The sequence below is a fragment of the Alistipes communis genome (assembly GCF_006542665.1).
GTDB lineage: Bacteria > Bacteroidota > Bacteroidia > Bacteroidales > Rikenellaceae > Alistipes > Alistipes communis.
The window spans coordinates 2535030-2765715 of sequence record NZ_AP019735.1; the positions used below are offsets into that span (position 1 = coordinate 2535030).

183 protein-coding genes, 4 tRNA genes and 3 pseudogenes (2 of these 190 only partly in view) are annotated in these 230686 nt (G+C 56.1%); 75 read left to right on the forward strand and 115 right to left on the reverse strand.

All coding sequences use genetic code 11. The features are described from left to right. The 3 genes in view from FMF02_RS10305 to FMF02_RS10315 are tightly spaced (at most 17 nt apart) and all read right to left on the reverse strand, a layout consistent with a single transcriptional unit that may run on beyond the window. Positions 1-2: a 2-nt sliver of a PepSY-associated TM helix domain-containing protein gene (locus FMF02_RS10305; protein WP_141413079.1), read on the reverse strand. It extends 1114 nt beyond the left edge of the window; a 2-nt sliver of its 1116-nt coding sequence is all that appears in the window; its start codon straddles the left edge of the window (only 2 of its three bases are visible, at positions 1-2); its stop codon lies off the left edge, out of view. Between the two features lie 17 nt (positions 3-19). Next, a complete protein-coding gene (locus FMF02_RS10310; protein WP_141413080.1) occupies positions 20-1396 on the reverse strand; it encodes a DUF4374 domain-containing protein in 1377 nt (458 codons plus the stop codon). A 15-nt stretch (positions 1397-1411) separates the two neighbouring features. Next, on the reverse strand, positions 1412-3670 hold the full coding sequence (locus FMF02_RS10315; protein ID WP_244611567.1) for a TonB-dependent receptor domain-containing protein: 2259 nt from the start codon (positions 3668-3670) through the stop codon (positions 1412-1414). Between the two features lie 534 nt (positions 3671-4204). On the opposite strand from FMF02_RS10315, the pseudogene FMF02_RS10320 reads away from it, so the two are divergent. Next, positions 4205-4432, forward strand: a pseudogene (locus FMF02_RS10320) (ABC transporter ATP-binding protein); the annotation flags it as partial. A gap of 61 nt (positions 4433-4493) precedes the next feature. Here the strand turns inward: FMF02_RS10320 and FMF02_RS10325 are convergent. Further along, complete coding sequence (locus FMF02_RS10325; RefSeq protein ID WP_141413082.1) at positions 4494-5075, reverse strand: RNA polymerase sigma-70 factor; 582 nt, start codon at positions 5073-5075, stop codon at positions 4494-4496. 275 nt (positions 5076-5350) lie between these two features. On the opposite strand from FMF02_RS10325, the gene FMF02_RS10330 reads away from it, so the two are divergent. The 15 genes from FMF02_RS10330 to FMF02_RS10400 all read left to right on the forward strand — a co-directional run bounded on the left by FMF02_RS10330 (position 5351) and on the right by FMF02_RS10400 (position 29642). Beyond that, on the forward strand, positions 5351-6316 hold the full coding sequence (locus tag FMF02_RS10330; RefSeq protein WP_141413083.1) for a FecR family protein: 966 nt from the start codon (positions 5351-5353) through the stop codon (positions 6314-6316). Between the two features lie 182 nt (positions 6317-6498). Continuing rightward, entirely contained in the window at positions 6499-9864 is a 3366-nt protein-coding gene (locus FMF02_RS10335) for a SusC/RagA family TonB-linked outer membrane protein (RefSeq protein ID WP_162852317.1), read from the forward strand. Between the two features lie 8 nt (positions 9865-9872). Continuing rightward, positions 9873-11450 (forward strand): SusD/RagB family nutrient-binding outer membrane lipoprotein, encoded by a 1578-nt coding sequence (locus FMF02_RS10340; protein ID WP_141413084.1) that lies wholly within the window; start codon positions 9873-9875, stop codon positions 11448-11450. Between the two features lie 14 nt (positions 11451-11464). Next, positions 11465-12475 (forward strand): glycoside hydrolase family 18, encoded by a 1011-nt coding sequence (locus FMF02_RS10345; protein ID WP_141413085.1) that lies wholly within the window; start codon positions 11465-11467, stop codon positions 12473-12475. Between the two features lie 15 nt (positions 12476-12490). Then, positions 12491-13687 carry a DUF1735 and LamG domain-containing protein gene (locus FMF02_RS10350; protein WP_019129866.1) on the forward strand — a complete coding sequence of 399 codons (1197 nt, stop codon included), beginning with the start codon at positions 12491-12493 and terminating at the stop codon, positions 13685-13687. A gap of 30 nt (positions 13688-13717) precedes the next feature. Then, positions 13718-15202 (forward strand): BT_3987 domain-containing protein, encoded by a 1485-nt coding sequence (locus FMF02_RS10355; protein WP_141413086.1) that lies wholly within the window; start codon positions 13718-13720, stop codon positions 15200-15202. Between the two features lie 78 nt (positions 15203-15280). Next, positions 15281-16297 carry a pilus assembly protein N-terminal domain-containing protein gene (locus FMF02_RS10360; protein ID WP_141413087.1) on the forward strand — a complete coding sequence of 339 codons (1017 nt, stop codon included), beginning with the start codon at positions 15281-15283 and terminating at the stop codon, positions 16295-16297. Positions 16298-16455: 158 nt separating this feature from the next. Then, the gene (locus FMF02_RS10365) at positions 16456-17751 is read left to right on the forward strand and encodes an MFS transporter (protein WP_141413088.1); all 1296 of its coding nucleotides are present in this window, start codon (positions 16456-16458) and stop codon (positions 17749-17751) included. A 1-nt stretch (position 17752) separates the two neighbouring features. Beyond that, positions 17753-18760 carry a glycoside hydrolase family 130 protein gene (locus tag FMF02_RS10370; protein ID WP_141413089.1) on the forward strand — a complete coding sequence of 336 codons (1008 nt, stop codon included), beginning with the start codon at positions 17753-17755 and terminating at the stop codon, positions 18758-18760. A 1-nt stretch (position 18761) separates the two neighbouring features. Next, positions 18762-19874 carry an ROK family protein gene (locus tag FMF02_RS10375; protein ID WP_141413090.1) on the forward strand — a complete coding sequence of 371 codons (1113 nt, stop codon included), beginning with the start codon at positions 18762-18764 and terminating at the stop codon, positions 19872-19874. Next, complete coding sequence (locus tag FMF02_RS10380) at positions 19871-20839, forward strand: type I phosphomannose isomerase catalytic subunit (RefSeq protein ID WP_141413091.1); 969 nt, start codon at positions 19871-19873, stop codon at positions 20837-20839. The genes FMF02_RS10375 and FMF02_RS10380 overlap by 4 nt, the downstream gene beginning before the upstream one ends. Next, complete coding sequence (locus FMF02_RS10385; protein ID WP_141413092.1) at positions 20836-23094, forward strand: GH92 family glycosyl hydrolase; 2259 nt, start codon at positions 20836-20838, stop codon at positions 23092-23094. Before FMF02_RS10380 ends, FMF02_RS10385 begins: the two co-directional genes overlap by 4 nt. Positions 23095-23103: 9 nt before the next feature. Further along, complete coding sequence (locus FMF02_RS10390) at positions 23104-26652, forward strand: GH92 family glycosyl hydrolase (protein WP_141413093.1); 3549 nt, start codon at positions 23104-23106, stop codon at positions 26650-26652. After that, positions 26652-28970: a GH92 family glycosyl hydrolase gene (locus FMF02_RS10395; protein WP_141413094.1), complete on the forward strand. Its 2319-nt coding sequence runs from the start codon at positions 26652-26654 to the stop codon at positions 28968-28970. Before FMF02_RS10390 ends, FMF02_RS10395 begins: the two co-directional genes overlap by 1 nt. Positions 28971-29375: 405 nt before the next feature. After that, positions 29376-29642: a hypothetical protein gene (locus tag FMF02_RS10400; RefSeq protein ID WP_141413095.1), complete on the forward strand. Its 267-nt coding sequence runs from the start codon at positions 29376-29378 to the stop codon at positions 29640-29642. Between the two features lie 582 nt (positions 29643-30224). Here FMF02_RS10400 and FMF02_RS10405 read toward each other — a convergent pair. From FMF02_RS10405 to FMF02_RS10425, 6 genes are all read right to left on the reverse strand, one after another. After that, positions 30225-30848 (reverse strand): HNH endonuclease, encoded by a 624-nt coding sequence (locus FMF02_RS10405; protein WP_141413096.1) that lies wholly within the window; start codon positions 30846-30848, stop codon positions 30225-30227. Continuing rightward, a complete protein-coding gene (locus tag FMF02_RS10410) occupies positions 30845-31840 on the reverse strand; it encodes an AAA family ATPase (protein ID WP_141413097.1) in 996 nt (331 codons plus the stop codon). The genes FMF02_RS10405 and FMF02_RS10410 overlap by 4 nt, the downstream gene beginning before the upstream one ends. Before the next feature lie 138 nt (positions 31841-31978). Beyond that, positions 31979-32296: a hypothetical protein gene (locus FMF02_RS10415; RefSeq protein WP_141413098.1), complete on the reverse strand. Its 318-nt coding sequence runs from the start codon at positions 32294-32296 to the stop codon at positions 31979-31981. Positions 32297-32738: 442 nt separating this feature from the next. After that, positions 32739-32924 (reverse strand): IS1/IS1595 family N-terminal zinc-binding domain-containing protein, encoded by a 186-nt coding sequence (locus FMF02_RS14075; RefSeq protein WP_418390865.1) that lies wholly within the window; start codon positions 32922-32924, stop codon positions 32739-32741. 169 nt (positions 32925-33093) lie between these two features. After that, positions 33094-33185, reverse strand: a tRNA-Ser gene (locus FMF02_RS10420). A gap of 212 nt (positions 33186-33397) precedes the next feature. Then, on the reverse strand, positions 33398-33985 hold the full coding sequence (locus tag FMF02_RS10425) for a hypothetical protein (protein WP_019129855.1): 588 nt from the start codon (positions 33983-33985) through the stop codon (positions 33398-33400). A 203-nt stretch (positions 33986-34188) separates the two neighbouring features. Here FMF02_RS10425 and sufB point away from each other — a divergent pair, with 203 nt between their 5' ends. From sufB to FMF02_RS10470, 8 genes are all read left to right on the forward strand, one after another. After that, positions 34189-35631 (forward strand): Fe-S cluster assembly protein SufB, encoded by a 1443-nt coding sequence (gene sufB, locus FMF02_RS10430; RefSeq protein WP_019129854.1) that lies wholly within the window; start codon positions 34189-34191, stop codon positions 35629-35631. 23 nt (positions 35632-35654) lie between these two features. Further along, a complete protein-coding gene (gene sufC / locus FMF02_RS10435) occupies positions 35655-36410 on the forward strand; it encodes a Fe-S cluster assembly ATPase SufC (RefSeq protein ID WP_141413099.1) in 756 nt (251 codons plus the stop codon). Next, on the forward strand, positions 36410-37228 hold the full coding sequence (locus FMF02_RS10440) for a SufD family Fe-S cluster assembly protein (RefSeq protein ID WP_141413100.1): 819 nt from the start codon (positions 36410-36412) through the stop codon (positions 37226-37228). Before sufC ends, FMF02_RS10440 begins: the two co-directional genes overlap by 1 nt. Before the next feature lie 2 nt (positions 37229-37230). Beyond that, positions 37231-38448 (forward strand): aminotransferase class V-fold PLP-dependent enzyme, encoded by a 1218-nt coding sequence (locus tag FMF02_RS10445; protein ID WP_141413101.1) that lies wholly within the window; start codon positions 37231-37233, stop codon positions 38446-38448. Between the two features lie 261 nt (positions 38449-38709). Further along, complete coding sequence (locus FMF02_RS10450) at positions 38710-39405, forward strand: nucleoside/nucleotide kinase family protein (protein ID WP_141413102.1); 696 nt, start codon at positions 38710-38712, stop codon at positions 39403-39405. Continuing rightward, positions 39398-40510: a BT_3928 family protein gene (locus FMF02_RS10455; RefSeq protein WP_019129849.1), complete on the forward strand. Its 1113-nt coding sequence runs from the start codon at positions 39398-39400 to the stop codon at positions 40508-40510. Before FMF02_RS10450 ends, FMF02_RS10455 begins: the two co-directional genes overlap by 8 nt. Before the next feature lie 325 nt (positions 40511-40835). Further along, the gene (locus FMF02_RS10465) at positions 40836-43826 is read left to right on the forward strand and encodes a tetratricopeptide repeat protein (protein WP_244611568.1); all 2991 of its coding nucleotides are present in this window, start codon (positions 40836-40838) and stop codon (positions 43824-43826) included. A gap of 2 nt (positions 43827-43828) precedes the next feature. Next, positions 43829-45727: a TonB-dependent receptor gene (locus tag FMF02_RS10470; protein ID WP_141413104.1), complete on the forward strand. Its 1899-nt coding sequence runs from the start codon at positions 43829-43831 to the stop codon at positions 45725-45727. Positions 45728-45960: 233 nt separating this feature from the next. Here the strand turns inward: FMF02_RS10470 and FMF02_RS10475 are convergent, their stop codons facing one another. From FMF02_RS10475 to FMF02_RS10550, 15 genes are all read right to left on the reverse strand, one after another. Beyond that, positions 45961-49296 (reverse strand): fimbrillin family protein, encoded by a 3336-nt coding sequence (locus tag FMF02_RS10475; protein ID WP_141413105.1) that lies wholly within the window; start codon positions 49294-49296, stop codon positions 45961-45963. Positions 49297-49677: 381 nt separating this feature from the next. Continuing rightward, complete coding sequence (locus FMF02_RS10480; protein WP_141413106.1) at positions 49678-50697, reverse strand: DUF5689 domain-containing protein; 1020 nt, start codon at positions 50695-50697, stop codon at positions 49678-49680. Positions 50698-50800: 103 nt separating this feature from the next. Then, the gene (locus FMF02_RS10485; RefSeq protein ID WP_026074781.1) at positions 50801-53581 is read right to left on the reverse strand and encodes a carboxypeptidase regulatory-like domain-containing protein; all 2781 of its coding nucleotides are present in this window, start codon (positions 53579-53581) and stop codon (positions 50801-50803) included. A gap of 11 nt (positions 53582-53592) precedes the next feature. Then, a complete protein-coding gene (locus FMF02_RS10490) occupies positions 53593-54633 on the reverse strand; it encodes an endonuclease/exonuclease/phosphatase family protein (RefSeq protein ID WP_141413107.1) in 1041 nt (346 codons plus the stop codon). 91 nt (positions 54634-54724) lie between these two features. After that, positions 54725-55945: a DNA/RNA non-specific endonuclease gene (locus FMF02_RS10495; RefSeq protein WP_162502297.1), complete on the reverse strand. Its 1221-nt coding sequence runs from the start codon at positions 55943-55945 to the stop codon at positions 54725-54727. 59 nt (positions 55946-56004) lie between these two features. After that, entirely contained in the window at positions 56005-59754 is a 3750-nt protein-coding gene (locus tag FMF02_RS10500) for a DUF5689 domain-containing protein (protein WP_141413109.1), read from the reverse strand. Positions 59755-60004: 250 nt separating this feature from the next. Then, a complete protein-coding gene (locus FMF02_RS10505; protein ID WP_141413110.1) occupies positions 60005-60469 on the reverse strand; it encodes a DUF4293 domain-containing protein in 465 nt (154 codons plus the stop codon). A gap of 13 nt (positions 60470-60482) precedes the next feature. Further along, a complete protein-coding gene (locus tag FMF02_RS10510; RefSeq protein WP_019129839.1) occupies positions 60483-61442 on the reverse strand; it encodes a glycosyltransferase family 2 protein in 960 nt (319 codons plus the stop codon). 4 nt (positions 61443-61446) lie between these two features. Beyond that, on the reverse strand, positions 61447-61965 hold the full coding sequence (locus FMF02_RS10515) for a DUF4199 family protein (protein ID WP_141413111.1): 519 nt from the start codon (positions 61963-61965) through the stop codon (positions 61447-61449). Between the two features lie 28 nt (positions 61966-61993). After that, complete coding sequence (locus FMF02_RS10520) at positions 61994-62593, reverse strand: L-threonylcarbamoyladenylate synthase (RefSeq protein ID WP_019129837.1); 600 nt, start codon at positions 62591-62593, stop codon at positions 61994-61996. 208 nt (positions 62594-62801) lie between these two features. Then, complete coding sequence (gene mltG, locus FMF02_RS10525; protein WP_141413112.1) at positions 62802-63812, reverse strand: endolytic transglycosylase MltG; 1011 nt, start codon at positions 63810-63812, stop codon at positions 62802-62804. An 854-nt stretch (positions 63813-64666) separates the two neighbouring features. Continuing rightward, positions 64667-65242: a hypothetical protein gene (locus FMF02_RS10535; RefSeq protein WP_141413114.1), complete on the reverse strand. Its 576-nt coding sequence runs from the start codon at positions 65240-65242 to the stop codon at positions 64667-64669. Beyond that, positions 65227-67284, reverse strand: coding sequence for an LTA synthase family protein (locus FMF02_RS10540; RefSeq protein ID WP_141413115.1), 2058 nt, complete (start codon positions 67282-67284; stop codon positions 65227-65229). The genes FMF02_RS10535 and FMF02_RS10540 overlap by 16 nt, the downstream gene beginning before the upstream one ends. A 79-nt stretch (positions 67285-67363) precedes the next feature. Continuing rightward, positions 67364-67969, reverse strand: a complete 606-nt coding sequence (locus FMF02_RS10545) for a hypothetical protein (RefSeq protein ID WP_141413116.1) — start codon at positions 67967-67969, stop codon at positions 67364-67366. A 369-nt stretch (positions 67970-68338) separates the two neighbouring features. Beyond that, complete coding sequence (locus FMF02_RS10550; protein ID WP_141413117.1) at positions 68339-69961, reverse strand: glycoside hydrolase family protein; 1623 nt, start codon at positions 69959-69961, stop codon at positions 68339-68341. 207 nt (positions 69962-70168) lie between these two features. Between FMF02_RS10550 and FMF02_RS10555 the strand changes: the two genes are divergently transcribed. The 5 genes from FMF02_RS10555 (at position 70169) to FMF02_RS10575 (ending at position 77125) form a co-directional block, all read left to right on the forward strand. After that, positions 70169-70897, forward strand: a complete 729-nt coding sequence (locus FMF02_RS10555) for an acyl-[acyl-carrier-protein] thioesterase (protein ID WP_141413118.1) — start codon at positions 70169-70171, stop codon at positions 70895-70897. A gap of 163 nt (positions 70898-71060) precedes the next feature. After that, positions 71061-71561, forward strand: coding sequence for a ferritin-like domain-containing protein (locus tag FMF02_RS10560; RefSeq protein ID WP_019129830.1), 501 nt, complete (start codon positions 71061-71063; stop codon positions 71559-71561). Between the two features lie 122 nt (positions 71562-71683). After that, a complete protein-coding gene (locus tag FMF02_RS10565; RefSeq protein ID WP_141413119.1) occupies positions 71684-73900 on the forward strand; it encodes a sodium-translocating pyrophosphatase in 2217 nt (738 codons plus the stop codon). Between the two features lie 94 nt (positions 73901-73994). Then, complete coding sequence (locus FMF02_RS10570; protein ID WP_162502298.1) at positions 73995-76004, forward strand: protein-disulfide reductase DsbD family protein; 2010 nt, start codon at positions 73995-73997, stop codon at positions 76002-76004. Next, positions 76001-77125: a glycosyltransferase gene (locus FMF02_RS10575; protein WP_141413120.1), complete on the forward strand. Its 1125-nt coding sequence runs from the start codon at positions 76001-76003 to the stop codon at positions 77123-77125. Before FMF02_RS10570 ends, FMF02_RS10575 begins: the two co-directional genes overlap by 4 nt. A gap of 67 nt (positions 77126-77192) precedes the next feature. Here the strand turns inward: FMF02_RS10575 and FMF02_RS10580 are convergent, their stop codons facing one another. The 6 genes from FMF02_RS10580 to FMF02_RS10605 form a co-directional block, all read right to left on the reverse strand. Then, the gene (locus tag FMF02_RS10580) at positions 77193-78566 is read right to left on the reverse strand and encodes an MFS transporter (RefSeq protein WP_141413121.1); all 1374 of its coding nucleotides are present in this window, start codon (positions 78564-78566) and stop codon (positions 77193-77195) included. A 127-nt stretch (positions 78567-78693) separates the two neighbouring features. Next, entirely contained in the window at positions 78694-80685 is a 1992-nt protein-coding gene (locus FMF02_RS10585) for a tetratricopeptide repeat protein (protein WP_026074777.1), read from the reverse strand. A gap of 52 nt (positions 80686-80737) precedes the next feature. Next, positions 80738-81622 (reverse strand): GTPase Era, encoded by an 885-nt coding sequence (gene era / locus FMF02_RS10590; RefSeq protein WP_141413122.1) that lies wholly within the window; start codon positions 81620-81622, stop codon positions 80738-80740. Between the two features lie 951 nt (positions 81623-82573). Then, positions 82574-83905: a signal recognition particle protein gene (gene ffh, locus FMF02_RS10595; protein ID WP_019129821.1), complete on the reverse strand. Its 1332-nt coding sequence runs from the start codon at positions 83903-83905 to the stop codon at positions 82574-82576. A 364-nt stretch (positions 83906-84269) separates the two neighbouring features. Then, entirely contained in the window at positions 84270-84956 is a 687-nt protein-coding gene (locus FMF02_RS10600; RefSeq protein WP_141413123.1) for an L-ribulose-5-phosphate 4-epimerase, read from the reverse strand. 288 nt (positions 84957-85244) lie between these two features. Next, positions 85245-86039, reverse strand: a complete 795-nt coding sequence (locus FMF02_RS10605; RefSeq protein WP_141413124.1) for a glycerophosphodiester phosphodiesterase — start codon at positions 86037-86039, stop codon at positions 85245-85247. Between the two features lie 469 nt (positions 86040-86508). Here FMF02_RS10605 and FMF02_RS10610 point away from each other — a divergent pair, with 469 nt between their 5' ends. Beyond that, a complete protein-coding gene (locus tag FMF02_RS10610; RefSeq protein WP_141413125.1) occupies positions 86509-87279 on the forward strand; it encodes a DeoR/GlpR family DNA-binding transcription regulator in 771 nt (256 codons plus the stop codon). A gap of 100 nt (positions 87280-87379) precedes the next feature. Here the strand turns inward: FMF02_RS10610 and FMF02_RS10615 are convergent, their stop codons facing one another. The 3 genes from FMF02_RS10615 to FMF02_RS10620 all read right to left on the reverse strand — a co-directional run bounded on the left by FMF02_RS10615 (position 87380) and on the right by FMF02_RS10620 (position 90375). After that, entirely contained in the window at positions 87380-89401 is a 2022-nt protein-coding gene (locus FMF02_RS10615; RefSeq protein WP_141413126.1) for a hypothetical protein, read from the reverse strand. 19 nt (positions 89402-89420) lie between these two features. Beyond that, positions 89421-89564: a hypothetical protein gene (locus FMF02_RS13690; RefSeq protein WP_019129815.1), complete on the reverse strand. Its 144-nt coding sequence runs from the start codon at positions 89562-89564 to the stop codon at positions 89421-89423. 238 nt (positions 89565-89802) lie between these two features. Further along, complete coding sequence (locus tag FMF02_RS10620) at positions 89803-90375, reverse strand: DUF4294 domain-containing protein (protein WP_019129814.1); 573 nt, start codon at positions 90373-90375, stop codon at positions 89803-89805. Between the two features lie 70 nt (positions 90376-90445). Here FMF02_RS10620 and FMF02_RS10625 point away from each other — a divergent pair, with 70 nt between their 5' ends. Then, positions 90446-90826, forward strand: a complete 381-nt coding sequence (locus tag FMF02_RS10625; RefSeq protein WP_019129813.1) for a thioesterase family protein — start codon at positions 90446-90448, stop codon at positions 90824-90826. 122 nt (positions 90827-90948) lie between these two features. Here FMF02_RS10625 and FMF02_RS10630 read toward each other — a convergent pair. From FMF02_RS10630 to FMF02_RS10650, 5 genes are all read right to left on the reverse strand, one after another. Beyond that, positions 90949-91019, reverse strand: a tRNA-Gln gene (locus FMF02_RS10630). 220 nt (positions 91020-91239) lie between these two features. Next, positions 91240-91464 carry a hypothetical protein gene (locus FMF02_RS10635; protein WP_141413127.1) on the reverse strand — a complete coding sequence of 75 codons (225 nt, stop codon included), beginning with the start codon at positions 91462-91464 and terminating at the stop codon, positions 91240-91242. Further along, positions 91461-91724: a GlsB/YeaQ/YmgE family stress response membrane protein gene (locus FMF02_RS10640; RefSeq protein ID WP_141413128.1), complete on the reverse strand. Its 264-nt coding sequence runs from the start codon at positions 91722-91724 to the stop codon at positions 91461-91463. The genes FMF02_RS10635 and FMF02_RS10640 overlap by 4 nt, the downstream gene beginning before the upstream one ends. 235 nt (positions 91725-91959) lie before the next feature. Then, positions 91960-92217, reverse strand: coding sequence for a TIGR03905 family TSCPD domain-containing protein (locus FMF02_RS10645; RefSeq protein ID WP_019129810.1), 258 nt, complete (start codon positions 92215-92217; stop codon positions 91960-91962). Positions 92218-92289: 72 nt separating this feature from the next. Beyond that, the gene (locus tag FMF02_RS10650; protein WP_019129809.1) at positions 92290-93492 is read right to left on the reverse strand and encodes an MFS transporter; all 1203 of its coding nucleotides are present in this window, start codon (positions 93490-93492) and stop codon (positions 92290-92292) included. A 630-nt stretch (positions 93493-94122) separates the two neighbouring features. Here FMF02_RS10650 and FMF02_RS10655 point away from each other — a divergent pair. The 12 genes from FMF02_RS10655 (at position 94123) to FMF02_RS10710 (ending at position 105755) form a co-directional block, all read left to right on the forward strand. Then, entirely contained in the window at positions 94123-94737 is a 615-nt protein-coding gene (locus FMF02_RS10655) for a TetR/AcrR family transcriptional regulator (protein ID WP_141413129.1), read from the forward strand. Positions 94738-94852: 115 nt separating this feature from the next. Then, a complete protein-coding gene (locus FMF02_RS10660) occupies positions 94853-95332 on the forward strand; it encodes a hypothetical protein (RefSeq protein ID WP_141413130.1) in 480 nt (159 codons plus the stop codon). 27 nt (positions 95333-95359) lie between these two features. Beyond that, complete coding sequence (locus FMF02_RS10665) at positions 95360-96046, forward strand: hypothetical protein (RefSeq protein ID WP_087262644.1); 687 nt, start codon at positions 95360-95362, stop codon at positions 96044-96046. A gap of 10 nt (positions 96047-96056) precedes the next feature. Further along, positions 96057-96560, forward strand: a complete 504-nt coding sequence (locus FMF02_RS10670; RefSeq protein ID WP_141413131.1) for a hypothetical protein — start codon at positions 96057-96059, stop codon at positions 96558-96560. Continuing rightward, positions 96557-98086 carry an ankyrin repeat domain-containing protein gene (locus FMF02_RS10675; RefSeq protein ID WP_141413132.1) on the forward strand — a complete coding sequence of 510 codons (1530 nt, stop codon included), beginning with the start codon at positions 96557-96559 and terminating at the stop codon, positions 98084-98086. The genes FMF02_RS10670 and FMF02_RS10675 overlap by 4 nt, the downstream gene beginning before the upstream one ends. 10 nt (positions 98087-98096) lie before the next feature. Then, positions 98097-99086, forward strand: a complete 990-nt coding sequence (locus FMF02_RS10680; RefSeq protein ID WP_141413133.1) for an ankyrin repeat domain-containing protein — start codon at positions 98097-98099, stop codon at positions 99084-99086. 31 nt (positions 99087-99117) lie between these two features. Continuing rightward, the gene (locus FMF02_RS10685) at positions 99118-100131 is read left to right on the forward strand and encodes a DUF1266 domain-containing protein (protein WP_141413134.1); all 1014 of its coding nucleotides are present in this window, start codon (positions 99118-99120) and stop codon (positions 100129-100131) included. 21 nt (positions 100132-100152) lie between these two features. Beyond that, on the forward strand, positions 100153-100956 hold the full coding sequence (locus tag FMF02_RS10690; protein ID WP_141413135.1) for a DUF1266 domain-containing protein: 804 nt from the start codon (positions 100153-100155) through the stop codon (positions 100954-100956). 18 nt (positions 100957-100974) lie between these two features. Then, on the forward strand, positions 100975-101496 hold the full coding sequence (locus FMF02_RS10695; protein WP_141413136.1) for a hypothetical protein: 522 nt from the start codon (positions 100975-100977) through the stop codon (positions 101494-101496). A gap of 11 nt (positions 101497-101507) precedes the next feature. Further along, positions 101508-102143 carry a hypothetical protein gene (locus tag FMF02_RS10700; protein WP_141413137.1) on the forward strand — a complete coding sequence of 212 codons (636 nt, stop codon included), beginning with the start codon at positions 101508-101510 and terminating at the stop codon, positions 102141-102143. Then, positions 102140-103237, forward strand: coding sequence for a hypothetical protein (locus tag FMF02_RS10705; RefSeq protein WP_162502299.1), 1098 nt, complete (start codon positions 102140-102142; stop codon positions 103235-103237). Before FMF02_RS10700 ends, FMF02_RS10705 begins: the two co-directional genes overlap by 4 nt. A 34-nt stretch (positions 103238-103271) precedes the next feature. Further along, positions 103272-105755 (forward strand): hypothetical protein, encoded by a 2484-nt coding sequence (locus FMF02_RS10710; RefSeq protein WP_141413139.1) that lies wholly within the window; start codon positions 103272-103274, stop codon positions 105753-105755. Between the two features lie 275 nt (positions 105756-106030). On the opposite strand, the gene dgt is transcribed toward FMF02_RS10710, so the two are convergent. Together dgt and FMF02_RS10720 are read right to left on the reverse strand one after the other, a co-directional pair. After that, positions 106031-107413, reverse strand: a complete 1383-nt coding sequence (gene dgt, locus FMF02_RS10715) for a dGTP triphosphohydrolase (protein WP_141413140.1) — start codon at positions 107411-107413, stop codon at positions 106031-106033. Between the two features lie 30 nt (positions 107414-107443). Further along, on the reverse strand, positions 107444-109957 hold the full coding sequence (locus FMF02_RS10720) for an AAA family ATPase (protein WP_141413141.1): 2514 nt from the start codon (positions 109955-109957) through the stop codon (positions 107444-107446). Positions 109958-110291: 334 nt separating this feature from the next. Between FMF02_RS10720 and FMF02_RS10725 the strand changes: the two genes are divergently transcribed. Continuing rightward, positions 110292-111272 (forward strand): AbiH family protein, encoded by a 981-nt coding sequence (locus tag FMF02_RS10725; protein WP_141413142.1) that lies wholly within the window; start codon positions 110292-110294, stop codon positions 111270-111272. 103 nt (positions 111273-111375) lie between these two features. On the opposite strand, the gene mobV is transcribed toward FMF02_RS10725, so the two are convergent. The 10 genes from mobV to FMF02_RS10775 all read right to left on the reverse strand — a co-directional run bounded on the left by mobV (position 111376) and on the right by FMF02_RS10775 (position 121286). Next, a complete protein-coding gene (gene mobV, locus FMF02_RS10730) occupies positions 111376-112932 on the reverse strand; it encodes a MobV family relaxase (protein WP_141413143.1) in 1557 nt (518 codons plus the stop codon). Positions 112933-113083: 151 nt separating this feature from the next. After that, a complete protein-coding gene (locus tag FMF02_RS10735) occupies positions 113084-114115 on the reverse strand; it encodes a DUF6371 domain-containing protein (protein ID WP_141413144.1) in 1032 nt (343 codons plus the stop codon). Then, on the reverse strand, positions 114108-115592 hold the full coding sequence (locus tag FMF02_RS10740) for a DUF3987 domain-containing protein (RefSeq protein WP_141413145.1): 1485 nt from the start codon (positions 115590-115592) through the stop codon (positions 114108-114110). Before FMF02_RS10740 ends, FMF02_RS10735 begins: the two co-directional genes overlap by 8 nt. Then, positions 115585-115914: a helix-turn-helix domain-containing protein gene (locus FMF02_RS10745; RefSeq protein WP_141413146.1), complete on the reverse strand. Its 330-nt coding sequence runs from the start codon at positions 115912-115914 to the stop codon at positions 115585-115587. Before FMF02_RS10745 ends, FMF02_RS10740 begins: the two co-directional genes overlap by 8 nt. A gap of 341 nt (positions 115915-116255) precedes the next feature. Beyond that, on the reverse strand, positions 116256-116930 hold the full coding sequence (locus tag FMF02_RS10750) for a hypothetical protein (protein WP_141413147.1): 675 nt from the start codon (positions 116928-116930) through the stop codon (positions 116256-116258). Between the two features lie 56 nt (positions 116931-116986). Then, on the reverse strand, positions 116987-118345 hold the full coding sequence (locus tag FMF02_RS10755; protein WP_141413148.1) for a tyrosine-type recombinase/integrase: 1359 nt from the start codon (positions 118343-118345) through the stop codon (positions 116987-116989). A 231-nt stretch (positions 118346-118576) separates the two neighbouring features. Continuing rightward, on the reverse strand, positions 118577-118798 hold the full coding sequence (locus tag FMF02_RS10760) for a DUF2795 domain-containing protein (protein ID WP_019129787.1): 222 nt from the start codon (positions 118796-118798) through the stop codon (positions 118577-118579). 222 nt (positions 118799-119020) lie between these two features. Next, positions 119021-119578: a cob(I)yrinic acid a,c-diamide adenosyltransferase gene (locus tag FMF02_RS10765; RefSeq protein ID WP_141413149.1), complete on the reverse strand. Its 558-nt coding sequence runs from the start codon at positions 119576-119578 to the stop codon at positions 119021-119023. Next, complete coding sequence (locus FMF02_RS10770) at positions 119575-120081, reverse strand: hypothetical protein (protein ID WP_141413150.1); 507 nt, start codon at positions 120079-120081, stop codon at positions 119575-119577. Before FMF02_RS10770 ends, FMF02_RS10765 begins: the two co-directional genes overlap by 4 nt. Next, complete coding sequence (locus FMF02_RS10775) at positions 120078-121286, reverse strand: BaiN/RdsA family NAD(P)/FAD-dependent oxidoreductase (RefSeq protein ID WP_244611652.1); 1209 nt, start codon at positions 121284-121286, stop codon at positions 120078-120080. The genes FMF02_RS10770 and FMF02_RS10775 overlap by 4 nt, the downstream gene beginning before the upstream one ends. 239 nt (positions 121287-121525) lie before the next feature. On the opposite strand from FMF02_RS10775, the gene nusB reads away from it, so the two are divergent. The 3 genes from nusB (at position 121526) to yajC (ending at position 123440) form a co-directional block, all read left to right on the forward strand. Further along, positions 121526-122464: a transcription antitermination factor NusB gene (gene nusB, locus FMF02_RS10780; protein ID WP_019129783.1), complete on the forward strand. Its 939-nt coding sequence runs from the start codon at positions 121526-121528 to the stop codon at positions 122462-122464. Between the two features lie 149 nt (positions 122465-122613). Then, positions 122614-122904 (forward strand): DUF1573 domain-containing protein, encoded by a 291-nt coding sequence (locus FMF02_RS10785; RefSeq protein ID WP_162502300.1) that lies wholly within the window; start codon positions 122614-122616, stop codon positions 122902-122904. A 224-nt stretch (positions 122905-123128) separates the two neighbouring features. Beyond that, positions 123129-123440: a preprotein translocase subunit YajC gene (gene yajC / locus FMF02_RS10790; protein WP_179952761.1), complete on the forward strand. Its 312-nt coding sequence runs from the start codon at positions 123129-123131 to the stop codon at positions 123438-123440. 79 nt (positions 123441-123519) lie between these two features. Here yajC and FMF02_RS10795 read toward each other — a convergent pair whose 3' ends face one another. Both FMF02_RS10795 and FMF02_RS10800 read right to left on the reverse strand, forming a co-directional pair. Beyond that, the gene (locus tag FMF02_RS10795) at positions 123520-124281 is read right to left on the reverse strand and encodes a class I SAM-dependent methyltransferase (RefSeq protein WP_141413153.1); all 762 of its coding nucleotides are present in this window, start codon (positions 124279-124281) and stop codon (positions 123520-123522) included. 4 nt (positions 124282-124285) lie between these two features. Then, entirely contained in the window at positions 124286-125122 is an 837-nt protein-coding gene (locus FMF02_RS10800) for a CvfB family protein (RefSeq protein WP_141413154.1), read from the reverse strand. 167 nt (positions 125123-125289) lie between these two features. Here FMF02_RS10800 and FMF02_RS10805 point away from each other — a divergent pair, with 167 nt between their 5' ends. The 3 genes from FMF02_RS10805 to FMF02_RS10815 all read left to right on the forward strand — a co-directional run bounded on the left by FMF02_RS10805 (position 125290) and on the right by FMF02_RS10815 (position 130171). Continuing rightward, complete coding sequence (locus FMF02_RS10805) at positions 125290-126045, forward strand: amidohydrolase (protein WP_198419005.1); 756 nt, start codon at positions 125290-125292, stop codon at positions 126043-126045. A gap of 162 nt (positions 126046-126207) precedes the next feature. Continuing rightward, positions 126208-129030 (forward strand): excinuclease ABC subunit UvrA, encoded by a 2823-nt coding sequence (gene uvrA / locus FMF02_RS10810; RefSeq protein WP_019129777.1) that lies wholly within the window; start codon positions 126208-126210, stop codon positions 129028-129030. A 565-nt stretch (positions 129031-129595) separates the two neighbouring features. Further along, the gene (locus FMF02_RS10815) at positions 129596-130171 is read left to right on the forward strand and encodes a DUF4251 domain-containing protein (RefSeq protein WP_026074767.1); all 576 of its coding nucleotides are present in this window, start codon (positions 129596-129598) and stop codon (positions 130169-130171) included. Positions 130172-130244: 73 nt separating this feature from the next. Here the strand turns inward: FMF02_RS10815 and FMF02_RS10820 are convergent, their stop codons facing one another. The 7 genes from FMF02_RS10820 to FMF02_RS10850 all read right to left on the reverse strand — a co-directional run bounded on the left by FMF02_RS10820 (position 130245) and on the right by FMF02_RS10850 (position 134250). Next, positions 130245-130442 carry a zinc ribbon domain-containing protein gene (locus FMF02_RS10820; protein ID WP_141413155.1) on the reverse strand — a complete coding sequence of 66 codons (198 nt, stop codon included), beginning with the start codon at positions 130440-130442 and terminating at the stop codon, positions 130245-130247. A 2-nt stretch (positions 130443-130444) separates the two neighbouring features. Continuing rightward, positions 130445-130933: a hypothetical protein gene (locus FMF02_RS10825; protein ID WP_141413156.1), complete on the reverse strand. Its 489-nt coding sequence runs from the start codon at positions 130931-130933 to the stop codon at positions 130445-130447. A 110-nt stretch (positions 130934-131043) separates the two neighbouring features. Continuing rightward, positions 131044-131118: transfer RNA gene (locus tag FMF02_RS10830), tRNA-Pro, on the reverse strand. Positions 131119-131195: 77 nt separating this feature from the next. After that, positions 131196-131270: transfer RNA gene (locus tag FMF02_RS10835), tRNA-Pro, on the reverse strand. Positions 131271-131454: 184 nt separating this feature from the next. Next, positions 131455-132261, reverse strand: a complete 807-nt coding sequence (locus FMF02_RS10840; RefSeq protein WP_141413157.1) for an SDR family NAD(P)-dependent oxidoreductase — start codon at positions 132259-132261, stop codon at positions 131455-131457. Between the two features lie 2 nt (positions 132262-132263). Beyond that, on the reverse strand, positions 132264-133484 hold the full coding sequence (locus tag FMF02_RS10845; RefSeq protein WP_141413158.1) for an NADH:flavin oxidoreductase: 1221 nt from the start codon (positions 133482-133484) through the stop codon (positions 132264-132266). Positions 133485-133488: 4 nt separating this feature from the next. Then, complete coding sequence (locus FMF02_RS10850; protein WP_026074766.1) at positions 133489-134250, reverse strand: DUF1295 domain-containing protein; 762 nt, start codon at positions 134248-134250, stop codon at positions 133489-133491. A 413-nt stretch (positions 134251-134663) separates the two neighbouring features. On the opposite strand from FMF02_RS10850, the gene gad reads away from it, so the two are divergent. Further along, the gene (gad, locus tag FMF02_RS10855; protein ID WP_141413159.1) at positions 134664-136079 is read left to right on the forward strand and encodes a glutamate decarboxylase; all 1416 of its coding nucleotides are present in this window, start codon (positions 134664-134666) and stop codon (positions 136077-136079) included. A 135-nt stretch (positions 136080-136214) separates the two neighbouring features. On the opposite strand, the gene FMF02_RS10860 is transcribed toward gad, so the two are convergent. Further along, positions 136215-138335 carry a fibronectin type III domain-containing protein gene (locus FMF02_RS10860; RefSeq protein ID WP_162502301.1) on the reverse strand — a complete coding sequence of 707 codons (2121 nt, stop codon included), beginning with the start codon at positions 138333-138335 and terminating at the stop codon, positions 136215-136217. Between the two features lie 506 nt (positions 138336-138841). Here FMF02_RS10860 and FMF02_RS10865 point away from each other — a divergent pair. Further along, complete coding sequence (locus tag FMF02_RS10865; protein ID WP_141413161.1) at positions 138842-139543, forward strand: SIR2 family NAD-dependent protein deacylase; 702 nt, start codon at positions 138842-138844, stop codon at positions 139541-139543. Between the two features lie 55 nt (positions 139544-139598). Here FMF02_RS10865 and FMF02_RS10870 read toward each other — a convergent pair whose 3' ends face one another. The 5 genes from FMF02_RS10870 to mce are packed head-to-tail and all read right to left on the reverse strand — an operon-like array spanning position 139599 to position 143648. After that, positions 139599-140810, reverse strand: a complete 1212-nt coding sequence (locus tag FMF02_RS10870) for a sodium ion-translocating decarboxylase subunit beta (protein ID WP_141413162.1) — start codon at positions 140808-140810, stop codon at positions 139599-139601. A 4-nt stretch (positions 140811-140814) separates the two neighbouring features. Then, on the reverse strand, positions 140815-141276 hold the full coding sequence (locus FMF02_RS10875; protein WP_019129764.1) for a biotin/lipoyl-containing protein: 462 nt from the start codon (positions 141274-141276) through the stop codon (positions 140815-140817). A gap of 11 nt (positions 141277-141287) precedes the next feature. Next, positions 141288-141644, reverse strand: a complete 357-nt coding sequence (locus tag FMF02_RS10880; protein WP_227043524.1) for an OadG family protein — start codon at positions 141642-141644, stop codon at positions 141288-141290. Positions 141645-141656: 12 nt separating this feature from the next. Beyond that, a complete protein-coding gene (locus FMF02_RS10885) occupies positions 141657-143219 on the reverse strand; it encodes an acyl-CoA carboxylase subunit beta (RefSeq protein WP_019129762.1) in 1563 nt (520 codons plus the stop codon). Positions 143220-143237: 18 nt separating this feature from the next. Next, on the reverse strand, positions 143238-143648 hold the full coding sequence (mce, locus tag FMF02_RS10890; protein WP_019129761.1) for a methylmalonyl-CoA epimerase: 411 nt from the start codon (positions 143646-143648) through the stop codon (positions 143238-143240). A 290-nt stretch (positions 143649-143938) separates the two neighbouring features. On the opposite strand from mce, the gene FMF02_RS10895 reads away from it, so the two are divergent. From FMF02_RS10895 to FMF02_RS10925, 7 genes are all read left to right on the forward strand, one after another. After that, positions 143939-144397: a thioredoxin domain-containing protein gene (locus FMF02_RS10895; RefSeq protein WP_019129760.1), complete on the forward strand. Its 459-nt coding sequence runs from the start codon at positions 143939-143941 to the stop codon at positions 144395-144397. A gap of 5 nt (positions 144398-144402) precedes the next feature. Next, positions 144403-145521 (forward strand): methylmalonyl Co-A mutase-associated GTPase MeaB, encoded by a 1119-nt coding sequence (meaB, locus tag FMF02_RS10900; RefSeq protein ID WP_141413163.1) that lies wholly within the window; start codon positions 144403-144405, stop codon positions 145519-145521. Between the two features lie 317 nt (positions 145522-145838). Further along, positions 145839-146294, forward strand: a complete 456-nt coding sequence (gene rplM, locus FMF02_RS10905; RefSeq protein ID WP_019129758.1) for a 50S ribosomal protein L13 — start codon at positions 145839-145841, stop codon at positions 146292-146294. A 7-nt stretch (positions 146295-146301) separates the two neighbouring features. Beyond that, the gene (gene rpsI / locus FMF02_RS10910; protein ID WP_141413164.1) at positions 146302-146688 is read left to right on the forward strand and encodes a 30S ribosomal protein S9; all 387 of its coding nucleotides are present in this window, start codon (positions 146302-146304) and stop codon (positions 146686-146688) included. A gap of 175 nt (positions 146689-146863) precedes the next feature. Then, positions 146864-147781 carry a 30S ribosomal protein S2 gene (gene rpsB / locus FMF02_RS10915; protein ID WP_141413165.1) on the forward strand — a complete coding sequence of 306 codons (918 nt, stop codon included), beginning with the start codon at positions 146864-146866 and terminating at the stop codon, positions 147779-147781. A gap of 46 nt (positions 147782-147827) precedes the next feature. Continuing rightward, the gene (gene tsf / locus FMF02_RS10920; protein ID WP_026074763.1) at positions 147828-148658 is read left to right on the forward strand and encodes a translation elongation factor Ts; all 831 of its coding nucleotides are present in this window, start codon (positions 147828-147830) and stop codon (positions 148656-148658) included. Positions 148659-149014: 356 nt separating this feature from the next. Then, positions 149015-150415 (forward strand): C1 family peptidase, encoded by a 1401-nt coding sequence (locus tag FMF02_RS10925; protein ID WP_179952802.1) that lies wholly within the window; start codon positions 149015-149017, stop codon positions 150413-150415. 36 nt (positions 150416-150451) lie between these two features. On the opposite strand, the gene FMF02_RS10930 is transcribed toward FMF02_RS10925, so the two are convergent. The 38 genes and pseudogenes from FMF02_RS10930 to FMF02_RS11105 form a co-directional block, all read right to left on the reverse strand. Then, positions 150452-150865: a S24/S26 family peptidase gene (locus FMF02_RS10930; protein ID WP_019129753.1), complete on the reverse strand. Its 414-nt coding sequence runs from the start codon at positions 150863-150865 to the stop codon at positions 150452-150454. After that, a complete protein-coding gene (locus tag FMF02_RS10935; protein ID WP_141413167.1) occupies positions 150862-151740 on the reverse strand; it encodes a hypothetical protein in 879 nt (292 codons plus the stop codon). The genes FMF02_RS10930 and FMF02_RS10935 overlap by 4 nt, the downstream gene beginning before the upstream one ends. Before the next feature lie 2 nt (positions 151741-151742). Further along, positions 151743-153455: an ABC transporter ATP-binding protein gene (locus FMF02_RS10940; RefSeq protein WP_244611569.1), complete on the reverse strand. Its 1713-nt coding sequence runs from the start codon at positions 153453-153455 to the stop codon at positions 151743-151745. A 250-nt stretch (positions 153456-153705) separates the two neighbouring features. After that, on the reverse strand, positions 153706-154029 hold the full coding sequence (locus FMF02_RS10945; RefSeq protein ID WP_141413169.1) for a DUF6047 family protein: 324 nt from the start codon (positions 154027-154029) through the stop codon (positions 153706-153708). A 166-nt stretch (positions 154030-154195) separates the two neighbouring features. Continuing rightward, on the reverse strand, positions 154196-154834 hold the full coding sequence (locus tag FMF02_RS10950; RefSeq protein ID WP_141413170.1) for a hypothetical protein: 639 nt from the start codon (positions 154832-154834) through the stop codon (positions 154196-154198). A gap of 3 nt (positions 154835-154837) precedes the next feature. Beyond that, positions 154838-155005 carry a hypothetical protein gene (locus FMF02_RS13695; protein WP_162502302.1) on the reverse strand — a complete coding sequence of 56 codons (168 nt, stop codon included), beginning with the start codon at positions 155003-155005 and terminating at the stop codon, positions 154838-154840. Between the two features lie 413 nt (positions 155006-155418). Beyond that, positions 155419-155463 (reverse strand): hypothetical protein, encoded by a 45-nt coding sequence (locus tag FMF02_RS14055; protein WP_370745707.1) that lies wholly within the window; start codon positions 155461-155463, stop codon positions 155419-155421. Beyond that, positions 155454-156470: a DUF3575 domain-containing protein gene (locus tag FMF02_RS10965; RefSeq protein WP_141413171.1), complete on the reverse strand. Its 1017-nt coding sequence runs from the start codon at positions 156468-156470 to the stop codon at positions 155454-155456. Before FMF02_RS10965 ends, FMF02_RS14055 begins: the two co-directional genes overlap by 10 nt. A gap of 585 nt (positions 156471-157055) precedes the next feature. Then, positions 157056-157715: a hypothetical protein gene (locus FMF02_RS10970; protein ID WP_141413172.1), complete on the reverse strand. Its 660-nt coding sequence runs from the start codon at positions 157713-157715 to the stop codon at positions 157056-157058. Then, positions 157715-158950, reverse strand: coding sequence for an RHS repeat domain-containing protein (locus tag FMF02_RS10975; protein ID WP_244611570.1), 1236 nt, complete (start codon positions 158948-158950; stop codon positions 157715-157717). Before FMF02_RS10975 ends, FMF02_RS10970 begins: the two co-directional genes overlap by 1 nt. Beyond that, entirely contained in the window at positions 158947-159417 is a 471-nt protein-coding gene (locus FMF02_RS13700; protein WP_162502242.1) for a hypothetical protein, read from the reverse strand. The genes FMF02_RS10975 and FMF02_RS13700 overlap by 4 nt, the downstream gene beginning before the upstream one ends. A 269-nt stretch (positions 159418-159686) precedes the next feature. Continuing rightward, a complete protein-coding gene (locus FMF02_RS10980) occupies positions 159687-160178 on the reverse strand; it encodes a hypothetical protein (RefSeq protein ID WP_141413173.1) in 492 nt (163 codons plus the stop codon). Between the two features lie 96 nt (positions 160179-160274). Continuing rightward, on the reverse strand, positions 160275-160763 hold the full coding sequence (locus FMF02_RS10985) for a hypothetical protein (protein ID WP_141413174.1): 489 nt from the start codon (positions 160761-160763) through the stop codon (positions 160275-160277). A gap of 3 nt (positions 160764-160766) precedes the next feature. Then, on the reverse strand, positions 160767-161912 hold the full coding sequence (locus FMF02_RS10990; RefSeq protein ID WP_141413175.1) for an RHS repeat-associated core domain-containing protein: 1146 nt from the start codon (positions 161910-161912) through the stop codon (positions 160767-160769). Between the two features lie 5 nt (positions 161913-161917). Continuing rightward, complete coding sequence (locus FMF02_RS10995; protein ID WP_141413176.1) at positions 161918-162307, reverse strand: hypothetical protein; 390 nt, start codon at positions 162305-162307, stop codon at positions 161918-161920. Positions 162308-162435: 128 nt separating this feature from the next. Next, positions 162436-162909: a hypothetical protein gene (locus FMF02_RS11000; protein ID WP_141413177.1), complete on the reverse strand. Its 474-nt coding sequence runs from the start codon at positions 162907-162909 to the stop codon at positions 162436-162438. Next, positions 162893-166186 carry a DUF6443 domain-containing protein gene (locus FMF02_RS11005; RefSeq protein WP_141413178.1) on the reverse strand — a complete coding sequence of 1098 codons (3294 nt, stop codon included), beginning with the start codon at positions 166184-166186 and terminating at the stop codon, positions 162893-162895. Before FMF02_RS11005 ends, FMF02_RS11000 begins: the two co-directional genes overlap by 17 nt. A gap of 18 nt (positions 166187-166204) precedes the next feature. Then, positions 166205-169246 carry an RHS repeat domain-containing protein gene (locus tag FMF02_RS11010; RefSeq protein WP_141413179.1) on the reverse strand — a complete coding sequence of 1014 codons (3042 nt, stop codon included), beginning with the start codon at positions 169244-169246 and terminating at the stop codon, positions 166205-166207. A gap of 278 nt (positions 169247-169524) precedes the next feature. Then, positions 169525-170244 (reverse strand): annotated as a pseudogene (locus FMF02_RS13790) (conjugal transfer protein TraG); the annotation flags it as partial. A 78-nt stretch (positions 170245-170322) separates the two neighbouring features. After that, positions 170323-170634 (reverse strand): annotated as a pseudogene (locus tag FMF02_RS14080) (YWFCY domain-containing protein); the annotation flags it as partial. A gap of 116 nt (positions 170635-170750) precedes the next feature. After that, positions 170751-171182 (reverse strand): hypothetical protein, encoded by a 432-nt coding sequence (locus FMF02_RS11025; RefSeq protein WP_141413182.1) that lies wholly within the window; start codon positions 171180-171182, stop codon positions 170751-170753. A 14-nt stretch (positions 171183-171196) separates the two neighbouring features. After that, entirely contained in the window at positions 171197-171358 is a 162-nt protein-coding gene (locus tag FMF02_RS13705; RefSeq protein WP_162502303.1) for a hypothetical protein, read from the reverse strand. Between the two features lie 65 nt (positions 171359-171423). Further along, positions 171424-171819, reverse strand: coding sequence for an RHS repeat domain-containing protein (locus FMF02_RS11030; protein WP_244611571.1), 396 nt, complete (start codon positions 171817-171819; stop codon positions 171424-171426). 689 nt (positions 171820-172508) lie between these two features. Beyond that, positions 172509-175574 (reverse strand): DUF8696 domain-containing protein, encoded by a 3066-nt coding sequence (locus tag FMF02_RS11035; protein ID WP_141413183.1) that lies wholly within the window; start codon positions 175572-175574, stop codon positions 172509-172511. 46 nt (positions 175575-175620) lie between these two features. Further along, the gene (locus FMF02_RS11040; RefSeq protein ID WP_141413184.1) at positions 175621-177408 is read right to left on the reverse strand and encodes a DUF6443 domain-containing protein; all 1788 of its coding nucleotides are present in this window, start codon (positions 177406-177408) and stop codon (positions 175621-175623) included. Between the two features lie 11 nt (positions 177409-177419). Further along, positions 177420-180407 carry an RHS repeat domain-containing protein gene (locus FMF02_RS11045; protein WP_141413185.1) on the reverse strand — a complete coding sequence of 996 codons (2988 nt, stop codon included), beginning with the start codon at positions 180405-180407 and terminating at the stop codon, positions 177420-177422. Positions 180408-180560: 153 nt separating this feature from the next. Beyond that, positions 180561-181613, reverse strand: coding sequence for a type II secretion system F family protein (locus tag FMF02_RS11050; RefSeq protein ID WP_141413186.1), 1053 nt, complete (start codon positions 181611-181613; stop codon positions 180561-180563). Further along, the gene (locus FMF02_RS11055) at positions 181594-182103 is read right to left on the reverse strand and encodes a hypothetical protein (RefSeq protein ID WP_141413187.1); all 510 of its coding nucleotides are present in this window, start codon (positions 182101-182103) and stop codon (positions 181594-181596) included. The genes FMF02_RS11050 and FMF02_RS11055 overlap by 20 nt, the downstream gene beginning before the upstream one ends. Next, complete coding sequence (locus FMF02_RS11060) at positions 182091-182462, reverse strand: hypothetical protein (protein ID WP_141413188.1); 372 nt, start codon at positions 182460-182462, stop codon at positions 182091-182093. Before FMF02_RS11060 ends, FMF02_RS11055 begins: the two co-directional genes overlap by 13 nt. Next, entirely contained in the window at positions 182450-183670 is a 1221-nt protein-coding gene (locus FMF02_RS11065) for a hypothetical protein (protein ID WP_141413189.1), read from the reverse strand. Before FMF02_RS11065 ends, FMF02_RS11060 begins: the two co-directional genes overlap by 13 nt. Continuing rightward, positions 183671-184138 (reverse strand): hypothetical protein, encoded by a 468-nt coding sequence (locus tag FMF02_RS11070; RefSeq protein ID WP_141413190.1) that lies wholly within the window; start codon positions 184136-184138, stop codon positions 183671-183673. Further along, entirely contained in the window at positions 184135-184551 is a 417-nt protein-coding gene (locus FMF02_RS11075; protein ID WP_141413191.1) for a hypothetical protein, read from the reverse strand. Before FMF02_RS11075 ends, FMF02_RS11070 begins: the two co-directional genes overlap by 4 nt. Then, on the reverse strand, positions 184548-185057 hold the full coding sequence (locus tag FMF02_RS11080) for a hypothetical protein (protein WP_141413192.1): 510 nt from the start codon (positions 185055-185057) through the stop codon (positions 184548-184550). Before FMF02_RS11080 ends, FMF02_RS11075 begins: the two co-directional genes overlap by 4 nt. Then, complete coding sequence (locus FMF02_RS11085; protein ID WP_141413193.1) at positions 185054-185989, reverse strand: PilN family protein; 936 nt, start codon at positions 185987-185989, stop codon at positions 185054-185056. Before FMF02_RS11085 ends, FMF02_RS11080 begins: the two co-directional genes overlap by 4 nt. 266 nt (positions 185990-186255) lie before the next feature. After that, positions 186256-188127 (reverse strand): type II secretion system protein GspD, encoded by a 1872-nt coding sequence (locus FMF02_RS11090; protein WP_141413194.1) that lies wholly within the window; start codon positions 188125-188127, stop codon positions 186256-186258. Positions 188128-188223: 96 nt separating this feature from the next. Beyond that, positions 188224-189651 carry a GspE/PulE family protein gene (locus FMF02_RS11095; RefSeq protein WP_141413195.1) on the reverse strand — a complete coding sequence of 476 codons (1428 nt, stop codon included), beginning with the start codon at positions 189649-189651 and terminating at the stop codon, positions 188224-188226. Next, entirely contained in the window at positions 189642-190106 is a 465-nt protein-coding gene (locus FMF02_RS11100) for a prepilin peptidase (RefSeq protein ID WP_141413196.1), read from the reverse strand. Before FMF02_RS11100 ends, FMF02_RS11095 begins: the two co-directional genes overlap by 10 nt. Positions 190107-190214: 108 nt before the next feature. Beyond that, positions 190215-190634: a type IV pilin protein gene (locus FMF02_RS11105; protein WP_141413197.1), complete on the reverse strand. Its 420-nt coding sequence runs from the start codon at positions 190632-190634 to the stop codon at positions 190215-190217. Positions 190635-192179: 1545 nt separating this feature from the next. On the opposite strand from FMF02_RS11105, the gene FMF02_RS11110 reads away from it, so the two are divergent. The 5 genes from FMF02_RS11110 (at position 192180) to FMF02_RS11130 (ending at position 202145) form a co-directional block, all read left to right on the forward strand. After that, positions 192180-195182, forward strand: a complete 3003-nt coding sequence (locus FMF02_RS11110; RefSeq protein ID WP_162502304.1) for a hypothetical protein — start codon at positions 192180-192182, stop codon at positions 195180-195182. A 13-nt stretch (positions 195183-195195) separates the two neighbouring features. Further along, positions 195196-199638, forward strand: coding sequence for a DUF6443 domain-containing protein (locus FMF02_RS11115; protein ID WP_141413199.1), 4443 nt, complete (start codon positions 195196-195198; stop codon positions 199636-199638). A 17-nt stretch (positions 199639-199655) separates the two neighbouring features. Then, on the forward strand, positions 199656-200321 hold the full coding sequence (locus tag FMF02_RS11120; RefSeq protein WP_141413200.1) for a hypothetical protein: 666 nt from the start codon (positions 199656-199658) through the stop codon (positions 200319-200321). A gap of 127 nt (positions 200322-200448) precedes the next feature. After that, entirely contained in the window at positions 200449-201579 is a 1131-nt protein-coding gene (locus FMF02_RS11125; RefSeq protein WP_244611572.1) for an RHS repeat domain-containing protein, read from the forward strand. A gap of 11 nt (positions 201580-201590) precedes the next feature. Next, positions 201591-202145 (forward strand): toxin-antitoxin system YwqK family antitoxin, encoded by a 555-nt coding sequence (locus FMF02_RS11130; protein WP_141413201.1) that lies wholly within the window; start codon positions 201591-201593, stop codon positions 202143-202145. A 346-nt stretch (positions 202146-202491) separates the two neighbouring features. On the opposite strand, the gene FMF02_RS11135 is transcribed toward FMF02_RS11130, so the two are convergent. The 3 genes from FMF02_RS11135 to FMF02_RS11145 form a co-directional block, all read right to left on the reverse strand. Then, complete coding sequence (locus tag FMF02_RS11135; protein WP_141413202.1) at positions 202492-202812, reverse strand: hypothetical protein; 321 nt, start codon at positions 202810-202812, stop codon at positions 202492-202494. Positions 202813-203383: 571 nt separating this feature from the next. Further along, a complete protein-coding gene (locus tag FMF02_RS11140; protein WP_141413203.1) occupies positions 203384-204601 on the reverse strand; it encodes a site-specific integrase in 1218 nt (405 codons plus the stop codon). A gap of 264 nt (positions 204602-204865) precedes the next feature. Next, positions 204866-208078: a UvrD-helicase domain-containing protein gene (locus FMF02_RS11145; RefSeq protein WP_141413204.1), complete on the reverse strand. Its 3213-nt coding sequence runs from the start codon at positions 208076-208078 to the stop codon at positions 204866-204868. A gap of 252 nt (positions 208079-208330) precedes the next feature. On the opposite strand from FMF02_RS11145, the gene FMF02_RS11150 reads away from it, so the two are divergent. Both FMF02_RS11150 and FMF02_RS11155 read left to right on the forward strand, forming a co-directional pair. Then, complete coding sequence (locus FMF02_RS11150) at positions 208331-209092, forward strand: GIN domain-containing protein (RefSeq protein WP_141413205.1); 762 nt, start codon at positions 208331-208333, stop codon at positions 209090-209092. A 13-nt stretch (positions 209093-209105) separates the two neighbouring features. Continuing rightward, positions 209106-211967: a PD-(D/E)XK nuclease family protein gene (locus FMF02_RS11155; protein ID WP_141413206.1), complete on the forward strand. Its 2862-nt coding sequence runs from the start codon at positions 209106-209108 to the stop codon at positions 211965-211967. Positions 211968-212134: 167 nt separating this feature from the next. On the opposite strand, the gene FMF02_RS11160 is transcribed toward FMF02_RS11155, so the two are convergent. From FMF02_RS11160 to FMF02_RS11170, 3 genes are read right to left on the reverse strand one after another with little or no spacing between them, the layout of a single operon-like run. Next, entirely contained in the window at positions 212135-212695 is a 561-nt protein-coding gene (locus FMF02_RS11160; protein ID WP_141413207.1) for an HAD family hydrolase, read from the reverse strand. Between the two features lie 11 nt (positions 212696-212706). Beyond that, positions 212707-213654, reverse strand: coding sequence for a M23 family metallopeptidase (locus FMF02_RS11165; protein WP_141413208.1), 948 nt, complete (start codon positions 213652-213654; stop codon positions 212707-212709). Positions 213655-213658: 4 nt separating this feature from the next. Next, positions 213659-214633: a M23 family metallopeptidase gene (locus tag FMF02_RS11170; protein ID WP_019129703.1), complete on the reverse strand. Its 975-nt coding sequence runs from the start codon at positions 214631-214633 to the stop codon at positions 213659-213661. A 98-nt stretch (positions 214634-214731) separates the two neighbouring features. Here FMF02_RS11170 and alaS point away from each other — a divergent pair, with 98 nt between their 5' ends. The 3 genes from alaS (at position 214732) to proC (ending at position 220241) form a co-directional block, all read left to right on the forward strand. After that, on the forward strand, positions 214732-217353 hold the full coding sequence (gene alaS / locus FMF02_RS11175; RefSeq protein ID WP_141413209.1) for an alanine--tRNA ligase: 2622 nt from the start codon (positions 214732-214734) through the stop codon (positions 217351-217353). Positions 217354-217367: 14 nt separating this feature from the next. Then, positions 217368-218894 (forward strand): 2,3-bisphosphoglycerate-independent phosphoglycerate mutase, encoded by a 1527-nt coding sequence (gene gpmI / locus FMF02_RS11180; RefSeq protein ID WP_026074753.1) that lies wholly within the window; start codon positions 217368-217370, stop codon positions 218892-218894. Positions 218895-219449: 555 nt separating this feature from the next. After that, complete coding sequence (proC, locus tag FMF02_RS11185) at positions 219450-220241, forward strand: pyrroline-5-carboxylate reductase (protein ID WP_141413210.1); 792 nt, start codon at positions 219450-219452, stop codon at positions 220239-220241. Positions 220242-220317: 76 nt separating this feature from the next. Here the strand turns inward: proC and FMF02_RS11190 are convergent, their stop codons facing one another. From FMF02_RS11190 to FMF02_RS11200, 3 genes are read right to left on the reverse strand one after another with little or no spacing between them, the layout of a single operon-like run. Beyond that, the gene (locus tag FMF02_RS11190; protein ID WP_141413211.1) at positions 220318-221256 is read right to left on the reverse strand and encodes an NAD(P)-dependent oxidoreductase; all 939 of its coding nucleotides are present in this window, start codon (positions 221254-221256) and stop codon (positions 220318-220320) included. 12 nt (positions 221257-221268) lie between these two features. Then, on the reverse strand, positions 221269-222018 hold the full coding sequence (locus FMF02_RS11195; protein WP_141413212.1) for a tRNA threonylcarbamoyladenosine dehydratase: 750 nt from the start codon (positions 222016-222018) through the stop codon (positions 221269-221271). Positions 222019-222021: 3 nt separating this feature from the next. Beyond that, a complete protein-coding gene (locus FMF02_RS11200) occupies positions 222022-222600 on the reverse strand; it encodes a TatD family hydrolase (RefSeq protein WP_019129697.1) in 579 nt (192 codons plus the stop codon). Between the two features lie 176 nt (positions 222601-222776). Between FMF02_RS11200 and FMF02_RS11205 the strand changes: the two genes are divergently transcribed. From FMF02_RS11205 to nqrF, 6 genes are read left to right on the forward strand one after another with little or no spacing between them, the layout of a single operon-like run. After that, positions 222777-224132: a Na(+)-translocating NADH-quinone reductase subunit A gene (locus FMF02_RS11205; protein WP_019129696.1), complete on the forward strand. Its 1356-nt coding sequence runs from the start codon at positions 222777-222779 to the stop codon at positions 224130-224132. 2 nt (positions 224133-224134) lie between these two features. Next, the gene (locus FMF02_RS11210) at positions 224135-225250 is read left to right on the forward strand and encodes an NADH:ubiquinone reductase (Na(+)-transporting) subunit B (RefSeq protein WP_141413213.1); all 1116 of its coding nucleotides are present in this window, start codon (positions 224135-224137) and stop codon (positions 225248-225250) included. A 10-nt stretch (positions 225251-225260) separates the two neighbouring features. Continuing rightward, positions 225261-226151: an NADH:ubiquinone reductase (Na(+)-transporting) subunit C gene (gene nqrC / locus FMF02_RS11215; protein ID WP_141413214.1), complete on the forward strand. Its 891-nt coding sequence runs from the start codon at positions 225261-225263 to the stop codon at positions 226149-226151. Continuing rightward, positions 226144-226800: an NADH:ubiquinone reductase (Na(+)-transporting) subunit D gene (locus FMF02_RS11220; protein WP_141413215.1), complete on the forward strand. Its 657-nt coding sequence runs from the start codon at positions 226144-226146 to the stop codon at positions 226798-226800. Before nqrC ends, FMF02_RS11220 begins: the two co-directional genes overlap by 8 nt. A gap of 10 nt (positions 226801-226810) precedes the next feature. Next, complete coding sequence (nqrE, locus tag FMF02_RS11225; RefSeq protein WP_141413216.1) at positions 226811-227419, forward strand: NADH:ubiquinone reductase (Na(+)-transporting) subunit E; 609 nt, start codon at positions 226811-226813, stop codon at positions 227417-227419. Between the two features lie 19 nt (positions 227420-227438). Beyond that, entirely contained in the window at positions 227439-228701 is a 1263-nt protein-coding gene (gene nqrF / locus FMF02_RS11230; protein ID WP_019129691.1) for an NADH:ubiquinone reductase (Na(+)-transporting) subunit F, read from the forward strand. A gap of 149 nt (positions 228702-228850) precedes the next feature. On the opposite strand, the gene FMF02_RS11235 is transcribed toward nqrF, so the two are convergent. Beyond that, positions 228851-229255, reverse strand: coding sequence for a hypothetical protein (locus FMF02_RS11235; protein ID WP_141413217.1), 405 nt, complete (start codon positions 229253-229255; stop codon positions 228851-228853). Positions 229256-230020: 765 nt separating this feature from the next. Then, positions 230021-230686 carry the end of a M56 family metallopeptidase gene (locus tag FMF02_RS11240; protein ID WP_141413218.1) on the reverse strand. 1053 nt of this gene lie beyond the right edge of the window, so only the last 666 of its 1719 coding nucleotides appear in the window; the start codon falls outside the window, past its right edge — the gene reads right to left on this strand; its stop codon occupies positions 230021-230023.

Genomic DNA, 230686 nt, shown 5'->3' on the forward strand with positions numbered 1-230686 from the left:
ATGGTGCACGACGGAGTGTTTATTTCTGCTTCAACAGGCTTACACCTTTGATCGATTCCGTGTCGACTTCCATACCGCGTTTAGCCACCCCGTCTTTGCCGATGGTATAGAGGGCCGGCAGCTGGCTGTCGGTAGTCTCCACTTCGAACGTAATGGTGTTGTTGTCCGTATCCGCGGCGTATGCCAGAGCAATATCGTAGATCAGGTTCGCATCGGGCAGGCCGGTGACCGGAGTATATTGCTCGGTCTTCACGTCGAAGATACCGAAGGCCTTGTGCGATCCTTCCACGAACCCTGCCGTTCCTTTTTCGGTATAGAGTTGCAGGCAGAACTTGTTGCCGCCGATGTAGAAACATTTCCACATGTAGTGTCCGGTCACTTCGGTCAGATTCACATAATAGTCGTCGTCGATAGCCACCGGTTTGCCGTTCTGAATACTGTTGCCGCTGATGCGCAATACGGCCGACGGAACGTCGGGATAATCCTTGCCGGAGTTTTTGGAGCCCTGGCAGAACAGGTAAATCTCGTCGCCCAACACTTCGATGCCGGTCTCCGTGCGCGAACGCAGATTGCCTTTGATCTGTCCGGCCTCCTCGCCGACATGATCCTCACTCTTGCGGACAATCATGTTCTGGTATTTCAGGTATTCCTTGTCCGCGTCGGTGGGGTCGAATTCATATACGCCCAAATAGAGGTTGTTTGCCAAATCCGTACTGTAAGTCGCTTTCGCTTTGGCGCCGCTGGCCCCGTCTTTTACCAGATGCTTGGTACTGTATGAGAGCAGCACATAGTCGCCGAACTCGGCGATGTCGCCCACGCCCCATGTTTCGCCTTCCATCTGGCTCTGCGGTTCCTTGGACATGTCGTCGCAGTCGATTATTCCGTCCACTACGGCTGCGCCGAAGCTGTTCAACTCGATGAACTTCACACGTTCGTAGTGGTCGTAGTCGGTAGCCTGGTCGGACATGCCGATCAGGTAGTTCTTGAAGATACCGCGTGCCTTCACGTCTCCGTCCAGAGCTACGCCGCCTCCGTGCTGGGTCAGCTTTCCGTCCACCAGCTTCCAGGCCATCGTGATGTAGTCCGAAGAAGAACCTCCCTGCGACGGGTAGTTCATGCCGATGAGGATCTCGTTGTTATAATTTACGAAGTCCGGATTGTTCCCGCTGAAAAAGATGCGCCCGTCGGGATTTGCAGGGTCGAGCGTGCCGGTCGTCGGATCGTCGGTCGTCTGCAAGTATGCGCCGTTGTTCTCTCCCGATCCGCTCATTACCACGTACTGCTTATCGGAACTGCCGCTGCCGCCCGTCCCGGTCGAATCGGAGTCATCGTCGCTGCACGCTCCCAGAGCGCATACGCACAAAGCTAAGCTGAAAAATTTGAAATCGGTTCTCATTTGCACTTGTATTTGTTATTTAAGGAAATTATATCCGAATTTGACGGCGAAGGCGCGTCCCGGCTTCTGCATCTTGAAGTTGTCGTACAGGCGGGCGTTGAAGATGTTGGTGCACTCGGCCGAGACCGTGAACTCCGACTTCCTGCCGAAATTGTAGCTCACGAAAAGATCGTGCGAGAACTGGGTAGGCACATCCAGTTCGGGGTTGTTGTAGGTGTTCCATTCGTAGCTGAACTGCCGTATGTAATTCATCATGTAATGAATATCCAGCGTGGCTCCTTTCAGGAAAACATCGCGCAGCGTGATTCCGGCCTCTGCGTTGCCGTACATATAGGGAATGGCCGGAATACGTTCCTTGTAGTTTTTACTCTCCCGCTGCGTGCCCGTCACGTATCTGGTCATGCTCCGCATGTCGATATAGCTGAAATTTCCGCCGATGAAGAAAAGATCGGCGAACGCATAGCGGATGCCGAAATCTCCGCCGAGGTTGCGGACTCCGCCGTCATTCTTCGAAGAGGCGCGTCCGTTGTCGTTGTTCGTGGTTCGCCGGATATAGTCGTCTATCTCGCGGTACTGGAAGGCCGCGTCTATCGTCAGGCGATGGTTGCCCGCGTCTATCGGGCTGGCTGTAACGCCGACGTTGATATTGTTGCTCGTTTCCGGCTTCAGGCTCGAATTTCCCCGTTCGATGTCGTCTCCCGTACCGAACAGTTCGCGGCTGGTGGGCAGGCGGAGCGCATACTCATACGAAAGCCTCAGCTGCACGTGCTGCCCCCAGAAGTAGGTGCTGGCCAAACCTCCGCCCCAATATGAGGAGGTGTTGCTGAAATCCCGATAGTCGCTTCCGCCGTCCGGATCGAGATAGGCTTCCAGATGGTTCAGGTAATTCTTCACGAAAACGGAGGTGTTCCATTTGCCCTTGTAATCGTATTTGTAACTCAGCCCCGTAACCGCTTTCATGCTCTGCTGGGGATGCTCGTATTCGGGCGTGGGCTGGGTTTCGTCCTTGCCCGAACGGGAGAAAGAGGTGAAGGTGGTACTCAAAGATACGGAATGGCCGTCCGCGGGGAAAAGGGCCATACGGAAGTTGGCTGCGCCGTTGTTGTCGCGATAACGGTATTTGGTATAGGCCAGCTCTCCCGGAGCGCTCTTGGGTTTACTCTTTTCTCCCAGCCAGTTGTAGTTGCAACGGGCCGTGTCGGCCGCGTAGGACTGACCGAAATTATAATTTCCGTTCAACGACACGTGCAGCCCCTTCAACACCTTGAACTTCTTTTCGTAAGTCAGCTGCGGCATCAGCGTGTTGGCCGTGGTGTAGCGCGCTCCGTACACCCAGTTCATGTTGGAGGCGTTCTGGGTCTGCTTGTACTCGTAGCCTCCGGTGAAACCGAAAAGCAGGCGGTCCGCCCACGGTTTGTCGACGACGCCGACTTTCAGAATTGCGGCCTCGTTGTGGTATTTGGCATGGAACCGGCGGACTACGAGATCCTCGTAGACTACGCTGTTGCCGGTTTCGCCGAACTTGGTGTAGTGGTCGATATTGACTTTGTAATCGTTGTCCGAGTAGTTCTGGTAGGCATTCAGCGAGACATAGAGACCCTTCTTCGAGGTATGTTCCGCATAAACGTTGGTCTTGTGGGTGTTGAACGAACCGAACGAATAGGAAGCGCTGACCCGGGTGCGCCGGCTGTTGTCCGTGACGATATTGATGGCTCCGCCGAGCGCGTCGCCGCCCAGTTCGATAGGCACGACGCCCTTGTATACCTCCACACGCTTGGCCAAACCGGCCGGAATGTTGTTCAGCCCGAAAGCCGAACTCATGCCGTCCATCGGCACTCCGTCGATGAAGATTTTCACGTGGCGTCCGGAAAAGCCGTTCAGGGTGACGTTGGCTTCGGAACCCACGCCTCCCGTGGAGCGGATTTTCACCCCGCTGATCTTGTCGATGACATTGGACAGATCCATCGTCGTGTTTTTCAGCTTGGCCGTTTCCACCAGCGATACGTTATAGGCCAGCCGCTGCACTCTTTCCGCCGGACTCAGCCCCTTTACCACCACCTCGTCCATGGTATGGGATTCCTCCTGCATCTCGAAGTCGAGATAATCGCGGCTTTCATCGGGGACATATACTTTCTGGACCGGCTTATATCCCAGGAAGGTAACGGAGACCCGAATTTTGGAATACGTTTCTTTCAGGCGGAGCTCAAACTCTCCTTTCGCATCGGTGGAACCTCCTGCTATGTAGGCGTCGTCCCCGAAAGAGCGTATCTCCACGGCTGCACGATTCAGCGGTTCGCGAGTGGTGTCGTCGACCACTTTTCCTCTGATAATCTGGGCATTTGCATTCACGCAGCATATTAGACACAGTATGGTGGAAATAGGCGCTGTTTTGATTTTACCCATCTTTCGTTTTAATATTAAAAAATACGCCGCAAAATTAGGATGACGACGAAATATCGTCAATCGCTTTTTTTAGGTATATCATTACCATATCTCGTCTTGAAGCATAGCTTTTCCCGATGATTTTCTCTTTTTTCTGAATAAAGTATGTTCTGTGTGACTCCTCTTTCACCTCGGATTAAGAGGCCGTTTCGGGAAAGAGCGTCTCTGTCTTTCCCTGAAAAAGTCGATGCTTTCGAACCCGGCCTGAAAAGTTCCGGTGAGGAAAAGCAAGGAGAGGGCAATGAACGAGGACGAGACCCGCTCACGGGTGAAGTTTCATGGTGACGCAAAAGACGGGAAAGGAGCCATCGGAAGAGCACGAGCCTATGCCGGGATGCTCGGAGACGTACCTCGGAGAAGTCCGCGACGCATTTATTGACCGGCTTTGCGGCGTTCCGCTACTTCTCCATTGCCGGAGGGCGTACTCTCGCGCTGGTGAACGAGCCGGAGATGGAAGGCGAACGGCAGGCGCCGGCCGCCGGCGACATACGGTTCGAGCATGTGTCGTTCGCCTATCAGGACAAGAAGGCGCTGCAAGATGTTTCCATCGTGTTCCCGAGGAATACGCTGACGGCCCTCTTCGGTGCTTCGGGAGTGGAAACCGTTTTATATGAATGAATTGAGGCCGATACGGGGCGGCTCTCCTCGATCGGATTCAACGGTAGTCTTGCATCAGCAGGTCGATAGCCCAAAGGATGAAAAATGCCGGCAAATAATCCCTGAACGACTCTTTCAATGTGTCCAATGCTTTTTTAAGTTCGTATTTTACTCTGCGTTCGGAAATATGGAACCGTGCTGCAATTTCCTTATGACTCAGTTCTTCGGTGCGACTGGCGATGAAAATATCCCGCATCAGGGCAGGCATCGCTTCCAGCTGCCTGCGCAAGATTTCGACGACTTCTTCCGCGTGTAGATTTTCGGTCGTATTGTTTTCCAGACTGGCGAGATGATACGCCAGCATACGAGCGTTGGTATCCCGAAGGTTTTTGTGAGCCCGGGTTTGTATCTGACGGGAGCGCAGGTGTTCCAGACACTGTTTTTTGATCGTTCCTACGACGTATCTCCGGGGATCGGTATTTTCGGGAAGCGTATTCCTGCGGAGCCACCAGGAGACGAAAGAATCCGTGACGATATCTTCGGCTACGGCAGTATCTTCTACATATGACCGGGCAATGGCGATGAAATTACTCCGGTATCTGACGTAGAGCCTGTTGAATATTTCCGTATCGGGATTCATTTTTCGGGGATACTGCGTCGCGAGTTTGTTGGGTCAAAGTTATAATATTTTTCTTAATGGTAGCACCCCCCCCCTGTATTTGGGATTTTTTTCGTAATATTCAGATTACCAACCGGCAAATATTATGAAAATATTTTATGAATTTTATAAAAATATTTATTTGCGGAAAACGGCCGATTTTTTTGTCTTTACCCCCCCCCTTGTGCAATATACTATTTAGAAGACCGGCAGAACGATAATTTTCCGGTGGTGAAACGAAACGTGAAATTGAAAAAATGGAATCTACGGACATATTGAAATATCTCGAAGGCAGAAGTTCGGAGGCGGAAAAGCGGAAACTTGTGAAGTGGTTGGATGCCTCCCCCGACCATGTGAAAGAATTCGAGGAGATCCGGTTCGTCTTTGAAATGACGAAGATATACGATTCGGAGTGCAGGGAATTCTTAGCAGAGCGGAGCGATAAGCCCATGAAGGTGCGGCTTGGGGGACGGCTCCCGCGGATCGTACGGCGTCTGGGTGGAGTGGCGGCAGCGGTCGTGCTGTTCTTCGGTGCAGGCTATCTGACATATCTGCATACGGTCAATAGCTTTTCCTCGCAGTATACGTCTCTGGACGTTCCGGCGGGACAACGGGTGGATATCACGTTGGCGGACGGTTCGCGGGTTTGGCTCAACTCGGGTGCCCGTCTCGAATATCCGGTCGTTTTCGGGCGTCATGAGCGTATGGTGAAACTCACGGGAGAGGCGATGTTCGAAGTGGAACACGACGAGGATCATCCGTTTATCGTCCGGACTTTCGCTTCCGATGTGGAGGTTCTGGGTACCCGTTTCAATGTCGTCGCGGATGAGAAATCGAGACGCTTTTCGACGATTTTGTTGAACGGATCCCTTCGCCTGACCGAGCGGACGACCCGGGCCGGTGCCGTGTTGAACTCCGGAGACGAAGCACATTGGTTGAACGGGCGTTTTTCCGTCAGCAAAGTCCGCGATTTCGACGCTGTTTGTTGGACGGAGGGATTGATCAGCGTTCGCGGTCAGTCGTTCGAGGAACTGATGCGGAAGTTTGAAACTGCGTATAATGTGCGTATTGAAATTGCCCGTCAGACAATGCCGGTCATTGGCTTTGCGAGCGGAAAGATCCGGATATCAGACGGCATCGACCATGCATTGCGCGTGTTGCAGCATACTTCGGATTTCACCTTCACGCACGATCCGAAGAAAAACGTTGTTACGATCCATTGAAACCCTTTTGTATAACCAGCCTAAAACCGTTTGTCGCCTATGACCTGATCTTCGTTTATTATCGGTAGGGAGCTTTGAAATTTGAAAATAAAAACGCCTGCGGGTTGGCAGACCCGCAGGCCGGTAATCGGCTCCGCCATTGAAAGACTACAAAACCTATTACCCAATCTTTCTACAAATGTATGAATAAAAAACAAGTTTTTCGTAAAATCGAGGGACTAATCGGACGGGTGGTGTTATGTGTTTGTCTGAGCGTGTGTACGTTGGCAGCCAGAGCTCAGGATAACTTGCTGACCGTCAATCTGGACAAGGTTCCTCTTTCCGAAGCTATTGCTGCCATAGAAGGACAGTCCCGTTATCTTTTCATGTTAGGCGAGGGCATCGATGCCTCTGCGGAATTCATTTCCGTTCATGCCGAGAAGCAACCGCTCCGCGAGGTTCTCGATCAGTTGATACGGGGATCGCGGCTCGCATATAGTATCGAGGGGCAGAATATCCTGTTGTCTTTGACCGGAACCGACACTGACAAACCCTTTACGGTCCGCGGCCGGGTATCGGATCGTACCGGTGCTCCGGTGATCGGGGCGGCGGTTCTTGTGAAGGGCACGACGATCGGTACGAGCACGGGACTCGATGGTTCTTACACCTTGGAGATTCCTGCACCTGCCGCGACGGCCGTGCTGACTGTCAATTTCCTGGGTTATGCTCCGATGGAGATTCTCGTCGGTCAGCGTTCGCAGATCGACTTCGCCTTGCGCGAAGAGGCCCAGACCGTCGATGCCGTCGTGGTAACGGCTCTGGGTATCAAACGTTCGGAGAAGGCGCTGTCGTACAACGTGCAGCAGGTGAATTCCGAAGATATCGTCGGCAACAAAGACGCCAATTTCATCAACTCGCTGAACGGCAAGGTTGCCGGCGTGAACATAAACGCCTCGTCGTCGGGTGTGGGCGGCGCTTCGAAAGTGGTGATGCGCGGCAGCAAGGCCATCAGCCAGTCGTCGAATGCACTCTACGTGATCGACGGTATCCCGATGTTCAATCTGGGCAGCGAGGGCGGTACGGAGTTCGACTCGCGGGGTACGACGGAAGCTATCGCGGACATCAATCCCGAAGACATCGAATCGATTTCGGTGCTGACGGGAGCCGCCGCAGCGGCCCTTTACGGCAACAATGCCGCCAACGGAGCCATCGTCATCACCACGAAGAAGGGCAAGGCCGGAGCGCTGAGCGTCACCGTATCGCAGAACACGGAATTTCTGCGTCCGTTCCGTATGCCCGAATTCCAGAGCCGTTACGGCACGGGCAGCCTCGCTTCGTCCGCCTCGTCGGTAGACAAGAGCTGGGGAGCCCGTCTGAACGCCGCTACGATCGGAGGGTATGACCCGGCCGACGATTTCCTGCAAACGGGCGTTGTGACGACCGAGACCGTAGCTCTCTCGACAGGCACGGAGAAAAACCAGACCTATGTCTCGGCTTCGGCGGTCAATTCGAAGGGGATGGTTCCCAATAACGACTACGACCGTTACAATTTCACGTTCCGTAATACTACGTCGTTCCTGAAAGACCGTATGACGCTCGACGTGGGAGCCAGCTACATCAAGCAGAGCGACATGAACATGGTGAACCAGGGAACCTATTCGAATCCGCTGGTGACGGCTTACCTTTTCCCGCGCGGGAACGACTGGGAGGATATTCGGATGTACGAACGCTGGGACTCCGACCGGAAGCTCGCCACGCAATACTGGCCCGAAAAGATGTTCTCGGCACTGACCGGACAGAATCCCTACTGGATCGCCTATCGCAACCTGCGCGAGAATAAGAAAGACCGCTACATGCTGAATGCGAATCTGAATTACCGGATTCTCGACTGGCTGTCGGTGTCGGGACGCGTGCGGATCGACAACTCCAACAACGAATACACCAAGAAACTCTATGCGACGTCGAACACCACGCTGACGAACGAGGGTTCCGACGCATTGTCGAAAGGTTCCTTCATGCTGGAGCGTACGATCGACAAGCAGACCTATGCCGATATTTTGGTGAACATCAACAAGACGTTCGGGGAGAACTGGTCGCTGAATGCCAATATCGGGGCCTCCTATTCGGACATGCAGCAGAGTATTTTCAGCAACGAAGGGCCGATCATGTCCACGGGAATCGCCAATGTATTCAACGTAATGCAGCTGGACAATACGAAGACCAAGCGTATCCAGTCGGGGTACCGTGACCAGACGCAGTCGTTGTTCGCGTCGGTCGAGGCCGGTTTCAAGAACACCTATTTCCTTACCCTCACCGGCCGCGGAGACTGGCCTTCGCAGCTTGCAGGGCCCTATTCCGCCAAGACGGCGTTCTTCTATCCGTCGGTAGGCGCTTCTGTCGTGCTTTCCGAGGCGCTTCCGATGCCGAAATGGATCTCCTATCTGAAAGTACGCGGTTCGTTCGCTTCGGTGGGTCTTCCCATTCCGCGGTTCCTCGCGCAACAGACTTACGAGTGGGACAACGCGAACCAGCAATGGGCTTCCAAAACCCATTATCCGATGGGCGAGCTGAAACCCGAGCGCACCGATTCGTGGGAAGTGGGACTGACGGCGCGTTTCCTCCGCCATTTCAACGTAGACCTGAGCCTTTATACGGCCAAGACCTACAACCAGACTTTCGACCCCGGCATTTCGCCGTCGTCGGGTTATTCCACGATGTACATTCAGACGGGATCGGTACGCAACAAAGGTATCGAACTTTCGGCGGGCTATTCGAACGAATGGGGTAAATTCGGCTGGTCGTCGAACTTCACGTTCAGCGCCAACCGCAATGAAATCATGGAGCTGATGGAGGGTTATGTGATTCCCGTCATCAACGAACCGATGACGCTCGACCGTCTCGACATCGGCGGGCTGGGTTACGCACGGTTCCTGCTGAAAAAGGGCGGCAGCCTGGGCGATCTGTACTCCACGGCCGATCTGCGGCGCGACAGCCGGGGCAACATCTATGTCGATGCCGACGGCAAGGTGGTCGGCAACACGACGAATGTAAAGGATATCAAACTCGGCTCGGTATTCCCGAAGGCGAATCTGGCCTGGCGCAACGACTTCAACTACGGCAACTTCAATTTCGGTTTCATGCTCTCGGCCCGTCTGGGCGGCATCGTCTATTCGGCGACCCAGGCCTATATGGATTATTACGGGGTGTCGGAAGCTACGGCCGCCGCGCGCGATTTCGGAGGAGTCGTCGTCAACGGCGATCTGATCGATGCGGAGAACTGGTATTCGGTGGTCGCCGGACAGGGGGGCCTTCCCCAATATTACACCTATTCGGCGACGAACTTCCGCTTGCAGGAGGTGTCGATCGGATATACCATTCCGAAGGCGAAGCTCTGGAACATCGCCGATGTCACGGTTTCGCTGGTAGGCCGCAACCTGTGGATGATCTACTGCGAGGCGCCGTTCGATCCCGAAGCCGTGGCCACCACGGGCAATTATTACCAGGGAATCGACAACTTCATGATGCCGGGCACGCGAAACCTGGGTTTCAATGTCAGACTTAAATTCTAACGAAGATCATGAAAACGACATACAACAAGATATGCTTCGGCATCTGCCTCCTGGGCGGAGCTTTGGCGGGTTCGTGTACCGGAGACTACATGGACTACAACCGCAACTGGGCGGAGGTTTCTCCGGAGGAGACGGAGCGCGACGAATACCTCGTCAGCTCGCTGCTCGGCGGTATGCAGAGCAATGTGATTCCCGTCGAGGAGCATCTGAATCAGTTCACCGAGTGCCTGATGGGCGGTGTGTGGGGCGGCTATTTCGCCGACTCGCAGGTGTGGGCCAACTCGTTCTCCTATTTTAATCCTTCGCAGGACTGGCTGGGTAAAATGTATCTGGAAATCATTCCCAACGTCTATTCCAACTGGCTCAGCTTGCAGGCTGCAACGAAAGACGAAACGATCCTTGCCGTAGGGCAGATCGTCAAGGCTGCGGCTTTCCAGCGCGTGACCGACACCTACGGGCCGATCCCTTACAGCCGGATCGGTTCGGACGGGAAGGTTACGGCTCCGCTGGATACCCAGCGGGAGGTCTACGAAAAGATTTTCGAAGAGCTGGATGCTGCGGTTGCCACGCTGACGGAACATCGCACCTCGTCGATCTCGGCGGCTGCCGACAAGGTCTACTCCGGAGATATCGAAAAATGGATCAAGTTCGCCAATTCGCTCAAACTGCGGATGGCCATGCGGCTGGTCTATGCGGCTCCTGCGACGGCCGAGCAACGAGCCAAAGAGGCCGTGGATACAACGGACGGAAAACTGGGTGTAATGACTTCGAACGACGACAACGCTCAGCTTTCGGGAATCAACGTCAATCCGTTTTACAAGGTGGCCTACGAATACAACGGAGGCGAAACGCGTATTTCGGCCGATCTGCTCAATTACATGAAGAGCTGGAACGATCCCCGGATCAGCGCTTATGCCAAAAAGTCCACGTTCACCGATGCGGTCAATGACTATTGGGGGCTGCGCATCGGCAACGAATATCCCATCACCAGCGGACAGGCTTATTCGAATCTGAATATCGGTCAAAGCGATCCGCTGTTGTGGATGAACGTTTCGGAGGTGATGTTCCTGCGGGCCGAAGCGTCGCTTTACGGCTGGGATACGGGCGATACGGCCGAGAACTTCTATCGTCGCGGAGTCGAACTTTCGTTCGCGAAGTGGAATGCCGGAGATGCCGCCTCCTACCTCTCTTCGCAGAACAGGGTCGGCGCCTACAACGACCCCAAGGGGCAATACGCATTCGTGCCCGATACGAAGTGCGTGCCCGCATGGAACTCTCTGGATCCCGAGTTGCAGCTCGAGCAGATCATCACGCAGAAATGGATCGCCAACTTCCCGTTGGGACACGAAGCCTGGGCCGAGTTCCGCCGCACGGGTTATCCGAAGTTGGCGGCTGCGCCCGTGAATCGGAGCGGAGGCGATGTCGCCGACGGGAAATTCGCCCGTCGTCTGATCTATCCTTCGGACGAGTACAAAACCAACGGAGTGAATCTGAACAGGGCTGTCGGCAAAGACCTTTCCAATGGTGGCGACAGGCTTTCCACGCATGTCTGGTGGGACTGCAATCCGAAATTGGTTAACGAATAAATCTTTTGAGAACGATGAAAAGAAAAATCGAAATAGCTGTTGCTCTGCTGTTGGCGACGACATTCGGCCTTCCCTCCTGCGAGGACTGGACCGATGTGGACAACCTCTCGGTGGAGTATGAGAATGTCGAGCAGCAGAACCCCGAACTCTATTCCCGGTATCTCGCTTCGTTGCGCGAATACCGCAAGACCGATCATACGCTGGTTTACGCATGGTACGACAACAGCGTGAAAGTGCCGGTGTCGCGGGCCCATTATTTGCGCGACGTCCCCGACAGCATCGACGTCGTGGGGCTGATCCATCCCGACAGCCTGACGCAAAGCGAGATCGAGCAGATGAATTATCTGCGGGAGCAGAAGGGGATGAAGATCGTCTATACGATTGATTTCGACGGGATGAAAACCGACTATACGAATATCGTGGAGCCCGCAGACCCCGACCGGGATTTCCGGTCGTACCTCACCGATACGCTCTCCTATACATTGTCTTTGCTGAAAAAGTATCCCTATGACGGCATTTGCATCGGTTATACGGGGAAATCCACCGTGCTGATGGACGATGCCGAGAAAAAGGAGTACATGGAAAACGAGAACTGTTTTATCGGCATTCTCGAAGACTGGTGCTCGCGTAACGAAGGGGTGGAGTTGACTTTCTTCGGGCAGCCTGACAATCTGTTGGACAAAGACATTCTGGATCGGTGCCCGACCATTCTGCTTGACGGCCGGACCGCTACGGCGACCAATGAACTGACGACGCTGATGACCCGGAACTGGATCGCCGGTTATGCAGGTCGTTATGGCATGGTCGTAGCCGGTACGCCGCTCTCGGGAACGAACAAATACGCCGCGTTCTCCGACGGTACGCCGGCGACGGACGCCGTGGCAGCCTGGGCCTGCACGCCCCAGCAGGGAGCGAGGATTCGTGCCGTAGGGGTCTATGATTTCTCGGGGGATTATTTCAATGCCGACAATACCTACAAGAACATGCGTAACATGATTTCGACGCTCAACCCGTCGATCAAATAAAAAGACCTATTGAACATGAAACGTCATATCGGATTTTTGTCCGTATTGCTGGTCGGATCGGGAGCGCTTGTCTCCTGCCAGGACGATACGGAGCATTTCGACAACAAGATTTACAATACGGCCGAACAAACCTCTACGGTCTTCGTCGAGGAGGAAGCCGACAGCTATGTGCGCACGTTGCAGGCGCAGCTCGCGATGCCTGCCGATTCGGACATTTCGTTCGCCTATGTCGCCGATCCGGAGCAGGTCGAGTGGTATAATACGGCCTATTCGGATTCCGCCGGGATGCTTCCTGCGGATTATTACGAGATTCCCGATCCGGAGGCCGTGATTCCTGCGGGAGAAACGGCTTCGAGCGAGGTGGAGATCCGGTTCAGGAACCTGCTGTCGCTCGACAAAACGCAGGTTTATGTGCTTCCGGTTTCGATCGACGGCGCCGATGTCGCGACGCTGGCCAGCCGTCGTACCGTTTATTTCGTGGTGAAGGAAGCATCGCTCGTCAATGTCGTTGCCAACCTGCGGGAGAATGCGGTAAGTGTCGAATGGCGGAATCCGGATCCGCTCCGGAATCTTCGCAGCCTCACGGCCGAAGCGCTTGTCAAGGTAGACGAATTCGCCGACGGACGCGGATCGAACATTTCGACCTTGATGGGCGTCGAAGGCCATTTCCTGCTGCGGTTCGGCGATACGGCTCCGAACAATCAGTTGCAGGTCGTGGGACGGCCTGCGGGAACGACCGTCGACGAAAAACTGACCTCTTCGGATTGGACGGTGAAGACCGGACGCTGGACGCATATTGCCGTTACCTACGATAGCGATACCCATGAGGTGAACGTCTATATCGACGGAGTGAAAAAGACGCCGCAGACATTCGCACGGTTTGCGGACCCTGTGGATTGGGGACGCTACTATGCCACCGAGACCGAAACGCAGCGCAGTTTCTGGATCGGCTACTCTTACGAAGATGCGCGTTATCTCGACGGCGATATTTCGGAGGTGCGCGTCTGGAATAAGGTGCTCGCTGAGGAGGATATCAACGGGAAAAATCATTTCTACAAGCTCTATGATCCGGAATTGAACGGCAATCTGGTAGCCTACTGGAAGTTCAACGAAGGCGGCGGCGCAACCGTCGGGGATTATTCGCAGTACGGTAACGATGCCGCGGCTACGAAGGTGCTGACATGGAACGCTGTGGAACTCCCGGCCAAATAACGTGTTTCACCCTGAAAAATCGAAATTTATATGAAGACATACGAATTTTTGAAACGGAATGCTCTCCTCCTGTTGCTGGCGGCGGCCGCGGGGTTCTCCGGCGGTTGTAACCAAACGGAGATCGATATGTTCCCGGCCGATGAGAGCGGCATCGTGTCCACCGATACTCAGATGGGGTATCTGACCGATGAGAATGCGCAGCGTGAATTCGTGACGGTAGAAGTCCGAGAGCGGGGCGGCGGGAGTGTGGCGCTTTACCTCCGTGCCACGAAAAAGTCAGGGACGGCGAGCGAGGTGTCGCTGGTCTATGCGCCCGAAGTGCTCGAGGCTTACAACGAGCAGACGGGCAACTCGTTCGAGGCGCTGCCCGAAACGGCTGTCGGGTTTTCGTCCGGCAAGTTTTCTCTGGCGGCCGGTTCCCAGCAATCCGGCGAGCTGACTTTGAACTATGCCCTCACGACGGAGCAGGCCGTAGGAGCCACCTATGTGATTCCGGTGCGTGCCGAGGTCGTTTCGGGTGAACTGAAAATGAAATCCGAAGATGCGGAGTATCTCATTTTCCTCAATGTGGTTGAAAATCCCGGAGACTGCGATAAGGGCGAAGATGCGGCCAAGGTTTTCTGTGTGATGGAAACCAACGACGTGAATCCGCTCAATCTGCTCAGTTTTACGTTGGATGATTCCGGCAAATATCTGTTCGATGCTCTTGTCTTATTCTCCGACAACATCATTCTCGACGAAGCGACCGGAACGGTACATGCATTGGTCAACGACAATATCAAATATATCCTGAACAACAGGGAGAAGTATCTTACGCCTTTGCAGGAGCGTGGCATGAAGGTCATTCTGGCCATCACGCCGTATCATACCCATGCCGGAGTGGCCAACCTCAAACCCGCGACGGCCGATGCTTTTGCCAAGGAGTTGAAGATCATCTGCGACACGTATGAACTGGACGGTGTATTCTTCGACGATGAGTATACCGCTCTGGTATCGCCTCCTCCCACGGGGTTCTATGCCGAGAATACGGCCGAGGCCGCTGCGGATCTGATGTTCCGGGTAAAGCGTATGATGCCCGACCGCTGGGTCGTCGCCTATCAGTTGGGTGCGATCTGGGACCTCAGCGGCGAGGGATGCGAATTCGAGGCGGATGATAAGACCTGGCTGCCGGGCGATTATATCGACTATGTGATGGTCGATTACAGTGAAAGTGCCTGGGCATCGCTTGCGCAGTTCCCGGGGCTTCCGGCCAGCCGGTTCGGACTTCACTCTTTTGATTTTAACAGCTATACTCCATTATGGCCGAGCGTGGGGAGATTGGAGCAGGTGCGAGATACCTACAAAACGCTTTTCCTGTATGGATTGAATCCGTACCATCGTTCGGGGTCGTTCGATACGACGCCTGTGGGGAGTAGTGAAAAGATGACCCAAGTGCAGGCGTTGGAGCGAGTGACCAGCACGCTTTACGGAGAGGAGATGCTCTTCGACGGTCATACCTATACGAAAGATTGGTAACAGTAACAGGTCGCAGCCGCAGGAAAAAGTTTTTTTGTGAACCTTTTCCTGTGTGCTGCGGTCGAAAAAAGATCAACGATGAAAAACAACTATTTGACATATGCCGTCCTCTCTCTGGCTCTTATGCTGGGAGTGACTGCTTGCAGCGACGACGATGCGCTGGTAAAACCCGAACCTTCGCCGATTGTCGTTCCCGAATTGCCGGAATTTCCCGAATTGAACGTGGAATCGGAATCGTTCGACTTGAAAAAAGAGACTTCGAAAAGCCTGCAAATCACATCGGGAGCAGGGGAGTATCGGGTCAACGTGCTCGATCCGAGCATTGCCTCCGCGACCGTCGAAGGAGATATGCTGACGGTTACGGGACTTGCCGTAGGCAAGACGGAGGTCGTGGTTTCTGACAAGGGCGGATCTTACGAATCGCTGAAAATAAACGTCTACAATTCGGATGTCGTTACGCTCGACACCGAACATATCGATTTGACGTTGAAGATGGGCGCGCCGGCCACCACGACGTTCCGAATCACGGACGGCAATCCGGCTTATCGTGTGAGCTCCTCGGCTCCCGAAATAGCCACGGCCGAAATCGGCGAAGACGGCGCGACGGTCACGGTGACGGGTCTGAGCGGGGGAGAAGCGACGATTACCGTCACGGATTCCCGCAATCTGACGGCTGCCGTAACCGTGTCCAATACGGTAACGACAAGTCCGTTTACGGATGAGGAATTGGAGGAATTCAAGTCGTTGCCTCTTCACACGTATTTGGTCAATGGCGAAAAGATCAAAGGGCAACTGGACATGGGAGGATACGACGATATTATGTATGGATACTACGTTTATGGGGCTTACTCGGTGAATATGACAACTGATTATTTGTATCTTACGAGTAAAACCAAACCGGGGTATGACATGAATACGTTGGGTAAAAAGCCCGGTTTGAAGTTGGCTTACAGAAAGGATAAACAGGTTTTGGTCGATGAGGTCGAGGCGGAGGTCGAAGTGATTAAAGTCGATGGTTCGACGGTGTGGATGACCTTCTATGTTCAGACCGATATCCTGTATTCCGGCTGCCTGGTGGTCGGGTTGACGGATTGATGCGGCATTGTTCGAGATATTTACCGATGCCCTGAGGTTGTATGAAAATCGCGCAGTGTCGGGAATGATTTTTCCCTCCTGCGCGATTTTTGAATAATATGTTTGACTAACCCCGAACAGGTTCATTTACACCTGTCAACCTGGTAGATATAAATAAAATGAAGACGATACCTCGTAGCCCTTTGCATTGGGTCACGAGCCTGTACTTTGCCATGGGCCTGCCGTTCGTCGTTCTGAACATGGTCTCGGCAGTGCTGTTCAAGGACCTCGGCGTCACGGATGCCCGGATTGCTTTCTGGACGTCGTTGATCATGTGGCCGTGGACGATCAAGTTTCTTTGGAGTCCGTTTTTGGAGTTCTACCGCACGAAGAAATTCTGGGTCGTCGCGACGCAGTTTCTCAGCGGTGTGTTGTTCGGCTTGGCGGCCTTGTCGCTGCACCTGCCGTCGTTCTTCGCCGTTACGGTCGCGTTGTTCGCGGCGGTTGCTTTCAGCGGTGCCACGCACGACATCGCGGCCGACGGGGTCTATATGGCTGAACTCTCGACGGAGGATCAGGCGAAGTATATCGGTTGGCAGGGGGCGTTCTACAACCTTGCCAAACTTGTCGCCACGGGCGGCCTCGTGTGGTTGGCGGGGTGGCTCTACGAGAGCTTCTCGGCGGAGGGTACGGCGACGTTCGGCGCTTACGTGCGTTCGTGGACGGCGGTGCTTGTCATCCTGTGCGCCGCGCTCGTCGCACTGGGGGCCTACCACCTGCGTGCGCTCCCCTCGGGCGGCGGCGCCGCCGAACGCCGCTCGCTTCGGGAGGGCCTTTCGGGCCTGAAAGAGGTTATCGCGGCGTTCTTCACCAAGCGGCATATCTGGTACTACATCGCCTTCATCATCCTGTATCGGCTGGGCGAGGGGTTCGTGATGAAGATCGTGCCGCTGTTCCTCAAAGCCGACGCCTCCGCTGGCGGTCTGGGTCTTACGAACCAGCAGATCGGCCTTTACTACGGTACGTTCGGTGCGGGGGCCTTTTTGCTGGGCTCGATGCTGGCAGGGTACTACATCGCCCGGCAGGGCCTGCGGCGCACGCTGTTCTCGCTTTGCTGCGTCTTCAATCTGCCGTTCGCGGTCTATGCACTTCTGGCATGGTTCCAGCCTTCGAGCATGTGGCTTGTCGGCGGCGGCATCGTGGTGGAGTATTTCGGCTACGGCTTCGGGTTCGTGGGCCTCACGCTCTTCATGATGCAGCAGGTTGCCCCCGGCCGTCACCAGATGGCGCACTACGCCTTCGCCTCGGGGATCATGAACCTCTCGGTGATGCTCACGGGCATGGCCTCGGGTTTCCTGAGCGATATGCTGAGCTATAAATTTTTCTTTGTTGCCGTGATGCTGGCCACTGTTCCGGCCTTCGTAATCACGAAGCTGGTTCCATTTACCTATGACGACAAACCAAACGACAAGTAATATGAATGCACTGAAAATTGCGGGCGAGCCTTTGCCCGATATGCCGTGGGAGGAGCGCCCTGCGGGTTCGAAAGAGGTCTTGTGGCGTTACACGCAGAACCCGATCATCGGCCGCGACGCCCTGTCGACCTCGAACAGTATTTTCAATTCGGCCGTCGTGCCGTTCCAAAAAGGCAGGTACAACTACGCCGGCGTTTTCCGCTGCGACGACACGAACCGCCGCATGCGCCTGCACGTCGGCTTCTCGGCCGACGGCCTGAGGTGGGACATCGACGAGGCCGACTTCCGCCTGACGGGCGCCGACCCCGAGATCGGGGAGTGGGTCTACGGCTACGATCCGCGCGTGGCGAAGATCGGCGACAAGTACTACGTGACGTGGTGCAACGGCTACCACGGCCCGACGATCGGCATCGCGTGGACGGATGATTTCGAGACGTTCCACCAGTTGGAGAACGCCTTTATCCCGTTCAACCGCAACGGGGTGCTGTTCCCGCGCAAGATCAGCGGGAAGTTCGCCATGCTCTCGCGTCCGAGCGACAACGGCCATACGGCGTTCGGCGATATTTTCTACTCCGAATCGCCCGATATGGAGTTCTGGGGCCGCCACCGTCACGTGATGTCGCCCGCGGCGTTCGAAGTCTCGGCGTGGCAGTGCATGAAGATCGGCGCGGGTCCCGTTCCGATCGAAACCTCGGAGGGGTGGTTGCTGTTCTACCACGGGGTGCTTCGTTCGTGCAACGGCTACGTCTACGCCTTCGGCTCGGCGCTACTGGATCTGGACGAGCCGTGGAAGGTCACGGCCCGCAGCGGCCCCTACCTGATCTCGCCGCGCGCGCCGTACGAGTGCATGGGCGACGTGCCGAACGTGACGTTCCCGTGCGCCGCGCTGCACGACCCCGCGACGGGGCGCGTGGCGGTCTACTACGGCTGCGCCGACACGGTGACGGGCCTTGCCTTCGGCTATATTCCGGAGATCGTCGAGTTCACGAAGCGTCATAATATCCTGTGACATGTACAGCCATGACAATCGGGTGGTGATCACCCTCGACGCCGGCGGCACGAACCTCGTGTTCGGAGCCATGCAGGCCAATAAATTCATCGTGGAGCCGATCACGCTCCCGTCTCATGCCGAGGATCTCGACAAGTGCCTCGCGGCGATGGTCGAGGGGTTCAGGGCCGTCATCGGATGCCTTTCGGAGAAACCCGTGGCCATTTCGTTCGCATTCCCCGGTCCGGCCGATTACCCCAACGGCGTCATCGGGGGTTATCTTCCCAACTTCCCGTCGTTCCGCGACGGCGTGGCGCTGGGCCCGTTCCTCGAAGCAACGTTCGGCATTCCGGTCTTCATCAACAACGACGGCGACTTGTTCGCCTACGGCGAGGCGCTGGGCGGAGCCCTGCCTCAGGTCAACGCCCGTCTCGAAGCGCTGAACAGCTCCAAACGCTACAAGAACCTCGTGGGTTACACCTTCGGCACGGGCTTCGGCGTGGGCGTCGTGATCGACAATCGCCTCAACCGCGGCGACAACTCGTGCGTCGAGACCTTCTGCCTGCGGCACAAGAAGATGCCGGAGATCATCGTCGAGGACGGAGTCTCCGTTCGTGCCGTGAAGCGCGTCTACGGCGAACTGTCGGGCGATCCGAATCACGGACTGGAACCCAGGGAGATCTGCGAGATCGCCGACGGCAAGCGCCAGGGGAACGTCGGGGCGGCGCGTCAGGCTTTCGCCGAAATGGGCGAGATCGCCGGCGACGCCATGGCCGCGGCCGTGACGCTCATCGACGGTCTGGTCGTCATCGGCGGAGGCATCACGGCGGCCCGCAAATGGATCATGCCGGGCCTGCTGAGAGAGCTCCGCGCGAAGATGCACACCCTCTCGGGCGACGAGCTGAACCGCGTGCAGATGAAAGTCTACGACCTGGACGACGAGGCGGAGTTCCGTGAGTTCGCCAAAGGCCGCTTGCAGCCGCTGAAGGTTTACGGCACCGACCGCTATGTGGCCTACGACCCGCAGAAGCGCATCGGCGTCACGATTTCGAAACTCGGCGCCAGTCAGGCCGTTTCGGTCGGTGCATACGCTTTTGCTTTAAGTCAATTGGACAGTAATGATAATAGACAATGAGGGCTTTTAAATTTACCCCGCTCCTCAAAAGCATGATCTGGGGCGGGAACAGGATCGCATCCTACAAGGGTATTGCCGTCGACCGGTCCGATATCGGCGAGAGCTGGGAATTGTCGGGTGTGAAAGGCGATGAATCGGTCGTCGCTGAGGGGGAATATGCCGGCATGACCCTGCCGGAACTTATCGGGCAGCTCAAAGGGGAGCTGGTCGGCCATGCCGTCTACGAACGGCATGGTACGGAATTTCCGCTGCTGGTGAAATTCATCGACGCCCGTCAGGATCTTTCGATTCAGGTGCACCCCAACGACGTACTGGCTCGGATGCGGCATGGCAAGAACGGCAAGACGGAGATGTGGTATGTCGTGGCGGCGGATCGGGGGGCGCATCTGAAATCGGGTTTCTCGGAACAACTCACTCCTGCGGAGTATGAACGGAAGGTCGCAGACCATACGCTGACCGATGCCTTGTGCGACTATTCCGTCACTGCGGGCGATCTGTTTTTCCTGCCGGCCGGCCGTGTTCATGCTATCTGCGCCGGAACGTTCGTGGCGGAGATACAGCAGACTTCGGACGTCACGTATCGTATCTACGACTACGGCCGTACGGGGGCGGACGGGAAACCGCGCGAACTGCACACCGAGCTGGCGAAGGACGCTATCGACTACACCGTGCTGCCCGACTATCGTTCCCATTATGTCGCGGCGAAAAACAGGGAGGTGCCGTTGGTATCGTGTCCCTATTTCGTAACTTCGCTTTACGATCTCGATCGGGCATTTGTCCGTGATCTTTCGGAGCTCGACTCCTTCCTGATCGTCATGTGTATTGAAGGAAGCGGGGCGCTCTGCGACGATGAAGGGAACGAGATGCCGATCCGTCAGGGAGAGACGCTGCTCGTTCCGGCTTCGGCCCGGCTCCTGCGGCTCCTGCCCGATGAACATCTCAAACTGCTGACCGGTCATTTATGAATAAGCGAAAAAGAATCATCATCGCGGCGCTTCTGTTTACGGCGGGACTTGCCCGAGCCCAGACTCCTGCCGATAAGGTCGATCCTTTCATCGGCACGACCGACTTCGGCACGACCCACCCCGGGGCCCTGTGCCCGAACGGCATGATGGCGGTGGTTCCGTTCAACGTGATGGGTTCGGACACGAACGTCTACGATAAGGACGCCCGCTGGTGGTCGACGCCTTACGAGTACCATAACGAATTCTTCACGGGTTTCGCCCACGGGGCGCTGAGCGGCGTGGGATGTCCCGAGATGGGATCGCTGCTGACGATGGCGACGAGCGGGCCGCTGACGGTGGATTATCGGGAGTACGGCACGGCCTACCGCGACGAGCGGGCCACGCCGGGCTATTATTCGGTGCGCCTCGACAAGTACGGTATTCTTGCCGAGGCTGCGGCCACGGCGCGCACTTCGGCCGAGCGCTACACGTTTCCCGCCGGCAAGGGGCACATCCTGCTGAATCTGGGCGAGGGCCTCACGAACGAGTCGGGGGCGGCGGTGCGCCGCGTGAGCGCCACGGAGATCGAGGGCATGAAACTGCTGGGGACGTTCTGCTACAACCCGCAGAAGGTGTTTCCGGTGTATTTCGTGCTGCGCGTGACGAAAACCCCGTCGTCGTCGGGCTACTGGAAGAAACAGCGCCCGATGACGGGCGTCGAGGCGGAGTGGACGCCCGACAACGGCAGATACAAGCTCTATACGGAGTACGGCCGCGAACTGGCGGGCGACGACGTGGGCTACTGGTTCACGTTCGACGACCTGCGGGCTGGCGAACAGGTCGAGGTGCGCATGGGCATTTCCTATGTGAGCACGGAGAACGCCCGCCGGAACCTCGACGCCGAACAGCCCGCCGGAACATCGTTCGACGCGATCCGCGGGGCGGCCCGCACGCGGTGGAACGACGACCTTTCGCGCATCCGCGTCGAGGATGGCACGGCGGAGCAGCAGACCGTGTTCTATACGGCGCTGTACCATGCGCTGATCCACCCGAATCTCCTGAGCGATGTCAACGGGGAATACCCGCTGATGGAGCATTCGGGAGAGGTGGGGGTTACCGACGGCGAACGCTATACGGTCTTTTCGCTGTGGGACACCTACCGCAACGTGCACCAGCTGCTGACGCTGGTCTATCCCGAGCGGCAACTGGACATGGTGCGCTCGATGATCGGCATGTACGAGGAGTGGGGGTGGATGCCCAAGTGGGAGCTGTACGGCCGCGAGACCTTCACGATGGAAGGCGACCCGGCCATTCCGGTCATCGTCGACATGTGGATGAAGGGGCTGCGCGACTTCGACGTCGCGACGGCCTACGAGGCGTTCCGCAAGTCGGCCACGACGCCCGGAGCGCAGAACCGGCTGCGGCCGGACATCGACCCCTATGTCGAGCGGGGCTACATTCCGCTGGGTTTCTACGCCAAGGACCTCGCGGGCGATACCTCCGTGTCGCACGCGTTGGAGTACTACGTCGCCGACCATGCGCTGTCGCTGCTGGCCGACTCGCTCGGACACGGAGACGACGCGCGTCTGTTCCGCGACCGTTCGCTGGGGTACAGACACTACTACGACAGGGAGTTCGGGACGCTGCGGCCGATCAACGACGACGGGACGTTCCTCGAACCCTTCGACCCGAAGGCGGGCGAGAACTTCACGGCCGCGCCGGGATTCCACGAAGGGTCGGCCTGGAACTACACCTTCTTCGTGCCGCACGACGTGGAGGGGCTGGCGAAGCTCATGGGAGGCCGGCGGAAGTTCGTCGACAAGCTCCAAATGGTCTTCGACGAGGGGCTGTACGACCCGGCGAACGAACCCGACATCGCCTACGCCTATCTATTCAGCCGCTTTCCGGGCGAGGAGTGGCGCACGCAGCGCGAGGTGCGCCGTCTGCTGGACACCTGCTTTACGACCGCCGCGGACGGTATTCCGGGCAACGACGACACGGGTACGATGTCGGCCTGGGCCGTCTTCTCGATGATGGGATTCTATCCGGACTGCCCGGGCGAGCCGTACTATACGCTGACGGCCCCCGTGTTCGACCGCGTGGAGATCGCGACGGAGCGGGGCCCGCTGGTGATCGAGGCCGAGCGGCCGGCGGACGGCGCCGGTTACATCGGCCGCATGACGCTCGGCGGCAGACCGCTCGGCAAGTACCGCCTCTCGCACGACGAGCTGCTCGGGGGCGGACGACTGAAATTCGAATTGAAAAACGATAAATAACGCTTGACTATGAAACGGACATACAGCTTTTTGCCGGCGGCGGCCCTGCTTCTCGCGGCGGCCTGCTCGCCTTCGCAGCCCGCTGCGGAGAGCGATTTCACCCGCTTCGTGGACCCGAAGATCGGCACGGGCGGCCACGGCCACGTCTTCGTCGGGGCGAACGTGCCGTTCGGCTTGGTGCAGGTCGGCCCCACGAGCATTCCGCAGGAATGGGACTGGGTTTCGGGGTACCACCGGTCGGATTCGACGGTGATCGGCTTCTCGCACACGCACCTCTCGGGCACGGGGATCGGCGACCTGTTCGACGTCACGGTGATGCCCGTCGTGGGCGAGGTGACCTATGCCCGCGGCACGGAGGACGATCCGTCGTCGGGACTCTGGTCTTATGCCGACCGCACGCGGGAGATCGCCCGGCCGGGTTACTACTCGGTTCCGCTGATGCGCTACGGCGTCACGGCCGAGATGACGGCCACGGCGCGTGTGGGACTGCACCGCTACACCTTCCCGGCGTCGGATGCCGCGGCCGTGGTCTTCGACTTGGAAAACGGCGGCTGCTGGGACGAGGCGACCGATACGGGCTTCCGCTTCTCGGACGACAGCACGCGCATCAGCGGATGGCGCTACTCGACGGGCTGGGCCAAAGACCAGCGGGTCTATTTCGCGGCGGAGTTCTCGAAACCTTTTGCAAAGTTCGAAACCGTCGGGGACAAATACGCCCGTGCGTCGTTCTCGACGACCGACGGCGAGCAGCTGCTCGTGAAGGTGGCCCTGTCGCCCGTGAGCGTCGAGGGCGCCGAGGCGAACCTCGCCGCGGAGCTTCCCGAATGGGATTTCGAGGCGACCGCGGCGGCGGCCGACAAGGCGTGGAACGACGAGCTGTCGAAGGTGAAGATCGCGACGGAGGACGAGACGGCGAAGCGGATTTTCTACACTGCGCTGTACCACACGATGGTGGCTCCCTCCGTGTTCTGCGACGTGAACGGCGATTACCGTGGGTCGGATTATGAAATCCACCGTGCACCCGGCTTCACGAACTACACGACCTTCTCGCTGTGGGACACCTACCGCGCCGCGATGCCGCTGATGACGATCCTGCATCCGGAGCGGATGCCCGACATCGTGCGGACGATGCTGGCTATCGCCGACGAACAGGGGCGCCTGCCGGTATGGCACCTGTGGGGCAACGAGACAGACTGCATGGTGGGCAATCCGGGTATTCCCGTCGTGGCGGACGCCATCGTGAAGGGCATCGAAGGATTCGACAGGGAGAAAGCTTTCGAAGCGATCAAAAAGACGGCCATGAACCCCGATCGGGGCAACGGCCTGCGGATGAAGTACGGTTACATCCCGTGCGACCTGTTCAACGAGGCGGTGGCCTACGACATGGAGTACGCCCTGGCCGACGGCGCCGCGGCGCGTGCCGCTGAGGCGCTGGGCCGGACGGAGGAGGCGAACTACTTCACGGAACGCAGCCACTCTTACCGCAACTGCTTCGATCCGGCGACGCGCTTCATGCGGGGCCGCGACTCGAAGGGAGGCTGGCGCACGCCGTTCAACCCCTTCGCCTCGACGCACCGTGCCGACGACTACTGCGAGGGAAACGCCTGGCAGTACACGTGGCTCGTGCCGCACGACGTCGAGGGGCTCGTCGGGTGTTTCGGCGGCCGCGAGGAGATGCTCGGAAAGCTCGATTCGCTCTTCACGGTAAGTTCCGTTGTCGAGGGCGCCGAGACTTCGCCCGACATTTCGGGCCTTATCGGCCAGTACGCCCACGGCAACGAGCCGAGCCACCACGTGTTGTACCTCTATACGATGCTGGGGCAGCCGTGGAAGACGGCCGACAAGGTGCGCGAGGTGCTCACGACGCTCTACCGCGCCGAACCCGACGGCCTTTCGGGCAACGAGGACGTGGGGCAGATGTCTGCATGGTACGTCCTCTCGTCGCTGGGCATGTACGAGGTCGAACCCGCCGGCGGACGCTACTGGTTCGGCGTACCGCTCTTTGACCGGGCAGAAATCGACGTCCCGAACGGCACCTTTGCAATCGAGGCGCGGAACCTCACCCCCGAAAACCGCTACATCCAGCGCGTATGGCTCAACGGCGAGCCCTACACGAAGGGTTGGATCGCCCATGCCGACATCATGCAGGGCGGCGAGCTGGTCTTCGAGATGGGCGCCGAACCCAAGGTGTGGTACTGTCCGGACGAGCCGGAAACCTATGCCGACCAGCGCCCGGCCGAAGAGAAGCGGCTTTTCAGATCGGAAGCCGTGGAGCAGGAGATCGCGCGCGTGTGCGGTCTTCTGACCAACGAGCGGTTGCGGTGGATGTTCGCCAACTGCTTCCCCAACACGCTCGACACCACGGTACACTACGGCGAGGACGCCGCGGGAAATCCCGACACGTACGTCTACACGGGCGATATTGCGGCGATGTGGCTGCGCGATTCGGGAGCTCAGGTGTGGCCCTACGTGCAGCTGTGCGGTAAGGACGCGCAGTTGCAGCGGATGATCGCGGGGGTTATCCGCCGCCAACTGAAACTCATCAATATCGATCCCTACGCCAACGCCTTCAACGTCGCGCCGACGGGCGTACACAACGAGACGGATTTCCCCGAGGCCGATCCGATGGTCTTCGAGCGCAAATGGGAGATCGACTCCCACTGCTATCCCATCCGCCTGGCGCACCACTACTGGAAGACGACGGGCGATGCGTCGGTTTTCGACGCCGTGTGGGTCGATGCCATGCGGGCCGTTCTCCGCACGCTGCGCGAACAGCAGATGAAGGAGGGGCCCGGGGACTATATCTTCCTGCGCACGACCGACCGGCAGCTCGACACGCGCTGCAATGTGGGTCGCGGCAATCCGGTGAAATCCGTGGGGCTGATCGCCTCGGCGTTCCGGCCCTCGGACGATGCCACGACCTTCGGGTTCCTCGTACCTTCGAACTTCATGGCCGTCACGTCGCTGCGCAAAGCAGCCGAAATTCTGGCGACCGTAAACAATGAGAAGGAGCTCGCCGCGGAGTGTACGGCACTGGCCGACGAAGTGGCTGCGGCGCTGCAAAAATACGCCGTTGTCGAACATCCGGAGTTCGGGAAGATCTATGCTTTCGAGGTCGACGGTTTCGGCGGACGACAGCTGATGGACGACGCCAACGTACCGTCGCTGCTGGCGATGCCCTATCTGGGCGACGTGGAGCGCACGGACCCGATCTATGAAAACACCCGCCGCTTCGTGTGGAGCGACGGCAATCCTTACTTCTGGCGCGGTGCGGCGGGCGAGGGCATCGGAGGCCCCCATATCGGCGTGGAGATGATCTGGCCCATGAGCATCATGATGCGGGCCTTCACCTCCACCGACGACGAGGAAATCCGCGACTGCATCGTCTCGCTGATGACCACCGATGCCGGTACGGGCTTCATGCACGAGTCCTTCTCGCGCCACGACGCTGCGGATTACACCCGCGCGTGGTTCGCATGGCAGAACACGCTGTTCGGGGAGCTGATACTCAAACTCGTGAACGAAGGTAAAGCAGATTTGTTAAATTCCATCCGATAATGAAGAAATACGCATTCATCGTGCTGGCGGCCCTCGCTGCTGCCTGCGGTCATGTTCCTTACGACACCGGAACCGCGATTCGCCCCTCGGAATACGTCTCGACGCTGGTCGGCACCCAGTCGGACTATGTGCTCTCGACGGGCAATACCTATCCGGCGGTGGCTTTGCCGTGGGGAATGAATTTCTGGACGCCCCAGACGGGCCCGATGGGCGACGGGTGGGTCTACACCTACGGAGCGCATACCATCCGGGGCTTCAAACAGACCCACCAGCCCTCGCCGTGGATCAACGACTACGGGCAGTTTTCGCTGATGCCCGTGCGGGGCCGGGACAAACTCGGCGAGGAGTCGCGTCAGAGCTGGTTCTCGCACCAGTCGGAGACGGCGAAGCCCTACTATTACTCGGTCTACTTGGCCGACCACGACATCGTGGCCGAAATGACCCCGACGGAGCGCGCCGCCGTGATGCGCTTCACGTTCCCCGAATCGACGGAATCGGGCGTAGTCATCGACGCCTTCGACCTCGGCTCGCGCGTGGAGATCGTCGACGCGCAGACCGTTGCCGGCTATACGACACGTAACAGCGGCGGCGTGCCCGAGAATTTCCGCAACTGGTTCGTCATCCGCTTCGACAAGCCCTTCGCGGCCGTCGAGCTGACCGATGCCCCCGCCTCCTACGAGGCGGGTAGCCGAGAGCTCTATCCCGAAGGCGGCAAAGCGGTCGAAGGTGACCACGCCGTGGCTAAGGTACACTTTTCGACGGTGCGTGGCGAGCAGGTGACGGCCCGCGTGGCCTCGTCGTTCATCTCCGCGGAGCAGGCCCTGCGAAACCTCGAAACGGAGCTGGGAACGGATGATTTCGAAACGGTGAAGGCCCGGGCACAGGAACGCTGGGACGAGGTGCTGGGACGTATCGAAGTCACGGGAGGAACTACGGATCAGTACCGCACGTTTTACTCGTGCCTCTACCGTTCGACGCTTTTCCCGCGCAAATTCTACGAGATCGACGCTGCGGGCAAACCTGTGCATTACAGCCCCTACAACGGCGAGGTGCTGCCTGGCTATATGTATACCGACACGGGATTCTGGGACACGTTCCGGAGCCTGTTTCCGTTGCTGAACCTCGTCTATCCGTCGGTCAACGCCGAGATTCAGGCCGGGCTGGCCAATGCCTACCGCGAGAGCGGCTTCCTGCCCGAATGGGCTTCGCCGGGACACCGCGGATGCATGGTCGGAAACAACTCCGCATCCGTAGTCGCGGATGCAATACTCAAAGGCGTGACACCCGAAGAGGATGTAGCAACCCTCTACGGGGCGATGCTCGCGGGACGCGACAAAGTCCATCCTACTGTAAGCTCCACGGGACGCCTCGGGCACGAATACTATAACACGCTGGGCTATGTACCCTACGATGCAGGCATCGACGAGAATGTCGCACGAACGCTCGAATATGCCTACGACGACTGGTGTATCGCGCAGGTGGCGAAAAAGCTGGGCCGGACCGAAGATGCGGAGCGGCTGGAAAAGGCCTCGCAGAACTACAAAAACCTCTTCGATCCTGAAACCAAGTTGATGCGCGGCCGCAATGCCGACGGGACGTTCCAGTCGCCGTTCAGCCCCTACAAGTGGGGCGACGCATATACGGAGGGTAACGCCTGGCACTACACATGGTCGGTTTTCCACGACGTCGAAGGGCTCGCCGAGCTGATGGGCGGCGGGAAGGAGTTCTCGAAGATGTTGGATTCGGTATTCGTCGTCCCGCCGATCTACGATGACAGCTACTACGGCGTGCGCATCCACGAGATCACCGAAATGCAGGTGGCCAACATGGGCAACTACGCGCACGGCAACCAACCTGCGCAGCACATGATCTACCTCTACGATTATGTCGGACAACCCTGGAAGGCGCAGTATTGGGTACGAGAAGTTATGGACCGGCTCTACTCCGCCAAGCCCGACGGATACTGCGGCGACGAGGACAACGGACAGACCTCGGCCTGGTACGTGTTCTCGGCCCTCGGGTTCTATCCCGTCTGTCCCGCATCGGACGAATATGCGGTGGGTTCGCCGCTCTTCAAAAAAGCGCTCATCCACCTCGAAAACGGCGAGACCGTGGAGATCGAAGCTCCCGGGAACGGCCCCGAGAACCGTTATGTCGGAAAGATGACACTCGACGGAAAGACTCTCGAACGAACTTTCCTGAAATACGGCGAGCTGCTGAACGGAGCGAAGATCGCTTTCGAGATGCGGCCGGAACCGAACGACAGCCGCGGCACGAAAGCCGAAGACGCTCCCTATTCGATGAGCGATAGGGAATAAGGTCTTCAAAAGTCATATTCTTTTTCCGAGCCGGCCGTCCTGCCGAAGGACGGCTGGCTTTTTATAAACCGGACGTCGATTACAATAAGCTGTGGGTATGCAGTACATTCCCACCGGAAGAGAACGGTTGCATTTTCCGGATATGTTTTCTGCATTTGCAGTGGTATACTGAAAACACGGAACGTGTAAGTTTATTCTCGGTGTTCGATCGGGAAAATTCAACGGGAGAAGAGAATAAGCCGACATCTTCTCGCGTCGTATCCATCCGTGAATATGAGCGCGGGCTGTTGTTTGTTTTATCCCGAGACTGTTCCGGATACCAGTGCTTAAAATAAGCTTTCGGCGCCATCGCTTCTCTGTCTTTTTTCGGGCCGTCGGGGTATGGACGGAACTTTTTCGAAGCCTATGGAAAAATTGGTTTTGTCGGCGTGCATCGTGCTGTGTGCAGGGAGTGTGTCGGCGCGGAATGCAGGGATCTATTGCTTCTTCGCCGACGGAGCGAACCCCGTCTATGAGGTCGAAAATCTCAGGATCGCCATCGGTGTCGACGGCGGAAATCCTTGTCGGGTGGTGGCGAACAAGTTCTGTGACCGGACGTCGGACGCCTCCGATTTCATGGGAATCGGTTTCAGGTCTTGGAAGTTTGCCCGAGGGGCGGCCTTCTTCAAGTAGAAGAAAATTTTGAATGTACTTTTCGTAGGTAACCGATTGGGTTGTAAAACTACTGACTCCGCTGTTTGTCTTACTGGATCTTTATATTTAGTAAGAGAATTACGGACAAATCGTTGCCTGTCGGGATCGGAGGTTTTCAGGTTCAGCTACCTGTTCCGGAACCGGTTTTAGGCTGTTTTCAGCCATACCCTGAAAAAGAAAAATCCTGCAAGTATTTGTCTTGCAGGATTTGTCGTTTTGTTGCCGCCTGTCGGCTCCGAACTTGGCGGAGAGGAGGGGTTATGAACCTAATTCTCCGAAATGTCCTGTAATCAGATACTTGCTATATTTTTCTCGTGTCAGGTAACGATTTAGATACTGAGCTATGGATTGCTGTCCGAAACTATCTGTTAAGAACCTGCTAACGACACAAATATACGTATTTTGCTGTGGATATGCAGATTCCGAGAACTTGTTTTTCAAAGATTATGCTTTTTTGTCGTATAATAATTAATTGTATTTGGCTGGTGAAGCCTTCTATTCTTTAATTGAAGATTGTATTCGGTGGCGTAATAGCACACTTTAATAAATAAAAGAATATAATTATTCATTACGTATTCGTCGTTTTATTTCTCTTATAAAAGCAGCTTGTTCTTCAGGTTTGCTGGTGCGTATTTCTTCAGTCAGCCATGCTAATATAGATTGTTGTTCCGCATTGAATTTTTTCATATTGTCTTCGACTTTATTAAGCCTGAATAATTCACAAATGGTAATTGTCTCACTTCCTTTAGATGACAGTGCTATATATACGGATTTATTATCAATTTGTATGTGTTGTGGATATGAATCGTAGTGCGCATGAATTATTTTAAATGCGTTGCCTGAACGCGGATAATTTTTAATAGGCTTATTAAGCACATTTTTTGTTCCTTTCTTTGTATTGCATCCAGGGCAACTTAATGCAAGGTTTTTACAACAGAATGTAAATTTTGAGAATGTCGATTTCGGAACAATATGTTCAATCTCTACATCTTTAATGTCAAATCCCAACTCGTGTTTACAATAGCAGCATTTATTGTCTTGTTCTTTCCTCAAATGCAGTACAATGTTCTTTTTTAGTTGATCAAATATTTTTTTATTCCAATCCGTGTGGGTTGAAAATTCCTTTTTTATTAAAGAAGTTTCTTGGGAAGTTAACTGATATGCATTGTTTATATAATCGCTCATCGTAAGGTCGTATTTATAATGATTTCGGCAATACTTTTTAAAGGATCGTTGTCTTTCATTAACGGAAAATATTCTTCAATTTGGCGTCTGACTGCATTTAATTCAGAATTTGGTCTACTGTGATCAGCCAACAATTCCAACCCTTTTGATAAAACCTGGGATAGATAATAATTTCTTGAAGTAGGGAGCCCAAATACATTCAGTAAGATATCTTCTGCGCTCCAACCGAATGTAGACTCATTGATAATTTCTGATATGATATTCTTCTTTCTATTTTGTAATGTAATCACCGTAGATCGGTCGGGAGGAAGATCTGTGACTAACAGATGGGAATGGGAGGCTATAATAATATGACAACCATGAAAATGTTTAAAAATGTTATTCAATAATTCAATGTATTTAGCCTGCCAGATTGGATGTAAGCTAATTTCCGGTTCGTCGATTAAAACCATACAATTATCCTCTAATAGCGGAAGTAAAGCTAACAAAGTTGATAAAATGTTGGCTTCTCCGGAACTTGCTTCTCCAAAACTGAACTCGAATCCTCCTTTTTTATATACTTTGACTTCATAGGATCTGACAATATTCAACTTACGTAAGATATTTAATATCCTATACTCGGCTATATTATTGTTATATTGTTGTTTATCTTCTGTGTATCTTTTGGTATTCTTTGCAGAAAAGTTGATTAAAATTTCTCTGTATCCATCAGGGGAAAATTCTGTATTATTGAAAAAATCGGCCAATTCCTGTCCGTAAAGATCTATGAGTTGTGTCTTTGTCTCATCAACCTCATTAATTTGACCTGTTATAGACATTGGCGTACGAGTGTTTGTGAAAAGAAACTCTTTAGAGATGTGTTTGCTTTGTTTAAATAAATAGGGAATTCGATATTGAAGTTTTAAAATCGGTTCAAAATCCAGGTAATCGAATACATGTCTGTAATAACCTGAAATTTCCGATTCTGAGTAATACTCGAAAAAAATATCCAACGCTCTGTTTATAGAGGTCTTATTCGAGAAAAAATTATTTCTGCTTCTAGGACCTAAATAAATGTATCTTGAATCTTTGTATAAATTTCTAATAAAATCATCCGCTCTGTTGTATCGTTCATATACAGATCGGTATTTTTAAAAACTGCTATCTAACGGGAAATGATCAGATAAACTATTGGTTAAGGCAATTACTTTGTTGGGAACAGTGTTAAAATTAGCTTTACTACCAAAAAGTTTTGTTGAATTTTTATCTTTATAAATTTGTTTAAACAGTTTCGCAATGCTACAAAGCAGTCTACTCTTCCCCGTTCCATTATTACCAATAATTAATGAGAAGTAATTTGAATATTCATTTTGCCGACCACCACTGTGTCTGGGAGAGATCAGGGTTACATTATCTGTTGTAATGTTGTTTTCGTTAATACGTACAGAATATAGTCGAAAAGGAGCCATGTTACTTAATTAATATAATGAAATAAATTGGTCTGCTAAATGTAGAATAATTTTGTGAAATCACAAAAAAAGATGTATATAATATTTTGTGAGTTGTGATAGTTACCGCTTTTATTATGTAGAAAATAATTAATCTATCTTACCTCTGTTCTTGTTGTAAATAATTATCTTTGTAGAGTGAAAATTGACTTATTATATAATCAAGACAATGGATCTCCCACTTCTTTCGCAGATTGGGAGCACAATATTAATGTTACAGTTTCGAATGGATCAAAGTAAAAGCATAGGAAAAATATAGTTTAACAATTTCTTTGATATATATAATTGATTATGTAATAGTTGTATAGTCAATTTTAAGTTTTTTTGAAGGTTTTTCAAATGAAGGTATTTTGAGGTAAAGTTAGAAGCCATTGAAAGGGTATTCACATCAAAAGATTCATTATTAGGAAAGTATCGAATATTGAACGGTAATAGTGATTGGTATATAGGCTTGGTAAGAATAATCCGCCTGTTGTTTCCTATGGCAGTGTTTGCATTTATAGCGTTGTTTCCCGTTCTCTTGATAGCCATTTTTGATACAAATTCCCTCGCAAAATTTGCAAGTTATTTTTTCGTGCCCTAATCTGATACATGAAGGTTCTTATTTGGAACCCTCGGCCGATTTTCAGCCGATTTGTGGGCGCAAAAATACAAAAGACGACCCGAAAGTCGTCTTCTTTTTATGTTTTTCTTTAAGTCCGTGTAATGATTTTCAGTTAGTTGCAATCTTATGCCCTAATCTGATACATTACCAAACTTGGCGGAGAGGACGAGATTCGAACTCGTGGTGCCGGTTGCCCAGCACGTCGGTTTAGCAAACCGGTGGTTTCAGCCACTCACCCACCTCTCCGATTCTGTGGATGCGTGCCGCTGACTTTCAGCAAACGCGGAGCAAAAGTAAGTCAAAAATGCGGAATTACCAAATAAAATCGGTTTCTTTTTCTTCTGAGGGATTTTTTTGCATTCCGTTTCGCGGTCGAACCGCCAGAAGAAAGGACGACAGGATACCGTGTGCGGACCGGTACGGGGCGTCCTGCGCCGGTCTGCGACTGTATGGGCCGGTCAGGGCATCCACTCGACGATGCCCGTGAGCGGGTGTGTACGCCGCCACTCGGCGAAGGCGTCGTAGGTGCGCACGCCGTCGCGCAGCACGGCCACGTAGTATTCGATGCCGGCGATCTTCACGTCGTCGGGCGTGTCGTATTTGAGTTGCAGGATGGCGCGCCGCGTCACGGGTGTCAGCGCGGCGGCGATCCGGTCGGCCACACGTTCGAAATAACCGTCGTAGCGTGAACCCCGCACGATGTGGATCATGTCGAGCTGCCACTCGTCGCCGTCGCGATCGCGGTACGTCGCGTGCCATTCGACGCACGCCTCGTCGGTTGCGAGCAGGTTGCGGCACTCGATGCGACCCACGGCCGGATCGGCTGCCAGCTGCGCCATTGCCGCGAAGCTCTCTTCCAGGCGCAGCGGCGACGAATAGATGTGGAAGTCGATGTCGCGGTGCTTCATCAGCAGGCCCGACCGCAGCGATCCGACCTGTCGCACCTCGGCGCCGACCGACCGCCATATCTCCGCGAGCCGCGAGTCGCGGATGACCTCTTCCGCCCGCAACCGGTTGCGGCGGGCGATCCGTTCGATGGTATCCATAATGTTTCGGGATGATTTCGAGACGCAAAGATACGCAAGTTTTCCGGTTCCGCCGTATCCTCCGGTGCGATTTTGCGTGCGGGTGCCCGTTTTTCGCGCCATGCGGGACATTCCGTCCGTGCCGCTGCGATTTTTGCCGTCCGGCGGCGCGGCGTTGTACGTTCTGCATTTTTTTTGTACATTTGCATGATATTTCCACAGGTATGTCAGAACAGGATAACATCATAAAAGAGATAGAAGGCCGGGAGTACAAGTACGGTTTCACCTCCGACATCGAGACCGAGACGATTCCGCGCGGCCTGAGCGAGGAGGTCGTGCGCCTGATCTCGGCCAAGAAGGGCGAACCGGAGTGGATGACCGAGTCGCGCCTGCGGGCCTACCGCCACTGGCTCAAGATGGAGCCGCCGACGTGGGCGCACCTCCGCATTCCGGAGATCGATTTCCAGGACATCATCTATTACGCTGCGCCCAGGGTGCGTCCCAAACTGGGCTCCATGGACGAGGTCGACCCCGAACTCAAACGCACGTTCGACAAGCTGGGCATCCCCTTGGAGGAGCAGATGCAGCTGGCGGGCGTGGCCGTCGATGCCGTCATGGACTCCGTGTCGGTCAAGACCACTTTCAAGGAGACGCTCTCCGAGAAGGGAATCATCTTCTGTTCGATCTCGGAGGCGATCCGCGACTACCCCGATCTCATCAAGAAATACCTGGGCAGCGTGGTGCCCTGCACCGACAACTACTATGCGGCGCTCAACGCGGCGGTCTTCTCCGACGGATCGTTCTGCTACATTCCCAAAGGGGTGCGCTGTCCGATGGAGCTGTCTACCTACTTCCGCATCAACGCCGAGGGTACGGGACAGTTCGAACGCACGCTCATCGTCGCCGACGAAGGGGCCTACGTGAGTTATCTGGAAGGGTGTACCGCCCCGCGGCGCGACGAGAACCAGTTGCACGCCGCCGTGGTGGAGATCGTCGTCGAGCGCGACGCCGAGGTGAAATACTCGACCGTCCAGAACTGGTATCCGGGCGACAAGGAGGGGCGCGGCGGCATCTACAACTTCGTCACCAAGCGCGGACTGTGCCGCCAGAACGCCCGCCTGTCGTGGACGCAGGTCGAGACCGGCTCGGCGATTACGTGGAAATATCCCAGCTGCGTGCTGCTGGGCGACAATTCGGTGGGGGAGTTCTATTCGGTGGCGATGACCAACCATTTCCAGCAGGCCGACACCGGTACCAAGATGATCCATATCGGCCGCAACACCCGCAGCCGGATCGTTTCGAAAGGTATTTCGGCCGGCCGGAGCGAGAACTCCTACCGCGGGCTGGTCAAGGTGGCGCGCAGCGCGGAGGGGGCGCGCAACTATTCGCAGTGCGACTCGCTGCTGATCGGCTCCGCATGCGGGGCGCATACCTTTCCCGAGATCGCGTGCAGCAACCGTACGGCGATCGTTGAGCACGAGGCCACGACTTCGAAGATCTCCGACGAACAGCTTTTCTATTGCAACCAGCGCGGCCTGTCGACCGAGGACGCCGTGGGACTGATCGTGAACGGATTCGCCAAAGAGGTGATGGCCAAGCTGCCGATGGAATTCGCTGTCGAGGCACAGAAATTATTATCTATCAGCCTTGAAGGTTCGGTAGGTTAAAGTAGAATTTAAACAGACGAAATATGCTTTCCGTAAAGAATTTACACGCTTCGGTCGACGACAAGGAGATCCTGCGGGGCATCGACCTCGACGTGAAGGCCGGCGAGGTACATGCGATCATGGGGCCCAACGGTTCGGGCAAGAGCACGCTGGCGTCGGTGCTGGCCGGAAACGAGAAGTTCACCGTGACGGCAGGATCGGTGACTTTTCAGGGGCACGACCTGCTGGCGATGTCGATCGAGGATCGGGCGCGGCTGGGGTTGTTCCTCGGCTTCCAGTATCCGGTCGAGATTCCCGGCGTGTCGATGGCCAATTTTATGAAGATGGCCGTTCAGGAACAACGTAAATATCGTGGTGAAGAGCCTCTTACGGCCTCTCAATTCCTGCGCTTGATGAAGGAGAAGAGCGCCGTCGTGGAGCTCGATCCGAAGCTGATGTCGCGCTCGGTGAACGAAGGTTTTTCGGGCGGCGAGAAGAAGAAGAACGAGATCTTCCAGATGGCGGTGCTCGCGCCGAAGCTGGCCATTCTCGACGAGACCGATTCGGGGCTGGACATCGATGCACTGCGCATCGTCGCCACGGGTGTGACGAAGCTCCGCACGTCCGAAAACGCTACGGTGGTCATCACGCACTACCAGCGTCTGCTGGACTATATCGTTCCCGACTACGTGCATGTGCTCTACAAGGGGCGCATCATCCATTCGGGCGACAAGTCGCTGGCGCTCAAACTCGAAAAGGAGGGCTACGACTGGCTTATCAACGATTACAGGGAGGCGTGATGGAGCGGTTGGATTGGATCGGAGGCGAGGGGTTCGAGGCGTTGCGCGGCCAACGCGCTGCGCTGGTCGACGGACCGGTCTATACGTTGCTCGACCCGACGGAATATGCCGTCGCGGTGGGTAAGGGCGATCGGGCACGGTTGGTCATCGTCCACACGAAACCTGAGTCGGCGATATTGAGCATCGATGTAGGTGAGAATGCGAAACTTTCTGTCGTCGAGATGTTTATTGATGAGGCTTTCGTCGAATGCTCGATCCGTCAACAAGGCGGAAGCCTCTGCGAGGTGACGATGGCCGAGCTGACGAGTGCCAACGTGAGTTACCGCATCGATCTCGACGGTGCGTTCGCCCGCAGCGAACTGGACGGTCTGTTTCTGGCTGCGGACAAGGAGCATTGCGAGGTCGGCGTGCGGGTCAGTCACAACGTACCCGATTGCAGCAGCCGTTCGCTCGTCAAGGGCGTTGCGGGCGGCGAGGCGACCGGCGCCTTTCAAGGTTTGGTCTACGTGGCGCCCGGCGCGCAGCGTACCGACGCGCAGCAGACGAGCCGCAACGTCGAACTCTCGACCGGCGCGCGCATCGTCGCCAAGCCCCAGTTGGAGATCTATGCCGACGACGTGAAGTGTACGCACGGCGCCACGGTGGGGCAGATGGACGACGAGGCGATCCTCTACATGCGGCAGCGCGGCCTGAGCGAACAACAGGCACGGCGGTTGCAGATGGAGGGATTCGTCGCGGCGATCGCGGCGCATTGTGCCGTCGAACCGCTTTGCGAGGAACTTTATCGGAGGATCGTGGCGAAACTCGAACGGATGTAGGAATGTTTGATGTTGAAAAGATACGTGCGGATTTTCCGCTGCTCTCGACCGAGGTGTACGGCCGCCCGCTGGTCTACCTCGATAGCGGGGCTACGGCGCAGAAGCCTCGTTGCGTGATCGATACGGTCGATTACCTGCATCGGGAGTTGAACGCCAATATCCACCGCGGCGTACATCGTCTGGCCGAGGAGGCGACGGAGCGTTACGAAGCGGCGCGCGACCGTATCCGCGCCTTTATCGGCGCCGCGCACCGCGAGGAGGTGATCTTCACGGCGGGGGCGACGGCATCGCTCAACACGGTGGCCTACGCATGGGGCGATACGTTCCTGCGGGCGGGCGACAATATCGTCGTGAGCGAGATGGAGCACCACTCGAACCTCGTTCCGTGGCAGGCGGTCGCGTTGCGCAAGGGGGCCGAATTGCGGATGCTGCCCTTCGACGATGCGGGACGGTTGATGACCGAACGACTCGACGGACTGATCGACGGCCGCACGCGCATGGTAGCCGTCACGCAGGCATCCAACACGCTCGGCACACGGCCCGATCTGCGTCCGATCGTGGAGGCGGCGCACGCCGTGGGCGCACTGGTGTGCGTGGACGGATGCCAGGGCATCGTTCACGGCGGCGCGGATGTCGCGGCGCTGGGGTGCGACTTCTATGCCTTTTCGGGACACAAGCTCTACGGCCCGACCGGTATCGGCGTGCTCTACGGGCGGCGCGAACTGCTCGATGCGATGCCTCCGTTCCTCTACGGCGGCGATATGGTGGATCGGGTGTCGTTCGGGGGGACGACCTATGCGCCGCTTCCGCTGAAATTCGAAGCGGGCACGGCCAATTTCGTCGGGGCGATCGGGCTGGGCGAGGCGATCCGTTACCTGGAACAGTTCGATCCGGCCGAGATAGAGGCTTACGAACGGGAGTTGCTGGGCTATGCCGCCGAACGGCTTTCGGCCGTCGACGGGTTGCGGATCTACGGCGCGACACCCGACAAATGCGCGATCGTGTCGTTCACGGTCGAGGGGACGCACCCCTACGATGTGGGGATGATCCTCGACAAGCTGGGGATCGCCGTGCGCACGGGCCAGCATTGCGCCGAACCGGTGATGACCCATTACGGGGTGCCGGGCATGTGCCGGGCGTCGCTTGCGATGTACAACACGCGCGGGGAGATCGATGCGCTTGCAGCCGGCGTCGAACGTGCCGTGAGGATGTTGCGCTGAGCGCGAAAGAACCATTTCGTTAAGCCGAGTGCAGAGCCGAACTTGTTCGGGCTATGCTGAGGCGAGAAATGGAAGAAAGAAATTCAACCATTTCGTTAAGCCGAGTGCAGAGCCGAACTTGTTCGGGCTATGCTGAGGCGAGAAATGGAAGAAAGAAATTCAACCATTTCGTTAAGCCGAGTGCAGAGCCGAACTTGTTCGGGCTATGCCGAGGCGGGAAATGGACGAAAAAAATTCAAGATAAATCTACTGCCTGAATTTATGTTTATCGTACTCGAAGGATTGGACGGAGCGGGCAAGTCGACCCAGATCCGCATGTTGCAGGAGCTTTTCGCACGGCGCGGCGTCGCGTGCCGTTACCTCCATTTCCCGCGTTTCGACGCGCCGGTTTTCGGCGATCTGATCGCCCGTTTCCTGCGCGGCGAACTGGGTACCGTCGAGGCGGTCGATCCCTATCTGGTGGCGCTGCTCTTCGCCGGCGACCGGGGCGATGCGGCGGCTGAGATCCGGCAGTGGCTCGCGTCGGGCGAAGCCGTGGTGCTGGACCGTTACGTCTATTCGAACGTGGCGTTCCAGTGCGCGAAACTCTCGTCGGAGGAGGAACGCCGTGCGCTCAAACGCTGGATTCTCGATACGGAGTACGGCTATTACCGGCTCCCGCGTCCCGACGTGTCGCTGTTTCTGGACGTTCCCTTTTCGTTCACCGAGCGCAAACTGACGCAGGCGCGCGAGGGCGGCGACCGCGATTACCTGCAAGGGGCGCACGACATCCACGAGGCGTCGCTCGATCTGCAACAGCGCGTGCGCGGGGTTTACCTCGATGCCGCGCGCGAGGATGCGGCGTTCCGCGTCGTCGACTGCTGCGCGCCGGACGGCTCGATGGAGACGCCCGAACGGATCTTTTCGAAAATCGAAGCGGCGCTCGCCCCGCTCCTAAACGCTGCCGCCGATGCGTAACAGGGCTTTCAAATGGTTGTCCCATGCCTGCCGGATCGTGCTGGGCGTGACCTTCATCTTTTCGGGATTCGTCAAGACCGTCGATCCGTGGGGTACGGCGATCAAGATACAGGAGTACCTTTCGATCTACGGGCTGGAATCGCTGAGCGGTCTGCGTTTCGGCTTTTCGATCTGGCTGTGCGGCGCCGAGCTGATGATGGGGCTCATGCTGCTTTTCAAGGTGCGCATCCGGCTGATCTCGATTTTCGCGCTGGCTTCGATGATCTTCTTCACGGTGCTGACCTTCCTGAGCGCCACGTGGCTGCCGGTCGAGGACTGCGGCTGTTTCGGCGATGCCGTCAAGCTCACGCCGTGGGAGACGTTCGCCAAAAATCTGGTGTTGCTGCCGCTGTCGGTCGTCGTCTGGTGGCGCTACCGCCGCGACCGTATCTTCGCCTTCTCGAAGGCGGAGGTGGGATGCACCGTGCTCTTCTTCTCCTTGGCCATGGGGCTGGGCATCTACTGCTATGCGCATCTGCCGCTGATCGATTTCAGACCCTTCAAGGTGGGGGTGAATATCTACGAGGCGATGAACGCCTATTCGGCGGACCCCGGGCCGCAGGCGGGGAAGACGGTGCTGATCTATCGCGACCGGCAGACGGGGCGTCTGCACGAATTTTCGCTCGACGATACCGAGTGGCAGGATGCCGGGCGTTGGGAGTGGGTCGATACCCGTACCGAAGAGCTCGACGAGCCGAAGGTCGATCCCACGCTCTCGGAGTTCTCGTTGCGCGATGCCGAAGGCGACGCCACCGAGTCGTTGCTGACTCGCCCTGGGCGGGTCTACATGCTCTGTATCACCGATTCCGAGGGGTTGGACGCTCCCTGTGAACGCCGCTTTCGCGGCGTGGTGGAGCGAGCTGCGGCCGAAGGGGCTCTGGCGGTCTGCCTCACGCCCGAACGGCTCCGCGGCGTGACCTATCGTTCGTTCGCCGGAAGTGCGGCCGTGCGCTGTTATAATATCGACGCGACGACGCTCAAAACCATGTTGCGCGCCTTCAACGGAATGGTCGTGCTCGACGACGGCACGATCGTGGAGAAACGCAACTGCCGCGACATCCGTTGACGGCGTGTACTGAAATACGATTGCGGGGCCGGCATATTTTGCCGGCCCCGCTCTGTTTTCGAGCTGTTTCCGTTAGGGATTCTCTGCAAAGAAGCTTATTTTGACTTCGCCGAAGATACTCCTGCTCGGCAAATCGCAAACTGTGTTTGCATTTGCTCTCACTTATTCGTATCTTTGGCTGACGCCGAAGATACTCCCGCTCGGCAATGTTCAAATAAATTTGACATTGCCCTCGCTTATTCGTATCTTTGTCCTATTGTTTTATCCGGCGGAGCCTCGCCGGCCGGTGCCGGCGGAAGGGGATGCCGTTCAATGAAATCGAACGATGCGTAAAGGAGTGATAGTGTTGATCGCGGCGCTGGGCTGCCTCTGGTGCGGGGCGGATGCGTCGGTGCTGACGTCCGGCGGCCGGACCCATTTCGATCGGGGGCGCGAGCTCTATGCATTGGGGCGCTGGGCCGATGCCAGGGAGGAGTTCGCCGCAGTCTGCGGTGCGGTTCCGCAGACGGAATCGTCGCTGTGTGTCGAGGCCGACTATTACATGGCGATGTGCGCCATGGAGTTGAAAGAGGCGGGGGCCGAGGCGCGGCTCGCCGAGTTCCTGCGGCGGAATCCCGAATCGGTCCATGTCAACGACGTGGAATTCGCCCTCGCGTCGCTTCTGTGTACGGCGGGGCGTTACGACGAGGCGCAGCGGGCTTTCGGCAAGGTCGACTACGCAACCTTGTCGCCCGAACACCGCCAGCAGTACGACATCCGCATGGGGTACATCCGTTTCCAGCAGGGCGATTACGACGATGCGCTGCGCTATTTCCGCCGCATCCCCTCGCCGAGCGAATATTCGGATCATGCGCTCTACTACATCTCCTATATCGCCTATGTTAGGGGCGACAACGCCATGGCCAGAGCCGGATTTACGGAGTTGAGCCGTTCGGCGGCCTACGGCGCCGTGGCGCCGTTCTATCTGTTGCAGATCGAGTTCAACGAGGGTAATTACCGCTATGTGGTCACGACGGGCGGCTCGCTCATCGACCGTGCGGCGGGCGAACGCCGCACCGAGTTGGAGCGTATCGTGGCCGAGGGGTGGTTTCATCTGGGCGATTACGGGCGTACGGAGGAGTTCCTCGACGCCTATCGGCGCAGCGGCGGTGAGATGGGGCGCAACGAAAACTACCTGCTGGGTTACAGTCTCTATCGGCAGGCGCGTTACGACGAGGCGCGGCCCTGTTTGCAGCAGGTCTGCGGAGCGGACGACGCGCTGACGCAGAACGCCTCCTATCATCTGGCCGACTGCTATCTGCGCGGCGGCGACAAGCAGCGCGCCATGCAGTCGTTCGCCATGGCGGCCAACGAGGCGTTCGACGCCGCGATCGCCGAGGACGCTCTGTTCAACTACGGCAAGTTGCAGTACGAACTGGGCGGCGGCCTCTTCAACGAGGCGATCCACGTGCTGAACCGTTACATCGCGCAGTATCCGACGTCGGAACGCGCCGTGCAGGCGCGTGAGCTGCTGATCGCCGCCTACTACAATTCGCGCAATTACGAAGCGGCCTACACGGCGCTCAAACACTATCCTTCGCCCGATGGCAACCTGCGTGCGGCGTTGCAGAAAATCGCCTACTTCCGCGGACTGGAAGCCTATTCGCGCGGCGATCTGGACGGCGCGGCGCAAAGCCTCTCGGAGTCGGCCGCGATCAACGTCAGCCCCAAGTACGGGGCGCTGGCCCGGTTCTGGCTGGGCGAGATCGCCTTCGCACGCGGCGACTACGCCGAGGCCGAACGCCGCTACAAGGAGTATCTGCACCGTGCGCCTCGCACCGAGGACGAATACGCCAAGGCGCATTACAACTTGGGTTATTGCTATTTCGATCGGGGCGACATGTCGAACGCCTATGCCTCGTTCGCTCGGTTCAACCAGCTCTATTCCGCGGCCGACCGTTATAAGGCCGATGCGCTCAACCGCGAGGCCGATGCGCGTTACTCGCTGCGGCAGTTCTCCGCAGCGCTGGCGACCTACGAAAAGGCGGCGGCCGTCGGCACGAACGAGAAATATTACGCCGATTTCCAGCGTGCCGTGACGCTGGGCATTCTCGACCGCGGGCCGCAGAAGATCGAGGCACTCCAACGAATCATCGCCGCCGACCGGGGCGACTACGTCGACGACGCCACCTACGAACTGGGACGCACCTATATTGCCGCGGAGCGCTACGACGACGGTGCGAAGGTGTTGTCGAAGTTCGTCGAGGAGAATCCCCATTCGCCCTTCTTCACGCCGGCGCTCTCTGATCTGGGATTGGCTTACCTCAATCTGGGTCAGCCGGAGCTGTCGCGCCGCTGCTACGAGCGCGTCGTCGAGTCGGCGCCCGGTTCGGCCACGGCGCGCGACGCCTTGCAGGGCATTCGCGAGATTTACGTGGCCGACGGCAATGTCGACGGCTACTTCGCCTACGCCGAGAAGGCCGGCGTGGAGTGCGATACGAGCGTCATGGCGCGCGATTCGCTGTCGTTCGCCGCAGCGCGCAAGATCTACCTTTCGGGCGATACCGCTGCCGCCGAGAAGTCGTTGAGAAGCTATCTGCGGAACTATCCGAAGGGGTATTATACCGACGATGCGCTCTTCTATCTGAGCGATTGCCATCTTAAAGCGAAACAGACCGATGCGGCGATCGAGACGCTGAGCGAGCTGGCCGCCCGCCCGACCAACCAGTACTCGGCCAGGACGCTCGGTACGCTGTCGAAGCTGACCTCCGAGGCAGGCCGTCACGCCGAAGCCGCGAAGGCCTACCGTGCGTTGTACGACGTCGTGCAGACCGCCGACGAGCGGGCCGCCGCTGCGACGGGTTACTTCCGCTCGGTGGAGGCCGGAGGCGACGATGCGGCGACGCTGGCCGCCGCCGCGGAGGTGGAGACGCTGCCCGATGCCGGCACGACGGCGCAGCGCGAGGCGAAATTCGCCTGTGCGACGATCCTGCGGCGCGGCGGGAAGCAGGCCGAGGCGCTGCCGCTCTACCGCGAGCTGAGCCGTGAGGTCAAAACGGCCGAGGGTGCCGAGTCGGCCTACCGCGTGATCGAGGCGACGCTGGCCGGAGGCGATGCGGCCGCGGCGGAGACGCTGATCTTCGCCTTCGCGGAGAAGGGTTCGCCCCATGCCTACTGGGTGGCGAAAGCCTATATCGCCCTGGGCGACATCTACGCCGGACGCGACGACTCGTTCCAGGCGCGAGCTACCTATCAGAGTATCGTCGACGGATATTCGCCGGCCGACGACGGCATCGTCGCCGAGGCGAAGGCGCGGATCGAAAAATTGAAGAAATAGCCATGAAAAGAGTTCTTATCCTCTCTGCCGCCGTGCTGTTTTGCGGTGTGCCGCTGCGGGCGCAGGTCACCAAGCAGGTCGAGGTGACCAAGACCTACGTTCCCGAGGTGTCGAAGGCCGTCAAGCTGCCCATCGTGCCTGATATGACCGATACGGTGCGTCTGCGGCCCGAAATCGACTATACCGTCACGCCGTCGGCGCTGGCGACCAACCTCTCGACCGAGCCGTTCCGTCCGGCTACGGTGACCTACTGGGAGTTCAACCGTCCGCGGCCGCTCTATCTGAAAGTCGGCGCCGGAGCGCCGCTCAACTCGGTGCTCGATCTCTATGCCTCGACGCAGAATCCCGGTACGGGCTACGCCGTCGGCTACCTCAATCACACCGGCGACTGGGCCGAGATCCGCAACGATTTCGGCGTGCGCCCTGTCTCGTGGCGGATGCACAACCGCATGGGCGCCGCGGCGGGCAAGTATCTCGGCCGCCGTCTGCTCGAAGGCAAACTCGACCTGACGAACCGCGTCTACCATAATTATGGGTTCGACGGGGCGGAGGCGTTGTGTACTCGTTACGGGAACGACGGTGCGGCGTCTTATTATCCCTTCACCAAGGTGTCCAACGATCGGCAGCATTACGACGACGCCATGCTCCATGTGCGCATCGGCGACGATTTCACCGACCTGAGCCGCTTCAACTTCAACGTCGAACTGCGCGGCGGATATTTTCTGAACGTATTGCAGATGCAGCCGGTTTACTATGACTGGGGAGTCGATCGAGACCGTTATCATGAACTGTCGGGCGGCGGCGGTATCCGATTGGCCAGGGCGTTCGGTCTGCACGAGTTCGAGTTCAAAGCCGATTTCGACGGTGCATGGCGCAATATGCTCGGTTACGGTTCGACACAGTTGCTTTTCGGACTGCATTACGCCTACCGGCACGATAAACTCCGCTGGTCTGTCGGGTTGGATTATGTGCGCGACGGAGCGGAGCAGGAGAAGGTCGTCGGAAGCGATCTCTCCGATCCTCACGCGGTGTACAAGGAATCGCAGACCGAACATGAGAACCGGTTCCTCCCTGCCGCTTCGATCGCCTACGATCCGGCCGACGGCAAGTTCATGCTTTATGCCGAGTTGACCGGCAAGGTGCGCCGCAACGATATGCGGACGCTGAGCCGGTTGAATCCCTATGTCAATCCGGCGTCGATCGTCCCCAATACCGAGGAGCATCGCGTGGCGGGCGGTATCAAGGGTGCAGCGGGACACGGCCGCTTCTCCTATAATCTCTATGTCGGTTATACGCACGAAAAGAATGCATTGCAGTGGGTTGCCCGTTTCATCCCGAATAACGTTCGCGACGAACGGGCCGATGTCGGTTATATGTCGTTTTACATCCCCTATGCGATGACCTTGAAGGATCTTTCGCTCAATGCCGAATTCGCATGGCGGCCGTCGAGCCGCTTTACGTTCGACGGTGAGCTGCATATGCATTCGTTCAAGGGGGCGGAGAATGTCTACTACAATAATAATCAGCCATATACGCTGGCATACGGTCGTCCGCAACTGACGGCGCGTCTGCGCGGCGAGTATCGTGCACGTAAGGTGTCGTTGGAGGTGGAGGCGCAGATGCAGAGCGTGCGCCATTGGACGACTTATACATCCGTCAACGAGAAACCCTCGGAGCCGGATTCGGATTCAGGGTTGAACCTCGGTCGTCGCGTTATCGGCCTCTACGATTTCAAAGTCCCCGTCACGGTCGACCTTGCGGCGCGGTTCAACTGGTTCCTTTCGCGCAAAGTGACGCTCTTCGCCGAGGGGCGCAACCTCTGCGATGCGAAGCTCTACGACTGGGCCTATTACCGCGATTACGGCGTGGGCTTTACCGCCGGCGTGAAGTTGCAGTTCTGAGCGGCGGCGATGCCTGCACGGGGCCGGAGAGGGCGTAAAACAGGCGGTGACGTTTGGCAACGGGCGGTTTTACGGATACCCCGACGGTCTGCGTTGCGATTCGGGGCGGCAATCGGCGACGGAACGTCCGCAAGGACAGGAGTGCCGTTTGCCGGACAGCGGTTGTCTTTTGGATATGAAAATCCCGCATGGACGATTCCATGCGGGATTTTCGATCGATTCGCCGGAAGGATTTACTTCGTGAAGTAGCCTTCGGCCGGCGTCGGGTCGGCCGAAACTTTCACGCCGTCGATGCAGGCGTTTCCGCCGACTTCGCCCATGTAGGGCAGTTTGGTCCACGTTGCCGACATGTAGGTGTTGTGGCCGTCGGCATCGGCGATGGTGCAGGAGCCGCCGACGGTACATTTTTCCAAATTGACGTTGTTCACGTCGCCGGCGAAGGGTGCCGAGCTGTAACAATAATGACCGGTCTCGGGATAGTATGCGGCATAGTTCGGGTCGTCTCCCCAGCAATACTGGTCTTTATGCGTGATCGAGATATTCTCGACGCTGCAATTTCGGATCGTATTGTAGCCCGCCGCAGGCTTCTGGGGTTGAATCGTACCCATGAAACCGCCGATGGCGTATCCTGCCGTGAGCGTGGCGTCCTTTACCGAACAGTTCTCGACCGTCGCCGTCGCATTCTGCCGCGAGGTATTCGTCCATACGCCGACCAGCCCGCCTATGCGATACATGCCCGGGGCGTGGATCGTCACGTTTTCGACATGGCAGTCCGAGACATTGGTATCGCCGCCCATGCAGCCGACCAGCGCTCCGACCCATTTTCCCTGAATCTCGGCATCGTCGTTCAATGGGATCGCTACGTTTTTCAGCGTCAGCTCCTTGATCGACGCCTCCTTGCCCAACGTCTTGCCGATGAATCCTTTGGCGTCGGCAACGATGTCGACGTTGAGGTTGGAGACGGTGTGGCCCGTTCCGTGGAATTCGCCGTAGAAGGCGCATTTGTCGACGCCGCTCAGTGTATAGGAGTGGTTCTGGCAGCCCATCGGTGTCCACGGCTTGTTGTTCAGGTCGATGTCGTTCATCAGGTAAACCTGTGCATAGCGCCCCTTGGCTTCGAGGTAGAGGTAATTGCCGCTGTTGATCTGGTCGGCGATCCACTTCAACTCGGCCGCTTCGTAAATGGGGTAGTCGCCGTCGGCATCGGCGGCCGGTGCGTAAACTGAGCTGCCGTCCCAGACCGTTGCCGGAAGCACTTTGGCCCCCTCTTTTCCAGATACGGTCACACCCGGATCGACGTTGATGACGTTGTCCGTCGAATTATCGTAGCAAACCATGAAGTTCAGGCGGGCGGGGTATTCCGTCGATCCAACTTCGATCAGCCGGGTGGAGCCTTTCAGCTCGACGGTGTTGTGCAGCGAGCGGATGTCGATGGAATACTGGTGGTTGGTCGCCGTCTGCGGTTTGTTGTAGGAGTAGATTTCGGAGTCGGCGACCGTCACCGTATTGCTGTGGGACGTTGCGACGGCACGATCCAGAACGACCGTGGCGAAGTCCTCCGTCGGGCCGCCGAAATAGTTGCGGCCCACGAGCGTCGAACGGTTGACGCGGAAGATGCATTTCTGGCCGTGGACGTTGAGGGCGGCGCGGCCGTCGAGCCGCGAGTCGTCGATCGCGACGTCGACCGGTTCGGTGATTCCGGCGATATTGATGCCGTAGAAGAATCCTTCGATGCAGGAGTTGTTCCGCAGGGCGATGTTCACTTTGCCGCCCGTCGAGCCGACGGAGATGCCGCGCGGATAATAGTTGCCGTCGGCCACGCGCGAGGTGAAATATTTGATTTCATCGGCCGTGTATTCGCGGTTTCCGATCGCCGTCTGCGACGTGCGTGCCTGCGTGTTGTCGAACGTGATGTAGGACGTGTCGCTCGTCGCACGGGTGTTGACGACGCTGACGGCACGGCAGTCGGTACCCAGTGCGATGATTTCGGAGTTCGAAAGGGTTACGTCGGGATTTGCTCCGTCCAGGCAGTTTACGGCATAGGTTTTCGCTGCGTTGCAGACGAGTTTCACGCCGTCGAGCGTCAGTTTGACGTTGTCGCCGGAGACCATTACGGGGTGCTCCTTTTCGGGCGATACGATCAGGTTGGCGATCGTCACGCTGGCTTCGACGCAGACCTGCTTGGTCGTCGTTCCTCCGCCGAAATCGAGCGTTCCGGCAGGTTTCTCGATCAGGATATGGTCGCAGCGGGTGTCGGCAAGCGTGCGTTCGACCTCATCCTGGGCGTCGATGCAGCGGATGATCTTGCCCGTCCCTTCATTGACGATCTCCCCGACGGTTCCGTAGATCTTGACGTTTCCCTTTTTGACGGTCAGCGTCTCGATGACCGTATTTTTGGCTACGATCAGCGTGTTTTCGGCCGTGGTGGCTTCGACGGTCGTATAGGTGCCTTCGAGCGAAACGGTCAGGTTGGGCGTGTCGACGATCAGCGAAGCCGTGGTCTCCATCTCCACCGAGAGCGTCTCGGGAAGCTCCTTGTCCGAAGTCGTCTTCTCCGAGATCGTCAGGTCGGTCGAAACGGGTTGTTCGATCTCGACCGACGTGGAGGTTCCGTGTCCGAACGCATTGGGAATTTCGAGGGTCGAAGGTGCCGTCAGGTCGGTCGTGGAGGTGATCGTCACTCCCGACGTTCCCTTAGACAACGCTTCGTTGGCTTCCTCGATCGAAGTGACGGGAACCGAATAGGTGAACGCTTTGACCGTTACGAGCTTGTTGGGGCGTGTCGTGAGCGGTGAGGCGTACTCTTTGACCATCGGTTCGGCGTTGTCGTCGGTGTATACCTTTACGGTGATACCCTTCGTGAACTCGATGCCGGCCGGCAGCACGAAATAAAACTCCGTCGCCGAGGCGTCGTTCAGCGCAACCGGTTCGGAGCAGGTGAGCGTAAGCGTCGTCTCCGTACCGGAGAACTTCATTTCGGGGGTCTCTCCGACGAAATCGATCGTGTAATCGCCGGCCAGCGCTTCGCCGTCGTTGCCGGTCAGTTCGATTTTCGTCACGTTCTTCTGCCCCGTCACCTGGAATTTGAGTACGGTGCCTATCGTGCGGAATGCCAGACGGCTGTAATCGGCGCCCGACGTGGCCATCGGGCAGAGTTCGGTGGCGAAGCTTTTCGTAGCGAAGGTCTGCACAGCGGGGATCGAGAGTCCCGATACGACGCTGCCTTCCAGCACCGCATGGGCGGAATAGGGATAGTAGGCGTAGAATACCTCGGCCTCGGAACCCGAGGGATCGGTCGGATCGCCCGTGAAATCGGCCGAAGTGGTGCCGCCGGCCGCCGTCGTGAAGGGTGCGTTGACGAATTTCGTACCGCAGAACAGTCCGAGGCGGTCGTTCGATTTCCAGAGGACGTCGTTGCCGGAGAGTTCGGTTCGGGTTTCGTTGATGGATGCGGTCAGTTTGACGGAACCTTGTACGGAAGGTGCGGAGTCGGTCGTCGCGTCTTCCGAACATTGGGTAAAGGAGAGCAGCAGAGTCGCGGCTCCCAGAAATTGGACGAATCTTTTCATGACGGGAAACTTTTTTCGGTTACTCGTAAGATTCGTCTTCGAGCGGCGCGTTGGAGTTGGGTTCCGTGGCCGCGAATCCTTTTTCAATCGATACGGTTGCGATTGTCAGCTCCGGGGCTTCGTAATTTCCCCCCCCCTGCTGAAACGGGGTTTTGTAATTATTAGTAGTCATGTGTGTAGAAATTAAAGTGTTGTATACGACTGCGAAGTTACTGAAAAAGTCGTTTCGTTCGCTCCGAATTTCGACTTTTTTCTTGTCGAATGCTTCGAAAACCGTACTGATTGTTAAAAATCTATGGGGATGAACGGTCTTCTCGGCCGAAAAACGAAAAAACCGGAAGCTGGAAAGCTTCCGGTTCGGTTGACAGCGGACGTCGGGAGTTACAGCTCCTCGATGTCCTTGTAGCTGCTGACGAGCAGCTGGTAGGTGATGAACCCGCCCGTGCGGGACGAGTATTTCGTGTAAATGGCCGTAATGTTCACCATGGCGTTGTCGGCGGGCAGTTCTTTGAGGGCGAACCGTGCATAGCCGCTGACGCGGACGACGTAGCTGCCCGATTCGAGCGACGTGGGTGTCGTCTCGTAGGTGAAGAGCGACGAGCCGTAGTACTTGGTGTTGTCGTAATTGTAGGCCCACGTGATCGGCAGCCCCTCGTCCTGATAGTACTTGTTGGTGTAGACGCCGTTGACGTTTTCCAGATAGTTGGGGTAGGTGTTGCTGTCGACGGTCGTATAGCTGCTGCGAAGCCCCTCGAAACGGATCAGACAGCCCAGCAGGTCGTCGTTGAGTACGGTCTTGTAGTTGTCCTTGTCGACGACCGTGACGTCGGCCTCCGTGATCGTGTCGAGTTCGCCGCGGTAGACATACTGCTGAACCATCTCCGTGGTGGGGATGTTCGAGTTGCCCGAAGCCGAGAAATCGTGCTCGCTTGGAGTGTCGTTGGGGAAGGTGCCGTCCGGTTCGAGCGCGGGCGCGGCACCCAGACTCAGCATATAGCGGTAGCTGGCCAGCGAAAGCCCCTGCGCCTTGACGTAGACGATCTGTCCCAGCGGATAGTTGACGTAGTTGTCGTTCATGAGGCGCAGCTCGATGGCCTGTTCGCCGTCGTAGATGTAGAGCGACTTGTAGACGTTGCCCTCGGCGTCGGACGAGATGACCTTGCCCTTGATGACGACGTCGTCCTCGATCACCACGCGGCGGCCGAGACCGTTGGCGTCATGGCCCCATTTCTCGTAGAATTTCGCTTTCAGGTCCTTGATCGAAATGATCTCGGCGCCCGTCTCCGTGAAGTCCTTGTCCGTGTAGACCTTTGCCGGCGCCGGATTGTCGAAATCGTTGTAGCAACCGGCCAGAACGATTCCGACGGCGAGCGTCAGGGCTATTTTCAGGATGTTGTTCATAATTCTTGCTCTTTAATTCGTTTGTTTTCATGTGCCATTTCCCGCCTCGGCATATCCCGGACTTCGTTCGGCTCTGCGCTCGGTTTGACGAAATGGTCAGCCGTTAGAAACGGAAATAGACGTTCAGGTAATAGGTCGTCCCGAACATGTAGAAATATTTCGGATCGAACCGTTCGTAGGAGGTCACCAGACTGGTGTTCGACTCGTCGGCCTTGATCTTGTTCAGACGCATCTGCTCGTAGCCGCCCGTCTTGATATCCTGATTGTTGAGGATGTTCTTCACTTCGAGGCTGAAACCGAGCGTGTAGTTGCGCTTGATGTACCAGTTCTTGCCGAGGCTGGCGTTGAGTACGAAGGCCGAGTCGAATTTCTCCTGTGCGCGCATCGTGCGGATCATCTCGGCAGTCTCGGCGTTGGTCGCTCCGGCGCGCAGTACCTCGTCGGTGCGGAACAGCGGGTTCATCGACAGGTAGTTGTTGTCGTAGAAATTCAGGTCGGCCGATGCGAACCAGTTGTTGTCGCTGCGGTACGACAGGCCGACGTTGACGGCCGTCTGCGGCGTGCTCTCCACGCGCATGTCCTTCCAGTAGACGATGCTGCTGTCGACGTCCGAGAGGATTTTCGAACTGTTGTCGGCCAGCTGTACGAACGTGGGGTTCGAGTCGTAGGTGTACTGCCCGACGCTTACCGCCCCGTTCAGGCTGAGACCCATGTAGAGCGGAACGGTCATACCGAATTCCAGACCGAAGAACTTCTTGTCGATGCCGCTGATGGCGAAGTTGACGAACGTCGATTGCAGGTCGTCGTAGTAGGAGATGATGTCGGTCTGGTCGTGGATCATGGTGTAGTAACCCGACAGACGCGCCTTGATGCCGCGGTAGCTGAGGTTGTACGATGCGTCGACGCCCCAGATTTTCTCGGCTTTGAGACCCGGCGTCACCTCGTTGCGCGTACGCGGCGAGATGAAGGAGTTCTGGAACGTGGGGGCATTCTGCAACGCCACGGCATTGAATTCCACGGAATGCGCCGCCGAGAAGCGGTAGGCGAGGTTCAGTTTGGCCTGATAGGTGAAGTAGTCGAGCGCCTCGGAGTTGCCGAACGAGTTGGAGGGGTAGGTGCCCTTCATGTAGCGGCCGTCGCGCCACATCGTCACCTGGCCCACTTCGCCGCCGATCGTGCCGTCCAGTCCGGCGATGTTGAAGTTGTACATCGCCCATAGTTTGGCCTGACGGATGTTGGCGTAGTAGTCGTAACCGAACTTGTCGCCCTCCTCCACGCGGCGGGCGTGGCCGTGCTCGTAGTAGTAGTGGAGGTCGTTCTGCTTCTCTTCCTCACCCACGAAGTCGCGCTCGGCGAACTTGTCGATGTCCACCCAGTAGTCGCCGCCCAGCAGGTCTTTCACCTTGTCGTAGTATTCGGTGCGGTTCCAGCGGTAGAGGATGCCTGCGACGAGGCGCGAATTGTCGCGGAACGTGCGGGCGATCTGCGCCGTGAGGTTCAGGTCGAGCTGGTCGGTGTGGCGCTCCTCGATCATGTAGTTCGAGCGGTGTCCGGCGCCGTAGGTCCCTTCGTCGATCTCGCCGCGGTAGTTGGTGTCGTAGAGCCGGTCCCAGTTGATCTGACGGGTGTCGTAGCTCGTACGCCACAGCTCGGCGATCTGGGCCGCATTCGAGAACTGGTTGTTGGCCATGTAGTAGCTGGGCAGGTTGCGGTAGTAGTCGGGACGCGGGTCGGCACCGCCCTTCCACGTGAGGGCCGAGTAACCGTTCGTACCGAAGCGGAACGAGGCCGCTGCGTCGATCTTCGTGCGGTCGTCGGGCGTGTTGGTGTAGTTGACGACCATCAGCGGCTCGTGGTTGTTGCGCACGCGGGCGTTGCGTTTCTTGCCGTCCTGATAACCCCAGTTGGGATTGTAGTAGTTGTTGCCGACCAGGTCGTAGACCTCCTGCGTCGAAGCCTGCTGCGCGCCGCGCTCGGTCGGAGCGCCGAGGATCGTGAATGCCAGCCGGTTGCGTTCGTTGAAGCGTTTCTCCACCGATCCGTAGTAGCCGAAGCAGTTGTAGTAGATGCCGTTGACCCAGTCGTTGCCGCCCTGTCGCGTCGATACGGAGAAGGCATACGACCAGCCGTTGTCGAGCAGACCGGAGGCGTAGGAGACCATCGCACGGAAACGGTACATCGAATTGCCGTTGACCAGGCTCACGCGCAGACCCTTGCGGATCTGCGAGGCCGTGGCGTTGATGTTGGTCGTCCCGCCGATGCCGCCCAGTCCGTAGTCGGCGGCCTGCAAACCGGTGGTATTCTCCTGATTGCGCGTGGCGTCGTTCAGACCGCTCCATAGCGACCACGGCGTGTAGCCCGTCAGGGCGTCGTTGAGGCGGATGCCGTTGAAATAGACGTTGGTGTACTGCGAATCGTAACCGCGCAGGTTGAAACGCATCTCGCCGAACTTGTAGGAGGCGATGTTGTTGAAGACGTCTTTCGACGAGGAGAGCGACGAGGGCAGCGACTGCGTGTCGTTGGCCGTCTCGGTGTCGAACTCCGCGAAGATCGAGTCGTCGAACGCCTCGGTATAGACGGGTACCAGCGCGATCGAACGGACGTCTTTCGTGAGCTTGTCCACGCGAACCTTGATTTCGAGCGGTTCGTAGTCGTCGGCTTCGAACGTGAGGGTGTAGTCGCCCGAAGCCACGTCGTCGAACCGGAACCGCCCCTCGGCGTCGGAGGTCGCCTGTCGTTCGCCGGGGGTGAGGGTGATCTTCACCTGCTCGATGGCCGCGCGGTCGCCGCGAGAGACGACTTTTCCCTTGATGCCGCTGCCTTGTGCGAGGGCAGGGAGCGTCGCCATCGTCAGAAGCAATGTGAGTAAATGCTTTATTTTCATAATGAATCGATTTATTTGGCAATGTAGATGAATACCGGCAGGTGGTCCGAGAATCCGCCCTGGAAATTGTTGCCTACGAAGGTACGCAGCGGATAACCCTTATACTGCCCCTCCTGCTGGATGAGGTAGGAGGGTTTGAAGATATTGCCGTAGAATTTGGTCTTTTTGTACGGGTCCTTGATGAGTTTCAGTTTGCCGGCGGAGCCGGTAGCGAGGTTCTCCGAAACGACGATATTGTCGAAGAGGTTCCATGCGTCGCGGTAGGCGAGCGTTCCCAGACCGGCTTTGAGCATGTCGGCGAAGGGCGTGTAGAAATCGCCCGGCTGCAACTCCTTGATCTTGGCCTTGGCGCCCAGATGGACTTCGACGCTCTCGTCGGTCGGATCGTCGTTGAAGTCGCCCATGGCCACGATCTTGGTGGCGGGGTTGACTTTGAGCACCGAGTCGGCGATCGCACGCATCTGTTCGGCCGCGGCGTTGCGCTTGAAGGCCGATGCCGCCTGCCCGCCCAGCCGCGAGGGCCAGTGCGCGACCATGAAGAGGAAGGGCTCGTCGTCGATCGTTCCCCACATCGTCACGATGCCGCGCGTGCGCCAGTTGGGCAGCGAGGCGATCCGCACGGGGATGTCGGCGCTGCCTTCGAGTTTGAAGACATCCGGACGGTAGAGGAACGCCACGTCCACGCCGCGCAGGTCGGGCGAGTCGTAGTGGCAGATCGCATAACGTGCCGGAAGGAGCTTGCGCGTCGATGCGATGTCTTCCAGGATCGAGCGGTTCTCGATCTCCGAGACGCCGATCACCGCCGGATAGTTGCGGTCGATGGCGGCGATGTCGAACAACACGCGCTCCATGTTGCGGAGTTTCTTGTCGTACTTGGCCGTATTCCACCGCTTCGCACCGTCGGGAAGGAACTCTTCGTCGTTGGTTTCGGGATCGTCGATGGTGTCGAAGAAGTTCTCCATGTTGTAGAACATGATCTTGTGGGGCTTCTGCGCGAAGCACATCACCATGACCGACGCCAGCACCGCTGTGATTATCAGTTTCTTTCTCATGATTCGAATTGTTGAATTTCATTCTTCGTTTTCTCGTCCCGGCATGGCTCGGACGGCGTCCGGTGCTGCGCTCGGCTTGTCGAAAACGCGGTTAAAATCCCCATTGTTCGGGGCTGTTCTGTGCCTTGACCGAGGTGTCGGCGTCGGGGAAGAAGGTAAATCCCGTCTCTTTCTCGATCTCCGCCACGCTGCGGCAAAGTTGCCTGCCGAGCTGCTGCCCGTTTTCGTTGGCGACCCAGAATCCGATGGCTTTCAGTTCCGAGGCCTTGCAGTCGGCGATCCGCTTGCCGGTCGCGCCGTCGCGCGTGCGCAACAGCACCTTGAAGTAGTTCGTGGGAACCGGACAGACGTTTCCGGCCTTGTCTTTCGTCGATTCGTCAAGGTTGGCGAAATAACATCCCGTGACGACGTAGAGCGTATCCGGGCAGACGTAACTGCGGACTTTTGCTTCGAGCGCTGCCCACATGTTTTGGTTGAACTGGCCGCGCTGCGGCGTCATGTTCGATGCGTAGAACGTCTGCTTGTTCATCTCCTCGACGGTCGTGCGGTCTTTCGACGGAATCTGGTGACCGCGGTTGTAGACGTTGCCGTTCTGATAACCGCCCAGCCAGAGCGCAGGCTGGTACTGCTGCGGAATCTTCGGATCGGGCGCCCATGCTTCGCTGCGATCCAGCGATCCGATGTACGAAGCGTGCAGCGGATAGGCCACCCAATGCGCCACGCGCAGTTTCTTGTCGAAGCAGAGCGAGTAGTTGCGCACGGTTTTCAGGTTCATCTTGGCATAGTGGGCCGCATAGATATAGTCCGCCTCCTCCTTGCCGGCAGGCAGCTCGGGCCACTGTTTCGGCGTGTCGTAGGGATTGTCGGTCGCATTGGGCGCCAGCTGCGTCAGCTCGAAGTCGTAGGGTGCCGAACCGTCGTCGAAAGCGATCGTGAAGGTCGCTATGCGGCTTTGCGCCGAGGCGTTGGCCTTGTAGTAGAAGAACAGCAGGTTCTCGCCGCTGTCGACCGTCCCTTGCCGCTGCCGCCCTGCGGCCGAAAAGTCGCGGGCGCTCAGCGAAAGCCAGTCGCCGCTGGTGATCGTAGCCGTGTAGTTCAGCTGTCCGCTGCCGGAGACCTCGACGATCACGCGGAGCGAAGCGGTCTCCTCGCCGCTTGCGATCTGGCCGCCGACGATCGACGACCGTTCCAGTTCGCACGACTCCACACGGGCTGTCGCCGCATCGCCGTCGCTGTCGCCGCAGGCGGCGAAAAATACTGCGACGGCCGCGACCGCGAGTCGGAGCCACTGTCGGAGGAGGTGTGTCTGCATAGTCATTCGAAACGGATAGGAATCGCCGGCGGCGTTACCCGCCGGCGATCGTTGTCAACTCAGTTTTTCTTGAAGAAGCAGAATCCTTTGCCGTAGGATGCTTGTACATAAGGGCGCAGGAACCGGCTCGATGCGCTGTTTGCGCACATCATATAGATGGCGGGGTAGTTGAATGCCTGTCCGTCTACCGTTCCCGATGCGCTCGTCGTGGCGATTACGCCACTGGCATCCTCCGTGAATGTCCAGGGCTGTGCCGGAGCATCGGCCAAAACGAGTCCCTGTTTGGGCTTTCCGTTGTCGATAATGCCCGTACCGATCAGGTATTTGTCGCCCTGCTTGATGTTGAATCCGTCGGCTACGGCTTCGAACGTGAATTCGATAGCTGTATAATTACCGCTTGTCAGCGACAGTGTCTTTTTGGTTTCGTCATACGTGTAAGCGGCGGTGAATCCTTGACCGTAAGCGGCGAATCCCGTAACCAGTTGAAGACCGTAAGTTCCGCCCGGCTCGCAGCCGATGAAACCCGTCATGCCGTTGACGAGCTCGGCCACTTTCGTGATCTTGTCGTAGGTATCGCCTGCTGGTTCCGAACCGCCGGCGGCAGCCTGCGTGACGGCGACGGTCTTCGCTGCGACTTTGGTCGCGCCGCCGTCGTTGGTCAGATAGACCGTGACCGTGGCGTTGCGTGCGCTGCCGGTGTTCTCGGTCGGGGTGACCGTGACGGTCGTGCCCGCTGCCGATGCGGCGAAGTTGGCCGGGTCGGAGGACGAGGCGCCTACCGTGTAACCGTCGGCGTTAGCCACGGTGCAGGCGATCGTCTTGGCCTGATCCTTCGCCGCGAACGACAGCGAGGTCGGATTGACGCTCAGCGTGGGCTGCACGGGCGTGCTGCCGCCTCCCTCGCCGTAGAAGAGTTCGATCTTGGCGAGTTGGGCATTTCCTGCGGTTGTGACTGCGATGCGGTAGGCCGTGGCGTTTGCCGTATTGCTCAGCGTGTAGGTATATTCACCTCCTTCTTGCTTGGTGACTTCCTGTGCCTGGCCGCCCTGAACGGGGGTTCCTGCGGCGTCAGTAATAGCTATCGAATAAGCGCCAGCACCCTTTGCTGCGGATATGATAACTTTTGTCAGCGCTTTGTCGGCGATAGCGGGTAGTTCGATGTACGAACCCGCTTTACCGATGAAGAGGCTCTTCGTGCCATAACCCGGACTGTCTTCGTACGGATTCTGGAACCAATAGAAGATGTTGCTTGCGGAGATGTTGAAGGCATAGTTTCCGTCGAACAGATAGCTGCCTGTCTTGGATTGAGCTTCCTTGTCGGGTAATGCCGGCGTAAAGATCGATGCTCCGACACTGAAATCGAGCACGATGTGCGCCGGATCCGCGGGTTCGGGATCCGTGCCGCCCTCGGCGAAGGCGGCTGCATCGGTCATGTTGCGCGGACAAAGCTGTACGGCGCCTTTATAGAGGGAGACATAACCGGTCAGATCGCCCGTTTTCGAAGCCGCGTATTGCTTGCCTGCGAATCCGGCGGCGTCCTGTGTCACGTAGACGGTCAGATCGGACGAACCGACCTTGAACGTGGTGGTACCCACAGCCCAATTACCGGCCGTTGCGGGCGAAGTGACGTTCTTGACCGTGACGAGCATGCCCTGATAATCGATCAGATTGTCGATCGATGTGAGCGGGACAGGGGTGAGTTGCGCCTTGCCGATTACTTCGGCCGTCAGCCACGTGGCTGCATCGCTCGATTCGCAGGTTACCTCGTAGCAGTTCGAGAAATTAGCCACTTTGGCCAATCCTTTCACAAGCGTGAAACGAACCTTGTCGCCCGACTTGAACGGGAATGCGGGATCTTTGGGATTGGTGTATTGGCCGCTGCTGAACAGCAGGATACCGTTCTTGGCTTGTGTCGCGCCTTCGGTCATTACCATCAGGTTATTGGCCGAAACATTGCCGCCGTCGACGTCGGTTACGACGACCGCTTCGAGCGTGCGATTGTTTTCGGCGTCGATCACGAGCTTGTCCTTGCCCGTAACCGTTTCGGCGAGCCGGTAGAGTTCGTTCACCGTGATCGCTTCGCCCGGCGTGGGTTCGGGTTCTTCGCCGCCTTCGCCCAGATCGACTTCGGTGCCGCCTTCGCCTTCGGCGAGCGTCACGTCGTCGATAGCGAATACCGATGCTTCATCGACTGCATATTTCACGTAGAGATAGGCCGCTTTGTTTTTCAGCTTGAATTTCGAGGTGGCGAATACCCAGAACTCGTCGGCCTGTGCATAGGTGTACTCGACTGTCGTCCAGCTGGTGCCGTCGGCACTCAGAGCGAGGTGGAATTTCTCCGGTTTGAACTCGTTGTCGTAGAGACCGGCATCATAGTCGATCGTTTTCGAATATTGTGCACCGAAGGTGAGTTGCAGATCCTGTGCTCCGTCGAGTTTGATCTTGTTGATGATTAAGGCGGGATTGTTCGTTCCGAAGAACGCTTTGTTCTTGCCCGAAGCACCGTCGTAGCCGGCGCTGAGTTTTCCGCTGGTGCGGATCGACATATTGCCCTCGCCGGTGTAGGAGACTTCGCCTGCACCCGAACCGGTTTTCGCCCAGCCCGTATAGTCGGCGATAAGCGGTTTGTCCGATACGTCGGCCGTACCGAAGGATTCATAGTAGATCGCGTCGCCCGGCGTCGGGTCGGGATCCGTACCCCCCCCCTGATCCGTGCTTAGAGCCGCGATATCGGTCTTTTTGGTCGGGATGAGCTGTGCGTTTTCGCGATAGGTTTCGGCCACGCCGTAGATCGTGCCGGTCTTGTCGGCCACGTACATGTCGGCGAATCCGGTGGCGAACTGCGCCTTGTTCATGTAGACGGTCAGTGTCTTGCCCGAAGCGTCGTTGAGTGTTACCGACTGGCTTTCGGTTGCCGTCCACGGCTTGCCGACGAACGACTGGGCGGGCGTCATGTTGTTCAGTTTCACGTACTGCGCCTGATAGTCGCCCGTATTGAATTTTTCGACCGAAAGCGACGGAACGACCAGCTCGACCTCTTCGTCGCCTACGGTGACGACGACGTCGGTCAGCTGGCGCACGTTGTTGAATGCGTAGTATTTCGCGTTTTCGAGATTGAGCGTGACCTTACGGCCTGCGGGATACTTCGTTACGGGGTCGTTGGCCATGGCGAAATCGGCACCGTAGAGAACGATGGCCGACCGTTCGAGGCCGTTGTTGTCGCCCACGTAGAGTTTGCGGTTGTTGTTGCCCGCCGCGTCGTTGGCCAAGATGACCGCCTCGATCGTCGACTCGCTGTATTGGAGCGGCATGGCCTTGTCCGAGCCGACGGCGCCGCTCAGGTCGCTGTTGCCCAGAATATACTCGACCAGTTTGCCGACGGCGCCGACCGTCGGGGGAACGTAGTTGCCCTGCGTGACGGTCAGGTATTTCCGGTAGAGTTCGCCGTAGCTGTTGCTCAGCGTGAAAATCAGACGGCCCATGTGGGGCTGCGCCGATTCGCCGACGGTGATCTTGACCGTACCGTCGCCGTTGTAGATGCCCTCGGAGACCTCGTTGCCGGAGACTTTGAAATACATCCACTCCTTTTGGGTCTCTTCGTCCTCGTAGGCGACCGTCCATTGACGGTTGCTCCTCACCGTAACGGTCGCGTCTTCGGTAGCCGTTCCGGTGAAGGCGACGGCCTCCTCCGATAGTTCCAGTGTGGGAGCCTGTTTGTCGACATCGTCGTCCACACATGCCGTGAACGCCCCGGCGGCGATCGCCAGCATCGTGTAAAACGATGTTTTCCAAATGTTTAATTGCTTCATAATGAATTTGAATTAAGTGTGAATATGATTTTATGGCTTTTCGTATCCGTTTTATAAAGTGGATTTTCAATCAAAGTTATGGTCTTTTATCGGAATAACCAATTAAAAATCGATATATTTTTAGCTGAAAGTATGAAAAAGTGTAATGTTTTTTGGCTCTTTCCGGACGGATTTTTCTTTTCAGGCGGAAACAAAGCGGATGCCGACCCGTCGGGAAAGGGGTCGGCATCGCAGACGGCCGTATATTTTCTTAGCGGATACGGTCCATCGAACGGATCATCAGTTCGTCCCGGAAAATGGCACGGACGGCCAGATAGGTGAAGATCATGGCGATGAGCGGCAGCACCAGTGGCAGTTTGACGCTCTGGGCGTGGAATTCGAACGAAGAGAAGAGGCGGTAGCTGAGAAAATAGTAGATGCCCATTACGATCTGTGCGCCCAGCAGCAGGATCATCTCCACCACGCCGAGCCGGAATTGCAGCATACGGCGCTTGAACAGGAAGATCGTCGTCAGCGGCAGCACCAACGCCAATGCCAGCAGGATGCCCATGTAGAGGGTCGATTGCACGGTTTCGCCGTCCGCCGTCCGCAGTCCGAAGGCGTAAAGGCGGAACTCTTCGCCGCCGCTGGCGAACGAGGCCAGGGGCAGGAACGCGGCGCAGGCTACCAGGCCTGCGGCCAGAAGCAGATAGAGTGTCTGAATACGTTGTATCATAATCGTCTGTTTGTCAGATATTCTTGTCGATCAGGTATTTGTTGCGGTCGGAGGCGTTGCGGTCGATCAGCTCGCCCAGGAAACCGGCCAGGAAAAACTGCACGCCGAGGATGACCAGAAGCATCGAAAGGTAGAAGAGCGGCTGCTCGGTGACGGCCCGCAGCGGCAGGCCGTGCGCCTGCTTGTAGAGCTTGGCGGCGATGATCCAGATCGTCGAGCAGCCGCCCAGCAGGAACATGAGCGTCCCCAACCCGCCGAAAAAGTACATCGGCGACCGGCCGAAATGCGAAAGGAACGAGACCGTAATCAGGTCCAGGTAGCCCTTGACCATGCGTTCCATGCCGAACTTCGAGGAGCCGTATTTGCGCGCCCTGTGGCAGACTACCTTCTCGCCGATGCGGCGGAATCCGGCCTCCTTGGCCAGGATCGGGATGTAGCGGTGCATCTCGCCGTAGACTTCGATCGACTTGACCACCTTGCGGCGGTAGGCTTTCAGTCCGCAGTTGAAGTCGTGGAGTTTGATGCCCGAGACGGTGCGCGCCGTCCAGTTGAAGAATTTGCTGGGCCAGCGTTTGCCGATCGGGTCGTGACGTTTGAGTTTCCATCCCGAAACCATGTCGTAGCCCTCTTCGAGGATCATGCGGCGCATGTCGGGAATTTCGTCGGGCGAGTCCTGCAAGTCGGCGTCCATCGTGAAGACCACGTCGCCTTCGGCGGCAGCGAATCCGCAGTAGAGTGCGGCCGACTTGCCGTAGTTGCGGGCGAACCCGATCGCCCGCAGGGCGGGATAGTGTTCTTTGAGGCGTTCGAGCGTCTCCCACGAGCCGTCGGTCGAGCCGTCGTCGACGAAGACGATTTCGTAGGAGAGGCCGTTTTCGCGTGCTACGCGGTCGATCCAGGCCGTCAGTTCGGGGAGCGACTCCTCCTCGTTGTAGAGCGGCACGACCACCGAGATGTCCAATCGCTTCTCCATCCGGTTACTCCTCCGTATTGTTGTCGAATCGTTGCCGGGGCTGTGCGAGGGCGGCGAGCACCAGTCCGAACAGCAGGCCGAGCAGGGCTTGTCCGGCGACCGACGAGAAGGTGATCCAAAGAGGCGACTGCACCATCAGGGCCATTTGGGAGATCATTTCGCCGGTATACAACCCCGTTTTCGAGAGAAGCGCGAACGATTGTTCGTAGAGTTCGGCATATTTGTCCGTGAAGAGGATGCGGCTGGCCAAGATCGTATAGGCGGCGTTGATAACGCCCACGAAGAGCGCCATGGCGATGATGAATCCCAACCGCCTGCCGTATCCGTACTCCTCCTCGCGTGTCGAGCGGGATGTCGCCCGTTTGCGTGTGTAGTATAAGAGCAGCCCGATGTAGAGGGCCAGTCCGATGAGTCCGAAAAAACCCGCTCCCGTGGCGTCTCCCAGCAACGAGCAGACGGCCGATGCGCCGCCGATGACGGCACCGTACTTCGCGGCGTCGTTCCAAAAATTCGTCTGGTTCATATTGAATTGGATCGTGTCATTATGTCCGTCAGTTGAGTTCCGCCGCACCCTGCCGCACGATTTCGGGCTCTTCCTGCGTGAGGTCGACCACCGTGGTGGGCACGATCGAACCGTATCCCCCGTCCACGACCAGCGCCACTTCGCGGCCGTAACGTTCGTGGATCAGTTCGGGGTCGGTCATGTACTCCGCGTCGTCGTCGCTTTTGAGCGATGCGGTGATGAGCGGGCACCCCAGCTGTTCGACGATCGCCCGCGGAATCGCATTGTCGGGGATGCGCACGCCGATCGTCTTGCGGCGTTGCAGCGCCTTGTCGGGCATCCGCGACGATGCGTCGAGCAGGAAGGTGATCGCTCCCGGCAGATTGCGTTTGAGAATCTTGAACGCGGCGTTGTCCACCCGGCAATATTCCGCCGCCCGCGAGATGCCGTCGCAGATGATGCTCAACTCACCGGTCTGTTTGCCGCTGAGTTGGCGCAGTCGTTCCAGACCGCGTGCTGAGCGGAGCGAACAGCCGTAGGCGTAGACCGAATCGGTGGGGTAGACGACCACGCCGTCGCGCTCCAAGGCTTCGACGACACGCCGTATCTCCCGTTCGGCGGGATTCTGAGGATAGATGCGCAGGATCATACGTCGGCAAAGATACGAAAAGTCGAGCGCAGAAGCAAGCGTTAGCTTGATTATGCCGAGACGGAGTATCTAAGACGCCAAAGATACGAATAAGCGAGGGCAAAAGCAAACTTGTCCGCATTTTGCCGAGGCGGAGGTTGGGATGCGGTCGAAAAAACGGTTTCCCGGTCGGAGGCGGATGCGTGCCGTCTTCTTGTTTTCGAAGGAATTACCTTATCTTCCGGCGGTTCAGCTCGGCCGAATAGGCGCGGGCGTTGGCGTTGTGTTCGCGGAGCGTGCGTGCGAAGTCGTGGTAGCCGTCGAACGTGGGGCGTGCGCAGAAGAACATGTAATCGTGTCGTTCGAAATCGAGTACAGCGTCGATGGCGTTGCGTCCCGGCATACAGATCGGCGACGGCGGCAGGCCTTTATTTATATAAGTGTTATAGGGCGACGGATATTTCAGGTGCCGGTGCAGGATGCGCCGCAGTCCGAACTCCTGCAAGGCGTATTTGACCGTCGGGTCGGCCTGCAAGGGCCAGCCTTTGCGCAGGCGGTTGATGTAGACGCCCGCGATACGGGGCATTTCGTCGCTCTGGCGGGTCTCCTCGTAGACGATCGAGGCGAGCGTCATCACTTCGAGGCGCGACAATCCGCTGCGCTGGCGCTTCGCGTCGCGTTGCGGCGTCCAGAAGCGGTCGTATTCGCGCCGCATCCGTTCGATGAACTGCGCCGGCGAAACCGTCCAATAGAATTCGTAGGTGTCGGGGATGAACATGGAAAAGAGCGTCACCGAATCGAAGCCCGCTTTCCTCGCCGTCGCGGGATCGGTCAGCGCGCCGACGATCGTCGCTGAGTCGGCCTCGATCTGCCGCGCCAGCTTGCCGGCAAGCTGTGCGGGGGTGCGGACGTTATTGATCGTCACCCGCACGGGCGTCTGCAATCCCAGTTTGAGCATACGTGCCACTTGTACGATGTTCATTCCCGGTTCCAGCACGTAGTGCCCGGGTTTGAACGACCGGTCGAGTTCGATATGGCGGGCGTAGAACCGGAAGAAGGCGGTGTGTGCGATCGCGGCGTCGAGCGAATCTTCGAGCGTGCGGTACTCCGATCCCGACCGCACGTAGAGCGACCGTCGTTCCAGTACGCAGTTTCCGTAAAAACCGTTGCGGAGGTAGATGCCGATGCCTGCGAGCAGCACGACGAGGATGCAGAGGCCGATGATGAGTTTGCGACGCATTGCCGGGAATTTTCGAACAAAGATAGTGCAAGCCGAGCGCAAAAGCAAACGAAGTTTGCGGTTTTGCCGAGGCGCCGCCTATCTAAGCGGGGCTTGTTCCCGCAAAGCGTGCAAGCCGAGCGCAAAAGCAAACGAAGTTTGCGGTTTTGCCGAGGCGCCGCCTATCTAAGCGGGGCTTGTTCCCGCAAAGCGTGCAAGCCGAGCGCAAAAGCAAACGAAGTTTGCGGTTTTGCCGAGGCGCCGCCTATCTAAGCGGGGCTTGTTCCCGCAAAGCGTGCAAGCCGAGCGCAAAAGCAAACGAAGTTTGCGGTTTTGCCGAGGCGGCGCCTGTCTGGGCGGGGCTTCGGCCCGCTCGAAGCGCCGTGCGGTTGTCGGGGACACCCGAATGGCGGGCGAGATACGAACGCTCCCGTTCCGCTCGGAACGTCGTGGGGAGCGGGAATCCGGCTGCTTTCCCTTGTCGTTTCCTCTGTTCCGGTACGCAGATGCGCCGCACGGCGACTCTTTTTTGCGAATTTTCCGTTTTCTTTTTGCGCTTTTGGAAAAAAGAGTTACTTTTGCACTCGGGTAAGTCTTATACGACCAGCTCCTGTAGAATCCCCCAGGCAAGGAATTGAGCAAGGGTATACGGTTGTAGCGGTGCGATATAAGTAGCTTACCCATTTTTTATCGCCCTGCGGGCGCAGCGACCGTCGCTGTGCGGCTGCGATTCCGCTGCAAATCCCTTTTTGAAATACTTCGTCTGCGGAGTCTGTAAGAGCGGCAAAACCTTCCGGATTGTCCGATAAAACGAGCGGATCGGGACAGTCGTTCAGATTGTCCCGATCCTCCGGTATTCCCTTTCGTCGTTTTCGCTACCAGTTCAAGTGCCAGCCGTGCCGCAGCGTTTGAAGAATGATTGCGAGCAGGATGGCCGCGAGGACATAGCATCCGGCGTAGACGGCGATGCTGCGGAGGCCCTTCGCGTGCGTCGCACGGCAGAATGCCTGCCAACCCCAGATCATGCTCCAAATGCCGCACAAAACGGTGACGCTGCCCAAAACGGCCGAACCTCCCGCCTGCATCGTCTCTTGCAGCGGCGAAACCGAGCCGTTGCCGAGCGGCAGCAGCCATGCATAGAGCCATGCGCTGCCGGCACTCGCCGCAAGACGCGGAATCTGTGCGAAGAGCAAGCCGCCGAAGAGCGCCGTCGCGTCGGCCGGAAACCGGCGGCGGAGCCGGTCGGCACCGTAGAGCAGTGCGGGCAGAACGAATGCCTGCATCAGCACGACCAGCAGTTGTCCGCCCAATTCGACCGTCTGGTTCTGGTAGATCCGCACACCCCAGATGGCGAAGCCGTAGCCCACCGTTGCCGACAGGCCCCATGCGAACAGCTTATGAGGAGCGACGCTACCGAACGGATTCGGGAACTTGCTTATCGTTTGTTCCATTGCGAGGAGGTCTGATAGAGCGAAATGGCACGATTGAGGTGCGTGCTGTCGATCGCCTCGGTGCGTTCCAGCGCGTAGGGATCGTCGTCCGTCGGCCGCAGCAGGAATTGTTCCGCACGGTCGACGGGCGAGAGCACCGTGAAGCGGTCGCCTTCGAGGTAGCCCAAGTCCTGGTAGGTCGCCACGAACGCCCGTTCGCGGAAGTCGTCTGCGAGGATGTCGCGTCCGTAGAACCACGAGTCGTAGTCCATACCCAGCAGCGAGAAGAGCGTCGGCATCAGGTCGATCTGCGACGCGGTCTTGCCGACGCTGCCCGGTGTGACGAAGGCGGGAGCGTAGATCATCGCCGGAATATGGTACTTTTCGAGCGGGATCTCGGTTTTGCCGGCGCTCGACGCGCAGTGGTCGGCCGTGATGACGAAGACCGTATTGTCGAACCACGGTTCGCAGCTCGCCGCGTCGAGGAACCCGCCCAGCGCATAGTCGCTGTACATCACGCCGCCGGCGCGCGATTTGGCGTCGTTGGGGATCGGGATGCGCCCTGCGGGATAGGTGTAGGGGCGGTGGTTGCTCACGCTCATGATGTGGGCGAAGAAGGGGCGGCCGCTGCGGGCGCGCTGGCCGAGCGTGCGGATGGCCTTGGCGTAGGAATCTTCGTCCGAGACGCCCCAGATGTTCTGGAAGGTGATCTCGTCGGGTGCGTACTGCTTTTGATCGACGATTTCGTAGCCGTTGCCGCCGAAGAAGGTCTCCATGTTGTCGAAATAGCTGTTGCCGCCGTAGAAGTAGAGTACGTCGTAGCCCTTGTCGCGCAGCATGGCGCCCGTGGAGTGCATGCCGGCGTTGCGGGGGCGTTTGATGATGCTCTGTCCGGGACAAGGCGGCAGCGAGAGCGTCACGGCTTCCAGTCCGCGTACCGTGCGGTTGCCCGTGGCGAAGAGCCGGTCGAAGACCAGCGCCTTGCCGCAGAGCGAGTCGAGGCGGGGCGTGAGGCCGTCGGAACTTCCGTAGCGCGCCATGAACGATGCGCTCATGCTTTCGAGCGTTACGAGCACGATGTTGGGGTGCCGTTCCTCGTTCGGCGAGGTGATGTAACGGTGATTCTGCCCTTCGCTCCGGTATTCGTCGTGGACGAGTGCCGCGGCCCGGTCTTCGGGCAGCGTGCGGTAGAATTGCATGTAGTCGAGTTCGTTTTTGAGGAACGCCTCGTAGAACTTATAGAGTCCGTTGGCCTGCAATTCGTTGTAGTATACGTTGTCGCTCGTCTGGAACCGCGTGTTGAAGGGCAGCATCCACAGGGCGACGCCCGCCATGGCCAGATAGATCGGCGAGGCGACGAGTTTCCACCTGCCGGTTTTGAACGCCTCGGCGGCGCGGATGTCGCGGCGGAAGAGCCACCACGTGACGGCGACGGTCAGCGCGACGATCAGCGTCGCCAGCGGGACGATCGGGTAGGACTCCATGATGTTGCCCACCACCTCGTTCGTGTAGACCAGATAGTCCACGGCGATGAAGTTGTAGCGCACGCCGAATTCGTTCCAGAAATAGTATTCGCTGACGGCGTTGAAGAGGATCGCGCCGACGTAGATCGCGAGCAGCGCGGCCAGCCATCCCTTCGACCACAGCGGTTGCAGCCGCGGCACGAAGAGCCGCAGGGCGAAGCTGCCGGCCCAGTAGCCCAGCACGATCGTGGCGACGAGCGGCGCTGCGCTGCCGTATTCGTCGAAGATCGTGTTGCAGAAGGCGACGTAGCAAAACGCCGCCGTCAATACGCCGAGCAGGACGTATCCCGTCGGGCGGTCGTATTTCCGCTTCGAGAGCGTGAGCAGGAAGAGCCACAGGAAGACATAGCCGAGCGTCAGGGCGCAGAGGTCGTTCAGGGCGCCCAGTCCGAAGACGGCGACCCATTGGAGGAAGCCGAAGCCCAGCTCGGAGGTCTGTTCGTTGAACAGCAGAACGATGCGCAACAGCGTGCAGACGACGAGCGTCAGCGCTGCCAGCCGCAGGTAGATTCTGAAAAAACGGTTGAGATTTTGAGACATGGGGTTATGAAGAATGAGCCTGAGAATGCCCGAAACGGACTGCGGTCCGTTTCGGGCATGATCGAAAAACGTCTGTCGGTTATTGTACGTTGTCTTTGAGTTGTCGCCAGAACGAAGCGTTGATCGCCAGCGAGATCGACATGATGACGGCAACGAGCGCCAGCATGACGACGAAGGTGATGAATCCCACGTCGATCGCCGCGCAGATCCAGGCGAAGATGCCTGCTATGACGTAGGCTGCGACGACGAACGCCAGCAGGACGAAGAACATCGTCCACTTGCTGCCGTAGGTCGCCTCGTTGCTGGCCGAGATCGCCTGCATCGGATTCTTTTTCTTCTCGAAGAGGAAGAAGTAGGCGAGACTCCATGCGATCGAGAGCACGATGCCCGGTACGATCATGAAGAGCGAGGCGATGAAGACCGGAATGATCATCAGGCCGGTCGTGATGAGAAAATCGCCCATGTATTTGCGATACTTCGCGTCGAAGATGCCGAGCGGCGAGATGACGCCGCCTTTGGCCAGTTCGATCGGCAGCATGTTGATGGCGATCGTGGTGCCGACGTTGATGTAGGGCACCCAGATCGTGAGCAGCCACAACACCACGCAGCCGATGATCGACGGCGCATTCTTGACACCGATTTCCAGCGCTTCGGCGAAGGTGAGTCGGAAAGATACTTTGTTCATAAGCGTTTGTTTTTTGAGAGCGATTATTCGGAGCATTTCGGTTTTCCGCATCCGCAGCGCACGACAGCGACCGCTCTTTCCGCTGCGGAATTTCCGTGCGGCGGGAGAGGGTAGGCGCGGTTCGTGCCTGAGATCGGGATCGGGTGCGTTCCGGCCCGATTCCGGGCTTGCGGACGGGCGTCGGGTCGGAACTCCGGACAAAAATAACTTATTTTGTCCGCCGTGCAAAATATTTACGCCATTATTTGCCGGCCGGGCCGCCGGATCGCCGGCGTCGTGTCGTATGCGGCAGCGGGCTGCGGTCGAACGAAAGATGCGTATGGCGGACGGATTCTGCCATACGCATCTGCGGTGCGGGGTGTCGGAAGGTTATTTTTGTCTCTCGGCGAGGAGCTTTTCCAGTCGCAGCAGCGAGGAGATGGAGGAGTAGGAGCAGTTGATCCAGTACGTGCGGTTGCGGTCGCTCTTCGTGGGGCGGAAGTCCCATGTGGTGGGAATCTGCCCGTTGACCGCGTTCTGCACGACGGTGATGTTGTCGATGAGCGCTTTGCCCTTGGCCAGGTAGATTTCCTCGCCGGTAGCCTCGTAGAGGCTGAGCATCGCGTCCGCGACGTTGCAGGCGCTGTTGTCGACCGGTTTCTGGTATTTGTACTGCTCGTAGACGCAGGGCGTTGCCTTGTCCTTGATCCCGTTCTCGGTGAGCGGCGTGTCCCAGAAGGTGAACTGATCCTCGCTGAAACGGGCGAGATCGACGGCATCGGCCAGATCTTCGGCCGAAGGCGCTTCCTTCGAGAGCAGGTAGGCGGCGTAGGGCGCCGCCGTGCAGTTGGTCAGGTTTTCGTAGGGTTGCAGGCCCAGGACCGTCACGTCTTCGAACTGTCCCGTCATGTCGAAATTGCGGATCGCCACGTCGCGCATCCACCGCTCGCCTTCGGCCTGCGCTTCGGCGTAGGTTTCCACGCCGTAGTCGGCTTTGAGACGCTGGAAATAACGCAGCAGGGGGTGCAGCATGGCGCAGGCGTCGTTGACCGGTTCGCCGGTGACGAAATCGACCTTGATCGGCAGCGAACCGTCTTCGCGCTGCAACCGCACGTAGGTGTCGGCGATGCCGAGCGCACGATCGTAATAGGTCTTGTCGCCCGTCAGGTCGTAGAGATCCAGGAAGGCGTGGCCGGCCGAAGCGGCCTCCATCGTCATCGTCTTGTTCTGGTTCTCGGTGCGTTTGGAGGCGATCAGATCCTTGTAATAAGTAGGCGGGAAGAAGGCGAGCGGATCGCCTGCGGGGCGGCTCTGGTCGATCAGGAACTGCGCGGCGTTGCGGGCGATGCGCGTCGCCTGCTCCTTATGGGCGGGAAGCAGGCGTGCGAGCAGCGCCTCCGCACGGATCGTCGCGCCGATGATCTTGCAGGGGTAGGTGTTGTGGCGGTAGTTCATATCGGGTTCGGTGTGCTCGGCCCAGTACTGGATCTCCGGCATCCGGTGGATGTAGAGCAGGCCCATGAGCGCGGCCTGGCGGTAGTCGCGCACCGCCGGCGTATAGGGGCCCGTGAAGGGATAGTCGCGGAGGAACTCGCGTTCGCCTGCCTTGCCGAGCACCTTTCCCGAAGCGTCGAGGCCCTCGACCGTGAGGCGGACTCGACCGACCGGAATCTCGCCCCAGACCGGCGTAAGGGCGGCTTTCGGCGAGTCGGCGGTGAAACTCCACGACGCTTGCGTTTCTTCGCCGAGCGGGACGACGGTGAACCGGTAGTTCGCGGCGCCGGCCACCTCGTCGAAATCGAACGCCGGGGCGTAGATGAACTTTTTGGCGAATCCGTTCCAGAAGGGGTTGCGTCCCTCGTAGCCAGGGCGGATCGGGCGGAGGTACTGTTCGGCCGCCTGCGCGTTGATGGCCGCGTAGTCGAGCGAAGCGTCGGCGGTTCCGCAGTCGGAGCCGCAGCACCCGCAAAGGAGGGTGCAGGTCATGAGAAGGGTGATGGTAAGTAGTTTCATTAAGTCGGCGTCTTTTGACCGGAGAGCCTGCCGGGGTTAAAAGGTTATTGAATGAGGTTGGTATGGAAATACCCACAAATATAATGTTTTTTCGTTTCGTGCGGATGCGCGGCGACCGGAATATCGTGTTTTTGACGTCGTGCGGTGCGTGCGATTCGAAAATAAATCGTATCTTCGAGACTGCAAAATGTAAAAACAGTAAAAGCCATGGCAACTAAAACTGCATATCCTTTTCGGGTGGAACCGCAGGAGGTCGATTTCTCGCTGCGCATCACCCTCGTGGCGCTGGGCGGAAACATCCTCAACATCGCGGGTATCGACGCCCATACCAAGGGGTTCGGGGTGGACGCCCTGAACAAGGACAACTTCTCGTGGGTGCTTTCGCGCATCGCCTTCGAGTTCGATTACCGTCCCGAGGAGTACGTGAAGTACGAGATTGCGACGTGGATCAGCGACTACGGCCGGATGCTCTCGACGCGTAATTTCGAACTGACCGACCAGACGGGCGTGTGTTTCGGCCGCGTGGTGTCGCAATGGTGTATGCTCGACTTGTCGAAGCGGACGGCCGTCGACCTGCGGGCGGTGGCCGAGAGTCATAACGACGCGATCGTGGAGTGCCCGTCGCCGGCCGAAAAGCCGCGCAAGGTGCCCGCACCCGATGCGGAACCGGTGCTGACCCACAAGGTCGCCTATTCGGACATCGATTTCAACCGCCATGTCAATACGATGCGCTACATCGAGATGATGCTCGACGTGCTGCCGATCGAACGCTTCGCGGAGGAGCGCCCGCTGCGGCTGGACATCAATTTCCTCAAAGAGGCGCGTTACGGCCAGACGCTCTCGGTGGCGCTCGAAGAGCGCGGTTCGCAGACGCTCGTCGAGATTCGCAGCGATGCCGGCGCGGCCCTCTGCCGCGGGGCGTTCGAATGGCGGTAGCCCCGTTGCATAATCATGTCGGGGCCGTATCCTGCGGGATGCGGCTCCGTCTCTTTTGTGCGGAGCCGGCGGTTCCGGCTCCGAATTTCGGTGCGCGATCTTGGAGTGTGGTACATCGTTTGCGGAGGAGGGGTGTGCATAAATCCTTTAATTCATTTCCATTATGGCTACCGAAAACAAGTATCAGAAGAGTATCGACCGCCTGAATCAGGCCATCGGCAAGGAGATCGCCACCACGTTGCAGTATCTCTATTTCCACGTCCATTTCGAGGACGACGGCTACGAGTATTTCTCGAAAATGATGAAGCAGACCTCGATCACGGAGATGTTCCACACCGACAAGATCGCCGACCGCATCCTCTTCCTGCAAGGCGAGGTCGAGATGATGCCCTCGTTCGAGCCGCGCAAGATCCGCGACGTCAAGGAGGCGTTGGAGTTCTCGATGACGCTCGAACAGCGCACGGTCGATTCCTATAACGAGTGGGCGCGTCTGTGTGCTGCCGAGGACGACCAGATCACGCACAAGCTTTTCCAGGATCTCGCCAAAGAGGAGGAGGAACATCTCGACATGTTCCGTACCGAGATGGAGAACATGCTCAACTACGGCGAGCAATACCTCGCCCTGCAATCGATCGCCCACAGCAAGGAAATTACTAAAAAATAACCGGCTCCGGCGAGGCGTTGTTAAAAAAATGGGGAGGATGTTCGTTTTTCAGCAGTTTCGGGGGACAACGGATCGAAAAAAATGTTATCTTTGATTCAGTGTCAACAAAAAACAACTGAAAAATGAACATTCCTTCGATTTTCTGGCTCGTGCCCGCGGCGTCGGTCGTCGCGCTCGGTTTCGCCTATGCGTTTTATCGGAAGATGAAACGTCAGAGCGAAGGCACGGAGCGAATGCGCGAGATCGCCGGCCATGTCCGTGCGGGCGCAATGGCCTATCTGCGCCAGCAGTACAAGGTCGTCACGGTCGTCTTCGTCGTGCTGGCGCTTTTTTTCGCCTATCTGGCCTACGTCGCCGGCGTGCAGAACCCGTGGGTTCCCTTCGCTTTCCTCACGGGCGGGTTCTTTTCGGGACTGGCGGGTTTCTTCGGTATGAAGACCGCCACCTATGCCTCGGCGCGGACGGCACATGCGGCGCAACAGTCGCTCGACCGCGGGCTGCGTGTGGCGTTCCGCAGCGGAGCCGTGATGGGGCTGGTCGTCGTGGGGCTGGGGCTGCTCGATATTTCGCTCTGGTATATCGTCCTGAACTGCTTCGTCGACGCCTCCGGCGCGCAGAAACTGGTCATCATCACCACCACGATGCTGACCTTCGGCATGGGTGCCTCGACGCAGGCGCTCTTCGCCCGCGTGGGCGGCGGCATCTACACCAAGGCGGCCGATGTGGGGGCCGATCTGGTCGGTAAGGTCGAAGCGGGCATTCCGGAGGACGACCCGCGCAATCCCGCCACCATTGCCGACAACGTGGGCGACAACGTGGGCGACGTGGCCGGCATGGGCGCCGACCTCTACGAGAGCTATTGCGGCTCGGTGCTCGCCACAGCGGCGCTCGGCGCGGCTGCTTTCGCCGCTACGGGCGACGTGGAGATGCAGACGCGCGCCGTGCTGGCGCCGATGCTGATCGCCGCTGTCGGTATCCTCCTGTCGATCATCGGAATCTTCCTCGTGCGGACGAAAGAGGGCGCCACGATGCGTCAACTGCTGCGTGCGCTGGGCGTAGGCGTCAACGTCAGTTCGGTGCTGATCGCTGCCGCGACCTTCATCATCCTCTATCTGCTCGACATTCAGAACTGGCTGGGGCTGTCGTTCTCGGTCATCACAGGGCTCGCGGCCGGCATCATCATCGGCCAGGCGACCGAATACTACACGTCGCACACCTACCGACCGACGCAGAAGATCGCCCGCAGCGGCCAGACCGGCCCTGCGACGGTCATCATTTCGGGCATCGGCGTGGGGATGATCTCGACGGCCGTGCCGGTCATCACGATCGGCGTGGCGATCATCCTGGCCTATCTGTGCGCTACGGGGTTCGACATGGCGCACCTGATGTCGGCGCACAACCTGTCGCTGGGGCTTTACGGTATCGGCATCGCCGCGGTGGGGATGCTCTCGACGCTGGGCATTACGCTGGCTACCGACGCCTACGGTCCGATCGCGGACAATGCGGGCGGCAACGCCGAGATGAGCAAACTCGGTCCCGAAGTACGTCGCCGCACCGATGCGCTCGATGCGCTGGGCAATACGACGGCCGCCACGGGCAAGGGCTTCGCGATCGGTTCGGCCGCGCTGACGGCGCTTGCGCTGCTGGCTTCCTACATCGAGGAGATCAAGATCGGGCTGCTGCACATCGGCCAGACGGCCATCACGCTTCCCGACGGTGCGGAGCGGTTGGTGCAGGAGGCTTCGATCGTCGATTTCATGGAATTCTATCAGATCAACCTGATGAATCCGCTGGTGCTCGTCGGCGTTTTCATCGGCGCGATGATGTCGTTCCTCTTCTGCGGTCTGACGATGAATGCCGTAGGGCGTGCCGCCGAGAGCATGGTCGAGGAGGTGCGGCGCCAGTTCCGCGAAATCAAAGGCATCCTCACGGGCGAGGCGACGCCCGACTATGCGCGCTGCGTCGCGATCTCGACGCGCGGCGCGCAGCGCGAAATGTTGCTGCCCAGTCTGCTGGCGATCGTCGTGCCGGTGGCGGTGGGGCTTCTTTTCGGCGTGGCGGGCGTCATGGGCCTGCTCGTCGGCGGGCTGAGTTCCGGCTTCGTGCTGGCGGTCTTCATGGCCAATTCGGGCGGCGCGTGGGACAACGCCAAGAAGTTGATCGAGGAGGGCAACTTCGGCGGTAAGGGTTCCGAGTGCCACAAGGCGACGGTCGTGGGCGATACCGTGGGCGACCCCTTCAAGGACACGTCGGGTCCGTCGCTCAATATCCTCATCAAGCTGATGTCGATGGTTTCGATCGTCATGGCCGGCCTGACGGTAGCCTGGCACCTCTTCTGATTACGGGGGATTCGGAATGATCGGGAGCGGCAGGGTATTTGGCCTCTCCCGATTATTTTTATACTTTTATGCCGCAAATAGAATATAAGGAAATATGAAATTACGGATAAAACGATTCGCGGCGACCGCAGCCGCTCTTTTGCTGGCGCTCTGCGTGCTGGCACAGCCGACCGCGACCGTGCAGTGGAGCGACTCGACGGCAGCTGTCGGCGACGGCGTGTATGAAATCACCTTCACGGGGCGTATTCTCGACGGGTGGCACACCTACGACCTCCATTCGGGCTTCTCGTCGACGGTGATCGCGTTCGAACCCTCCGAAGGGGTCGAACTCATGGGCGATCCCTTCGAGAAGGTGGCAGCCGAACGCCGTTTCGACGAAATCTTCGGCGAGGAGATCGGTGAGTACGAGGGCGAGATCGTCCTCGGCCAGCGTGTACGCCTGACGGCGGCCGAAGGGGTGCTCAGGGGGAATATCAACTGGCGTTCGTGCCAGGGCGACAACTGCAACATGCCCGAAGACTGGCCCTTCGAAATCCGGCTCCCCGCCGGATCGGCCGGGCAGGACACGGCGGGCGACGCCCTTCACCAGTCGCCGCTCGGCGACGCGGCCGATCCGGCGGGGGAGGGGCTGTTGGGACTGATTCTGGTGGCGATCGGCTGGGGACTGCTGGCGCTGCTGACCCCCTGCGTCTTCCCGATGATTCCGATGACCGTATCGTTCTTCCTCAAAGGGAGCGAGTCGGCTTCGGCCGGACGGTTCAAGGCGTCGATGTACGGTCTGTTCATCGTGCTCCTCTATACGGTTCCCATTGCGGCGATCATTCTGCTGACGCGGCTGTTGGGCGGCGATGCCGTAACGGCCGACATCTTCAACTGGCTGGCGACGCATTGGCTGCCCAACCTGATCTTCTTCATCGTCTTCATGGTCTTCGCCGCGTCGTTCTTCGGCGCGTTTGAGATCACGTTGCCCGGCTGGATGGTCAACAAGAGCGACCGCAACGCCGACCGGGGCGGTCTGCTGGGCGTCTTCTTCATGGCCCTGACGCTGGTGCTGGTGTCGTTTTCGTGCACGGGCCCGATCGTTGGCTCGGCGATCATCGGCGCGACGGCGGGCGACTTCTGGGCTCCGATCCTCACGATGCTGGTCTTCTCGATCACTTTCGCACTGCCCTTCACGCTCTTTGCGATGTTTCCCTCGCTGTTGAAGAACCTGCCCAAAAGCGGCGGCTGGCTCAACTCGGTGAAGGTGGTGCTGGGCTTCATCGAGGTGGCGCTGGGCTTCAAGTTCCTCAGCGTGGCCGACCAGACCTACCATTGGGGGCTGCTCGACCGCGAGGTCTATCTGGCGATCTGGATCGTCACGTTCGCACTGTTGGGTTTCTATCTGCTGGGCAAGCTGCGCTTCGCCCATGACAGCGAGGTGAAGACGCTTTCGGTCGGCCGGCTCGCGCTGGCGATCGTCGATTTCGCCTTCGTGGTCTATATGATTCCGGGCATGTGGGGCGCGCCGCTCAAAGCGCTGTCGGGGTACCTGCCGCCGTTGCAGACACAGGATTTCATCCTCGGACAGAGTCCTCTACCCGTGATCGGGGGCGCCGACGGGCCGACTTTGATCCGTGTCGGCGCCGCGCAGGTCAAGTACGGCGATTTCCTCTCGATGCCGCACGGCATCACGGGTTATTTCGAATGGAACGAGGCGCTGGCGGCCGCTCGTGCCGCGGGTAAGCCGCTCTTCGTCGACGTGACGGGGCACGGCTGCGTCAACTGCCGCGAAATGGAGCAGAAGGTACTCTCCGACGAGCGTGTGCAGCAAATTCTGCGCGACGACTACATCGTCGTGGCGCTGTATACCGACGACAAGGCACGTGCAGCCGGAGAGGATTGGGTGACCACCGAAGGCGGTACGACACTCAAAGAGATCGGCCGCATCAACTCCTACATCGCCCGCGCGCGTTTCAACGTCAACGCCCAGCCCAACTATATCGTGGCCGACGCCGCAGGTGCGGCCCTGCTGCCGCCGCGCGGCTATGACCTGAGCGTCGAGGGATTCGTCGATTTTCTGGAACGGGGCGTCGCCGCCTATAAAGCCCGCACGCAGCCATGAAGATCTGCATCGTAGGCCCTGCGCATCCCTACCGGGGAGGGTTGGCCTCGATCATGGAGATCATGGCCCGCACGTTCGCTTCGCGAGGCCACGACGTCGGGATCAAGACCTTCACGGTGCAGTATCCTTCGTTCCTTTTTCCAGGCAAGAGCCAGACGGTCTCCGCGCCGCCGCCCGCCGATCTGCACATCGAACGCTGCGTCAATACGGTCGATCCCTTCAACTGGTGGCGCGTGGGGCGCGCCATTCGCCGCGAACGGCCCGATTTCGTGCTGATGAAGTATTGGACGCCCTTCATGGCACCCTGCTTCGGGACGATCGCCCGTCTGGCGCGCGGCAACGGCCACACGCGCACGATCTGCCAGATCGACAACGTCGAGCCGCACGAACACCACCTCGTCGACCGTCCGTTCAACCGCTATTTCCTCTCGTCGATCGACGGGTTCATCTACATGTCGGAACAGGTGCACGAGGAGTTGAAGGCCTATACCTCCGCTCCGGCGCTCTTTTCGCCGCATCCGTTGTTCGAGAATTTCGGTGCGGCCGTCGCGCGCGACGAGGCGTGCCGTCGGCTGAGGCTCGATCCTGCGCAGCGCTATGCACTCTTCTTCGGATTGATCCGCGACTACAAGGGGCTGGATATTCTGTTGGACGCATGGGCGCGGTTCCGCCGTCCGGGGCACCGGCTGATCGTGGCGGGGGAGTTCTATGCCTCGCGGGAGCGATACGTGCGGCAGATCGAGGAGCTGCACCTCGGCGAGGAGGTGATCCTGCACGATTTCTTCGTGCCCGACGCCGACGTGAAGTATTATTTCTCGGCGGCCGACGTGCTGGTGCAGCCCTACAAGACCGCCACGCAGAGCGGCGTGACGCAGATCGCCTACAATTTCGAACTGCCGATGATCGTCACCGACGTGGGCGGTCTGCCAGAGATCGTACCCGACGGCCGTGTGGGGTATGTCTGCCGCCCCGATGCCGCGGGCGTCGCCGATGCCCTCGTCCGGATCTGCGAAGGCGATACGCTCGCGCGGTTCCGTTCGGCCATGCGCGAGGAGAAACGGCGTTTTTCGTGGGAGGAGATGTGCGACCGGATCACCGAGTTGTACGAGTCGATCCGCTGACGCCTTTTCGTCGGAAAGCGAAGGCCGCATCCTGTACAGGATGCGGCCTTCGCTTCGGAAGAGGAGACTATTTCCGGATATTGGCCTCTTCGAGTCCGTAGCCTTTGCGGCGGTCTTCGGCTTTGAGCATGAAAGCCAGTGCTACGGCGACGATGCCGAACAGGGCGAAAATCCACATCGGGGCGGTGAAATCATAGGAGACGTTGCCGTCGGGCAGCGTGAATTTCGCATAGCGGTCGATCACCCAGCCGATGAGCATCGGCACGCACATCAGGCCGATGTTCTGCACGTAAAAGATCAGCGCATAGGCCGTGCCCAGTTGTTTCTGCGGGATGATCTTCGGCACCGAAGGCCACATGGCCGACGGAACGAGCGAGAAGGCGATGCCCAGCAGCACCATGACGATCAGCGCGAACCACCACTCGTTGAGAATCGGCAGCGCGAAGAGCACGTGCACGGCTACGAGCATCATGGCGCCGACGACCATGAGCGTGGCGCCCTTGCCGATACGGTCGTAGAGCGAACCGAACAGCGGCGTGAGCAGGATTGTGCCGAAGGGCAGGATCGCCGGTATGTCGCCGGCCATGACGGGATCGACGCCGTATTTGTAGATCATCAGCTGCGCGGCGAATTTCAGGAAGGGGAAGACGCCTGCATAGAACATCAGACAGAGCAGTGCGATGAGCCAGAACCCCTTGTTGGTGACTACGAATTTGATGTCGCTGAGTTTGAATCCCTCCTCCTCTTCGCCCTGTGCGGCGGCGATCGATTTGTCGAGCCGTCGGTCCATTACGCAGTAGACCAGATAGGCCAGCAGTCCGATGCAGAGCGCCAGCGCGCCGAAAAATACGGGATAGGAGATTCCACCCCATGCCGCGGCGATGCGGGGGCTGAAAAAGAGTGCGGCGGCCGTTCCCAGACGCGCCATGGCCACCTGCAAGCCGAGCGCCAGCGCCAGTTCGTGGCCGGTGAACCATTTGACGATCACTTTCGATACGGTGATTCCGCAGATTTCGGCCCCCATGCCGAAGATGGCGAAACCCAGTCCGGCCATCCACATCTGCGTCTTGAATCCGAAGAGCATCCCTCCTTCGGGAAAGAGCGGCGAAACGGCGTAGGCTTTCAGAAGCGCACCGCCGACCATCAGTCCGCAGGCCATGACGCCCGTGAAGCGGACGCCCATCTTGTCGAGGATGATGCCGCCGAAGAGCAGCATCAGCAGGAAGATGTTGAGCCAGCTGTATGCTCCGGAGAACCAGCCGTATTCGGTCGGTGTCCAGCCCATGCCGCCGTCGACGACGCTGCGGGTGAGCATGTCGCCCAGCGGCGACATCACGTCGGTGATGAAATACCCGCACATCATCGTGAACGAGACGATCAGCATCGCCGTCCAGCGGGCGGCCGACGAATCGCTCAGTTTGCGTTTGATTGTTTCTGTCATTGATTATTGAATTTGGGTGATAGTTTGCGTAGAACGGTTTCCGCAGCGTCGCCGTTGTGCAGGGTATGAACGCGGCCGACGGCCGTTGCGGGGGCCGTCGGAGCGGTAATGGAATGCGTCGAGCGGATCATCGGTCGAGTGCGGTGTATTGTTTCAGGATTTCGTAGGCTTCCGGAATACCCAGTTCGCCGGCTTTCGACATGTCGAGACAGCCCTTGCGCGTGTCCTTCATGAAAATCTGCACCAGCCCGCGGTTGTAGTACGCTTCGGCGAAGGCGGGGTTCAGCTCGATCGCTTTCGTGTAGTCGTTGTAGGCTTCGGGCAGTTTTCCCGACAGCGCCATGAGGTTCGCGCGATTGTAATAGGTGTAGGGGAAGTCTGGGTATAGCTTCGCGGCCTTATTCAGGTCGGCGATCGCCTCGTCGTAGTTGTAGGTGCGCGACTGCGAGTTCTGCAACCGCTTGGCCGGATCGGACTCGATGGTGATGCGCTGGTAGGAGTTGTCGATCGACGAGATGAAGTCGATCATCTCCGCCCGCGTGGTCGACCGGTTCAGATAGAGGAACGGGTTGGCCGGATACTGGTCGATGGCCGACGTGAACGTCCCGACGGCATTGGTGTACTGCTTGATGAGCGTCTGGGTGATGCCTCGCTGGAACAGCAGCTCCCACGATGCGGGTTCGGCCATCAGCTCGCGGGCGTAACGCTTGTCCAGCATGACGAGCGAGTCGGCGGGCACGTTGCTCTCGCGGGCGGTGAGCGTCAGGTACCGGTTGTCGATGCGGCGGCGGAAATCGGCCTCGCGCTGCGAGTGGTAGCGTCCCGCCGTGACGGTGGAGAGGCTGTCGGGCGTGCGGAGCGTGAAGCGGAAGAGCGGCAGCAGCGCAAGGCGGTTGTCGGCGCTCTTGGAGGCGATGCGTCCGAAGGTGCTGCCGGCGACGTTGGCATCGAACGACAGCAGGCGGTCGAAGCGGTGCGTCGTGTCGGCGTAGATCGAGTAGGTGCTGTCGCTCAGGCGGGTCTTGTATTCGGCGATCTTGCGCTGTGCGATGTCGCGGTCGCGGCGCGAACCGCTCTCGTCTTTGAGCAGATAGCGCAGACGGCTGCGGTTGAGGTAGGCGTTGGCGAAATCGGGGTAAAGCTCGATGGCTTTCGAGTAGTCCTCGACGGCGCTTTCGATATTCCCCAGCTGGGCTTGTATGCCCGCGCGGTTGTAGTAGACGAGCACGTTTTCCGGCGAGTAGAAGGCCACTTTGTCGTAGTCTTCCAGCGCACGGTTGTAGTCGCCGATCTGCGAGCGGACGATGGCGCGGTTGAAGTAGGTGAGCGAATTGGTCGAGTCGAGTTGCAGCACGCGGTCGAAGTCGGCGAGCGACTGCATCGGCCGGTTGGTGCTCGAATAGACGATGGCGCGGTTGAAGTAGGAGAGCAGGTAGTTCGAATCGCAGCGGATCGCCATGTCGAAATCGGCTTCGGCCTCCTTGTAGCGCTGTTGTTTCATCTCCAACTCGCCGCGGCGGTTGTAGCTCATCGGATTCTCGCGGTTGGTGCGGATCGCCGTTTCGAAATCGGCGTAGGCCTGCGTCGTATCTTTGAGGTAGAGGTAGCAGACGCCGCGGTTGAGATAGGCGTCCGAAACCTTGTTCTCCTGCCGGATGAATTTGTCGAAGTCGTCGATCGCTTCGCGGAACTGCTGGTTCAGCAGCCGCGTGACGCCCCGGCTGTAATAGGCGTTGGGCAGGTCGGGGCGCAGCTCGATCGCTTCGGCGAAGTCGGAGAGCGCGTCGTCGTAGTTGCCCAGCCGCGAGCGGGTGATGGCGCGGTAGGTGAAGGCCGTGGTGAAGACCGGATTCTTCTCGATGGCGGTGGTGAAATCGGCCTCGGCGCCCAGCAGGTCGTCGAGGTTGTATTTGGCGATGCCGCGCAGGAAATAACCTTCGTAGGCGTCGTCGTCGAAACGCAGCAGGATGTTGAGCGTGCGGATCGCGTCCTCGAAGTTGTTGTCTATCATGAACGAGCGGCCGACGTAGTAGAAATAGTCCCTGTCGTACTGCGCACGGCTGCCGGCGCCGATCGTCAGCGCGAGGGCCAGCAATACGCCCGTAATTCCTTTTCGCATCGTAAATCTCTTCATTGTTTGCGTAACGCTCTTTGCCGCCGGTTTATTGCCGTTATTGGGGATCGTAGCCGAACCGCCGCAATTGCCGCTGGTCGTTGCGCCAGTCTTCGCTGACTTTGACGAAGAGTTGCAGGAAGACCTTCTTCCGGAGGAACTCCTCCAACTCCTCGCGGGCCTGCCGTCCGACCTTTTTGAGCTTCTCGCCCTTGTGCCCGATGAGGATTCCCTTCTGCGAGTTGCGCGCCACGTAGATCACGGCCGAAATGCGGTCGATGCCGGGCTCCTCGCGGTACTCCTCGATCTCGATTTCGCAGCTGTAAGGGATCTCCTTGTCGTAGTTGCGCAGGATCTTTTCGCGGATGATCTCCGAGGCGAAGAAACGCAGCGTCTTGTCCGTGAGCGTATCCTTCGGGTAGAAGGGTTCGCCTTCGGGTAGCAGCGCCAGAATCCGGTCGAACAGGCCGGCGATGTTGAATCCTTCCCTGGCCGAGATCGGTATGATTTCGGCGTCGGGCAGCGTCGCGCGCCACTTCTCGACGAGCGCTTCGAGCGCCTCCTGCGTCGAGAGGTCGATCTTGTTGACCACCACCAGCGTCGGCACTCCGCTCTGGCGGATGCGGTCGATGATCTCGGCCGCACGTTCGTCGTCCCGCTCGACGGTGTCGGTCACGTAGAGCAGCACGTCGGCGTCCGACAGGGCGCCGCGCACGAAATTCATCATCGACTCCTGCAACTTGTAACAGGGTTTCAGGATGCCCGGCGTATCGGAGAAGACGATCTGGAAATCGTCGCCGTTGACGATGCCCAGAATGCGGTGGCGCGTGGTCTGCGCCTTGGAGGTGATGATGGAGAGTTTCTCGCCCACCAATGCGTTCATCAGCGTCGACTTCCCGACGTTGGGATTTCCGATGATATTGACAAAGCCCGATTTGTGCATGAAATGCGGTTTATTAGGGTTCAAAGTTACGATAAATTCGAGAAAATTCCTTATGTTTGCAAAAGTTACTCGCTTAAATCGTATTGCCTATGGAGAAATAACGGGGATATATCCGGCTGCCGGCGTTCTTTTTTGCGGAAGTCGCGGGCGGACGGTCGAATCGAATCGATTTCCATGTGCCGTCACCGCACGAAAAGCGCCGGCACAAAACATATAAAAGCGCATCGGCTTTTCTTCTTACATTCAGAACTTGGACACTTTTGAATCACAAAGAGGAATTAAAGTTGATGCTCGTGCTGTTTTTCGGCGCGGGCATTTCTTTCATCTTTCTTTGTGGGCAGTCCAAGGCCTTGAATGTGGGTGAACGGAGTTTGCCCGCGTTTTTGTGTTATCTTGAATACATGTTAAAAAAGAAAAATAAGTCATGAAATTTTTTTTGCCCTTTGCGCATATATGGTGCTATGTGCCATTGGGATGCATTCATTTGCTCAAAATGTAATTAATCAAACGGTTATCGTGTCGGGAGATTCGAATAACGCATCGTCTTCGAACGACGATATCGGAGGCGTAGAGTTCCGCCGTATACCTTCCGATCGAAAAAAATGGTACTATTTCGAGTTTGAGAATTACCACTCTTTCCCTGTTACCGTGAATTGGCAGGCAAGCATATCGAGCGATAAATTCAGCCATTGGTATTCGTATGGCGATGTGAAGAGTGGGACTATTGTAATACCGGCCAATAGCAAGAAGAGAACGGCCGAAACATATAGTTATGGGTATGATTTGGATTTTATCAGAGTGCGCCGACTGTAACGGTGGAGCGGCATGTCGATTGCGTTCGCTCGTATCGCGATGGGATGAGCAGATGGGATGCCGGTGAAAGAATCCGTAACGGAAGAATCCGGCTTCCGCATGAAGCCGGATTCTTTAATTCGATCCGAAAGACGTGGGTTACCGACGGAAACCGCGCGGCATCTGGGGCAGCTTCATCTTACCGCCGCCGGCGACCATCTTCATCATTTTGCGCGTGTCGTCGAACTGTTTCAGCAGGCGGTTTACGTCGGCCATCGTCGTGCCGCTGCCTTTGGCGATGCGTTCGCGGCGGCGCGCGTTGAGGATTTCGGGGCGCTCGCGTTCGGCGGGGGTCATCGAGCCGATGATCGCCTCGGTCTGCTTGAAGACGTCGTCCGAAATCTCGACGCCTTTGAGCGCCTTGCCCATGCCGGGGATCATCGAAGCGAGGTCTTTGAGGTTGCCCATCTTCTTGATCTGGTTGATCTGCGCCAGGAAATCGTTGAAGTTGAACTGATCCTTGACGAGCTTCTTTTTCAGTTTGCGCGCCTCGGCCTCGTCGAACTGCTCCTGTGCGCGCTCCACGAGCGACACCACGTCGCCCATGCCGAGAATGCGGTCGGCCATACGCTCGGGGTGGAAGACTTGCAGGGCGTCCATCTTTTCGCCGCTCGAAATGAATTTCAGCGGTTTGTCGACCACCGAACGGATCGAGATGGCGGCGCCGCCGCGCGTGTCGCCGTCGAGCTTGGTGAGCACCACGCCGTCGAAATCGAGCCGGTCGTTGAACTCCTTGGCCGTGTTCACGGCATCCTGGCCCGTCATGGCGTCGACCACGAAGAGCGTCTCGCCGGGATCGACGGCGGCCTTGATCGCCGTGATCTCCTGCATCATCGCCTCGTCGACGGCCAAACGGCCCGCCGTATCGACGATTACGACATTGCAGCCCTTCTGGCGGGCGTATTTGATCGCGTTCTGCGCGATCTCCACGGGGTGCGTGTTTCCCTCTTCGGTGTAGACCTCCACGCCGATCTGACCGCCCAGCACCTTCAATTGGTCGATGGCGGCCGGACGGTAGACGTCGCCGGCGACGAGCAGCACATGGCGCCCCTTCTTCTCTTTGAGGAAGGCGGCCAGCTTGCCCGAGAAGGTCGTCTTGCCCGAACCTTGCAGACCGGCGATCAGGATGACGGCCGGAGTGCCTTCCAAGCGGATGTCGGTGGCCGTGCCGCCCATGAGCTGCGCCAGCTCGTCGCGCACGATCTTGGTCATCATCTGCCCCGGCTTGACAGCCGTCAGCACGTTCTGACCCAGCGCTTTCTGCTTCACCTCGTCGGTGAACGACTTGGCGACCTTGTAGTTGACGTCGGCGTCGATCAGCGCACGGCGGATCTCTTTGAGCGTCTCGGCGATGTTGATCTCTGTGATGCGGCCTTCGCCTTTGAGGATCTTGAACGACCGTTCGAGTTTATCTGTCAGGTTTTCAAACATGGTGTATGGCTTTTTACGGACCGGGAACGTCGGCGGGCCGGTATGGATCGCTCCGGCGGGACGGTACGGCGTTCGCGGCGGTTTTATCCCCGCAAAGATAGTACAAGCGGGGCATAGAAACAAATTTAGGCAGCTATATACGACTTTACACCTCATCGGTTTTCGAGCCGCCGCATCCGGTCTACCGCCGGAGCGTTCGCGGCGGAGGCCATTTCGTTCGGAAAAGCCCCTCCTCCGAGTGGGCGAAGAAAAAACGGACGGCGCCGAAAACCGGTGCCGTCCGCAGGAGCGGAGAAAAATTCACTTTCGTGTTCCTTTTCTCGCCTCGGCATAGCTCGAACTGCGTTCGGCTTAACGAAATGGTTCATTTCTGCCCGTAGTAGGCGTCGGGGCCGTGTTTGCGCCGGAAATGTTTCTCGACGAGCAGGGGGTCGATGCCGGCCGTCGGGTTGAGCAGTTTGGTGACGAAGGCCATTTTGGCGACCTGTTCCAGTACCGTCGCGTTGTAGACCGCTTCGTGTGCGTCGCGGCCCCATGCGAAGGGGCCGTGGTTCTTGACCAGTACGCCCGGCGTGTGGAGCGGGTCGAGGCCGCGGAACCGCTCGACGATCACGGCGCCCGTCTCGGCTTCGTAGTCGCCGTCGATCTGCGCGTGCGTCATATCGCCCGTACAGGGGACGGCGCGGTGGAAATAATCGGCATGGGTCGTTCCCAGCGAGGGGATGTCGAGTCCCGCCTGCGCCCATGTCGTAGCGTAGGTCGAGTGGGTGTGTACCACGCCGCCGATCCCCTCGAAGGCGCGGTAGAGCGCCAAGTGGGTCGGGGTGTCGGATGAAGGGCGGAGCGATCCTTCGACGACGTTGCCGTCGAGATCGACCACCACCATGTCTTCCGCTTTCAGGGCTTCGTACTCCACGCCGCTCGGCTTGATGACGACCCGTCCGCTCGCGCGGTCGATGGCCGAGACATTGCCCCACGTGAAGATAACCAGACCGTGACGTACCAAATCGAGGTTCGCTTCGAGAACCTCTTCTTTCAGATTTTCCAGCATCGTTTGCGTTTTATTCGGTCGTTTTCCCGCCTCGGCTTCGTCCGAACGAGTCGGGTTCGGCTCTCGGCGTAACGAAAACGTTTGTTTTTGTTTTCAGGATTATTCGTTTACTGTCCTTCCGGCACTGTGTTTTATGGCTCGTCTGCGATTTTACCCCGCAATCCGATTCCCGGTCGATCGACGATGCCGGCGGGGAAATCTTCTGTTCTGTGCGGAGGTCGCAGCTCGTACCGTTTCTGCCGCCGGAGGCGAACTGCCGGTGCGTTGCGCGGAAGTGCGGCAGACGTATTATTTCTTGTTCTTGTAGGCTGCGACGGCTTCCAGATAGGCTTCGGCCTTGTCGGGACAGTCGGTCGAAACGTAGGTGATGCCGTGGCGCGCCGCCCAGTCGATCAGTTCGCAGTCGTTGACCATCCAGAGTGTGGTGGCGATGCCGAGACGGTTGGCTTCGTCGACCAGTTCGGGACGGTTCATCAGGACGTTGAGCTGGTAGGAGAGACCTCCGTATCCCCGCTTTTTCGCTTCGGCGGGACTCATAGCCGCCATGTCGCTGCTGACGTAGACGACGACGGCGTCGGGTTGCAGGCGGAGCACTTCGTCGCAGGCGTGCCGGCTGAACGAGATGAATTCGATCTGCGGCACGAGCCGCATTTCGCGCGCCAGACGGAGGATCGCCTCCACGACCTGCGTCTCGCGTTGCGGCGTCGCGTGTTTCTTGATTTCGAGGATCAGTTTGGTCGACGGGTCTTTCTGTCCCTGTGCGAAGAACTCCCGGAGGGTGGGGATTTCGAGGCCGCCCGGCAACTTCACTGCGCGGATTTCGGCGAAGCGGTTCTTCTGCGCATGAAGTTTCGTGTCGAGAATCTTCGGCCCGTGATAGACGATCAGCGAGTCGTCGGCCGTCATGTTGACGTCGAACTCCACGCCGTAGACTCCCAGCTTCTGGGCGTTGCGCAGGCTCGATACGGTATTTTCCCACGATCCTTCTGCGGCATGGAATCCGCGGTGTGCGACCACTTGGGGCTGGGCGGCGAGCATCAGCGTGCCCGCGGCGAATCCGATTGTCAAAAATAATTTTTTCATACGGTTGCGTTTATTCGGTCTTTTACGTTCGGTCGAAAACGGACCTTGTCTGGTCGGAATCCATGTCCGTTTTCCGGCGGATGTCCGGATTCGGTACGAATCGTGTCACAAATATATACATATTTTCGTTTCGTTAAACAGGTATTTTCTTTTTGGATGATAAATTTTGTTTATAGTGATAATTTTCTTCGGTTTTGGATGCGGATGTCGTCTAAACGAAAGAGATCGCAGACTGTTGCAAGGAAGTCCGCTGCGGTTGTCCGGATTATCCGGATCGTCGGTCGGGGAGGAGCTGCGCTTCGGACTGGGGCTGTCGGGGGGGGCTTCGCGTGAATTGGATTCCGCGTCCGGTACGTTTTGCGAAAGGCATGTTTTCGTTCGGACGTGCTGCGCCTCGGCGGAGTTCGAATAAATTTGGTTCTGCCCTCGGCTTGCACTATCTTTGTCGGGGAATTGAAAAGATGAGATCATGCTGAGTATTGCCGAACGCCGTAAGTATATTCTCGATTCGCTGAATCGTCACGGATTCGTTCGTGTGGCCGATATGGCCGCCGAGATGAACGTGACCAAGGCGACCGTCCGCAAGGATATGGAGTTTTTGGAGAGCAGGAACCTGCTCTACCGCACGCACGGCAGCGCCAGTCCGGTCAATCCGTTGGTGCAGGATGTCAGCGTGCATGTCAAGAGCGCCGTCAACAGCGAAATCAAACAGAAGATCGCCGTGGAGGCGGCCGGGCTGATTTGTCCCGACGATTCGGTCTTCATCGCTTCGGGGTCGACCGTCTATGCCTTTGCCGAACGGATACGGCCGGTCGGGCATCTCAATGTAGTGACGCCGTCGCTGCGCGTGGCGATGCTGATGAACGAGTCGGAGGAGACGACGGTGACCGTGCTCGGAGGCGTGCTCTACAAGAAGTCGCTGTCGGTGCGGGGCGAATATGCGGCGCAGGGATTCGAGAATGTGATCTGTTCGAAACTCTTCTTCGGCGCGGACGGCATCGATTCCAATTTCGGCATCACCTGCGCCACGGCCGAAGAGGCCACGCTGACGCAGAAGATGATGCGGGCCTCGGCCAAGAGCGTCGTGCTGGCCGACTCGTCGAAATTCGGGCGGCGCGGTTTCGGCCGGATATGTTCGATGGAGCGGATCGACTGCATCGTTACAGACGACGGTATTTCGGAGCAGTACCGCAGGCTGATCGAGGAGGCCGGAGTCGATCTGATCGTCGTGAAACGCTGAGGGATTTGCCGGCGACCGAGCGGGCGTACGGGTGCCGTGGTAAATAAAAATGACCGGAATCCTTCAAAAGATTCCGGTCATTTTTATTTACTGGAAACGGTTACTCTTTCACACAGCGGACGGGTATTCCGCCTGCGATGAAACTCTTTCCGGAATTAGAGAACATGGTCGTATAGGTCGTAGCGGCGGCCGTAGCCTTGTAATACATGATTTGGAGAATATTGGCCTGGTTCGTCGGCGCCGTGGCGCTTGCGGCTTTGGCATAGGTTCCTACCTGTTTGAGCATGCCGCTCACATCGCGCCAGCCGGAGCAGGGATAGAACGCTTCGTTCAGCGTGACGCCGAAGGAGCCTGCGGACGACGTTACGTCGGCTTTGGCGAACCCTCCCCATGCCTCGGCGCTGTCGACGGGGACTTTATACCCTGCCGGACACGGATCGTAGACTGATTTCCGACCGGAGACGGCACCCCACAGATCGCTGAAATTGCTCAGATCGCTGTTGAACCACGTGGAAACACCACTGTTACCTACGGAAGCTACATATTTGATAAAAGTCGTCGGATGCTGCACGGCGTATGCGACGCAGTCGATAATGGTGTTGTCGTCGTTGCCGATTACGTCGAATGCGTAGGCCGTCTGGTCGATCGTATTCTTCTCGTAGGCGGCCGTTTGAGTTCCGAAGGCCGCGGTTTCGCTGGCGCCGCCTATCGGGGCGTCTTTGCCGGTGTCTTTCGCCCCGACGAACGGGTCTTTGCGTCCCCATTGGTAGTAAAGACCGTAGGAGGAGACGTCGCCCGGAGTGACGGAGGTGGCGCCGAGGTTGCGGTCGAGGATCGTGCAGCCTGCGGCGGCTTCTTTCTCGGCCGGCGCGTCGGTACGCCAGATATGCCAGCTCCATGCGACCTGCCGGTTGACGAGGGCGGCTATCACGGCGTTGCCCTTGGCGGCGCCTGCCGTGAAATAGACATAGCCGTCGACACCGTCGACAGCCGAGCCGTCACCCTTGACGGCCTTGAATTTGTAGTTGCCGGGGGCGCTGACGATGAAACAGTTGGCTGCCGCACCCAGGTCGACGGCGCCGGGCAGTTCGTCGAAGCCGACGTTCGACACCACTCCCGTTTCGTCCTGCCACAGCCAGTCGCAGGCGGCTTCGGCAGTCGACTGCGGGGTGAAGGCAAGGGTCGGGTATTCGTAAATCTTGCTGCGCAGCAGCGTCTTCGGGGTGTCTTTGTTGACGACCTGCGTCATCACGCTGCCGTCGTCGGCGACGAAATCGATCGTGTAGCCTTTGGCATAGGTCTGAGGCGGAACGACCATGTAGAATGTCTGGGGCGTGGCCGAGAGTTGTACGCCGCAGGTGAGCGAGACCTCTTCGACTGTCGATTCCGAGAAGTCGGCCTCCATGTAGGCATCGCCCGAGATGTCGAGCCGGAAGTCGCCTGCGACGGGTTCACCGTCATTTCCGCGAAACCGGATCGCGGCCAGCGTCCGACTGCCCGTGAGCGAGAATTTGAGGATGGGAAAAATATTCTTGAAAGAGAGCCGCACCTGTTCGGAACCCGAATCGGGCGTTTTGGCGATCATCATGCCCAGATCCTTGAACAGGAAGGGGTGGCTTTGCTGTTCGGGCAGCGTCATCCGGATGTGGGTGCGGCCGATCTGCCATGCGTCCGTGCTGACGCTGCGGTAGGGATAGACGGCGACGTAGGTATCCGAGGCGAGCGGCGTGACCGCGCTGGTGCCGGTGAAGGTCGCCGTGGTGTTGTCGATCGATTCTGCGCTTTTGACCACGTAGAATTCGGGCGTGACGAACTGGATGGAGGGTTGCAGACCTTGTGCGACGCTGTCGGCGAGTTCCTGCACCCGCCGGTCGAAGGCGCCGGTCATGTAGAGGGCTACGGCGTCGTAAAGATCCCATTTAACGAGGCTCGAATTCCCCCCCCCTCCGGCTTCTTCGTCGAGGTGCGTGCGGGATTCGGGTGCCGAAGCGTCGATCGTACCCAGGAGGGTCATCGCCGATCGCGGAGCGGTCGGCGGAAGTTGTGCCGAGGGTTCGTTGTCTTTCTGACAAGAGGCGAGGATCAATCCTGCCGCTGCCAATGCGAGGTAGGTTTTTCTCATGGTTTCGTGCGGTTGCGGGTTATCCCCAGATCTCTTTTTCGATGTCATACTCTTCATTGTCGCTCTCTCCGGCCCAGGAGCCTTCGAATCCCCGTTCCACGGCGACGTCCGTCGCCTCGATTCGTGGAAGCACATAGACGGCTTTCTCTTTTTCGTGTTTCATAGAATGTAATTTAAGGAGTGGATAATATAAAGGAGTGGTCGGGCGCAGAGTCCCGTTGTTCGGCAGGGTCGGCATGGCGGAGCGGTTGAGGGTTGTTCGTCGAACGGCAGGCGGATTCCGGCCGGTTCATTTACAAATTTACGGAAAAATTCGAGAATATTCCGATCGGTCGCTGAAAAGTCTGTATTTTTCGGAATACGGTTCGTTCCGACGCCCGTGGAACGGAACGGACGGCAGGTCAGAGCAATCCCGCTTCGTAGTAGCGGACGATCTGTTCGAGCAGGCGGTCGTCCCCTTCGGCGTCGTACTCCGATTTGAGGTCCTGCCCGAAGACGCGCGACAAGGTCTGCCAGAATCCGGCCACGAATCCGCCGCGGAATTCCCGCAGTACTTCGTAGGCGGTGTAGTCCGTCTCGCGGTCGATGAGTTTGAGCAGTACTTTGCCTTGCGTGCGGGTCATGTGTTTGACGACGGGCGTGTACTCCTCCTTGATTTGGCGATAGACGCCCCTGATGTAGGCTTTTTGCGCCTTTTTGGTCGGTAGGCGTTGCAGCTCGGCCTCCATTTCGGTCATGCGCGCCCTGGCGATCTTTGCGACGGGATAGACTTTTTTGACGGCCGCGACCAGTTTGCGGTAGCGGCGCAGGTCGGCTCCGCGGGCGAAGACCCACACCGGGCGAATGCGGACGTGGGGAATCGTATCGCCCGCGACGACCTGCCACTCCTGACAGGCGACGCCCGGAGGCTGTTGCGCTCCGATCCGGAGTGCCGGGAGTATCGCCGCCAGCAGAAAGAGAAGGTACTTTTTCATAGGCCCCGAAAAATTTCTACCTTTGCAAATGTAACGATTTTTTGGTTTAACGAAATAACGAAACGGAATAATGGAACTGAAAAAGGGATTGTCGTCCCAGAGCTCGGTGACGGTATCGGCCGGAAATACGGCCGCTGCGATGGGTTCGGGCGATCTGGATGTTTTCGCCACGCCGGCGATGGTGGCGTTGATGGAGAATGCCGCGATGAAGGCCGTCGCCGATGCGCTGCCGGAAGGCTCGACGACCGTGGGGGCCGAGATGAACGTGACGCACATCAAGCCTTCGGGGCTCGGCGCCGAGATCGTGGCGACGGCGGTGCTGACCGGAGTGGAAGGGCGCAAGCTGACCTTCAACGTCGGTGCCCGCGACGCCGAAGGAATGATCGGCGAGGGCATCCACATTCGTTATGCGGTCGATCGGCGTCGGTTCATGGAGAAGGTAGGGAAGTAGTGCGAAGCGTACCGCTTGGCCGGATGATTTCCGGCGCTTTTACTCTCAGCCGGCAGATCGGTCAGGTTCGATCGGAAATGAATAAATGCGGATAAACAAGAATTCGTTTATCCGCATTTTTGTTGAGCTATCGGGACTCGAACCCAAAATTTCAGAACCAAAATCTGACGTGTTACCATTACACCATAGCTCAATCCGTCGCTCGAAAGCTGTGCAAAGGTATAGTAAAGATTTCAATATTGCAAAATTTTTTTGTCCGACATCGCGTGTCGCCTGCGAATCGATTGCGCCGGCAGCCGTCGGGAGAATCCGTTCGAGAAGCAGGGGGCGTGTGGCGGGCTGTTTGGCCTGAGGTTTCATGCAGGCGGCCGCATCCCCGAAAGGTGCGGCCGTGCGGTTTCGTATGCGCCGGTTTATTCGGACAGTTTGTCCCGAATACGCTCGGCGGTACGGTCGACGGTCTCTTGTACGGCGTCGGTCGTCCGGCGCAGCCCCGCCTTGGCCGACCGTTTGATTCGTGCGGCCTTTTCGTTTCCGCAGCGGGTCGCCCGGTCGATTTTGTCCGACAGCAGATTCATCGTCTCTTTCGCCTCTTTGGCCATTCGGTCGATGCCGGCGTTGATCTTTTCCTTGTTCATTGCGAGGAGTGTTTTTTTGAGGAACGTGCCAGAAGCGATGCGATCCAGAGCAGGACGACGGCGCCGATGACCGATGCGATCAGGCTGCCCAGCGTCCCGACGGCGACCAGCCCCAGCAGCGACAGAATCCAGCCGCCCAGAATACCGCCGACGATGCCGACGATCAGATTGACGACGAGCCCCGAACCGTGTCCTTTGACCAGAAGATTGGCCAGCCAGCCGGCGACGAGCCCGATAAGCAGATACCAGAGAAAATACATAGTACGAAAATGATTGGTTTCGTAGACCGATTGCAAAAAACGTTCCGTTTCCAACCTCCGGTTTCTCGCCTCGGTATAGTCCGGACGAGTTCGGCTCTGCATTCGGCCTGACGGGAACATTCCGTTCTGCGGGGTATTCGCCTCATACCGACGGATATTTCCTTCGGCGGTGCGCAGAATGCCGGAGCGGAGATTTATCGTGCGGCGCGGCGGACGGAAGGCGGGTTTTCGGCGGCTACCGGCTGTTTTTCAACTGTGTCAGCGCCTTCGCCAATTGGTCGGGGCAGGAGGTGCCCCTGCCGCCGCAGTCGATGCCGCTCAGGCGGGCGATCGCTTCGTCCACCTCCATGCCGGCGATCAGTGCGGCGATGCCCTGTGAGTTGCCGTGGCAGCCGCCGATGAATTGCACGCGTTTGACACGATCGTTTTCAACGGTGACGTCGAGCAGCTTCGAGCAGGTTCCGCATGTCGTGTAGACGAGGTTTTTCTCCATGATTCGACTCTTTGCAGGGGCTTGTCGCCCGCAAAGATAGCGCTTTTCGCTGAAAATCGTCCGTCCGTTTTGCTATCGCTTGTAATAGGAGGCGTCCAGACCGAGCGTGAAGTCGTCGCGGCGGCGGAAAGCCAACAGGGCGAGTCCTGCGGTCAGCATGCCGTTGAGCAGGAAGGGCACGCGGTCGCCGTGCAGTGCGGTGAGACGGGTGAAGGTGTCGATGAGGAAGGGACAGAGCATGATGGCCAGGTAGTTGACCGCCATGACGAACGACAGTGCCAGCGTCGCCGCGCGTGGCGGAGCGATGATGGCGGTCTTGTCGTAGATGAGCGGCTGCATCAGTCCGTAGCCGAATCCCGCCAGCGACGCTCCGACGACCAGCATCCCGCGGTCCCGGAAAATCCCGAAGCAGAACAACCCTGCGCCGATCATGGCGATAGCGGCGACGTTCGTATAGCCTTTGAAGATCCCGATGATGCGGTCGAGAATCAGTCCCGGAGCCATGATTGCGAGGAAGAAGAGCGAAATCAGCACACCCGAAAAGGTTTTGGGCAGATGATATCCGTCGACCAGAAACGCGGCGTAGAAGGTGATCGTCAGTGCGGCGTAGGTGATGAAAAAGTAGAGCGCCATGAGTCGGACGAGCTTCGGGCGATCGATCGTTTTGTTGCGCATCTGGTCGCTGGCGGCCGGTTCGGGCGTCGAACGCTGCCGATGCAGGAACGGCGAGAGGACGAGCGAAACGGCCGGCAGCGTGTAGACCAGAAACGAGAGATGCCAGTCGATGTTGGCGAGATAGCCCGAAAGCGCCGTGGCGAGTACGAGCGTCAGATTGTTGATCGAGGAGCTGTATCCCAACTGCCGGACGCGGTACTCTCCGGTGAAGTAGGCGACGACGAGTCCTGTCGAAAGCGGGATGACCATACCGGCTCCGATGCCGAGGATGCAGCTGACGAGGATCAGCGCCGTGATGTTGCGGATGAACAGGCAGGCGATGCCGCTCAGCAGGAAGATCACGAGTCCGACGACCAGAATCCGCAGTTTGTCGCGGCCGACCGACAGTTTTCCCGACAGCAGCACGAACGGGATGATGAGCAGCGAAGGCAGCGAAGTGAGCATCTGGATTTCGAGGTCGCTCGCCGAAGGGAAAATCGTATTCAGGTCGCCCAGAATCGGTGAAACGGCCAGTCCGGGCAACGACGTTACGGCCGATACCGACCAGATCGCCAATAGCACCGGAAGCGAGATCGTGCCTTTGCCTGTGGATATTTTCATGGTGACGGGGTTTGGTTTTCTCGGGCGGTGTCGCAACCTTTATGCCAGCGTCTTCGGCTGACGGAGGCCGCGGTGTTTGCAGGCGGCGTCGGGTGCGGAAAATGGAAGAGAATCGGTGTTTTCGGCAGACAGGGGGCCGGGAGGCCGCCTCTTTCTGTCGGATTCGGCAGCACAATCGTATCGGTCGAGGCTTCGGCATCGTTTCGATGCGCATTCCGGCAGACGAAATTGCCGACTGCCGGATGACAGCCGTCCGGTACGGATATGTAAAAAGCAGCCCTTTCGGACTGCTTCGGATAAATGTTACGACTCGGTTACGAGCGGTTCGGCGTTTAATACTCTTCCTCGTTGAAGAAATTTATCAATATTGATTATCAATATATTATGCAATAATCAATGAAATTTGCGCAAACAAACCGCACCGTTTGAGACGGTCTGAGGCGACAGGAGGAAAAGACAAAAAATCGCAAAACGTACAACCGTATCGTAAAACTTCATAAAATAAAAAGGGGGACATTGGAGCTATAAAACCCACTGACATTACAAAAAGAGGCAACATTCAATGGAAAACATGGCCATTTTCCCGAATAATGATAGTATCTTTGAATGGTAAATAAATATGTTTAAGTCATGAAAACCAATCGGGAAGAGATTCTGCAAAATGCCCTGCAACTCTTTATGTCGAAGAATTACGAGGGAGTCAGCCTGCAAATGATCGCCCACAGCGTCGGGCTGACCAAAACCGGGATCTTCAACTATTATCCCACCAAACTCGACCTCTTCATCGCCGTGGCCGACCGCTATCTCTTCCATCTCCAGGATCCTGAAAACAAATTTGCACCTTCAGACGGGTCGCTGCGCGATTTCATCGACAAATACGTCGAGGGTGTGGAGCGCACCATGTCCGAGATCGTGCGGCTGGGCAATATTCAACGCGAGAAAATGCCCGGAGAGTTGGCCAATGCCGGTTACTTTCACCTCTTCCAGCAGGTGCTCTTCTATTATCCCGACGGCAAGCACAAGCTCCACGAATGGATGGAAAAGGAGTTCCGGCTCTGGTGCGACGTCATCGGCCGAAGTGTCGAACACGGCGAACTGCGTGAAGAGATCGACGTTCAAGAAACTGCCGCTCTGTTCCGGCAGGTATTCATCGGACTCTCATACCAAATGTCTTTCTCCGACGGCCTCGATGTCGGGATTCTCCGAAAGCGTTTCCTCTATATATATGGTCTGCTGAAGCGCTGAGCAGGCTTTCAGCAGTTTTTTTCACGATTTGGAGCAAAAATATGACCACGCGGTCATATTTTTGCTTTTTTATGCTATCTTTGTCTCCATGAAAACTGACCAACCGGTAATTTTTATGGAAAATAAACCTTTCGAACGCATCCAAAGGAGTTTCAACTACACTCCTGAGAGCATCTTCACGAACCAATGGTCGAACCTGGCCTTTGGCGTGGGAATGATTGTCATTCCGGCCCTCTTTCCCTTCGGCCTTCGTATCCGCCACCTGCGGATTCTCTCGCCGGCAGTCTTTTCGACCATTCTGATTGTAGGCGGCGTGCTGCTGCTCTTCTTCACCTGGCGGAGCATGCGAAATGCCCGGGCCTTGAAAGCCGTCGGAGGAAAGATCACCGTAGACGGCACGCGCGTAACCTACCCCGAGGTCGAAAAGGGGAAGGTCGAATACCGCTCGTTCCTCACCTCCGACATTGAGTATGTGAAGGATGACGAGGAAGAACACCAGTGCAAGGTCAAGACGCCGGACAACTACATCATCTTCGAGGCCAAATATTTCGATTCGTGGGAGGAGTTCGAAGCCTTCCGTTCGCTTTTGGGATAAAAAACAATAAACAAAAAACATACGGATATGATGATCAAACTGACGAAAATTGCCGTGGCGATTGTTGTCGCCGCCTTGACGCTTACGGCCTGCGGCTCGGGCGAAACCTTCCCGATGGCCTCCGCCGAGGGACTTGCCAAAATCAGGGAACTCGTTGCGGAGCATGTGGACACTTCGAAATACAAGATCTACGAGGTGGAGTGGCGCGAGGACAACCGTGACCGCCAACTGGAGAACATCCTCACGTATATCGACGTCTATTATATCGACGCCGACAACAACAACTACCACCTCGCGTTCCAACTCACCAACGGGAAGTTCGAGACCGACGGCCCGGAGCAGAACGATCGTCAGACCAACTCCTACGCCTGTTCGACACCGCTTGACCTCGCGGCCATCGACTTTGACTACCTTCAGAAAATCGGCGAAGCGGCGGATGCGCTGGTGATGTCCGATGAGGAGGGCAAGAAGCTGACATTGAAGTCGGCCGGGATGTTCCGTTTCCGGGTCTGGCCGGTGTCGTTGAGCAACGTCGACCGCTGGAACCGCAGCGAGGAGTACCGTGCGGAGTCGCAACAGATGCAGGTGCAGTTCGAACTGAATTACGTCGACGAGAGCGAGTCGCCCGAATACCAGGGCCGCTTCACCGTGACGAATTACTACACCGTGGCCTTTACGGCCGACGCTGCGGGCGAGGTTGCCATCGACGATTAGCTGCGCAGGGATGGGACTGATGGGCAGCGCCCCGCCGACTGCGGGAGCGGACTCCGGACGACTCTTTGCGGCCGGAGTCACCTACATCTGCTGCGGAGCGTGGCCTTTGGCCTACGACTGCTTCGTACGTTGTGCGAACGGGGATGCTCCAACGCGCTACAATCTGGCCTTGTGCTGCTTCCATGTAGGGTGGTACGAAGAGAGCTACCGGCTGCTCGCAGAAGCCGAACGGCTGCTGGACGACAAGCTGGGCAAAGGCTCCTGCCCGGGAGTCCCGTCCATGTCGCGGCGGCAGCCTCCCGAGGCCTTCCGCCACTGGGATGCCGCGAGCGAATTGCCCCGCTGTCCGCTGCTTCCCGAGACGCCGCGCGACGATGCCCTCACGCTGATCCTCCGCCTGCGAGCCGAGGCTGCCTTCCGGCTGGGCCGCTGCGAGGAGGTGCGGACGATTGCCGCCCGCCTCGGACTCCGATACGAACATCTTGAAAACCTGCTCAAAACGATCGACCGATGACACCGCTCCGGGAACTCTACGACCTTTATTGCTATCCGAACCCTGCAAAGGAGGAGCGCCGGCGGCAACTCCTTGCCGAGATTCCGACCGACGCACGCGACGAGGACAACTACGGCCGCACATCGCTGCATATTGCGGCGGAATTTGCCGACTACGAGGCCATCGCTTCGCTGCTCGACCGCGGGGCCGAGGTGAACGACCGCGACGAAGAGGGGCACACGCCGCTCTTCCGCCTGGCCTCACGCCGCAGCAGGGTACCCGCTCTGGAAGAACCGATTGCCTCGGCGGCTCGGCGGCTGCTGGAACGCGGTGCGAACCTTCCGCGCTCGGCACGCGGCACGACGGCGTTGATCGAGGCCGTGCAAAACCGCCACCACGCGATGGCCGCCGTGCTGATCGACTCCGGGCAGCGGCTCGACTCCGCGAACAGCTACGGCGACAATGCTCTGCACATCCTCTGCCGCCGCGCCGCCGATACCGCAAGGGAGATCGCCGGCAAGGAGCGTTTTATCGCCAGCTTCGGCGAACGATGGGTCTCGGAGAAGCAGCAGCGGGAGGCCCGCGAGGAGCTGGAGGAGCTCCAGGCGGAACAGATGCATTGTTATGCGACGGCGGCACTGCTGCTCCACAGCGGGCAGATCGACCCCGACGAGAAGAACTCGGCCGGTCGGCGTGCGTTCGACCTCGCCATGGAGGGCGGAGCCAAATGGGTGGGCGCCCTGCTTTCGGGTGAGGATCCGTTTGATGAACTCACGATGGAGACCGGCGGGATGAACCTCTTCCAGGCGCTGCGAAAAAGGGATCGGAAAGCACTGGAAGCCCTGCTGCAGGCAGGTGTCGATCCCGATGCGGAGTGCGACGACCGCGAAATGAACGACTGGACGGGCAAAACGCCGCTGGTCTGTGCGCTGGAGTGGGGCGAGACCGAAATCGCGGCGATGCTGCTCCGGGCCGGTGCCGACCCCGACCGGCGAACGGCAAAGGGGATGTCTCCCTTTGCCGTCTGGATCGAGCAGGGTTGTCGTATTTCGGACGGCATGGAGCGATTTGCCCCACTCCTTGATCTCTTCGAACAGCGGGGATGGCATCCCGACGCTCCGCAAACGGGGAAAGATGAACGGGCCCTCATGCTGGCATGCCAGCATGATGACTACGAACTGGCCATCTGGGCCTTGCGGCGCCTGCTTCAACGAAAGGTCGAGGTGAATGCCCGCGATGCGATGGGCCGCACGGCCTTGATGCATCTGTTGGGCCCGCACAGCGCCGGGCCGTATCAGTCGGAGATGCTGGAACAGCTGTTAGAGGCCGGTGCCGACCCTTGTGCCGCGGACAACGAAGGGCGCATGGTGCTGCACTATGCGGCCGAGGGCTACAAACATGCGGCGGCGCGGCAAGCAGCCGAACTGCTTTTCGAGTTCGGCCGGCCCGACGTCTCGGCTGCCGACAATGGGGGGCGCACGCCGATAGACATCGCCATGCGCAGCAACAACGAATCGCTTGTGAAATTTTTGCTGAAACACGTCTGAAATCAACGCTATGGATACCTTCCAGACCTTTCTGAACGCCTGCCGCAACGGGCAGAAGAGCATCGCCAAACTTCTCCTCGAACGGGGCGGCATCGACCTCAACCGGCGCGATGCCGAGGGCAACACGGCACTCCACTACGCCTGCCGCGAAGGATTCCGCGATCTGGTCGTGCTGCTGCTGGAAAAGGGAGCCGATGCCTCGTCCGTAAACAACCGGGGCGAAACGCCCCTCCACACCGCCGCCCGGAAGGGAAACCGCGAGATCCTGGCCCGACTCCTCGATGCCGGGGCCGATCCGGATGCCGCGGACCGGGAGGGCTGCACGCCGCTGATGCGACTTGTGGAGAACCGCCGCACGGATGCCGCTCTGTGGCTGATCGACCGCGGGGCCGATACCGAGGCTACGGATCAGACGGGACACCGCGCGCTGGATTATGCCACGGCACACGGACTGACGGAGGTGGTCGCACGCCTCACGCAAACCGATGCGGCAGACGGCATGGCGCGTGATGCCAAGGGCAACACGCCGCTTCACCAGGCCGTCTACAACGATCAGGCAGAAGTCGTGCGCACGCTACTTGCGACCTCGAAAGCGCAGCTCGATGCGCCGAACGATGCGGGCGAAACGCCGCTGCTGGTGGCGTGTGGACGTGGGAACCTGCACATAGCCCGGATGCTGCTCGACGCCGGAGCCGACGCTTCCCGTGCGCTGCCCAACGGGACAACGCCGCTGCATTGGGCGGCACAAGCAGGCAACCGCTTTCTTGTGGAGGCGCTGCTCGGGGCCGGTGCGGCGGTTGATGCCCGCAACGGAGTCGGCGAAACGGCCCTGCTCGTGGCGGCACGCGCCGGGAACAACGAGGTGGTGCGTCAGTTGGTGGAGCACCATGCCAAAGTCAATGCGGCGGACAACCTCCAGCACACGGCGCTCTACTATGCCGGCGAGCGCGGCTTCACGGAGATCGTCGAATTGCTGCTCACGGCCGGCGCCGAAGGATAAAATGGATCGAAAACCTTAAAACATACCGAACATGGCAAACGAGAAGATGAAACCCCAGAGCCCGGAGGAGATTGCCCGGGCGGCGCAGGAGGCGGCTCTGGAGCAGATGCGCGCAATGATGGGCTCGATCCCGGAGATGCCCGGAATGCCCGACATGGGCGACATGCAGGCACAAATCATGGCCCAGATGCAGGCTGCCGTACCCGATCTGGCCGGGATCCAGGCGCAGCAGGCTGCGATGGGAACGCTCGGCGGAGTGGATGCCGCCGCCGTGGCCGATGCGGCACAGCACAACATGGCGCAGGCCGCCGCAACGATGCAGGCGATGCAGGACGGGAGTCTCGAAAAGGAGTTGCGCGAGGCGAATGCCGCAGCGCTCGACTGGCTGGGCGAGGACGGCGGCTGGGAGATCAGGCACGCCGCGACGTGCCGGCTGACTACGGAACAGCGTCGGCTGATGGCCTTTGCCGCACCGTTGCTGGTCTACAACGACGAGGAGGTGGATGCCGTCGAGAGCGAGGTCCTGCCCGAAACCTACCGCGCGCAACTGCAGAGCTGGTGGAACATTACGGACCGGGGCTCGACGCTCGGGATTGTCCGGTGGCTGCTTCACGAAGGACACCATGCCGATGCCGACGCGGCGCTGACGCTCATGCGCGGTGGCCAGCCCGATGCGGGTGATCCCGAGGAGAAAGCCGAGGATGTGCAGTTGATCGCGGAGTTTATGATCGAGAACGGGTATTGCACGGCCGAAACGCTTCCGCGGACGGTCATCGCGTGGGATCTGGTCCGTATCGCCAACCTCGGGCGCTGGGCCCTTCACTCCGGCTACCTCTCCGAAGAGGAGATGTGGCAGGTGATGCAGGTGGCAGCCGATGCCGCCCGCGAACACTTCGCCTCGTGGGAGGAGTATGGACGCAGCTTCGCCATGGGCCGCGGTGTCTGGCACGGCGACGAGGAGGATTGCCAGACGGCCTGGGAGATCGTCACCGCGCTGCTCGAAGAGGAGACCTCGCCGTGGCGGCAGATTGCGTGGAACGCATAGCCACACGACAGCACTAAAACGATGGAACGGGGAATTGAATTCTATGTGATGCTGGCCGCCGTGGCGGTCGGTGCTCTGACATGGCTCTACAAGAAAGGCAGCCGGATCTGGCGAACGGCGCGCAAGTTACGCCGATCCTTCAAGGAAATATGCCTGAACCCGAAATCGACGCTCGATGATGAACACTGCCGCCAGCTGGCCATCGGGGCGATGTACGCTTCGCAGCAGGGGGCCTGGCAGAATTCGCTGGAGACGGGGATTTTCGACACGCTGCCCGAAATTCTGGGCGGCTGGTGGGGCATCGACTCCTCCGCCGAGGCCCGCGGGCAACTGAACTACCTCTGCGAAAAGGGATTCCGCTACTACTGGCCCACGGTGCTCGAAGCCTTTCGGCTCGACGACCATCTGCGGCAGGATGCGTTGTTCCAGCAGCGGATGACCTCGCAGGAGGATTACGACAAGGCGACTTCGCAGCTCGAAAACCTGCGGGAGACCCTCGACGAACTCCTCTCGTGCGGGGTCGTCGCCTCGCGGGAGGAACTTAGCAGCTGCAACGTAACAGGCTGGGATGCCGGGCGCATTGTCTTCCTGGCGCGGGCCTGTTGCGAGATGGGCTACCTCACCGAAGAGGAGGCATGGCATTACATCGGCCGTGCCGATGCGCTGGCGCACGAAGCGTGCGGGTCGTGGCGCGAACTGGCGATGAGTTACATCCTCGGACGTTCGCTGTGGGGTGGCAAACGGGCCTACAATTCGGTGATGAAGACAACGGCCGACGTGCTGCTGAGCAACCCCAAGAGCCCGTGGGTGCGCTACCCGTGGTAAGGGCCCGACGAAACCGCGATGAAAGCCGCGCTGAAATATCCGGTCTTCTACCTCGCCCCCGCGGAGCATACGGTTTATGTCTTCTGGCGGGAGGAGAACGTAACGACACGCCGGCTGCTCGCCGAGGTCGACGGCTGGGCCGGGCAGGAGGTGGTCGACGCCTCCGGACGGCGCTATACGATCCGCCGCAGCCGGGAGACCGCGCCGGTCGGGCTCTGCGGCCGTATCGGCCCAACCGACCGACGCACCGTCCGCTATGAAACCGACTTCGAAGATGAGGTTCGCGATTGTATGCTCCCGGAGCTGCAGGCGTGGATCGCCCGCGAATATCCCCGGTCGGAGTGGTTCCGGGAGGCGTGCTGGCGCAATGCCGCCAACTTCCGGCAGGCGGTCTTCCGCTGCCGGAGTTTCGAGGAGCTGGCCCGGATGTTCCGCTGCCGTCCCGAGGAGGAGCCCTCCATCCGGCGCGACCTTGTGCGCTTTCTCGCCGTGGCTCTCGTTGTAGGACTTGTTATCTGGCTACTGGCCTGCTACACATAAAAACAAAAACCATGAAAATCAAGCATCTGATCGCATTTATCCTTCTGCTCGCTGCCACGAGCTGCGCAGGCACCCGCAAATCCGCCGAGCTCGACCCGACCTTCGCGGCCTCCGAATCGACCTGGTTGTATCGGGACGCCGAGGTGGTAAACCGCCGGCTGAAGCCCCTCGAGCGTCCGCAGGTGCGCTTCGAGGTCGAGCACGCCATCCGGCACGCGGATTCGGTCTGGGTGGTGGCTCGCGTGACGGTTCCCCACCGCTCGATCCGCCGCGGAGAGTGTTTCAAGGCTATGAGTGTTCTTCAAGCCCCCGAGGGCATCATGGAGCTGGGAGAATTGTCTCTCGACTCGGGCCATTTCATGCCCGATGAAGAGGGAGACGTGGATGTGACAACCCGTCCCGGACGGATGCAGAACCTCTATCTCTCATGGCGCTTTGCCTGGGACGAGCGTATGCGGATGAATACCTTCATCGTGGTCTTCGCCAGCTTGACCGACGGCCGCCATCTGTTCCAGTATCTGCCCCTGATGCTGCCGCTCTTCTGGATCGACGACACGGAGCGTGAGCTCTTCTGGCCGCAGTCGGCCGGAATCCCCGAGGAGGCCCTGCTCGATCGTTCTCCCTTCGAATCCACCACCGGGCAATGATGGAAAGAGTCATCCGGGGAGGGTTCGGGCTGCTGCTTGCGCTGACTCTTACGATCTGGAGTGTACAGGGTGAACAAGCTCCGGCGGACGACCGCCCCGACTTCGACGTTGTACCGCGCAATGCCGCCCGGGCGATCCTGCTCCACGCCGCCACCCCGGAATGCGACACCGTGCGCTGCTGTCTCTCGATCGAGGCCGGGCAGCCGCGGGCCCGGGGCGACTACGAGATTGTGCTCTCCAGCAACCAATACACCGACCGGACCCCGACCATCGTCACGGAGGAGGGGACACCCTTGGCATGGATTCGGAGTGCCAGTAGCGGATCCTGGAGCGATGGCAAAACCACACGCATCTGCCGGCACTTCTACCGTTTCTCCCCAGCCAAAAAGGGCGAGTACCGGCTTCGCTGCCGGGACCTCTCGTTCGACGGCGTGGCCTACGACGGCGTGCTGACGATCCAAGTCGGAGCACCGGAGCTAAATGCCGTTCCCACCTTTCTTTTATGGGTGGCAGGAATCGGTTGTCTGCTTCTCGTTGAAGTATTCATTCGGATTGGATGCCGCAACGAAGCCCGGGTCGATACAGCCGACTTCATACGGAAACATCGCAGGCTGCCGCTCAACGCCGAGGGGGTCTGGGCCCATTACCTGCTTCCAATCATGCTCCTCTATCTACCGCTCTTCATGGTCATCATCACCCTCACGGGTATGGCGTCCATTTCGACAAGGGCGCTTCTCTGGATCTCGGCCGTTTGTGCCCCGGTGGCTTTCATCCTCTTCCGTCTCCAATACCGCAGGCTTTTCTTCCGTTGGAGAAAAACGGTGCTGCCGCCGGAGCGGATCGACGCATTGCTCCGGGAACTGGCCGAGCAGTACGACTGGACGATCGACCACATGGACCGGGATTTTTTCGTCGCACACACCCATCCCGCATGGTGGAGCGCCACGTGGGGTGAACAGATCTTCGTCGCACACGACCGCGGCGGCATCTGGATCAACAGCATCAATGATCTCGGCAAGCGCAGCTCGATCGTCTCGTTCGGATATACCCGCCGGAATATCCGCCGGGTAACGGAGGCAATTGCAGCACGGTAAAAAGATACCCATCCACCAATGTAAGCCCGATACCATGACACCGTTGAAAATCGCCCCGCTGCCCGGATGCACTCCCGGGACGGCCGAAAAGATCGACGCACTCAACCGCAAACTCGGATCGTTCATCCACGCGCCGCTCAATCTCAAGGAGATACTGCGCATGGAGCCGTTTGCCGCCGATGGGGAGGTGGTGCGGGCTGTTGCGGCCTCGCTCGATGACTACGCCATCCTCCCGACCTCGCCCGAGGAGCGCGAACGCCAACGCACGACGGGTCTGCCGAAGGATTACGACATCGTGGGGTTCTGGTACTGTGTGGCACTTCTCGCCCTTTCGGCAGAGCCGGAGGCCGTGCGTTATCTGCTCGTGCTGGCGCGCATGCTGATGGTCGAGGATCCCGCGGAGCTGTTCCTGCTGCGGCGCATCGTCCGCCTGCTGGAGGGATTCCCGTTTCCCCACCTGCAGGAACTCAGAGGCCGGATCGAAGCCTTCTACGACACCGTTACACACCAGTTGGAAGCCTTCCGGTGGCTGGAGGCCGCCGGGATTCCGTGGCCCGAGTCATACGAATGGGAGGTCATCGCGCAGTTCTCCTCCGACGGCGAGCCCTATGCCGACCCGGCGGCCCCGAAGGAGGAGCGGCGCCGGCGCGTGGTGCTGACGCTCCGGCTGAACAGCCCCCGCAGCCTCTACGGCAGCTGCCGCCAGCACAACAGCTTCGAGATCTCGCTCCGCAACGACGACAACACGACGCGTGGCCTATGGAACGAAGGCCACGGCGATCTGTTCATCGACGACCGCCCCGTGATGCAGCACCGGATGTTCACGCCGTTGCAGCTCCCGGAGCTGTTCGACGCGCTCGAAGGGTTCGGCATCCGGCTGGTGCGCAAACCCGTGATGGTCTACACAAGCCAGGGAATTCGGAATGCCCATGTGAAGGTATTTCAGATGCTCGAAAATCAGCTCGGACATGACCCTACGGCGATCGGAGAGGTCGCAGAGGCGCCGGGCTTGCCGAAGGCGGCGGACGCTACGGACGCTACGGACGGTACATTGGCAGGAAAAAGCCAATTCCCGGAGGTCGAGCAGGCCGTAGAAGAGGCGCTGGACCTGCTCAAATACGATGGGGACGTGAACGACTCGCTGGCTGAGATGCGTAAAAAATGGGGCGAAGGGATTTCGGTGCTGCATGAAGCCCGATTCGACGAGATCGGGGTGCAATATGCCTGCCGCTCGCACGAAGAGGGACTTGCTGCTCTCGGGCAGGAGCTGACCTGCCACGGATACCGGCTCTACGACCTCGACGGCGACGATATCTACCTCCTCACGTTGCAACCGGAGGCTCACGCTACGGATTTCGAAAAGGCTTGCGGAAAGGCGGGTCAATATTGTCGGCAGTTGAAGCAGCCGGGGCGCGCACCGGGCACTCCGGTCCGCGAAATCGACCCCGGGCGCACGATGCCCTGCGAAGAGGTACCGTGGCCCGATGATGCCGACTACATGCTCGACTCGCTGGCCGGCGACTTCTGCAGCGGGCGGTGGAAAAGCCGTGATGCGGAGCAGTGGCAGGGGAATTTCGTCGCCGATCTCCGCCAGCGTCCGTTGCAACCGGTCAAGGTGCGTTGGAACCGGTTTTGCTGCCTGACCTACTCCCCGGAGATGGATTTCTATGCGGCGTTTTACTACATTCCACCCATGCAGTGCTGGATGCTTCTCGGGGGCAAGAATCCCCTGGAAGCGAACAGTTGGAAGCGGCTGTGCGACCTGCCGAAACAGGAATCGCCCTTTCTTTTCTTCGACCAGCGTCCCCGATGGTTCGGCCGTTATCTCTGCTTCGGCGACCGGCAGAGCGCCACGATCCTCACGATGAATCCGCAGGGAGTGGAGCGCGTCCAGCGTTTTCCCCTGCCCAAGGCGCAGCACCCTTGCAGGTTCGCCTGCGACGGACTCGGACGCATCCTCCTTGCACACGACGAAGAGACCTATTGTTTCGAAAACGGCTCGCTCTCACCGCTGGGCTTCCACATATTGAGCGGCGACGGGTTCAACGGCTCCATCCCTGTTCCCGAAACCGGCCGCCTGGTGATGTGCGGCTTCTCGGACCGGGAGGTGGTTGCCCGGCTGCTGGAACTCGACATCGACACGCGCCGCTGCCGGGCCACCCGTATGCAGAATGTGGATCCCTGGTCGGTTCTTCTCCCGTTTGGAGAAGATTGGGTACTGGTCAAAGGCGCATGCGACTCAATGCGGCTGGATTTCGCCCGACTCTGGAACCGCACAACCGGGGAAGTGCTGCGCATCCGTCCCGGGATGTTCGGCAGCGAAAAACTCGAACACATCGGACGGCTGAGCGACAGCCGCGTGGTGTTGACCACACTTCGCTCCCATGTGGGACAAGTCGTGCACTTTCCCGCGGATTTCTGGAATTTCCTCCGCTCGGCCAGTCGTCCGCAAACGCTGGAGCCGATGCAACCCTGCGAAGCACTCTATCCCGACATTCCGCTTACACAACCCGAGTAAGGGGGGGGGAGAAATCGCTGTTCAACCCTTTCCTATGAACTGGTTTGATTTTCTGGTAAGTTTTTCTCGCTTTATTTGTCTCTCTCTAGTATAATATTCCCCACTACTACCTTGGCTACGATATCGTTTTATATTTGTGAAAGATAACATCTAACTACAGAACTATTTAGACAAACAGGTAGCATAGGCTACAAAATGCCAGTACGATAAGCAATACAAACTGTCTGAAATCGTCAGGAGCTATGATCTGATTATGATAAAAACAGATGGACTTATTAATAAAGAGGTTTACCTGTAAGTTCTTGATATAAATTTAATGCATATGTATCTGTCATACCACTTACATAATCTGTTATCAACATGAATTTTTTATAATTATCTGTAGGAAACTCTTCTCCTTCATTGCAGGCCTTATCGATATAATTTTTTGAAATGAGGGAATATATTTTGAACTCTTTTGATTTCCGATTGAGTTTCCCATTCAGACATATTTCCTTAGAGAATAAAGCATTATAAAAAGTATTAAGTAAATACGATAAGACCTCCTGCCCTAATAATTCACACTTTAATACTTTAATATTTGAAAAATTATATACACTTAACTCTTTGAATACATCTCGTAATTTACTGGCTTCAGACACTTTAAGTATTTCAGAATCAAAATCACCTTCAATAATCTCATTTATCCTTCTATTATACTCCTTGGTCGTTTTTATCAACATTTTACTTTGGCATTTTATTCTAAGCAATCGAACATATAAATCCATGTTAGATTCATACTTTTTTAGTCCGACCAATTCTCCCGGACAATCATGAGTCGAAAAAGTTCGCTTAATACGGTCTAATGTTATTATTCCGAGTTTATGCCCATCCTCAATATCAGAAACAGAATATGCTATATCATCTGCAGCTTCAAGCAAGAAAGTTAAAGGATGTCTGGTTTTTCCCTTCAAACCTAATGTTTCTATTATCCTATTATAATCTTCTTTTTCTGATGTGAAATAGCCATATTTTTTCTGACTGTACTTGCCACCATCGGACATTTTTTTATTTCCTTCCAACGAAGAATATGGATATTTTATAATTGTAGCAAGAATGGGCATTGTAAGATTATAAGAAAAATTATCATGCGCCAATCCTAATTTACGCAAGATTCTAAACCCCTGTACATTACCATCAAAATTTAAGAAATCTGCTTGTTGTTCATCCGTCAAAGAATCAAACGCATTTTTTATTAAATTATCATCAGAAAAGCTCTTGATTTTTTGAAAATATGATTTAATAATTTCTTCACCAAAATGGCCAAAAGGAGGATTGCCTATATCATGGATAAGACCTGCTACTTCCAATATGGTCGGGATATACCCGATTTCTGTCTCAGTAATTATTTTCTTTTTCAATAGATGCTTTTCTACTCCTAACCCTAAACCTCTAGCAAAACATGCAACTTCCAATGAATGTGTTAATCTAGTTCGTATAAAATCACTACGTTCTAATGGAAATACTTGTGCTTTATCCTGTAATCTGCGGAAATGGGAAGATAGAACTATTCTTGAATAATCACTATCAAATGGATTACGTCCATCTGTTGGATCCTTTTTTACGCTTGATTCCCTAAAACGAATAGGGGAAATCATTTTAATAAAATTAGCTCTCATTTTATGCGGTATAAATTATTGCAATATTATTCAATCAATAATTTTTCTCTTGTCAAACTCCTCAATCCACGCCAATAATTCATTAACATCATTAGATATATCGTCGGGTAAAGGTAATTCAACGGGTGCTTCTAATGGCTGACTATGCTCATAAAAAGAATATTTTGTCATAAATTTATCAATCATCTCGCAATCATGCTTATTTATTTTTGCAAGAGAACTAACTTTTCCCATTGTGTTTACAGCTCTACGATATCGCTGAACAACATCTCCTAATAGATGATATTCAACAGTTCGTTCTATTAAAATGCGAAAGTCACTACATATCATTTTTGCGTGTAAATAATATTCTTCTGCTCCATTTTCGTTTAGGACTTTTTTGGCTCTAACAAGTTTGTTATTTAAGATATCTTTGAGTGCATTCTTTGGAGATTTTGCAGACATTGGAAGTTCTCCTATTTCGCCAGTACCCCACGACTCTCTCCTTATTCCAAGCGTTTTTATATTGTCACAGGCATCATTCAATTGGCACAATAGACTCAGTCGATGCGTGAAAACGATGACTTGCTGGCTCTTGCTTAGTTCAACCAATCGTTTAACTGTTTTTTCCTCGTATGTTTGATCGAGAGATGAAATAGGATCATCAAACACAAACGGATTAGCATAATTCCCTCCCGTAACATCTGCTAAGAAAGCAGCAAGAGATATAATGCGAGCCTCTCCTTCGCTTAAAATGTTCTCAGGATTATTATGAGTTGCATTAGCAATCTTGAGTACATGTTTAGTTGTACCTTTATTAATTTGTTTTACAAACTCTACTTGAATGTTTCCAGCGCCCAATTTATCTAACTCCTCATTAAATCGTTTTACAAAACTTTGAGTAATGACTAAATCTCCTATTTCATTTGCTTTGGTTGTGATTCCTCGTGTATTGGTTTGCGAAATCCATTGATCATATCTTATGACATTCATCTGACGAGATTGCTCGATTTTTATAGCTTCATATTGTTCAAAAGCCCATTTTTGAGCTTTTAATTCCAATAATTGTTTTGCTGCAGCATCTCTGTCAAATAATTTTGTATCATTTTCATACTCTGCAGCTGTAACTTCATATCGTCGGCTTTTTTCTTTCAGAGCAGACAAAGCAATTTGCGCGTCGTTATAAATATTGAGTAATGGGCGTTTTAAACGAATCGCTTCCCCATTATTATATATTTGAATCCATATATTAAATATTTGCTTTCCCCAGTCTCTATCTAATCCAGCAGATATACATCTGTCAATAATCTGGTCTTCGGTAAAATCCTTTGGTAAGGAATTAATACGATCATTATATCGTTTTTTTGCATCAGTTGCTATTTGTGACAACTCATTGGTTATGAATGTATCAAAATTTTGCAATCGAGTTTTCGTTTCCTCATCTAATATTTGATGGCACAATACACATCTATCATGCTGATACAACTTTTTATCGTCTAGGTATGCGTCTTTTTGAGAATACTCTTTTGCTGCAGACCATAGTAATTTCCAAGATTCGGTTCCAACGCCCTCTAATTTAGAGCTATTACTTAACACCTTAGCCGCGTCAAGAACTGCTTGTTCTTTTGTCGATAAGTCAGACGCTAAAGCATCTATCTCTTTTTTACTTTGTGGAGAAACTTTTATTAGATCATCTTCAATATCTTTAATTAGTAGGCCAATCTTACGTTTTTTTTCTCGTAACTCTACAACAGCCTTTTTAAGATCTGCTTCTTTTAATTTTTGATCAAGTTCTGATAATCTATTCTCGTCTTCTCCAGCCCAGACAAACTTTGATAAGTCTAACTTTTTAGACAGATATACATTCTTTACATAGTTGGTTTCGGATAATTCATGTGGCGGTACCGGTAGTTTTGGAATTAATTGATCTTTTTGAGTAGTCAAATGTTCCTTAATAATGTCATGATACCTTGAAAAAGAAGAAAAGAATGCTACAATAGGAGGAATGTATGAAACAGAGTTCGCTTCATTCAAATATGAGGTACCTGTGTCAGAATCAAAAATATCGACAGATCTTAATGATTCTATAGCGCCATCATTCACAGACCAAAAACATTGTTCCACTTGCTCTCCTCTTTTATAAGATATGGTGCATTTACCGATACTGACATTGGGTTTATATATATTCCCAATGAGATCTCGTGTATGTGGCTTTCCGCATACTTTTTTTAAAATTCTTGTATAACCGGATTTACCTGTTCCATTCTTGCCATAAATCACGGTTAATCCTTTTTCCGCAAATTTCAGAGCATTTCGAGGAGATAGATATTCAATATTTTCTATGGAATCTATAGACAATAATACTATCGATTCTCCATTAATTGATATACCAATATTAGGGAAAACTTTATCTTCAAATTGTTTCTCCTCTTTCAACATTGACACAATTTCATCAATATCGCTATTCTCTAATTTCTCTTTAATTAAAAGCCGATAGGCTAATTCACACTGCCATCCTTTTAATGTTTTCACCCAATTGATAACTTTTTGTTGGAGATTTTCCATATTTCTCTATGACTTAAAATAATATTATAAAGATAATCATTTTAAGTAAGAATATCCAATTTATTATTATATTGTCATATCAGAAGAAATACGATAAATATTTATGATTCTGTCATTTTATTGAAGTTATAGACAAAATACAATTAGGGAATTGCATATATTTGTATTATTCGAACTAAACATCTAAATGGAACATAAATTCGTTAAGGTCATTCTCAAACGACAGAATGGATACTTGGTTATTAAATCATTGGTTATCATACATAATAACTAATTCCTATTGATCAATTATTTTTATTAGAACTTATATTTGAATAAACCTCCAATAATAGAAATGAATATACTTTACATCTTTGGTAATGGCTTTGACAAAGCACAAGGGATGGCAACCAGTTATCCTGAGTTTTATAAATATCTGCAGGAGCATGTAACAAGTGGCAGCAATTTATTAAATCGGATGAAAGTTGAAATAACTGAAGATCGAAAGTTGTGGTCCGATATGGAAGAACGTTTAGGTGCTTTTACAGATGTATCTAACAACGCTGATGAATTTTACGATTTCTATTTTGAATTGAACGAACATCTTCAAAGTTATCTAACAAAAGAGAATGAGAAGTTTTTACCAACAGATAAACTTAAGACAAAATTTCAGGACGATTTTATTAAAATCAGTAAATATCTGGGAGCATTAGATAAAGATCGGTTTAATAGGTTTATAAAGAAACACAATTTTTCTTCCAAAGATATTTCTGTTATTACGCTAAATTATACAAATACTCTCGAAAAGATATTAAACCTCAGTAGTGGCGCAACAACCAAAGGTTTTGATAGTAGTAATACATTACGTAATCTTATCCACGTTCATGGGATATTGGGCCAATCTATCATCATAGGAGTCGACAATGAAACTCAAATTAAAAATGAAGAGTTCAAAAAAAATGACGACATTAAAGATTTGATGATAAAAGAACAATCGAATCTGGTGATGAAAGAAACAAGGCATATACAATGCGAGACTTTAATTAATAATGCGAATGTAATTATATTGTTTGGAGTCTCACTTGGGGATACTGATGCCCGGTGGTGGAAGATAATAGGGAATAATCTTGTTAACAGAACGAATATAGCTATTATTCAACATCTGTATGAACCTAATGCGATTCGTCGCACACAATTACAGAAACGAGGACGTTTGGAACGAGAACAACAAAAATGCTTTATGCAGAAAATGAGAATAGAAGAAAAAAACTGGTCTGAGGATTTAACTGGCAGATTGTTTTTCACAGTAAATGAACCTACATTCATTTTAAAATAATTATATAGGCCATATAAATAGTTCTGTATCAACAATACTAATAATTTCCATCAAAATCCTCCGATGAAACACAATCAACAGTTTATCGGAGGATTCTTAGAATTTAACGCGTTTTCTTACACATAATTCTCTTTTGAGAATTATGGACGATTCGTGCCACGTATAATAGACACCTTCTCCTATACGCTTCTTCCTCCTCATCCGGCCTCCGGCCGTCCCAGCGGAGGTCGGATGAGGAGTTGCCACTGCCTCCGCCGGATGAAACGGCTACAAGTTGTCCTCCTATTAAAGCATCTGCGATGGTGAAGATCCGTTCCCGGGCAGATGGCTCCGCCATCTGGTCAAGAAACTCCTGCATCAGAGCTGTCTGATTATCGTTGAGATCCGTTAGCCGCATATTCTCCTGTTGCAGCCGTTTAAGCTCCTGATAATCGACCAGTTCATTTCGCTGCACAGCCTGCACCTGCAGCTCGGCATCCTTCCGATACAACGCTTCAATCTGGCGGACAATCTTCACGAATCGGCTGGCGATAGACCGGTTCTGCTCCTCAATCCATTTGTCAACACCGAATATCGTAGGTTTACCAGTGATTCTCGGCGGTTCGAAGTCTATCTGACGGTTGCGGAACGGTTGTGCAATCCGTCCAACACGCTCTATATCCCGTGTCATTCTGTCCAGCTCCTGCTCTTTCGCCTGAAGTTTAACGGTCTTGTCGTCCAGCTTCGTCTGGTACTCGGCAATAAGTTTCAGAAGATCGGCTTTCTGGGCGTCGTATTTGTCGAGTGTTATTCTTCCGGACGCCAGTTTCTCTTCAACATCATCGAGCAGCGATTTATAATTAAAAATCTGCGCTTCCATTCTCCGTATCATAGACTGAAGTCCTTTAACGGCTTTTTCAGCCTGTCTTGCATCGTGTGTAAGTTTACGAATATAGTCGCGTTTACTCAAATGGCTGACATGCCGCCACTCAATACTATCGCCGCGTTCCAGTCCGTATTTACTGCCGACCTCCTCGTAGAGCGAGGTATGCATCTCCCGAAGGATCCGGCCGTACTCATAACAGTTCTTCCCGAACTTCGCCGACCACATGACACATTTGCGTCCGCTTTTTGTACGTTGTCCAACCGGAACAATCAAGGCATGGATATGCGGACTGCTCTCGTCGAGATGAATCTGGAAGCCGATGATATTCTCCTGCCCGTATCGTCGGGCGCACCAGTCATAGACATCTTTTGCCCATTGTTCGATTTCCGGGCGCCGCTGAAGGTGGCTGTTATCCGCCCCCTTGTCATGATTGACGGCCTGGTCTCCGAATGCCATTTCGAGAGTGCGGTCGTGGTTACCGCCGAAGATGAATTTGGCACAACAGTTCGGCTGTATCTTGCTGTCGGCCTTGAACGGATGCCAACCCAGCTCCGTCAGCCTGTCCATAAGCCGTACCTCAAGCGACTTTTGCTGATAGCCTAACGGATGGATCTTCCCGTCGGGTCCGATCTCGAAATTCAATCTCATCCGGCTTTTGTCGTAATGGTTGGTCGGGTCCTGATTCTTTCGCTCGATCTTGTCATCATTCCAGTGTCGTTCATTTTCATTGGCCTCCGCCGTGCCGAATGACTTTCCGGCTTCGACGTGCATGGCCTGCTTTATATCTGTATTCATAATCGATGATCTTTTGATAAATGGTTCTTGTTTGAGCTTGCTCACCACAGGTCGGAGTCTGCCGAATCCCGACGGGACTTTCTTGCCGCCTGGCAAAAAGTCCTTATTGTGTTATGGACTTTCATTGTAAACTCCCAAAACCTTCCTCGGGTTATTCGATCAATTCCAGATCCAACTCGTCGATAAGCAGTTGCAGTGCTGGATTTCGCCTTATCATCTGCTGGAGTATCTGGCGTTGTGTCGGAACGGTCAGAAAGAAGTCCGCTATGTCCAGACCTTGGCTGCGCTGTTCGTCGGTGGCCAGGCGTTCCAGCATATCGGATACAACCACCCGTTTGCAGATGTCAGCCAGCAGGGCGGATTTCTCCCGCCATCTCTCCGTTGCCCCCAGATCGGGAATGAGAGTTACCTCCCTGTCCCGAAGAACGGACATTGCCTCCCGGTTGAAGCTGCCATTCTTCCCGCCCGTTGCCAGCCAGATGTAATCCGGCATGAAGTGGCACATGACGACGGCAGTCTTCTCGCTCTCGACCAACATCACCGGCGCCGAGGTAGTAGTGCGGTTCAGCAGGTGTTCGCCGAAAGGGCATTGCCGGAGATGGAAGTCCGGCAGATGCGACTCCGAATGAACCCAACTGACATACGCCCGTGGCTCCTTTATCCGATGCCCGGTAGCGGGATCGTACAGCATGATTTTCCCGGTCCGCACCTGTCCCTGTCGGTCCGTCTGCCAGAAGATGGTAGCGCCGCCCCATTTGGATGAGGTGCCGATGCGGTATAACCGGAACAGACGCTGAGTCTCCTCCTCGCCGAATGTCTGGCAGAGGTAGTGATACAAGGGGTTGATCTCATAGTGCGACAGGCTCCGCATGACCACATCGGCTGAGATAAAAGAAGGAACGGGATGGGGCGTTTCACGCTCGGCAGCCATTGGCAAGATGCGACGATCGGCTCTGCCGCCGTCCGGTTGAGACAGCACATCGGGATTGTCCCGGAAATACTCCCGAGGCGTATAATGATACCCGCAGGAGTTTTCGTGGTCGCATTTGCCCACCGTGTCCGGAAACCGGATGATGCTTTCTTCATCGACATAGCGGACGAAGCAACGGCTTCTACCGCAGTTGGGGCAACTGATCTTGCTCCCGTAACGGTATTTCTGGAGATGAAACCTGTACTCACTCATGGCCGCGCGGATTTTCGTCGTTTGCACACTGCACTTTTGCACTTTGATACCCGGCCCCGCCCGTTTCGCCGTCCAAAAGTGCAATAGTGCAAGGTGCAGCCGGTTTGCTCGGACAGAGTTTGCGATACGTTCCGTGGTCGATCTTCTCCAGTAGGGGATTCGGCTGGCAACACAACTGCTTCAAGGCATAATAGACAGAGCGTCTCGACAGCTCGACCCGCTTTCCCACGACGATCGCATCGCCTGCCGTGAAGGTATTGCCCAGCAGCGACAGCCACGCCTCTTTGGACTCGCCGATATTGTTTGCGACAATCAGCTCCTGAATCCTCCGATAGGTCTCCTCATAATAGCCGATCATCCGAATGGCCGCCTGCACAGATTCGAGGTCTACGCATTGCATACCGCCTCCGTCCGTCGCCCATTTCAACACCTGGAACACCAGCGAGAGCCGGGCGGCATTGCCGTTGAGTTTCATCTTGCGGCTCTCCACCTCCGCATCGTCTTCGATGGCGTTCACCTCCTCAATGATGCCGTTGTACCAGTTGTAGAAATACGCCTCCGCGTCGTCGGCCATATTCAGCACAACACCCGCCGGATAGGGGAGGTTCACTATCCTGTCCAGCACCTCCTGCCACTGTCCGACCAGATCCGGCCGGGCAATGGTACCGTCGTCGCGCTTCCAGCCCGAAATCCTCCGGTCTTTCGGATAGACGAACAAAAAGCGGTCCAGCAGTCCGTTTGCCATGTATTCGGCCCGGAAGATCTCCGGCAGCAGATTGGTCTGCACCGAACCGATAATGTTGATGCACGGATTCTTGATAAGGATCGGCCGGGCTTCCGACTTGCGGATCACCTTCAACGGCTGGCCGCTGTAGGCTGTCAGCAGGTCTTCGATGAGATTGTTCCGGTTGTTGTACCGTTTCACGGAGTTGAACAGAGCCCGAATCTCATCGACTACCAACGCAATGCCGCGCGGGTTGTGCTGGTGGATGCTCATCATCGCCTCGGGCGTGAAGTCCGAGATGACCGTCGTTACCAACTGCGGCTTCCGAAGCAGCGTACACTCCTCCGCCGCGCCGCCGCGCCGGTTCCCGGACGAGGCAAGCGCCTTTTCATAGGCGTTCCACTCCTCGTTGTACTTCTCGTACATCCGGTCGTCGTACTCGCGGATTGGTCTGTAAAGGAAACCAAGCGGCGGTGTCTTGCCGAGCCCCGGCCTGCCGACCAGCATCATGTAGATGGAGGGGCTGGTCTTCCATTCTCCCTTTATTCGGATCCGGTAGGAGTTCCCGATGGCCGTCGCCACCGCCGACAACAGGATGGAGGCCGTATATTCGACATTGAAGTTCTCGTAACGGGCCAGATTCAGAACGAGCTCCTGAATCCTCGCCGGAAAGACCTCCAGCGGCAAGCCAGTTTCGGGGATACGCTCCACCTCCGAGCGGAGCATATTGGTCAGTTGCAACCGGTCATACATGAGAACCTCCTTCCTGATCGGACAGCATGATGCCGGAGGCAAACGCCTCGTAGTGGAAACGACGCAGGAAGCGGTCGACATCCGCCTGCGTGTACCAGTATTTGTCGCCTTCGCGCGAGTAGCCGAGATAGCCGTTGTCGCGCAGCTTTTTCAGATACTTCTCCTTGATGTGCAGTTTTTCCATCAAAGACTTGTTGTCATAGAGACAGTGCCCGCCTTCCTGTGCCGGAGGTGGCAGTTTCTCCTGTCTCTCTACTATGCTGAGGATCTTTTCAAGCAGTTCCCGGTCGCATAGTTTCTCTACATTCGTGTTCTTTGCCATATATATCTCAAATTATGGCCGAACCGTCCTGATGCACACTCAGACCTTCAGCCTGGTTATACGATATGGTACGATTGTGCACATCGCACCAGAATCACGGCACGAATGTATGAAATAGCTGAGGATTAATAAGTTATAACAAATTATCCAATATTATGACAGGTGTTATGGAAAGTTATGATTCTGTCACAACTTTGTGCGTAGCCGATTGATTACCAGCAATAAAAAAGAGAAAAATAAAATTGAAAAAATCGAAGATTGCCAGATGAAGCAAAACAAAATGCATAACAAGCCAGAAGCTAAGACTTGCCAAGAACGATGATAATACTCTTCGTTTTTTGTCACTTCTGAAAAAACTTGTCGATTTCTCCGGCATTGTTAGGAACGGGCATATCCCTCCTGTTCTGCCGGGACTGTCCGATACCGGTCTGTTCAAATAGTGCGTTAAGCTCGACATCGGGAAAGAGTCCGTTGCCGAATTCCCAAAAAGTCTTCTGTTCGTATTTGGAATATTCAGGATAATCGCCGCAATATATTCGACCACACATATAGGCAAGAAGAGCCTTTGTCCCTTTCCAGCTATAATGGGACCCAACCTCTTCAATATATCCAGCTTCTATTGCTTTCGCAAAGATTGTACGGGCAAGTGAAGTGTCAAGCCTTCCCGATAATACAACCCCTTTGGGGGAATCCGTACATTCAGAATGATTATCTATGGGTTGAACGGTTTGCTGGTTCTTTTCCTTAAGTTTGATGCGTAACTTTTCCGCTCCGTATGCAAATACACCCGATAAGACAAGGGCGGTGAAAATGCCTGTTATTACGACAGGATCAGGATGGTTGTTGTCCTTTACCGGATCAATTATCCCAAGACCTATAAGAAGCAAAGTCCCTATGAAAAAGACTATTGCAGCAGACCACATGATTATTCTATGGTATCGTTTGAATAGGATAGAAAGTAACAATACCAGAACAAATGCACACACCAGCAATAGGAATACCTGCGTAATAGTCATCTCAAATCAATTTAGGTGTAAAATTAATGAATGTTTTCAATAGCCATCTGCATTCATCAGACAATTTCGAGAGAAGCAAAATCCTCTTTCAGACGTGCCACTTCCGCCGACAGCGTTTCGGGCAGGAATTTGGCATAGACCTTTTCGGTGACATCCGTACTTCCATGACCGAGCAAACGGCTGACAACCGACATGGAAAGTCCCTTATTCAGTGCAAAGACCGCAAACGAATGCCGGGCCACATGCATTGAGAGGGTAAACGGAAGCCCTATCTGTTCTCCGACAACCGCCAGCGACTGATTGATACATTTCGTGGCATTGTTGCGGGCCTTGTAAAGCGCCTCCGCATCGTCGAGATCCAGATCATCCTTTACTAAGTTGAAGACATACCGGCATCCGGCACATTTCTCCTGCCACCGATGTAGTATATGCAAGGCAGGTTCTGTAAGAGGAATTACATGGCGCTTGTTCGTCTTGATCATGATTTTTCTCAGTTCCTTCTTCTCAAAATTGACATGGCCCCACTGCAATGTCATCACATCGACAACACGGAGTCCACAGGCATGGAAGGCAAAGAAGAACATTTCCAAAAATTCCTTACGGCGCGGTTCTGTACAGGTACTGTAATATTCCAATAGCGCAGACATCTGTTCCTTTGAAAGGTACTTGCCATCAAACTCGTTGTCTTCGTCCGAAAGAGATATCTTAGAGGCGATACGCATATCCTGAATCCTCGCATTGACGGCATGGTCTATCATCTTCATTTCGGAAGCATAGGCACACGCCTTCAGAATCGGAGTCAAGGCATGGTTGATCGTTGCATCGCTGTTCTGTTTTATCTCACGCCGCCACCTGATGTATTCGTCAATCAGTTCAACCGATATTTCACCTAAATAGATACTGTCCGGCTTGTAGGTACCGTTCTTTGTTGCACGGAGAAAGATACGGAAGATATTCATTCCGCTCTTGCCGTTCTCATAGCGGCTGCGTCCGATCCTGTTCCGGGAATAGTCAGATTCAAGCCTTTCCAAAACAAACTCGATAAAATCCTTCCCTTTGTCCTCCCGCGTGAGCGGTTTATCGGCCAAAAAGTCGGCGATCACCTGTGCTGTAATCTGACTGGGATGTTTTTCCTGATATTCGGCCAGCAGTCCGTCGATCTTGTCCGCACGGGCAAGCAGCAGACTGTTGATCCGGTTGGCCTCCGGACCATAACTCGCCCTCACACCTCCGCGTCCCTTGTTGGCTTTTTCGTTCCAGTCGCCTAGCCGGACAAAGATGTTCATGCCCTTGCGTATCACCTGTCGGTTCCAGGTATATTCAAGCTGGACAAGATACTGTTTGGCTGGATCGATCTCACCCCGGATATGCAGGCGATAGCGTCCCAATGGATATAGTCGTTTCGGTCGTCCCATACTGGAGATGTTTGAAATTAAAAAACAGAGGTTGCGGTAATACTCACAAACCTCTGTAAAGGTAATGAATTTTGTCCAAACAAATCCCGATTTTTTTCTCCGAAAAACGTATTTTGTCCAAATAAACTGCACCATCTGAGACGGTCAGACGCTGTTGTCCAAACAAATCAAATCCCTGCCAATCTATCTGATTAACAGGGATTTAATAATTATTCCGCGCTTAAAAACGCATTAATATTCTTCCTCGTTGAAGAAGAAATCGTCCTTCGAGGGGTAATCGGGCCAGATGTCTTCGATCGATTCGTAAATATCGCCTTCGTCCTCTATTTCTTGCAGGTTTTCAAGCACTTCCAACGGCGCTCCCGAACGAACTGCGTAATCGATCAGCTCCTCTTTGGTCGCGGGCCAAGGTGCATCTTCCAATTTCGATGCGAGTTCAAGTGTCCAGTACATAACGGTATCAAGTTTTTAGTTCTGCGGCCGGAAACGTCCGAAAGACGTCCCCAGCTGTTCGAAAGTGCAAAAATATAAAAAAAATCGAACCTGCAAACAAATCCTCGAAAAATCTTCGCGCGGGTATGAAAATGTTCTGTCGGGCCCTTTTTTCGTAGGAAACGATGACGGCACGGCGGAAGTTTCGCTGCCGACCGGCCTTACATGGCGTCCGGCGGTACGTTACGGGCGCCAGAGTGTCTCTTCGACCTTGTAATACTCCGTGAGCGCGCGTCCCAGCAGGTAGAAGTAATCCGACAGCCGGTTGAGGTAGGCCAGCGTGTTGGCACTGATCGTGGGGTGAAGTGCTGCTGCGCGCAGGCTGGCGCGTTCCGCGCGGCGGCAGACCGTGCGGCAGACGTGGCACAGCGAGACAGTTGGATGGCCGCCGGGAATCGTGAATTTGGTGATCGGCCGCACGCGGGACTGCATCGCGTCGATGCGCTCTTCCAGATACCCGATCGCCTCGGGACTTATGTCGGGCAGTTTCCCTTCGCCGCCGTGCCCTACGGCCAGCAGTGCGGCGACGCTCATCAGTTGCGATGCGACGCGGTCGAGGTCGCCGAGGTATTCGGCCAGCCCCTCGTCCGAGCGCAGATGGTCGCTCAGATAGGCCGTGAAACTGCCCAGCTCGTCCACCGTTCCGTAGGCTTCGACCCGCTCGTCGATCTTCGACACGCGCTCGCCGCCGACGAGCGACGTCGTTCCCTTGTCTCCTGTTTTCGTATATACTTTCGTCATAGTTTGAAATGTTGTTTCGGCAATGTTCCGTTGAAAAGCAGCAGATAACCCCTGTTGTCGATCGACGTCGAGGGGTGTTCCGCCGCCAGACGCCTGCAACAGTTGCGGCGTTCGACGTCGGCATACGGCTCCATGATGCAGAGCGTCGCCCCCTCTCGTCGGGCGGCCTCCGCCAGCTGCGGCAGCCGGTCGGTCGGCGTGTCGGCGGTTGCGATGCACAGATCGGCTTCGGTTGCACGGTTCATGCCGAACCGGTTGTATCCGCAATGGATAAAGAGGTTCTGCAACTGCACGGCGCGGCGTTCGTTCACGCCCCGTTCGCGCAGGGCGGCGTAGAGCGAACGGTCGCCTTCGCGCAATTCGGTTTTCATGAATACCTGCCGCACGATCGCGTAGACGAACGGCGAGTGCACGCCGTGTCCCCTGAAAAACCGTGCGCGCGCCAAGTGGCTGCGGAGTCGTTCGGCGTTGCGGCGGAAACGGTATCGGACGGCGAGTTTCATTGTTTGAGCTGTCCGGCCAGCCGTCCGGTCGAGAATGCAATCTGGAGGTTGTAGCCGCCGGTGTTGGCGTCCAGATCGAGCACCTCGCCGGCAAAATAGAGACCCTTGACTTTGAGCGATTCCATCGTGTAGCGGTTCACTTCGTCGCAGCGGACGCCGCCGGCCGTCACGACGGCGTATTCGAACGGCGCATAGTCCGAGATCGGCAGCACGAATCCTTTGAGCAGTGAGATCAGGCGGTCGATCTCCTTGTTGCCGATCTTCTTGACGTAGGTCTTCGACTGAATGTCCAACTCTTTGCAGACGGGCATCACCAGGGGCTTGGGCAACAACTTGCGGAGCAGTTCGGCGAAAAACTCCTCTTCGGGCATCTCGGCGATTTCGCGGCGGATGCGTTCTTGCAGGATTTCGACCGTAAGTGCAGGTTTCAGGTCGAGCGAGAGTTTCACGCGCCGGCCGTCGATGAGTGCGTCGACGGCGTCGCGGCTCATCCGCAGCGCCACGGCGCCTTCGATGCCGCGTTCCGAGAATCCGATCTCGCCGAACTCCTCGCGTATGGCTTCGCCGTCGATGAAGAGCGTCGCGCGGATGTTGCGCAGCAGCAACTTGTGCAACTCTCTCAACTGCGGGTGCGGCGAGACGAGCGGCGTGAGCGACGGACGCAGCGGTTCGATGTCGTGCCCCGCCTCGCTGGCGAACGTGTAGCCGTCGCCCGTCGAGCCGGTGGCGGGGTAGGAGACGCCGCCCGTGGCGACGATCACCCATGCGGCCTCTTCCTTGCGTTCGAAGCCGCGGCGGTTCATGTAACGTACGCCGAAGATCTTGCCGCCGAGCGTCATCAGCCCTGTCACGCGCGTGTGGAACCAGAATTCCACGCCGTTGTCGCGGCACCACTCTTCCAGCGTGTTGGCCACGTCCCACGCCTTGCCGCTGTGAGGAAATACGCGGTCGCCGCGTTCGAAGTCGAGTTTCAGGCCCCGCCGTTCGAAGAAGCGGATGGTCGCGCGGTTGTTGAATTCGGCGAATGCCGTCGCGAAGAAATCGGCGTTGGTGCGCACCTGCTCGGCGAACTCCTCCGGCGGGCGGGCGTTGGTCAGGTTGCAGCGCCCCTTGCCCGTGATGCGGATCTTGCGGCCCGCCTTCTCCATCTTTTCGATTACGAGCACCTTCTTGCCGTTCTGTGCGGCCGTTCCTGCGGCCATCATGCCTGCGGCGCCGGCGCCTATGATGATTACGTCGTACACTTCTCTGTCGTTTTTTGTCTGCCAAAGATACGATTAAGCGAGGGTAATTGCAAACATTGTTTGCTTTTGCCCTTACTTAATTCATATCTTTGACTGCGTCTTAGATACTCCCGTTCGGCAATGTTCAAATAAATTTGACATTGTACTCACTTATTCGTATCTTTGCCGCGTCAAAACGAAACGCAACCAGTTCTCAAAATATGTTAAGCCGCAGATTACTCCGAGTCAAGGTCATCAAAGCCCTTTTCGGACACCTGAAATCGGATTCGACCAATATGATCGCCTCCGAGAAAACACTGCTCGCATCGATCGACAAGACCTACGATCTCTATTTTCAGTTGATGGAGCTGATCGTCGAAGTCCGCCGCCATGCGGAGTCGCGGCTCGAAACGGCCCGCCGGAAGAAACTGCCGACCTACGAGGATCTGAATCCCAATACCAAATTCGTCGAGAACAAGGCCATCGCCCTGTTGGCGTCGAGCCAGACGGTCAACGACTATCTCTCGTCGCACAAACTCAACTGGGCGCGTTATCCCGAACTCATCAAATTGCTTTATACCAGACTGTTGGCGTCGGACTACTATCGTCGTTACATGCAAAATCCGACGCGGACCTTCTCGGAGGACAAGCAGCTCGTCGAGGAGTTTTACCGCAACGAATTGGAGGATTGCGAGGAGCTGGAAGCCGCTTTGGAAGAGCAGTCGATCCTGTGGAGCGACGATCTAGGTTTCGCGCTGACGATGGTCGTGCGGACGCTCTCGAATCTGCGCGCCTCGTCGACCGACGTGAAGGTTCTGCCCAAGTTCAAGAGCGACGACGATCTGGCCTTCGTCAAGACGCTGTTCGAGAAGGTTTTGGTGAACTACGACCAGACGCAGCGCTATATCGAACGCTTCACGAGCAACTGGGACATCGAGCGCATCGCCTTCATGGACTATCTGATTCTGGCGACGGCCGTCGCCGAACTGACTTCGTGTCCCGAAATTCCGGTGAAAGTGACGCTCGACGAGTATATCGAGATTTCGAAATATTACTCGGGGCCGGGCAGCAGCGTCTTCATCAACGGCGTGCTCGACAAACTGGTCGCCGCGCTGACCGAGGAGGGGAAAATCCAGAAAACGGGGCGGGGCCTCATTTAGCCATGCGGAGGTTGCGGAGTGCTTTTGGGGCTGGCTGCGCGGCCGTCGGCGTGGCGCTCGTGCTGCTTTGCGGCTGCGGCTCTCGCAGCGGGCATCGGACATTTTCGGGCCCCGTTATCGCAGTTTCGGCCGAATCGCTGCATACGTACATGTCGGATACCCTGCGTTTCGGACGTCTCCACAGCGGCGAAACGGCGCGGCTCGAAGCGGGTTTCTGCAATCGGGGCAGGGAGCCGCTCGTAGTCGTCCGGAGCGAATCGTCGTGCGGATGCACCTCGTTGGAATATGACGCTCAGCCGATTATGCCCGGAGATACGCTGCGTGTGGCCGTGCGTTTCGATACGAGCGGCCAGCGGGGCTGGCTTTTCAAGGTACTGCGCGTCTATTTCTCCGGCGGCGAGCGTCCGCTGCGGCTCTACGTCGAGGCCGACGTGCAGTGATGTTGGAAAATCCGAAATAATCGTTATATTTGCTGTCGTAAACCGGATTGTTGCCGGCAAACGGAGCCGAACCGTCTGCGGGTGGCGTCGGTTGCCGGGGCGGTCGGGGCGAACGAAGGCCGAAGGCCGCCGTTTTCGATAAGCTGAATGCAGAGCTGAACTCGTTCGGGCTTTGCCGAGGCGGGAAAACGAAGAGAGAAGTTCAAACTTTAATTTTTGAAAATATGATGAATCTGTTACAGGCGGCTACCGGTCAGCCGCAGCAGCCGTCTCCGTGGGGCTTCTACATTATGATCGGATTGATGATCCTCGTGTTGTGGCTCTTCATGTGGCGTCCCGAATCGAAGCGCCGCAAGGAGATGCAGAAATTCCGCGAAGGTCTCAAAAAAGGCGACAAGGTCATTACCGCCGGCGGTATTTACGGTACGGTCAAGGAGATCAAGGAGCGCACGCTGCTGATCGAGGTCGACGGCAACGTGACGCTGCGTGTCGACAAGAACATGGTCGTGGCCGATACGACCGATTTGCAGAAATAGCCGATCGCGCATCGAATGCCGACGGCCGGAGAAGGCGATCCCTCTCCGGCCGTCGAATTTTTATCCGGTTGCGGACGGGCTATTTCGTCGCGATGAAGAAGAGGTCGAAACATCCTTCGGCCGCCGGTGCGATGCGGTAGTCGTCCATGCGGATCGAAGTGGTCAGCGCCTCGTTCTGCCGCAGCAGCCGACGTCGGTTGATGCGGTTGAGCAGGTCGTAGGGGAGTTGCAGCAGCCGGCGCGGCAGGCGGTGCTGGAGGTCGAACAGGTCGAAGCGGGCGATGCGCTCCACGCTGCGGCGGTTGTGTTCGTAGTACTCCATCACGCGCTCGTTGCCGAAGACGCCGTGGGTCTCGACGGCGGAAAATGCTTCGGAAAGCAATCGCCGCAGTTCGTCGATCCGGTATTCACGCACGTGCCACGGGTTGCGTGTGAGCGACATCGGAGCGTTGGGCGTGGTGAGGATCATCCGTCCGCCCGGCCGCAGCACACGGGCGATTTCACGCACGAACGCTGCGTCGTCGTCGATGTGTTCGATCACCTGGAAGGTAATGACGAAATCGAACGATTCGTCCCCGAAGCCGAGCGGAGGCACGCACATCCGTCGGAATTCGACGTTGGCTGCGTGGCGGTCTCCGCCGGCGGCGTATTTGTCCACCGTGACGAAACGGTCGCAATGCGGCGCGACGAGTTCGATGCCGTATCCCGTTCCCGTCCCGATCTCCAACACATCGCCCGATACGATCTCTGCCGCGCGGTCGTAGGCCAGCAGCGACCGCTGGAAGACGAAGTTGTCGGATGCGTCGCGCGATACGCGCTCGGCGGTTGCGAGTTTGCCCATATCGCTACTGTTTCGTCAGTTTGATCCCCTCTGCGTCGGCCGCGACGATCCCGCGTTTGAGCAGGACGCCCAGCGAACGTTTGAACGCCTTCTTGCTGAGCTGCGTGCGGCGGTGAATCTCTTCCGGCGAGCTGTCGTCGCCGAGCGGCAGCCGCCCGCCCGCTTCGCGCAGCATGCCGAGCAGCTGGTCTGCACCGTCCTGCACGCCGGCATAGCCCGGCTGTCGGAGCGACACGTCGATGCGGTGGTCGTCGGTGATTTTGGTCACGTAGCCGCGCAGGCGGTCGCCCACCTGTACGGGTCGGAAAAGCTGGTTGCGGTAGAGCATTCCCCAATGGCGGTTGTCGATCACCACGCGGTAACCGATCTCCGACTCCGAAGCCACCAGCAGATCGACCTCCTCGCGGGGACGGACGGTGAGCGTCTCGTTGTTGACGAAACTTTTGAGTTTGTTCGTCGCCACGCATCGTCCCGTCACATCGTCGACATAGACGTAGACCACATAGGAACGTCCGGCGAAGATCCCGCCCTGCTGGTTGCGGTTGGGCAGAAAGAGGTCTTTGCCCGCAAGCCCCCAGTCGAGGAACGCTCCGTGGAGGTTCTTGTCGACCACTTTCAGGAATGCGGCCTCGCCGGCACGGGCCAGCGGCGTTTCGCGCGTGGCCACGAGCCGGTCTTCGGAGTCGTGATAGACGAAGACGTCGACCGCGTCGCCCACCTTGTCGGCGAGCGAAACGTAGCGGTTGGGCAGCAGTACCTCCTGCCCCTCCTGATCGGCGAGATAGAGACCGTAGTCCGAGATACGGGTCACGGTGAGCGTATGGTTTTGTCCGGCTTTCATAGTTAAAACGGTTCGACGGCGGAAACGGCGCAGGCAGGATGCAAAACAGACGGGGCCTGTTTGCCGGGATGCAGTCCGGTCGGCTGTCGGGATTTGTACCGTACAAAGGTACGAAAGATTTGCCGAACGCAGGCCGGATTTCCCGTTTTATTCGTAATTTTGTCGATATGAAAGTCGCCCTGTGTCAGTTCTCGATGGAGTGGGAGGCCGCAGCCCGCAACCTCCGCCGTGCCGAAGAGCTCGTCGCGCAGGCCGGTGCCGATCTGGCCCTCCTGCCCGAGATGTTCGCCACGGGGTTCGTCACCGAACCGTGGCGAACGGCGCTGCCGGACGAGGAGGAACTCCTCGCGTGGATGCGCCGCACCGCACGACGTTATGCGACGGCGTTGGCCGGCAGCGCCGTCGTCCGCAGCGGCGACCGTTTCGCCAATCGCTTTTTCTTCGTGCGGCCGGCGGGCGGTGCGGAGCGATACGACAAGCGGCATCTTTTTTCTATCGGCGGCGAAGATGCGCATTTTGTGGCGGGCCGGCGGCGCGTAGTGGTCGAATACGGCGGACTGCGGTTTTTGCCGCTCGTCTGTTACGACCTGCGTTTTCCGGTCTGGTGTCGTTGTCACAGCGATTACGACGCGATTCTCTGCGTGGCCTCGTGGCCGGCGCCGCGTCGGGAGGTGTGGCGGACCCTGCTGCGGGCCCGGGCGATCGAGAACCAGTGTTATGTCGTCGGCGTCAACCGCACGGGCGACGATCCGTGGAACCATTATGCCGGCGATTCGGCGGTCGTCGATTTCAAGGGGACGCCGCTCTGCGAGGCGGACGCTTCGGAGGGGGTCTTCACGGCCCGGCTCGACAGGGAAGCGCTCGATCGGTTCCGGACGAAATTTCCCGCATGGCGCGACGCCGACGATTTCCTGCTGCGATGACTGTGCGCGGAATGCGGTTTGCGGAAAAATCGCTACCTTTGCCGGGAATTTATTCCGGTCCGGACGGGCAGCGTCCCGGCAGAGCCCGGCGGGGTTAGGCCTAACGCTCGGTTTGCATTGCCTTTGCACAATATTTCGGATGCAGGATGCGATTTAAGTAAGATGAAACGAGAGGAGACAATCGAGGTACTCGGCGCACGGGTACACAATCTGAAAAATATAGACGTAACGATTCCGCGCCACAAGCTGGTGGTTGTCACCGGCCTGTCGGGGTCGGGCAAATCGTCGCTGGCATTCGATACGATCTATGCCGAGGGGCAGCGGCGGTATATGGAGACCCTGTCGACCTATGCGCGTCAGTTCGTGGGGACGATGGAGCGTCCCGATGTGGACAAGATCACGGGACTGAGCCCCGTGGTGGCCATCGAGCAGAAGACGACCAACAAAAATCCGAGGTCGACGGTGGGTACCGTCACCGAGATCAACGACTTCCTGCGTCTGCTCTATGCGCGCGCTTCGCGCGCCTATTCGCCGGCTACGGGCGAGGAGATGGTGCATTACTCCGACGAGCAGATTCTCGACCTGATCCTGCGCGATTTCGCAGGCCGTCGCATCGCGCTGCTCGCACCGATCGTCAAGGGCCGCAAGGGACACTACCGCGAGCTGTTCGAGTCGCTGGTGAAGAAGGGCTACCTCCACGCCCGTATCGACGGCCAGATGTGCGAGTTCTCGACGGGCATGAAGCTCGACCGCTACAAGATCCACACGATCGACCTGGTGGTCGACCGCCTGCGCGTGAGCGAGGAGTCGCGCGACCGGCTGATGACTTCGCTCAAGGAGTCGATGCGGCAGGGCAAGGGGACGATGGCGCTCTACGACTACGATACGGAGACGATGCGCTACTATTCGCGGCATCTGATGTGCCCCACCACGGGCGTCGCGTTCGAAGATCCTGCGCCGCACACCTTTTCGTTCAACTCGCCCAAGGGGGCTTGCCCCCGATGCAACGGGCTGGGCGTCGAGGCGGTCTTCGACCGCAGCAAGATCATTCCCGATCCAAAGAAGTCGCTGCGCGCCGGAGGGATCGAACCCTTCGGGCCGTACCGCAACAACATGCTTTTCGCGCTGTTGGAGATGCTGGGGCGCCGCTACGATTTCACGCTCGACGATCCGGTGCAGAGCATTTCGGAGGAGGGGATGAACGCCATCCTCTACGGCGATTCCGAGCCGCTGACGGTCGATCTGACGGAATTCGCCAACGCCGGCGGCAAGCGTCTGGTGTCGTGGGACGGCATGGCCGAGTGGATCGGCCGCAATTTCGACGAGGATTCCAAGCGCGGCGAGAAGTGGCGCGAGCAGTTTCTCGTCTACAAGCCGTGCAGCGTCTGTGGCGGGTCGCGGTTGCGCAGCGAGGCATTGCAGTTCCGCATCGGCGGACGGAACATCGCCGAGGTGTCGGCCATGTCGATCTCCGATTTCGCCGACTGGATGTCCCGCATCGAGGAGCATTTCACCGAGAAGGAGCGCAAGATCGCGCAGGAGGTCGTCAAGGAGATCCGCGAACGGCTCCGGTTCCTGATCGAAGTGGGGTTGGGCTACCTCTCGCTGAGCCGCTCGTCGCGCTCGCTTTCGGGCGGCGAGTCACAGCGCATCCGGCTGGCGACGCAGGTCGGATCGAAACTGGTGAATGTGCTCTACATCCTCGACGAGCCGTCGATCGGCCTGCACCAGCGCGACAACCGGCGGCTGATCCGCAGCTTGCAGGAGTTGCGCGACGCCGGCAACTCGGTGATCGTCGTCGAGCACGACGAGGAGATGATGCGCTCGGCCGACTGGATCGTCGACGTAGGCCCCAAGGCGGGGCGCAAGGGCGGCCACGTCGTTGCGTCGGGTACGTTCGACGATATCCTCCGCTCCGACTCCGTGACGGCCGACTATCTGACCGGCCGCCGGCGGATCGAGGTTCCGGCGACGCTGCGCGAGGGCAACGGCCGTCATATCGTCCTGCGGGGAGCGTCGGGCAATAACCTCAAACATATCGACGTCGATTTCCCGCTGGGCAAACTGATCCTCGTCACGGGTGTCAGCGGTTCGGGCAAGTCGACGCTCGTCAACGAAACGCTGCGCCCTATTCTGAGCCGCAAGCTCTACCGGTCGCTCGACCGCCCGCTGCCCTACGATTCGATCGAGGGAATCGAACACGTCGACAAGCTGGTCGTGGTCGACCAGTCGCCGATCGGCCGCACGCCGCGCAGCAATCCGGCGACCTACTCCAACGTCTTCGCCGACATCCGCAAACTCTTCGAGATGACACCCGACGCGCAGGTGCGCGGCTTCAAGGCGGGACGCTTCTCCTTCAACGTCAAGGGCGGCCGTTGCGAGACGTGCCGCGGTGCGGGAGTGCAGACCATCGAGATGAACTTTCTGCCCGACGTCTATGTCACCTGCAAGAGTTGCGGCGGCCACCGCTACAACCGCGAGACGCTCGAAGTGAAATACAAGGGCAAGAATATCGACGACGTGTTGAACATGACGGTCAACATGGCCGTGGAGTTTTTCGAAAACATCCCGTCGATCTACCAGAAGCTGCGTGCCATTCAGGAGGTGGGGTTGGGCTACCTGACGCTCGGCCAGCCCTGCACGACGCTCTCGGGCGGCGAGTCGCAGCGCATCAAGCTGGCCGCCGAACTCTCGAAACGCGATACGGGCAGCACGCTCTATATCCTCGACGAGCCGACTACGGGGCTCCATTTCGAGGATATCCGCCAGTTGATCGACGTGCTGAACAAGCTGGTCGACCGCGGAAACACGGTCGTCGTCATCGAACACAACCTCGACGTGGTGAAGGTCGCCGACTGGATCATTGATATCGGTCCCGAAGGCGGTGCGGCGGGCGGACGGGTGCTCGCGGCGGGTACGCCGCACGAGGTGGCCGCCGTCGAGCAGAGTTATACGGGACGTTTTCTGCGGCAAATGGGGCTTTAACGGGACTGTGACAGACGTTTTCGGGCGACTAACCGGTCGTAACCGATTTGCTGGTTGTATGTGGGACGAATGCATTGTCGTGAATTTTTCCGACGAACGATTCGCTGTGTCTCGAAGAAAATCACTTCTATTGTCTTTCCGGTAAGATTCCACGCCGGTGCGTCGGTAGCGAGTCGGGTTTCCCGTGAAGTCCCTCCCCGAGGGAGGGATTTAGGGTGGGGTATGATCGGTACTCACGGCGTGCCGCCGTGGAGCTACCGCCGGACGGAACGGGCATGCAGCCGGAAATCCTATCGAACGGACGGGTTTGCAACGTTCCGAAGTATCCGGTCTTTCCGGTAAGATTCCACGCCGGTGCGTCGGGAGCGAGTCGGGTTTCCCGCGAAGTCCCTCCCCGAGGGAGGGATTTAGGGTGGGGTATGGTCGGTCATCACGGCGTGCCGCCGTGGAGCTACCGCCGGACGGAACGGGCGTGCAGCCGGAAATCCTATCGAACGGACGGGTTTGCAATATGTTGTGGCAAGGAGTTTGCGTTGACATCGGTCAAATGCAAACTCTTTTGCCTATGAAACGTATTATCGTATGGATGGCTGCCGCTGCCGTAGTGGTATCGGCTGTCGCAGTTACGGCCCAACAGCAGTCGAAGTCTCAGCGGGCCCAAACCAAATCTCAACGCACGGAGGTGCGCGAGCAGCGCCACGAAGAGCGTGTGAAGCGGCGCGCCGAACGGCTGGCCGCCTTCGAAAAGCACATGGACTCGATCATCCTGTCGCGCAATTTCCAGTTCAACCCTTCGAGTATGCAGCGTCAGCCGGCGGGTCCCGTGCGCCAGTTGATCAATCCCAACTTCACGGTCGGGTTCTGGGACGGCACGGTGGACGTCTGCCTTCCCTACATCAAGGGCTATGTTCCTCCCTATTACTACACGGTGCTCAACTACGTGCTTCCGTCGGTCGAGGGGTACCGTGCCGAACAGACCAACGAAGGCTGGATCGTGACCTTCTCCACCACGCTCTTCTCGGCCAACGATTACACCTTCACCTTCGACATCTACTCGTCGTCGGGAGGCGCCAACCTCACCATTTCGTCGGTCTGGTACAATCCCGTACAGTACTCCGGCACTATTACGCAGGTGTATTGATCCCTCCGCTTTTTGACGAGGTGCTGTCTGATTCTTTTTCAGACAGCACCTCGTGATTTTCGATCCGGATTGTCTAACTGCAAGTGTGCAGCAATAGCAGGATCGTCAGAATGACCGACGGATAACCCAGACATCCGAACCGATTTAAGTCGTCCGACAGGCTCGGCTCGCCGAATTCGGTACGGCAGTAGGGACATTTGCGGGCCTCCGAGGGGATGATCATTCCGCATTCGGGACATTTCTTCGTTTCGTTTCCGAAAAGAATACCCATTTTCAGTTGAAATAATAGGTCATCCCGTTGTCGGCCGTCGTCATATAGCGTGACGAAAGGCGTCTGTTGAGTACTCCGGTCAGTTTGCGCGGATTGTAATCGGGATTGGATACGACTCGGCCTTTTTTGTAGCCGTTGTGGAAAATCTTGATCCAGGAATCTCCGGTGCTGGTGTCTTCGAAAATTTCCGCATTGCAATCGAACCAGGAGACCTGGTTGAAATAGTATGCGGTCGTGTGTCTTTCGTGCACCATCTCCGCCGAGGCGTTGTCGCTCGGAAGGACCGACGTGAGCGATGCCGGTGCATTCGCATCGTTTGTGGCGGCAGCCGCAGCGAGGAAATGAAGCGAGAACAAAGCGGCGGTTGCGAAACAGGTTAGAAGAGATGCTTTTTCCATAGAAAATGATTGTTGCTCCGGTCTTTCGGCTTTCCGGTCTGCCTGCTTCGGAATTGAAGCGGACAAATTTACCCCCCCCCGTGACTTTTCCAAATTTTCAGATGGAAAATATCCGATTTGTCGATAGAATCGTCGTATTATCCGGTGAAAGAAAAGCAAACAAAAAAGCCACTGATCGCTCAGTGGCTCTGAAAGGAAGTTTGTCGGGATACCGAGATTCGAACTCGGGACCTCCAACTCCCGAAGCTGGCGCGCTAACCGGGCTGCGCTACATCCCGAAAACTTGTCGAACGGAGATCGTGCCGAAGCATCGAACGGGAACTCCGCCCGTGAAAGAACTTCCTTTTTCTGATCGTCGGGGTAACAAGATTCGAACTTGTGACCCCCTGCTCCCAAAGCAGGTGCGCTAACCGGACTGCGCCACACCCCGAGGTCGTTCGAAACCAATTTCCCAATCGATTTCGGTGTGCAAAGATACACGCTTTTTTGGTTATTACAAACTTTTCGGCAAGAAAAATCGTTCTCCCGGTCGGATGCCGCCGCCGTGCGGTACGGAATCGCCTATCGTCGTCGGCTCCGTACTCCTGCCGGGCGAAGCCCCGCTCCGAGACCGTTCAACGCTGGAAGCGGATCGTGAAGCGGCGGATACGGCGCGTCACGAAGTCGGGCATGTAGAAGAACAGCGGTACGAACAGGCGGTTCCACCAGTCGGGGACGATGCAGCGGCGGCCGCGCCACAGCGCGCGCAGCCCCCGCCGCGCACAGCTGTCGGGCGAAATCAGCACGCCCAGCCGCCGGCCGATATGCTGCCATTTGGGCGAGAGCCCGTAGAGGTCGGTCGCCACGCCGGCGGGACACACGGCCGTCACGCGGACGCCTCGCTCGGCGACCTCTTTGGCGAAGGCTTTCGAGAAACAGCGCACGTAGGCCTTGGTGGCGGTGTAGAGCGCCATGCCCGGGAAGGGCATCCAGACCGAGTAGGAGGACATGTTTAGGATGTATCCGCTGCCGCGCCGCGCCATGTCGGCCCCGAAGGCGCGGCAGTTTTTCGAGAGCGTCAGGTCGTGCAGCAGGATCATCCGTTCGATCCGTTCGACGGGGGTGGCAAGGATGTCGAGATAGGAGAAGACGCCCGCGTTGTTGACGAGTACCTCCACCTCGGCGCCCAGCCGTGCGACGGCGGCGTACAGCTCCTCCGACGCCTCCATGCGCGCCATGTCCATGACAAGGGTATCAATCGTGACGCCGTGCGCCGCCGCCAACTCCTGCCGTGCGGTGTCGAGCGTGCCGCCGTCGCGGTCGACGAGAATCAGCCGGTAGCCCAGGGCCGCCAGCCGTTCGGCATAGCAGCGGCCGATGCCGTGGGCGGCGCCCGTCACGAGCGCCGTCTTCGAATCGGTTGCGATCGTGTGCTTTTTCATCGTTACGGGAGTTTTGCCAGTTCTTCGCGGATCTTGCGCGGCAGGTCGGGGCAGTGTTTGCAGCACTGCATGTCGAGCGAATACATGCGGGCGATGCAGTAGTTGCGATGGTCGCACGCGCTGCGTGTCGAGCGGTCGCCCTCGCGCAGTTTGTCGACGAAAGCCGGATCGTTGACCAGCGCGCGGGCCATCTGCACCAGTTCGAACCCGCTGTCGAGCGCACGTTCGATTCCTTCGCGGCTCACCAGCCCGCCCACGTAGACCAGCGGCAGTTTCAGCTCGGCGCGGAACTTTTTGGCGTTTTCCAGGAAGAAGCACTCTTCGAAAGGGTATTGTTTAATCATATACCGTCCGAAGAGCCGCACGAAGATGCGCAGCCACCACTGCATGTAGTAACTCATCGTGTAGAGCGGAATGATGCCCCGCATGACGGCCATCGGCGCCTTGCTCACGAAACCCGACGAGAGGACGATGCCGTCGACGCCGTAGGTTTCGATCGCGCGGGCGATTTCGAGGCTTTCGGGGATTTCGATGCCGCCCTTGAAACCGTCCTCCATGTTGTGTTTCACCAGTACGGCCATGTTCCGGCGGGCGGCCGTTTCCATCACTTCGTCCAGACACATCCTGAGAAAGCGCATCCGGTTCGGGAGCGAGCCGCCGTACTCGTCGCGGCGGCGGTTGGTGTAGGGCGAGAGGAACTGCGAGATGAGGTAGCCGTGGCCTGCGTGTACTTCCACGCAGTCGAATCCCGCTTCGTACGCCGTATCCACCGCACGGCCGAAGTCGGCGGCCACCTGTCGGATTTCGTCGCGCCGCATGGCGCGCACGGGGGTGTAGGCATAGAGGTTGAAGCCCGACGATGCACCGATCGGAATCTGTCCGGCCGTGGTGTAGTGCGTCATGTTGCCGCAATGGCCGATCTGGATCGATGCGGCGGCTCCTTCGCGGTGGACGGCTTCGGTGATGTCGCGCAGTCCCGGGACGATTTCGGGTCGCAGCCACAGCTGTTTTTCGAATGACAGCCCGCTGCGACAGACGGCGGCGTAGGCCAGTGTGGTCATTCCCACGCCGCCGCGGGCGACGCTCACGTGGTAGTTTTTCAGTTGTTCGGTGGGGCCGTAGGCGCGGCCCATCGATTCGAATGCCGCCGAACGGATCGTGCGGTTGCGCAGCGTGACGGGACCTAATTTGTAGGGTGTGAACAACAGCGACTCTTTTTTCATGGAATCAATAGATGAAAGGAAGGATGCGTTTGCGGTGCAGCGAGGTGAACTCCTCGCCGAACTCCTGCTCGTAGCGTTTGTAGAGCGAGGCCGATCGCGGCGCCAGATTGGCGAACGTCCAGACGACGAATACCGCGCCGGCCCATGACCACGACGCGACGGCGAAACCGATCCATTCGAGCAGTTCGCCGAAGTAGTTGGCCGACGAGACATAGCGGAACATTCCGCCGTAGGGGATGTAGTGGCGCGTATCGCCCGGCCGGCGCAGGTGGCGGATGATGCGGTCGGAGCGGAGATTGATGACCATGCCGGCGATGAACAGCGCACCGCCGACCCAGATGTAGGGACGTGCGAACCAACCGTCGTAGTAGCCGGCGGGGGAGACGTAGAAGATCCAGCCGCCCTGCATCAGGGCGTTGAGCGTATTGAATACCATTCCCATCAGAACGATTCCCAGCGGCATCTGCGACCTCCCGCGGATCAGCAGCGGGAAGACGAAGGCCCGTTGCAGGTAGTGGCTCTGGAAGAGGATGAAAAGTGCCAGCGGTCCCGCTTCGAGTGCACGGTCGGAGCAGAGCCACAGGATGCACATGGCGATGAAGACGGGCGACTCCATCGCCATCCATCCGATACGGTTGGGGATGCCCGGCCCGAATTTTCGGTTGAAGAGGTAGCCGTATCCCGCTTCGACGAAATGGAGTGCGACGAACACCGCGAGTGCGAGTACGGTCATCGCCCAGAGGAAAAGAGAGAATGTTTCGTTCATAACGTTAGCCAAAGGTACGAATAAGCCGGATGCGAAGGCAGATTTATTTGCGTTTTTGCGGAGCGACCTATCTTCGGCGCAGTCAAAGATACGAAAAGTCGAGCGCAGAAGCAAACGCATGTTTGTTTCTGCCGAGACGGAGTATCTACGGCGCAGCCAAAGTACGAAAAGTCGAGCGCAGAAGCAAACGCATGTTTGTTTCTGCCGAGACGGAGTATCTACGGTGCAAGCCAAAGTACGAAAAGTCGAGCGCAGAAGCAAACGCATGTTCGATTCTGTCGGGGCGAAGTGTTTAAGGTGCAGCCAAAGAGAGGTGTTTTCGGCGACGAGGTCCCTCCGGTCTTCGGAAATGGCCTCCGAGTGGCATAGTTTATGGATTTACGCACCTTGTAATTTTTAAACACATTACCGCTATGAACACGAAACAAGAGACACGGGCCAATGCTACGACGGCTGTCTTCGGATCGGAAAAGATGCTCACTCCCGCTCCGACGCAGAACATTCCGCAGCACAAAACCACACCTGAGATCGCCTACCAAATGGTGAAGGACGAGACCTATCCCCAGACGCAGCCGCGTCTGAATCTGGCGACTTTCGTCACCACCTACATGGACGAATACGCTACGCGCCTGATGAACGAGGCGATCAACGTCAACTACATCGACGAGACCGAGTATCCGCGTGTGGCGGTGATGTGCGGACGGTGCATCAACATCATCGCCAACATGTGGAATTCGCCCGAAAAGGCCGAGTGGAAGACCGGCGCGCTGGGAATCGGCTCGTCGGAGGCTTGTATGCTGGGCGGCGTCGCGGCCTGGCTGCGCTGGCGTGCGAAACGCAAGGCCGAGGGCAAACCCTTCGACAAACCCAATCTGGTGATGAGCTCCGCCTTTCAGGTGGTCTGGGAGAAGTTCTGCCAGTTGTGGCAGATCGAGATGCGCACGGTGCCCCTCACGCTCGAAAAGCCGACGCTCGATCCGAAGGACGCTCTGGCGATGTGCGACGAGAACACCATTTGCATCGTGCCGATCGCCGGCGTGACGTGGACGGGACTCAACGACGACATCGAGGCGCTCGACCACGAGCTGGACGCCTACAACAAGAAGACGGGATACGATATTCCGATCCACGTCGATGCGGCGTCGGGAGGTTTCATCCTGCCGTTCCTCAATCCGGAGGTGAAGTGGGACTTCCGCCTCAAATGGGTGTGGTCGATCTCCACGTCGGGCCACAAGTACGGACTGGTCTATCCGGGCCTGGGCTGGGTCGTCTGGAAGGACAAGAAGTATCTGCCCGAAGAGATGTCGTTCAGCGTCAACTATCTGGGTGCCAACATCACGCAGGTAGGGCTCAACTTCTCGCGTCCTGCGGCGCAGATTCTGGGTCAGTACTACAACTTCATCCGCCTGGGCTTCGACGGTTACAAGGAGGTGCAGCAGAATTCGATGGACGTAGCCTGCTACTGCCATGAACAGATCGGCAAGATGAAGTGTTTCGAAAATTATTCGAAGGAGCTGCAAAATCCGCTCTTCATCTGGTACATGAATCCCGAGTACGACAAGACGGCTAAATGGACGCTCTACGATTTGCAGGCCGTACTCCAACAGAGCGGCTGGATGGTTCCCGCCTACACGATGCCGAAGAACATCGATTCGCTGGTCGTCATGCGCGTGGTCGTTCGTCAGGGAATGTCGCGCGATATGGCCGACATGCTGCTGAGCGACATCGGCAACGCCGTCGCCGGCTTCGAAAAGCTGAAATATCCCACGCAGTCGCGTCTGGATTACGAAGCCAAGGTCAAGCAGAAGGGGCGTGTCTTCACGCACTGATGCGCGGAATGTTCCGTTTTTCGGGACGAGCGTGCGATTTGAAAGGGAACCGCCCGATGGTTTCTGAAAAGGGCTCACCCCTGTCGGATTTTCCGGCAGGGGTGAACTTATAAATGGAGGTCGGGGATGCTCCGGTCAGCGGGCGCCTGTCAGGACGGGATGTCCCAGAGACGTATCGTACGTGTAGCCGACCTGCACGAGTTGGGCCATCATCGAAGCGGCGATCGCGTCGTTCATCTCGGCGATTGCCGCTTCGAAACCGCTCTGATCGAGACTTGCGAAAGCCTTGCTGTCGGGCAGCGTCTCCGAGACGCCGTCTTGCGTCGACCCCCAGAACACGCCGTTGAGCAGAGCGGCCTCCGATGCGCCGGCCACGCCGCGGGCCGTGCCGCCGGAGAGCGAAAAGTCGGTTTCGACGAGGGCGTAGCAACCGTCCATATAGGCAGGGATTTCCATGACGACGGGGTAGATCATGGAGTAGCCTGAGAAGGTTCCGGCGATACCGCCTGCGTTGGCCGTGTAGTCCGTGCCGTTCTTGGGCTCGATCTCTACGCGGCCGTTGCAGAGGGCATAGCATCCGACGAGGAAGGCATAGTTGCTTTCAGCCTGTGTCAGGCCTGTCACGCCGCCGAAATTGCTCCGGTCGGAGGCGATTTTCACGTGTGCGCTCTCCGTCCATTCGGCGTGGCAGCCGGCAGTCAGCATACCGCTTTTGCCGCATACACCGCCCACGTTGACGTTGGTCGTGCCGTCGGCGACATTCGAAGAGATTTCGATGTCGCCCGATAGGAGAGCGTCGCAAGCCGATGCCGTAGCGTTCGAAGCCGATCCGAAGACACCGCCGACATGTACGTCGGAATATTCGTCGCCCTGGGCGATCTTCACCGTTCCACCCATTTCGGTCGAAACGAGCGAGACGGCGCATTCACCGACGCCGGAGAGCGATCCGACAGCGCCGCCGAAGCTGATGGTGCCGTTGCTCTCGATTGAGGCGTCGCCCGTAAATTTCGCGGTACAGTCGGTGATGGAACTTCCGGAATTGCCGCAGACGATGCCCGCGTTGCAAGTTGCTTCCCCGCCTTTCGGAACGAGCAGCGAGCCGCCGAAATCCGCCGTACAGCTTTCGATCGAGGCCTCGGCGGTCGAACCGACGATGCCGCCCGCTTGGGCATAGACGTAATAGCCTTCGGGGACGGTGTTGAAGGCGGCTTCGAGAACTCCCGTACCGGTGAAGGTGCAGGCGGAGATGCGTCCGCCGTTCATGGATCCGGCGATGCCGCCGGTCATCGAGATTTCGCCGCCCTCGGTTCTGATCGTGTGTGCCGCGTCGAGCGTCGTTTCGCAGAAGTCGATGTTTCCCGACTCGGCCATGCCGCAGATGCCGCCTGCGTCGGCCGTGCCCGTCGGGTCGTTGCCGCACGATGCCGATACCGAACCCGTGAAGGAGCAGTGTTCGATGGCTCCCGAACCCGGACGGGTGTTCATGGCGTCCTCGTAGGCGATGATATTGAAACCGACGATGCCGCCGGCGATCACATAGCTTTTGTCGGTGCAGGATGTCGTCGCGGAGACTGTGCCCGCGACGTGAAGATTCCTGATCGTGCCGTCGTTCACTCCGAAGAGTCCGACGCTCGTGAAGGTCGTCGCACCCGTGTAAGCGACGTTTAGCTTGTTCACGGTGTGGCCGCCTCCGTCGAAAACGCCTTGGAATGCCTTCTCGGGATTCTCGTAGGGATACCGTCCGTCTTGCGGGCCGATACCGATCGGCGTCCAGTTTTCATAGCCGGAAAGATCGAGATCGGCCGTCAGCAGGTAGTGGACGTCCGGTTCGAAATAGCCGGCCGTCTGTTCGTTGACGCATTGTGCCAGCAGGGCCAGTTGCGACGGCCGTGCGATTAAGTAGGGATCTTCTTCCGTGCCGCTGCCTCCGTCGAATTCGTCGGCGATCGTCTTGTCGAGGGTTTTGAACCGCTCCCATGCGCTCCATTCCGAATCGAGGTAGTTGCCCGAAACGACCAGCGCGCGGATGCGTACCTCGTATTCGGTGTATGCTTCGAGTCCGGTCAACTCGTAACGGGTGTCTTCGACACGGGTGGAGAAGGCGTAGTCGTCGCTGCGGGCTTCCAGTTCATAGGCGGCAGCTTCGTCCACCCCCCCCCATTCGATCAGGAGCGATGTTTCGGAAGGGATTGCCGTAAGGGTTTGAGGGGCTTTCAGTTGCACGGAGGTATCGTCCTCTTTGCAAGATGCAGCCAAAAACAGCGCGGCGATCAGAATTATCCGATGCAACCGCAAAATGAGATGACTTTTCATCATGAAAACTGAATTAAGTGGAATGAATATGATAAGCGAAAATAACGATTTTTTCAGACATATTGATCATTCGCTTCGTTTTTCGCAGCCTCTTTTTTCCGGAAGAGGGTTGCGGAGGGGCTTCCGGAAGAGTACCGTTGTCGGCTGAGGAGGCGTCCGGTGGCGGCGGCGGTTTCGCACCGGAAAGATGTCGTTTGCAGAGGATGGAGCGCGTCGACGAATCGGGGCGGCGGAGCGTGCATGCGGAGTCCGCCTGACGGAACGGAGTGTAAATTCATCCCTGGGGATCGATCGCGGCGGAATCGGATGTTCGGTTCGGGAGTGTCGGAATCGGCTGTCGTACGACGGAAATATGCGCCTCTTTTTCGAGTACGGCATTGGATCGTTTCCGGATTTTGCCTACCTTTATGGACGGAATGCGGCGGATGCCGCCGAATCGATCATTCGAGATGAAAAAAGTCGTAGTCTTTACCGGAGCCGGCGTGAGTGCCGACAGCGGACTGTCCACCTTCCGCGATGCCGACGGATTGTGGGCCGATTACCGGATCGAGGATGTCTGTACGCCCGAGGCGCTGGCGCGCAATCGCCGGCTGGTAATCGAATTTTACAACAAACGCCGCCGCGAGATGCTGGCGGCCCGTCCCAATGCGGCTCATTTGGCCATCGCGGGATTGGAGGCGGATTTCGACGTCGAGGTCATCACCCAGAATGTAGACGACCTGCACGAACGCGCCGGTTCGACCCGTGTGACGCATCTGCACGGCGAACTGCGGAAACTCCGCTCCTCGCGCGATCCCGCGTTGATCGTTCCGATCGAAGGGTGGGAACAGCCGTTGGATGCCACGGCCCCCGACGGGGTGCTGCTGCGTCCGCATATCGTCTTTTTCGGTGAGGCGGTTCCCCAGTTCGACCATGCGGCGCGGATTGCGGCGGCGGCCGACGTGTTGATCGTCGTCGGAACGTCGCTGGCGGTCTATCCGGCGGCTTCGCTGGTGCATTACGTCCGTCCCGGGGTGCCGATCTATCTGGTCGACCCCGGCGCTCCCGACGTGCGGACGATCCGTAATCCGCTGACGCATCTGCGCGAGCGGGCGGCCGTCGGGATGCCCGAACTGGCCGAACGGTTGCGCAGGGAGTCGCAGCCGGAATAAAAAGAAAGGAGCGTGGATTTCGAAATCCACGCTCCTCTCTTTTCGGGGCGTTCCCTTAGCCGAGGAACGACAGCAGGATACCTGCGGCGACGGCCGAACCGACCACGCCGGCCACGTTGGGACCCATGGCGTGCATCAGCAGGTAGTTGCCCGGATTTTCGCGCTGTCCTTCGATCTGCGACACGCGGGCGGCCATCGGTACGGCCGACACACCGGCCGAACCGATCAGCGGGTTGATCTTGTTCTCCTCTTTGCTGAACAGGTTCATGAACTTGGCCAGCAGCACGCCGCCGGCGGTTCCCAGGCAGAAGGCGATGACGCCCAGCACGAGGATGCCCAGCGTGCGGAAATTCAGGAACGCTTCGGCGGTCGCCGTGGCGCCGACGGTCAGGCCGAGGAAGATCACCACGATGTTCATCAGTTCGTTCTGCACCGTTTTGCTCAGGCGATCCACCACGCCGCACTCCTTCATCAGGTTACCCAGCATCAGACAGCCCACGAGCGGCATTGCGCTCGGCAGCAGCAGGGCGATGACGACCGAGATGATGATCGGGAAGAGGATACGCTCGGTTTTCGATACCGGACGCAGCGTGCGCATACGGATCGCACGTTCGTGCTTGTTGGTGAGCAGTCGCATGATGGGCGGCTGGATGACCGGCACGAGCGCCATGTAGGAGTAGGCGGCTACGGCGATCGGGCCCAGCAGTTCGGGGGCCAGCATCGAGGTGAGGTAGATGGCCGTGGGACCGTCCGCACCGCCGATGATGCCGATCGAACCGCTCTGTTCGGGCGAGAATCCGATCGCATAGGCGCCGAGGAACGTCACGAAGATGCCGATTTGCGCCGCAGCGCCCAGCAGGAAACTCTTGGGATTGGCGATCAGCGGACCGAAATCGGTCATGGCGCCTACGCCCAGAAAGATCAGGCAGGGGTAGATGCCCAGCTTGACGCCCAGGTAAAGGTAGTCCAGCAAGCCCGCCTTCGCGACGAAGATGTCCCAATGGACATGCCCTCCGGCAAAGAGCTCGGTGTGGTAGAGATTGGCGCCGGGCAGGTTCGTCAGCAGCATGCCGAATGCGATGGTCAGCAGCAGCAGCGGCTCGAACTTATGCCGGATAGCCAAATAGAGCAGGAAGAAGGCGATGCCGATCATCACGATGTTTCCCCAACCCATGGCGCTGAAAAAACCGGCCAGACCGGTCGATTCGCCGAATCGGATCAGGCTCTCCCCGACGAAGTCGGAACTTGAACTCAGCAGTGTCCACATAAGCCTACTCGATGAGAATCAGGTTATCGCCCTCCATGACCGTAGCGCCCTGCTGGACGAAGATCTGCTTGACGACGCCGGCGCGGTCGGCGTCGATGTTGTTCTCCATTTTCATGGCTTCGAGGATCACGAGCGTCTGACCGGTCGCGATCGTATCGCCGACCTTGACGTTGATCGAGAGCACGGTACCCGGCAGAGGACACTTGATCGTGTAACCCGTCGAGGGGGCTACCGGCGCGATACGGGGAGCGGGAGCCGCCGTGGCGGGGGTGATTTTCGCGCTGTCGGCTTCGCGGGGGGCGGGAGCTACCTGAGGACGTTTCGTCGCGGCTCCTTTGGCGCCTGCGATCTCGACCTCGTAGGCCGTGCCGTTGACCACCACGTGTGCCAGGGTCGAGGATTCGTTTACGTCGTCGATGCGCACGTCGTAATTATGTCCGTTGATTTTCAATGCGTAATCTTTCATTGTTCCAATACTTATTTTTTGTCGGGCATCTGGGTTAGCCCATGAATTTTCGAGTTCCAGGGCGAATAAGCGCGCTTGATACTCATGATCGTCAGCACATCCGACTCACGGTCGTGCCGATCGCTGTTGAAGATTTTGAGTGCGGTGGCGATGGCCGCGATCTCCTCTTCGTGCAGTTGGCCCTGCTCGACGGGTTTGCCGCTCTGAGTCGCGGCCGCGGCCGCCTTGCGGCGGCTGACGAAGATCATTCCGAAAAGTTTCATGATCCACACCAGCAGCACGAGAATGCCGAATACCAGACAGATGCTGATGAGCGTCGTCCACAGCATCTCGGGCCATCCCCAATCGATTGCTGATAATATTGTCATAGCGTGCAATTGTTAGAGGGGAATATTCGAATGTTTCTTCGGCGGATTCTGCAAACGCTTGGTCGAAAGCGCTTGCAGGGCGCGGATGATCCGGAAGCGGGTGTTGCGCGGTTCGATCACGTCGTCGATGTAACCGTAGCGTGCGGCGTTGTAGGGGTTCGAGAACTTGTCGTTGTACTCCTGCTCCTTCTCGGCCACGAACTTGGCGCGCTCTTCGGGATTCTCGATCGCGGCCACCTCCTTGGCGTGAAGCACGCCCACGGCTCCGCTGGCGCCCATTACGGCGATTTCGGCCGTCGGCCATGCGTAGTTGATGTCGCCGCGGATATGCTTCGACGACATGACGATGTAGGCGCCGCCGTAGGCCTTGCGCAGCGTGACGGTGATCTTCGGCACCGTCGCTTCGCAGTAGGCGAAGAGAAGCTTCGCGCCGTGGGTGATGACGCCGCCGTACTCCTGCGTCGTGCCCGGCAGGAAGCCCGGAACGTCTACCAGCGTGACCAGCGGAATGTTGAAGGCGTCGCAGAAACGCACGAACCGCGCCGCCTTGCGGCTGGCGTTGATGTCCAGCACGCCGGCCATGAACTTCGGCTGGTTGGCGATGATGCCCACCGACTGGCCGTTGAAACGGGCGAAGCAGGTGATGACGTTCTTCGCGTAGCTCGCCGCCGATTCGAGGTATTCGCCGTTGTCGACGATGGCCTTGATGACCTCGGCCATGTCGTAGGGCTTGTTGGCGTTGTCGGGGATGATCTCGTTGAGCGAGTCTTCCAGGCGGTCGATGCGGTCGGTGCAGACGGCCAGCGGAGCATCCTCCATGTTGTTCTGCGGCATGTAGGAGAGCAGTTTCTTGATCATTTCGATGCCCTCCTCCTCGGTGTCGACGGCGAACTGCGCCACGCCCGACTTGGTCGTGTGCATCATGGCGCCGCCCAACTGCTCCTGCGTAACGTCTTCGCCGGTGACGGTCTTGACGACCTTCGGGCCGGTGAGGAACATGTTCGAGGTCTCCTTCTTCATGATGATGAAGTCGGTCAGTGCCGGCGAATAGACCGCACCGCCCGCGCAGGGGCCGAAGATGGCCGAAATCTGAGGAATGACGCCCGATGCCATCACGTTGCGCTGGAAGATGTTGGCATAGCCGGCCAGCGCGTTGATTCCCTCCTGGATTCGGGCGCCGCCCGAATCGTTCAGGCCGATGCAGGGCGCGCCGTTGCGCATGGCCATGTCCATGACCTTGCAGATCTTGTCCGACATCGACAGCGACAGCGAACCGGCCGTCACCGTGAAGTCCTGTGCGAAGACGTAGACCAGACGGCCGCCGATCGTGCCGTAGCCCGTCACCACGCCGTCGCCGAAGGTATGGCTCTTGTCCATGCCGAAGTCGTAGCAGCGGTGCGTGACGAACATGTCGAACTCTTCGAACGATCCCTCGTCAAGCAACATCTGGATACGCTCGCGGGCCGTGTACTTGCCCTTGCCGTGCTGTGCGTCGATCCGTTTCTGACCGCCGCCCATGCGGGCTTTCTCGCGGTTTTCGATGAGCGTGTTTATCTTGTTCTGAATTTCACTCATGATTGTCGTATGATTTGATTAGTTGTTCTTGTCCTCGCAAAGTTCGGTCAGGATGCCCTGCGTCGATTTCGGGTGCAGGAACGCGATGGTCATGCCTTCGGCGCCCTTGCGCGGGGTCTTGTCGATCAGGCGGATGCCCTTGGCTTCGGCGTCGGCCAGCTGCTCCTCGATGTTCTTGACGGCGAGTGCCATGTGGTGGATGCCGATGCCGCGCTTCTCGATGAACCCTGCGATCGTCGAATCCTCCGACGTCGGTTCGAGCAGTTCGATCTTGGTCTGGCCCAGTTTGAAGAAGGCCGTGCGCACCTTCTGGTCGGGCACTTCCTCGATCGCGTAACATTTCAGGCCCAGTACGTTCTCCCAGTAGGGAATCGCTTCATCGAGGCTCTTCACTGCAATGCCAAGATGCTCAATGTGAGATACTTCCATAACAAATAATTTTTATTTAGGTTGTTAGAATTTGAAATCTTGCCCGCGTTCGTTTTTGACGCACACAAAAGTAATCCTAATATTTTAAAAAACATAATTATTTGAACGAAATATCTTCGAAAAATCTTACATGAACGGCCTTTACCGCTATTCGGGACGGCCTTTTCCTCTGTCGGAACCCGCTTTGGCCCGTACCGCTTCGCTGCCGTAGACAGACTTCGGGCCGAAAACCACGTGAAAAATTAGCGCGAAAGGCAAAAAATCGTTATCTTCGCTGCAAAACAACGGCTATGAAACGTATTTTCCTCGCATTGTTTCTGCTGTCGTGGACGCTGGGCGCCGCATCGCAGAATGTCGCATTGGGTGAAAAGACGCCCGATTTGAAAGTCAAATCGTGGCTGGACGATCGTATGCCGGTACCGGGGAGGACTTTTCTGCTCGTCTTTTTCCACTCCACGAGCCGGCCGGCCGTCGAATCGCTCGCGCATTTGCAGGAGTTGGGGCGGAAGTTCGGCGATCGGGTCAACGTCGTGGTCGTCGTCAGGGAGAGTCCGGAGGCCGTCGGCGGGATCGTCCGCCCGTATGCCGAGGGCAATCTGACGGTGGCTTTCGACGACAGCGGTCGCAGCTTCGCCGCCTACGACGTCCAATACCTGCCTTTCGGGGTGCTGGTTTCGGCCAAAGGCCGTGCGCTGTGGATGGGAAATCCGCGTCAACTGACCGAAGCGATACTTGATTCAAACCTTTAAATAACATGAGTTTCACGAAAATAGATCACTACGAAAAAGAGTATGTCGACCATCATCACGATTCGGCCCTTTCCGTAACGGAAGGCGTCGCCGATCAGCCGATCGTCAACCCGTATTTCGTTCGTAAGAAGAAACACCGTCTCTCGACCGAGGAGTATGTGAAGGGCATTCTGGAGGGTAACATTACTACGCTGTCGCAGGCCATCACGCTCATCGAAAGCAGCAACCCCGATCATTATGCGCAGGCGCAGGAGATCATCGAACGCTGCCTGCCCCATGCCGGCCGGTCGGTGCGCATCGGCATCACCGGCGTGCCGGGCGCGGGTAAGTCGACCTTCATCGAGGCGATCGGCAACATGGTCACCTCGCTGCGCCACAAGCTGGCCGTGCTGGCCATCGATCCCAGTTCGGAACGTAGCGGCGGTTCGATCTTGGGTGATAAGACGCGTATGGAGAGCATCTCGGCCAATCCCGACGTCTTCATCCGTCCCTCGCCGTCGGCCGGTTCGCTGGGCGGCGTGGCGCGCAAGACGCGCGAGACGATCGTGTTGTGCGAGGCGGCGGGCTTCGACGTGATCTTCATCGAGACGGTGGGCGTGGGCCAGTCGGAAACGGCCGTGCATTCGATGGTCGATCTGTTCATGCTGTTGCAGATTTCGGGCGCCGGCGACGAGTTGCAGGGCATCAAGCGCGGGATCATGGAGATGGCCGACCTCATGGTGATTACCAAAGCCGACGGCGAGAATATCCACAAGGCCGAGCTGGCGAAGACGCAGTTTCAGAGTGCGCTGCAACTCTTCCCGCTTCCCGAGTCGGAGTGGCGTCCCCGGGTCTATACCTGTTCGGCCGTTTCGGGCGCGGGACTCGAAGAGGTATGGAAGGGTGTCGAGGAGTTTCTGGACCATACGCAGGGCAACGGTTTTTTTCGGCACAACCGCAATCGGCAAAACAAGTATTGGATGTACGAGACGATCGACGAAACGCTGAAAAACAGTTTCTACCGCGACCCGCGCATCGAGGCCGAGATCTCCGTGCTCGAAGGACAGGTGCTCGACGATAAGATCAGTTCGTTCATCGCCGCCAAGCGGCTGCTTGACCTCTATTTCGGGGGAAAGGCGGAATGATGCACGGCTGCCGCAGCCGAAATGATCGCCGGCGCATCCGCCTCCTGAACGGGGCGGATGCGCTGTTTTCGGCCGTTCGAGGTGCGGGTATTTCCGGCCTGCGGCGGTTCCGTCCGTCGTGCGTAGCGGAGCTCCGGCGGAAGCCGCTGTGCGGTGTCTTTTGCAGAGCGCTTCCCGAAATTGCAGACCCGAAGCGGATAAATCCGTTTATTTTTAGACCGATGTTGTCGTTTTGGAAAATTATTACTAACTTTGCGCACCCGTAAAAGCGGGAATTGGATCAATTTAACAACAAGTATTAATTAAACGTAAACAAAGTGGATTCATTAAGCTACAAAACAATCTCGGCGAATGCAGCTACCGTCACCAAGGAGTGGGTGGTGATAGATGCGACGAACGAGGTGTTGGGACGTCTTGCTTCGCAGATCGCCAAGATCCTCCGCGGCAAGAACAAGCCCGGCTACACGCCCCACGTCGATTGCGGTGACTACGTCATCGTCGTCAATGCGGAGAAAGTGAAGCTCACGGGCGACAAACTGACCGAAAAGGTCTATGTACGACACACGGGTTATCCCGGCGGCCAGCGTTTCGCGACCGCTCAGGACTACCTGAAGAAGAAGCCTGAGTTCGTGATCGAAGAGGCCGTTCGCGGTATGCTTCCCAAAACCCGTCTGGGCGAGGCTATCTTCAAGAACCTCAAGGTGTATGCCGGTGCGGAGCATCCCCATGCCGCGCAGAACCCCAAAGCAATTAAGTTGAACGAGATTAAGTAAGAAGAGTATGGAAATTGTAAACACCGTAGGCCGACGTAAAGCCGCTGTCGCCCGCGTTTTCGTAAAGCCGGGCAAAGGTCAGATTACAATCAACCGTAAGGCGCTCGAAACATACTTCCCGCTCGATATCCTGCAATTTCAGGTGAAGCAGCCCCTGCTGGCCACCAACACCGTCGAAAACTACGACATCGTCATCAACCTCGATGGCGGCGGGATCAAGGGACAGGCCGAGGCCGCTCGTCTGGGTATCGCACGCGCATTGTGCGAGATCGACGCGGAGATGCGTCCGGTACTGAAAAAGGCCGGATTCCTCACCCGCGACCCGCGTGAGGTTGAGCGTAAGAAGCCGGGACAGCCGGGCGCACGTCGCAAGTTCCAGTTCAGTAAGCGTTAATCCTTACCGGACGGATTTTCGGCATGCACGACGCGGGTTCCAAATCCGCAAGACCACATAATTATATATATGTCTACTTGCAGATTGCCCCGTCGCGGAAAACTTCGCGGATTGGCTTGTGCCACTACCGGGGAGTTGATACAAAGAGAATTAAAATTAAAAAAGACGAATTGAAATGTCACGTACAGATTTTAATACATTGTTGGAGGCCGGCGCACACTTCGGTCACCTGAAGCGTAAGTGGAACCCCAAAATGGCTCCCTACATCTTCATGGAGAAGAACGGCATTCACATCATCGACCTGCACAAGACCGTGATCAAGATCGATGAGGCCGCTGCGGCTATCAAGCAGATCGCCAAGAGCGGTCGCCGCGTGCTGTTCGTAGCCACCAAGAAACAAGCCAAGGATATTGTTGCCGAAAAGGTGGCGGCTATCGGTATGCCCTACGTTACCGAACGTTGGGCAGGCGGTATGCTTACCAATTTCCCCACGATACGCAAAGCCGTCAAGAAGATGGCGACCATCGACAAGATGACCGCCGACGGCACATTCAACAATTTCTCCAAGCGCGAGAAGCTTCAGATCGAGCGTCAGCGTGCGAAATTGGAGAAGAACCTCGGTTCCATCGCCGACCTGACCCGTCTTCCGGCGGCCCTGTTCGTGGTCGACGTGATGAAGGAGTCCAATGCGGTCAAAGAGGCTAAACGATTGAATATCCCCGTATTTGCAATAGTAGATACTTGTTGTGATCCAACCGACATCGATTACGTTATTCCTGCAAATGACGATGCGTCGAATTCAATCGCCGTGATTCTGACCGCCATCTGCGCCGCTGTGGCCGAGGGTACGGAGGAGCGCCGTCTCGAAAAGGAGAAGGAGGCTCAGGAGGGTATCGTCTCCGAAGAGGAGGGTGCACCCAAGAAGGAGGGCAAACCCCGCATCAAGAAGGCCGTCAAGGCTACGATCGACGCCGAAGAGGCTGCCGTAGCAGAGGTCGTGACTGCCACCGAGCAGGCTGCAACCGCCGCTGCCGAGGTCGTCGAAGCAGCGGCCGAGAAGGTCGAGGCTGCCGCCGAGGCGCAGGCCGAGTAATGCCCGATGAATACAGTAACCACACTTTATTAAAGAAAGGATAATTATGGAAATCAAAGCTGCTGATGTAATGAAGCTCCGCAAGATGACCGGTGCCGGCATGATGGATTGCAAGAATGCACTCATGGAGGCCGAAGGCGATTTTGCGCGCGCTCAGGACATCATCCGTGAGAAGGGTAAGCTGGTCGTTGCCAAACGTGCCGAGCGCAACGCTTCGGAGGGTGTCGTCGTAACGCGCATCGTGGGCACGAAAGCCTACATGCTGTGTCTCGCCTGCGAGACCGACTTCGTTGCTCAGAACGCCGAGTTCGCTGCTTCGGCCAATGCGATGATCGACATCGCCGTTGCCGCCGATGCTGCCGACAAGGATACGCTGATGGCCGTGAAGAACGCAGAGGGACGCACCGTCGAAGAGATGGTGACCGAGAAATCGGGACAGACAGGCGAGAAGGTCGAAATGGCCTATTACGCCCGTATCGAGGCTCCCTATTGCCACTCATACGTTCACTTCAACAAGAAGCTGGGTACGATTCTGGGCTTCAACAAGGTCGTTCCGGAGGAGGTGGCCCATGCAGTAGCCATGCAGGCTACGGCGATGGCTCCCATCGCGATCGACGTGGCCGATTGCCCGGCCGACGTAGTCGCGCATGAGCGCCAGATCGCCATCGAGGCGATGAAGCAGGATCCGAAGAACGCAGGCAAGCCCGAGGCCATTCTCGAAAAGATCGCCGAAGGCAAGATGCGCAAGTTCTTCGAGGAGAACACACTGCTGAATCAGGAGTTGGTCGGTGAAAAGAAGACCATCGCCCAGTATATCCACGAAGCGGACAAGGAGGCTACCGTTGTCGCTTACAAGCGCTTCGCGCTCGAATCGTAAACGATTCTTTTTCCGAGAATGACGGCCGATCCAATTTGGATCGGCCGTTTTCGTGTGTCCGGTGCGGCGGCAGCGGCGGTATATGGTGTTACGGCCTTTTATACGGTGCGGGTATTGTTTTCCGAATCGACCGGGGCGGGGTCGCGGGATTCTTTCAGTGTTATCGGTCGGGGAGAGTGGCCGTTGCGGTACTTCTGTGCTTTCGTTCTGTACGGGGAGATAACAATCTTCCGCTTGGATAGGCTGCGCCTCGGCAAAATGCAAACGAGTTTGTTTTTGCCCTCGGCTTGCACTATCTTTGTCGAACCGAGAACCGTTTGTATCACTTCGGTTCGTAAGAACCGGATCGAGACCGAATTATGAAACGAATCGTACTTATCGGGGCCTTCGCCGTATCGTCCCTGTTGCCCCTCGGGGCGCAAAACGACGGCGGGATCAGCGACGGGATGTTGCAGCGGATACGTGCCTCCTACGAGGATACGCCTGCCGACCACGCGCTGCGCAATGCGATCTGCAACAACGATATTCGCAAGCTGGTCGTCAACCAGCCGAATCAGGGCGAAATCGACACCTATTTTTCGCATCGGGTACCGTCGAAAGGCGTCACCGACCAGCAGCAGTCGGGCCGTTGCTGGCTCTTCTCTGGTCTGAACGTGTTGCGCGCCCGCATGATTGCGCGCTACGGGCTGGGGGCCTTCGAGTTTTCGCAGAACTACTGTTTTTTCTGGGATCAGCTGGAGAAGGCGAACCTCTTCCTGCAAGGGGTTATCGACACCCGCGACGCACCGCGTGAGGATCGGACGGTCGAGTGGCTGTTCAAGAACCCGCTCAGCGACGGCGGCCAGTTTACCGGGGTTGCGGATATCGTGAGCAAGTACGGGCTGGTGCCTAAGGAGGCGATGCCCGAAACGTACAGCAGCGAGCATACCGCCCAGATGGCCTCCTTGCTGAAACTCAAATTGCGCGAATACGGGCTTTCGTTGCGTGAAGCCGCCCGCGACGGTGCGGAGAAGGCCGAACTCGAAAGCCGCAAGACGGAGATGCTGGGGGTGATCTACCGGATGCTCGTGCTCAATCTGGGCGAGCCGCCCGTGCGCTTCACGTGGACGCGGCGCGATGCCGAGGGGCGTCCGGTCGATACGCGCGAATACACGCCGAGGTCGTTTTTCGAAACCTATGTCGCCGACGATCTCACGGGCAACTATGTCATGCTGATGAACGATCCCACGCGCGACTATTACGAGTGCTATGAAATCGACTACGACCGTCATGTCTACGACGGCCGCAACTGGACCTATGTGAACCTGCCGGTCGAGGAGATCAAGCGGATGGCCGTTGCGTCGATTCGCGACAGCACGATGATGTATTTCTCGTGCGACGTAGGCAAGTTCCTCGACTCGGGGCGCGGCCTGCTTGACGTAGATAATTTCGACTACGAATCGCTCATGGGCACCACCTTCGGCATGGACAAACGCCGTCGCGTGGAGAGTTTCGCCAGCGGATCGAGCCATGCCATGACGCTTGTGGCCGTCGACCTCGATGCCGACGGGCGGCCGAAGAAGTGGATGGTGGAGAACAGCTGGGGGCCGTCGAGCGGTTACAAGGGGCATCTGATCATGACCGACCGCTGGTTCGATGAATATATGTTCCGCCTGGTGGTCGAGCGAAAATACGTGCCGCAGCGCGTGCTCGACGTCCTGAAACAGAAGCCTGTCCGCCTGCCGGCGTGGGATCCGATGTTCGCCGACGAAGAGTAAGAGAGAAGCGGGGCCGACGACAATCGGTTCCGCTTTTTATTTGCGGCAGATGCGGCGCAGGATCGCCAGCGGATAACGGCGCAGCGGGCGGAGGCGCATCCACCGCTCGGCCAGCCAGAGGTGCAGCCGTCCGCAGTCGACGATGCCGTAGATTCGCTCGCGGGGTATCGTCTCGGTCCCTACGGTGTTGCCGTCGCCCAGCAGGGTCACGCGCTCGTCGCCGACCGTGAGGATGCGGTGGACGACGAAATGGCCGTTGTCGGTTTCGCCCAGCACCACGTGTCCGCGCCGCAGATCGCCTTCGCGCAGGGGGCGAAGCGTGATGCGGCTGCCGCTTCGGAAGAAGGGCAGCATACTCTGGCCCAATACGCGGACGACGACTTCGCGTCCCGCGAGCAGCTGGTCGCGGGTTTCCGCAAAGAGCATACGGTTGGGAACGGTGCGTTTCATCGGTCGGCGATCGTCGTTTCGAACGAGAGCCGTGCGGCGTCGGCGTCGGGCAGGCACTCCAACTGGTAGACCGGCACGCGGGCGATCAGTTGCGAGAGCGTGTCGCAGATGTTGTCCTGCAACTGTGCGTCGTAGGCGAATGCCGGCGGGCACGAGGGGAGCAGCGCGCCGATCGCCCGGACGACCGGCAGTCGGGCGATCCGGTTGTGCGGAGCCTGGGCCAATCGCACGAATGCGGCGATGGGGTAGCTCTCGTTGCGGTAACAGGGTGTTTTCCCGCTCCACGGCGACCCGAAGACGGTCGGCACGCCTTCGACGACGCGCACGATCGGCGAGTCGTCGTTGAGCAGTTGCGCACCGGGAATGTGTTCGCGCCACAGGCGCGTATGGGTGCTCTTCCCGGTTCCCGACTCACCCAGGAAGAGAACGGCGCGGCCCGAGTGGACGATCACCGACGAGTGGATGGCGATGCTGTGCGGGTTGTGGGCGATGCCGAAGCTCATCCACAGCCCGAATCGCAGCAGCGAGGGGTCGGGGCGGCCGTCGGCTGCGACGTTGCTCCGCACGAGCGGGTCGCCGTCGGCCTTGGCGAAGAGCACCGGTCGTTGCCCGGATGCGGTCATGTAGAAGAGCCGGCCGCCGTCGTAACGCCCGAAGTGGCAGTCGGCGACCGCCTCGTCGAAATCGAATCGGTCGAGTTCGCGGTAGCCGGCGAAGTCGTCGAGCGTCAGCGGTTCTGCCGGCGACAGCCTTATAAGCGGCTCGGTTGCCGCGCCGCAGGTCGTTTCGAAGGGCTTGAATCCGTTCAGCCCGCCTTCGCGCACGAGGTCGAGGTGTTCGCTGCGGATCAGGTCTTGTGCTACGAGATAGTCCATATCTATGCTGTTTTTTCTCCCAGGGTGATGATGCGGTCGCAGTAGTCCAACGAGCTTTCGCGGTGGGCGACGACGATGATCGTCAACTCGCGGTTGGCCTTCGACAACTCCTTGATAGCGCGGTTGATCCGCTCCTCGGTGCGGTTGTCGAGCGCCGAGGTCGCTTCGTCGAAAAAGAGGATATCGGCCTGCTTGTAGAGTGCGCGGGCGATGCCGAGCCGCTGGCGTTGCCCGCCCGAGAGCCGGCAGCCGCATTCGCCGATCGGGGTCTCCATTCCCTGCGGCAGCGTGTCGATGAACTCTTTGAGTTTGGCCGTTTCCAATGCCTGCGCCGCACGCCGGCGGTCGATCCGGTCGGGGGCGCAGCCCAGCGCCACGTTCTGCATGAAGGAGCTGTCGGCAATGAAGACACTCTGCGAAACGTATCCGATCGTGTTCTGCCATTTGCGGAGATTCGTTTCGTCGAGCGGTCGGCCGTCGATGGTGATGCGGCCCGCCGTGGGGCGGTAGAAGCCCAGCAGGATGTTGAACAGCGTCGTCTTTCCCACGCCCGACGCACCCCGTATGCCGATGCGCTCGCCCTTGCGGATCGTGAGCGACAGATCGTGCAGTATGTCGCGGTCGGGTGCGTCGTCGAAGTGGAACGAAAGCCCTTCGATTCGGATTTCCCGCTCGAATGGCATCCGTTCCTGTGTCGTGTCGATCCCTGCGGGCGTATCGTAGAGCCGTGCGTCGCGCAGCACGTCGATCGTGTAACGGTTGTAACGCAGCGACGTCCACGCCCCCATGATGCTGCGCACCGAGGGCATGATGCGCAATGCAGCGACGGCGAAGATGCCGAACAGCAGTTTCATTTGCGTGTTGTCCGTTCCGGCGCAGAACGCCACGAGGACGGCCATGCCGACGGCCAGTCCCACTTCGGTGAACATCGGGGGAAGCGCGGCGATCGTGGCGTTGCGCTGCCGCACGCGGATGATTTCATCCATCGAGCGGTCGAAGTCGCTCAGCATCGCGGGATAGGCGCCCGCGATTTCCAGGTCGGCATAGCCGCGGAAGGTCTCGATCACGGTGCGCGACTTGCGCCGCTGCGCACGGTTCTCCTCCTCGCCGTAGCGGTTCAGGCGTTGCCGTACCAGGTAGTAGTAGAGCGCTACGGAAGGTACGAAGATCGCGAGCGTCAGCAGCGCTACGAGCGGATTGTAAATCGCCAGCGACCCGAATAGCAGGGCGAAGAGCACCGCTTCGCTGGCCATGGCGGCCACGGGCATCAGCACGCCCGTGACGAAGGTGAGGCACACGACATTGACGTTGCGCGCCAAAACCGCCGAATTGGAACTTTTGATGAATCCCAACCCCCGGTTGCGGTAGTCGACGTAAAGCCGGCGCGAAAGTTCCCGATAGAGGTCGTAGATGAAGTTACGTTCGATTTTGTACAGGGCCAGATTGGCGAGGCTTTTGAACAGGATCACCGCCACGACACAGGCGCATACCGTGAGGATGAACGTGCGGTCGCTCGTGAATCCTCCGAAGTCGTAGAGCGCCGCCAGCCACCGGTTGGAGCGGATGCCTTCCGTGTCGAGGATGATGACGAGCACGGGAATCAGCACGGCCAGCCCCGCGAAGTTGAGCAATGCGCGTGTGAAGACGCTGAGCGTCACCCCTAAACTTCTCCGGCGGAACCGGTGCGGAATGATATCGAGAAACGGCGGTTTCATCGGATACAAAGATAGTGCAAGCCGAGTGCAAAAGCAAACGGAGTTTGCGATTTTGCCGAGGCGCCGCCTATCTAAGCGGAGGCTTGTCCTCCGCAAAGCGTGCAAGCCGGGCGCAGAACCAAATTTATTTGGGATTTGCCGAGGCGCCGCGCGAGCCGAAGCCTCCGCCCGCGGAGGCCCGCTACTGTGGGTGTGTTCCGCAGGCTCCGACCCGCAGAATCTGCAACACAGCCAATTTGCGTGGGGCCATTCATGGGAAATAACTAATCATGGTTGCGCGTAGCGCACCTCTATGCTGCATCGTCTGTAAAACGGCGATGTCGAAGTTGTAGTAGTAGTTGTTGTGATACGAGGTGTGCGAAACATTATCGATCAGTTTCTCATAATTCCGCACCGTCGGCACCAGATCGAACGTATCGGTCCGTATGCCGTACGCCAGCAATGCTTTCGAGGCGAATATTTCGGGCGGGATATTGTCGAAGGCATCCCTCTCCCTATCTTTATCGTTGCGTTCGAGCCGGAACAGATCGGCGTACTTCTGCCAGCCGATATCGAACTGCGGGAGCCGATACATCCGTAACTGCGTATCCTGTAATTGAGGGTGGGAGAAGTGCAGCAGATAGTAGTCCTACATCTCTTCATAGCATCCTGTCCCCAGAGGCGTGTCCGTAGACAACAGCAATTCCCACCGGGTCTTTGCGGCTGTCAGGGTGCCGAATTTTGACAGCTGCTTCATTCCTTTACCGAGGTAGAACATCGCATGCTCGTAGCCGTCGTGGTGCCGGAGCTGTTCCAACTTCACCTCGGATGAGAGGTGGAAAATATTCATTTGCCAACAAAAAGCAGCATCGTGCAGGCGCACGATGTGTTGTAGCGTCGGACCCTCTTTGAGCAGAATCGGCAGGTTGTTCTCCGCGGCGGAAAAGAGCTACGCCGCCCTCCGTTTCCACAGCCCCGTAAGGTGCTCCGGGCTGCGACAGCGCGGGAATCGATTCGTTGCGGAAGCCCGCGTAAGCGTCCTTGTAGCAGAGGTTCCGGGCGGTGTTCTGCGCAGCCAGCGGGTCGAGGCCGTGCTTGCGGCAATAGAGCAGGTCGTACAACATCAGGGCTTGACGAATGTCCTTCACTTCCAGCGGTGCCAGATGCGCCAGCCGGTAGCCGCGTTCTTTGGCTTCGATCGGCGGCAGCCGCGAGCCGTCGTCGACGTGAAAGTTCAACAGCAGAAGATACGGGATATATCCCTTGTTGGCCGCATAATCCGCAAACTCGTCGAAGAAGGTTCTGAAACCCTCGTCGCCCCGTCGGGATCTCTCCAATGCGACGACCGTATGAGTACGATCGAGGGCGGCATAGACGTTCGTAATATCGGAACTTCCCATCCGCTATCGTTTTGTGTCGTCCCAGTCGGGTACGACGATCGTGCCGTCGCCTTCGGGTGCGCGGATCACCTCGATCTCTTCGACCTCGTGGAACGTGCAGGCGCCGAGGCCGCAAAGTGCAAGCAGAAGAAGCATCGCCGCGAAGATGCGGCGCAGATGATTTGTCGTCATAGTATCAATTTTTTAAGAGTTCATCGATTTCGGGGTCGAGCGCCGCACGATACTCCATGCGCTCATCGCGGCGGCAGGCTTCGAGGAAGTGTCTCCGTCCCTCGGCCTTGCGGCCCAGCCGCGAGCAGGCGATCGCTCGAAGATACTCACTCGTGGCTGTCGCGGGAAGTGCTTCGAGGATGCGCAGCGCCTCCCTGTCTTGTCCCAGCGAGAGCAGTGCGATGGCCGTATTGCGATCCCGGTAGTCATGAAGGACGTAGAGCGCCTGTGCGTATTTGCGTTTTTCGAGCAGCTGCCGGCCCCGCAGGTAGGCCGTATCTAGTTCGGTCGTGTGGATCGTGTCTTTGACCGTACCCACGCGGCGCAGATGGCAGCGGAGTTTTACGGTCCGTACCGGCCTCCACGACGAGGTTTCAGCGCTTCGAGAGAATCCACGCATAGCCGTAGCTTATGCCGATACCGTAGGCCCGCCCGTCATAAGTGCGGTGACGGTTGCCGATGCGGTAATCGGCTCAGGAGGCGTGCAGCACCAGAAAGTGCCCGACGAAATCTTCGTAGAACCAGTGTCGGACGCCGAGCTGTAGGCCCCGACCTGCGTCGTAATGCGCTTCGTGCGGATCGGATTCCAGTAGGCGGAGGTTTCGACGGTCCAGTTGTCCGTCAGCGCCGCCTCGGCACCCACGGCGACCGTGCCCGTCAGGGCCGCCAAGGTGTTTGCCCTGACGCCGAAAAACTGTGCGGCGGTACGGTGGTGTATGGCTGCGAGGCACATCAGAAGTACCTTGTCGTCGGGCGTGATCTCCGAGGCATACTCCTCACGTTCGTATTCGGGCTGCACAAGCGGCGTATCGAGGCGGAACTTCAACTCATCGTTATGATCCCGGTAGAAACTCAGGTTGAAAAGACCCGTCGTCGTGCCGTGGTCCGAAAGCTGGACCGTCGCAGGAAACAGATCTTTGGTCGGGAGCCCCAGCATCAGGCTCCGCTGCGTGCGCTGCGGCAGCGCATCGAAGTCGATACCCAATTCTTGCAACTCCGCGCGTGGAATCTCAACCTTGTCGTATTTCACCTGTTCCAGTTCGGCCGTGTTCACGACGTACTTGTTATACGTCTCCCAGCCCTCCTCGCTCTTCGGATTGCTGACGAGCTTGCCCAGCGATGTGACGATCTTGCCGACGGAAAGGACGGGCACTTTCAAAAACTGAAACTGGATCGGATTGTCCTTCTGGGATTTGAAACCTCGGATGAAAGCCGCCACGGCATTGCTGCTCCGGAACGAATAGAACGCCGGACGGTTCTTCGCAAGAGGCTGCACGGTATGCACCTCTCGGCGATCCCCTTTGGTCACCAGCTTGGAAACGGCCTCTACCTGGCCGCTGTCCGGATTGCGCACGAGAAGCGTTTCTCGGTAGTCGTTTTCCTGTTCCTGACCCTCGGTCGGATTTACATTTTCTTCTGTTGCCATAATACTGTCTTTTAGTTAATAATGTGTGATTTGTACTTCGACAGCGGCAAATATAGAGGCCCGGAAGACGATCCCGACGGATGGCACGTCAGAGCCGTTCTGGGCATGAAGAAAGACGAAAATCGCCCGTAAAACGGACCGTTTGACCGCTCAGGACGAAATTCTAAACAGGGTTGAAGTTCATCGCCTCACCATACCGTAGTAATATGTGAGGCAAAACAAAAATAAACGAGTATGAATTTAGAATATCTTTATCTTATAGACGGGAAGAAGCATCCCTGTCAACATTGGGTATCCCAACGGCCGGAGATGGTCGATTTAATCCACCGGGATGTTTGCATAATCAACGAAAAAGAAGATGGTGAACTACGAGTTTGCAGCGCGGACATATTACCCTCGCCGGATTTCGAAAAGCGGATCGGATACACCTCTGACCCTACATTATGGGATAGCCTTATCAGTAATTATAACAGCTTACATCCCGATGAACCGCTTATAAGGTGGGTATAATTCGTTTTTTAAGATAAATGGGAGGGGCGAAAAACCCCTCCCATTGTGTGTGATTCAGACAACATGTAATAATCCTTATTCCAGAAAAATCTCGTAGTTATCATCGATAAATAGGTTTTTCAACCTTTCGAAATAGCGTTCGTTTCCTTGTGTTGCCGCTTGAAGAGAATCTATGGAAGCTAAAATAGTTTCAGTATCGGTTAACAGTCGACGATAATGGTACATTTCTACATGCAATAAATTAATTTCAGAGAAATAGATCTCATTATCGTTCTGTTTTTTGAGAACGACCTTAACTATACTGTCTATTTCGCGATAACCAGATAAATAATCATCATATAATTGCTTGTATAAAGATCGAATTTCAAGTGAATCTCCTGCCTTTTCGGCAATTTTAACTTTTATTTTGTTTTTCCAAATTGGTTTAATTTTACTGTATACTCCTTCTTCCGCATTCTCAAGTTCTGCTAAGGCTTGCTCATAATCTTTCTTCAGATAATAAATCTCAGCGATCTTATAAGATGCAACACCTCTATATTCAGGGAATTGTTCTACGACCTGATTCATAACGAGTAGTGCGGAATCCAAATAATCAACTCTGTGTGTAGCACGGAATTGATTCACACAAGTTTGTATCTTATCAAGCTGCTTTTGCTTATATTGCTCCTTGTTAAGGCAACCGCTTAATGTTAAAGGCAATAATATTGCTACGATTTGAAAGAAAACTTTATACATTATCTTTTAGAGTTAAAATTAAATTTAATACCCATATTGCCTCCTTGCATAATATTTTTCTGTGCATTATTCAAACTTGCATTTAAGACTATCTTTGATATAGGATTATTATGAGATACTGATTCGGATGATAATATCGCATCAATTCCCATACTATAAGTGAAGGGATTCGTCAATATAGGATAGGGAGGTTCCTTTAACGCAATAGAATACATTTCTCCATTAGTCATATACACTTCAATATCTCCGTTATAGGCAGTCCTCGGTGTAATCATTTGATTAATAATAGCATGTATTATTACACCATTAAATACTTTACCTAAAGAATTTGTTTCTGAAACCTTTTTGCTATCATATCCGATAGAGACCTGAAACCTTATATATCCTTCTCCGATTAATCCTACTGCTCCCTCAAGTGCCGGAAGAAGTAATGACAAAAGTCCTCCTCTGCCCGAAAGATTGTGTTGGGGAACTTCTGTACCAAATGATAGATAGGGACTCCAAGAAGATGCCTCATAATATAAATTGGTTGACACACCTATGTCATATAAAATATCGCTATCGAATGCTCCAATATACTCATAACCTGCCGGCGTATCTTCCCTTGATTTTACATTGTCATTCCACTCATATTCGTCGGTTTCCAAATTACGGATCCAATCTCTTCCATCCCGATCGATCATAGAAATCGGATTATTCCCGCAGAAACAATATTGGGAATGGTTAATGTATTCATCCGCCAGCGGATCCTGCGAGAGCCACCGCCCGTTAAGTTTGTTGTAACAACGAGCGCCGTAGTCTGCGAGATCGTCTCCGATGAATACTTGATCCTCCTTACCGTTGAAGTGGTCGCGGTTGTCCGACACAGGTAGCGAAGCGGTGTCCCAACGCTTACCGAAAGGATAGTAGTCGTTACGTTCGAGGACGTTGTTCTGGTCTGTCGCCACGACACGCACGCTTTCCAGATGATCGGTCAGGAAATAACGAATCTCGGTGTCGTTGCCGGCTGTTGCCACGATCCTGCCGCCGCCGAACGGCGTACTCTCGAATACTCGGTTGGCTTCTGCGTCCGTACGGTATGTAAAAGAACCCCGATACGCAAAACCGCAGTCGTCGGCATTCACCGCAGAGAGTTTCGTACCGTCTGCAAGATACGAATATTTCGCGACAATCGTATCGTATTTAACCAAATACCATTCAAAAAAAAGAGGAGCAAAAGCTCCTCTTTCAATCAAGAATCTCGATGTCTTTGTTTTAGTTTTCTCTCCCTCTTGTAAAGCATCAACAACAAAATTACAGAACCGAAAAAAGCAGGAACGGCTTTCCATAGGAAGATTGAGAACTTCTGAGAATCGTAAGATGGCGGATATGCCATTCGAGGGTTGGCAATAAAGGTTTCGTGTACGTCTATGATTATTGTCAGCAGAGTTAAAATAGACAAAATCCAAAGAATAGGTTTGATCAACATGGTAAATATGCTCCAGCCCCAAGAATCTACTTCAGACTTTGAATATTTTCGTCTCCGTAAATGTACCACAATAAGAATAACAGCAAAGCATAATATAAAAGGAGTAATCATTTTTAAGTCTGCCAGGCCAAACCCTTTTGTAGTAGGACTAAACCACCTCCATAATAATCCGCCCACAGGATAGATGAGAGCTATTACATAGAACATTCTGACATACATTTCTACGACTTCCAAAAATATGTTCAGTTTTGGAAATTTCACATCGTTTCCCATATTACTGTTTACTATTTATGTAATCGATAACTCGCGATAAAAATATCTGAAATTGCGCGTTGGACATTCCTGTCAGATCCAAATCAAGTCAACCACCCAGATTCGAACAGTCATCTGGTGAACATAGATCGCAGATTGAATAATATGTTCCGAAGGTTTCGTATTGTCCCATTCATTTGCTGCTGGATCATGTTCTTCCAGTGCTGCCTTTTGCAAAAGATGCAACCGGATTATTTGGATATATCAGAAATATGTAATTTCGGAATTTCGATTCGTGCTTTGTCATGAACAAATTCTGTTTCCGGTTTTTCGCGGGTCAATTCAATCGCAATGGATAGACCTATTGTCGACAAAATAGTCGCAACAACATAAATCCACATTCGATATTTATTTCGTAATTGTTCTTGCTCGGGTAATACATTATGCTTTTGGATTATCACATCAATTCTACGTGAATAGAACAACATATTGGCGAGTATCAAACATATGGATATTCCTATTTCCAGATATATGAAACTGTCCTGTATATCTATTCCACATATTAGAATGATGAAATGACATATCACAAGGAAATTAAGTCCCTGCAATAAACCAAAGTAACATCCTGTTGCATATTCTGGTGAACTTTGGCCCAGATAAAATTTCGTTTTAAGAACATAAATAAACAACCATATATAAATTTGTTCGCCCAAGGATAGTCGTCCATATTGCTTAGTGTCCATATCTTAATTTATGTTCCGAAGGTTTCGTATTATCCCATCCATTTGCTGCTGGATCATGTTCTTCCAGTGTTGCCTTTTGCAAAAGATGCAACCGGATTATTTGGATATATCAGAGATATGTAATTTTGGAATTTCGATTCGTGCTTTGTCATGAACAAATTCTGTTTCCGGTTTTTCGCGGGTCAATTCAATGAAGGTAAACAACCCGATGGTCGATACAAGTGTTATTAAAACATAAATCCACATCCGCATACGCCCTCGCGATCGTTCCTGTTGTGTAAGAGCATTATGGCGAGCCATAATCTGATCGAATTTTCGAGAATATAGTAATACATTCACACCCATTAAACACATTCCCACTCCAACTTCCACCCACTTGGAGTAAGTTAAAGTTATATCGAATATCAAGAGGAACGAATGCCATATCACAACAAGATTGAGCCATTGTAAGAAACCAAAGCAATATGCAGCATCCCAATTAGGAATGTGATTTTCAACATAGAACTTAGTTTTGACGATATAAATGAATATCCAAATATAAAGTTGTTCTCCTAAAGAAAGTTTTGAATTTTGATAAGATTCCATCTTCTAATGAATTGGATAAGTTTTGATTATTCGAGTATTATCAGGAGCTATTATTGCAGGGCCTCCACTCCCAACGATTGCAGGTGGCACCGGAGCAAATATCATTAGAGCAAGACCTGTGGCAAGAGCCGTTTGCGGTGATTTCATTCCTACTCTCCATATGATTGTATTTATTGCTATATTTCCTGCGGTTTCACCTGCGGTTTGTCCGCCAGTTGCAAATCCTGCAATATCAGTAAATACTGAAGCATAAAAGATTCCGGTTCCTATATTTGTTGCAATTTTCCCTGTTGAAGTATACACTCTGTTTGTATTACGGACAATAGTCCCACCCTCGTTGATGATAATATATTCCGAGCCGAATGTCAACGGTTTATCGTATAATGAAGCGGCGGTAGAAAGGGTTCCTCCAGTACCCGATACGAATTTAAGACTTTCAATGACTTTATTTATTTTTTTGTTCTTGCGCTTTTGAGACTTTTGTGTCTTCTGTTGTTGTTCCTTACTCTGAATACTAATCCCTGTGACATAAGGAATTTCCGCTCCACTTAAACTGTAATAGGTATCTCCTGTATCATACGTTACACCTAAATATGTGTAACCACCTTCTTGCATCTCTCGCTCGGACATAACTCCGTTTACATATTTGTAACTTGTTCGGGTTCTAATTTCTCCGTTGCCATCTTCATATTCCTCTTGATAAGAATACCATTCCGCTCCATTATGATCGATTCGATTAACCGGATTTCCCGCGCAGTAGTTGTATTGTCCGATGGAATAGTACTTTTCCAGTAGCGGATCCTGCTGGATAAATACCACCCCGTCTGGATCGTAGAACCGAGCGCCGAAGTCGAGATAGAGGGCCGAGGAGGAGTATGTCTGCTGAAATTCCTTTCCCGAAAACGTGTATCGGTTGTCCGAAGCCGGCATGTCGGGCTGCTCCCACGTTTTGCCGAAGGGATAGTAGTCCTTACGATCCAAATCGATCCGTTCCGTCGGCGTCACTTTCGCCACTACGCGCGTACTGCCCAGATGATCGGTCAGGAAGTAATGTACCTCCGAACCGCTGTCTGTTCCGACGATCCGTCCTCCGCCGAACGATGTGCTCTCGAACGAATCGATAGCATCATATCGCCAATGATATACCAAAGAACCTACATACCGATAACCGTAATTTTCGTAATCGCCAACGGTCTTTTTCGTCCCGTCTGCAAGATACGAATAACGATGCGATATTTCCCCGAACCCCAGTGGTCCTGCAAATTCTCCGGTAAGTTAAGCAAATTATATGAAATTCCAAAGCCCGTCAGAGCATTTTCCGTCATATTTCCGTTGGCATCGTAAGTATATACTCCGCTTCCGTTCATCGTTTTTTTGCGTTGGTTACCGACGTATTCAAAGCGGTAGGACTGCGACACGGCGCCGGATGATCCCGTTCTGGTCAGCGTAAGGATATTGCCGTTCCTATCATAGGTAATTCCTTTTTCAGTACTCCAGTCCGTATGCAGGGAAGAGGTCGAAGAAAAAGGTTCGGCAGCTGTCAAGCGCGACAAGCCGTCGTAGGTGAAGACATTGCGGTTTTATCATTCATTGAAAATAAAAGTACAAAAAGGATCATACTTTTGTTTTGTATGATCCTTTTCATTCAACATAGAACAATAGTCCGATTCGATTATTCTATTCCGGTTGTAGTATTTATTATTTTAAAATTTGGTGGAGGGACTGGATCACCGCTCTTGTAGGAATGTCCAATTCCTCGGATTTCTACAACAATCGGTCCGATTCGGTGCAAAACCTCATATGTCTCATTTCGACTAAGGCACACAAACAAGGTATCAATTCCTTGCTTTTTATAAAACGCATACGGATCAGGAAGGACAATGGAATCTCTTAATACTTGATCTTTCATTGTGCCAGAAAATGTAATATAGCTATGATTGCCCAAAAGGCCTCCTACTCGTGTATCGATATGGATATTGACTCCCTTCTCTGGGAAACTAACAGTTTTCGAATAGGTAATTGGTCTCCAAGCAATCTCTATTTGGCGCAACGTAACGAGCAATGCGACCAGATAAACCAATCCGAGACCTAAAAGCAACCCTCCGCAAATTAATAATACGCGATGCCATTTAATTTTTCTTTGCATAATCCCAACCCATCTTACTCATTCTATACTGATAATAAATCTCACCCCAATACGGTTCTTTGAACAACGTCTTATCAACCCCGGCATAAGTTCCCCAAAGAACTATATCTACCATCATCGCATATGTCAATGGTTGATGCTTAACATTCGATTGAATATGTAATGCACCTGCTAACTGTTGAAATGTTTTAAATGATATAGGATGTATTCCTAACACGGTTCCTTTTGCAGCATTATAACCGGCAAGAAAATTTCCTGCCGACCTTGCAGAAACATACTTTCCATTTAAAAGTCTTCCTATATTGCCATATGTCGATTTAATATCAAAAATTCCACCCGACATAGATGCCTTAGCAATTTGGGGTAGATTCATATCCTGCGCAATATCTATCAATTCTGTAAAATCGAAAGATTGTCCAAGTTCTATTTTTCCTGAGGCCTCTCCAGTCTCAGGATTAACAAATTCATCCCAAAAATAAGTCTCACCAACATATTTTCCTCCTCCTGAGGTATTATCTGAACTATAATAAAGGAGTAATTCGATGATTGTCCCCGTCGTATCTTTATCATGATAATAAATACCTAAATCTCCGTCGTCATAAACTGCAACAACTTCATTATCTTTGTTTAGATGCGTAGATGAAATATTATACGCATTCATTCCAAATGGATCAATTTGACAAATCGGATTATTCCCGCAGAAAACATACGGACTATGGTATTGCTGCAAGGGATCCTGCGCAAGCCATCGTCCTCGTTCTCGGTCGTACATTCGGGCGCTGTAGTCCGAGAACGGCAGGCCGGCGAACGATTGATCCTCCTTTCCGTTGAAGCGGTCTCGGTTATCCGAAACAGGCAACGACGCGGTATTCCACCGTTTTCCGAAAGGCTGGTAGTCGTTGCGTTCGAGCACCTCGCACCCCGAATTTACGACCGCGCGCACGCTGCCCAGATGGTCCGTCAGGAAATAACGGACCTCGGTTTCATCGTCGACCGTCCCCACGATCCGCCCGCCGCCGAACGGCGTACTCTCGAATACTCGATCCGGTTGGGAACTTTCATCCGTACGATATGTAAAAGAACCTCGATACGAGAAACCGCAGTCGTCGGCAGTCGTCGCTGAAAGTTTCGTACCGTCTGCAAGATAACAATAATTTATGGCATTCGCATCGTTGTCCGAGGCATATTCGAGCAAATTCAGACAATTATATGACATATCCAGTCCTCGCTCCCAGTCTTTTGTTACATTCCCGTTCGCATCGTACTCATGCAATTGAACGGTTAGGGGAAAAACGATCCCTTTCTTTGGGAGAATAATCTCTCCGGCATCTCCGTCCTCCCGTTCAAAGACAGTTCCCGGACGATACGAAACAAGGCGATTCCCCGAATAATTATAGGTGCTGTTCGATACACAGGCGCCATTCTCATAACGAATAAAAGTTTGAAGGTTTCCATTACGGTCATAGGATAGACAGCGTTCGACATTCTGCCGTGTCTTTTCGTTGTTTACATACTGGTCGGTGTTCGCCAGCCGCGAGAGGCCGTCGTAGGTGAATTCATACCGGTTCTGCGGGCCGTCGCCGGACGGGTCTCCCTTGTGCTGCCACTGCCAGGAGGTGATATTTCCCGTATAGGAGTGTCCGAGCGACATGTCGAACAACTCGCTGCTTTTCTTGGTCAGCCAGCTTCGGATGTCGTATTCCGACTGTTCAGCGATCGCCGACGTCCCCTCGCCCAGACGCCGCGCAGCAAGCCTTCCCAGCTCGTCGTACTCGTAGTAGACAACAGCCTCCTCGCCGCCGTTCACCTGAGTTGTTTCGCGCAACAAGCGGCTGCGATCGTCGTAGGTGAAGGTGCGGTCGATGTCGTCGGTCTTGCCCGCGCGGGTATAGCTTTCGCGTTGTGCGATGAGGTTTCCCACGAAATCGTAGCGCTGCGAGGTGCAGAGGATGCCATCCTCGGTGTCGCGCTCGACGGTCTGGATCAGACGTCCTTTGTAGTCGTAATAGTAGGCGCGCTGGTGATAGCCCGTGATCGTATCGTTGGCCAGCACAGCGAGTTTCTCGTAGGTCAGCGAACCCGTGGCATTGTCGTAGCGCAGCGATTCACCGTCCGTGGCCGTCAGACCTTCGATCGGCTGGAAATCGAGCCCCGCCGCCTGCACCTCCGATGGATAGGTGTCGTAAACATATTTCCGCAACGGTACCGAAGAGCCCAAATAGGGAGGTTCGAGAAATTCGATCGGCTCACCGATTATTTCGACGAGCGGGCGTACGGGCGTCCATTCGATTTCGGCGGCGAGGCTCTGCTCCTGCACCCGTCCCAGTGCATCGTACGAATAGCTTATCCACTGCTTCTTCGCACGGAGGTTGCCGTCCTGCGACACTCGAAGACGGTCTCCTTCGTCGTAGCGCATATACTCCGCCTCGCGTCCGGGCATCCGTTTCTCGACCATGAGGCCGCGATCGTTGTAGGTGTAGACGTAGCAATACTTTTCGGCGAAATCGTCGTCGACGGGGACTGTCAGCGAATCGCTGAGCAGGTAACTGCCTTCGGGCGTGATGACCCACCGCAGCCGGCCGTAGTCGTCGTAGACGAAGTAGGTGTCGATCGGTTCGTCATCGTCGAACGTGCGGCTCAGCAGCGTCCGCCCCTGTCCGTCGGTGAAGCTCTGCACGACATGGCCGTCGGGATCGGTCGTCACGGTGCATGAGAGCGTTCCGGCGTCGTGGCACCCCTCGCAGACCAGTTCGCCGTCGACGCCCACTGCGAGCCATCGCACCTCGTCGGTGTCGTTTGTCCGGTAATCGAACTCGGTGTAGAGGACTTCGTAGTCTTTCATGTAACCGGGCAACGCCTGCTTGCGTACGCGCCCGAGCGGCGACGCCTCGTAGACCTTCTCCGTGAAGGAGCGCTCATAGTCGGAGCTGTATCGTTCTTCATAATAGTTTCTCTGCTCCGAAATCGCCGTACTGTTCGGCAACTCTGTCTCGTCCGAATAATAAGTCGCTTCGAAAGGAAGGTAGGCCGTCGCATCGCTGCGCAGCAGGGCATCGTATACGATCGGCGTCACGATGTTGTACCCGTTGACGGAGGCTCGGACATTCGTCGTTTGCGACGGCAGTCCCAATCCGTTGTAATAGGTGATGTCGGTAATCGTCGTTCCGGTTTCGGAGATCGCCGTTCGGGTCTTGATCCAGTTCGATCCGGAATCTTGTGCCCCGATCCGTCCTGCGGAGCAGAGGAGGAGGGCAAACAAAAGAATATGTCGTTTCATGGGATTGCAGGATTTGTATTACTGGTCGAAGGAATATTCATACTCGTTTACGACCTTGCCTTTGTGGTCGCGCACGCGCATCAGGTGGTTGTGGGCGTTGTACTCGTAGGTGGTTTCACGTCCCGAAGGATCGGTCATCGAGGCCATCCCCACCAGCGGGATGTATGTCGCCGTGGTGACGTGCCACTCCTTGCGGCTGGTTCGCAGGCCGTCGAGCGCCGCAAGATCGCCCTCCGACAGCACGACCGAGGTACGGATATGCTCGACGGTCGCCGCACCCAAGGCGGTCGTCACCTCGTCGTATGCGGCGTTGCGGATTTCGGCCACGAGGTACTGACCCTTGTAGCCCCACAGATAACAGATCGGAGGCTGTCCCACGGCCTGCACCTCGCAGATGTTGCCGTCGGCGTCGTAGCGCAGCGACGCCCGTCCGATGTAATGCGTGTCGGGCGTATAGGCGCCTTTCCCGCCCGTAGAGCTGCGGTTCGAGAAGCGGAACGATGCGGGCGAGAGGTCGAGCGAAGCCAGCGTCGAGAGGCTGTCGGGACGCCCGTAGAGATCGTAGCGGAACGTATCGCCGTGCGTGACGGTCTCGTCGGTATAGACGACCCGTTCGAGCGGGAGCGAGAGAAGGTTGCGATCGAGCATCGTCTGCACGCTCGACGGCAGGTAGTCTTCGGCGTAGAGCGTCCGCTCGGTGACGGTTCGTCCGTCGGCGTAGGTCGTCTCCTTGCGGCTGGCGGTATAGGGATTCGTGTCGTAATAATAGTTCGTCCGTCGGCGCAGAATGCGTCCGTCGTCTTCGCGCTGCTCGATAACCTCCTCCGAAAGCTGCATACAACCCGGAGTGATGCCGTTGTAGGAGTATTCGAACGTATGGCCGTCGTCGATCTGCTGCGAACCGCCGAGCAGGTATCCCACTGCGGAGGCCCATACGCGGGCGCAGAAAATCCGTTCCGAGGCGTCGTATCGGTTGTAGGTATAGGCGCGGCGTGCAACCCAGTCGAAACGGCCGCCGTCGTACTTGTACTGGACGACCGAATCCAACTGTCCGAGATACCACGTGTCGCCTTCGACCGGATAGGGAGCGTTCGGATAGGCGAAGACCTCGCGCACGGGCCGCGCGTGGCGGTTCGTCAGGTCGTATTTGTAGACGGTCTTGCCCGAGAGCGTGCCGCCGGCACTCTGGTATTCGGCCACCTCGTCGTACTGGACATGGCTCCCGTCGTCGTAGTTGGTACGATAAATTGTGTGCGGATAGTAGGTGCGCAGACGCAGCGTCGCGCCGAGCGAATAACTCCCCGACCACGAGTCTCGGGGATAGTAGTAACTCACGGTCTGTTCCGTGTGGCAGTTGCCCATATCGTCGTCCATATCGGGTTCGTGGCGGATGATGCCGCAGCCGTCCTCGCCGGGGCCGTATTTGTACGCGGTCTCTTTGAGTAGCGTATCGTCGGTGTCGTAGTAGCGGATGTATTTGATCCGGTAGCTCGAAATACGGCGCACGGCATCCTCCCCGTCGCGGAAGCAGTTGTGGTCGCACACGAACTCCGTACGGCCGCCCGTGGGATAGGTGATGCTCAACAGCCGCTTCTCCTCGTCGGGCGTGCGGTAGATCTCGTCGGGAAAACTGTTCGACGGCATGGAGAACTCCCGCTGGAAATAGTCGCCGGGATAGGTCAGCTTATCGCCGTACATATCGACGGGATACGTTCCCAGATCGAGCAGTACCTTATGACAGGGAACGTCGGCCGACCCTCCCGAATAGTGTCCACGGTAGCCATAGCCCCAGAAGTCGGCGATCGCATCGCCGATATGCTGCATGCCGTAGGAGAAGGAATAGGTGTCGTTGCCGATCTGCACCGATTGCAGGTAACGCTCGTAACGCTGGTCGACGTTCGACTGCGTGAAGACGATGGTTTGACGTGCGACACCCTGCGTGTCGCAGATCACGATACGCTCCAGCACGGGATTCAGTATCCGCGTGCGCGTGTCGTCGTACGCCTCGTACTCGAATTGCGCATAGCCGCCACGGAAAGTGATCCGGTCGATGTAGTGGCTTTCGACCCATTTGCTGACCGTCAACGAATTCTCCGGCTGATCGGGCAGCTCCTTCCAGAAGAAATTCGTCGGGCCGTAGCCCTCGTCGTCCCAACCGAAGAGCAGCGTACACGAATAGATGATCGAGCCATAGCGCTCCTCACGCGGGTAGCGGGCGGCATAGCGGACCTCATCATTGGTAGTGTAAAGCTCTCCGCGATCGTACAACGATACGGATCCGGGTGTTTGCAGCACACGACTACGGTACGGAAGATACGAGAACGCTATGCTGCTGCCTCCGTCGGCGCTCTCGATCTCCGTACATTTCCATGCCGTTTTCGAAGCCGGTTGAATCTGCGAGTCTGTCGCTGTATCCGCAACAGCCGAGCTGAAGCGGTAGATCGTGCCGTCCGTACCCGTGATGACGAAAGTCTCCGTACCCAGCTCGTCGAATACGATTCTGTCGCCCGTCACGGGAACGGTCTTGGGGCCGAGTTCCCGCTCGATATAGAACGAACCGCCGCCATTGAGCAGTTTGTAATAGAATCTGTCCGGATCTTCATCGGCACCTTTTCGCCAGAGCAGCCGCATCCGATCCGTCGTGGAACGCACAAGTGTCGTACTCGTAATGTCGGGCTTCGAAACACCCGTATGGAGGTAGCCCGTCGTTTTCAGATCGTCCACGCCGTTGATGATGCGCGAGACCTGCAAGTCGCAGCTCAGCGACCATCCTGCGCCGGCCGCGCCGGCGAGCTGGTTCACGCGCGTGAAGTCGTCGAGGTGGAAACTCAGGTTCACGGGCAGCTCCAGCGATCCCGATCTGACGGTGTAGAGCGGGATCGAGATTTCGGGAATTCCCGTGCGGTGCGAAACGGGATAGTCGATGTACTTCATCATCGACACCGCCGACGGCGGATAGAAATGGACGTCCGTCAGATCGGACGTCTCCTGCGCCTGTACGGACGTCGCTCCGAGAAACAGGAACGACACGGCGCAACATACAAAGGCCGGATGCTTCATAGCCGAAGGAATTTAGGTTAGAATGAGAATGTGTATGGAGTTCGGTTCGTAAACCGGAAGATGCGCCTTGAACAAAGATAGGGAATCTTTTCGGAAAAAGAGGATGAAATAGCAATGACAGAATTTTCGCAAACTATTTCTAATCAATTTGTTGAAAAATAAAAATCTTACATTTTCCTTACAGACCGTCCAAAGCGTAAAATCGCACTCTTCATTTCCGCTTTTCAGCACGGACGGCAGGCCGTGATAAACGGAAATAGGCGGACTTGTCGATCCGCCTACTTCTTCGCCAACAGATGCCGCAGCGCAGGGTCTTCGGCGATGCGTCTGAGTTCCCGTTTTATGATCTGCGTGACGTCCTCCTTGATCTGCGTATAATTGCGTCGGATGATCTCCTCCATACGATCCACGCCGTCGGCATCGCGGAACGAGGATATTTCCGGGATCGGAACGTACGACGTCGTCTCCCCTGCGAGCTTCTCCCTGTCGATGACGATCTCGGCATGGAAGATTTGCTGTTCGATGCGTTCGTCGAAGTTGTCCGCCACGGCACCCACGAACATGCCTTGCGAGAGGTTGGAGATCTTCGAGGCGGGAATCAGGCTGTTGAGCTGCGAGAAGTCCTGAAAGCTCAGGCATACGGCCACCTTGTTCGAGCGGGCCGTGGCGATCAGGTTGTCCAACCCCCGGAAATAGATCGTGGGCAGCTCGTCGATGATGATCGACGACTTGGGTTTTCCCTACTTGTTGATGAGCCGCGTGATGTGCGAATTATAGAGACCCAGCACTGCTGAGTAGATGTTCTGCCGGTCGGGATTGTTGCCCACGCACAGGATCTTCGGGTCTTCGGGGTTGTTGATGTCCAGCGTAAAGTCGTTGCCCGTCATCGCCCAGTAGAGCTGCGGGGAGATCATGCGCGAGAGGGGTATCTTTGCTGAGTATTCGTTCTCGATCAGGCGTGTTTCCTGCATGAAACTTTCGTTTTCGTCGTTGAACGGATCCTCGCGCAGCCGCTCCTTGACCAGACGTCCGAGCCATAGACCCGCCAGAAACAGCGAGAGGAAGCCTATGCTTGTAGCTGCGACATAGAGCGGTGCCGCCCACTGCGGCGGCAGGTGCCGCAGCGGATCCCCGAAGAAGAAAAGCAGCTGGCCCGCCGCAGCTGCGAGAAGAATCTGCCGGCGCGTGATGCGCTCGGAGCGCACGCTGCGCGTACCCCGGCAGCTCAGAGCCAGAAATCCCGCAGCGAAGAGTTTGGTCAGGTACGAGGAGGTGAAAAGCCCCGTCGTACGCTGGACGTTCCGCAGCAGACGGTCCGATGCGCCGAGCGTGCAGCCGTGCGTATCGAACCATCCGTAGTATTCATAAGAACAAACCGTTTCATTCAGTTTCTAAAACCGACAACGTCCGTTTTGTTTCGTACCTTGTGTTGATTAATACACATTCCAATTAAAAATATAAAAAAAGCCAACCAGGAGGTTGGCCTTTTTAAATTATTTATAGGTCATGGATTCTCTGCATCAGACTCTTCCATATACTTAAATCCATCAGGAAATTGAATGTCAGTACTTTGACATACCGTTTCTCGAAACCAGTATTTTTTGCCGGTTCGAATTTCTTCCCATGTATATTTTTTCAGGGTGTCGGCATGAAAAGCATAAACATGAATACAGTCGCCGCGATTGATTTTTGTGCCGTATGGTAAAATATAATAAATCCTACCGGGAGCCCATGAGCTGCTTTGTAAATTACAGTCAACATGATCAATTGATAAAGGTAATTCTCCATAATAAGGATAAATTACACCATTTTCTTGATGTTGATTGATAAGCATGTAAATGTCACAATCTGTGTTATTGTAAAAGTCCTGTTTCCAATCCTTGTCTGTCGGCAGACAAGACATGAAAAAACAACATATAAGAACTATTTTTTTCATATGATTTTGGTGAATTATTCATTAAAAGGAATACCACCGTCGGATGGATATTCTTGTTCTTTTTTGCGATCTTTCATTATTTTATTCCATACATCTGCTCCAAAATAACTTTTTGCGAAACGATTTGTTTGTCGTTCGATATGAAATCGAAAAAGCATTCCCTTATGAGTTCCCATCCATAAATAATTATTACCATCAATGCCTCTCACCCAATCTTTTCCGTCCGGATCAATTCTACTTGTCAGATTTCCCGCGCAAAGTTGTATTGTCCTATACGGAAATATTTCTCAAGCAATGGGTCTTGTTGCAGGAAATGGCCCCCTTCGGCATCATAAAACCGTGCTCCGAAATCGGTATAATCAATCTGTTGGAATCGCAGATGTCGTTTTTCCTTACCGAAGAAGATGTAACGATTATCCGATGTCGGCATGTCGGGTTGTGCCCACTCCTTGCCGAAGGGATAGTAATCGTTCTGTTCGATCACCGAACCGTCGGCGGCGACAACCTGCCGCACGCTGCCCAGATGATCCGTCAGGAAATAGCGCGTTTCCAGACCCTCCGACGAGACTACGAGCCGTCCCCCGCCGAAAGAGGCGCTTTCCAGGTCGAACGTTCCGTTTTGCGTGCGATATACCAAAGAACCCAGATAACACAACCCGTTGCCGGCGGACTCCGTCGCCGTGAGTTTAGGTTGCTTAAATGTAAGCGTTTATCAAGACCTTGTCTGCAAGTTAGGAAAATTACAACAAAGATAAAAGTATTGAACGTATAAAAAACAGGGCTGTGAAGACTCTGCCCTGTTTTTAGTATACATGACAATTTTATCTTAATCCATTTCTATCCGCAAACCTTTCGATGATGTTATGCCTATTATATATCGGATGAATTCTGTAAAATAAGGAATGTCCGGCAAACCGAAGGTTTCGAAATATAACAGCCCGTTAATCCTTAGTTGAACAACATATGCGTTATCTGAATAAGTGTTAGGATCAGTTAGTCTATTGATATACATAAAACTATTCAGAAAGATTGGTTTAACGAACTCGTGTATTTTTTGTTTTTGTTCATTGGTTAATTGAACGTGTTCATACTTTGGAGCTAATAAATTATTATTGGCAAAATATCGACATGATAGGTATTGATTATACGTTATACAGATTGTCGTTCCCGATGCATTGTCAGAATACCAATCGTATATCGATAATTCAATCGATACATTAAGATCATCTTTCGAGTTTTGCGTTATCTCATCAGATTGAGGAAACAACGAGTGAGCAAATGATAATTGTATTGACAATAGAATGCTACAATAAGTTAAAATGGCCTTCATAATTTAGGAAAATTTGGTGAATAAAATATTCGAGTATTTAAATTATGCTCTCTCCTTATTTTATTTTCAGTAGGACCTTTGGAAGTGACGCCATGCAATCCCACTGTTATTGCCTCTTCCAATGGAAGCGTCTCTAAATATTTCTCCCCATTTATAGTAGTAATAGATTGTAGTTTAATAGTTTTAGGTCTTGCTGCACCTGAATTTATATGCATTCCGTGTATCAATTCATGAGCCAGTCCTATATATGCCGGGCGTCCTTCTTGTTGAACTTGTTTTGATATCTCGTTTTGTGTTATCAATGAAGGATTCTCATTCGGATTAAAGCGAATTTCAGCATTCGATCCAACACCATTGTATGCATTCTCATCGGCAGGATGAGTAATGCTCTTCTGATCCGTTATACTGATAGTCGTAGTTTTTGTATCTGAACTTTGATCGCATAATTGCTCCAATAAGGTATTTCCCACCTGATAATCGGAATTTTTATTCTCCGTTTTTACAATGGAATGAGTTACGGTGCCATTTTGGTGTAGGATTAATTTATAATTAGTCAATCGTTGAAGCATTGCCAGTAGCATTTCCTGCTCTTCTTTCGTTCCAGCTAATTGTAGATCCAACCCATTCGGATCAACATATTTTACAGGATTATTTATGCAATAACAATATGGCGCCCACGGATAGTACTTCTCCGCCAACGGATCCTGCGTGAACCACCGTCCCCAATCGGGATTGTACATGCGCGCCCCGAAATCGACATAGGGAAGACTCAGAAATGCCTGCTCCTCCTTGCCGCTGAACCGATGACGGTTGTCGGAAATCGGAGCCGCAACCGCAGCCCATCGTTTGCCGAAGGGATAATAATCGTTCTGTTCGATCACCGAACCGTCGGCGGCGACAACCTGCCGCACGCTGCCCAGATGATCCGTCAGGAAATAGCGCGTTTCCATTCCGTCTGACGTGGACACGAGCCGTCCTCCGCCGAAAGAGGCGCTTTCCAGGTCGAACGTTCCGTTTTGCGTGCGATATACCAAAGAACCCAGATAACACAACCCGTTGCCGGCGGACTCCGTCGCCGTGAGTTTCCGTCCATCTGCAAGATACGAATATTTTGCCAGAATCGCACCGTCCTGTTCGACATTTTTTAGCAGGTTCGAACTGTTGTAGGTCATGTCGAGATTGTTCGCACCGTCACGAATCATGTTTCCGTTGGCATCGTAGGCAAACGAATGGCTTGCGCCCGTCGTACTGTCATGCAGTTGCGTCATGCGATTGCCCGCATAGGTATACCGGTAATTTTCCGTCTCGGAACCGGCGGCAGTACGGCTCAGCGTCTGGATATTGCCGTTGGAATCGTAGGTTATTCCCTTTTCGACGAAGCCGTCGGAGGTTACTCCGTCGATATATTGCTTCGTCTCGACCAGCCGGGCCGCCCGATCATAGGCAAAAGCGTATGCGTTTGTTTCGGCATCGGTGCCGTGCTGCCACTCCCATTCGGAGATATTGCCGGTATAGGTCGGCGTCGTACCTTCGAATCGCGGTTCGTAATAGTGCAACTTCGTTTCGAACAGTGTGTCGGCTCCGGCGCTGACGGTATGGTTCGTGCGCCATCCTTGCAAATTGTATTCGTAGGTCTCGACGAGCAGATCGGCTCCCATCCTCTTGCTGCGGAGTTCTCCCAACGGGTCGTATGCATAGGATACAGTTACCGGCTCGTTGTCGTCGAGGGTTGTTTTTTCGGTCAATAACCGCCCCCGGTGGTCGTAGGTGAACTCTGTGAGTTTCCGATGGCTGCCGCTGCGATCGGCAGTGTTGGCCGGCGAAGCCGATTGCATGTCCGATGTATGCAGTTCATGGCTTTTCAAAATATTTCCGACAAAATCATATTCGGTACTGTAATAGCTGAGACCTCCCAGATGATTCGTCTCTACGATTTGGATGATTCGCCCCCGATAATCGTAATAGAAAGCCCGCTCGATGAATTTCCCGACGTCTGTATCGGCCCCCAATATTCCGATCTTTTCGTATGTTTTTAACCCCGCGGTACGCATATCCCGATCCTCCTCGGAGACGACGCCTGCGATCGGTCGGAACGAAAGGTACTCCGCGATCGGCTCTCTGACCGATACGGTAACCACGTTCGAGTATGCGGCTTCCTCGCCGGAGACGGCCTTGCGACGGAATTTGGTCGTAGTCGTCAATGCCGGCGGATCATAACTCAACCCCTTCGCATTCGGAACATCCGTCCAATTCCCCTGCTCGGTTTTAGCTTGCCACTGATAGGTGATGTCCGAACTGCCCCCGAAAGCCGCTGTTGAATTGGTGAAGGGCAACGGGATGCCGTCGGGAAAGATCGTCTGGTCTCCCGATACGGTCCCGCCGACCAACTGGGGGCTCACGCGAACGATTGCAGGCTCCGTATGCTCGATATCGGCGCCTTTGCTTCTCGCGACAACGCGAAATTCCGTCGTTTGGGACAGCGGTCTGGGAGAATAGGTGTAGCTGTTTGCTCCGGAAATATTTATCCAGTCACTGGTATAGACGTCCTTTTGCTGCCATTGGACGGATTGAATAGATGGGCGGTCATCCGATGAATAGGTCAGGATTTGAGGAGACTGTCGGTAGGCTATATCTTGTTCGGAAGGAGTGATCTCACCTATGCTCAATCCGGGCTGTACCGTCCAAAAGTCCACAGAACACCATCTGTCATATTCTAAATCAAAGGTAAACTCAATATGACTCCTCAGTCTCTCCCCGAAGTCCATGGCCGGAGCGATTTCAAGATGCAGCTTGTAGAGATGTCCCCCTTCTACGGATCCTACATACGTGCAACTCGTTGCCTTCATCACGATGTAATCGCCTTCGAGTACCGTCACTTTCGGGAGATTCAGGCTCTCTGTATAGCGAATCCCTCGAACGCCAATCAGAGCATCGAATTCTTGTCCGTTTTTATCGATATATTCAATGATATCCTGAATATATACACTCTGAGCCTTCGTTTCGAAACTCGACAGACAGAAAATTACAGACAGAGCCAACCAGGTCAATATTTTATTTTTCATGATTGTAATCGTTGTTAGGTTAATATGGGGTACGATCGGGATGTTTTCAACGCGGGCGGATTCTTACGACTCGTTCGAAGCCCCATTCTTGATCATTCCCCTCGGGAAGATCGTTCTTCGTCACGATATAGTCCTGATCGTCCTTGATGGTGAATGTATATTCGTCATCGGGTAACGACCAACCGCCGTCGCATAATAGGCCCAAAGATTCTGCTGTCGCATCGATCCTCGAATTACAGCTTACCCCCACGTTATCACCGTCATAATGAGTTATGACCATCCACTCTTTTCCATTAATGTCCATACTGTAAATTACGTCGACGGGTGATTCCGGCTGCATGTCCATACGTGTTATTCTGAATGTCCAGCCCCGGATATTCGTTCCGACGGGGACGCGGTTCATCGGAATGATTTCCATTTCGTCCTCGTAGACATAGGCATCGTATACTGTCACCGACAGCATGGCGGTTTCCGTAAAACCGGAGTTCAGCGGAGTGTACGAATTTTCCCAAGACTTGTCATAATCTTGTTGAAGCGTCGACGGTGCGACGGCCTCTGCACTCGCGAGTATACTCTGGCGGGTGGGACGATCCAACCGGTCGTATTCGGTGTAAACCCATTGATTTTGTTTGCGCATATTCCCGTCCTGGCTCATCACCAGTCTGTCATTGTTATCGTAGATCATATAGACCGGATCTGTGCCGGGCATACGTTTTTCGATACACCGCTTGCGCCCGTCGTATTTATAGACATAGGCCAGTTCAGCGATTGCCGTATCCGGCAACGTTCCGGGACTTCGCCCTTCGATCGTCTTGCTCAGTTCGGGCGGTAACACATAGCAGAGGTTGCCCCGATCGTCATAGACGTAATAGGTATCGTACGTCGTAGTACTGTCGGACATACCGACAGTACGTTCGAGGATGGTCTGCTCCATATAATCTTTGTATATCGCTACTGCGATACCATCCTCGTTCGTTTCCGTGGTCTTGAACAGCGTATGAGGAGGATGAAAGCCCGAAAACGACAGCCCTTGCGCCGTGACGGTGAAATACGCCACCTCGTTTTCTGCGTTTGTATCATAAGTGACCGTTTGTTTCCTGTCTTCTGTACGGAAAACCGTTCCGGCATTGTAAGAACCCACCTTCCGATTCAGCGGTGAGTTATCATACAGATGCTCCATATAGGAATGAGCACCCTCTCCATAGAGACTGTTGTAATATTGGGCCTGTTCCGAAAAGGCGTCCGAACGATAAAGCCCCGAAGAGCTGCTCGCAGCATACGGCAGGTATTTACGGCTTTCACGCATCTTGGCATCGTAGTAAAAGGGGGTGACGATACTTCGCCCGTCCGGCGCAGCGCCAACCTGTATGTTCTGATCCGGATGCCCCGTATCGTTATAGTAATCGACATCCGCGACATGGGACGCATTGTTTTTTGCCGTGTAGGTATAGGTTACGATGTAATTGGTGTCATTCGTTACTCCGATTGCGTTGTTTGCGGAGAGTGCCACCGTATTCGAGTATGCGATCCGATCCCCGGAAGTGGCTTTTCGACGATAATAAATGCCTCCGGACACAGGCCGCGACTCACAGGATTCCGAGGTTGCGTCGGGAACAGAAAACCACGTAAGAGCATCTGCACTCGATTCCCATGAGTATACGATTGGAGCAGAGCCTCCCGATGCAGCCTCGGTGCTATACAGAATAACCGAGGTCGTATCTTGGACGGTGAGCTGACGCGGCTCGATCCTACCGCCATTGAGCGCCGCCGTTTGTGCGAACGACATTCCACAGATGCACGAACAGATCGTGAACAAAACTATTATTCTCTTCATAACCGATCCCCCTAATTATTTTTCAGATGATATTCAAATTTTTGCAAAAGATTCCCTGTATCTTGATCATCCCGGATTTCGGATAGCCTGTTGGCCGAATCATACTTATAATACGTCGTTCGGCCTGAAGGGTCTGTTATACTGGTGCATCCGACCAACGGCTTATAGGTGTATACCGAAACTCGGGAATTCGGCAAGCGACTGCGAAGAAGGGCGCCATAGGCTTGAAAATCCGGCACGTCGGAACTTTTCCCGTCGTAATTCTCGATAGCATTAACTGCCGATCTACCCAATGCGTCATAAACCTGTTGATAGCTCGCATTCTTAATCTCCAAAACCGGATATTGCCTGTTATAAGACCACAGATACGTTGTCTGCACGCCATCGCTTCTCATCAATTGGTATACGTTCCCATACGGATGATTGTAATTCATGGTGATTTGCGTGTAATAATCTCCGGAACTCGTATTGAGTTTGTAATAAACTCGAGGCTGATAGGAGTAATTTACTTGAGTAAATTCTGTTTTAGAGCCAGATACGATATTGCCGTTTTTATATTCGGTAACTTCGACTGGAACTCCGATCATGTTCGCATCGACCAGATACTTCATCTGTCCGCCGAGATCCGTCGGATAGGTGAAGCGGGTGAGATAATGACCCTCGCTGTTTCCGCTTATCACACTCCGCGACACCTCCTTAGGCAGCCAATTCCCGTCATTGTAATCATATTCCGTCTTGATGGCTACCTTATCCGGAAAATATTGGTATTCAGTCTTTTCATACATTTCCCATCTCTCGGAATACAGGTCGTAGAATTTGATGTTCAGAGGGCTATTCGACCTGCAAAGCGAGTGACACATCACACCTTTGATACTGGTTTGCTCTACTTGATGGTGAGAGAATACGATTGCTTTGACCAGATTATTCTGATTGTCATAATATTTGATCTCTTTCGGCAAACCGTTGTCCAATGCCGGAATCGTCGGAAAATCAGGTATGATCAGATCCTCCAAACCGTTGTTGCCGTCTGCATGGTTTTCAAACCGATAGGTTACATATCCATTATCTACTCCGTTCGTGATATTTCTTTCGGTGACAACGGAGTATCCGACATGCATTCCGGCAGCCGATCCGGTGATCGGCCGATAGGAATGCGAAGTTCCGTATATATATGACCCCCAGACCGCACTCGCATCCGACGCATCGCCTGCCGTAACCTTGTAGTGATATTCCGGTACCGACATCAAAGTACCGGAAGATTTCCCGGTTTCATCCGTATATGCAAATGTTCTTACCGATATCGTATCGCCTTTATCCGACAGATCGCATATCGTTTTAATGCGCAGTCCGCCTCCGGATCGGATCAACGAGTCGGCCGAATCCTTGAAGCCGTTACTAAAATCATTCAACTCATACTCAAAATGCGTTTCTGCACCGGTCGGAAATTTTATCGAAGTCAGGACGCCGTATTGACTTCGGTCCGAGCACGAGTTCTTGTTGATGCCTTTCCATATTCCGGTTTGGATTTGTCCTTCGGAATTTCTATAAGTTCTGTAGTATGACGGTGCATAATGAAAGGTCTGGTCGGAAGTCGACTTGGAATTTACGTTGTAATATCCCCAATGATCGGTACTGCTTGAATTCTTTGGCGGCAGGGGGTTCCTGTTGTATGAAAACACATAATTCCGATCCAACTCTCCATTGTTCCGGAATATGGATATCTTGTCAAGCAGCAGCCGGCAATTCAGGGCCGTTTGCTCTCGTTCCCGATGGTCCGCATGTTCCGGATTGCCGACGACGGTCCCCAAATACGAATGCCCGAACCTCACATCGAGAACTCTGTCGCCGGAGATATTCTTCACTGTCAGCCGATCTATTTTTTTTGCTTTGGGTTCCCAGTCCGCAGCGGCAATATCCACTCGATCCGTATACGATATATCTATCTCTCCACGGTTGAAAGTGATTTTTTTCAGCAGCAGTTGATCGCGCTCCAAATAGGTTAAATTATAATGCTTGAACGAAGGCGGGGGTGTCGAAAAGAATGGCCTCGGACCGCTGTGTACTGCCATTATTTGGCCGACCGTCTCGTTCACTCCGACCGAACTGAATAGTTTCTCCGTTTCATACTCGAATCTGATCGTATCTTTCTTCGTCGTAATGATTTCATCCAGATACCATGCGGTTGTTGCATTTCCGTCATTGCCTTCTACCGGATCAAAGTCCTGTTGATCGTATCGATTCATGTGTTCTTCTCCCGGAAATTCTGTTAAATTACGAATATAAGGTCTCGTATGCTCCCGGGATTTGAACAGATAGGTATTGCCGTATGCGTCGAAAACCTCGAATCGGATAAAATATCCGCCCTCATAATATCTATGACAAACGATTTTCAACCACGTGTTTTTATTGGCGATAATCGCCTCGGCGCGATATTCCGGACCCGTCTCGCGGTCCTTATTCTGCTCGAAGAAAAATCGGCCGGACATATTGTTGAAGTTGTAGGTGAAAATGTCCGGTTCCGAATCGAACGTCTTGTTTAAGTAATTGGGATACCTTATATCTTCCGGGTTTGAGGCATCGTTGGATTCGGTGCATTCCGGGAGAGAGGGACCGGAATAATAGCCGCCGGATCCGAAATCATCCATATGCCTTATCTCCCGGGCAATACATCCTCCGGCAATCAAGGCCCATCCCAAGCCTGCGGAACTCGCTTCCTGGGCGACCTTAATCCCCGACGCATGATACGAAAGCGTGATCGGCAGGGTAAAATCGCGTGTCTCGATTTCATAGAGGGGAATCTTTATTTCCGGAATTCCGGTGTAATGACCGACCGGAATGTTTCCATAAATTCCCAATGACGAGGCATTGGGGGATGCCGGTACGATAGGGCTGGCGTTTCGCACGACATACTGATCATTATCATCTTCGGATGATTGTCCATAGCTCGCAGATGTCCAGAAAACATGGAGCAGGATGAAGAAGTTGAGAATTCGTTTCATGGTTCGTAATGTTTGGGTTTGGTAGTTTTAGGCATGCGGAGGATTTCCGGTTTGTCATCGCGGTATGTACTCGGGGCCGAGTATCATCTCTACAATGTTCATTTCATAAGCAATTGGATTCAGGTTAATAAAGAGGATTGGTATTCGTGTCTACTACCCCATGATCCCGCCGAGGGAGAACATGGGCATATACATGGCGATTAGGATCACGGCGACGAGAATTCCGACGAGCAGGATGAGTGCGGGTTCGAGCATCGCGCCCATGCGGCGGATTGCGTATTCGAGTTCTTCGGTGAGGGTTTCACCCTGCCTGCGGAGCATTTCGGGCAGACGGTTCGTCTGCTCTCCGACGCGGACGAGCGCCGTGAGTTTTCGGTCGTAGAGATCGGGGAATCGGGCCAGTGTTTCGGCGAAGGCATCGCCCCGTTCGAGCCGTCGCGCGATCTCGTCGAACGACTTGCGGTAGGGGTGGAATCCGATGACCTCGCGGAGCATTCCGACGCCGGCGAGCAGGGGCACGCCCGCGGCGCATAGCAGGTCGAGAAGTTTGCAGCACTGCGCCTGCATGTTCTTGCGGATGATCTCACCCGCGACGGGCAGGCGGAGCAGGATCGCCGCGCGCCAGCGCTGCACCTCCTCGCGCTGTCGGTTGGCGCGGTAGAGCAGATAAAGTCCCCCTCCCGCGCTGACCGCGACGGCGGCATAGGCGGGAAACACTTTCGAGAGTGCGATGATCCCCCTCGTGAGCGCGGGCAGCTCTCCTCCCATACGCGCATATACCTCCTCGAACATGGGTACGACGACCGAGAGCATGAATGCCACGACAGCCGCCGCCACGGCGAGGATGACGACGGGATAGCTCACGGCCGAGGCGACCATGCGCCGCTGCGCGGCCCGCTTGCGGTAGTAGTCGCGCAGGAAGTCGAGTGTCCGTGCCAGACGTCCCGTCTCGTCGCCGATGCGCACCACGCCGCACTCCAAGGGGCGGAATGCCCCGCTTCGGCGCATGGCCTCGGCGAGCGTCTCTCCGCGCACGACGGCGGCGTAGAGCTCTTCGAGCAGCGCCTTCGTCCGGCGGTCGCCCTCGCCCTCGATGAGCAGTCGGAAGGCCGCCGAGAAATCGAGACCGGCCGTCAACAGTGCATGCAGCTCGGCGTAGAACATCTCGCGTCGGGCGTCCGTCAGTTTATGGCTCTTCGTATCCATGATCCTTTTCGATTTCAGCGATTCTTCGTCCGTAGCTTTCCCGTGCGGGCCGCAGCACGGGGAGTTTCAGCATATGGCCCCCGACGTCGACTTCGAGGGTATCGGCCGCCGCATCGCAGCGTAGGAGCTGCATGTGCCCGACACGACGCAGGAGCGTATCGCGGAACTCCCCCGCGACGAATACTGCCGCGGAGTCGCGCGTCGTCAGTGTCGTCTCGCCTCCTGCACGATAGAGGTGCATACACTCGCCGGCGTCGGCTCCGCCCTCTGCGCTGCGGATGCTGTCGGCCGTTGTGAGCAGCTGCCCGAGGCGGAAGATTCCGTCGCGCTGCCGTCCCGCCTCGACGAGCACGGCCGCGCGTCGGGCCACGAGCCGCGAGACGAGCGTCAGGGCCTCCATGGCGGCCAGGAAGACGATTCCCGTCACGAGCATCACGACCAGCGTTTCGGCCAGCGTCGAGCCGCGCAGCGTATGTTTCACTCGGCGCATTCCACCAGCTGTCTGTGTACGATCCGTTTGCGGCTGCCGTCGATGCGGACTTCGATCGTTATGAGTTGCACGTCACGGTATTGCCGATACGGCTCCACGCGCACCGTCGCTTCGCCTCCGCCGTACCGCTCGGCGTACGTGCCCGCGGGCCATACGCCTGATCCGTATTTGTCGAAGGCGCACATGGCCCGGTATTCGGCTTCGGCAACTGCGAGCGCATCGTCCCCGCGCAGCGTCAGACGGGGCAGCAGCTCCATTGCCGCTGTGAAAGCGATCAGCAGCACCACCGCCGCTACGACGGCTTCGACGAGCGAGGCTGCGCGCAGCCTTCCGCCCGAGGCCCGTTTTACTCGACGCATACGGCCTCCTTTCTGCGCACGGCCTCGGCGCCGCCGTACCACAGCGGTTGCGCCGTGGCGGGATTTTCGAGCAGCGTAAGGTCGTAGAGCATATCCTTGTAGTATCCCTGCGGCGAGAAGTAGACGACCTGTCTGAGCTCCGCACACCCCGCGACGATCCCCTGCACCTGCGCCGCGCCATCCGCATGAAGAAGCCCCCGCACGCGTGCCGTGCGCGACTGGCGGTAGGAGGCGGCCATCTTCTTGTGCCGCACGGTGTCGCGGACGATGACGTAGCCGTCCGCCGTCGCACGGTCGCCCAGTTCGGCGTACCGGCCGGCGCAGATGCCCGACGGATATTCCAGCACGGCGCACGGCTCTACGACGACCGTGTCGCGGGCGAAGAGCTGCGCCGCGATGCGGGCTCCGCTGCCGACCGTGACCTTGCGTGCGCAGACCAATACGTTTTCCAGCCGGCAGGCGGAGTCGATGCGCAGCTCGTCGGCTGCGAGCACGATCCGCCCGCGCAGCGTGCAGCCGCCGATCTCGGCCGTGCCGAGGCGCAGGGCGACGGTCGGATCGCGGAACGATATGCCGAGGCTGTCGGGCAGATCGCCGGCGGCCGGCAGCTGCTGCGCGAAAGCGAAGAGTGCGCCGATCCGTGCCGCGACGGCAGCCGAAGGTGCGGGAAGCATCGCTGCCGAGCTGCGGATCGCCGTGCGGGGAACCTCCTCTCCCCGGTAAAACTCCGCTCCCACACGGCCGTAGGTCAGGCCGTTCTGCGGCAGGCGGAGCGTCCCGTGCAGACGCGTGTCGCCTGCGAGGGTGACGGCCGTGCGGTCGTCGGCGTAGAAGAGCGTCCGTGCGGGATCGGGTTCGGCACCGACGATGCGGCTGCTCGCGACGAGCGAGTCGGCCGTCGTGATGTGCAGCAGTTCGTAGAGGCCCCACGGCTCGCGGCGCACGAAGATGCGCGACTGCGGCAGGGAGTCGTAGAGCAGATAACCTCCGGCAGCGGTCAGAGCCCGTTCGTCGGGATGCAGGCGGTAGAGCAAGGCGGCCGATTCGACGTCGGCGCGCGCCTGCCGCAGCCGCTGCGTGCGCGTGAAGAGCAGCGTCTCCTGCTCCCACAGCGCCAGCAGCCCCAGCGTCGCCGTGAGCATCACCAGCGCCGCGACTACGACCGTCGGCAGCACGGCCCCTTCGAGGTATGTCGTATGCAGTTTCATCTATTCGTCGCAGCGTTTTACGCCGTAGACCGTCCCTTCGCGTTCGAGATAGAGCGAGTCGCGGTCGGCGCCCGTCAGGCGGAATCCCGCAGCCGTGTCGCGCAGGCTCAGTTCGTACTGTCTGCCGCCGATCGTCAGGATGTGGAGCGCCTGCCCGCCGGCCGTCACCGTCGCCAGGTGCGAGAGCTGCACCCGCTCGCGGCGTTTCGGTTCGGCTTTTCCGGCAGGCGGCAGGCGGCGCACGACGGACCGTGCGGCAGGTGTCGGAGCGGCCACGCCTTTCAGGAAGGGGTCGGGATAGTCCAGCCGCAAGGTCTCGGCGACGATCTGCGGTACCGCCGGAGTGTCGGTCGCGGGTCGGACATCCGGCGCGGCGGGTCGTGCCGGCGCGAGGATCCGCCACGCCACGACGCCCCAGACCGCCACGACGGCTGCGAGCAGCAGACAGGTCGTCCAGCGCGATTTCACGGTTCGGCGGATTCGGGATTGTCCGACTTCTCCGGCTCCTCGGGTACGGGTTCCTCGGCGACCGTGAGCCGCAACGCCGGAGAGGAGGTCTCGTAACCGGAGTTGAAGGCCGCGACCGTCCATTCGTAACGGCCCGCTTCGAGCCGTAACCGGCAGCCGTAGCTGCGTGCAAGGCCCAGCGTATCGGCCGCAAGGAGCGTGTCGGCGACGATCCGCCCCTCGGTAGCGACGCACAATTCGTAACCCGTCGCACGGTCGACGGCCCGCCAGCGGAAGAGCGTCTCGCCCGCAGGAACCTCCGCGTCGTCCGCCGGGGCGATCGTCGTCACCGCACGGCCGGAGATATCCTCCTCGATGATTTCGCAGGAGACGGTCAGGAATAGAAGCGGGAAATAGATCAGGTATCTTCTCATTTCGATTCGGTTATTAAGGTCAGTTGTTGTATGTAGAGCGTCAGTGTGAGCTGCGTGCGGCGGGTACGGGGCCGTGTCGCGGTCTGCCACCCGGCCGACCGCAGGCGGCAGGCGGGCAGACGCCGTTCGAGCGTCTCGACCGTGCGCAGCAACTCGGTGAACGGCCCAGTGAGCGTCAGCTGCGCCGTATGAATTTCGATCCCGTCCTGCCGCAGCGTCGTCACCGGCACATAGCCCGTCGCGCGTACGCCGGCGGGAGCGAAGCGCCGCACCGAGTCGAGCAGCCCGCCCGAGAGGATCAGTTCGGGGGCTTCGACGGCAGCCGGCACGGTCGCTCCGGTCGCCGGTGTCGTCGGGGCGAGCGCATCCAGCCGCCGTTCCAGCCGGCCGCACTCCCGCCACGCGCCGAAGGTATCGCTCAGGGCGAAATGCCACGCCGCCCACGGCAGGAGGAGGGCCAGCAGCCCCACGAGGCTGAGACCCCGGTATCTGTACGGTAGGTTCATAGTCCGATCTCGATGCGGAACACGAGCCGTTCGGCATCGCGTTCCCGTTCGACGTTCGTCAGTCGTACCGTGCGGCAGCACGCCGCCCCCGCGAGGCGCTCGACGAAGGTCGAGACGTCGCCCGCCGCCGGAGCCGTGCCCGCGACGACAGCCGTCCGCTCCTGCCGCTGCAAGGGCTTCCCCGCCTCGAAACGCTTCGTGAGCGGTTCGACAGCAAGCCGCGTCAGTACGACCTGCGCCGGCACGGCCTCCGCAATGCGGTCGCACACGACGGCGCGGGATACTGCGGGACGTGCGGAGAACTCTGCCAGCAAGGCCCGCTGCCGGTCGGTAGCATCGGCTGCGGTCGAAGCCGTGCGTTCGCGCGCCGAGAGCTCCTTTTGCAAAGTCTGGCGGCGGGTGTTCAGCGACGGGGCGACGGCGGCATTGGCTGCCAGCAGGCAAAGAAAAAGTCCCAGCACCGGCAGTGCCGCCCGCCGCACGACGGCCTGCGCCAGCGACGAACCCTCGGCCGTCGGGCGGAGCAGCTGCCGCCAGCCGAGTCCTGCGAGAAGCTCCCCGGCCGCAGTATCGGGCGGCGCGGAGACCTCGATCCGCTGCGGATGGATGCCGGCCTCCGACAACTCGGTCAGCATTCCTTGCAGCCGCTCGCGCCGCACGAAGGCGATCCGGCCGTCGTGTTCACTCCACAGGAAGGTCGCCCTGTCGTCGCGCACCCGCGCGGCGAGCTGCGAGTCGGCGGGCTTTACGATCGTGCCGTGGCCCGAGACCGTGACCACGGCGACCCCTTTGGCCACCGCCGCCGCGTCGTACACCGTCTGCTGCGGTTCGCCGCCCATCTTGCAGCACCATGCCGCGATCGTATGGCCGTCGGATGTCAGCGTGACGTCCAACACCCAGACGGGGCCGAGGATATAAGGGAAAAGATTCATTTTTTATTTATTCTTTTATGTCCCTTTTGTTCCGGTAAAAAGGACGAAAAGATCGAGTACGGCGACATCCTTTCCACCTTTTCACACGAAAAGGTGGAGCCAAAAGTGTCCGCAAGGCACCTCCGCCGGAATCGAACGACGGTTCTTACTGAGCGGGCACGAAAGACTGCGCTGTTTCGCACACCCGCTCCGGGCGTTCGAACCGTCGTTCGATTTGCGTCCGTCTCCGGTGCAATGCGGATCATGGGATCGTATTGATTTTAATCTCATTCTACGACCGTGGGTTTGATGAAGATATTGAGCGTACGTTCGACCTTGTTGCGCTTCTCCTTGCCGAAGAACCACTTGATGACGGGCACGCGCGCCAGGAACGGCACACCGCGCGAGGAGTTCTCCATCGTGTTGCGGTCCAGGCCGCCCAGGAGTACCATCTCCTCGTTCTGCACCTTGACGATCGACTTGAAGCTCCGCGTGGCCGTCCCCGGCGGAGCGTCCTCGACGTTTCGGTCGGTGAACTCCGTCTGCTCGAACTCGATTTCGAGGGTGATCTGCCGATCTTCCGACATGTAGGGCGTGACCTTGATCGAGAGGTTCGCATCGACCGACTTCCACTGGTAGGACTCCGACGAGATGGGGTTCTGCGTGCCGTAGTAGTTGTTCTGCACCTCCTTGTAGTACTGCGTCTCGCCGCTGGTGAGTGTCGCCTCGTGGCCGTTCAGGGTCGAGAGCTTCGGCGTGGAGAGCAGACGCACCACCCCGTCCTCCTCCAAGGCTTGCAGGCTCAGGTAGAAGTTCGGCGTCACGCGCCCCAGATTCACCGTGCCCCGGATGCGTCCGAGCAGATCGTTCACCGCATTCGCTCCGAAAGTCATCTCCACGCCCGGCGAAAGCGTTCCGGAGGTCTTCACCGCTTTGTCGCCCACGCCGGCCCCCAGACCGATCTCGTGGATCCTGCTCTTCGTGACGTCGGCGATCAGGATCTCCATCGTCACCATCGGAACGGGTTTGTCCACCGAGCGCAGGAAGGTCTCCACACGCGCCACGTCGCGCCGGTCGCCTGACAGGATCAGGGCGTTCAGATCGGGGAAGGTCTTCACCGCGACGTTCTGTTTCAGCGCCTCGGGGATGATCTCCTCGACCTTCGACACGGAGCGGTAGACGAGCGGAAGGACCGTCGCCGACGAGAGACCGTCCGACGCGGCCGCTCCGAAGATCCAGATGCCCCGTTCGGTGTAATAGCTGTACGGCGAACCTTTGAGCAGCACCGAGAGCAGCGTCTCGAAATCCGTCCCGTCCACCCAGACGCCCGCCGTGAGGTTCACCGGCGACTGGAAGTAGTAGTTCAGCTCCAACTCGTCGCACAGGTCGAGAATCACGTCCTGCACGTTGCCCCGCGCGATGCGGGCCGTGATGCGCCCCAGCGAGTCCACACGCAGTTCGTTGGGCGTGAACTGCCGCCGCCGCATATAGGCGGGGCCTGCGGACGCCTTGCCGCCCTGCGCGGCCGGCTCCTCGCGCCACAGCGTCCACACGTCCTGCGCATCCCGTTCGGCAAGCAGACCGTTGACCGCGGCGAGCGTCCGCAGCGCGTCGTCGAAAGGCATACGACGCACGTAGCCCGAGACCTTGCAGTCGTACAAAGGTTCGGGGACGATGACGTTGCGCGCAGAGAGCCGTGCGATCTTCTTCGCCACGTCGATCAGACGTTCGCCGCGCAGGTCGTACGTGAGCGTCGTGTCGGCGGCCGCGTAGGCGACGTCGGGATCGGGCGCCGGAACCGTCGGCGCTGCCGCCGGAAAGATCGAGAGGATGTTGCCCGACGCGGCCACGTCCAACCGATACTCGCGGCAGAGAAAGCGTATCAGATCGTCCACACGGGCCCTGCGGAAGTTGCACGACACGGGGATGTTCTCCACGCTGCGCACCGACACGTTCACGCCGCTGGCGCGCGCGATATTGCGCAGCAGCTCCGACAGCGACAACCGGCCCGACGTGACGTCAACCTCCCGCCGGAACGTCGAGTCCCGCCCGACGAGTGCCGCCAATTCCGAGTCGATACGCGACAGACGCAAAGAGTCGGGGTCGGACGGCGGATTCGGTGCAACCGTCCGATGGAGCGAATCCGAAGACGGGTTCACACCAGCGGGTATTTCGGCCCGCTGTGCCGGACAGAGCACAGGCAGGATGCAAAGAAGTAAAAACGCAAGCGTGTATCGTCGTTTCATAGGCTTGGATCAGTAGTTCAACAGGGGTATCACTTCGTCGAGAGAGGTCTCGCCGCGTCGGAAGAGGTCGACGACGGCATCGCGCAGCGACGGTATGCCGCGTTCGGCCAGCAGCGGTGCGACGTCGGTGCGGCCGGAGCGTACGGCAGCCGCCAGCTCGTCGTCCATCGGGATCACCTCGTAGACCGCCCGCCGGCCTGCATAGCCCGTGTAGAAACAGCGTTCGCAACCCACGGGTTCGCAATAGCGGTCGATCGCGACGTCGGGCAGCAGGCGCCGCACTTCATCGGTCGCCTCCGCGTGGCGTTTGCAGTGGGGACAGAGCAGGCGCGCGAGACGCTGCGCGACGGTCATTACCAACGTATCGGCCACCAGGTACGGGTGTACGCCCATATCCGACAGACGGGCTACGGCGCCCCAGGCCGTGTTGGTGTGGATCGTCGAGAAGAGCAGGTGTCCCGTCAGCGACGACCGCACGGCCATCTCGGCCGTCGCCCCGTCGCGGATCTCACCCAGCATGATGATGTCGGGGTCCTGCCGCAGGAAAGTACGCAGTGCGGCGGTGAACGTAAGGCCGATCTCCTCCTTGAGCTGCACTTGATTGACCCCTTCGAGCGTGTACTCGATCGGATCCTCGATCGTGAGGATGTTGTCCGTCAGGGCGTTCAGCCGCCGCAGCGTGGCGTAGAGCGTCGTGCTCTTGCCCGAGCCCGTAGGGCCGCAGATCAGCACCATGCCGAAGGGCCGCGCGATGGCGCGGCAGTAGTCCTCGTACTGCCTTGCGGAGAAGCCGAGGTTGCGCAGTTCCAGCAGCTCGACGCGGCGGGTCAGCAGGCGCAGCACGATCTTCTCGCCGTAGATCGTCGGCAGCGTCGAGACGCGCACGTCGAACTTCTCGCCGTCGCGGTCGTAGCCGATGCGCCCGTCCTGCGGCAGCCGTTTTTCGGAGATGTCGAGCGAGGCGAGGATCTTGATCTGGTTTACAAGCGGCATGTACTGTGCCCGCTCGACGACGTAACGCTCGGCGAGCTTGCCGTCGATGCGCATACGGATGCGGCAGCGCTGTTCGTAGGGTTCGAGATGGATGTCGCTGGCGTTGTCGCGCAGCGCCTCGCCCACCAGCGCGAAGAGGAACTGCCGCCCCTGTCCGATCTCGGCCGTGCGGCCCGCGGCGGCGCTTGCCGTCTGTGCTCCGGGGCGGTAATGTTGCAGCAAAAGCCGTTGCAGGTCATCGGCGGCGATCGGCACGACTTCGACCTGCCAGCCGTAGAGTACCTCCAACTCCTCGGCAGCGGCCGTGTAGTCATGTCCCGTCTCGCCGTAGCAGCGTATCCTGCCCGCCTCGCGTGCGAACGGCACGAGGCGGTACTCGGCGGCCTCCTGCGCCGTGAGCAGGCGGAGGATCTCCGTGGGGATATGTGTCGGGGTTACAGCCATAAGCGGAGGAATTGAAGGGCGGCCCAGCCGATGAGCACAATGCCGGCTGCGCCGACGAAGGGGATCGTGCGACGACGACGGCCGCAGCAGACCCACCAGAGGAGGGCGACGACGCAGGCGGCGATCAGAAACCGCAGAAACTCCGTCGGTGCGAACAGGGGTGCGACGGCAAGCAGGAAGAGAACGTCGCCGGCACCGAATGCGTGCCGCACAGACAGCCGCCGCAGGCGGAGGTAGCCGAAGAGAGCCGTTCCCGATAAAAGGAGCAGCGCGGCATTGCCTGCCGTTTGCAGCAACATCGTCCGCCAACCGAGCGTGTGCCAGCTCACCCCGACAGAGACCGTCCCCAGCACCGCCAGCCACGACGCGTCCACCCGTCGCGTGCGGAAATCGTCGCGGGCCAGTACAGCGGCAGGCACGAGCAGCAAAAGGTAGGGATAGGGAGCAGGGAACATCGGAGGGCTGTTAGAGGGTATTCGGGATTCGGTTTTTCGAGATCGGCAATACGGGATAGCTGCGTATGAAAGCGGGTGCAGGCAGATACCTTGCCCCGCGGCGGCCGGTCAATCCTTGACCGTCTCGCGCAGATTTTTATCCTGGTCGATCTCCCAGACATTATAAACTCCGTCGCCGTCGAAATCCACGACGGCAGTCGCCGTGGCGCGGAATCCGTGCTCCGTCGCCTCGACGATCTCGACGAGGTAGTTGGCCTGACCGCCGTCGGTCACCAGCCGTGACTGCTCGAAGCCCAGCTCGTCCAACGATGACGAATAGCGCGAATACGTGTAGAAATTCGACCGCTGCAACGTATGCAGGTAGGTAAGCTGCTGCTGAGCTTCGGTGGCCTTGGCTCGCGAGATCAACGGCATCAGATTCGGCAGCGCGATCAGCACCAGAATACCGATGATGACCAGCACGACCAACAGTTCGGGCAGCGAAAAGCCGCGGAGACGACGACACGGATAAAAAGACAATGTTTGCATAGACGGTGTTCGTTTGCAAACAAAGATAAGGTGGCTTTTGATTGATTTTTCGAAGAATATACCTTACATTTTAATGCATAAACACCTGAATATTAATATGTTGATGAAAAATAATCTATACATACGCCTTTCACTTGTTTTTACCTTGTTCTGCCCTGTACATAATTCGGGAAAACCTGATGACTGTTCGAGGAATAGCTGCCATGAAAAAGGACTTCGACATAGAGGTCCAAGACATAATGAAAGTATGGGATTATTGATGCGTTACGGCAAAGAAATTCTTAAAACCGATTGCCAGCATAGGTGCCATACACGTTATAATTCTGAGGATCGATTCCTATAACAAACCGAAAAAACGCGACGAAGGATCAGTAAAGTAAAATAGAATATGATGCATGAAGATTTATCGGTTGTTGACACCGGATAACCCCGATATGTCTTATTCGAAAATGATAAAATCTGACATATACCTCAGTCTCCGCCGACAGATTTAGTCACATTTACGATCTTTGCTTTTATCCGGTGATGTTTCACGTAGATCGACCCGACCTTTCCGACCCGGAAAATAACACATAATGCCCGATTCGAGAATCCCGCTTCCATCAGACATAGAAATTCCTTTTCTGCCGGTGTCAAGTTGCTCCGGCGATGTCTTCGACAGTCGGACAAACGTAACGAATCATTTACGATATGATAATTCGAAAGCCGCTTAACAGATGCAAGCTCCTTGCAACGTGTATGAAATGAAACAGGATCATTGTTATATAAGTACAACAAATCCAGCCACTCCTCGATATAACGCAATCTGTTTCGTGCCAAGAGTTCGGCTTGCCGTCGTTGCTGCCATAAACGGTAAAGAATACCTGCCTGCAACATAATTATGGCACACAATATGAAAATCATAGTGCATACAATTTGTCGTCTCGAAAAAGTATGCACGGACTCTTTGTTTGCCCCAACTCCGGTGACCAAACCATATAGCAGCAAGCGAAGAGCCGTGCATAACACGATTCTCTCGCTGTCTACCGCTATAATGAAATTGGTCTTTGAGTTGTGAGCAGACAGAGAAAACCCGATAATAATTATCGTCTATTTCAAAGATAGAAATTATTGTACAATCCGGCAAATTATTAGCTGGAATTTTTATTTTTTCCTGCCTTATACAATCATTTGCATAAGTCGCTATTGTGACATCTCATTATTCTTATGAAAATCGATCGAAGAGCTATTTCGATCGATTTTTATTTATTGTATTATACATTAAGCACTTATACGCTTTACTTATTGTTTAGCTCCTATTGTACTTATTATCAATAGATTGCGATTTTACTTCTGGAATGAAATTCCGTTGATAAGATTATATTTTTGATTTCTATTGATAATCAGAAATTTAACAAGCAACGTGTAATATATACATTATGCCGTTTGAACAAACGGAGTCGAAATATGTATTTTAATTTTGTTACATCGGCATATGCTCGGCATTCCGAGCGGTTCAGACCGCCACGATCATATTTTCATAAACTATCAAACACTAACCTTATTATGAAAAGATCTTCTCTTTTATTTCGAACTTGTATTGGGTGGCTTTTGTTCGGAGTTTTATTTTTACAATCCAGCTATGCACAAGATTATAGCAATACAAACTCGACTGCCATGCACGCCGTACTCAGTGACGGTTATTTCAAGCCGCAATCTCCTGATGTATGGAGTATGATTAAATACGGTGATGCTAATATTGATTATTATAGTGGTAGACTGGGGTTAAATATTCCTATTTATACTTATGATGATCCGGCTTTTAAAATTCCTATTTCCATTGATTACGCTTCGAATGGTTTTCAACCAGGAGCAAGTATAGGAGTGGTCGGTATGGGTTGGTATCTCAATGTAGGAGGTGCAATTACACGTGAAGTGCGTGGTATTCGAGATGATGCGATAAAAGAAACATTCGATTGGCGTTGGGGAGCAAACGAAAATGAAACTCTCAAATGGGATCAAATAGTATATCCGGATGGAGTTCCCGGCTCTTGGGTTTATGCCAGATCTGTTCGTATCGATGGATATGCTCAGAACTATTTTAATTCGGTTCCCCAAGACTCTTTAAATTTTGTCTATACAGGTGCCGCAGGACAAGAGTATATGCCTTATTGGGTAAACCATAATAACGATCGTCAAGGCATTGAAACCGAGCCAGATATATTCCATTTTAAATTCATGGATTATTCTGGATCGTTTATTCTTCAACCTAATAGACAAATAAAAGTTTTCAATACGAACACACCAGCTGGAGAATTCGAAATAAAATTTGATATGGATAATTCACAGCCTTCTTTAAGTAAGTTTGTTATTATTACAGGAAATAAAACCAAATATTACTTCGAATACCCGATTACCTGTCAGACTCAAAGTGACATTTCCAGTTCTCTCGATACTGGATTCAATTTTACCTGGAAACTAACTCGCATCGAAGCTCCCAATGGAGAAACAGTACGCTTTGTATATAATAAACAACAAGCTGATTATACAACTATAACACCGGTAATAAATATAGACAAAATCGTATTATCCAATATTTCGGGAAACGAGTTGCCTCCCGAACATCAAATTCAGGATCCCCAAAATATGCCTTCTTCCAAATTTACGGTTTCCAATTCTGTTCATGAACATCTGTTGGATAGTATCATCATAGAGAATAGAGCCAATATTGTTTTTACATACAATTTTAATTCTCTTTTAGCTTCAGTACAGGTTTATAATAATACAGACGAAAGTCCCGTAAAGACTTGCACATGCGAATATGTTAAGACAACAGGAAATCGATTAGTTCACTTCTTGAAGAAAGTTAATCTATCGGATGTGGGGCAATATGCAATGGATTATTATGACGAGACGGCCCAATACGAACATGATCATACTTTTAAGGTCGATCAATATGGATATTTCAATAATAATGATACTTATGCAAAGAAGACTCCTTCTGCTGATTTGCAAAACATAGCGGAAGATCTCCGTACTTTGCGTCCTTCCAGTGAAACACATACTCGAATGGGAATGTTAAAGGCGCTTCATTATCCTACTGGGGGATATTCAAATTTCATTTATGAACAAAATACAGCATTTCATCAAGGAAAAAACACGAATGTTGGGGGATTGCGTATCAAGCAAATCGATACTTACTCTAAAGAAGGAAAACAAACACAGAATCGCAAATTCAGTTATTGCCAAAAAGATGATTCAAACAAAAGTTCTGGAAAAATATTGCAATATCCGGGGTATTATTTTAAATATACAGCAGCTTCACAAGGAGTATATTTAGTAGATAAAGAAGGTAAACAATATTCTTCGGGAGTTATTATTGATCGAGAAATTGTTTCGTCATTGAATAATATCGGATTCTCACAAAATTCATACATCGAATATTTACGGGTGGTAGAAGAGATAAGGAAACTAACGAATGATATTAAACCAATTTCTATTACCGAATATAACTTTCATTCTGCGGATGGAGTGCTTTCCGATGGAGGACTCCCCACAGAAGCCTATGAAGCCATCTCGAATAATCGATTGTATTCTTTTGATAACTGGAGGCTTGAAATGGAGTTAGCTCCTTCCTCAGAAATAAATGAATATATGAGGGTTACTTCGACATTTACAGGTGGTAAACTCCGGTCAAAAACAGAATATGCCGAAGATCTGGATCACCCGGTAAAACATGAAAGTTATTCATATGGTTACTATCAATCAGAAGACCCTATTAATGTATATACAGCGTATTTATGCCAGGCAGTAAATCATTTATATCGAACAAATGCCATATATCAAAATCAAAAGATCACAGAATTATACAATAAAGATTCCGTGTTAATCTACAACAATGAAACAAAGTATTTAGTCAATGATTTAGGAAGAACTAGTGCTGTTGTACAAACAGACAGCAAGGGAGATGAAATTCGTGAAATGTATTCTTATTTGGATCGTGTACCGGCTTATCCTACGGAGATTATTAAAACCAATAAGGGAAACGTGATTTCTGCAATGAAAATTGATTATGAACAGCAAAGTAATGCAGAGGATCATTACACTCCTTTGAAAGTTTGGAAAGGAGCAGTGGGAGTAGCTCCTCTGAATATTGAATATCGCCCCGATTGTATATACAGCCATTACGATACACACGGAAATCCTCGTCAGGTAGTCGATAAAAACGGTAAGACGACTTGCTATTTTTGGGGATACAATGGACGACATATCGTCGCCAAGGTTGAAAATTCGACTTACAATATCTTGCTCGGATATGGCATCGGAACTACCTATTCCGAAGCGTTGCCTGCGGATGTCGAGGCTCAGCTGCGAAATGACGAGGAGGAAAATTTTATCGTTACGACCTATACTTACAAACCATTGGTAGGTATAACGAGCATCACCGATCCTTCGGGACATTCGGTCTACTATGAATACAACGATAGCGGAAAATTGAAAGTTATCCGCGATGACAAAGGCAAGGTATTGAAATCCTATGATTATCATATTGTAACCGACAATCAATAAACAGACGCATAGTATGAAAAAGATATATCTGTTGCTGGTGCTGTTGTTCACCGGTCTGCAATCCGTATTTGCACAATTTATTTGGCACTCCGATCTGGGTACACCTCACACAGGGACGGTTTCTCTGTCGTGGGATACACGCAGCTATATGTTTCAAGTCGACAACGGCGAAGAATTCGGCAGCACAGGCGATATCTGGGATGCGCTCGATGCGCAGCTCCGAGCAGCCGGTATTACGTGGATCCGTGTAAATTCTGTCGAAAATCCGGCAGACGGAACTTTCGAAGTATGGTTCGATTTGGACGAGAACAACGAAAATTTCTCGCGCTCCATACATCTCGGGTATAGCTATGGGCCATACTTTGTCCTAACGCAGGAATGTCGAAATCAGCAGCAAGAACCTTGGGCCGATCTGCCTTCCGACCGTCGGTTCGTTATCGAACCGGGAGAGGAAATCGAGATTCCAATCTATGATACAAAAGACGGAGTAACCTATGACGTTTTACGATACTATTCGGAAGACGACGTGGAAATTTACGACACGTTTATCGGTACGGGAGGTGACTGCTATTACATATCAGCTTTTCCCGAAGGGGATTTCGGATTTCAATTCGCAGGTTCGGAGTTCAGCGTAGTTTATTCCGATCCTTTTGCATATCGCTATTCTTTCGATGCGACGGCTATGAATTTTCAGGCGAGTGGCAATACGCAACGCCTGTACTTCAATTCATATGTCAAGGACAATGGTGTAACGATTCAAATTACAAGTTCAGAAGACATGGCTTTTCTCAATAGGGCTATTTCGGAACATAATTCAGGAAAAGTTGCGACATGGAACTCGCGGATGCAGCTATCATATGGCTATGACGCAGAATTAGGACTCGGGTATATCGAAATCGCTTGCCCACCCAATCTGACGGATGAGTTCAGACAAAGCACCTTGGGTTTTATGAATACTTCGGGGCGGAAACCGACTGTATCTCAAGATTTCGGAGGATCGGTTCGGACGGTTCCCGTATCATACGAATACGACAAAGAGACTTCTCAAATTATTGCGACAGTTGAATATACACAACCATTCGTAACGTATACGCTTTATAGGGAAAACAGCTACCTGCAAAGTCTTACAGGAAACGGCGATCTGTTACGTCTCTCGACTCCTGCTACATCGGGTTACTATCACATTGTTGCTACCTACTCCGAGGACGGTCTGAGCGACTCTGCCGAATTGGAGGGCATCCGCTACGACTCCGGCATGCTCTCTCTTGACGACGAGCAGAACTGGATTCTGACACGAACCTTCAACTACGACAACCACGGGGATGCCGAGGAGGAACAAATCACTTATGATGTAAGCTATTACGACGGATTGGGATATGCATCGCAAAACGTACAAATTTACGCCAGTGGCGACGAACAGCAGAACATCGTGCAACCGTTTGCCTACGATGGCTTGTATCGTGAAGAATTTCGATATCTGCCTTATGTTCGTGATAACGATAACGGGCGGTACGATGATGAAGCGATATTGCATCAGGAGAATTTTTACAGAGCGAAATATGAACTGGGAACGGCTTCTGCCTGTGCATATGTTCATACCGCATACGAACCTTCGGCATTGAATCGGGTATTACGCACACATAAACCCGGTGCGGAATACCAATCTGATACCCGTTCCGTGCAGACTTCTTATATGGGTAATGCCGTGTCGACGGCTCTTCGCCTGCGTGTCGATCCCGATGATCGTTCGCTGACAGCCGACGGTTATTATGCCGCCAATGAACTCTCCGGCACACGTTCTACGAACGAAGACGGTGCCGTCATCATAACGTATACGGACAAAGACGACCGCACGGTCTATGAAAATCGGCAGCTGCGCAACGGAAGTGTCACCGAGAATATAATCACCTACTATGCCTATGACGACTGCGGACGTCTTACGTGGGTTGTGACACCCAAAGGCAGTGACCTACTCTCCGTCGGATCGAGTTTTTCTCCGGAGAGCGATTTCGCCAGACAGAACTGTTACGTCTATTTCTACGACGAGTGGGGACGGGTCTATGAAAAACGTTTTCCGGGACGCGAGCCGATGTATATCGTCTACAACCGGGGCGATCGGCCGATGATGATACAGGACGGATTGATGCGTGAGAAGAATCAATGGCTCACCTTCCATTACGATGGTGCGGGGCGTATAACCTCCCAGCGGCTCGCAACGGACTCCGGATTGACGCCGCTTACGCGCGAAACATTGCAAATGTCATTCGATACGAATTCTTATCCGCAACTTTATCCTTCGCCCGCATCGCAAATCTTGACACAGCATGTCTATGACCGATATCCGACGACGATGCCTGCGGCTTTGGCTTTTGAAGAGATTCCCGACATGACCTGCGATCTGACGGGTATCGAGCCCGAAACACTGCTCGATACTTCGACGACGGGACTTCCGACCTATGAAAAGTTGACTGCGATTACGGATTCCTCGATCGGCGGAGAATATCATCGTGCCTACTACTACGACTATAAAGGGCGTGAGATTCAGCGTGTGGAATGCGACTTCGAGGGCAATATTCTCCGCACGACCAGCCGATACGATCTGATCGGAAATCTGCTGGCGCAACGCGAAAGCTATACCCACGGCGGAACGACCGACGTGCTCGACCGCGCCTTCAAATACGATTCGCGCAACCGCATGACCAAAGAGACCGCGCAGTTCAATGACGGAGAGCAGGCCGTGGTCGCCTATACCTACGACGATCTCGGACAGCTTATCGGCAAGACTTATGGTACGGGAGCACATGCCATTCATGAGACAATGGATTACAACATGCAGGGGTGGCTCACTGAGAAGTCCAGCGAACTGTTTGAGATGCGGCTGCGTTATCACGATCCCGAATCACATCTGAGCGATCGCGCCTCCTACACTGGAAACATCTCTTCATGGTGGTGGAAACATCGGCTTATCAACAACGATAACGACAGTGAAAATCGCCTCTATGCCTTTACTTACGACGATTTGGCACGCCTTGTCGACACGGAGCTCTATCTCGATGATTCGTACGGTGCATCGAACGAATTTGTGGAAAATGGCATCACCTATGACAAAAACAGCAATATTATTACGCTGAACAGGTCGAGTCTGTCGTCGGATGATATGAAGGGTTATCGGTTTTCATATTCTGGTAATCAGCGAATTAAGGACGAAACAAGCAACTCGGACTACGAATACGACGCCAACGGCAATATCCATAGGGATGCCTTGACGGGCTTTTATATTTACTATAATTTACTTAACTTGCCTACGGTGATTTATACCGAAGGGGATATGGGATTGTACTACACCTATCTTTCCGACGGTACGAAGATCGAGGTGTGCGGATACGACGATAGCGAGCCGACTCGGTACATAGGTTCTTTGGTATATAATGACGGGACATTCGAAAGCGCCTCGTTCGGCGGCGGTCGGATCGTCGGTACGAACAACGGCGCGAACTCGGAGGTACACTATTTCCTGACGGATCATCTGGGCAGTACGCGCGTCGTGGCGAAGGTGACGCCGACAGGCCGCGAAGACCTCGACCGCAAGGATTACTATCCCTTCGGCAAAGAGTGGACGCAATCGGGTATGCCGACTTCGGATAATAGGTATACCTTTTCCGGAAAAGAGCAGCAGCATCTTCGAGGTCAAGTCGTAAACTATGCCGACTTCGAAGCACGGTTCTACGATTCTGAAACGGGCATTTTCTTACAGCAAGATCCTTTATCGGAATATTCATTTCAAGTGTCTCCCTATGCTTACTGCGGAAATAATCCTATTAATAGAATTGATCTTGATGGAAAAAGGTGGGATGACCCTATTCAAGATGCAGAAATAGCCCGACAAATTAAAGACGCGATTAACGCGGCTCTTAATGCATTAATAAGTCAGGAAAAAAGGATAAATAACCGAATTAATAAGATCAATGATAACACTAAACTAAGTCAGGAAAAGAAAGAAGAACGAATTGCAAAAGAAAAACAAAAATTAGCAGAAATAGATATACAGCAAGATAATCTAACCTATCTTTCAGAAGGTATTGATAAAATGGGAAGTGAAGATAATCCTAATATCTTCACATTTGAAACAGTAGAGGATGAAGATGGACTCACTTCAACTAATACCGATGGAGTGACGACGATGCGAAATAATGGGACATTCTATAATCGTGTTCATGAAGCTACTCACGGAGCTCAGATTGCATTAGGAGATCTTAGAGTAAATCAAAATGGACAAGCATTGGGTGGCCTTAGTACCCCGGCTCGTGAAATTCAGGCTTATCAAAATCAAGCTGTATTGGCTGGATATGAAACTCTTCCTTTCTCAGATCACGGAGGTCGGCCTACAAAATTGAAGGGCATAACAGCACCTTGGATAAAAGGGATAAAAAACAGTAATGGTCAATACGTGTATTAAAAAATATGAGAGTATTTATGAGAGTATTAAAATATGGGATATTATTTGGAGGATTATTGATGTTTATTTCATGTGCGACTTCACAACATTCTATTATAGGAAACTACAAAAGTTATTCTGAATTGTTACAGTTGACTGTAAATAATACATTTAAGTACCGCAATTTTTCCGTCGTTAGCGGAAGCACATGGGCATATGGGCAATGGAAAAGAATAGGTGATAATAAGGTTCAGCTTATTTCAGTAAAACATGACAGTATTCCCATAAAAGTTTTCGAACAGAGATGTGATATTGAGGATCGCTTAATTATTTTACCAAATCGAGATCGTTATTTTTTAGAAACAAACCTGTTTATCCAAATCAATGGAAATAATTATAAGATCGCTAAAGATTGTAGTGTTTTAAAGTTATCAAAGCTTAAATTTCCTAAAATAGAAACGATTGCGCTCGTAGCATTCGAAGATGGCAAATTAAGAACTGAAAGAGCCTATACATATTTGCGTACATCAGTTTATCAAGTAAAAAATAATGAGAACAATGTCTTTTATGTAGATTTTTTACAAGATGACTTATTTGGCCTTTATCATTTGTGGGAGATTGATGATACCATAACGATCAAAAAGAATTCATTGATATGGAATGGTCAAAAATTTAAAGTTATGGGAAGGCTAATGTTTGATTGAGAAATCGGCGTCGTGAATTTTCACGACGCCGATTTCCAATAACAATATCCGGCGAAACGCCTTGATGGGCTTTTATATTTACTATAATTTACTTAACTTGCCTACGGTGATTTATACCGAAGGGGATATGGGATTGTACTACACCTATCTTTCTGACGGTACGAAGATCGAAGTGTGCGGATACGACGACAACGAACCCACACGTTACGCAGGTTCTTTGGTATATAATGACGGGACATTCGAAAGCGCCTCGTTCGGTGGCGGTCGGATCGTCGGTACGAACAACGGCGCGAACTCGGAGGTACACTATTTCCTGACGGATCATCTGGGCAGTACACGTGTCGTGGCGAAGGTAATGCCGACAGGCCGCGAAGACCTCGATCGCAATGATTACTATCCCTTCGGCAAGGAGTGGGCACAGCCCGATATGCCGACATCAGATAATCGGTATACATTCTCCGGTAAGGAAAAACAACATCTGCGATTCCAAGAGATCGATTATGCCGACTTTGAAGCACGGTTCTATGATGCCGATACGGGAATTTTCCTACAGCAAGACCCAATGGCGGAAAGTTATTATTGTATTGGACAGAACGTTTACTGTATGGGTAATCCGATAACGTTCTTTGATGCCGACGGACAAAAAGTATATACAACTAATTTAACGAAACCTGCTCATAAACAAGCTGTGCAAAATATGATGCAGACTAAAGAAGGACGACGAGTATTGGGACGTTTTATGACAAAAGGCGAGTCGTTATCAGTAGGAGGTACAACATTTACGGCACAACAAACCGGAGATCGCAGTAAAGATAATCTGAGTTTTATGTCTGTCGATTTAAGCAAAGGGACAGAAGGCTATACTACAATGGGGACAAAAGATGGAAAAAACTTAGCTGATCAATCTTTCGGTTTGTCTGATAATGTCGTGGACGGAGTAAATATTGGCGTATATCTCAATAATGATATAACGCAGGAAGAAACAGCAACAATGGCAGCAGGGCATGAAATGCTCGTACATGTAGATCAACGCGCGAATAAATTGAATGAAATAGATAAAAATATAGAAACAGGGAAATATAGTAGTAATCCGAAACAATATACAATTGATGTAAACAATATAGTAAGTCAAAAGGATCACCAACTGTTAGGTCAAGGGAAAATAATTTCCTATAAAAAATTCACACAGGAAATGACTGAAATGACAAAGAATTTGAAATATATAGATTTATATAAAGAAGATGTTACCGGTCATTAAATAAAAGAGCTATGAATAAAATATTATTGGCAACTCTTATCTGTGAAGCACTATTAGCCGGATGTTGCCGTGAAATATATGTTACGGATTTACCGATTGATATTAAAGTTCAATATTTCCCTAATAAAAAGCAAATAGAGCAAATAGAAGTGTCCGCTAAGAACCTATCTTATAATATTTGGTTCTATTCAGATGGAACTCTACACAGTGAGGATATTTGGACAAAATACAATAGTGATAGTATAGAGTCTCTGGGGCCCAGTATTGGCTATGATTATAAAGGAAATATTTCAGGATATGCACATGCATCAATCGATAAATCAATCATGTATCATCCTAATGGAAAGGTTCGAGATATTATACGATATGATACCTTGGGACAACGTGAGGGCATCGCGGAATATTATACCGAAGAAGGTGTATTGGATAAACGACTGCTGTTCAGAAAAGATACTTTGAACAAAGTTCTTTTAGACAATAAACTCTTTCCCAATCCTCCACTTGATATGTGGATGTTGCTTGATTCTATAAGGAGAGTTGAATATCGCAATAAGAGTTCTGAATAAATTTTTAATAGCCTATCGGAGAAGACAGTACTGCGAAATAATATTCGCAATACTGTCTTTTGTTATATTACAAAATTGAAAAATTGTTATCGGATCTTCCAAAATTTCCTATATCAAACTGATCTGCGAGAAGTCTCGTGAATGCGGGACTTCTTATAAAAGAAGAGAATAAATAAAGTAAAATATAGATTTATTTTTAAGATTCCGCTGTTGCATCGTTTATGAGATGGTAAAAATTGTATTTCGCTTGACAATTCATTCATACGACCGTTCTTATCGTCTTAATTGTATTCCAATTAATTATTTCATGTCATTGATTTAATTACATTTGGCTCTCGTTTTCATTTTACCGCTCCGCCCGACTCTCGTCGTTCTCCATCCAGATCGTCCGCTTTCGTTCGTAATCAAGAGTTTTCCACCAGGTGTTGCAGGCATCGAGGAACGCTTGTCTCCCGTCATCCGCCGGATAATTCGCCGCAGACAATCCCGTAATCCGTTCCATTGTCGGGAAGTCCACTGCTAACCACCAGGCATCGAGGTTATCTCCGAACTCTTCGAGCGAGCAAAACCATACGTGCTCCTGACACGCGTCGCACCATTGATCGTCAGAATCCGCGTCTATCGAAGATGCGTATTTCAGCGTATTAGGATCGACCCATGCCATCATCTGTATTTCCCGTGAGCCGCATTCCTGACAGACAAGGACTCTCGGCTCCTTAGCAGGGCATTCCTCGTCTTGTCCTCGAACAGCACACGCAATGTGCTCGATCAACAGCCGTCGGTTGTCTCTATCGAGAGCGACACAGAATCGTCGGGCCCCATCGCACAGGTCAGGTGCAATACTTCGGCACCACACTTTCCACACGCTCGCAGCCCGTGTGCCGAAGATCGTCATACACGACTGAGGGGATACGGAGCGTTGTAGATTCGGCAGTAGGCGATCGAGACGTCAAGCGCATTCCATTGCTCCTGCGGCAGAGATTTCTCCGTATGGCGGTAGTACCCCGGTTGCAGGGTGACGTATTATACCCGATCGCCGCACTACTGACTGTCGATTCGATGTATCATTTCATGGTATCGACCGTTTCGGCGTTCTTCTGCGTCAGGCTGTGTTCGTGGTCGTAGAGCGGATTCAATGCCCGTAACGTGTCGAGGGTATGACTTTATGCAGTCATTTATTATTCATTGAATAAATTGCAGGTATTTCCTTGCAATGGAAGACTTCTGCAATGGTTTCGTTATGCTGCGAATTTACCGCCCAGCCGGGATTCGACACGATCGATCGCATCCTCGATCATTATCGGCGTAGTCTGCGCATAGATCTGTGTCGTGGTGATCTGTTTATGTCCCAGCATCTTGGAAACTGTTGACAAAGGAATACCCTGTGAAAGGCAGAGTGTCGTGGCAAACGTATGACGCGCTGCATGAAAGGTTATGTGCCGTGAGATACCGCACTGTTTGGTAATACGACGCAAGGAGCAATTGATACTGCTAGGTTTCGGCATATCGAATGCAAGCGGTGACGGAGCTGTTCCGCGATATTTTTCCAGAAGACGCAAAGCTGCAGGTAGAAATTTGACCATATATTCTCCTCCCGTCTTGCAACGGTTACCGTGTATCCACAGGTGCCCCTCCGTGTCCGGTATGATTTGCTCACAGGTCAGATAGCGCATGTCTTTGTAGCAGATTCCCGTAAAACAGGAAAAGAGAAACAGGTCGCGGTGGTATTCGTGTTTGGCACTCTTCAATCGTGTCGTCTGAAAAATCCGCAGTTCCTTCTCGCTGAGAAAAGTTCTCGGTTCCTTCGGAGCGGAATAACTGTAGGAAGCGAACGGATTACGCGGCATAAGACCGTTGTTGAACGAAATTCTCACCACGTTGTTCAAACAATCTATGTAGCGGCATGCGCTGCCCGCCTTCAAATGGCAGACAGTTTTCAAATAGACGTGGTATTGCTCGATGAACGACTGTTCCAATTCGAGCAGCGGAATATCGTGGAGGTTGTACTCGTATTTCAGAAAGGCACGGAGATGACCCAGCACCGCCCGATAGCGCCACCAGGTACTTTCCGAGCGATCTACGCCGATACGTTTGAAAAGATCATTCGTGTAATGTTCGAAAACATCCACAAGAGTCCGGTATCGTTCGCCCATACCCAGCCAGGCATTCTTGACCTTTTCAGCCGTGACGTAGGCATCGTGATCGCAAATCGACTGATAGTGTTTGCCGATCTGGATGCGGATATTGTCCAGATGGCGGTTGATGCGTTCCGACTCGACGCTTTTGCCTTTGGCTCGGCCGCCTTTAACCTCCCACAGTTGTTCCGGAACGTTGATCTTGGCACTGAACTGTGAAATCGTGCCGTTGATCGTGCTGCGGCCCATAACCGGATAGACTGCACGCGGGGTGTTCTTTGTTCGTTTGAGGTAGAACAAGACCTTGAAAGTACTGCGCATAAACTCTGCTTTTTTAAGGTGGACAAAAATAATTTCGGCAGAGTCATCCGGCCTCTCGATATTTCTACCGATATTATGATGAATAACAATCTGAATATCAGATAATATGCTTTAATATACTTTTTGTAGATAGCCGTTGTGATTTTTTGGGGAGGGGGGAAGGTGTAACCCAGCTGCTTGCAGGAAATCCACGAATCGAAGATATTCCCGAAGAATCGATTGGGAAGTTTTTTCTTTTGGCTTGATCTCAATGAATCGAAGACGTCAGCCGTCGATTGACACGATCCGTTCCATGCGCACGTACCACAGATAGCCTTCCACCTGCGTGTATCCGATTTCGCGCAGCAGTTCGATGTATTCGCCGAGCTGCCGCCGGTGGTCGGGGTTTTCGCGGAGTCCGAACTTGTAGTCGACCACTACGGCGCGCCCCTCTTTCACCATCACGCGGTCGGGCCGCCGGATCGTCCGCTCGGCAGTCTGCTCACGGCGTGTCCGCCGGATGCGGGTGCGGTGGGGGACGATGATCTCGTTCTCGTTGCGCACGATGTTCCATCCGTCGTCGAACCATCCGGCGACGAGCGGATCGTCGAACTGGCGACCGATCGCGCCTGCCAGCGCTTCGGCATCGGTGGGCGACAGTGCAGCGTCGGCGACCGCACGGCGGATGTTGTCGTCGATCTCCTCGCGCGTGGTTGCATTCTCAAAGGCGCGGTGCATCAGAATGCCGAGATTGCGCGGGGCGAGTTCCACCTCCTCGCCCTGCTCGAAATAACGGTCCGACGGGAGCCGCAGCCGCAGGTCGGGGACGGTCGTAGGGTAGTCGTCCAGAACGACGTGCAGCGGTCGTTCCGCCGACTGCTCTTCCTCGGGTTCGGGTGCGGCCGCGACGCCGAACTCGAAGGTCTCGCCCGCCTCGCCGGCCGTATAACGGCCCGTCGTGCTGCCGAGCCGTGCGACGTCGCCGTCGTGTCCGAGACTTTGCAGCAGCAGCGACCCGACGTTGGCGCCCCGCTGCGACTGCGGGATGAAGATGCAGAGCACCTCGACGGCGCGCGTCAGCGCCACGTAGAGCAGGTTGATATTGTCGACGTGCGTGTAGACCAACTCGCGGTAGTAGGCTTCCGAAAAGAGCGATTCGCCCATCGTCCGCTTGTAGCGCACCGGAAATTCGCCGAGCGCCGCCAGCGGCGCGGTCTCCACCTGTTCGGTGCGCGGTGCGGCCCATACGACATTGTTGGCGCCGCCGCCCGTCTTGGGGTCGAGCGGCCAGTTGCAGTAGGGGATCAGCACCACCTTCTTTTCGAGTCCTTTGGCCTTGTGGACGGTCATGATCTCGATCGTCGATTCGCTCTCGTCGACGCTGAGCGAGCGTGCGGCCCCCTGCTCTTCCCACCAGTCGAGGAAGAGCGGAATGTCGGCCACGCGCCCCGTCGAGAAGCCGATGATCTGTTCGTGAATGGCTTGCAGATAGGCCGTTTCGCCGCTTCGGCGGTCGAGCCCGTAGCGCATGACCAGTTTCTCGAAAGCCTCTTCGGGCGACAGCAGGCGGATCGTGCGCAGGAAATCGGCCTCCTCCGGCGGCAGCTGCGCGTCGAACGCCCGTCCCAGGTAGCGGTTGTAGACGGCTTTGCGAACCGAATCCTGCTGTTCGACCGCCAGGCGGAGTGCTGCCGCGACGAAGCCGCTCACGGGAGCACGGCCGATGACGAGCGCCTCCTGCGTCATGATGTCGAACCGGTAGCGCGGATCGTCGTTGCGCCGTTTGAAATCGAGCAACTGTTCGGCCACGCGTGCGCCGTCGTTGCGTCCCCGCACGAGAACGACGATCTCCTTGGGACGGAACCCCCGGTCGATCGTCTCCTTGATCCGTTCGATCAGCGGCGGATCCCCGGCGAAGGTCTCGATGTGGACGTACCCTTCGTTGCGGCTCTGTTTGCAGGGGCGCTGTGTGTGCGACGCGTAGGCTTCGGCGAGCGTACGTCCCAGTTGCGCGGCGAGCGGTTGGGCGATGGCGCCTTTCGCGACACCTTCGTCGAGCGTACCGCACAAGGCCGTGCTGTCGATCTCCACGACTCGGTCGATTAGCAGGTTGTTGAAATTGACGATGCCGCGCAGGCTGCGCCAGTTCTCTTCGAGCGGCTTCACCTCGACGTTGTCCGCCCCCAACGCCTCGACGGCGCCGCTGTGGAGAATCTTCCAGTCGCCGCCCCGCCAGCGGTAGATCGACTGTTTGATGTCGCCTACCAGGAGCACCGACGTCTGCTCGCTCTGCGCCATGGCGTTGTGCAGCAGCGGCAGGAAGTTCTGCCACTCCTTGACCGACGTATCCTGAAACTCGTCGATCATGAAGCGCTCGAAACGATTGCCGACTTTTTCGTAGATGAACGGCGCGTCGTTGCGGCCGATGAATTTCGAGAGGATCTGCTTGGTTTCGGAGAGGAACAGCACGTTCTGCTCGTCGCACAACTCGCGCACCTTGGCGTAGAGATCGGTCAGCAGTGCGAAACTGCGGTAATTTTCGCGCAGCAGTTCCGCCGTGTTCCACAGCCGGACGTGTTCGTCGTAGAATGCGCACAACTCAGCGAGCAGGGGTTGCAGCAGTGCGGCGGCCGCGACTACCGCAGGCGATGCGGTTTTCGTGCACCAGCCGTCGGTCGACAGTGCGCAGGTGCGTACCGTCTTCGTTGGCGGGACGATCTCGCCTGCGGCGACCTTGCGGAAGATTTGGGCGAAACTGTTGCGCCCGCCCTTGAAACTTTCGGGAGTGACGCCTGTCTGATTCATTCGTTCGACCGCCTGTTTACCAATCGCTTGGAAATGTCGTTTTGAAGCGGCGCTTCGGGTCGTGGCCTCGTTCACCTGCCGCACGAGCGTCTCCTTGTCTCCGGCTGCGGCCAGTGCGTCGCGATTGCGCTCCTTGAACAACTCGTCGCCCAGCGCGAGGATACCGTCGCGGATGTCCCACTTGGCGCCGTCGTCGATGCGCTCCTGCACGAAATCGGTCAGCCAGCGTTGCAGCTCCGGGTCGGAGGTGATTTGTTCGACGAGTGCGTCGGCGCTCTTGGTCAGTACCGATGCGGTCTCCAACTCGATGTTGTAGTTCAGGTCGATGCCCAGCTCCTTGATGAAGGCCCGCAGGATGCGTTGGAAAAAGCGGTCGATCGTGAGTACCGTAAAACGCGAATAGTTATGCAGAATGCGCGTGCGGGCCGTGCGGGCGCGGCGGCGGATTTCGGCCTCGTCGAGCCCCGTCTCGCGCCGCAGCAGGCTCATGTATCCGCTCCGCTGCCCCGACGCCAGCGTGTTGATCTCCTTCAGGATGCGCGTCTTCATCTCCTCGGTTGCCTTGTTGGTGAAGGTGACCGCCAGAATCGCGCTGTAACTTTCGGGACGTTCGATGACGTCGTGCACGTATTTGTAGGCCAGTTGGTAGGTTTTGCCCGATCCGGCGCTGGCGTTCAGTATTTTCGCTCTCACATTCGTCGCGTGTTTTCTACCAAAGGTACGAATTTCCCCGCAAATCGACGCGGGAAACGGGAATTTTCGTACCTTTGACTTCGTCTTAGATACTTCTGTCTCGGCATAATCAAGCTGGCGCTTGCTTCTGCGCTCGACTTTTCGTACCTTTGACTTTACCTTGGTTCGGATGCTGTGCCTCGGCAAAATGCTGCCTGCGTTTGCTTCTGCGCTCGGTTTTCCGTATTTTTGAGAAATAAAACAGAGAGAATTATGAGAAAAATCGGAATTATCGCCCTCCTGCTTGTGACTGTTCAAAGCGTATCGGCGCAGGTCAGCATCTCCGCTTCGACTTCGAATGGTGCGGGCGGACAAACTGTTGTTCAAACCGATACGATCGCAGGGCAACGGCTCTGGCCGGACTTTCACGCCGTGGAGGTCGAAGGCGCCATGAAGGTACGTTTCGAAACGGCGGATGCGGAGCATCCCGTGGGCATCAGTTATTATGCCAACGATTTCAAGGCGGGCAAATACGTGAGCAAGGTCGAAAACGGCGTATTGAAACTGCGGATGCAGCGGTCGAAAGAGGCCGATTCGTTGCAGGTGACGGTACGCTACAATACCCTCAGCGCCGTGAAGGTTTCCGGCGCTGCCGTTCATTTCGCCGGACTGTTGAAGACGAATCTGCTGGACGTGAAGGTTTCGGGCGGTGCCCGCTTCGAGACGACGCTCGATGCGGCGGATCTTCAACTTGAAGTTACGGGTCGCAGCAAGGTGACACTGAGAGGAAAAGTTCGCTATATGGATGCTGTCGTTTCGACGGCCGTCGTCGATGCTTCGCAGTTGCAGGCGATGGCCGTGACGGTCGATGCGTCGAACAAGGCCGAGGTGACGGTGCAGGCCACCGAGCGCGTGGTGATGAAGTCTACCACGGGCGCTGTGATCCGCTATGCGGGCAATCCGTCGATCGAACGTTCGCACACCTCCTCCATGCTGAGCGGTACGTTCGAGCGGTTGAATACCGATCCGAAATAGGGGCGAGCGGGCGATGCAGAGTTTTTTGCAGGAGGTTGCAGCCGATCTCTACCGGCGCTACGGAGAGGATGTTTCGTCGCTGCACATTCTCTTCCCGACCCGTCGTGCCCGCCATTTCTTCATCGACGCCCTTTCGCATCTGGCCGAACGGCCGATGTGGCAGCCCCGTTGGCTGACGATCGACGACCTGATGCAGGAGGTTTCGGGATTGCATTCGGGCGAACGCATCCGATTGATCGCCGAGTTGTACAAGGTCTATTCGGCCTGCCACGACGAACCTTTCGACAAGTTCTATTTCTGGGGCGAGATGCTGCTCAACGACTTCGACACGATCGACAAGTACCGTGTCGACGCCGATGCGCTGTTCCGCAATATCTACGAGTTGAAGGAGTTGGAGTCCGACGTCTCCTACCTGACCCCCGAACAGTTGGAGGTGATCCGCCAGTTCTGGGCCAATTTCACCGACGGAGCGACGCTTTCGGAGGAGAAACGCCGTTTCTTGGCTGTGTGGCGGACGCTGGGCGACGTCTACCACGGTTTCCGCGCACGGCTGCAACGTCAGGGGATCGCCTACGGCGGTATGATGCAGCGTGCCGCGGCCGAGCGGCTGCTGGCGGGCGATTTCGCTTTCGCCGAGCGGCGGCGCTATGTCGTGGCGGGATTCAATGCTCTTTCGGCCTGCGAGAAGGTGTTGTTCCGTTTTCTGCAACACAACGCCGAAACCGATTTCTATTGGGATTACGACGACTATTATCTGAAAAACACCGACCAGGAGGCGGGAATGTTCGTGCGTGAAAACCATGCGTCGTTTCCTCCCGTGGTCGAGCTGTCGCACGATAATTTTCGAAAAGAGAAGGAGTTGACGGTCGTATCCACGCCTTCGAACGCCGTGCAGTGCAAATATGCAGGCCGGATCCTCGATGCGCTGCGCACCGGTGCCGACGGCCGGAAACGGCCGTTGGACAAGGAGACGGCCGTCGTGCTGACCGACGAAAACCTGTTGCTGCCGCTGCTCCATGCGTTGCCGGAGAAGGCCGGCGGCATCAACGTGACGATGGGATACCCGATCAAGACGACCCTTGCCTACGCCTTTCTGGAACGGCTCGTCGAGTTGCAGGCGCACCGGCGCGAAGGGCGGGATGGGACGTCGTTCTATCATGTCGATGCGGCGGGTATCCTCGCGCATCCCTATGTTGCGCGGAGTGCGCCGCAAACGATCGAGCAACTGCGCCGGACGATGCTCGCCGACCGCCGTATCCGGATGACCGCCGACGAGCTGGGACAGACGCCGCTGTTGAAGACGCTTTTCACTCCGGCGGCAGAGTGGCGGGAGTTGTCGGACTATCTGCTGCGGGCCGTGGCGGCCGTCGCCCGAGAGCCCTACGACGGCGACGACGCCCGGCAGCGGGTGGAGTTTCTGGCTGTCATTTCCGAGCAGTTGATTCGATTGCGCAATTCGCTCGAAGCTTGTGATATAGAAATAACTACCTCGATCTATACATCGCTTCTGCGGCGGCACCTGCAAACCGTGCGGATTCCCTTCGAGGGCGAGCCGCTCGAAGGGTTGCAGGTGATGGGAATTTTGGAGACCCGCAACCTCGATTTCCGCAACGTGGTGCTGCTCTCGATGAACGACGACAATTTCCCGGGCAACCGCGTGGCGCAGGCTTCGTTCATTCCCTACAACCTGCGGGCGGCTTTCGATCTGCCGACCCCCGCCCATCACGAGGGGGTTTACGCCTACTATTTCTACCGGCTCGTCCAGCGGGCAGAACGTGTCTACATGCTTTATTGCGCCCATGCCGACGAGAAGACGACCGGCGAACAGAGCCATTATATCTACCAGCTCGATTTCGAAACCGGTTTCCGGTTGAAGCGCGTCGAGGTGGGGGTCGACGTCAATCTGGCGGAGAATCCGCCGATCGAAGTGGCGAAGGAGGGCGACGTCTGGGAGAAGCTCTCGCGTTTCGTCGACCCCGAATCGCCGGCGATGCTCTCTCCGACGGCCTTTTTCCGTTATGTCGCCTGTCCGCTGCGCTTCTATTTCTACTCCGTGGCGCGGTTGAAGGCCGACGACGATCTGACCGAGGAGGTCGACGCTCCGATGTTCGGAACGATTCTCCATGCCGCCGCGCAGCGGCTTTACGAGCGGATCGCGGGGGAGGACCATCCGGGCGGGACGCTGCGTGCGCTGGTCGGAAGCGGGGCGGTCGAACGGGCCGTCGCGGCGGCGATCAACAGCGAGTACCTGCAAAACGAGGCGGCCGACGTGAAGGAGTATCCGGGAAACCTGATGCTGGTACACGGCATCGTCTCCAAATACCTGCGTCACGGCGTCGTCGCCTACGATGCAGCGCACGACGGGTTTCGCGTCGAGGGGTTGGAGCGTCCCGTCGAAGACTCCTTCCCCTTCGTCTCGGCCGGCCGTGAACTGCGCGTCCGGTTCGGCGGCATCGCCGACCGGATCGATCGGTTGGACGACGGCCGCCTGCGGGTGGTGGACTACAAGACGGGCGAGTCGCAACTCGAATTCGCGGGCGTCGAAGCGCTTTTCAACGGCGAAGCCAAACAGCGGCAGTCCAATGTCTTGCAGACGTTGCTTTACGCGATGATGCTGACGCACTCCGAAGGTTGCGAGGCGGTGCCGGCGCTCTACTACGTGCGGCGGATGAACCATCCCGATTACAGCCCCGAACTGGTGGATCGTTCCACGGGCGGCGTAGGGGAAGGCTATTCGGCCTATGCGGTCGATTTCGAGCGGCTGCTCGGCGAGAAACTCGCCGAACTGTTCGATCCCGCCGTGCCGTTCCGCGCGACCGACGATGCGGAGCACACGTGCCGTTATTGCGATTACAGGCAGATCTGCCGGAGATAATTACCCGATAAAGATTGAAAACGATGGGCGGAACGATCCGCTGCCGCCCCGTCCGCATGTCTGCGATTCTGTGTATTGCAGGGAATTGCCTGCGGCAGTGTGGTGCAGGAGAGGATATCTCTCCGACCGGTGCGGGCGAACCTTCCCGAAAAAGATGATTCTGCGGCTCAGAGCTTCACGACGAAATAGGCCGCTCCGCTGCGGCGTGCCGCTTCGATGCCGACGGCCGAATCCTCGAAGATGAGCGTTTCGTCGGGCGTCGCCCCTTCGATCTCCATCGCTTTGAGGAAGCAGCCCGGATCGGGTTTGCTCTGCGGTGCGTCGAGCGCCGAGATGATGCCGTCGACACCCGCTTCGAGGTGCAGGTGGCGCATCACGTTGTCGATGTTGGCACGCTGGCCCGTCGAGACGATCCACACGCGGCCGCCCTGTTTCCGGAACTGCTGACAGAACTCCCATAACGGACGGTTGAGTGCCACGAGGTCGAAGTAACGGGGGTAGAGTTCGATCTTGCGCCGCCGCAGCCGGTCGATCTCCGCGGGATCGTCGATGCCGATCGACCGCAGGAATTCGGGGCAGCGCACCCCGAAGTGGCGGGCGGCGTACTCCTCTTCGGTCATTGCGTAGCCCACTTCGCGCAACGTTTCGACATAGGCGCGGGCATTGGCGCGGCGCGTATCGACGAGCGTACCGTCGAAATCCAAAAGAATCAATCGAATGCGAGACATGATCTCAAACGTTAGTCGAACGATTGCATACCGGAACGAGCGATGCGCATCATCCGCTGGTAATCGTCGGGTGAGAGCTCCATGAAAAAGTAGTGGATCGGATCGACGCGCATTCCGTTGCAGCGTACCTCGTAATGCAGATGCGGAGCCAGCGACAGTCCGGAGTTGCCCGACAAGGCGATGATGTCGCCTCGCCGCACCCGCTGTCCGCGTCGCACGCCGATGCGGCCCAGATGCGAATAGAGGGTTTCGTACCCGCCGCCGTGGTCGATGACGACCGTCTGGCCGGAGGTGCTGTTGCGCAGCGACACCTCCTTGACCGTCCCGTCGGCCGTAGCGAAGACGCGCGAACCTTCGGGAATGGCGTAGTCGACGCCCTGATGCGAGCGCAGCACCTTCTGGAACGGATTGATACGCATGCCGTAGGAGGTGGTGAGCAGCGTCAGCTGCTTGTTGATGATCGGCTGGATGGCCGGTATCCGGTTGCGGTAGGCGCAGCTGTCGATCGCCGCTGCCATGCGGTCGTAGGAGTCCGCCAGATCGGCGACGGCGCGCTCGGTGGCGTCGAGCCGTCGGGCGAACTGCTTCTGCAACTCGATAGTCGACTGCGACAGCAGTCCTTCGTAGAAATTCCAGCGGTTGGCGGCGTTCTCCTCCTCGAAATCGTAGGGATCGGCTTCGAAGAGGATGTGGAAGACGTTGCGGTCGCGCGCGATGACGTTCTCCATGACGCGGTTCAGCGAGTCGTACCGCCCGGTGAGCGTCGCGTACTCCCGCCGCAGCCGGTCGGTCGAGTGTTTGAGCCGGTACTCCACCGGCGTGTCGAAGAAGATCGAGAAGGCGAAGTAGTAGAGCACGGCGGCGCCTGTCCAGACGAAGAGCTGGATGACGACGCGCGTGACGTTGTTCCAGAATGTCTTGCGGCGGCGGACTTTGGCTATGTATCGGCTGTCGGGCATGGCGTCAATCGGTTTCCATGGTTGTTTCGTGCATCTCCTCCATGAGCTTGTTGTACTCTTCGGCCGTCATGTCCTTGTTGAAGTAGTTGATCGGATTGACCACCTGCCCCATGTACATCACCTCGTAGTGGAGGTGCGGGCCGGTCACGCCGCCCGTGCGTCCCGCTTCGGCGATGAGCTGCCCGCGCACGACCGGATCGCCCGGTTTGACGAAGACCTTGTTCAGATGCGCATAGCGGGTCTTGTACCCGAATTCGTGATTGATGATGACGAAGGTGCCGTATCCGTGGCGTGCGCGGTTCAGGTCGACTTTTTCGACCACGCCGTCGCCCGTGGCGTAGACGGCGTCGCCCACGTTGCACGCCAGGTCGATCCCCTTGTGCATGATGTAGCGGCCGTAGATCGGGTGGCGGCGCATGCCGAAGGCGCCGATACCGTTGCGCAGCTTGTTGCGGTCGATCGGCCACGTGGCGGGGATCGCCGAGGAGAGTTTCTCCTTGTTCTTGGCCAGGATCTGCAACTGGTCGAACGAGACGGACTCCAAGTAGAGCTGCCGTGCCAGCGCATCCATCTGCTTCCATGTGCCGATCATCAGCGACGAGTAGCTGTCGTCGGCCATGGGGCGGTACTTTTCGCTGGGGTATTCCGTGTAGATGCCGTCGAGCGAGAGCGTGTCGGTCGAGAAGAGCGCGCGGTAGACCGACTGGTCGCGGTGGCGGATCTCGGCGATCTTGCGTTCGGAGGCCTTCAACCGGTCCTGCATGATGCGGTACTTCATCACCAGCTCGCGGTTCGCACGGTTGATGCGGTACATCTTCGGCGTATAGAAGAAATAGGAAAAGAGGACGTTGGCCACCGAGATGAGGATGAATCCGATGAGTATTTTGCGCAGCAGGCGGTAGGTACGCAGCCGGAACGGAGCCGTGATAACTTCGTAGGTAAGGGTCTGCGGATTGAATCGGTGTTCTTTTTTTGCCATGCCTGAAAAAACTCAGCGGGAACGCGCAAATTTAGGTTAAATTGTGTAATTTTGCAACCTGATAAAAGCAAACGCAGGAATCGGATAAAACAGTATATATGGAATCGAATGAAATTCGCCAGGCCTTTCTGGACTTTTTCCGGAGCAAGGGACACGAGATCGTTCCCTCGGCCCCGATGGTGGTCAAGGGCGATCCTACGCTGATGTTCACCAATGCGGGCATGAACCAGTTCAAGGACATCTTTCTGGGCAACGCTCCGCGCAAGTATCCGCGGGCGGCCGACACACAGAAATGCCTGCGCGTATCGGGCAAGCACAACGATCTGGAAGAGGTGGGGCACGACACCTACCACCACACCATGTTCGAGATGCTGGGCAACTGGTCCTACGGCGATTACTTCAAGCGGGAGGCGATCGAATGGGCGTGGGAGCTGCTGACCGAGGTCTACAAACTGCCTGCCGAGCGGATGTACGCCACCGTCTTCGAGGGATCGGAGGAGGACGGCGTGCCCTTCGATTCGGAGGCCTACGACGTGTGGGCGCGGTTCCTGCCGGCGGATCACATCATCCGCGGCAACAAGCACGACAATTTCTGGGAGATGGGCGAGACGGGTCCCTGCGGCCCCTGTTCGGAGATTCATTTCGACCTGCGCGACGAGGCGGAGATCGCTGCTCGTCCGGGGCGCGAAATGGTCAACACGGGCCATCCTCAGGTGATCGAGATATGGAACCTCGTCTTCATGCAGTTCAACCGCAAGGCCAACGGCACGCTCGAACCGCTGCCGGCGAAGAACGTCGATACGGGTATGGGTTTCGAGCGTCTGTGCATGATTATGCAGGGCAAGAAGTCGAACTACGATACCGATGTGTTCCAGCCCACGATCGGCCGTCTGGCCGCGCTGTCGGGCAAGAGCTACGGGGCGGACGCCAGGTGCGACGTGGCCATGCGCGTGGTGGCCGACCATCTGCGCGCCATCGCCTTCTCGATCGCCGACGGCCAGCTGCCGTCGAATGTCAAGGCGGGGTATGTCATCCGCCGCATCCTGCGCCGCGCCGTGCGCTACGGCTACACCTATTTAGGTTTCACCGAGCCCTTCATCTGCAAGCTGGTGGCGGGGCTGGTGGCGCAGATGGGCGACCAGTTCCCCGAACTGCGGGCGCAGCAGACGCTCATCGAGCGTGTGATCGAGGAGGAGGAGAGTTCGTTCCTGCGGACGCTGGCCACGGGTATCACGCTGCTCGACGGCGTGATCGCCGAGGTCAAGAAACAGGGCGGGACCAAGATTTCGGGGCACGACGCCTTCGTGCTCTACGATACCTACGGTTTCCCGATCGACCTGACGGAGTTGATCGCCCGCGAGCAGGACGTGGAGGTCGACCTGAGTGCTTTCGAGACGGAGTTGCAGGCGCAGAAGGAGCGTTCGCGCAACGCCGCCGCGGTGGCTACCGACGACTGGCAGGAGTTGTTCCCGCTCGCGCAGAGCGAGTTCGTCGGTTACGATACGTTGACCGCGCCGGTGCGCATCGCGCGCTACCGTCGCGTCTCGGCCAAGAACCGGACGACCTACCAGTTGGTCTTCGACCGGACGCCCTTCTACGGCAATTCGGGCGGTCAGATCGGCGACGTGGGCTTCATCGAGAATGCCGACGAAAAGATCGACGTGGTGGCCACCGACAAGGAGAACGGTCTGATTATCCATATCGTCGACAAACTGCCGGAGAATCCCGCCGCCGATTTCACGGCGGTGGTAGATCCCGCCAAGCGGCAGGCTGCGGCCAACAACCATACGGCCACGCACCTGCTCGACGCTGCGCTGCGCAAGGTGCTGGGCACGCATGTCGAGCAGAAGGGTTCGTTCGTGACGCCCGACTACCTGCGTTTCGACTTTTCGCACTTCCGGAAGGTGACGCCCGCGGAGCTGCGCGAGGTGGAGCGTCTGGTCAACCGTGAGATCCGTGCCAACCATCCGCTCGTGGAGCGGCGCGATGCGACGCTGGCCGAGGCACAGGCCGAGGGGGCGATCATGCTCTTCGGCGAGAAGTACGGCGACCGCGTGCGCATGGTGCGTTTCGGCGATTCGGTGGAGTTGTGCGGCGGTACGCACACCTGTGCTACGGGTACGATCGGATTTTTCAAGATCGTGAGCGAGAGCGCCGTTTCGGCCGGCGTGCGGCGCATCGAGGCCGTGACGGGCGAAGGCGCCGAGAAGGTGCTCTACGCTGCGGAGGATACGTTGCAGAACGTCGCCGAGTTCCTGAACAACACGCAGGTCGTGCAGGCGATCAAGAAGATCGTCGAGAGCAACGACGCCCTTTCGAAGGAGGTCGAGGCGATGCGTCAGGAGCAGGTCCGCGAGTGGGCCGACCGTCTCGTGAAGAGTCTTCCCGAGCAGAACGGCGTGATTCTCATGGCCAAGCAGTCCGAGCGGATGCCGGCTTTCATCAAGGATCTGGCCTATAACCTGCGTGCGCGCGTGCACAATCTGGTCATGGTCGTCGGTACCTGTCAGGAGGGGAAACCGAGCCTGACGATCATGCTCGGCGACGACGTGGTCGCCAAGGGCGTCAACGCCGGCAAGGTGATCCGCGAAGCGGCCAGGGAGATGAACGGCGGCGGCGGCGGTCAGCCCTTCTTCGCAACGGCCGGGGGCAAGAATCCCGACAAGTTGCAGGCGGCGATCGACAAGGCCGTCGAACTGATTATGGATGAATTGAAATAAACTAAGATAAAACAATGAAACAGAAAGTATTGCTTATGATTCTGGACGGTTGGGGTATCGGCAACCGATCCAAGGGCGACGTCATTTCGACCGTCCATCCCGCATATATTTCGGCGATGACCGAAAAGTATCCTCATGCGCAGCTGCATACCGACGGCGAGAACGTGGGGTTGCCCGACGGGCAGATGGGCAACTCCGAGGTGGGACACCTCAATATCGGTGCGGGCCGCGTGGTCTATCAGGATTTGGTGAAGATCAACCGCGCCTGCAAGGACGGTTCGATCATGGAGAACGCGGAGGTGAAGGCGGCTTTCGAGTACGCCAAGGCGAAGGGCGTGAACGTGCACTTCATGGGCCTCGTGTCGGACGGCGGCGTGCACTCGTCGATCGACCACCTCTACAAACTCTGCGACATAGCCAAGACCTACGGCATCGAGCATACCTATGTGCACTGCTTCATGGACGGCCGCGATACCGACCCGCACAGCGGCAAGGGTTTCATCGAGGCGTTGGAGCGCCATACGGCGCAGTCGACGGGCGTCGTCGCGTCGATCATCGGCCGTTACTATGCGATGGATCGCGACAAGCGCTGGGAGCGTGTGAAGGTGGCCTACGATCAACTCGTGAACGGTGTCGGCGAGCCGGCGACGGACATGGTCGCCGCCATGCAGAAGTCCTACGACGCCGACGTGACCGACGAGTTCGTCAAGCCGATCGTGCGTGTCGACGCCGAGGGGAAAGCCGTCGGGACGATCCGTCCCGGCGACATGGTGATCTTCTTCAACTACCGCAACGACCGCGCCAAGGAGCTGACCGTCGTGCTCACGCAGGAGGACATGCCCGCCGAAGGGATGCACACGCTGCCGCTCTATTACTGCTGCATGACCCCTTACGATGCCAAATTCCAGGGGTTGCACATCCTGTTCGACAAGGAGAACGTGCAGAATACGATCGGCGAGTACGTCTCATCGCTGGGCCTCTCGCAGCTGCGCATCGCCGAGACGGAGAAGTATGCGCACGTGACCTTCTTCCTCAACGGCGGCCGCGAGGAGAAATTCGCCGGCGAAGACCGCATTCTGGTCGCTTCGCCCAAGGTGGCGACCTACGACCTTCAACCCGAGATGAGCGCCTACGAGGTGAAGGACAAGCTGGTCGAGGCGCTCGATTCGCAGAAATACGATTTCATCTGCCTGAACTTCGCCAACGGCGACATGGTGGGGCATACGGGTGTCTACGACGCGATCGTCAAGGCCGTGAAGGCTGTCGACGAGTGCGTGGGAGAGGTGGTCGAAGCCGCCAAGCGCAACGGCTACGAGGTCGTGCAGATCGCCGACCACGGCAATGCCGACAACGCGATCAATGCCGACGGTACGCCCAACACGGCGCACTCGCTCAATCCGGTGCCCATCGTCGTGGTATCGGACCGCGTGAAGACCGTACACGACGGCGTGCTGGCCGACGTAGCTCCTACGGTGCTCAAACTCATGGGGCTCGAACAGCCTGCCGAGATGACGGGCAAGGTGCTCGTCGAGCTGAAATAGCCCTCCTTCGCGGAGGATATGAGGGCCTGCTCGTCCGGAGCGGGCCCTTTTTCGTTTGCGTGATGTCGGGCCGCAAGTCCCGATACCCTTCATCGCAGTTCCTTCCGACCGAAAGTTCGTCTGGTACTCCTCGGAATTTACGCAACCTGCTAATAAATTTGGTTCTACGTTCGCCTTGCATCTTTGCGGGGACAAGCCTCCGCTTAGATAGGCTTCGCCTCGGCAAAACCCAAATAAATTTGGTTCTGCCCTCGGCTTGCACACTTTGCGGAGGACAAGCCTCCGCTTAGATAGGCTGCGCTTCGGCAAAATGCAAACAAGTTTGCTTTTGCGCTCGGCTTGCACACTTTGCGGAGGACAAGCCTCCGCTTAGATAGGCTTCGCCTCGGCAAAATGCAAACAAGTTTGCTTTTGCTCTCGGCTTGCACACTTTGCGGAGGACAAGCCTCCGCTTAGATAGGCTTCGCCTCGGCAAAATGCAAACAAGTTTGCTTTTGCTCTCGGCTTGCACTATCTTTGTTTCGAAAAGCCGTTGTTTTTTAAAACGAATTGAAAATGAAGATCGCTATTTTGGGCGCAGGCAACATGGGCAGCGCCATTGCCTGCGGGTTGGTTCGCAGCGGAAAGTTCCAGGCCGAAGAGATCGTTTGTACGGCACGTACCGAGACGACGCTCGAACGTTTGCGCACACAGTGCCCGGGTGTGCGGACGACGACCGACAACGCTGCGGCCGTGCGGGATGCCGCGGTCGTAATGCTGGCCGTCAAGCCGTGGCTTACCGAAGCGTTGATCCGTGAAATCCGACGGGAGATCGATCCCGACCGGCAGTCGGTGGTTTCGGTGGCGGCCGGTGTTTCGCTGGCGCAGCTCGCCGAGTGGATGACGGCCGACAGCGCGGTGCGACCGGCGTTGTTCCGCGTGATTCCCAACACGGCGATCGCCGTGCGGCAGAGCATGACCTTCGTCGCTGCACGGGGGGCGGACGAGGCTTGTACGGAGCGGGTGTTGGGAATCTTCCGCGAACTGGGCGAGGCGATGCTCGTCGACGAGCCGATGTTGGAGACCGGAATGATCCTCGCCTCGTGCGGAATCGCCTTCGCTCTGCGCTATGTGCGGGCGTCGGTCGAAGGAGGAGTGGAACTGGGTTGCCCGGCAGGGCAGGCGACGCATATCGTCGCCGCGACGCTCCGCGGTGCGGCCGAACTGCTGTTGCAGCGGGGCGAACATCCCGAAGCCGAGATCGACCGCGTGACCACGCCGGGAGGGATCACCGTCCGCGGTCTGAACGAAATGGAGCAGGCCGGATTTTCGGCAGCCGTGATCCGCGGGTTGAAGGCCTGCAAATAGGCGGAGGATGATCCAGCAACGGGAAGCGTCCGGATCGATTTGCGATCCGGACGCTTCCCGTCTGTTGTTGAAAGGGTTATTTTTTCAGGTATGCTTCGATGTTGCGGGCGACGCAGCGCACGAGCGTGTCGATCGCTTCGCCCGTGGCCCATGCGTTGTGGGGCGAAGCGAGCAGACGGTAGGGGTCGCGCAGGGCGAGCAGCGGGTTGTCGGCCTTGACCGGCTCCGACGAGAATACGTCGAGCGCGGCGCCGGCGATCCGGCCGTCGTCGAGCGCTTCGGCCAGCGCGGCTTCGTCGACGATGCCGCCGCGGGCGACGTTGACGAGCAGGGCCGAGGGTTTCATCCGGCGGAGCTGCTCGGCGCCGATCAACCCCCGCGTGTGAGCGTTGAGCGGACAGTGGATCGACACCACGTCGGCCCATGCGAGCAGTTCGTCGAGCGGAAGGGCGGGGTAGGCCTCCTCGCGTGCGACGCCCGACGTGGAGTGGTAGCTCACCTCGCAGCCGAAAGCCGCAGCCAGCCGCGCCACTTCACGGCCGATCGCACCCAGCCCGATGACACCCCAACGGCGCCCGTGCAGCTGCCGGATCGGACGGTCGAAACAGAACAGGCGCGGCGAGCGGGCGTAACGGCCGCTCTTGAAAAATTCGTCGTAGTAGACCGATTCGCGCAGCAGGGCGATCGCCGCGCCGAGCGTCGTTTCGGCCACCGAATGCGTCGAGTAGCCTGCGGCATTGCGTACTTCGACGCCGTGTTCGGCCGCGGCGTCGAGATCGATGTTGTTCACGCCCGTCGCGGCTACGCAGATCAGCCGCAGGTGCGGCAGTTGCGCAATCGTTGCAGCGTCGAGCCGCACCTTGTTGGTGACGACGATTTCGGCGTCGGCGCAACGCACGGCCACCTCGTCGGGCGCAGTCATGTCGTAACCGGTGTAGTCGCCCAGCGCCTTCACGGCCGAGAGGTCGCGCCCCGCGAGCGAATATTCGTCCAGAAAAACAATCTTCGGTTTCATATCTTTAACGGTTTAATCGTTGCTTTCCCGTTTGCCGGAATCCTCCATTTCGCCCAGCAGGTCGCGCACCACGACCGATGCGCAGCCGATGCCGAAGAGCGCGGGCAGGTAGGAGATCGTCCCCACGTTCGATTTCTTGTTCTGCTCCTCGCAGAGGATCATCGCCCCTTCGCGTGCAGGTTCGGCCGAAAAGACGGCGCGGAATCCGGTGCGGATGCCGAGTTTGTGCAGACGTTTGCGCAGCATGTGCGCCAGCGGACAGTGGTGCGTGCGGCCGATGTCGGCGATCTCCATGCGCGTGGGATCGGTCTTCGCGCCGGCGCCCATCGAACTGACCAGCGGAATGCCGCGGTCGAGGCAGCCCTTGATGAGCGCCAACTTCGGCGAGAGGGTGTCGATCGCATCCACCGCATAATCGTAGGGCGCGGCGTCGAGCAGCCGGTCGGTCTCTTCGTCCCTGATGTATTTCTCGATGACGGTGAGCTGCAAATCGGGGTTGATGTCGCGCAGCCGCTCGGCGAGAACTTCGGCCTTGGGGCGTCCGACCGTCGAATGCAGTGCGACCAGCTGCCGGTTGATATTGGTTTCGGCCACACGGTCGGCGTCGGCGATCGTGAGGCGGCCCGCACCGGCGCGTACGATCATCTCGGCGGCGTAGGCCCCCACGCCGCCTAGTCCCACCACCAGTACGTGCGCACTGCGCAACCGTCCGAGTTTTTCGTCGCCCAGCAGCAGCCGGGTTCGTTCCGTCCATCGTTCCATCGCTCAGGAGAAAATATGCAGGTAGTTGTTGTAAATCGTCTCTTTGAGCCGGTCGAGCGGCATTCCCAGCAATCGGGCCGCCGTTGCGTAGACCGACTCGATCGTCGCGGGAGCGTCGTCGGTTTCGAGGAAAAGCCGCTGCGTCGGGATGCTCCCGAGTGCCCGTACGGTGCGCGGCGAACGCAGCGAGCGGGGACCGAAGGAGAGGTAGTAGCCTGCGGCGACGGCGCGTGCGGCCTGTTCGGGCGAACCGATGAACCCGTGGAAGATGACGGCCCGCAGGCGGAACTGTTTGAGCAGCCGCATCGTCTCCTCGAATGCCTTCACGCAGTGCAGTACGACGGGTTTTCCGGCCGCCTCGGCCAGTCGCAGCTGCCCTTCGAAAATCCGCAGTTGCGCCTCGCGGTCGGGACGCAGGTAGTCGAGACCGATCTCGCCGACGATCTGTGCCGGGCCGACATGCTCCCGCACGGTCGCAAGATCGCCTTCGGCAGCCTCCCACGGATGTATCCCGACGCTCGCGGGCTCGATGCCGTGTCCGGTCGGACGGTGGGTGTGGATATTGACGAACGGTGTTTCCATCGGTGCAAAGGTAGGAATTTTCGGGCTGTTTTCCGTTTTTTTCGGGACGGCCGAAAAATATTTGAAAAAATCTTAAATAAATAGGTAAAAAATCGTATCTTCGCGCACGGAAAATCAATGTTATAAAACTAACAGAAACTTTTCATAATTATCACACTAATCAAACACTTTTACACATGTCGAAAATCATTAAACTGAACAAAGGTCTCGACATCAAACTCGAAGGTCAGGCGGCCTCCGTGGTGGTCAACGCCCCGTTGGCCGACACGTATGCCGTTTCGCCGCTCGATTTTGAAGGTGTAACTCCGAAGTTGCTGGTGAAAGCAGGAGATCAGGTGAAAGCGGGTACTCCGTTGTTCTTCAACAAGTACAACGAGCGCGTGCTGTTCACCTCTCCCGTGAGCGGAACGGTCGAGGCGGTCAATCGCGGCGAGAAGCGCAAGGTGCTCTCCGTGACCGTCAAGCCCGATGCCGAACAGCAATACGAGGAGTTTGCGATTCCCGATCTATCGAGTGCGACCCGCGACCAGATCGTCGGACTTTTGTTGAAGGCCGGCCTGTGGACGATGATTATTCAGCGCCCCTACGGTATTATCGCCGATCCCGACGATGCGCCCAAAGCGATTTTCGTTTCGGCATTCGACTCGGCGCCGCTGGCGCCGGACTACAACTTCGCGCTCGCGGGCGAAAAGGCCGCCTTGCAGCGGGGCGTGGAGGTATTGAAGAAACTCACGGCAGGCAAAGTGCACGTTTCGTTCCGTGCGGGTGCCGAAGGCGAAGCCGCTACGCTCGAAGGCGTCGAGTTGCACGCCTTTGCCGGCAAACATCCCGCGGGCAACGTCGGCGTGCAGATCCACCACATCGATCCCGTGAACAAGGGCGAGGTGGTCTGGACGGTCAACGTGCAGGATCTGGCCACGATCGGCCGTTTCTTCTCGACGGGCAAGGTCGATCGCTCGAAGGTGATCGCCGTGACCGGTTCGGAAGTGGCCCAGCCGCAGTACTGCCGCATCATCGACGGCGCCTCGATCCGTTCGATCGTCGGCGGGAACATCAAACCGCAGGCCGAAGGGGAGAGCATCCGCTACATTTCGGGCAATGTGCTTACGGGCGTCAAGACCTCGCTCGACGGCCATATCGGGTACTATGCGCATCAGTTGACGCTGATTCCCGAGGGCGACAAGTACGAGTTGCTGGGTTGGGCGATGCCCCGCTGCAACAAATTCTCCGTGTCGCGCGCCTATTTCTCGTGGCTCTGCCCCAAGAAGCGTTACAACCTCGACACCAATCTCAACGGCGGCGAGCGTCCGTTCGTCGTGACGGGCCTCTACGAGCAGTACCTGCCGATGGACATCTATCCGATGCACCTGCTCAAAGCGACGCTCGCGGGCGACATCGAGAAGATGGAGAACCTCGGTATCTACGAGGTCGTGGAGGAGGATTTCGCGCTCTGCGAGTTCGTCGATCCGTCGAAGACCGAGATGCAGCAGATCATCCGCGACGGTATTAACTTAATGATCAAGGAGGCTTAACGATGAGCGGATTAAGAAATTTAGTAGACAAGTTGAAGCCGACCTTCTCCGAAGGCGGCAAACTCTCGTTCCTCGCATCGACCTTCGATGCGTTCGAGACGTTCCTTTTCGTACCGAACACCACGACGCAGAAGGGTGCGCACATCCGTGACTGCAACGACATGAAGCGCACGATGATCGTCGTGGTCGTCGCGTTGCTTCCGGCCCTGCTGTTCGGCATGTACAACACGGGTTATCAGGTGGGCATGACGGGCTGGGCAGCTTTCTGGTTCGGATTCCTGCAAGTGCTGCCGATGATCGTCGTGTCGTACGTCGTGGGTCTGGGCATCGAGTTCGCCTTCGCGCAGGCGCGCGGCCACGAAGTCAACGAGGGCTTCCTCGTTTCGGGCCTGTTGATCCCGATGGTGATGCCCGTGGGGACGCCGCTGTGGATGATCGCGCTGGGTACGGCCTTCGCCGTGGTCTTCGGCAAGGAGGTCTTCGGCGGTACGGGCATGAACGTATTCAACCCCGCGCTGCTGGCGCGCGCCTTCGTCTTCTTCGCCTACACCCCGCAGATGTCGGGTGAAAAGGTGTGGTTCGCCGTCGACAGCGTGTCGGGGGCTACGGCGCTCGAACAGCTCTCGACGACGGGTGCGATGAGCTATTCGAATCTGGACGCCTTCCTCGGCTTCATCCCGGGCTGCGTGGGCGAGACCTCGACGCTGGCGATTCTCATCGGCGCTGCGATCCTGCTCTTCACGGGTATCGCTTCGTGGCGCACGATGCTCTCGGTCTTCGCGGGCGGCTGGCTCATGGGCCTGCTCTTCAATGCGGTGGGCGCCAACGCTTACTGCGAGATTCCCGCATGGCAGCACCTGATCGTGGGCGGTTTCGCCTTCGGTGCCGTCTTCATGGCCACCGATCCCGTCACTTCGGCACAGACCAACGCCGGCAAGTACATCGTCGGCCTGATGACGGGTGCGCTGGCCGTGATGATCCGTGTGGTGAACCCTGCTTATCCCGAGGGAATGATGCTTTCGATCCTCTTTATGAACGCGCTGGCGCCGCTGGTGGACTACTTCGTGGTCGAGCGGAACATCGCGCGTCGTAAGAACCGTGTCAAACTTGCAAAATAGGGAGTGAATTATGGCAACCAAGAAATTCAAATGTAAAGTCTGCGGCTATATCCACGAAGGCGATGCTGCACCGGCCAAATGTCCCGTTTGCGGCGCACCGGCTTCGGAGTTCGAAGAGATCGTCGAGGCAGGTGCCGGAGATGCAGGCGCGAAGAAGGGCGGGCTGTTCTCGGACAAGAACTCCAACGCCTATATCATCCTCTACTCGACCGTGATGGTCGTCATCGTCGCCGTTCTGCTGTCGCTGGCCGCCTTGTCGTTGCAGAAACGCCAGTACGCAAACGAATTGGGCGAGAAGAAGAACAATATCCTGCAATCGCTGGGTGTTCCGGACGGCGACTTCGACGCGATGGTCAAGGCCTATGTGGTCGACGCGGCCGGCAACAAGACGGAAAAGCCCGCCGAGGAGGTCTTCGACATGATGAAGACGAACAAGGACCTGCGAGCCGATTACGAACGGAAGACGCTGATCCTCTTCGAGGCCACCGACGGCCGCGTGATCATCCCGCTCATCGGCAAGGGGCTGTGGGACGACATCTGGGGCTATATCGCGCTCGAAAAGGATATGAATACCGTGTCGGGCATCGTGATGGCCCACAAGAGCGAAACGCCGGGCCTGGGGGCCGAGATCGCCACGCCGGCGCATCAGGCGCTCTACAGGGGCAAGACGCTCTTCGAGAAGGGCGATTTCGTCTCGATCACCCTGCGTAAAGGCGGCGCCAAAGATCCGGCCCACGAGGTGGACGCCGTGACCGGCGGTACCAAAACTTCGGACGGCGTGACAGCCATGTTGCGCGACAACCTGAGCGAATATCTTCCCTTCTTCGAGAAGGCACGGACCGCCGCTTCGGCAGCCGGTGCGGAGGAGTCTAACGATCAAAAAGTAGAAAGCAATGAGTAATAAGGAAAAAGAGCCTCTGTTTTCGGCTAAGAACATGAAGTACCTGACCGGCCCGTTCGGCAAGAACAATCCGGTGATCGTACAGATCCTCGGTATCTGCTCGGCGCTGGCGGTTACCGTCCAGTTGAAACCCGCCATCGTCATGGCGCTTTCGGTGACGGTCGTGACGGCATTCTCGAATCTGGTGATGTCGCTGCTGCGCAAGGGTATTCCGGCGCGTATCCGCATCATCGTCCAGCTGGTAGTGATCGCCGCGCTGGTGATCCTCGTCGATCAGGTACTCAAAGCGTATGTCTACGAAGTATCCAAACAGCTGTCGGTCTACGTCGGCCTGATTATCACCAACTGTATCATCATGGGCCGCGTCGAGGCTTTCGCGCTGGGCAACGAGCCCTGGCCGTCGTTCCTCGACGGTATCGGCAACGGTCTGGGCTACGGTATGATTCTGGTGACGGTCGCCTTCTTCCGCGAGTTGCTGGGATCGGGTTCGCTGCTGGGATTCCGCATCGTTCCCGAAAGCTGGTACATCGCAAACGGCGGCGCCTACTCGAACATGGGCCTGATGCTCTTCCCGCCCATGGCCCTCATCATCGTGGGGTGCATCATCTGGATTCACCGCTCTTACAACAAGGATTTACAGGAAAAGTAGCAGGTAGCGTATGGAAACTCTGAATCTTTTTATCCGGTCGATCTTCATCGACAACATGGTCTTCGCCTTCTTCTTCGGCATGTGTTCCTACATCGCCGTGTCGAAGAGCGTCAAGACCGCATTGGGACTGGGTGCCGCCGTTACCTTCGTGATGGTGATGACCGTTCCGCTGAACTATCTTCTCAACGAGTACGTCCTCAAAGCCAACGCGCTGGTCGAAGGGATCGACCTGAGCTTCTTGTCCTTCATCGTCTTCATCGCCACGATCGCATCGTTCACGCAGTTAGTGGAAATGGCCGTCGAGAAGTTCTCGCCGACGCTCTACAATCAGCTGGGTATCTTCCTGCCGCTGATCGCCGTGAACTGCGCCATCATGGGCGGTTCGCTCTTCATGCAGCAGAAGGTCGACGCCGGTGCGATCGGCAACGTATGGCAGTCGATCGTCTACGGTCTGGGTTCGGGCATGGGCTGGTGGCTCGCCATCGTCATGATGGCCGCCATCCGCGAAAAGACCGCTTATTCGCACATCCCCGCCGCACTCAAAGGGCCCGGCATCGCCTTTATCATCACGGGTCTGATGGGTATCGCCTTCATGATTTTCAGCGGCATCAAGTTGTAACTGTTAAAGATTAAGTAAGATGACATTAACGATTATAGTCGCGATCGTAGCCTTTCTGGCGGTGACGCTCGTTCTGGTGGGGCTGCTTCTCTATGCGAAGGCGAAGCTCACGTCGTCGGGCGACGTGACGATCGACATCAACGACGGCGAGAAGGTGCTGACCACCGAGAGCGGTTCGACGCTGCTCGTAACGCTCGCCAACAACAACGTCTTTCTGCCTTCCGCCTGCGGCGGCGGCGGTTCGTGCGGCATGTGCAAATGCCAGGTGCTCGAAGGCGGCGGCGACATCCTGCCGACCGAAACGGGCTTCATTTCGCGCAAAATGGCCAAGGATCATTGGCGTCTGGGGTGTCAGGTCAAGGTGAAGGAGAACCTGAAAATCCACGTTCCCGAAGCCGTGCTCGGCGTCAAGAAGTGGGAGTGCGAGGTGATCTCGAACCGCAACATCTCGACCTTTATCAAGGAGTTCGTCGTGAAACTGCCCGAGGGTGAAAACCTCAATTTCCGTTCGGGCGGCTACATCCAGATCGACATCCCGAAGTACGATGCGATCAAGTTCTCCGACATGGACGTCGACCCGCAGTTCCGCGCCGACTGGGACAAGTTCAAGATGTGGGATCTGGTGACGACCAACCCCGAACCTACGTTCCGCGCCTATTCGATGGCCAACCACCCGGCCGAAGGAAACATCATCATGCTCAACATCCGTATCGCCACGCCGCCGTTCGACCGCGTGAACGGCGGATTCATGAAGGTCAACCCGGGTATCTGCTCGTCGTACATCTTCTCGCGCAAACCGGGCGACAAGGTGACGATTTCGGGCCCCTACGGCGAGTTCTTCCTGCCGGACAACCTGCCCGATACGCAGGAGCTGGTCTTCATCGGCGGCGGTGCCGGTATGGCGCCGATGCGTAGCCACATCATGCACCTGTTCAAGACCGAGAAGACGAAACGTCCCGTATCGTTCTGGTACGGCGCCCGTGCGTTGAAAGAGGCTCCCTACTTGAAGGAGTTCCACGAGATCGAGAAGGATTTCCCCAACTTCTCGTTCCATCTGGCGCTTGACCGTCCCGATCCCGAAGCCGATGCGGCAGGGGTGAAGTATACGCCCGGGTTCGTGCACAACGTGCTCTATGAGAACTATCTGAAAAATCACCAGGCACCGGAGGACTGCATCTACCTGATGTGCGGGCCTCCAATGATGTCGGCCTCGGTGGTCAAGATGCTCGACGACCTGGGCGTGCCGCCCGAAAATATCCTTTACGACAACTTCGGCGCCTGACGTTCGGCGTAAGACAGAAAAATAAGACCCGGCAACGGGTCTTATTTTTTGCGGTTATGCGGTCTTCGCTTTCGTGTGAGCGGCCGGACGACGGGACGGATCGGGTGCCGCCGGCTGCGGTTCTGTGCCGCGGATCGGAGGCCGGAGCCTTATTGCTGCGGGAAGCGTTCCTTCGGCCCCTTGCACAAACATTCGAGCAGCAAGTCGGCGGTGAGCTCCGATCCCTGCCGGCCCGCATGACGGAGTGCGATTTCCAGCAGCCGGCGGAGTTCTTGCAGAAGAGCTGCCGTCTGCGTCTGCGGACATTTCGTGACCAGCAGGACGTACAGATGCAGAAGTTCTTTGAGAGCCGGCGGTATCCGTACCTCCGCGAGGAGTTCCGACCGGTCGTAGCGCAGATAGTTGCGGCATGTGCTCTTTCCGATTCCGCAAAGAGTTTGCGTAATGAGCGAATGGCATCGTTCGTGGCATCTGCGCGCGTTGCCGGTTTCGTAAAACAGCGAGTCCACATAGCAGGTGACCGCCACGCGGTAGAGATAGTGTTTATCCTTCATGAGTGCCGATGTTACGTGTGGGACAATCCGTCTGCGATTTCTCCGTCCGGCGTCGATTCGGCGGGAGGTCGCGATGCCGGTCGTACGACACGTGGAAAACCGTGAGCCGCGGGGTATCGTCCGCTTGTCCGGAGCGCGAACGTCGTCGTTTGTAGTGTCGGAAAGGCGCGGACGGCCGGTGCGCCGGATCGGATGGGGCGCTTCCGGTTGAAGACGGAAAATGCAAGCGATGGAGCGAATACTCGTCTGGATTCGCCGTGCAGGTTCGTGACCTGTTTTGTTGAAGTTTTTTCATTTTCGGCATATTTTTTGAACCGTTTGTTTCAAAAAATACGCAGTCCCAACTGATGCATCCTTACTTTTAGCCTATAGTAACACATAGCTGAGAACTGCGCACATACAGTTTCAGCTGTTTATCTGTTACTTTATAGGCTTTAGGATGGGATAAACAGGTTATCGGGCGGAGAGAATAATTTTCTCTTCATTATGTTCTACCAAAAGTAAGACTTTTTATCGCTTTTACAAAATTTTGGCAATATAAATTTTATATAATATTGTATCAACGGGTCGTTTAGACGTTTTTCCATGTCGGGATCGGGTTTCAGGGGGGGGGGCATTCCGAAGGAGCAGGTTTGCGAATTGCGGCTCTTTGGAAGATTGTCCGGATGTAGGAGTCGTTCCGGAGCGGATGGAGGAGAGTTTCCCGCGGATAAAATAAAAGCTGCCGATCGGGTAGACCGGCAGCTTCATTGGGCGAAGGAAAGATTATTGCTTCATTTTGATAAGGATGACGCCGTTTTTGCCCCGTTCGCCGTATCGGACGACGGCCGAGGAGTCTCTGTATACCGAGATCCTTTCGATCTTGTCGGGATCGATCTTCTCCATATCGGTCTGCGTGGCCTCCTTGTCGTCAATAAAGATTAGCGCTTCGCTGGCTTTGAAATCGACATTGCGGACTTTTACGACGACTCCGTTTCCGGATCGTTTTCCCTTGTCGTCGGTTTCGTCCGCTGCGGCTTGCTTGCCGCACCGGACGGGCAGCGTATAACGTACGCGGACCGGTTCCCCGTTGATCGTGCCGGCCTTCCATGCCGGTGACGATGCGACGATGCGTGCGGCGGCTTCGCCCATAGCGGGATCGGGAGTATCGAGAACCTGTACCTCGGCGACGGAGCCGTTCTTTTCGACGACGAACGTGAGGATAACTTTACCGCTGCGGTCGTATTCGGCCGCACGGGCGTCGACCCAATGCTGGAAATCTTGCAGCGTTCCCTTGCCTTCGAAAAGCGGCATCTTTTCGGCGACGAGATAGACGTCCGCTTCGCCTTTCGCTTTGCGGTAGCGCTCTTGGGGCAGATCGTTTTTACGGACGGCGTGGGCCGATACGACTTGTATCTGCTGCTGCGATCGGACCTTATCAGCAGGTGCGGT

What these genes read in the sequence shown, in the direction of transcription:
- FMF02_RS10310 (WP_141413080.1), bottom strand. Translation starts at nt 1,396, where the DNA reads ATGAGAACCGATTTCAAATTTTTCAGCTTAGCTTTGTGCGTATGCGCT.
- FMF02_RS10325 (WP_141413082.1), bottom strand. Translation starts at nt 5,075, where the DNA reads ATGAATCCCGATACGGAAATATTCAACAGGCTCTACGTCAGATACCGG.
- FMF02_RS10330 (WP_141413083.1), top strand. Translation starts at nt 5,351, where the DNA reads ATGGAATCTACGGACATATTGAAATATCTCGAAGGCAGAAGTTCGGAG.
- FMF02_RS10335 (WP_162852317.1), top strand. Translation starts at nt 6,499, where the DNA reads ATGAATAAAAAACAAGTTTTTCGTAAAATCGAGGGACTAATCGGACGG.
- FMF02_RS10340 (WP_141413084.1), top strand. Translation starts at nt 9,873, where the DNA reads ATGAAAACGACATACAACAAGATATGCTTCGGCATCTGCCTCCTGGGC.
- FMF02_RS10345 (WP_141413085.1), top strand. Translation starts at nt 11,465, where the DNA reads ATGAAAAGAAAAATCGAAATAGCTGTTGCTCTGCTGTTGGCGACGACA.
- FMF02_RS10350 (WP_019129866.1), top strand. Translation starts at nt 12,491, where the DNA reads ATGAAACGTCATATCGGATTTTTGTCCGTATTGCTGGTCGGATCGGGA.
- FMF02_RS10355 (WP_141413086.1), top strand. Translation starts at nt 13,718, where the DNA reads ATGAAGACATACGAATTTTTGAAACGGAATGCTCTCCTCCTGTTGCTG.
- FMF02_RS10360 (WP_141413087.1), top strand. Translation starts at nt 15,281, where the DNA reads ATGAAAAACAACTATTTGACATATGCCGTCCTCTCTCTGGCTCTTATG.
- FMF02_RS10365 (WP_141413088.1), top strand. Translation starts at nt 16,456, where the DNA reads ATGAAGACGATACCTCGTAGCCCTTTGCATTGGGTCACGAGCCTGTAC.
- FMF02_RS10370 (WP_141413089.1), top strand. Translation starts at nt 17,753, where the DNA reads ATGAATGCACTGAAAATTGCGGGCGAGCCTTTGCCCGATATGCCGTGG.
- FMF02_RS10375 (WP_141413090.1), top strand. Translation starts at nt 18,762, where the DNA reads ATGTACAGCCATGACAATCGGGTGGTGATCACCCTCGACGCCGGCGGC.
- FMF02_RS10380 (WP_141413091.1), top strand. Translation starts at nt 19,871, where the DNA reads ATGAGGGCTTTTAAATTTACCCCGCTCCTCAAAAGCATGATCTGGGGC.
- FMF02_RS10385 (WP_141413092.1), top strand. Translation starts at nt 20,836, where the DNA reads ATGAATAAGCGAAAAAGAATCATCATCGCGGCGCTTCTGTTTACGGCG.
- FMF02_RS10390 (WP_141413093.1), top strand. Translation starts at nt 23,104, where the DNA reads ATGAAACGGACATACAGCTTTTTGCCGGCGGCGGCCCTGCTTCTCGCG.
- FMF02_RS10395 (WP_141413094.1), top strand. Translation starts at nt 26,652, where the DNA reads ATGAAGAAATACGCATTCATCGTGCTGGCGGCCCTCGCTGCTGCCTGC.
- FMF02_RS10400 (WP_141413095.1), top strand. Translation starts at nt 29,376, where the DNA reads ATGGAAAAATTGGTTTTGTCGGCGTGCATCGTGCTGTGTGCAGGGAGT.
- FMF02_RS10405 (WP_141413096.1), bottom strand. Translation starts at nt 30,848, where the DNA reads ATGAGCGATTATATAAACAATGCATATCAGTTAACTTCCCAAGAAACT.
- FMF02_RS10415 (WP_141413098.1), bottom strand. Translation starts at nt 32,296, where the DNA reads ATGGCTCCTTTTCGACTATATTCTGTACGTATTAACGAAAACAACATT.
- FMF02_RS10425 (WP_019129855.1), bottom strand. Translation starts at nt 33,985, where the DNA reads ATGGATACCATCGAACGGATCGCCCGCCGCAACCGGTTGCGGGCGGAA.
- sufB (WP_019129854.1), top strand. Translation starts at nt 34,189, where the DNA reads ATGTCAGAACAGGATAACATCATAAAAGAGATAGAAGGCCGGGAGTAC.
- sufC (WP_141413099.1), top strand. Translation starts at nt 35,655, where the DNA reads ATGCTTTCCGTAAAGAATTTACACGCTTCGGTCGACGACAAGGAGATC.
- FMF02_RS10440 (WP_141413100.1), top strand. Translation starts at nt 36,410, where the DNA reads ATGGAGCGGTTGGATTGGATCGGAGGCGAGGGGTTCGAGGCGTTGCGC.
- FMF02_RS10445 (WP_141413101.1), top strand. Translation starts at nt 37,231, where the DNA reads ATGTTTGATGTTGAAAAGATACGTGCGGATTTTCCGCTGCTCTCGACC.
- FMF02_RS10450 (WP_141413102.1), top strand. Translation starts at nt 38,710, where the DNA reads ATGTTTATCGTACTCGAAGGATTGGACGGAGCGGGCAAGTCGACCCAG.
- FMF02_RS10455 (WP_019129849.1), top strand. Translation starts at nt 39,398, where the DNA reads ATGCGTAACAGGGCTTTCAAATGGTTGTCCCATGCCTGCCGGATCGTG.
- FMF02_RS10465 (WP_244611568.1), top strand. Translation starts at nt 40,836, where the DNA reads ATGCGTAAAGGAGTGATAGTGTTGATCGCGGCGCTGGGCTGCCTCTGG.
- FMF02_RS10470 (WP_141413104.1), top strand. Translation starts at nt 43,829, where the DNA reads ATGAAAAGAGTTCTTATCCTCTCTGCCGCCGTGCTGTTTTGCGGTGTG.
- FMF02_RS10475 (WP_141413105.1), bottom strand. Translation starts at nt 49,296, where the DNA reads ATGAAAAGATTCGTCCAATTTCTGGGAGCCGCGACTCTGCTGCTCTCC.
- FMF02_RS10480 (WP_141413106.1), bottom strand. Translation starts at nt 50,697, where the DNA reads ATGAACAACATCCTGAAAATAGCCCTGACGCTCGCCGTCGGAATCGTT.
- FMF02_RS10485 (WP_026074781.1), bottom strand. Translation starts at nt 53,581, where the DNA reads ATGAAAATAAAGCATTTACTCACATTGCTTCTGACGATGGCGACGCTC.
- FMF02_RS10490 (WP_141413107.1), bottom strand. Translation starts at nt 54,633, where the DNA reads ATGAGAAAGAAACTGATAATCACAGCGGTGCTGGCGTCGGTCATGGTG.
- FMF02_RS10495 (WP_162502297.1), bottom strand. Translation starts at nt 55,945, where the DNA reads ATGCAGACACACCTCCTCCGACAGTGGCTCCGACTCGCGGTCGCGGCC.
- FMF02_RS10500 (WP_141413109.1), bottom strand. Translation starts at nt 59,754, where the DNA reads ATGAAGCAATTAAACATTTGGAAAACATCGTTTTACACGATGCTGGCG.
- FMF02_RS10505 (WP_141413110.1), bottom strand. Translation starts at nt 60,469, where the DNA reads ATGATACAACGTATTCAGACACTCTATCTGCTTCTGGCCGCAGGCCTG.
- FMF02_RS10510 (WP_019129839.1), bottom strand. Translation starts at nt 61,442, where the DNA reads ATGGAGAAGCGATTGGACATCTCGGTGGTCGTGCCGCTCTACAACGAG.
- FMF02_RS10515 (WP_141413111.1), bottom strand. Translation starts at nt 61,965, where the DNA reads ATGAACCAGACGAATTTTTGGAACGACGCCGCGAAGTACGGTGCCGTC.
- FMF02_RS10520 (WP_019129837.1), bottom strand. Translation starts at nt 62,593, where the DNA reads ATGATCCTGCGCATCTATCCTCAGAATCCCGCCGAACGGGAGATACGG.
- mltG (WP_141413112.1), bottom strand. Translation starts at nt 63,812, where the DNA reads ATGCGTCGCAAACTCATCATCGGCCTCTGCATCCTCGTCGTGCTGCTC.
- FMF02_RS10535 (WP_141413114.1), bottom strand. Translation starts at nt 65,242, where the DNA reads ATGGAACAAACGATAAGCAAGTTCCCGAATCCGTTCGGTAGCGTCGCT.
- FMF02_RS10540 (WP_141413115.1), bottom strand. Translation starts at nt 67,284, where the DNA reads ATGTCTCAAAATCTCAACCGTTTTTTCAGAATCTACCTGCGGCTGGCA.
- FMF02_RS10545 (WP_141413116.1), bottom strand. Translation starts at nt 67,969, where the DNA reads ATGAACAAAGTATCTTTCCGACTCACCTTCGCCGAAGCGCTGGAAATC.
- FMF02_RS10550 (WP_141413117.1), bottom strand. Translation starts at nt 69,961, where the DNA reads ATGAAACTACTTACCATCACCCTTCTCATGACCTGCACCCTCCTTTGC.
- FMF02_RS10555 (WP_141413118.1), top strand. Translation starts at nt 70,169, where the DNA reads ATGGCAACTAAAACTGCATATCCTTTTCGGGTGGAACCGCAGGAGGTC.
- FMF02_RS10560 (WP_019129830.1), top strand. Translation starts at nt 71,061, where the DNA reads ATGGCTACCGAAAACAAGTATCAGAAGAGTATCGACCGCCTGAATCAG.
- FMF02_RS10565 (WP_141413119.1), top strand. Translation starts at nt 71,684, where the DNA reads ATGAACATTCCTTCGATTTTCTGGCTCGTGCCCGCGGCGTCGGTCGTC.
- FMF02_RS10570 (WP_162502298.1), top strand. Translation starts at nt 73,995, where the DNA reads ATGAAATTACGGATAAAACGATTCGCGGCGACCGCAGCCGCTCTTTTG.
- FMF02_RS10575 (WP_141413120.1), top strand. Translation starts at nt 76,001, where the DNA reads ATGAAGATCTGCATCGTAGGCCCTGCGCATCCCTACCGGGGAGGGTTG.
- FMF02_RS10580 (WP_141413121.1), bottom strand. Translation starts at nt 78,566, where the DNA reads ATGACAGAAACAATCAAACGCAAACTGAGCGATTCGTCGGCCGCCCGC.
- FMF02_RS10585 (WP_026074777.1), bottom strand. Translation starts at nt 80,685, where the DNA reads ATGCGAAAAGGAATTACGGGCGTATTGCTGGCCCTCGCGCTGACGATC.
- era (WP_141413122.1), bottom strand. Translation starts at nt 81,622, where the DNA reads ATGCACAAATCGGGCTTTGTCAATATCATCGGAAATCCCAACGTCGGG.
- ffh (WP_019129821.1), bottom strand. Translation starts at nt 83,905, where the DNA reads ATGTTTGAAAACCTGACAGATAAACTCGAACGGTCGTTCAAGATCCTC.
- FMF02_RS10600 (WP_141413123.1), bottom strand. Translation starts at nt 84,956, where the DNA reads ATGCTGGAAAATCTGAAAGAAGAGGTTCTCGAAGCGAACCTCGATTTG.
- FMF02_RS10605 (WP_141413124.1), bottom strand. Translation starts at nt 86,039, where the DNA reads ATGAAAAAATTATTTTTGACAATCGGATTCGCCGCGGGCACGCTGATG.
- FMF02_RS10610 (WP_141413125.1), top strand. Translation starts at nt 86,509, where the DNA reads ATGCTGAGTATTGCCGAACGCCGTAAGTATATTCTCGATTCGCTGAAT.
- FMF02_RS10615 (WP_141413126.1), bottom strand. Translation starts at nt 89,401, where the DNA reads ATGAGAAAAACCTACCTCGCATTGGCAGCGGCAGGATTGATCCTCGCC.
- FMF02_RS13690 (WP_019129815.1), bottom strand. Translation starts at nt 89,564, where the DNA reads ATGAAACACGAAAAAGAGAAAGCCGTCTATGTGCTTCCACGAATCGAG.
- FMF02_RS10620 (WP_019129814.1), bottom strand. Translation starts at nt 90,375, where the DNA reads ATGAAAAAGTACCTTCTCTTTCTGCTGGCGGCGATACTCCCGGCACTC.
- FMF02_RS10625 (WP_019129813.1), top strand. Translation starts at nt 90,446, where the DNA reads ATGGAACTGAAAAAGGGATTGTCGTCCCAGAGCTCGGTGACGGTATCG.
- FMF02_RS10635 (WP_141413127.1), bottom strand. Translation starts at nt 91,464, where the DNA reads ATGAACAAGGAAAAGATCAACGCCGGCATCGACCGAATGGCCAAAGAG.
- FMF02_RS10640 (WP_141413128.1), bottom strand. Translation starts at nt 91,724, where the DNA reads ATGTATTTTCTCTGGTATCTGCTTATCGGGCTCGTCGCCGGCTGGCTG.
- FMF02_RS10645 (WP_019129810.1), bottom strand. Translation starts at nt 92,217, where the DNA reads ATGGAGAAAAACCTCGTCTACACGACATGCGGAACCTGCTCGAAGCTG.
- FMF02_RS10650 (WP_019129809.1), bottom strand. Translation starts at nt 93,492, where the DNA reads ATGAAAATATCCACAGGCAAAGGCACGATCTCGCTTCCGGTGCTATTG.
- FMF02_RS10655 (WP_141413129.1), top strand. Translation starts at nt 94,123, where the DNA reads ATGAAAACCAATCGGGAAGAGATTCTGCAAAATGCCCTGCAACTCTTT.
- FMF02_RS10660 (WP_141413130.1), top strand. Translation starts at nt 94,853, where the DNA reads ATGGAAAATAAACCTTTCGAACGCATCCAAAGGAGTTTCAACTACACT.
- FMF02_RS10665 (WP_087262644.1), top strand. Translation starts at nt 95,360, where the DNA reads ATGATGATCAAACTGACGAAAATTGCCGTGGCGATTGTTGTCGCCGCC.
- FMF02_RS10670 (WP_141413131.1), top strand. Translation starts at nt 96,057, where the DNA reads ATGGGACTGATGGGCAGCGCCCCGCCGACTGCGGGAGCGGACTCCGGA.
- FMF02_RS10675 (WP_141413132.1), top strand. Translation starts at nt 96,557, where the DNA reads ATGACACCGCTCCGGGAACTCTACGACCTTTATTGCTATCCGAACCCT.
- FMF02_RS10680 (WP_141413133.1), top strand. Translation starts at nt 98,097, where the DNA reads ATGGATACCTTCCAGACCTTTCTGAACGCCTGCCGCAACGGGCAGAAG.
- FMF02_RS10685 (WP_141413134.1), top strand. Translation starts at nt 99,118, where the DNA reads ATGGCAAACGAGAAGATGAAACCCCAGAGCCCGGAGGAGATTGCCCGG.
- FMF02_RS10690 (WP_141413135.1), top strand. Translation starts at nt 100,153, where the DNA reads ATGGAACGGGGAATTGAATTCTATGTGATGCTGGCCGCCGTGGCGGTC.
- FMF02_RS10695 (WP_141413136.1), top strand. Translation starts at nt 100,975, where the DNA reads ATGAAAGCCGCGCTGAAATATCCGGTCTTCTACCTCGCCCCCGCGGAG.
- FMF02_RS10700 (WP_141413137.1), top strand. Translation starts at nt 101,508, where the DNA reads ATGAAAATCAAGCATCTGATCGCATTTATCCTTCTGCTCGCTGCCACG.
- FMF02_RS10705 (WP_162502299.1), top strand. Translation starts at nt 102,140, where the DNA reads ATGATGGAAAGAGTCATCCGGGGAGGGTTCGGGCTGCTGCTTGCGCTG.
- FMF02_RS10710 (WP_141413139.1), top strand. Translation starts at nt 103,272, where the DNA reads ATGACACCGTTGAAAATCGCCCCGCTGCCCGGATGCACTCCCGGGACG.
- dgt (WP_141413140.1), bottom strand. Translation starts at nt 107,413, where the DNA reads ATGAGAGCTAATTTTATTAAAATGATTTCCCCTATTCGTTTTAGGGAA.
- FMF02_RS10720 (WP_141413141.1), bottom strand. Translation starts at nt 109,957, where the DNA reads ATGGAAAATCTCCAACAAAAAGTTATCAATTGGGTGAAAACATTAAAA.
- FMF02_RS10725 (WP_141413142.1), top strand. Translation starts at nt 110,292, where the DNA reads ATGAATATACTTTACATCTTTGGTAATGGCTTTGACAAAGCACAAGGG.
- mobV (WP_141413143.1), bottom strand. Translation starts at nt 112,932, where the DNA reads ATGAATACAGATATAAAGCAGGCCATGCACGTCGAAGCCGGAAAGTCA.
- FMF02_RS10735 (WP_141413144.1), bottom strand. Translation starts at nt 114,115, where the DNA reads ATGAGTGAGTACAGGTTTCATCTCCAGAAATACCGTTACGGGAGCAAG.
- FMF02_RS10740 (WP_141413145.1), bottom strand. Translation starts at nt 115,592, where the DNA reads ATGTATGACCGGTTGCAACTGACCAATATGCTCCGCTCGGAGGTGGAG.
- FMF02_RS10745 (WP_141413146.1), bottom strand. Translation starts at nt 115,914, where the DNA reads ATGGCAAAGAACACGAATGTAGAGAAACTATGCGACCGGGAACTGCTT.
- FMF02_RS10750 (WP_141413147.1), bottom strand. Translation starts at nt 116,930, where the DNA reads ATGACTATTACGCAGGTATTCCTATTGCTGGTGTGTGCATTTGTTCTG.
- FMF02_RS10755 (WP_141413148.1), bottom strand. Translation starts at nt 118,345, where the DNA reads ATGGGACGACCGAAACGACTATATCCATTGGGACGCTATCGCCTGCAT.
- FMF02_RS10760 (WP_019129787.1), bottom strand. Translation starts at nt 118,798, where the DNA reads ATGTACTGGACACTTGAACTCGCATCGAAATTGGAAGATGCACCTTGG.
- FMF02_RS10765 (WP_141413149.1), bottom strand. Translation starts at nt 119,578, where the DNA reads ATGACGAAAGTATATACGAAAACAGGAGACAAGGGAACGACGTCGCTC.
- FMF02_RS10770 (WP_141413150.1), bottom strand. Translation starts at nt 120,081, where the DNA reads ATGAAACTCGCCGTCCGATACCGTTTCCGCCGCAACGCCGAACGACTC.
- FMF02_RS10775 (WP_244611652.1), bottom strand. Translation starts at nt 121,286, where the DNA reads ATGATGGCCGCAGGAACGGCCGCACAGAACGGCAAGAAGGTGCTCGTA.
- nusB (WP_019129783.1), top strand. Translation starts at nt 121,526, where the DNA reads ATGTTAAGCCGCAGATTACTCCGAGTCAAGGTCATCAAAGCCCTTTTC.
- FMF02_RS10785 (WP_162502300.1), top strand. Translation starts at nt 122,614, where the DNA reads ATGTCGGATACCCTGCGTTTCGGACGTCTCCACAGCGGCGAAACGGCG.
- yajC (WP_179952761.1), top strand. Translation starts at nt 123,129, where the DNA reads ATGATGAATCTGTTACAGGCGGCTACCGGTCAGCCGCAGCAGCCGTCT.
- FMF02_RS10795 (WP_141413153.1), bottom strand. Translation starts at nt 124,281, where the DNA reads ATGGGCAAACTCGCAACCGCCGAGCGCGTATCGCGCGACGCATCCGAC.
- FMF02_RS10800 (WP_141413154.1), bottom strand. Translation starts at nt 125,122, where the DNA reads ATGAAAGCCGGACAAAACCATACGCTCACCGTGACCCGTATCTCGGAC.
- FMF02_RS10805 (WP_198419005.1), top strand. Translation starts at nt 125,290, where the DNA reads ATGAAAGTCGCCCTGTGTCAGTTCTCGATGGAGTGGGAGGCCGCAGCC.
- uvrA (WP_019129777.1), top strand. Translation starts at nt 126,208, where the DNA reads ATGAAACGAGAGGAGACAATCGAGGTACTCGGCGCACGGGTACACAAT.
- FMF02_RS10815 (WP_026074767.1), top strand. Translation starts at nt 129,596, where the DNA reads ATGAAACGTATTATCGTATGGATGGCTGCCGCTGCCGTAGTGGTATCG.
- FMF02_RS10820 (WP_141413155.1), bottom strand. Translation starts at nt 130,442, where the DNA reads ATGGGTATTCTTTTCGGAAACGAAACGAAGAAATGTCCCGAATGCGGA.
- FMF02_RS10840 (WP_141413157.1), bottom strand. Translation starts at nt 132,261, where the DNA reads ATGAAAAAGCACACGATCGCAACCGATTCGAAGACGGCGCTCGTGACG.
- FMF02_RS10845 (WP_141413158.1), bottom strand. Translation starts at nt 133,484, where the DNA reads ATGAAAAAAGAGTCGCTGTTGTTCACACCCTACAAATTAGGTCCCGTC.
- FMF02_RS10850 (WP_026074766.1), bottom strand. Translation starts at nt 134,250, where the DNA reads ATGAACGAAACATTCTCTCTTTTCCTCTGGGCGATGACCGTACTCGCA.
- gad (WP_141413159.1), top strand. Translation starts at nt 134,664, where the DNA reads ATGAACACGAAACAAGAGACACGGGCCAATGCTACGACGGCTGTCTTC.
- FMF02_RS10865 (WP_141413161.1), top strand. Translation starts at nt 138,842, where the DNA reads ATGAAAAAAGTCGTAGTCTTTACCGGAGCCGGCGTGAGTGCCGACAGC.
- FMF02_RS10870 (WP_141413162.1), bottom strand. Translation starts at nt 140,810, where the DNA reads ATGTGGACACTGCTGAGTTCAAGTTCCGACTTCGTCGGGGAGAGCCTG.
- FMF02_RS10875 (WP_019129764.1), bottom strand. Translation starts at nt 141,276, where the DNA reads ATGAAAGATTACGCATTGAAAATCAACGGACATAATTACGACGTGCGC.
- FMF02_RS10880 (WP_227043524.1), bottom strand. Translation starts at nt 141,644, where the DNA reads ATGACAATATTATCAGCAATCGATTGGGGATGGCCCGAGATGCTGTGG.
- FMF02_RS10885 (WP_019129762.1), bottom strand. Translation starts at nt 143,219, where the DNA reads ATGAGTGAAATTCAGAACAAGATAAACACGCTCATCGAAAACCGCGAG.
- mce (WP_019129761.1), bottom strand. Translation starts at nt 143,648, where the DNA reads ATGGAAGTATCTCACATTGAGCATCTTGGCATTGCAGTGAAGAGCCTC.
- FMF02_RS10895 (WP_019129760.1), top strand. Translation starts at nt 143,939, where the DNA reads ATGAAACGTATTTTCCTCGCATTGTTTCTGCTGTCGTGGACGCTGGGC.
- meaB (WP_141413163.1), top strand. Translation starts at nt 144,403, where the DNA reads ATGAGTTTCACGAAAATAGATCACTACGAAAAAGAGTATGTCGACCAT.
- rpsI (WP_141413164.1), top strand. Translation starts at nt 146,302, where the DNA reads ATGGAAATTGTAAACACCGTAGGCCGACGTAAAGCCGCTGTCGCCCGC.
- rpsB (WP_141413165.1), top strand. Translation starts at nt 146,864, where the DNA reads ATGTCACGTACAGATTTTAATACATTGTTGGAGGCCGGCGCACACTTC.
- tsf (WP_026074763.1), top strand. Translation starts at nt 147,828, where the DNA reads ATGGAAATCAAAGCTGCTGATGTAATGAAGCTCCGCAAGATGACCGGT.
- FMF02_RS10930 (WP_019129753.1), bottom strand. Translation starts at nt 150,865, where the DNA reads ATGAAACGCACCGTTCCCAACCGTATGCTCTTTGCGGAAACCCGCGAC.
- FMF02_RS10935 (WP_141413167.1), bottom strand. Translation starts at nt 151,740, where the DNA reads ATGGACTATCTCGTAGCACAAGACCTGATCCGCAGCGAACACCTCGAC.
- FMF02_RS10940 (WP_244611569.1), bottom strand. Translation starts at nt 153,455, where the DNA reads ATGAAACCGCCGTTTCTCGATATCATTCCGCACCGGTTCCGCCGGAGA.
- FMF02_RS10945 (WP_141413169.1), bottom strand. Translation starts at nt 154,029, where the DNA reads ATGTATCGGCTCCCGCAGTTCGATATCGGCTGGCAGAAGTACGCCGAT.
- FMF02_RS10950 (WP_141413170.1), bottom strand. Translation starts at nt 154,834, where the DNA reads ATGGGAAGTTCCGATATTACGAACGTCTATGCCGCCCTCGATCGTACT.
- FMF02_RS13695 (WP_162502302.1), bottom strand. Translation starts at nt 155,005, where the DNA reads ATGACGACAAATCATCTGCGCCGCATCTTCGCGGCGATGCTTCTTCTG.
- FMF02_RS10965 (WP_141413171.1), bottom strand. Translation starts at nt 156,470, where the DNA reads ATGGCAACAGAAGAAAATGTAAATCCGACCGAGGGTCAGGAACAGGAA.
- FMF02_RS10970 (WP_141413172.1), bottom strand. Translation starts at nt 157,715, where the DNA reads ATGTATAAAGTTTTCTTTCAAATCGTAGCAATATTATTGCCTTTAACA.
- FMF02_RS10980 (WP_141413173.1), bottom strand. Translation starts at nt 160,178, where the DNA reads ATGGACACTAAGCAATATGGACGACTATCCTTGGGCGAACAAATTTAT.
- FMF02_RS10985 (WP_141413174.1), bottom strand. Translation starts at nt 160,763, where the DNA reads ATGGAATCTTATCAAAATTCAAAACTTTCTTTAGGAGAACAACTTTAT.
- FMF02_RS11000 (WP_141413177.1), bottom strand. Translation starts at nt 162,909, where the DNA reads ATGCAAAGAAAAATTAAATGGCATCGCGTATTATTAATTTGCGGAGGG.
- FMF02_RS11005 (WP_141413178.1), bottom strand. Translation starts at nt 166,186, where the DNA reads ATGAAACGACATATTCTTTTGTTTGCCCTCCTCCTCTGCTCCGCAGGA.
- FMF02_RS11010 (WP_141413179.1), bottom strand. Translation starts at nt 169,246, where the DNA reads ATGAAGCATCCGGCCTTTGTATGTTGCGCCGTGTCGTTCCTGTTTCTC.
- FMF02_RS11025 (WP_141413182.1), bottom strand. Translation starts at nt 171,182, where the DNA reads ATGAAAAAAATAGTTCTTATATGTTGTTTTTTCATGTCTTGTCTGCCG.
- FMF02_RS13705 (WP_162502303.1), bottom strand. Translation starts at nt 171,358, where the DNA reads ATGGGAACTCATAAGGGAATGCTTTTTCGATTTCATATCGAACGACAA.
- FMF02_RS11035 (WP_141413183.1), bottom strand. Translation starts at nt 175,574, where the DNA reads ATGAAAAATAAAATATTGACCTGGTTGGCTCTGTCTGTAATTTTCTGT.
- FMF02_RS11040 (WP_141413184.1), bottom strand. Translation starts at nt 177,408, where the DNA reads ATGAAGAGAATAATAGTTTTGTTCACGATCTGTTCGTGCATCTGTGGA.
- FMF02_RS11045 (WP_141413185.1), bottom strand. Translation starts at nt 180,407, where the DNA reads ATGAAACGAATTCTCAACTTCTTCATCCTGCTCCATGTTTTCTGGACA.
- FMF02_RS11050 (WP_141413186.1), bottom strand. Translation starts at nt 181,613, where the DNA reads ATGGATACGAAGAGCCATAAACTGACGGACGCCCGACGCGAGATGTTC.
- FMF02_RS11055 (WP_141413187.1), bottom strand. Translation starts at nt 182,103, where the DNA reads ATGCGCCGAGTGAAACATACGCTGCGCGGCTCGACGCTGGCCGAAACG.
- FMF02_RS11060 (WP_141413188.1), bottom strand. Translation starts at nt 182,462, where the DNA reads ATGCGTCGAGTAAAACGGGCCTCGGGCGGAAGGCTGCGCGCAGCCTCG.
- FMF02_RS11065 (WP_141413189.1), bottom strand. Translation starts at nt 183,670, where the DNA reads ATGAAACTGCATACGACATACCTCGAAGGGGCCGTGCTGCCGACGGTC.
- FMF02_RS11075 (WP_141413191.1), bottom strand. Translation starts at nt 184,551, where the DNA reads ATGAGAAGATACCTGATCTATTTCCCGCTTCTATTCCTGACCGTCTCC.
- FMF02_RS11080 (WP_141413192.1), bottom strand. Translation starts at nt 185,057, where the DNA reads ATGAACCTACCGTACAGATACCGGGGTCTCAGCCTCGTGGGGCTGCTG.
- FMF02_RS11085 (WP_141413193.1), bottom strand. Translation starts at nt 185,989, where the DNA reads ATGAATCTTTTCCCTTATATCCTCGGCCCCGTCTGGGTGTTGGACGTC.
- FMF02_RS11095 (WP_141413195.1), bottom strand. Translation starts at nt 189,651, where the DNA reads ATGGCTGTAACCCCGACACATATCCCCACGGAGATCCTCCGCCTGCTC.
- FMF02_RS11100 (WP_141413196.1), bottom strand. Translation starts at nt 190,106, where the DNA reads ATGTTCCCTGCTCCCTATCCCTACCTTTTGCTGCTCGTGCCTGCCGCT.
- FMF02_RS11105 (WP_141413197.1), bottom strand. Translation starts at nt 190,634, where the DNA reads ATGCAAACATTGTCTTTTTATCCGTGTCGTCGTCTCCGCGGCTTTTCG.
- FMF02_RS11110 (WP_162502304.1), top strand. Translation starts at nt 192,180, where the DNA reads ATGAAAAGATCTTCTCTTTTATTTCGAACTTGTATTGGGTGGCTTTTG.
- FMF02_RS11115 (WP_141413199.1), top strand. Translation starts at nt 195,196, where the DNA reads ATGAAAAAGATATATCTGTTGCTGGTGCTGTTGTTCACCGGTCTGCAA.
- FMF02_RS11120 (WP_141413200.1), top strand. Translation starts at nt 199,656, where the DNA reads ATGAGAGTATTAAAATATGGGATATTATTTGGAGGATTATTGATGTTT.
- FMF02_RS11125 (WP_244611572.1), top strand. Translation starts at nt 200,449, where the DNA reads ATGGGATTGTACTACACCTATCTTTCTGACGGTACGAAGATCGAAGTG.
- FMF02_RS11130 (WP_141413201.1), top strand. Translation starts at nt 201,591, where the DNA reads ATGAATAAAATATTATTGGCAACTCTTATCTGTGAAGCACTATTAGCC.
- FMF02_RS11135 (WP_141413202.1), bottom strand. Translation starts at nt 202,812, where the DNA reads ATGATGGCATGGGTCGATCCTAATACGCTGAAATACGCATCTTCGATA.
- FMF02_RS11140 (WP_141413203.1), bottom strand. Translation starts at nt 204,601, where the DNA reads ATGCGCAGTACTTTCAAGGTCTTGTTCTACCTCAAACGAACAAAGAAC.
- FMF02_RS11150 (WP_141413205.1), top strand. Translation starts at nt 208,331, where the DNA reads ATGAGAAAAATCGGAATTATCGCCCTCCTGCTTGTGACTGTTCAAAGC.
- FMF02_RS11155 (WP_141413206.1), top strand. Translation starts at nt 209,106, where the DNA reads ATGCAGAGTTTTTTGCAGGAGGTTGCAGCCGATCTCTACCGGCGCTAC.
- FMF02_RS11160 (WP_141413207.1), bottom strand. Translation starts at nt 212,695, where the DNA reads ATGTCTCGCATTCGATTGATTCTTTTGGATTTCGACGGTACGCTCGTC.
- FMF02_RS11165 (WP_141413208.1), bottom strand. Translation starts at nt 213,654, where the DNA reads ATGCCCGACAGCCGATACATAGCCAAAGTCCGCCGCCGCAAGACATTC.
- FMF02_RS11170 (WP_019129703.1), bottom strand. Translation starts at nt 214,633, where the DNA reads ATGGCAAAAAAAGAACACCGATTCAATCCGCAGACCCTTACCTACGAA.
- alaS (WP_141413209.1), top strand. Translation starts at nt 214,732, where the DNA reads ATGGAATCGAATGAAATTCGCCAGGCCTTTCTGGACTTTTTCCGGAGC.
- gpmI (WP_026074753.1), top strand. Translation starts at nt 217,368, where the DNA reads ATGAAACAGAAAGTATTGCTTATGATTCTGGACGGTTGGGGTATCGGC.
- proC (WP_141413210.1), top strand. Translation starts at nt 219,450, where the DNA reads ATGAAGATCGCTATTTTGGGCGCAGGCAACATGGGCAGCGCCATTGCC.
- FMF02_RS11190 (WP_141413211.1), bottom strand. Translation starts at nt 221,256, where the DNA reads ATGAAACCGAAGATTGTTTTTCTGGACGAATATTCGCTCGCGGGGCGC.
- FMF02_RS11195 (WP_141413212.1), bottom strand. Translation starts at nt 222,018, where the DNA reads ATGGAACGATGGACGGAACGAACCCGGCTGCTGCTGGGCGACGAAAAA.
- FMF02_RS11200 (WP_019129697.1), bottom strand. Translation starts at nt 222,600, where the DNA reads ATGGAAACACCGTTCGTCAATATCCACACCCACCGTCCGACCGGACAC.
- FMF02_RS11205 (WP_019129696.1), top strand. Translation starts at nt 222,777, where the DNA reads ATGTCGAAAATCATTAAACTGAACAAAGGTCTCGACATCAAACTCGAA.
- FMF02_RS11210 (WP_141413213.1), top strand. Translation starts at nt 224,135, where the DNA reads ATGAGCGGATTAAGAAATTTAGTAGACAAGTTGAAGCCGACCTTCTCC.
- nqrC (WP_141413214.1), top strand. Translation starts at nt 225,261, where the DNA reads ATGGCAACCAAGAAATTCAAATGTAAAGTCTGCGGCTATATCCACGAA.
- FMF02_RS11220 (WP_141413215.1), top strand. Translation starts at nt 226,144, where the DNA reads ATGAGTAATAAGGAAAAAGAGCCTCTGTTTTCGGCTAAGAACATGAAG.
- nqrE (WP_141413216.1), top strand. Translation starts at nt 226,811, where the DNA reads ATGGAAACTCTGAATCTTTTTATCCGGTCGATCTTCATCGACAACATG.
- nqrF (WP_019129691.1), top strand. Translation starts at nt 227,439, where the DNA reads ATGACATTAACGATTATAGTCGCGATCGTAGCCTTTCTGGCGGTGACG.
- FMF02_RS11235 (WP_141413217.1), bottom strand. Translation starts at nt 229,255, where the DNA reads ATGAAGGATAAACACTATCTCTACCGCGTGGCGGTCACCTGCTATGTG.